The sequence below is a fragment of the Streptomyces sp. NPDC088910 genome (genome assembly GCF_044749865.1).
Lineage (GTDB): Bacteria > Actinomycetota > Actinomycetes > Streptomycetales > Streptomycetaceae > Actinacidiphila.
The window spans coordinates 54,427-231,399 of sequence record NZ_JBIVIV010000015.1; the positions used below are offsets into that span (position 1 = coordinate 54,427).

The window sequence follows — 176,973 nt, forward strand, 5'->3', positions numbered from 1 at the left end:
TCCCCCATGAGTCGGCGGCCCGTGAGATCCACCACTACGGCGTCCGCCGGGCCGAGCCGGTCGTAGGGGACGCCGGTCGGGGTGACCAGCACGAGATCGCCGACGCGGGCCGAGACATTGCCCGAGGTGCCGACCACCAGCCCGTCGGCGACCGTGCGCCGGGCGGTGTCCACCACGTCCGACCAAGCCTTCTCCAAGGAGTCCTGCACACGGGCATTATCACCGCCCGGCCCCCGACGGGCGCGGATCGCCTCCCCGAGGGGTCCGATCGGCCGGATCGGCTTGATACTGACGGAGGCCGCCCGACCGCTCCGGCACCACAAAGCCGCCGTCAGTTCATCTTCCGTTCATCCGCTCTCCGTACGGTCGCCTCGCCACTGTCCGATCAAACGAATGCCTGGGTACATGGAACACATCACGCTCCTGATCGGAATCGTGATCGTCACCGCACTCGTGTTCGACTTCACGAACGGTTTCCACGACACCGCCAACGCGATGGCCACCACCATCTCGACCGGCGCACTCAAGCCAAAGACGGCGGTGGCCATGTCCGCCGTGCTCAACCTCGTCGGCGCCTTCCTCTCGGTGGAGGTCGCCAAGACCATCTCCGGCGGCATCATCGACGAGTCCTCCGGCATCAGACCGGAAGTGATCTTCGCCGGGCTCGTCGGCGCGATCGTCTGGAATCTGCTCACCTGGCTGGCCGGGCTCCCGTCCAGTTCCTCGCACGCCCTGTTCGGCGGCCTCATCGGCGCCACCCTCGTCTCGGTCGGCACCCACGGTGTGCACGGCGAGGCGGTCGTCATGAAGGTGCTCATCCCGGCCGTCGCCGCGCCGATCGTGGCCGGTCTCGCCGCCACGCTCGCCACCCGGCTCACCTACCGGATCGGCCGCCACGCCGACCCCGAGGCCACCTCGAAGGGCTACCGGGCGGGCCAGATCGCCTCCGCGGGCCTGGTCTCGCTCGCGCACGGCACGAACGACGCGCAGAAGACGATGGGCGTCATCACGCTGGCGCTGATCACCGGCGGCGTCGTCGCCCCGCACGCCGACCCGCCGCTGTGGGTCATCGTCTCGGCGGGCAGCGCCATCGCGCTCGGTACGTACATCGGCGGCTGGCGGATCATCCGCACGATGGGCAAGGGCATCACCGACATCCAGCCGCAGCAGGGCTTCGCCGCCCAGACCGGCGCCGCGGCCACCATCCTCGCCTCCTCGCACCTCGGCTTCGCGCTGTCCACCACGCAGGTCTGCTCCGGCTCCGTGATGGGCGCGGGCCTCGGCCGCAAGGGCGCGGTGGTCCGCTGGAGCACCGCGGGCCGCATGGTCGCCGCGTGGGGGCTCACGCTGCCCGCCGCCGGCCTGGTCGCGGCCGGCGCCGCGCTGCTGGCCGACGAGGGCACCTGGGGCGTCACCGCCGTGGCGGTCCTCGGCCTGGCCGTGTGCGCGGTCATCCGTACGGCGTCGCGCCGCAAGCCGGTCACGCACGCCAACGTCAACGACCTGGACGGCGACCCGGCCGCAGGTCCGGACGCGGCGGTCGAGCCGCAGGGCGCGGTCACCGCGGCCATCGCGGCCGTCATCCCGCCGCCCGCCGGGACCGTCGCGCCCGGCGCCCCCTCCGACACCGTTCCCGGCGCACCCGCCACGGCCTGACCTGCCCCTCCCCCGCGCCTCCCCGCTCTACCTCAAGGACCCAGGGACCCCCTCATGAGCATCGACTGGCACGCGCTCGGCACGGTCTTCGGCGTCACCCTCGTGGCGACCGTGGGCCTGGTCGGCCTGTTCACCCTCGGCATCGTCGGCCTCACCAAGCACGGCTCCGCTCCGGCGTCCGACTCCGGCTCCGGCTCCGGCTCCCCCGCCACATCAGGGTCCGGCTCCGTTTCGCACGGGGGCGCCCTGCTCGCCCGGACCGGCGGCTACGCCTGCTTCGCCGTGTGCGCCGCGGCGGTCTCGTACGGCATCTATCTGATCGTGGCCTGAACTCACGGGTTTCGGCGGCGGATGTGGACCTCGCCACACTCCGTCTTCCCAGGTCAACGGTGAGTTGACCTGCCTGCGCGCACGTGGTGGACTGCGGAGGCCATGCGGCGGCAGGAGAGGAAGTCCGGTGCGAATCCGGCGCGGTCCCGCCACTGTCACCGGGGAGTGCACTCCCAACCCGTACGTCACGGCCGGAAATCCGGTTGGAAGGCCGGGAGTGCGTAGATCCGGGAGCCAGGAGACTCTCACCGCCGGTCACGTCGAACCAGGGCGCGGACCCTGAGTGAGGACCTCTGCCATGCCCGGCTGCGCTCGACTCGTCACGGACCACCGCACGCAGGTGCGCACAAGTACGCCACCCTGTCCGGCACTTCACCTGGACGGCGTGGACGCGGGCTGAACCGGTGCGTGCCGATCGCGTGTTCGCGTACGGCGCCGCACTCGGCTTTCTCGGCGATCTCGTCGCGGGCGACCCGCGTCGCGGCCATCCGGTCGCGGTGTTCGGGCGCGCGGCGGGCGCGTTGGAGCGCCGGATGTGGCGTGACGACCGGGGCAGTGGGGCGGTGTACGCCGTGCTGTGCGCCGGGGGCGCGGTGGGTGCCGCCGCGCTGGCCGACCGGGCCGTACGGTCCTCCGTCGCGCTCCGCGTCACGCTGACCGCCGCCGCCACCTGGTCGGTGCTGGGCGGGACGTCACTGGCCCGTGAGGCGCGGGCCGTCGCCGCCGCGCTCGACGCCGGGGACATCGAGGCGGCGCGCGCCCGGCTGCCGCACCTCTGCGGACGCGACCCGCATTCCCTGGACGCGGCGGGGATCGCGCGCGCCGTGGTCGAGTCGGTCGCGGAGAACACCTCGGACGCGGTCGTCGGGGCCCTGGTGTGGGGCGCGTGGGGCGGGGTGCCGGGGCTGGTCGGCTTCCGCGCCGTCAACACGCTCGACGCGATGGTCGGTCACCGGTCGCCGCGCCACCTGCGGTTCGGCTGGGCCGCCGCGCGGCTGGACGACGTCGTCGGCTACCCCGGCGCCCGCCTCACCGCCGCGCTCGCCGTCCTCGCCGGGCCCTCGCCGCGTACCGCCCTGCGCGTCTGGCGCCGGGACGCCGCCGCGCACCCCAGCCCCAACGCGGGACCCGTGGAAGCCGCCTTCGCCGGCGCCCTGCGCCTGCGTCTCGGCGGCACCCTCTCCTACGCGGGCCGCACCGAACACCGCGCCGTCCTGGGCGCCGAACACCCGGCCCCGGCCCCGGCCGACATCGCGCGGGCCGTCCGGCTGTCGCGGCGGGTCTCGGCCGCCGCGGCGGCGCTCTGCGTCCTGACGGCGGCGATACGGGACGGCTCGGGGCCGGGCCACGGCCGGCCGGGGGAACGGCCCTTCGGGGGACGTGCCGTCGGCGGAGGGATACGTCCGCCGCGGCGGCGCGAAGCACGAGGGTGGAGTCCGACGGTGTCGCGCCGGGCGCGGTCCTTCTCCGGCGCCGGGGGGACCTCGTGACGGGCCTCGGGGGCGGCCTGTTGGTCGCCGGGACGACCTCGGACGCGGGCAAGTCCGTGGTGACGGCGGGGATCTGCCGGTGGCTGGTGCGACAGGGCATACGCGTGGCCCCCTTCAAGGGGCAGAACATGTCGCTGAACTCGTTCGTGACGCGGGAGGGCGCCGAGATCGGCCGGGCACAGGCGATGCAGGCACAGGCCGCCCGCGTGGAGCCGTCGGCGCTGATGAATCCGGTGCTGCTCAAGCCGGGCGGCGACCGCAGCAGCCAGGTCGTGGTGCTGGGCAAGGCCGTGGGCGAACTGAGCGCGCGCGGCTACCACGGCGGACGGCAGGCCGATCTGCTGGGCACGGTCACCGGCTGCCTCGAAGAGCTGCGCGGCCGGTACGACGCGGTGATCTGCGAGGGCGCGGGCAGCCCGGCCGAGATCAATCTGCGCAGGACCGACATCGTGAACGTGGGCGTGGCCCGCGCGGCCGGACTGCCGGTGGTCGTGGTCGGCGACATCGACCGCGGCGGCGTCTTCGCGTCCTTCTTCGGGACGACGGCGCTGCTCGCGCCGGAGGACCAGGCGCTGGTCGCGGGCTATCTGGTCAACAAATTCCGCGGTGACGTCTCGCTGCTCCGGCCGGGTCTGGACATGCTGCACAAGCTGACCGGCCGGCCGACGCTCGGCGTGCTGCCGTTCGCCCACGGCCTGGGCATCGACGAGGAGGACGGGCTGGGGGTCCCCCGGGGCGGAGTTCGGGGGAGCGTGTCGCCGCGCGGCGCCGCCCATGAATCGGTGGTCGCGCCGCCGCACGGCGCGGAGGTGCTGCGGGTCGCGGTGGTCGCCGTACCGCTGATGTCGAACTTCACGGACGTGGACGCGCTCGCGGCGGAGCCGGGGGTGGTGGTGCGGTTCGTGGACCGGGCCGAGGAGTTGGCCGACGCCGACCTCGTGGTGCTGCCGGGCACGCGCGGCACCGTGCGGGCGCTGGAGTGGCTGCGTGAGCGCGGCCTGGCCGACGCCGTCGTACGGCGGGCCGCCGAGGGGCGTCCGGTGCTGGGTGTCTGCGGCGGTTTCCAGATGCTGGCCGACCGCATCGAGGACGACGTCGAGTCGCGGGCGGGCTCGGTCCCCGGTCTTGGCCTGCTGCCGGTCCGGGTGCGCTTCGCCGCCGCGAAGACGCTGGCCAGGCCGGTCGGGACGGCGTACGGGGAGCGCGTCGAGGGCTATGAGATCCACCACGGGGTGGCCGAAGTCCTGGGCGGTGACGAGGAGTTCCTCGACGGCTGCCGGGTCGGCGCGGTGTGGGGCACGCACTGGCACGGCTCGTTGGAGAGCGACGGTTTCCGCCGGGCGTTCCTGCGCCGGGTGGCCGCCGCCGCCGGGCGGCGCTTCGTCCCGGCGCCCGACACGTCCTTCGGGGCGCTGCGCGAGGCGCAGTTGGACCGGCTGGGCGATCTGATCGAGGAGCACGCGGACACCGGCGCGCTGCTGCGGCTGATCGAGCAGGGGCCGCCGCCCGACCTGCCGTTCGTGCCGCCGGGCGCGCCGTGAACGGCAACCGGGACAACAGCCGGGACAACGGCCGGAACGACGGCCGGGGCGGCACCCGTAAGGACTTCTCCGGGGCGGCCGGCCGGCCGCAGACCCACCCGTTCCCCCGCCGGGGAACGGGACGTGACGATGACGATGGGGCACACGTGAGCACCGTTCTGCTGCTGTCCACCGCCGACACCGACCTGTTGGCGGCCCGCGCCGCCGACTCGTCCGCCGTCTCCTACCGGATCGGCAACCCCTCCCGCGTCGATCCGGCGGCCGAACTGCCCGCGCTGCTGGACGGCGTGGACATCGCGGTGGTCCGGCTGCTCGGCGGCCGACGGGTCTGGGAGGAGGGGCTCGCGGCGCTCGCGGCCTCCGGGGTGCCGACGGTGCTGCTGGGCGGTGAGTCGGTGCCGGACGCGGAGCTGATGGCGCTGTCGTCGGTCCCCGCGGGTGTCGTCGCGGAGGCGCTGCGCTATCTGGTCGAGGGCGGCCCGGAGAATCTGACGGAGCTGGCCCGCTTCCTGTCCGACACGGTGCTGATGAGCGGCGAGGGCTTCGAGGCGCCCCGCCGGATGCCCGAGTACGGCGTGCACGGCGCGTACGCGTACGACGAGGCCCTGCCGACCGTCGCCGTCCTCTTCTACCGGGCGCACGAACTGTCGGGGAACACCGCGTTCGTGGACACGCTGTGCGCGGCGGTCGAGGCGAAGGGCGCCAACGCCCTTCCGGTGTACTGCGGTTCGCTGCGCAGCGCCGACGAGGGGCTGTACGCGCTGCTCGGGCGGGCCGACGCGATCGTGGCGACCGTGCTGGCGGCGGGCGGCACCGTCGCGTCCGAGGCGACGGCGGGCGGGGACGACGAGGCGTGGGACATCGGCGCGTTGGCGGACCTGGACGTGCCGGTGCTCCAGGGCCTGTGCCTGACCTCGTCGCGCGAGGCGTGGCTGGGGTCGGACGCGGCGCTGACACCGATGGACGCGGCGATGCAGGTGGCGATCCCCGAATTCGACGGGCGGCTGATCACCGTGCCGTTCTCGTTCAAGGAGACCGGCGAGGGCGACGTGCCGGTCTACGCGGCCGATCCGGAACGGGCGGCGCGGGTCGCCGGTATCGCGGTCCGGCACGCGGCGCTGAAGTACAAGGCGAACGCCGACAAGCGGCTCGCGCTGGTCTTCACCGCCTACCCGACCAAGCACTCCCGGGTCGGCAACGCGGTCGGCCTCGACACCCCCGCCTCCGCCGTACGGCTGCTGGACGCGCTGCGCGACGCGGGATACGTGACCGGTGAATACCCCTCCGAGGGCGACGAGTTGATCCACCGGCTGATCGCGGCGGGCGGTCACGACGTGGAGTGGCTGACGGAGGATCAGCTCTCGGCGGCGCCCGCGCGCGTGCCGCTGGCCGACTACGAGAAGTGGTTCGCGACGCTCGACGCCGACCTGCGGGCCGGGATGCTGGAGCACTGGGGCGAGCCGCCGGGCTCCCTCTACCTCGACGGCGACGACATCGTGCTGGCGTCCCTGCGGTTCGGCAATGTCGTCATCATGATCCAGCCGCCGCGCGGCTTCGGCGAGAACCCGATCGCGATCTACCACGACCCCGACATGCCGCCGTCCCACCACTACATGGCCGCGTACCGCTGGCTGGAGACGGCGACCGCCGAGGGCGGTTTCGGCGCCGACGCGATCGTGCACCTGGGCAAGCACGGCACGATGGAGTGGCTGCCCGGCAAGGGCCTCGGGCTGTCGGCGGGCTGCGCGCCGGACGCCGTCCTCGGCGAACTCCCCCTGGTCTACCCCTTCATCGTCAACGACCCCGGCGAGGGCACCCAGGCCAAGCGGCGCGGCCACGCCACCGTCGTGGACCACCTCGTGCCGCCGATGGCCCGCGCCGACACCTACGGCGACCTGGCGAAGCTGGAGCAGCTCCTCGACGAGTACGCCCTGGTGAACGATCTCGACCCGGCCAAGGCCCCGGCGGTCCGCAGCCAGATCTGGACCCTGGTGCGCGCCGCCGAACTCCACCACGACCTGCACGTGGACGAGCAGCCGGAGGAGGACGACTTCAACGACTTCGTGCTGCATGTCGACGGCTGGCTCTGCGAGATCAAGGACGTGCAGATCAGGGACGGTCTGCACATCCTGGGCGGCGGGCCGGTCGGCGAGGCCAGGACCAATCTGGTCCTCGCCGTGCTGCGCTCCGCGCAGGTGTGGGGCGGGGTCGGCGGCGCGCTGCCGGGGCTGCGGGCCGCGCTCGCACTCTCCTTCGGCCTGGTGGAGAAGACGCTGCTCGCCGAGCCCGGCGCCCGCGTGGAGCTGCCGTCCGCGCTCACCTCGCTCGCGGCCGGCCCCGCGCGGACCGCCTCCGACGCCGTCGACCTGCTGGAGCAGCTCGCGCGGCGGCTCGCGGAGGCGATGGAGGCCGCCGACTGGCACCGTGACGCCGCCGCCGGGGTGGTCGCGCAGGTGCTGGGCGACCACGAAGTGCCGGACGCGGTAAGGGTGTTGGAATTCGCCGCCCGCGAGGTCGTGCCGCGCCTGGCCCGTACGACCGACGAGATCGACCACATCCTGCGGGCGCTGCGCGGCGGTTACGTACCGGCCGGGCCTTCCGGGTCGCCGACCCGCGGCCTGGTCAACGTCCTGCCGACCGGCCGCAATTTCTACTCCGTCGACCCCAAGGCCATTCCGTCCAGGCTCGCTTGGGACGTCGGCACGGCGCTCGCCGACTCGCTGCTGGCCCGGCACCTCGCCGACACCGGCGCGTATCCGCAGTCCGTGGGCCTCACCGTGTGGGGCACGTCGTGCATGCGCACCCAGGGCGACGACATCGCCGAGATCCTGGCACTGCTCGGCTGCCGTCCGCTGTGGGACGACGCGTCCCGGCGGGTCACCGGCTTCGAGGTCGTCGGCGCCGAGGAGTTGGGGCGGCCCCGGATCGACGTCACCGTCCGCATCTCCGGCTTCTTCCGCGACGCCTTTCCGCACGTCGTCGCCCTCGTGGACGACGCGGTGCGGGCCGTCGCGGAGTTGGACGAGCCCGCCGACGTCAACTACGTACGCGCCCACGCCGACGAGGACTTCGCCGAGCACGGGGACCGGCGGCGCGCCACCGCCCGCATCTTCGGCTCCAAGCCCGGTGCCTACGGGGCCGGGCTGCTGCCGCTGATCGACGCCCGCAACTGGCGCTCCGACGCCGACCTCGCCGAGGTCTACGCCGTCTGGGGCGGTTACGCCTACGGCCGCGGTCTCGACGGGCGGGCCGCCCGCGGTGACATGGAGGCCGCCTTCCGCCGTATCCAGGTCGCCGCCAAGAACGTCGACACCCGTGAGCACGACCTTGTCGACGCCGACGACTACTTCCAGTACCACGGGGGCATGGTCGCCATGGTCCGGCATCTGACCGGCGACTCCCCGCGGGCCTATGTCGGCGACTCCGCGCTCACGGACCAGGTCCGCACGCGGACCCTCGGTGAGGAGACGCACCGGGTGTTCCGGGCGCGGGTCGTCAATCCCCGCTGGATGGCCGCGATGCGGCGGCACGGGTACAAGGGGGCTTTCGAGATGGCGGCGACCGTCGATTATCTCTTCGGGTACGACGCCACGGCGGGGGTGGTGGACGACTGGATGTACGAGAAGCTCGCCACCGAGTACGTCTTCGACGCGGAGAACCAGGAATTCATGCGGAAGTCCAATCCCTGGGCTCTGCGGGGGATTTCGGAGCGGCTGCTCGAAGCGGCCGAGCGGGGGCTGTGGTCCGCCCCCGACCCCGAGACCCTGGAGCGTCTGCGCTCCACCTATCTCGACCTCGAGGGTGACCTGGAGGGCGACGCGTGACCCCCACCGCCACCGCTACGCCTGCGGCGGGCCTTCTCCCCCACCCCGCCCCTCCCCGAAACCGGCGGCAAGCCCCCGTCCCCCCTGTCCTCAATCGCCGGACAGGCTCGTCGTGCCGCACCCCTCTCAGCATTCCCCAGCCCGCCCGGCGACCGAAGCCGGAACCCGCCGAGGCATGCACAGCACCCATCGTCCGGCAGCCGGAGGCGGGAGCCGCCGAGGCGTGCGCAGCACCGACCCTCCGGCTGCCGCAGGCGGAACCCGCCGAGGCGTGCGCAGCACGGACCGCCCACCCGCCGGAGGCGGAACCCGCCCGCGCGCACCCCACCCCAACTCCCCTGCCCGCCGCACACCCGCCGGAGGCGGGAGCCGCCCTCGCGCACCCCACCCCGGTTCTCCAGCCCGCCCGGCGGGTGAGGGCTTCGGGGAGGGGCGGGGTGGGGGGAGAGATGTCAGCGAACCGCATGTGCACGTACGAGGAGGCATCGTGAGTACGCCGTATCCGTTCACGGCCCTGGTGGGCCAGGAAGACCTGCGGTTGGCGCTGCTGTTGAACGCCGTGAGCCCGGCGGTGGGCGGGGTGCTGGTCAGGGGGGAGAAGGGCACCGCGAAGAGCACCGCGGTGCGGGCGCTGTCGACACTGCTGCCGGACGTACCGGTGGTGCCGGGGTGCAGGTTCTCCTGCGACCCGGCGGCCCCGGACGCGCAGTGCCCGGACGGCCCGCATGAGACGGGCGGGGGAACGGCCCGCGCGGCGCGGGTGGTTGAGCTGCCGGTCGGCGCGAGCGAGGACCGCCTGGTGGGCGCGCTGGACATCGAGCGCGCCCTGTCGGAGGGCGTGAAGGCGTACGAGCCGGGCCTGTTGGCGGCGGCGCACCGCGGCGTGCTGTACGTGGACGAGGTGAATCTGCTCCACGACCACTTGGTGGACCTGCTGCTGGACGCGGCGGCGATGGGCGCGAGCTACGTGGAGCGCGAAGGCGTCTCCGTCCGGCACGCGGCCCGCTTCCTGCTGGTCGGCACGATGAACCCGGAAGAGGGCGAGCTGCGCCCGCAGTTGCTCGACCGGTTCGGCCTGACGGTCGAGGTCGCGGCCTCGCGGGAGACCGACGAGCGCGTCGAGGTGGTCAGGCGGCGGCTGGCGTACGACGCGGATCCGGCCGGTTTCGGGGCGCGTTGGGCGGCCGACGAGCAGGCGGTGCGTGAACGGATAGCCGCCGCGCGGCGGTTGCTGCCGTCGGTGCGCCTGGGCGACGGCGCGCTGCGGCAGATCGCGGCGACGTGCGCGGCGTTCGAGGTGGACGGGATGCGCGCGGACATCGTCATGGCGCGTACGGCGACGGCGCTGGCCGCGTGGGCGGGCCGCACGGTCGTCCTCGCCGAGGACGTACGGCAGGCCGCGCTGTTGGCGCTGCCCCACCGGCGGCGTCGCAACCCCTTTGACGCGCCCGGTCTCGACGAGGACAAGCTGGACGAGACGCTGGAGCGGGAGCGCGGGGCCGGCGAGGGAGAGGGAGAGCAGGGCGAGGGGCGGGACGGCGAGGGGGACGACGACCCGGACACCGACCCGGACGGCCCCGGCGGCGGGCCGTCCGGGCCTCGGGAGCCGGAGGGCGGCCCGCAGGGCGGCTCGCGGGAACAGCCCGGCAGCGAGCAGGACGCGCCCGCGGGCCAGGACTCCCCCGCCGCGAGCGCGGGTGCGGGCGACAGCGCGGGCGACGGCTCCGGGCCTAAGGGCGAGCGCTCGGCGGTCGGCGCCGGGGACCCGTACAGGACGCGGCACTTCGATGTGCCGGGCATCGGCGAGGGCGCGGCCGGACGCAGGTCCAGGGCCCGTACGGCGCACGGCAGGACGACCTCCGCCAGGCGCCCGCGCGGCTCGCTGGGCAAGCTGCATCTGGCGGCCACCGTGCAGGCGGCGGCCCCGTACCAGCGGGCGCGCGGCCGGTCGGGCGCGGGGCTCGTGATCCGCCGGGACGATCTGCGGCAGGCGGTCAGGGAGGGCCGCGAGGGCAATCTCGTGCTGTTCGTGGTGGACGCGTCCGGCTCGATGGCGGCGCGGGAGCGGATGACCGCGGTCAAGGGCGCGGTGCTGTCGCTGCTGCTGGACGCGTACCAGCGGCGCGACAAGGTCGGTCTGGTCACCTTCCGGGGCGCGGACGCCGACCTCGTGCTGCCGCCGACGTCGTCGGTCGAGGCGGGCGCGGCCCGGCTGGAGAAGCTGCCGACCGGTGGGCGTACGCCGCTGGCCGCCGGGCTGCTCAAGGCGCGTGAGGTACTGCGCGTGGAGCGGTTGCGGGACGCCACGCGGCGCCCGCTGCTGATCGTGGTGACGGACGGCCGGGCGACCGGCAGCCGGGCGGCGGCGGGCAGCACGGTCAAGAGCGGTCTGGAACCGATGGCGCTCGCCGCGCGGGCGGCCCGGCTGCTGGCCGCAGAAGGCACCGCCTCGGTGGTCGTGGACTGCGAGTCGGGCCCGGTCAGGCTGGGCCTCGCGGGCGCGCTGGCACAGGAGTTGGGCGGCGTCGCGGTGACGCTGGAGGAACTGCGCGCCGACACGGTGTCCGCGCTCGTCAACGACGTACGGAGGGCCGCGTAATGCCACAGGGGCAGCCGAGTGCCGTACCCGACGACGGTTTGACGACCCGTCAGCGCAGGAACCGGCCGCTGACGATCGTGCACACCGGGGTCGGCAAGGGGAAGTCGACCGCCGCCTTCGGTCTCGCGCTGCGCGCCTGGAACCAGGGCTGGCCGGTCGGGGTGTTCCAATTCGTCAAGTCCGCCAAGTGGAAGGTCGGCGAGGAGCGGGCGCTGCGCGTGCTCGGCGACTCCGGCGAGGGCGGGACCGTCGCCTGGCACAAGATGGGCGAGGGCTGGTCCTGGGTGCAGCGGTCCCTGGAGTCCAGCGAGGACGCGGCCCGCGAGGGGTGGGAGCAGGTCAAGCGGGACCTGGCCGCCGAGACGTACCGGCTCTACGTGCTGGACGAGTTCGCGTACCCCATGCACTGGGGGTGGGTCGACACCGACGAGGTCGTCGCCGTGCTCCGCGACCGGCCCGGCGCCCAGCACGTCGTCATCACCGGCCGCAACGCGCCGCCCGCGCTGGTCGACGCCGCCGACCTCGTCACCGACATGTCCAAGGTCAAGCACCCCATGGACGCGGGGCAGAAGGGGCAGAGGGGCATCGAGTGGTGAACGTCCCGCGCCTCGTGGTGGCCGCGCCCGCCTCCGGAAGCGGCAAGACCACCGTCGCCACCGGGCTGTTGGCCGCCTTCGCCGAGGCCGGGCTCGCCGTGTCCCCGCACAAGGTCGGGCCCGACTACATCGATCCCGGCTACCACTCGCTCGCCGCCGGGCGGCCCGGCCGCAACCTGGATCCCTTTCTGTGCGGGCCCGACCGTGTCGTCCCGCTCTTCGCGCACGGCGCCGCCGGATGCGAACTCGCCGTCGTCGAGGGCGTCATGGGGCTCTTCGACGGTGCCGCGGGGCGCGGGGAGCTGGGCTCCACCGCGCAGGTCGCCAAGATTCTCCGGGCGCCGGTGGTTCTCGTCGTGGACGCCGGCGCGCAGTCGCGGTCCGTCGCCGCGCTCGTCCATGGCTTCGCTTCCTGGGATCCCGAGGTGCGGATCGGCGGGGTCGTTCTCAATCAGGTCGCTTCCGATCGGCACGAGGCCCTTTTGCGGGCCGCGCTCGACGAGTCCGGGGTGCCCGTGCTCGGTGTGCTGCGGCGCGCGCCGCTGCTTCATGTGCCGTCCCGGCACCTCGGGCTCATTCCTGTCGCCGAGCGGCGGGGTGACGCCGTGGGGTGGGTCCGTGAGCTCGCCGCGCTCGTGCGCGGTGCCTGCGATCTGCCCGCGCTCCTCTCCCTGGCGCGCAGCGCCCCGGACCTGCCGGGCACCGCCTGGGACCCGCTGTCCGAGCTGGCGGCCTGCGACGCCGCTTTCCCCCACCCCGCCCCTCCCCGAAACCGTGGCTCCGCCCCGGCCCCTCCCCCAACTGCCGCCGCGGGTGGGGCCGGGAAGTCGGGCTTGGCTTCGGGGAGGGGCGCGGTGGTGGCTGTCGCGGGTGGGGCGGCGTTCACGTTCGGGTACGAGGAGCAGGCGGAGCTGCTGCGGGCGGCGGGGGCGGAGGTGGTGGGGTTCGACCCGCTGCGGGACGAGAAGTTGCCGGAGGGTACGTCCGGCGTGATCCTCGGCGGCGGCTTCCCCGAGATGCACGCCGCCGACCTGTCGGCGAATGAGCAGCTGCGCGAGGCGGTCGCCGCCTTCAAAGGCCCGATCGCGGCGGAGTGCGCCGGACTCCTCTATCTGACAAGGGAGTTGGACGGCGCCCCGATGTGCGGGGTGCTGAACGCCACGGCCACGATGACCGACCGCCTGACGCTGGGCTACCGCGAGGCCGTCGCGCTGAGCGACAGCGTGCTGGCGGCGGCCGGCACCCGCCTGCGGGGCCACGAGTTCCACAGGACCCGCGTGGAGCCGGGCGCGGGCACCACCCCGGCCTGGGGTTTCACGGGAGAAGCCGCCCGCAGGGTCGACGGCTTCGCGGAGAAGAACGTGCATGCCTCGTATCTGCATGTGCACTGGGCCGCCGAGCCGTCACTGGCGCGGCGCTTCGTAGAGAGGTGTGCCGAATGACCGCGCTGCTGACCGGAGTCGGGGTGGGCCCCGGCGACCCGGAGCTGGTGACCGTCAAGGGAGTGAACGCGCTGCGGGCGGCGGCCGTGGTCGTCGTACCGGTACTCGACACGGGCGAGCGGGGACGGGCGGAGGCGACCGTCCTGCACTACGTGGACGCGGCGCGGATCGTCCGGGTGGTGTTCGCGCTGAACGAGCGGACCGACCGGGCGCGGCGGGAGGCGGCGTGGGACGCGGCGGGCGCGCGGGTGGCCGAACTCCTGCGGGAGCACGGGACGGTGGCCTTCGCGACGATCGGCGACCCGAATGTGTACTCGACGTTCACGTATCTGGCGCAGACGGTAACGGAGTCGGTGGCCGGGGTGCGGATCGAGACGGTGCCCGGCATCACGGCGATGCAGGATCTGGCGGCGCGCAGCGGGGCCGTACTCACCGAGGGGACCGAGCCGTTGACGCTGGTGCCGGTGACGGCGGGGGCCGCGGTGCTGCGGGCGGCGCTGGAGGGGCCCGGCACGGTGGTGGCGTACAAATTCGGGCGGCTGGCCGGGGAAGTGGCGACGGCGCTGCGGGAGACCGGCAGGACCGAGGGCGCGGTGTGGGGCAGTTCGCTGGGGCTGCCCGGTGAATCCATCAGGCCCGCCAAGGAGTTGGCGGAGGAGCTGCGGGACGGCGCGCTGCCGTACCTGTCGACGCTGATCGCGCCCGCGCGGCGCGACGGCGGCCGGGGAGGAAAGCTGTGAGCGGCGCGACGGAACCGAGGACGGGCGCCGCAAACGGCGCGAAGGTGACGATCGTCGGCGCGGGCCCCGGCGCGGCGGATCTGCTGACCTTCCGGGCGGCGCGGGCCATCGCGGAGGCCGACGTCGTCATCTGGGCGGCGAGCCTGGTGCAGGCCGAGGTGCTGCGGCACGCCCGCGACGGCGCGGAGATCCTGGACTCGGCGGCGATGTCGCTGGAGGACGTGGTCGCGGTGTACGAGCGGGCGCTGCGCGAGGGGCTGCGGGTGGCGCGGATCCACTCGGGCGATCCGGCGCTGTGGGGCGGCACGCAGGAGCAGGTGGACCGCTGCGCGGGGCTCGGCATCGAGGTGGAGATCGTGCCGGGGGTGTCGTCGTTCTCGGCCGTCGCGGCCCTGGCCGGGCGGGAGTTGACGATTCCCGAGGTCGCGCAGTCGGTGATCCTGACCCGGCTGGGCGGTGGCAAGACGCCGATGCCGCCGGGCGAGGAGGTCAGGGAATTCGCCCGGCACGGTACGACGATGGCGGTGTTCCTGTCCGCGGCGCGGTCCGGGCAGCTCGCCGCCGAGCTGCTGGAGGGCGGCTACGTCACCGGCACCCCGGTGCTGATCGCCCATCAGGTCACCTGGCCCGAGGAGCTGTTGCTGCGCTGCACGGTCGGCACGATGGAGGCCACCGTCAAGGAGCACAAGCTCTGGAAGCACACGCTCTTCCTGGTCGGACCCGCGCTCGCCGCCTCCGGGACGCGCTCGCACCTCTATCACCCCGGCCACTTCCACGGTTTCCGGCGGGCCGATCCGGTGGCGCGGCGCGCCCTGCGGGAGTCCCGTGCTCCGGGAGAGTCCCGTACGCCGGAGGAGTCCCGCGCTTCGGGGGAACCGCGTGAGTCCCATGGGTGACGGCGTGATCACCGTCCTCGGCGTGGGTACGGGCGGCCCGGTGCCCGACGTCGGCGCCGCCGATCTGGTCGTCGGCGCCGCCCGGCACCTCGACGCGGTCCAACTGCCCGCCGGGGCACGGCGCGTGCTGCTCGGGCCGCTCGCACCCGCGCTCGACACGATCGCGGAGTACGTGGCCGCGCCCGGTGCCCGCGTGGTCGTGCTCGCCTCGGGCGACCCCGGATTCTTCGGGATCGTACGGGCGTTGGGCGCGCGGTTCGGCGCGGCGGCGCTCGACGTACGGCCGTCGTCCCCGTCCGTCGCGGTGGCCTTCGCCCGGCTCGGGCTGCGCTGGGACGACGCGGTGGTGGTCAGCGCGCACGGACGCGATCTTCGCACCGCCGTCCATGTGTGCCGGGCGCATCCCAAGACCGCCGTACTGACCGGACCCGGCGCGGGACCGGCCGAGTTGGGCGCGGCGCTGGCCCGTACCGGCCTGGACCGTACCCTCGTTGTCGCCTCCGCGCTCGGTACGGATGCCGAGCGCGTCGAGCGGGTCTCGCCTGCGCGGGCCGCCGAACGGGACTGGTCGGGGGCCGGGGTCGCGGTGGTGCTGTGCCTGGCGGCGGACTCCTTCGGCGAACGGGCCCACGTCTCCCGTACGGTCGCGGGGCCGCCGCCCGCACCCGCCCAATGGGCGCTGCCCGAGGAGGAGTTCGCGCACCGCGACTCCATGGTCACCAAGTTCGAGGTACGGGCCCTGGCCCTGGCCCGGCTCGGGCCGCGCACCGGGGACCTGGTGTGGGACGTCGGGTCCGGGTCCGGGTCCGTGGCCGTGGAGTGCGCGCGGTTCGGCGCCGCCGTGGTCGCCGTGGAGAAGACGGCCGACGGCGTCGAGCGGATACGGGCGAACGCCGTCGCGCACGGCGTGGACGTGCAGGTCGTGCACGGGGACGCGCCCGCCGCGCTCGACGGACTGCCCGACCCCGACGCCGTCTTCGTCGGCGGCGGCGGGCGGGAGCTGGCCGCGATCGTCGCGGCGTGCGCACGGCGGGCGCGGCGGACCGTCGTGGTGACGCTCGCCGCCGTGGACCGGGTGGCGGAGGTCCGCGGTGCCCTGCGGGCCGCCGGGCTGGTGCCCGACGGTGTCCTGCTCCAGTCGTCGCGGCTCGCGCCGCTGCCCGGGGAGGTGGCGCGGCTGGCCGCGACGAATCCCGTGTTCGTGCTGTGGGCCCGGCGCCCCGCACCCCAAGAAGGAGAGCTCTCGTGATCGGCCTCATCCACGCCACCGCGGCGGGGCGCACCGGATGCGAGCGGCTCGCCGCCGCGTGGCCCGGCAGGACGGTGCTGTACGGGGACGGCGCGGACCGTCCGCTGCGGTCCGTCGTGGCGACGGCCTTCGCCGAGTGCGACCAGCTCGTCCTCTTCCTCGCGACCGGCGCCGCCGTGCGGCTCCTCGCCCCGCTGCTGCGCGGCAAGGCCGAGGATCCCGGTGTCGTCACCGTCGACGAGGCCCACCGCCACGCCGTCGCCCTCCTCGGCGGACACGGCGGCGGCGCCAACGCTCTGGCCTCCGCCGTCTCCTCCGTCCTCGGGTCCGCTCCCGTCATCACCACCGCGACCGACTCCGTCGGCACCCCCGCGCTCGACGCCCTCCCCTACCCCACGGACGGGCCCCTGGCCCCCCTCACCCGCGCCCTCCTCGACGGCGCCCCCGTCCGCCTCCACGCCGACCAGACCTGGCCCCTCCCCGCCTTTCCCCTGACGGTGGTCTCGGCAGAGTGGACCCCAGCACATTCGGGGGAACCGTCATCCCCCGAAGACCCCCAGACGTCGGCCGGGCCCCGCACGGCACCGCCGCCCTCCACCATCCCGCGTCCGCCGGACGCGGCGGATTCAGGGGAACCCACTTCCCCCGAAGACCCCCAGACCTTGGCCGGGCACCGCACGGCACCGCCGAACACCGCCGTCCCGCGTCCGCCGGACGCGGCGGATTCAGGGGAACCCTCGTCCCCCGAAGGCCCCCGGACGTCGGCCGGGCAGGACCAGCCGTCCACACTCCACGCCGAGCCCCCGACCCAGCGCGAGCTGACCCCGGCACCGCCGAACACCGCCATCCCGCGTCCGCCGGACGCGGCGGATTCAGGGGAACCGTCATTCCCCGAAGGCCCCCGGACGTCGGCCGGGCAGGACCAGCCGTTCACGCTCCGGCCCGGGCCCCCGGCCCAGCGCGAGCTGACCTCGGCACCGCCGAACACCGCCGTCCCCCGCCCGGCGGACGCGGCGGATTCAGGGGAACCGTCGCCCCCCGAAGACCCCCGGACTGTGGCCGGGCAGGACCAGCCGTCCACGCTCCGGCCCGAGCCCCCGGCCCAGCGCGAGCTGACCTCGGCACCGCCGAACGCCGCCGTCCCCCGCCCGGCGGGCGCGGGTGGGTATGCGGTGTGGGTGACGGATCGGGTGGTGGAGGGAGATGAGGGGGGCGTCGCGGTGTATGTGAGGCCGCCGTCGTTGGTGGTGGGGGTGGGGGGAAGCCGGGGGGTCGGGCGGGAGGAAGTGTTCGGGCTGGTGCGCAGCACCCTGGCGGAGGCGGGGCTGGCGCAGAAGAGCGTGAGCGCCCTGGCGACGGTGGACGCGAAGGCCGGGGAGGAGGGGATCGTGGCCGCGGCGGCGGAGTTCGGGGTGCCGTTGCTGACGTACGCGGCAGCGGAACTGGCGAGGACGGCCGTGCCGAACCCCTCGGCGGCGCCGCTCGCCGCGGTCGGGACACCGTCCGTGGCGGAGGCGGCGGCGATCCTGGCCGCCGGGACCGGCGGCCAACTGATCGTGGAGAAGCGGAAGTCGGCGATGGCGACAGCCGCCATCGCGCGGCGCCGACCGCGCGGACGGCTGGCCGTGGTGGGCCTGGGCCCCGGCGCCCGCGACCTGGTGACACCGCGCGCCGTGGCGGAACTGCGCCGCGCTTCCGTGATCGTCGGCCTCGACCAGTACGTCGACCAGATCCGCGACCTGCTGATGCCCGGCACCCGCGTGCTGGAGACGGGGCTCGGCGCGGAGGAGGAACGGGCCCGCACCGCCGTCGCCGAGGCCCGCGCCGGGCACGCCGTCGCGCTGATCGGGAGCGGTGACGCCGGGGTCTACGCGATGGCCTCCCCCGCGCTGGCGGAGGCGGCCGACGACATCGACGTGATCGGCGTCCCGGGCGTGACCGCCGCCCTGGCGGCAGCCGCCCTGCTGGGCGCGCCGCTCGGCCACGACCACGTCTCGATCAGCCTGTCCGACCTGCACACACCCTGGGACGTGATCGAACGGCGCGTGCGGGCCGCCGCCGAGTCCGACCTGGTCGTGACCTTCTACAACCCCCGCAGCCGCGGGCGCGCCTGGCAGTTGCCCAAGGCGCTGTCCGTCCTGGCCGAGCACCGCACCCCGCTGACTCCGGTCGGCGTCGTCCACGCGGCGTCCCGCCCGGACGAGCGGGTCGAGGTCACGACGCTCGCCGACCTCGACGTCGGCACGGTCGACATGGTGACGGTCGTGACCGTCGGCAACACCGCCAGCCGTATCGTCTCCGGCCGCATGGTGACCCCCCGCGGCTACCGCTGGCAGACATGACGGCGCCCCGTCACCCGTTCCCACAAGCCCCGACCGCCCCCACCCCCTCCGGAGGAGAAGCCGCGTGAACCGTACGGTCCACCCCATCGAGCAGGAGTCCTTCCGCATCCTGCGGTCCCGGCTCGACACCTCAGGGATGACGCCGCTGCGACGGGCCGTCGTGGAGCGCGTGATCCATTCGAGCGCGGACCTCGGGTACGCGGAGGACCTGGTGTGCGAGGAGTCGGAACTCCGTTACGCGCACGCCGCGTTGCACGCGGGCGCGCCGATCGTGGCGGACGTGGAGATGGTCGCGTCCGGGATCACGGCACGGTCCTCGGTGTGCCGGCTCACGGACGCGGCGTCCGGGCCGGGACTGACGCGCAGCGCGCACGCGATACGGCTGGCGTACGCGGAGGTCGGGCCGGGCGCGGTGTGGGTGGTCGGATGCGCGCCCACGGCGCTGGAGGAGTTGCTGAACCTGGACGCGGCGCCCGCGTTGGTGATCGGGCTGCCGGTCGGCTTCGTCGGCGCGGCGGAGAGCAAGGCGCGGCTGCGGGCGTCGGGGCTGCCCGCGGTCAGCAACGTCTCGGAGAAGGGCGGCTCCGCGGTGGCCGCCGCGGCACTCAACGCCCTGTTGTACACGGAATATCCCCTCGCGGAACATCACCTCACCGACCGTCCCCTCACCGACCGTCCCCTCGCCGACCACCCCTTCAAGGAGAACGACCAGTGACCCACCCCCCTGCCCTTCTGCTCGTCGGCCACGGCACGCGTGACGCGGCCGGTGCGGCCGCCTTCCGCTCGTTCGTGGCGCAACTGGGCGCGGCCAGTCCGGAGTTGGCGGTCGGCGGCGGCTTCATCGAGCTGTCGCCGCCGCCGCTGGCGGACTCGGTGGCGGAGCTGGTCGGCGCGGGCGTACGCGACTTCGCCGCCGTTCCGCTGGTGCTGGTGTCGGCCGGGCACGCCAAGGGCGACATACCGGCGGCGCTGGCCCGTGAGGAGCGGCGCCATCCGGGGACGTCGTTCGCGTACGGCCGCCCGCTCGGGCCGCATCCGAATCTGCTGACGGTGCTGGAGCGGCGCGTGGACGAGGCGCTGGCGGGCGCCGACCGCGCGGGGACCACGGTGCTGCTGGTGGGCCGGGGTTCCACGGATCCGGACGCCAACGCCGAGGTGTTCAAGGTGGCGCGGCTGCTGTGGGAGGGCCGTGGTTACGCGGGGGTGGAGACGGCCTTCGTGTCGCTGGCCGAGCCGTCGGTGCGGGCCAGTCTCGACCGCTGCCGCAAGCTGGGCGCGCGCCGCGTCGTCGTCCTGCCGTACTTCCTGTTCACCGGTGTGCTGCCGGACCGGGTACGGGACCAGGCCCGCGAGTGGGCGGGGGAAGCGCCGGACGTGGAGCTGCGCTGCGCCGACGTGATCGGCCCCGAGCCGGAGTTGGCGGAGCTGGTGATGGAGCGCTACCGGGAGACGGTACGGGGCGACCTGCGGATGAACTGCGACTCGTGCGTGTACCGGGTCAAGCTCCCCGGCTTCGAGGACCGCGTCGGGCTGCCGCAGCAGCCGCACCACCACCCCGACGACCCGTCGCACAGCCACGGAAGCGGCCACCATGCGCACACCCACTGACCGCCACCGCGTGCCGGACCCGGCGGCGGGCGGCGGCCCGGACCCGTACGGCCGCGACACCCCCGACGGCCAGGACGCCCGCCGCGCCGAAGTCGCCGCCGACGGCTACGACTTGCGGCATCACGGTGACGCCGAGGTCGGCGAGGGCCTGATCGACCTCGCGGTCAACGTCCGCGCGAACACTCCCCCGCCCTGGCTGCGCGAGCGCGTCGCGCGGTCGCTGACCGGCCTCGCCGGATATCCGGACGGCCGGGCGGCGCGGCACGCGGTGGCCCTACGCCACGGGCGGCCGGACGCCGAGGTGCTGGTGACGGCCGGAGCGGCGGAGGCGTTCGTGCTGCTCGCGCGGGCACTGACACCACGTCACACCGTTGTGGTGCACCCGCAGTTCACCGAACCCGAGGCGGCGCTGCGGGCGGCCGGGCACGAGGTGCGGCGGGTCCTGCTGTCCGCGTCCGACGGCTTCCGGCTCGACCCGGCGGCGGTCCCGCCGGAGGCGGATCTGGTGGTGGTCGGCAATCCGACCAACCCGACGTCCGTCCTCCATCCGGCCGCGCTGATACGGGAGTTGGCCCGTCCGGGGCGCACGCTGGTGGTGGACGAGGCGTTCATGGACGCGGTGCCGGGCGAGAGCGAGTCGCTGGCCGGCTGCCGGGACGTGCCGGGGCTCCTCGTCCTGCGCAGCCTGACCAAGACCTGGGGCCTGGCCGGACTGCGGATCGGCTACGTGCTCGGCGACGCGGACACGGTCGCCGCGCTGGAGAGCGCACAGCCGCTGTGGGCGGTGTCGACTCCCGCGCTGGCGGCGGCCGTTGCCTGCGTGGAGCCGGACGCGGTCGCGGAGGCGGCGGAGGCGGCCCGTACCGTGGTCGGCGACCGCGCCTACCTGCTGGACCGGCTGGCCGCACTCCCCGGCGTCGAGGTCGCGGGCGACGCGCCCGCCGGTCCCTTCGTCCTGCTGCGCATGCCCGGAGCGGCCGACGTTCGGCTCCGCCTGCGAGAGATGGGCTACGCGGTCCGGCGCGCCGACACCTTCCCCGGCCTCGGACCCGACTGGCTGCGGATCGCCGTGCGCGACCGCCGTACGACGGACGGCTTCGCGAACGCCCTGGCCACGGCCATGGCCTGAGAGCAGGGCGCTCAACCGGCCGGTCCTGCCTACTGCTTGACGCCGAGGGCGGTGAGGTCGACGCCGCCGAGGACCGGCTGCTCGTAGACGTTGGTGAGGCGGGGGGCGCGGTAGACGAGGTGCTGGGTGTAGATCAGCGGGACCATGGTCCCCTCGCCCATCACCTTGGCATCGATGGCCTGCCACAGGGACGCGGCCTTGGCCGGATCGGTGACGCCGTCGGCCTGCGTGACCAGGCCGTTGATCTCGCTGTCGTCGAGCTGGGCGTAGTTGTTGATGCTGCCCGGCTGGATCAGCGAGCGCAGGAAGCCGCCGCCGGTGGGCCAGTCGGCGGCCCATCCGGTCATTACGATGCCCCACTTGGCGCTCTTGAGCTTGCTGGGCGACAGCAGCGTGTCGTAGAAGGTACTGGCGTCCTGCGTGACGATCTTGACGGTGATGCCGACTTCGGCGAGGGAACCGCGGATGGACTGCATGGCGTCCTCGACCCGCCCCGGCGCCTTGACCCCGGCCATGGTGACGGTGAAGCCGTTGGGCTTGCCGCACTTGCCCAGGTACTTGCGTGCCTCGTCGGGGAACGACACCCCCGCGTTGGTGCCGAAGGGCGTGGCCGAGGTGCTGTATCCGTCGGTGGTCGGCGGCAGCATCGTGGTGGCCACCTCGCCGCCGGCGTACTGCCCGCCGAGCACGGCGCGGACCTGCGCCTTGTCGATGGCGTACTGCACGGCCCAGCGGCACTCGTACCGGTCGAAGGGCGCCACCGTGGTCTGGAGGCTCAGGAAGCGGGTGGTGCCGTTGAAGACGAGGTCCGTATTGGCCTTCAGCGCCGGGTCGTTGAGGATCTTGGTCTCGGTCTGGTCGCTGACCGTCTGGCCGGCCAGGTCGAGGTCGGCGCTGCCGTCGAGCAGGTCGGTCTCGACCTCGTCCTGACTGCTGACGATCTTCAGGTCGATCGCGTCGGGCAGCGCGGAGTGCACGGTGTCGGTCCTGGGGTCCCAGTGGGTGTTGCGGACCAGGTGCAGCGAGGCGCCCGAGGTGTAGCTCGCGACGCGGTAGGGGCCGCTGCCGACGGGGTGCTTCCCGAAGTCCTTGCCGCCGCCGGTGTCGGCGGACTGCGGGACGGGCGCGCCGATCGACAGCGCGAGGACGTAGCGGAAGTCCGCGTAGGGCTTGGCGAGCCGGAAGACGATCGTGCGGTCGTCCGGTGTGGCCACCGAGCGCAGGCCGAGCTTGCCGGGGTCGCTGTCGGTGTACGGGCCCTGGTAGTTCTGCCCCTGGTCGAGGAGGTCCACGAGGTGGGTCGGGCCGCCGGGGAACTCGTCGCGGGCGAAGGTCCGCTCGATGCCGTACTTGACGTCCTTGGAGGTGATCGGCGCTCCGTTGTCGAAGGTGACGCCGTCCTTGAGGCGGAAGGTCCAGGTGCGGCCGTCGGAGCTGACCTGGCCGGTGTCGGTGGCGAGGTCGGGGACGACCTTGCGGCCCGCGCCGCCGGGCGCGGGCGCGTAGTCCACGAGTTTGCGCAGGTAGAGGCGCTGGAGATTCCACGACGGCTGGTCGTAGGTGGCGGCCGGGTCGAGGAGATTCTCCGAGGCGTAGGAGGAGATGAGCTTGAGCGTGCCGCCGGTGGCCGTCGAGGGTCTGACCACCCCGTTCAGCCCGCCGCTGTAGCCGGAACCCTCCTTCCCGCCGTGGAGTTGGAGCGCCGCGTTCTGCACGGTGGGCTTGTCGGTGGGCATGTCGTCGCCGTGCTTCTTGCCGCCGAACGGCGCGAAGGTGAGCGTCACGGTCACGGCGACCGCGGTGACCGCCAGGCCGGCCGCGCCCGCCATCCACCGGCGGCGCCCGGCCCCGCCCCGCGGCGGCTCCGCGGGCCTGCCCACATTGAGCGGCGGCGGGGTGCTCGGCAGATACTGCGGCGGCACCGGGCGCTGCGGGGCGCGGTACGCGGGGTGCTCCGGCTGGAGGTAGCCGGCCGCGCGCGGCGGCGGGGTCGCGTCGCTCGCGGCGGCGGGCGGTATGGACGAGCCCCGGCCCGCGGACGGGGAGGGAGTGCCGGACGAGGGTGCGGGGGTGCCGGAGGACGGGGAAGGGGTGCCGGACGAGGGCGAGGGCGTGCCGCCGGACGGGGAAGGCGTGCCCGGCGACCCGGCGGGGGTCCGCGGTGCCCGCGGCGGCGTGCCTGCTCCGGCCGGGTCCGCCTTGGGCGGCAGCGCGGGCAGCCCGGCGCCCGGCACTCCGAAGGTCGCCCGGGGGTCGGCCGCCGACGACCGCTTGCCCGAACCGCCGTCCGCGGGTTCCGCGGCGGGCCCGGTCAGCGCGGAGGAGCCGGTGGCCGCCAGCCACCCGCGCAGTTGGTCGCGGAAGGCGGCGGCGCCCTCGGGCCGCTCGGCCGGGTCCTTGGCGAGCGCGGCCAGCACCAGCGCGTCCAACTCCTCGGGCACCCGCGGATTGCGGGCGGACGGGGCCGGGGGCGGGGTGTGGACGTGCCAGTACATGAGGTTGATCGGGTTGCCGTCGGTGAACGGCGGTCTGCCGGTGAGCAGTTCGGTCAGGACGCAGCCGACCGCGTAGACGTCGCTGCGGGCGTCGACGTCGACGCCGTTGATCTGCTCGGGCGACATGTAGCTGGGCGTGCCGATCGCCGAGCCGGTGGCGGTCAGCCGGGCGTCGCTGTGCAGGACGTGCGCGATGCCGAAGTCGGCGACCTTGACGGCGCCTTCGGTGGTGATCATCACGTTGGCGGGCTTCACGTCGCGGTGGACGGTGCCGTGGCTGTGCGCGTGGGCGAGCGCGTCCAGCACGTCGGCGGCGATGCGCGCCGCGCGCTCGGGCGCGAACCAGACCTGCTCGCGGACGAGTTGGGCGAGCGTGCTGCCCCGCACGTACTCCATGACCAGGTACGGCACCACGGTGTCGTCGTCGGTGCGGACCTCGTCCTGGTCGTGGACGGTGACGATGCCGGGGTGGTTGAGCGCTCCCGCGGCCTGCGCCTCGCGGGCGAACCGGCGGCGCGCGTCGGGGTCGCTGGCCAGTTCGGGCAGGAGCGTCTTGACCGCGACGGCGCGGCCCATGCGGGTGTCGCGGGCGCGGTGCACCCGGGCCATTCCGCCGGAGCCGAGAAGCTCCGCCAGTTCGTAACGACCCGCGAAAAGCCCGTCGACCATTACTCGTTCGCCCCGTTCGCCCATCCCCAAGTCGAACGGCAGTCGAGCCGCCGTTCGTAGGGAACAGAGTAGAGGGCGGCTCCCGGAGCGGAGCCGCCCTCCCCTGTATTCCCCCGATCCCCCCGTGGGCCGGACTACTCGCCGCGCGAAGCGGCGGCCTTGCGGCGGCGGTTGGTGAGCAGGAAGGCCCCGCCGCCCACCGCGATCAGGCCGATGGCGCCGTACGCCATGTACGGCGTGGAGGAACTGGCGCCGGTCTCGGCCAGGTTGCCGGTGTTCACCGAGGTGTCGGTGCCGGTCTGCGGGTGGGTGTCGCTGCCGCCGGAGGTGGAGCCGCCCGAGGTGCCCGCGGAGCCGGACGTACCGCTGGAACCGCCGTTGCCGGAACCGCCGTTGGACGAGCCGGAGGTGGAGCCGCCGGTGGAGTGACCGCCCGTGGAGCCGCCGGTCGAGCCGCCGTTGGTGGACCCCCCGTTCGTGGAACCGCCGTTCGCGGCACCTCCGTTGGCGGAGCCGCCGTTCGTCGAGCCGCCGTTGGTGGACCCTCCGTTCGTGGAACCGCCGTTGGTCGAGCCTCCGTTCGTGGAACCGCCGTTCGTCGAGCCGCCGGAGTTGCCGCCCGACGTCGACCCCCCGGTCGAGCCGCCGGCCTGGGGCGTACGGCAGGTGGCCTGCGCCAGCGTGACGTCACCGGTGACCTCGGCGACCCCCAGATTCAACGGGTTGATGTGGACCTTCAGTTGAAGGGCGGTGGCGGCGGCCGTTCGGGAGGTGGTCACGGTGTTGGTGAGCTGGAGACTGACCTCGCCGACCCCGCCGACGCGGACGTCGGTGGTGCCGACCGCGTTGAGCGAGATGGTCCTGCCGAGGATCGTCACCCCGACCAGCTTCGAGCTGGCGGTGGGCTTGTGGCCCACCTGGCAGGTCGCCTTGGACGTGACGGCGTCCAGCTTGATCAGCGAGAGCAGCGGAAGTCCGGGGACATGGACCTCGGCCTTGGCCACGTTGGCGTAGCCCTCCGCCTTGTCACGGTCGGCGGTCGCGTTCGCCGTCGCGACGTCGGCCCGCAGGATGCTGATCTCGCGACCCTGCTCGACACCGCTGCCGACCTTCACGGTCAGCGCGGTCTCCTTCGCGTCGGCGGGCGCCTTCACATCGTTGAGCGAGACATTCACCGGGACGTCCACGGTCTTGTTCAGCAGCGATACGTCGAGGCCCGCTCGCAGCACGGTCGCGGTGGACGTGCCGCCGCCCGACGGCGCGGGGGTCGCCTGCGCGCCCGGCGCTACGGCGAGGGTGCCCGCGGCGAGGGCGACGGCGGCGCCGATGGCGGCGGCCGAACGGCGTGCGGGCAGGCTGATGTTGATGGTGCGGTACACGGTGGAAAACCCCCACAAGTGGCATGGAGTCCCCGGCGCACGACTGTTGGGGACAGCCGCCGGGGACCTCGACCCGGCAATGTTTACGCACGGAGGGTGAACTGGCGGGCACACGGCGTCAGTTCACCCATAAGGGTGGTTTCCGTGAACTTCTTCGAATCTCGCCGCACGACCGTTCCCCCGCGTCACCCGGACCACGGGATGACACCCCTCACCTCGGTTGACGCCCCGGGCGTGCGCGAAGATGCCTAACGCGTCCCGGCTCCCGTACGTCACGCTCGGTCAACTCACGTCCTCGCACGTCGAACGGCCGTGGTGTACACGGGAGGCGTCCGCGAGCGGCGCGGCGCGACCGTCTGCGCGCGGCGAACGGGACGGTGTGACCGCGAAAGGTCCCGAGGGAGCTTGACGGTCCGTCAGGCGACGACCGTGCCGCGCAGCACGATCCGCCGCGGCGCCGCCAGCACCCGTACGTCCGCGCGCGGATCGCTCTCGTAGACCACCAGGTCGGCGGGCGCGCCCTCGGTGAGCCCTTCGCGGCCCAGCCATTGGCGGGCGCCCCATGTGGCGGCGGAGAGCGCGGCGTTGACGGGCAGCCCGGCGGCGACCAGCTCCGCGACCTCGTCGGCGATCAGGCCGTGGGCGAGGCTGCCGCCCGCGTCCGTACCGGCGTAGACGGCGATACCGGCGTCGTACGCGGCGCGCACGGTGTCGTGGCGGCGGGCGTGCAGCCGCCGCAAGTGGTCGGCCCAGCGCGGGAATTTGGCCTCGCCGCCCGCGGCCAGGGCGGGGAAGGTGGCGATGTTGACCAGGGTGGGGACGATGGCGACGCCGTGTTCCGCGAAGAGCGGGATGGTGTCCTCGGTGAGTCCGGTGGCGTGCTCGACGCAGTCGATGCCCGCGGCGACGAGGTCGGCGAGCGAGTCCTCGGCGAAGCAGTGCGCGGTGACGCGGGCGCCTTCCTCGTGCGCGGCGGCGATGGCCTCGGTGAGCGCGTCCTTCGGCCAGCACGCCGCGAGGTCGCCCGCCTCCCGGTCGATCCAGTCGCCGACCAGCTTCACCCAGCCGTCGCCGCGACGCGCCTCGCGGCGTACGTACGCGGTCAGGTCGCCGGGCTCGATCTCGTGGGCGTAGTTGCGGATGTACCGGCGGGTGCGGGCGATGTGGCGGCCCGCCCTGATGATCTTGGGCAGGTCGGCGCGGTCGTCGGTCCAGCGGGTGTCGCTCGGCGAGCCCGCGTCGCGCAGCAGCAGCGCGCCGGCCTCCCGGTCGGTGAGCGCCTGCTTCTCCGCGGTGTCGCGGTCGACGGCGCCGTGCGCGTCGAGTCCCACGTGGCAGTGCGCGTCGACCAGTCCCGGCAGGGTCCAGCCGGTGACGGTCGCGGCCGGAGCCGCGGCCGGGCGGTCGTAGCTGATCCGCCCGCCGACCACCCACAGCTCGTCCCTGACCTCGTCGGGCCCGACCAGCACCCGTCCCTTGATGTGCAGCACGTCGCGTTCACCCATGCACCGCACTGTACGAGGCACCCGGCGGTCACGGGTCGTACGGCCGCCGGTCGTACGGTCGTACGGCCCGGACCGGCGAAGGGCGCCGCCGCCGGACGCCCCGGACCGGCGAGAAGCGCCGCCGCCCACCGGCCAGAGGTCAGGCCGTCGTCAGGCGGGTGAACGTCGCGCGGTAGTCGCTCGGCGTCAGCCCGGCCCTGCGCAGCAGGTGCTGCCGCAGCGAGTCGGCGGTGCCGAGACCGCTGGCGCGGGCGACCTGGTCGACGGGCAGCGTCGTGGTCTCCAGCAACTCCTTGGCCCGCTCGACGCGTTGGTGCAGCAGCCACTGAAGGGGGCTGAGTCCGGTCTCGGCGTGGAAGCGGCGGCTGAGGGTGCGGACGCTGACGGCCGCGTGCCGGGCGAGGTCGGTGAGGGTGAGCGGCGCGTCGAGCCGGGTCATCGCCCAGGCGCGGGTCGCGGCGAGCGACGTGCCGGTCTCCGCGGGCAGCGGTGTGTCGGTGAACTGCGCCTGCCCGCCGTGCCGTACGGGCGCGACCAGCGCCAGCCGGGCCACCGTGTTGGCGACGGCCGCGCCGTAGTCGGTGCGGATGATGTGCAGGCACAGGTCGATGCCCGCCGCGTATCCGGAGGACGTCAGCATCTGGCCGTCCTGGACGAAGAGCACGTCGGGCTCCATGACCACCGCCGGGTAGCGCGCGGCGAGTTGGCCGGTGTACTCCCAGTACGTGGTGGCCTGGCGGCCGTCGAGCAGGCCGGCCTCGGCGAGCAGGAAGGCGCCCGTGCAGATGGACGCCACCCGCTTGCCCGCCCGCGCGGCCTGCCGCAGGACGGCCACGACACGCGGGTCCGGGTCCTCCCGCGACCCGGTCCCGGCCACGACCACCGTGTCGGCGCGCTCCACCGCGTCGAGACCCTGCCCGATCACCAGCTCGGCCCCGCCGCCGGTCCCGACGCTGCCGGGGTCAGACGTGCACAACTCCACCTCGTAGCCGGGCCCGCCGTCCACCCGGACCTTGCCGAACAGCATCTCCGGCACGGCGAGGTTGAACATCGACACCGGCCGCGCGGCGATCACCGCGACCCGGTGCGGGCGGGGACACGTGAAGGGCATGGCCAGAACCTCCGGGACCGTGGCATTCAGGCCACTACTGTACGGCGACGGCCGCGGCCACGCTGATCGCATGTCTCCGCGTCTCTCCGGTCCGGACTGTGCGGCCCCGCCCGCCGCCCGGAAACCCGTCGCCGCACCCGCACCCGCGCCCGCGCCCGTACCCGCGCCCGCGCCCGTACCCGCGCCCGGCCGCACCCTGGCCGCCGCCCTGCTCGGCTTCTTCGTGATCACCCTGGACGCCTCGGTCGTGACGGTCGCCCTGCCGTCCATCGGCACCGATCTGCACGGCGGCCTCGCCGCGCTCCAGTGGGTCGTGGACGGCTACACGCTGGTCTTCGCCGCCTTCATGCTCTCCACCGGGGCGCTGTCGGACCGGATCGGCGCCGGGCGCGCCTTCGGCGCGGGCATGGCGGTCTTCACCGCCGCGTCGGCGGCGTGCGGTCTCGCGCCCGGCCTCGGCGTACTGATCGGCACCCGCGTGGTGCAGGGCACGGCCGCCTCGGTGATGCTGCCCGCCTCGCTCGCCCTGGTGCGGCAGGCGTATCCGGACGCCGGGTCCACCCCGCATCCGTCCGGCGCGGCGTCCGGCAGGATCGGCAGGGCCCGCGCCATCGCCCTGTGGGCGGCGGGCGGCGCCTCGGCCGTGGCGCTCGGGCCCGTCGCGGGCGGCGCCCTCACCTCGGCGTGGTCCTGGCGCGCCATCTTCTTCATCAACCTTCCGGTCGGTCTGCTCGCCGCCGTGCTGCTGGCGCGGACGCCCCGCTCGCCGCGCAGGCCCGCGCCGCTGGACGTGCCGGGGCAGCTCACGGCGGTGCTGGGGCTGGCCGCGCTGACCTTCGCGGTCATCGAGGGCGGCGGGCTCGGGCTGGTGGCGGCGGCCGTCGCGGTGGCCGTCCTCGCCGGTTTCTTCCTGATCGAGGCGCGCAGCGCGCATCCGGTGGTGCCGCTCGGCCTGTTCAGGGACCGTACGGTCGCGGTCTGTGTGGCGGTGGGCGCCGCGCTGAGCTTCGCCTTCTACGGGATGATCTTCGTACTCAGCCTCTTCTTCCAGCAGGTGCGCGACCAGTCACCGCTCGGCGCCGGGCTCATGTTCCTGCCCATGACGGCGCTGATCCCCGCCGTCAACATCGTCTCGGGCAGGCTGTCCGCCCTCTCCCCGCCTTCGGCGGGAGGTGCCCCCGTCGGCGCCCGGCTGCCCATGCTCGCCGGTCAACTCCTCATGGTCGCCGGGCTGTTGGTGCTGCTGCCGGTCACCGCCCGCACCCCGGCCGCGCTGCTCGCGGTCGTCATGGTGCCGCTCGGCCTCGGCGGCGCGCTCGCCGTACCGCCGCTGACCGCCGCGCTGCTGGACGCGACCCCCGCCGACCGCGCCGGGCTGGCGGCCGGGGTGCTCAACGCGGGCCGCCAGATCGCGGGCGCCCTGAGCGTGGCCGCCTTCGGCGCGCTGGTCGCGGACCGGGACCGCTTCCTGTCCGGCATGCGCGTCTGCCTCCTGCTGTCCGCCGCCCTGCTGACCATCACCGCCGTCGCCACGGCGGCGGCCCTGCGTCCCGGCCGCCCGGCCGACTCCTGACCCGGTGGCCCGCGACCGACCGGGCGGCCAGGTCCCGACAAGACCGCCCGGCCCCGACAAGGCGGCCCGGTCCCGACGCGGTGGCGGATCGGCGGCCGGAGGCGTGGACTGGAAGGGGTGAGACGGAGCGGAGAGGCGGACGGGATGGCGAAGGACGCGGGCGCGGCGACGGGTTTCCGGGTGCGGCGGATCTACGACGACGTGGACGCCGGGGACGGCCTGCGCGTGCTGGTCGACCGGCTGTGGCCGCGCGGGGTGTCCAAGGAGCGGGCGGCGGTGGACGACTGGTGCAAGGTGCTCACGCCGTCGGCCGAGCTGCGCACCTGGTACCACGCCCACCCGGACCGCCACGCGGACTTCGCGCGGCGCTACCGGGCCGAGTTGGCAGGTCCCGAGCAGGTCCCCGCCACCCAGCGGCTGCGCGAGCAGGCGCGCGCCGGGAGCGTCACCTTGCTGACGGCGGTGAAGGACCCGGAGCACAGCCACGTCCCCGTGCTCCTGGCCCATCTCACGGACGCGCCCTAAGGCGTGCCCCGAGGTCCCGTCCGGCGGCACCGTACGAGACCTCGGGGTCAGTCCGGCCCGGGGCACCGTACCGACGTGCCCCCGGGGATCACCTGACCAGGACGCCGTCGACCCGGCGCGGGACGCCCAGCGGGTTGGCGTCGGCCAGCTCGGGCGGCAGCAGTGCGGGCGGGGTGTCCTGGTACGCCACCGGGCGCAGCCAGCGCTCGATGGCGGTGCCGCCGACGGAGGTGGAGGTCGAGGTGGTGGCCGGGTAGGGGCCGCCGTGGTGCTGGGCGGGGGCCACCGCGACACCGGTCGGCCAGCCGTTGACCAGGACGCGCCCGGCCAGGCCGGTGAGCCGGGCCAGCAGCGCCGCCGCCTCGCCGCCGGGCTGCCCGGCCTCCTCCGTACCGAGGTGCGCGGTCGCCGTGAGACTGCCCGGCAGCCGGTCGAGCACGGCGGCCAGTTCGGCGGCGGACCCGTACCGTACGACGACGGTCAGCGGCCCGAAGCACTCCTCGAGGAGCAGGTCGTACGCGCCCTGCTCGGTGAGGTCGGCCGCGGCGACGGTGACGAAGCCGGGCCGCACCGCGTGCTCGCCGCCGTCGCCCGCGGTGACGGGGGTCTCGACGCCGGGCAGGGCGGCGCGGGCGGCGACGCCCTTGAGGAAGTTGTCGCGCATGCGGGCGTCGAGGAGCACACCGGGGCCCGCGTCCGAGGCGGCGCCGGTGAGCGCGGCCACCAGCCGGTCGCCGTGCTCGCCGCCGGGGGCCAGGACGAGGCCCGGCTTGGTGCAGAACTGGCCGACGCCCAGGGTGAAGGAACCGGCGAGCCCGGTGCCGATCTGCTCGGCGCGCTCGGCCGCCGCGGCCTCGGTGACGACGACCGGGTTGAGGCTGCCCAGTTCGCCATGGAAGGGGATCGGGCGCGGCCGTGCGGCGGCGGCGTCGTAGAGGGCGCGTCCGCCGGGGACCGAGCCGGTGAAGCCGGCCGCGGCCACCAGCGGGTGCTTGACCAGCTCGACCCCGGCCTCGAAGCCGTGCAGCAGGACGACGGTGTCGGCGGGCAGGCCCGCGGCGACGGCGGCGCGGCGCAGGATGTCGGCGCAGAGCGCGGAGGTGGCGGGGTGGTCGGGGTGCGCCTTGACCACGACCGGGCACCCGGCCGCGAGCGCGCTGGCGGTGTCGCCGCCGGGTACGGAGAAGGCGAGCGGGAAGTTGCTGGCCGCGTAGACGGCGACGACGCCGAGCGGGATCTTGTAGCGGCGCAGATCGGGGCGCGGGACGGGCTGGGCCGCCGGATCGGCGTGGTCGATGATCACGTCCAGATAGCCGCCCTCGTCGACCACATCCGCGAACGCGCGCAACTGATAGGCGGTGCGGGCGAGTTCACCGGTGAGGCGGGGCAGCCCGAGCGCGGTCTCGGCGTCGGCCGCCGCGATGACCGCCGCGCCCTCGTCCTCCAGCAGCCCGGCGGCGCCGCGCAGCAGGCGGGAGCGTACGCTGCGGTCGGCGAGCGCGGGAACGGCGGTCGCCGCCGCGCGCACGGCGGCGTCGACCTCGTCGGCCGTGGCCTCCACCGCGACCTGCTCCCGCTGCTTCCCGGTTCGGGGGTCGACGCTCCAGACTGGTACTGCCACCGGAAGAACCTCCACATTTCCGTACTGCACGACGGCATCGTTCTCTATACTGAACAACGTCTTCAGATATGAATCACCGATCGTCCGGAGCCTACGTCCACGGGCCCGGCCGGACAAGGCGGGCGCCGGGCACGGCGCGCGCACGGACACGCACGACGGACACGCACGACGAACGGTCACGACAACCGAGCACGACAGACAGACACGACGAACACGCACCACACACGAGCACGACTGAACGAGCACCACGAACGTCTTAGAGGGGTCGTACGCGATGGCTGTTGCCGAGGGAGCCGGTTCCCAGGTCAAGTCCGCGGTCCGCACGGTGGAACTGCTGGAGTTCTTCGCGGGCCGCCCCGGCATGCACAGCCTGGCCGCCGTGCAGGAGTCGGTGGGGTACCCGAAGTCCAGCCTGTACATGCTGCTGCGCACCCTGGTCGACCTCGGCTGGATCGAGACGGACGCCACCGGTACGCGGTACGGCATCGGCGTGCGCGCGCTGCTGGTCGGCACCTCGTACATCGACGGTGACGAGGTGGTGGCCGCCGCCCGGCCCACGCTCGACCGGCTGTCCGACGACACCAGCGAGACCATCCACCTCGCGCGCCTCGACGGCACCAACGTGGTCTACCTGGCCACCCGGCAGTCGCAGCACTACCTGCGGCCGTTCACCCGGGTCGGGCGCAGGCTGCCCGCGCACTCCACCTCGCTCGGCAAGGCACTGCTGGCCACGTACACCGACGAGCAGGTGCGCAAGCTGCTGCCGGAGACGCTGGAGCCGCTGACCGAGCACACCCACACCGACCGCGAGAAGCTGATCGAGGAGCTGGCCCAGATCCGCGAACAGGGCTACTCCGTCGACCGCGAGGAGAACACCCTCGGGCTGCGCTGCTTCGGGATCGCGATCCCGTACCGCACGCCCGCGCGGGACGCGGTGAGCTGCTCGGTGCCGGTGGCCCGGCTGACGCCGGGGCACGAGCAGATGATCAAGGACACGCTCTTCGACGCGCGGGACCGCCTGCTGCTCGCCACGCGCCGCCTCTGACGGTCGTACGGCCGGCGTCGTAGGGTCGGCGTCGTAGGGTCGGTGGCATGCGCGAATCCGATACCCAGATGTTCGCCCGCCGGGCCTCCTCCTTCGGCGCCGAGGCCGCCGCCTATGCCGCGCACCGGCCCGACTACCCGGTGGCGGGCGTGCGGTGGGCGCTGCACGCGACCGACGACGAGCGCGGCACGCTCGACGTGCTGGACCTCGGCGCGGGCACCGGCAAGCTGAGCCAGTCACTGGTGGCGCTCGGGCACCGGGTCACCGCCGTGGAGCCGGACCCCGGCATGCGCGCGGAGTTGGAGCGGCTGCTGCCGTCGGTGACGGCGCTGGCGGGCGGCGCGGAGGAGATCCCGCTGGCGGACGCCTCGGTGGACGCGGTCGTGGTGGGGCAGGCGTTCCACTGGTTCGACCAGGAGCGGGCGATGCCGGAGATCGCGCGGGTGCTGCGGCCCGGCGGCACGTTGGGCGCGCTGTGGAACACCGACGACGACCGGGTGGAGTGGATCGCCGGGCTCAACACGGTGACGGCGAGCCGGGTGTCGTACATCGACTGGCGGCCGGGCAAGGGCATCGACCGGCACACCGGCTTCACGCCCGTCGAACACGGCGAGTTCCCGCACCGGCAGCCGCAGACGGTCGACTCGCTGCTGGCCACCGTCGCCACCCACTCCCACGTCCTGGTGCTCGAACCCGCCGAGCGCGAGGCGCTGGTGGGGCGGATCAGGGACTATCTGACGTCCCGTCCCGAGACCTCCGGCGGCCCCTTCGACCTGGAGATCGTCACCCGGGTACAGCGCTGCGCCCTGACATGACGAGCCGTCAGTCGGCCTGCTGATCCGGGGTTCGCCGCCCGTCGCCGAAGTGCTGTTTCCCGACCTCTGCCCATGGCCTTCCACCGCTGCTACGCTCACGCCGCGCCGTGGCGGGGAGGTCCGGGCAGGAAGAGGTGACCGTGGGCACAGCCATCGGCGACGACGCCGACGCCGCCGCTGATTTCCACGCGTTCTTCGAGCAGCACTACGCGGAACTGGCGCGTCTGGCACACCTGTTGACCGGTGAGGCGGACGCGGCCGACGATCTCGCGGCCGACGCCCTGGTCGCCATGTGGCGGCACTGGGACCGGGTGCGGGCGGCCGACCACCCGGTCGCGTACGCCCGCGGTGTGGTGACCAATCTGGCCCGCTCGCGCATTCGCAGCGCGGTACGGGAGCGGCGACGGATCGCGCTGTTCTGGTCGCAGCCGCAGGACCGGACCGACGGTCCCGACGTACCGGCGGTGCTCGACGTGCGCGAGGCGTTGCAGCGGCTGCCGTTCCGCAAGCGGGCGTGCGTGGTGCTGCGGCACGCGTTCGACCTGTCGGAGCGGGACACGGCGGCGGTGCTCGGCATCTCGGTGGGTACGGTGAAGAGCCAGACGTCGCGCGGCGTCGCGGAGTTGGAGCGGCTGCTGGCGCCGCGGACGGGCGGCGCCGAGCCGGACCCGGCCGCGGGCGACGGGGTGCGGGCGGCGCCGGGTGCCGCTACGGTGCCGGGCGCGGGTACGGTGCCGTGCGCGGGCGCCCCCGGCGGTGCGGGCCCTGTTCCCGGCCCCGCCGTCCCCGGCGCCTCGGGCCCGGTCGTCACCGGCCCCGGCGCGGCGCGCATCATGGGTGCGGCGGGTCCTGCGGCTCGTACTCGTACGGGACGGGGAGTGTGATGGCCGACAGGACCGACAGGGCCGAGCTGCCGGAACGGCTGCGGGACGCGGCCGGGTCCCACCGGCCGGACCGGGAGCGGATGCTGGCGCGGGTCGAACAGGGCATGGCGGAACGCGACATGGCCGGGCACGGGATGGCGGAGCCGTCGCGCACCGGCGGGCGGTCCGACGGGCACGGCGGCGGGACCGGGGCGCCGTGGATGCGGATCGCCGCGGTGACGGCGGCCGTCGCGGGCGCGATCGGCCTCGGCGGCCTCGCGGTCGGCGCCGTGACCGGCAACGGCGAGCCGACGCAGTCCGTGGTGACCTCCGGCGGGCCCGGCGTCACGCACTCCGCGACCTCCAGCCCGGTCGGCACCGACTCCCCCGCCGCGCAGCCGCGTTCACCGGCCGCGTCGTCGCACCCGTCCGGCCGCCACGGCGGCACCGGCGGTACGCGTCCCACGGGCACGCCGTCCGGCGGCGCGTCCTCCCCCACCGGCACTCCCCCGTCGTCGGCGGCCACCACCTCGGGCATCGACGGCGGCGCGCCGGGCTCGGTCGAGACCGCGCGGAACGGCACGCTGACCGCGCGGGGTTCGGTGGACAGCGCGAGCAACGACTACTGGACGCAAAGCGATGTGGTGCTGACCACCGGCAAGCCGCTCACGACGCTCAGCGTCGAACTGCGCGTGGCCCGTACCGAAGGCGTCAGCAGCACCGGTTCGTGGACCTCCGTCTCGGGCGGCACGAACCCCACGGTGACCGTGGAGGGCGCGGAGCTGGTCTACCGCTGGACGCTCGACGCGGACAACACGCTGGCGCCCGGCACGTACACGTTCTCGGGCCAGTTCAACCACGCGGCGGGCGCCCGCGCCACCGGCGGCGACACGTACACCGCCCGCTGGACCGGGCCCGACGGCACGTCGTCGGTCGACGGCGGATTCTGACCGGACGGCTCCCGTAGCCCGCCGGAAATATTCGCGTCATACGCGGCAACCTCCGGTGCCCCGGTGGCGACTTGAGTACGCACAGCCCTCCCGCCTCACCTGAGGGTGACGCTCCGGGGCGCGGCGGTACCCCCATGATCGCCGCGCCCCGGCCCGTCTCGTGCTCCCGCCCGCCCCCGGCGGGCCCGCGCCGCGCGGGCCCGTCGTCGGCGCGTGCCGTCGGCGCGCGCCCGCGAAGGCTCCGTGCCTCAGGCCAACGCCGACCGCACGGCCCTCAGGTCGGCGTCCGAGGCCAGGCCCGCGTGGTACAGGCGCAGTTCGGTGGCGCCGAGCGCGGCGGCGTGCGCGGCGTCCTCGGCGAGCGTGCCGGGGCTGCCGCCCATGCCGGAGACGACGGTGAGGTTCGCCGCCAGTACGGTGCCTTCGCGGCGGTGCGGCACGAGCGGGGTCAGCATCGCCTCGCGGGCGGCCGGACCGCCGGCGCAGGGCAGGACGAGCCCGTCGGCGTGGGCCAGGACGCGGGCCGGTTCCACGCCCGCGTTGGCGCCGCAGCGGTACGGCGCCGGGTCGGCGTGCATCAGCACCTGGAAGCCGGGCGCGGCGGCGGCCCGTACGGCGGCCACGGCCCGCTCCTGGAGCGAACCGGCCGTCTGCGTACGCCAGGTGAGGGTGAGCGCCGTCAACTCCGCGCCGAGCAGCCTCTCGATCGCCGGGAGCCCGGCGGCGTCGCCCGGGGCGTCCCCCTCGAAGACGGGTGCCAGCGCGCGGCGGACGGCGGCGGCCACGTCGGCGGGATCGGCGCCGAGCCCGGCGTAGCCGTCCCGGCAGTGCGCGCAGAAGCACAGCGACATCAGGTACTGGGCGGCGTCGCCGAGCGGCACCCCGGCGATCTTGTCGTGGGCGTGCAGGTGGGCGAGGCCGTACCAGCCCAGGGACTCCAGTTCGGTGCCGCCCGCGCCGGGGCGTACGGCGGCCTCCGCCGCGAGGTCCACCAGGTAGGTACGGACGGCCGGTTGGGCGATGCAGGGCGCCCACGGGTAGCGGTCGCCGTAGGCGTTGACCACCGAGGTGGCCGGATGCTCGGCGCCGAGGCGGGAGTTGTGGGCGAGCACGACCCAGGTGTGGACGTCGAGCCCGGCGGCGGCCAGCGCGCGGGCCGCCGTACCGAAGGCGTCCCCGCCGCCGTCCCGGTCGAAATCCCCGGCCCCGACCCCGACCCCGCCCCTGTCCCCGGACCCGGACCCGAACCCGGACCCGGACCCGTCCCTCGCCCAGCTCCCGGCCGGGTAGGGCCGCAACTCCCTTCCCTCCCAGCGCTGTTCGTCAGGCGGGTAGAGCACGGCGGAGTGTTCCGCGGTGACAATCCGGTGCCGGGGGTGACGGGGGGTCAGCGCGCGGGTGGAGTGGTAGGCGGAGGCGAGGGTGACCTGCTGGACGCCGAGGGCGGCGATCCGTTCGGCCGCCTCGGGGTCGCCCACGACGTCCCAGGGGTAGACGAAGGCGGAAGTCCTCATGGTCGGCATGTCCGGGGCCCGTTCAGCGGTCGCCGAGCAGCGCGAGGCCCTGCTCGATCAGGTCGGCCAGTTCCTTGACGTGCGCGGCGGACGGCTCCGACAGCGGCGGGCGGACCTCGCCGACGTCCAGGCCGCGCATCCGGACCCCCGCCTTGACCAGCGAGACGGCGTAACCCCGGCCCTGGTTGCGGAGGTTGACCAGCGGGCGGTAGAAGCCGTCGATCAGCGTGTTGACGGTGGCGTCGTCGCCGGTGGTGAGCGCCTTGTGGAAGGCGAGGGCGATCTCGGGAGAGAAGGCGAAGACCGCGGAGGAGTAGAGGAGTACGCCGATGCCGCGGTAGGCGAGGCCGGTGAGTTCCGCGGTGGGCAGGCCGTTGAAGTAGAGGAAGTCCTGGCCGGGGAGTTCGGTGCGGACCGCGCTGATGATCCGCTGCATCAGGTCGAGGTCGCCGAGGCCGTCCTTGAGGCCGATGATGTTGGGCACCTTGGCGAGTTCGACGACCGTCTCGGGGGTGAAGACAGCGTTGTCGCGCTGGTACACGATGACATCGAGGCCGGTGCCCGCGGCGAGCGCCGCGTAGTGCCGCAGCATGCCCTCCTGGCCGGGGACGACGAGGTAGGGGGGCATGGCGAGCAGGCCGTCGGCGCCCGCCTCCTCGGCGAGCCGGGCGTACTGGACGGCGAGCGCGGTCCCGTATCCGGCCCCGGCCACCACCGGCACCCGCCCCGCGACCTCCTCCACCGCCGCCGCGACGCACGCGCGGAACTCCTCGGGGGACAGTGCGTGGAACTCGCCCGTGCCGCAGCACGCGAAGACGGCGGCGGCGCCCGCCTCCACCCCGGCGCGCACATGCGCGCGGAACGCGTCGAGGTCGAGAGCGCCGTCCGGGCCGAAGGCCGTCACGGGGAAGAACAGCAGGCCGTCGAGGCGCTCGGCGAGGGCGGGTGAGGTCATCGGGTTCCCCCTGAGGTCTGTGCGCTCATCTGATCCATGTCTATATTCATGAACGCTGCCACGCTAGGCGAGGTGACCTGGGCGGGTCAAGCCGACGGGCACCTCCAAGAGCCCCCGCGCCGCCCGCGTCCACCGCCAGGAAACGTCCATATACTTGAACGTCGTCCATGGACATACCCACGGCGGACGTCAGCCGTCTACAGTGACCCCTGAGGTCAGCGAAGCCCCCGCCAGACACGGAGACCCCGTATGCCCGCTCCCCGCACCGTCCTGCTCACCGGCGCCGCAGGCGGCCTCGGCACCCTCATGCGCGGCCTGCTGCCGTCGTACGGATACGACCTGCGGCTGTTCGACGTCCGTCCGGTCGAGGGGGCGCCCGACGGCACGCGGGTGATCACCGCGGACCTGTCCGACCGGGACGCGCTGCGCGAGGCGGTGCGCGGCGTCGACGCGATCATCCACCTCGCCGGGATCTCGCTGGAGTCCTCCTTCGACAAGATCCTGCGCGGCAACATCGAGGGCACCTACCACCTCTACGAGGCCGCCCGCGAGGAGAACGTCCGCCGGATCGTCTTCGCCTCCAGCAACCACGCCGTCGGCTTCACCCCGCGGCCGCAGGGCTCCCCGGTGCCGGACGAGGCGCTGATCCCGATCACCACCCCGCGCCGCCCCGACACCTACTACGGGCTCTCCAAGTGCTTCGGCGAGGACCTGGCGCAGCTCTACGCGGACCTGCACGGCATCGACACCGTCTCCGTACGCATCGGCTCCTGCTTCCCCGAACCCACGTCGGTCCGCATGCTGTCGGTCTGGATGAGCCCGGCCGACGGCGCCCGGCTCTTCCACGCCGCGCTCAGCGCCGGGACCACGGGGCACACCGTCGTCTACGGCAGCTCCGCCAACACCCGCCTGTGGTGGGACCTTTCGGGCGCCCGCGCGCTCGGGTACGAACCGCGGGACGACTCGGAGCCGTTCGCCGCGAAGCTCATCGCCGAGCAGGGCGAGCTGGACCCGGACAATCCCGCGCACGCCAACCTCGGCGGCCCGTTCTGCACGGACCCCCCGATCTGGCCGTACTGACAGACGAGACGCGTGGCGAGACGTACAGGTGGACGCGCGGAGCCGTACGGACCCTGCGCGGACGCGCCGCCCGCGGGCCGCTCAGCGGCCGGGCAGCCGTACCACCGACAGGAAGAAGTCGTCGATCTGCCGCACCGCGCTGATGAACTGTTCCACGTCGACGGGCTTGGTGACATACGCGTTCGCGTGCAGCTTGTAGCTGCGGAGGATGTCCTCCTCGGTGGCGGACGTGGTGAGCACCACCACCGGGATCATGGCCAGGTCCCGGTCGCCCTTGATCATCTCGAGCACCTGACGCCCGTCGTACTTCGGCAGGTTGAGGTCGAGCAGGATCAAGTCGGGCCGCACCGCGTCCTGGTGGGCGCCGCGCCGGTAGAGGAAGTCCAGCGCCTCCTCGCCGTCGCGGACCACGTGCAGGGTGTTGCCGATCCTGTTGTCGGCGAACGCCTCCCGGGTCATCAGTTCGTCGCCCGCGTCGTCCTCGACCAGCAGGACCTCGATCGGCTGTACGGGTTGACTCATACGCGCGGTGCTCCCTCTGCTCCCTCGATGCCAGGCGCCGCCGCCTGGTCAGGTGACTCTTCTGCCCCGGCGGGCAGCGTGAAACGGATGCGGGTGCCGCCGGTGTACTCGTTGTCCACCGAGATGCGCCCGCCGTGGTGCTCGATGATCTTCCGGCACATGGCGAGGCCGATGCCGGTGCCCTCGTAGGTGTTGCGGCTGTGCAGCCGCTGGAAGAGCACGAAGACCTTCTCGCTGAACTCCTCCTGGATGCCGATGCCGTTGTCGGTGACGCTGAAGACGAGCGTGCCGTCGGGGGCGGTTCCCGACTCCACCGTGATCACCGGCGGCCGGTCGGGGGAACGGAATTTGATCGCGTTCCCGATCAGGTTCTGCCAGACCAGGGCCAGCAGCGTCGCGTCGCCGACGGTGTCCGGCAGCACGGCGGGCCGCTCGACGCGCGCCCCGGACTCCTCCAGCCGCTCCGCGAGGTTGTACAGCGCCTGGTCGAGCGTGTTCTCCAACTGGACCGGCCGGTGGTCGTCCTGCGCCCGGCCCACCCGCGAGAAGGCCAGCAGGTCGTTGATGAGGATCTGCATGCGCTTGGCGCCGTCGACCGCGAAGTCGATGTACTGCACGCCGCGTTCGTCCAGCGCGTGCCGGTAGCGCTTCTCCAGGAGCTGGCAGAAGGACGCGACCTTGCGCAGCGGCTCCTGGAGGTCGTGCGAGGCGACGTAGGCGAACTGCTCCAACTCGGCGTTGGAGCGGCGCAGTTCCTCGGCCTGCTCGGTCAGCTCCGCCGCCTGGGCGGCCAGCAGTCCGCGCTGGCCGTGCGCCTCGGCCAGCGCACCCGCGATACCGCTGCGCATCGCCTCCACGGCCTCGGCCAGCACCCGCAGATCGGCCGGGCCGCTGGGCTCGATCCCGGTGTCGAAGTCGCCGCCCGCGACCCGCAGCGCGTCGTCGCGCAGCCGCCCCAGCGGCAGGCCGACGATCCGGCGCAGGAGCAGCGCCAGGAAGACCATGGCCACCAGGAAGCAGGCCAGCATCGCCAGGAACACCGCGTCGCGTTCGTTGCGCACGCGCCGCAACTGATCCTGACTGTGCTGCCGGTCTTCCTTCAGATGCGTGTCCTGGATCGTGAACTGGGTGCGTACGGTGTCGAAGCCCCGCTTGCTGCTGTCCAGCAGCGAGGTGTCGGCGGAGGCGGGCAGGCCCTCGCGGGCGTGCTCGATGAGCGGCAGCGCGTACGTGGTGCGCCAGCGGTCGGCCGCCTCCTCCAGCGCCAGCAGGTCGGCGGAGGCGCGCTTGTTGCCGCTGATCAGCGGGCGCAGCCTGGCGGTGATCGTCTTCTGGTCCGCGAGGCCCTCGGTGTAGGGCTGGAGGAATTCCGTCGAATGGGTGAGCACATAGCCGCGCACGCCGGTCTCCTGGTCCAGCAGCGCGGTCTGCAACCGCACCCCCTCCACCCGTGCGGGCTGTACCCGGTTGGCCAGGTGGTCGGAGATCGACGTGGTGTGCGCGAGCAGTTGCGCGCCGATCACCGCGAAGACGAGGACGAGCAGCGTCATCCCGCCGAGCACGAGGTTGAACGCGCCCTGGACCGTGATCCGGCCCTTCTCGCGCGGCCGGAAGCCGGACCTCGTCCGGGGGGCCTTCTGCCCGCGAGCGGGTACGGGGGCGGGCACGACGTCGGGCGCGGGATCGGTATCCTGCGCGGGATCGACGTCCGGAGCGGGTTCGACGTCGGGGCCGGGATCGACGTCGGGACCGGACTCGGACCGCGGCCCGGGTACGGGCGCGCTCTCGGACACGGGCCCGGCTTCGGATACGGACTCGGATACGGCCTCAGGCTCGGATACGGGCGGCGGGTCGGTCGGGGGATGCGGCACGGACGCGGACTCCGGAACTGGCGTGGGATCGGGCGTGGACTGGGCGACGGGCGCGGTCTCGGGAGCGGGCGCGGTCCCTGAAGCGGACGCGGCCCCGGCAGCGGCTTGAGGCGTCGGCTCCGGCGCGGGCGCCGAGGGTTCCGTCGGCTCCGAACCGGGCCCCGACACGGGCGGGTGTTCCGTCATGACCTCGCCCGCCATCCCGCGTGCATCACGGCCGCGTCGTCCTCGAGACCGCCGCGCCCCGCCGTCGCCGTCTCGGCCGCGTTGATCAAGGCGTCGACGAACGCCTCCGCGGGCAGTGCGCCGTTCTTCCGGGCCAGCTCCAACAGCCCGTCCTCGCCGAGCCGTTCCGGCCCGTCGCCGTACCGCCACTCGAAGAGGCCGTCGGTGAACAGGACCACGGACGCGCCGTCCAGCGTCTCGGTCGTCACCGGCCAGACGCCCTGCCCCGGCAGCAGCCCGAGCGCGGGCCCGTACGCCGGCTCCCACCACTGGACGTCGGCGCCGCGGCGCAGCAGCACCCCCGGATGCCCGGCTCTGACGATCTTGACGGTGGTGCGGTCGGGGGCGAACTCCAGCGAGCTGAGGGTGGCGAAGACGTGTTCGCCCGCGCGCTCGGCGACCAGCATCTGCTCCAGCATGCCGGGCAGTTCGGCGCCGCGGGTGCCGGCGAGGACGAAGGACCGCCAGGCGACCCGCAGGCACACGCCCAGGGCCGCCTCGGCCGCGCCGTGCCCCGACACGTCGCCGATGACGACGTGCACCGTGCCGTCCTCGGTCTGCACGACGTCGTAGAAGTCGCCGCCGAGCAGCGCGTGGTCGCGGCCCGGCCGGTAGCGGGTGGTCACCTGCCAGTCGTCGCCGCGCAGCAGCGGGGTGGGCAGCAGCCCGCGCTCCAGCCGGGCGTTCTCCTCGGCCCGCATGGAGCTCTCGCGCAGCGCCACGTGCGCGCGCTCGATCTGCTTGCGCTGGACGGCGTAGCGGATGGCGCGGCTGAGCGACTGGGGTTCGAGGGCGCTCTTGGACAGGTACTCCTGGGCGCCGGAGGCGACCGCGGCGAGCCCGGCGTCCTCCTCCGACAGACCGGTCAGCACCACGACGGCCGCGCCGGGCGCGTCCTTCAGCAGCCGGGACACCGCGTCCACGCCGAAGGCGTCGGGCAGGTGCAGGTCGAGCAGGACGCACTCGGGCGCGGCGCGGCGGGCCAGCAGCTCCAGCGCCTCGGCGAGATTGCTCGCCCTGACCACCTGGGTCGCGGCGTCGCTCAGCGCGAGGTACTCCTCGACGAGCAGGGCGTCGCCGTCGTCGTCCTCGACCAGCAGGACCGTCGCGGGGCCCGACTGCCCGAAGGAGGCGGGCGGCGCCGTGCGCGGACTCTGACTGTCGCGAATGTCACGAACATCACGGCTGTCACGCCCGTCGCGGGTGTGCGGGATGCCCACCGGAAGTCCGGCCGGAACTCCGACCGGGCCGCTCTGCACCACGTTTCTTCCTCCGCCTTCGGCTGCCCGACCATTGAGATTGCGCTGAGCGTACTTGCCCAGGGCAGGAGCGTATATGCGGGAGCCTCCGGACCCCTGTTCGATCCGGCAACCTGTGCGTCGGGTCCGCCGCGCGACCCATCCGGAACCGTCGTCGCTACGAATGACGGAGGATTGACGGGGTACGGCGGAACGGGGATTCCGGAACGTCCGTTCGTACCTGTCACGGCACGTCGGCGGAGGGAACGGACACGGGTGGAGGCACGGGTGGCAGAGGACCGCGACGGCGACAGCGCACGCGCGGGGTATCGGGGCCTGGTGATGCGGCGTTCCGCGGCGGCCCCCGAGGCGGCGGTGCTCGTGCTGCACGGCGGCCGGGAGCGCGGTATGGGCCGGCCGTCCCGGCTGAACGCGCCGGGGCTGCGGATGCGCCCCTTCGTCCGGGCGCTGGCCCGCGCGACGCGGGGCCGCCGGGTGGTGCTCGCCGAGGCCCGCTACCGGCACCGCGGCTGGAACGGGGAGCGGGCGGACGCCGCGCGGGACGCGGCCGACGCGCTGGCGGAGCTGTCCCGGCGGACCGGCGGGGCGCCGGTCGTGATGGTCGGGCACTCCATGGGCGGCAGGGCGGCGCTGCGGGTGGCCGGTACGGACGGGGTGGTCGGCACGGTCGCGCTGGCCCCCTGGTGCCTGCCGGGGGAGCCGGTGGAGCAGCTCTCGGCGGCCCGGCTGGTGTTCCTGCACGCGGAGGCCGACCGGATCACCTCGCCCGTGGAGTCGCTGCGGATGGCGGAGCGGGCCAGGGCCGAGGGCGCCGAGGTGTGCCGCTTCGTGCTGCCGGGCGGCGACCACGCGATGCTGCGCCAGGCGGCCGTCTGGCACGCGCTCACCACCCGGGCCGTCTGCGGCCTGCTCGGCCTGTCCGCGCTCCCGCCCGAGGTCGCCTCCGCCTTCGCCCTGCCGCCCGGCTCCCCGGACGGCCTCGACGTGCCCGCGACCGCCGGTGACGGGCGGGGCGTGCGGGTGTGAGGGTACGGGGCTGCCGATACGGGTCCGACCGTACGCGACCGCGGGCGCGACGCTGCCGGTACGAGCCGGCGCGGGCGCCGGAATGGGCACCGGGACCGGGCGCCCATAACGGGCCGGAAGCTGATCTCCGGGTCATGGAACCGCAAACAACAGTCGGTCGTTACGGGGGCATGACCGCTATGACGCCTGGCTCGAATGTGCCGCTCTCCGTGCCCCGAGTGGCCGTGGACGTCGCCGCCACCTCCGCGCGGCTCGATGTCTCGGGCCTGCTCCTGACCGGTGACGGGAAGGTGCGCTCCGACGACGACTTCGTCTTCTACAACCAGCCCCAGGGGCCCGGCGTCAGCCACCGCTCCGGGGGCGGTTCGGGGCCCGACTCGATCACCGTGGACACCGCGGCCGTCCCGGCCGGGATCGAGAAGGTCGTGGTGACCGCGAGCCTGGACGGCGGCGGTCCCTTCGCGGGTACGATGCCGACGGCCACGGTCCGCAGCGCGGACGACGGCTCGGTGATCGCCACCTTCACGCCCACCGGGCTCGGCCCGGAGACCGCGCTCGTCGTGGTCGAGGTGTACCGGCGCGGCGGCGCCTGGAAGGTCCGCGCGGTCGGCCAGGGGTACGCCAACGGGCTGGGCGGCATCGCCAGCGACTTCGGGGTGAATGTGGAGGAGCCCGCGGCCCCCGCGGCCCCCGCCGCCGCGTTCACCCCGCCGCCGCCCGCGCCGGGACTGCCCAGTGCGCCGCCGCCCTCCGGCGCGCCCGCCGCGTATCTGCCGCCGCCCTCCGCTCCCCCGGCCGCGCCGCCCGCTCCCGCGCCGGGCGCGGGCAAGGTCAATCTGGACAAGGGCCGGGTCAGTCTCCGCAAGAACGAGACGGTCTCGCTGGTCAAGGCGGGCAAGCCGTTCCTGTCCTCGGTGCGGATGGGCCTGGGCTGGGAGCCCGCCTTCGGCGGCCGGGACATCGACCTGGACGCGTCGGTGATCGCCTACGGTCCGCAGCGCAATCACATCGCGACCTGCTACTTCGGCAAGCTGTCCATCCTCAACGGCGCGGTCCAGCACTCCGGTGACAATCTGACCGGCGCGGGCTCGGGCGACGACGAGACGATCACCGTGCACCTGGGCGGGCTGCCGCCGGAGGTCACCGGTCTGGTCTTCACGGTGAACTCGTACTCGGGGCAGAAGTTCAACAAGGTCGCCAAGGCGTACTGCCGGCTGCTCGACGCGGGCACCGGCGAGGAGCTGGTCCGCTTCGACCTGACCGGCAGCGAGCCGCGCACGGGTGTCCTGATGGCCAAGCTGATCAAGCAGTTCTCCGGCGAGTGGGAGATGACCGCCATGGGCGACTTCATCGACTCGCGTACCGCCAAGGGGATGGTGCGGCCCGCCTCCGCGGCGCTCTGAGGCACCGCGGACCGGACGTGTGCCCTGCGGGGCCGCCGCCGGTCCGCGCAGGCTGGCATGAGTCCGCGCGGACGGGCGGCGGCCCGAGAGACCGGTCCCAGGCGGCGCGGGACCGGCCTCAGTCGGCGCGGACCGGTCTCACATCGCAGGCCGGTCTCACACCGCGCGGCGGCCTCAGACCGCGGGCCGGGCTCAGACCGCGCGGATCGCCGTCGCCAGGGCGCCCGCCTCGGCCGGGCCGAGGTGCCGGGCGATGTCGGCCTCGCTGATGATGCCGACCAGGCGGCTCCCCTCGACCACCGGTACCCGGCGGATGCGCCGGGAGGACATGGTCGCGACGACGCTCCCCGCGTCGTCGTCGGCCGCGGCCGTCACCGGGCTGCCGTCCATCAGATCGGCGGCCCGGACCGCGCCCGGGTCGTGGCCGGTCGCCACACAGCGCAGCACGATGTCCCGGTCGGTGAGCACCCCTTGGAGCCCGCCGTCGTCACCGGTGACCGCCAGGGCCCCGATGTCCGCGTCCCGCATCCGCTTGGCGGCCACGTCCAGGGTCTCGTGGGCGGAGATCGTCTCGACGCCCTGATGCATGATGTCGCGCGCAGTGGTCACAGCAGCTCCATTCGTCCCGGGCCCCCGCGCCGACCATAAAGTCCCGCGCGCCGCCCCGCACGGCGGCGGGAGCCGGGGCCAGGACCGGTAGCGGGCGGGCGCGGGGGCGCCGTGCGCACGGCGCTCGGAGGCCGTGGGACCCCGGCACGCACCGGCTCGTGCGCCGCGCGGGCCTCGTACGGGCCGGACCGCCACCGGACGTTCGCACATCAACATGTCATGGTCACATAAAATTTACCGCTGACGGTCTACCCGCATAGACCCGTGGCCGGGACCCTGGTCGGGAACCACCCGTACCGCTCGACCCCCTAGCCACGGGAGCGCTCAGTCATGCCCAAAAACCGTCTCGTGCACGGAATCTGTGCCGCCGTCAGCGCGGCACTGCTCGCGCTGACCGTCCTGTTCGTCAGCGGCGGCCCCGCACAGGCCGCTCTGCCGACCCCCATCGCCGCCTCCACCGCCCGCAGTTACCTGTCCGGCATGACGGCCACCGCGGAGACGCACGCCTCGACGTACGACCGGAATCTGTTCCCGACCTGGATCACCATCTCGGGCACCTGCGACACCCGCGAGTACGTGATCAAGCGCGACGGCACGAGCGTGGTGACCGACAGCTCGTGCAAGGCGACCTCGGGGAACTGGACCAGCCCGTACGACGGCGTGACCACCACCGACCCGTCGACCTTCGACATCGACCACCTGGTGCCGCTCGCCGAGGCGTGGGCCTCGGGCGCCTGGGCCTGGACCACCGCGCAGCGCCAGGCGCTGGCCAACGACGTGACCCGCCCGCAGCTCGTGGCCGTCTCCGCGCACTCCAACCGCTCCAAGGGCGACGGCGACCCGGCCGAGTGGCTGCCGCAGGCGTCGTACCAGTGCACGTACGCCCGCGCGTGGGTGCAGGTGAAGCACTACTACGGTCTGACCGTGGACAGTGCGGAGAAGTCGAAGCTCACGTCGGTCCTCAGCGGCTGCTGAAACGTTCCGGCCGCACCCGGCCGCACCCGGCCTCGCTCGTCACGGCGGTGACGAGCGCGGCCGGGCGGCGGTCCGCCCCTCAGCCCGGCCGCCCCTCAGCCCGGAATCCCGTCAGCCCGTCAGCCCGTCAGCCCGTCAGCCCGGCGTCTTCAGGGTCAGCGTGCGGCGGCCGGGCGCGTAGAACCAGACGGCCCCCTCGCGCACGAGGTACACCCCGTCGTCCGCCCACCACAGGCCCGTCAGCCCGTGCGCCCGCGTGACCTCGCCCGCCGCGAACGGCGTCTCCACCCAGTCCACGCCGTACACGGTGCCGGGCCCGGTCGCCCGTGACAGGTCGTCCACGTAGCGGCCCCCGGAGTCGATGCACCGGAACGCCTGGAGCACGCCACCGTTCTGCGCCGACGGCGGCGTCCGCCGGCACAACGACGTTCCCGCGGTCAGATACGCGTGACCTCGCTTCGGGTCGGCCACCACGGCCTCCCGCGTACGGCTGACCGGCACCGGGGCTCCTCACGTCGCGCTGACCACCCACGGTGCCGCCCCCCGGCCAACCCCGGATGAACGGCGTCCTTCCGCGAGGCGGCCACCCGGTTGCCCCCGGCGCGGGGGCGCGCCCCGAGCGGTGGCCCGCCGCGCGTCAGCCCGAAAGGCCCTGGCGGGAGCGGGCCTTGAAGGCCGCCTTGCGGGCGTCCTTGGCGGATTTGCGGTCCGGGTGGAGACGCCCCATGGCTTCGAGGACGTCGGCGGTGGCGGGGTGGTCGACGCGCCAGGCCGCGTCGAAGAAGCCGTCGTGCCGGGCGACGAGGTCACGGACGAGGTCGGCCAGGATCTCGGGGGCGTCGTCGGCGGCGAGCTGCGCGGCGAGGGTGTCGATGGTGAGCCAGAAGACCATGTCCGCGTCGGGCGCGGGGATGTCGGCGGCGCCGCTCTCGGTGAGCCAGACGCGGGCGAGGCCGCCGAGCGCGCGGTCGTCGAGGACTTCGCGCAGCGCGGGCTCGGCCTCGGCGCCGAGCAGGGTGAGCGTCTGCTGGCAGATGAGACGACGGCCCGGCGCACCGGCGTCGTCGCCGCGCGCGGCGGCGAGCAGTTCGCGTGCGGCGTCGGCCGGCTTGCGGTCCTCCAGCCACAGCTCGGCCTCCACGCGCGCCGCCTGGTCGGGGTAGCCGGTCAGCGCTTCGAGGAGGTCGACGCCCGACCCGCCCGCGAGGTCGCCGATGGCGGGGGCCTGCGCGCCCGCGTCCACGAGCCGTTCGCGCATGCCGTGCACGCCGAGCGGCGTGAGCAGGACCATGCCGTAGCGGGAGACCTCCTCGGGGTCGAGGTCGTCCCCGACGGCCCCCTCGGGGAACTCGGGGAAGGAGCCGGTTTCCCCGTCGCCCTCCGCCTCCTCGATCAGCGCCTCGTCGACCGGCTGGTAGTCCAGCAGTCCGGTCGTGGCGAGCAGCCGGAAGTGGTCGTCCAGCCGCATCATCACCTCGGTGACCTCTTCGAGGACGGCGTCGCTGGGCTGGTCCATCTCGTCGGGCACGACGAGGGACGCGGCGAGCACCGGCAGCGGTACGGCGTCGGGCCCGTCCTCGGCGACCGCCGAGTCCTCCACGGCCATCAGCGCGTAGAGGTTGACCAGCGCGCTGTCGAGGAATTCGGCCTCCTTCTCCGGGTCCCAGTCCAGCTCGTCCAGGAGCACCTGGTCGCCGTCGTCCATGACCTCGCGCAGGCTCTCGAAGTCCGGTGCGGCGGCGTCGGCGAGGGCCGACTCGGCGGCGGCCAGCCAGATGTCGAGCACGTCCTGCGGGAGGCCGGCGGTGATCCGCTCGTACGCCTCGCCGGGCAGCGCGCGACCGGCGACCTCGCCGACCGGCGTGGACTCCTCGGCCTCCTCGTCGATCTCCAGGACCAGCAGGCCGGTGTCGACGGCGACGCCCCATGCCTGGGCGGTCTCGGCGAGCCCTTCCTCGTCCTCGTCCACCGGGAGGCCGAGTTCCGCGGCGGCGGCCACCAGGTCGTCGTCCAGCAGCTCGCCCATCGCGTCGACCGGCCGTTCCGGTGTCGCCCACCGGGTCAGCCGCAGCGCTCGGTCCAGCAGCGGCACGGCCAGTGCCAGCCGCGCGAGGTCGTCCGCGGGGAGCAGCTGTACGGGCGGCAGGACGAGGGGACCTTCGGACATGGGGTGACTCCTAGAGGGCTCTACGGCTGTACGGCGTGAGGGGTGGGCCGGTCCGGCTCACCCCTGGCGGGTGGATCGGACCGGCACACGCGAACCGGTACGCGCGCCGGACGCGCGCACTCAGCGTAGGCCCTGCGACCCCCCGACCGTCGGCCTCCCGGCCCCGTCGCACCCGTCACCCCGCCGGTTCACCCGCCCGTAGCGACACGTTCCGGCCACCGCCGCCCGCCGCCGGGTGCGTACCGGCCACGCGTCCCTCAGGCGTACGGGAGTTCGGCGCGCGGGAGGGGCCGGCGCGAAGGGCTCAGCGCACCCCGTCCCACAGCGCGCGCTCGTCCGGGCGGGGGTCGCGTACCGGACCGCAGTGCGCGGGGTCGTCCGCCGTGCCGAAGACCATGGTCGTACGGTCCCGGGTGTCGTACGCGGGCCAGCCGGGATCGCCGGTGACGGCGAAGGAGACCCAGGCGGCGTGCATGGTGTCGGCGAGCGGCTGCGGCGGGGCCTCGCCGAGCAGCATGGTCTCGCCGGGCGCGTCCAGGTTGTCGAAGGCGAAGGCGATCTCGGAGGCGTGGCAGGCGCCGAGGCGGCCGTCGAAGGCGGTGGAGCGGCGGCCGAATTCGTAGACGTGGGCGCGCGGCACGGACTCGGCCAGGCGGACCGCGGGTATCCGGAAGAACCAGTCGGTGAGGACGGCGGAGAACAGGTCGCCGGTGGTGGCGCCGGGGCGGTTGGCCGCGTAGAGCGGCAGCGCGGTGTCGGGGTCGAGGCCGTGCCGGGCGATCGCGGCCCGCAGGTGCCTGTCGTCGATGTAGTCGATGACGCCGCTGGGCACGGTGAAGAGCCGGTACTCCTCGGCGGTGGTGCCGATCAGCAGGTCGACGGCGCAGTCGGCGCCGGGTCCCGGCACCGGGTGGGCGCGGGCGGCGGTGCCCGCGGTGTCCGCGATCGGTTCGAAGGGCATGGCGTTCAGCGCGACCTCGCCCCACAGCGCGGGGTCGGGGTTGGCGGTGACCTCGTTGCGCAGGGCGGTCTGCGCGGGCAGCAGGACGTCCAGCGGGAGTGCGGCGAAGGCCGCGGCGGTGGGTTCGACGCCGAGTTTCGCGGCGAAGTGCGCGGCGACCTTGCGGGCGGTGTCCCGGCCGATCGTGTGGTGCGCGGCGCCGCTCTGGAGGATCGCCCGGTGGAAGAGTCCTCGGGCGCCGGGGGCGGTGAGCAGCACCCCGATGCTCATCGCGCCGGCCGATTCGCCGAAGACGGTCACGCGGCCGGGGTCGCCGCCGAAAGCGGCGATGTTGTCGCGGACCCATTCGAGGGCGGCGATCTGGTCGAGCACTCCGCGGTTGTCGGGGGCCCCGTCGAGGGACAGGTAACCGTCCGTCCCCAGGCGGTAGTTGACGGTCACGCAGACGACGCCGTCGCGGGCGAACGCGGCGCCGTCGTAGATCGGCAGCGAGCCCGAGCCGTTCATGAAGGCGCCGCCGTGCAGCCACACCATGACCGGTGCGCCGCCCGCGGTGTCGGGTGTCCACACATTGAGGTTGAGGCAGTCCTCGCCCGCGATGTCCGGGTCGGGCAGCAGCACGTCGAACGGCTTGACGTAGGGGCCCTTGGGCACGGTCGGGCCGAACGCGGTCGCGTCGCGTACGCCCTCCCACGCGGCGGGCGGTTGCGGCGCCATGAACCGGTGCGGTCCGAACGGCGGTGCGGCGTAAGGGATGGCGCGGAAGACGGCGACGCCGTCCTGGCCGGCCGCTCCGCGTACGTCGCCCTGCCGGGTGGTGCAGACCGGTCCGTCCATGCGTCAGACTCCTTCGTCCTGTGCCCGCTCCCGGGGCTCGCGTACGCTACCGGCGGCCCGCCCCTGCGGGAGGCGCCGCGACACCTTCAACGTACCAAGCGGTCGGTCAGGGGGCACGAAGAGCGACGGCGGTCTCCGCGTCGAGGCGTACGGCGTGGGGCAGCGGGTCGCCTCGGGGCGGCAGACGCTGCGGGGGGTGAGCGTACGGATCGCGCCCGGCGAGCTGCTGGCCGTGGCGGGCGGCAGCGGGTCGGGCAAGACGACGCTGCTGGAGATCCTGGCCGGAATCCGTACCCCCTCGGCCGGTCGCGTCCTGCACGACGGTACGGAACCGGCCGTCCTGCGACCGGCGTTGGGGTATCTGCCGCACGGCAACGTGATGCACGACGACCTGCCGCTGGACCGGGCCCTCGGCTACGCGGCCCGCCTGCGGATGCCCGCCCGGACCGCCGCCGCACTCCTGGACGCGGCCGTACGCGACGCGCTGGCCGCCGTCGGCCTGGCCGACCGCGCCCGCCAGCCCGTACGCACCCTCAGCGAGGGCGAGCGCCGCCGCGCCTGCATCGCGGTCGAACTCCTCACCCGCCCCCGCGTGCTGTTCCTGGACGAGCCGACGACCGGACTCGACCCGGCGACCGGCGCGGAACTCCTGCGCACCCTGCGGGACTTGACCGCCGACGGCGTCACCGTCGTGCTCACCACGCACGCGCCCGCCGATCTGACCCGCTGCGACCGCGTCCTGTTCCTCACCCCTGAAGGACGCCCGGCCCACCTGGGCACGGCGGCCACCCTCACGGCGGCGTACGGCGTCCCGACGCTGGAGGAGGTGTACGGGGCGGTGGCCCGCGGGGCACGGGCGGCGGACGAGGCTGCCGCGGAGGAGACCGCCGCGGAGGAGACCGCCGCGGAGGAGACCGGCCCCGCGCCCGAGGCGGCGCCCGTGGCCGACGGCGCCGCCGCCACGCGCCCGGCGCCGCTCGGGGCGGTCGGGCAGTGGTGGCTGCTCACCCGGCGGGCCGGGGAGTTGATGGCGCGCAATCGGCTGACGGCGGCGGTCGTCGTGGGGTCGCCGCTGGTGATCGTGGCGATGTTCGCGCTGCTGTTCCGGCCGGGGGCCTTCGATCCGGCGGCGCCGAGTCCGGGTTCCGCGGCGATGATCCTGTTCTGGATCGCCTTCGGCGGCTTCTTCTTCGGCCTGACCTACGGCCTGTTGCAGATCTGCGCCGAGATGGCGGTGGTGCGCAGGGAGCGGCTGACCGTGCTGCGGCTCGGGCCGTATCTGCTGTCGAAGGCGGCGCTGCTGCTGCCCGTACTGGCCCTGGCGGACGCGGCGTTGCTCGCGGTGCTGCGCGGTCTGAACCGGCTGCCCGCCGCCGGGTGGGGCACGTACGGGTCGCTGTTCCTGACCGTGCTGCTCGCGTCGGCCGCCGCGCTCGCGCTGGGGCTGCTGGCGTCGGCGGCGGTCGGCGATCCGGGGCAGGCCACGCTGATGCTGCCGATGCTCTGCTTCCCGCAGGTGCTGTTCTCGGGGGCCTTTGTGCCGGTGCCCCAAATGGCGTGGGCGGGACGGGTGTTGAGCGCGGCGATGACCAACCGGTGGGCGTTCGAGGCGCTGGGCGGCGGGATCGGTCTGCGGGAGCTGTGGGCGCACGGCGCGTCGCCGCTGGGGCCGCCGCTGCTGGCCTCGTACGGCGGCTCGTTCGACCGGGCGGTGTGGGCGGGCTGGCTGCTGCTGGCCGGTTTCACGGCGCTGTTCCTGGCCGCCGCGTGGGCGGTGCTGGCGCGCAAGTGCCGCACGGTCAGCAGACCAGCCGCGGGCTGAGCCCCGCCGGGTCGGGCGAGCGGTCGCGGTAGGTCTGCGCGGCGAAGGCGAGGAAGGCGGACACGTCGGCCGCGTTGGAGGACAGGCCGAGCGAGACGCGGACGGCGCCGCCGGAGGGGAGGCCGAGGCGGCCGAGGTAGTCGTCGATGGTGCCGGTGGCGGTACGGACGGCGCCGCCGAGTACATCGCGGTCGATGGCGAAGGCGACCTCGCCCGTGCCGGGGTTGCAGAAGCAGCCGGTGCGCAGCGATATGCCGTGCGCGGCGCTGTCGCGGCCGACGATCCGCTCGTCGATCACCCGTCCGTCGGCGCCGAGCAGATTCAGCGCGACCGTGCCGCCGCGGCCGGTGGTGTCCTGCGGACCGTAGATCCGTACCAGCGGGCTGCCGTCGGCGTGCCGCAGACCGCGCAGCCCGGCCAGTAACTCGGCGGTGAGCGAGGTGACATGACGGTGTATCGACTGCACGCCGACGCCGGTGATCCAGTCGAGGCCGAATTCGATGTCGGGAATGCTCAGGTAGTTGACCGTGCCGTCCTCGAAGGCCGCCTCGCCGTCGGCCATGTGGTGCCACAGGCCCTGGGCGCTCACCACGTGGATGGTGCCGCCGGAGAACCACGGCCGCCGCAGCCGCGTCAGCGCCTCCCTGCGGGCCAGCAGACAGCCGATGCCGGTCGGGTAGCCGAAGACCTTGTACCAGCTCACGGCCACGAAGTCGGGGCTGAACCGGCCGAGGTCGAGCACGTTCGCGGGCACGTAGGCCGCCGCGTCCAGCAGGACGTCCCAGCCCGCCGCCCGCGCCCTGGTCACCCAGTCCAGCGAGTGCTGGACCCCGCTGAAATTGCTCTGCGCGGGGTACGCGAGCAGTCCGGGTCCCCGGGCCCCGGACTCCGTGCCCGCCCGCGGCCTCGCGCCCGTCAGGACGGCGTCCATCGCCGTCGCGTCGATGCTGAGGCCCGGCGCCTCCAGCGGTACGTACACCGTCCCCGCACCCCGGCCGCGGGCGTACTCCCGCAGGCCGTTGACGGAGTTGTGGTTGTCGAGGGTGAGCACCAGCCGGTTGTCCGGCCCGAACGGGTAGGCCTCGCCGACCAGTCGGCACGCCCCGGTGGCGTTGGCCGTGAACACCACGGCGTACTCGGCCGGATCGGCCCTGAAGTGCGCGAGCACCCGTGCGCGGGCCCGCTCCACCAGTTCGCCCGACGCCTGCGAGGCCGGGCTGACCGAGTGCGGATTGCCGTAGCAGCCCGCCGCGATCCGGTCGGCGTGCGCCCGCACTTGGGCGCGGGCGGGAAGTCCCGCGCCGGTGTGGTCGAGGTACACCTGCCGTCGCTCGTCGAGATACCCGTATTCGACCGCGCGCAGCGCGCCAAGGCTGTCCATGAGCGACCCCCGGTCTTCCGGTCTCCGGTCCTCCGCGACGCGACCCCGCGCGATCCCGCGCGACCCCGAACGGCCGCCCGTACGACCGCCGTTGCGCCAGTCGTCGCGCCGGCCGTACGACGCCCGCGCGACATCCGTGCGACGTCCGTACTCAGGATCGCACCGCGAGCCGTCCGCCGTGCGGCGTTGCGTACGGTCGCCGCCCGCGGCCGACGGGAGCGCGGTCAGGTCCGGGCGACCGCGCCGCGGACCAGGGCCAGCAGCGCCTTCGTACTGTCCCTGCGGGCCCAGGCGATCAGGGCCAGCGGCAGGATGAGGATGATCGGCGTCGCCGCGTTGTCGCCGTCGAAGACGGTGATCTGGGTGACGGTGGCGCCGATCATCAGGCCGATCATCGCGACCGCGGCGACCTGGTAGAGCACCGGGATCAACAGGGCGACGGCGCCCGCGAGTTCGAGCGCGCCGGTGAGGTACATGAACCAGTCGCCGAAGCCGATGCGGTCGAAGGAGTCGGCCGCGGCGTCGATGCCGAGGAGCTTGGGGGCGGCGCTGGCCACGCCGTAGAAGAGGGCCAGCACGATCTGGAGGGCGAGCAGCGCGGTGCGCGCCCGGCTACGGGCGGGGCGGGCGGTGACGGCTGTCGCGGTACCGGTCGCGGTGGCGCTGGCGGGGGTGGAGACGACGGACACGAGGGGCTCCTCTGGTCGGGTCGATGCGGTGCTGTCGTATGCGCCGTGGCGCTGTCGAAGAGGTAGACCGGGGACCGCCGCGGAACTCATCGCAGGCGCGGGAAAGACAGGGGAAGGCCAGGGGAAGGCCAGGGGAAAGGCGCGAGGAAAGCCCGGAAAAGCCACCCTGTACAGTGAGAGTTCCCAGAAGGTACTCACTCACCGGGGGTGTACGGCACATGCAGGAGATCACCGACGAGGCCGAACTGCGGGAACTGCTCGGCGAACCCACCGCGGTCGTCCGCGACAAGGCGCGCGACCGGCTGCACGAACTGGACGTGGCCTGGCTGAAGGCGGCGCCCTTCTGCCTGATGGCCACCTCGGCGGCCGACGGCACCTGCGACGTGTCGCCCAAGGGCGACCCCGCCGGTTTCACCGTCGTCCTGGACGACCGGACCATCGCGGTCCCCGAGCGGCCGGGCAACCGCCGCGCGGACGGCTTCCGCAACATTCTGTCCAACCCGCACATCGGCCTGCTCTACTTCGTCCCCGGGCGCGGCGACACCCTCAGGATCAACGGCAGGGCGCGGCTCCTGCGCGACGCCGACTTCTTCGACCGCATGGTCGTCAAGGGCCACCGCCCGCAGGTCGCGGTCCTGGTCGACATCGAGGAAGTCTTCTTCCACTGCTCCAAGGCGTTCCTGCGCAGCGCGCTGTGGAAGCCGGAGACGTGGCAGCCCGACGCGCTGGCCTCGCGGGCGCGGATCTCCAAGACGCTGGAGCGGACCGAGGACTCGCTGGCGGAGCTGGAGACGTACTACGGGGCCGCGTACGCGGAGAAGATCTACCACTAGGGCCTGTCCGGCGGATCACGACCGCGATATCCGGGTGACGGCCGCCGGGACCGGCAGTAGGGTCGCCCCTTATGCGCATTCTCGTTCTGGGCGGTACCGCCTTCGTCGGCCGCGCCATCGTGGAGGACGCACTCCACCGCGGGCACGACGTCACCCTCTTCGGCCGCGGCAGGACCGGCGCCGGACTCTTCCCGGGCCTCCCCCGGCTGACCGGCGACCGCGACACCGGCGACTACGCGGCGCTCGCGGGCGACACCCGGTGGGACGCCGTCGTGGACGTCAGCGGCTACGTCCCGCGGCACGTCGCGCAGGCCATGGACGCGCTGGGCGACCGGATCGGCCGGTATCTGTTCATCTCCAGCCACGCGGTGTACCAGCGCGAGGGTGTGGCGCCCGGCTCCGACGAGGACACCCCGCGCCGCCCGCCGGTCCGCGACACCGAGGTGCTGAGCGAGGCCACGTACGGGCCGTGCAAGGTCGCCTGCGAGGACGACGTGACCGCGCGCCACGGGCAGCGCGCCACGATCGTGCGGGCGGGGAAGGTCGCCGGTCCGCACGACCCCTCCGACATGTTCACCTACTGGGTGCGCGCCGCCGCGCGCGGCGGCCGGGTCGCCCTGCCCGCCGACCCCGCCCAGCCGGTGCAGATCATCGACTCCCGCGACCTGGCCCGGCTGGTGATCCGGCTGCTGGAGGACGACCGGCCCGGCGCCTTCCACGCCGTGGGCCCCGAACAGCCGGTCACCCTCGGCGAGTTGATCGAGACGTGCGCGCGGGCCGCGGGCACCGAGGTGGAGATCGTACGGGTCACGCCGGACGTCGTACCGCCGATGTTCCCGCTGGTCCGGGAGGACACCGCCACACAGCAGCGCAGCGCCGCGCGCGCCCGGGCCGCCGGGATGCCCGCGACCCCGCTGGCGGTCACCGCCGCCGACGTCCTGGCCTGGGACCGGGAACGCGGCGAGCCGCCGCTGGAGGCCGGCTGGTCCCCCGAGGAGGAGCGTGCGGTGCTCGCGGCGGCGGCTCGTACGGCGTGAACCGGTCACGCGTGACGCGTCGTCAGTTGTGGCTGTGCAGCGCGTCGTTGAGGCCGCCCCACGAACCCGTGCGCTGAAGGACCTCGACCTTGCCGGTGGTCGAGTTGCGGCGGAAGAGGATGTTGTTGGCGCCGGAGAGCTCCAGCGCCTTGACGATCTTGCCGTCCGGGAGCGTGACGCGGGTGCCCGCGGTGACGTACAGGCCCGCCTCCACGACGCAGTCGTCACCGAGGGCGATGCCCAGGCCCGACTCGGCGCCGAGCAGGCAGCGTTCGCCCACCGAGACGACCTGGGTGCCGCCGCCGGACAGGGTGCCCATGATGGACGCGCCGCCGCCGATGTCCGAGCCGTCGCCGATGACGACGCCCTGCGAGATGCGGCCCTCGACCATGGAGGCGCCCAGCGTGCCCGCGTTGAAGTTGCAGAAGCCCTCGTGCATGACGGTCGTGCCGGACGCCAGGTGCGCGCCGAGGCGTACGCGGTCGGCGTCGGCGATCCGCACGCCGGACGGGGCGACGTAGTCCGTCATCCGCGGGAATTTGTCCACGCCGTACACCGCCAGGTGCAGGCCCTCCGCGCGGGCCGCCAGCCGCGCCCCTTCGACCGCCGCCACCGGCACCGGGCCGATCGACGTCCACGCGACGTTCGCCAGCAGGCCGAACAGCCCTTCCAGGTTGGGCTCGTTGGGGCGGACCAGGCGGTGGCTCAGCAGGTGCAGCCGCAGATACGCGTCGTGCGCGTCCAGCGGCTTGTCGTCCGTCGAGGCGATGACGGTCCGCACCGCCACGACCTCCACCCCGCGCCTCGGGTCCTTCCCGAGCGCCTTGGGCGCCGCCGCTCCCAGCAGCTCCGCCGCGCGCTCGGCGCTCAGCCGCTCGGTGCCCGCGGGGCCCGCCTCCGCGGCGAGTTCCGGTGCGGGGTACCAGGTGTCCAGGACGGTGCCGTCGTCGGCGACGGTGGCAAGGCCGACGCCGAGGGCGCCGGGGGCACGATGCTCATTCATACCCAGACGCTAACCCGTCCTCCCCCCGCCCAGCCACCCGCCCCGCCCCCCGCCCCCGTACGGCTCCCGATCCGCTACGGGCGCGCCCGCGGCGTCCGCGGCGGCCTCAGTGCCGCGCCCTCGGCGGTGCCTCCTCCCACGCCGCCGCCCCCGCGGCCCCGGCGCCGAGCACCGCGCAGCGCAACCAGTGCTCGCCGGGCGGGAGTTGACCCACCAGCACGGGCAGTGACGTGCGCCGCGCCAGCACATTGGTGCCCGGCAGCGGGTCGAGCACCCGGCCGCTACGGCCGCCGTCCAGATCGCGCAGCCCGCTGAGGTCCCCGGCCCCGGTGACCGTCACCGCGCTGCCCTCGTTCTCCTCGCGCCGGGTCAGCCCCGCGTCCCGGTCGACCGCGAAGCCGCCCTCCGCCGTGTACAGCGCGCGGCCCGTACGGACGCGGTGGGTGCGCAGGTGCCAGGGCGCGGCGGCGGTGAGCCAGGTGGTGATCTCCACATCGGGCCACGGCCGCCAGGTGCTGCGTACGGTGTCGCCGTCCTCGACCGCCGGATCGTGCTGCTCCTCGCGCACCCGGAAGTGCCGCGGCGCCGTCCCCTCCTCAATGTCGGCCTCGTCGCTGACCGCGAGCACCGAGTCGTACGCCCCCGGCTCCGGGCCGAGACCGTCGACCGGCGCGCTGAAGCCGAAGCGGGAGGAGTAGGCGAATTTGGCGTACTTCGCGGCGCCGCCCCGCGCCCAGAGATTGTGCTGCGACCCGCTGAGCAGCGTCGCGTCCCCGCCCGAACGCATCAGCACCGCCCCGGCGTCCGGCTGCGCCAAGGTCTCCGGCAGCTCGGCGGCGGGCTCCTCGTCCGCCGTCCAGAAGGCGTGGTCCGCGGGCAGGGCCAGCGGCAGGAACGCCTTCATCGCCCAGTACGGCGAGCCCGGCCCGTTGTACTGCTCCGCGACCGCCGGCTGCGGATAGCCGTACCCGATGGTCAGCACCCCGTCCGGCGACGTCAGCGCCGACCGCTCCCGCCACCAGCGCAAGTGCCGCGACAGCAGCCCCTTGGCCTCCCCCGGCGGCACGGCGTCCACCCCCGCGTACGGCAGCGCCCCCCAGAACGAGCCCTGCGCGAACCGGTACGTGAGACTGCGGCCGAACGGCACGGCGGCGCCGTCCGCCGCGAACCAGTGCCGGAAGCCCGGCGCGAAGTCGGCCGCCCGCTGCCGGAAGCGCGCCGCCCGCGCCGGGTCGCCCTCGCCCGCGAGCGCCGCGTAGATCAGGCCGTAGAAGTGCATGGCCCACGGGATGTAGTAGTCGCGCTGCGCGGTGTTCCCGTCCGCGTACCAGCCGTCCTGGCGCGCGTACGTCTCCAGCCGGTCCAGCCGGGCGTGCCGCGCGTCCCGGTCGTGCGCGTACCCCACCCGGGCCAGACCGAGGCTGACCAGCACCGGGAAGAAGTTCCAGTTGTTCTCGGGCGTGTCGGCCCCCAGGAAGCTCGCCAGCCAGGCCCCCGCCTGGTCCCGTTCCTTGCCGCTGAGCGGGTCCCACAGCTTCTCCGGCGCCAGCGCCAGCGCGAATCCGACGGCCGCCGTCTCGACGGTCCGCTGGTCGATGCCGGTGGCCGTCCCCCAGTACTCGGGATGCCCCGGGTCCGTCCCCGCCGCCAGCCCCCGCGCCCACAGGTCCCAGTGCGCGAACTCCCCGCCCCCCGCCGCCAACGGCGCCAGCCCCCACAACGGCCGCGCGTACCCCTCCAGGTCGGCCGCAGTGTCGTCATGGTGCGCCGTGTTCACCCCCAGCCGTATCCGAGCGCCCCCCTCGCTCGCGTACCGCACCAGCGGATCGACCAACTCCCGCACATACGCCTGCATCTCCCCACGCGCGCCACTGCCGCTCGCCATCCCAACCGCCTCCCTCACGAAGTTGCGATAATTTTCGCAACACCCCCAAGAGACCGTCAACGGCCCGGACACGGCATCGGGCGGCCACCGCGTGAGACGCGGTGACCGCCCGATGCCGTGGCGCGGAGCCCTGCGATGCCGAGGCGGAGAGCCCGGAGAGAGATCAGACGTTGAAGCCCAGGGCGCGGAGCTGGTCGCGGCCGTCGTCGGTGATCTTGTCGGGGCCCCACGGGGGCATCCAGACCCAGTTGATCTTGAGGTCGTTGACGATGCCCTCGGTGGCGGAGACGGCCTGTTCCTCGATGACGTCGGTGAGGGGGCAGGCCGCGGAGGTGAGGGTCATGTCGAGGGTGGCGACGTTGGAGTCGTCGACGTGGATGCCGTAGATGAGGCCGAGGTTGACGACGTCGATGCCGAGTTCGGGGTCGACGACGTCGTAGAGGGCCTCGCGGATCTCTTCTTCTGAGGCCGGAGTGGTGCTCAGGCCGTTCGGTACGGGGCTCATGAGGTCTTCCCTTCGGAAGCTTCCGAGGCTTCGGGACCGTCGGCCAGCGCTTGCGCCGTCGCGTCCTTCCACGCCATCCAGCTCAGCAGCGCGCACTTCACACGCGCCGGGTACTTCGAGACGCCGGCGAACGCGACCGCGTCCTCCAGCACTTCCTCCATCGCGTCGTCCGGCTCGACCTGGCCCTTGGACTGCATCAGCTCCAGGAAGGTCTCCTGGATCTTCCGCGCCTGGGCCACGTCCTTGCCGACCAGCAACTCGTTCAGCACCGACGCGCTGGCCTGGCTGATCGAGCAGCCCTGGCCCTCGTACGAGATGTCGCCGATGACGGCGCCGTCCATCCGCACCCGCAGGGTGATCTCGTCCCCGCAGGTGGGATTGACGTGGTGCACCTCCGCCTGGCCGTCCCGCAGGCCGCGCCCGTGGGGGTGCTTGTAGTGGTCCAGGATCACTTCCTGGTACATCGAGTCGAGCTTCACAACACCACCATCACCCGAAGAAGTTCCGTACCTGCTCCAGCCCCTCGACCAGGGTGTCGACCTCGGCCGGGGTGGAGTACAGATAGAACGACGCCCGCGTGGTCGCAGGAATTCCGTACCGCAGGCAGACCGGCCGCGCGCAGTGGTGGCCGACGCGTACGGCGATGCCCTGTTCGTCGAGCACCTGGCCGACGTCGTGCGGGTGGATGTCGCCGAGCGTGAAGGAGATCGCGGCGCCGCGGTCCTCGGCCGTGGTGGGGCCGATGATCCGCAGGTCGGGAACCTCCAGCAGGCGGCCCACCGCGTAGTCGGTCAGCGCGTGCTCATGCGCGGCGATCTTGTCCATGCCGATCGCGGTCAGGTAGTCCACGGCCGCGCCGAGGCCGACGGCCTGGGCGATCGGGGGCGTACCGGCCTCGAACTTGTGCGGCGCGGGCGCGTACGTCGAGGAGTGCATGGAGACGGTCTCGATCATCTCGCCGCCGCCGAGGAACGGCGGCAGGTCCTCGAGCAGCTCCTGGCGGCCCCACAGGACGCCGATGCCGGTCGGGCCGAGCATCTTGTGGCCGGTGAAGGCCACGAAGTCCGCGCCGAGCGCCTGCACGTCGAGCACCATGTGCGGCGCGGCCTGCGAGGCGTCGATCAGCACCAGGGCGCCGACGTCCTGGGCGCGGCGCACGATGGCCTCGACCGGGTTGACGGTGCCCAGGATGTTGGAGACCAGCACGAAGGAGACGATCTTCGTCTTCTCGGTGATGATCTGCTCGATGTCCGACAGGTCGAGCCTGCCGTCGTCGGTCAGCCCGAACCACTTCAGCTTCGCGCCGGTGCGCTGCGAGAGCAGCTGCCACGGCACGATGTTGGAGTGGTGCTCCATCTCCGTGATGACGATCTCGGTGTCGCTGTCGACGCGGTACGGCTCGTCGGCCCAGCCGAGCATGTTGGCCACGAGGTTCAGCGACTCGGAGGCGTTCTTGGTGAAGATCACCTCGTCACGGCTGGGCGCGTTGATGAAGGCGGCGATCTTGTCGCGCGCGCCCTCGTACAGCGCGGTGGCCTCCTCGGCGAGCACGTGGACGCCGCGGTGCACATTGGCGTTGTGCCGCTCGTAGTACTCGTTCAGCGCGTCGAGCACCTGGCGCGGCTTCTGCGAGGTCGCCGCGTTGTCCAGGTACACGAGCTTCTTGCCGTCGTGGACCAGGCGGTCCAGGACGGGGAAGTCCTTGCGGATCGCTTCGGTGTCCAGGAGGCCCGGCAGCACCCGGCCGACGGACGAGGGGACTGTCACGCGGCGTCCCCCTCGGAGTTCGCTCCGCTGCTCACGGGGCCGCCCTTCACGTAGGACTCGTAGCCCTCTTCCTCCAGCTTGTCCGCCAGCTCGGCGCCGCCGGACTCGGCGATCCGGCCCTGCGCGAAGACATGCACGAAGTCGGGCTTGATGTAGCGCAGGATGCGCGTGTAGTGGGTGATCAGCAGGGTGCCGACCTCGCCGCTCTCGCGGACCCGGTTGACGCCCTCGGAGACGACCCGCAGCGCGTCGACGTCGAGGCCGGAGTCGGTCTCGTCGAGGATCGCGATCTTCGGCTTGAGCAGTTCGAGCTGAAGGATCTCGTGGCGCTTCTTCTCGCCGCCGGAGAAGCCCTCGTTGACATTGCGCTCGGCGAAGGCGGGGTCCATCTGGAGGCGTTCCATCGTCTCGCGGACCTCCTTCACCCAGGTGCGCAGCTTGGGCGCCTCGCCGCGGATCGCGGTGGCCGAGGTGCGCAGGAAGTTGGAGACGGAGACGCCGGGGACCTCGACCGGGTACTGCATGGCGAGGAAGAGACCGGCGCGGGCCCGCTCGTCCACGGTCATCGCCAGCACGTCCTCACCGTCGAGGGTGACGGTGCCGCCGGTGATCGTGTACTTGGGGTGGCCCGCGAGCGAGTACGCCAGGGTGGACTTGCCGGAGCCGTTGGGGCCCATGATGGCGTGGGTCTCACCCTGCTTCACGGTCAGGTCGACGCCGCGCAGGATCTCGCGGGGGCCGTTCTCGGCTTCGACGGTGACGTGCAGGTCGGTGATTTCAAGCGTTGCCATGGGTGCCTCAGGACTCCTGGGTGACGGAGACGAGCACGTCGTCCCCAACGATCTTTACGGGGTATACGGGGACCGGCCGCGTGGCCGGCAGCCCGGACGGCTTGCCGGTGCGCAGGTCGAAACTGGAACCGTGCAGCCAGCACTCGATCTGGCAGTCCTCGACCTCGCCCTCGGAGAGCGAGACGTTCGCGTGCGAGCAGATGTCGTTGATGGCGAACACCTCGCCCGCGGTGCGGACCACGGACACCGGGACGCCGTCCAGCTCGACCCGGCGGGGGGTGTCCTCCTCCAGGTCGCTGGCGGCGCAGGCGCGGACGTATCCGACCGTGCCGTTGTCGACGCTCATCAGACGGACGCCTCCAGCTCGGCGTCGATCTTGGTCATCAGCCGCTCTTCGAGGTCGGCGAGTCCGATCTGCTGGACCAGTTCGCCGAAGAAGCCGCGGACGACCAGGCGGCGGGCCTCGTCGGAGCGGATGCCGCGGGACTGGAGGTAGAAGAGCTGCTCGTCGTCGAAGCGGCCGGTCGCCGAGGCGTGGCCGGCGCCGACGATCTCGCCGGTCTCGATCTCCAGGTTGGGGACCGAGTCGACCCGCGCGCCGTCGGTGAGCACCAGGTTGCGGTTGAGCTCGTAGGTGTCGGTGCCCTCGGCCTCCGCCCTGATGAGCACGTCGCCGATCCACACCGCGTGCGCGTCCTGCCCCTGGAGCGCGCCCTTGTACGTGACGTTGCTGCGGCAGTGCGGGGTGTCGTGGTCGATGAAGAGCCGGTGCTCCTGGTGCTGGCCCTCGTCGGTGAAGTACAGGCCGAACAGCTCGGCCTCGCCGCCGGGGGCGCCGTAGATCACCCGCGGGTGCAGCCGGACCAGGTCGCCGCCGAAGGTGACGACCACCGACTTGAAGGTGGCGTCCCGGCCGACCAGCGCGGTGTGCTGGGCGACGTGCACGGCGGTGTCGTCCCAGTCCTGGATCGAGACGACGGTGACCTTGGCGCCGTCGCCGACCAGGACCTCCACGTTGGCGGCGAAGGTGCCGTCACCGGTGTGGTCGATGACGACCACGGCCTCGGCGAAGGCGCCGACCTCGATCACCTGGTGGCCGTAGACCGTGCCGCCCTCGCCGTGGACGGCGATCCGGACCGGCTCGGTGAGGACGGTGTCCTTGGGGATCGAGACGACCGAGGCCTTCTCGAAGGCGCTGAACGCCTGGGCGGTGACGCGGTCGGCGGGCTTGCCCGCCTTGCCGACGCGGGCGTCGGTGCGGTCCACGGTCTCCACGGTGACGCCCTCGGGCGCGGTCACCTCGACCCGGAGGGCGCCGGTGGCCTCGGCGGTGCCGTCGTGCAGGCCGCGCAGCCGCTCCAGCGGAGTGAAGCGCCACTCCTCCTCGCGGCCGTGCGGCACCGGGAAGTCGGCCACGTCGTACGACGGGGCCGCGCTGACCCGGGCGTCGGCGGGATGGCCCACCGTGATGGCACCGTCCGTGGTGCTGCCCGCAGGGGTGTTGTCAGCCATGGCTGTGCTGGTGCTCGCTTTCTGCCTTATTGGGTCCGGCCGGGGGGATGGTGGACGAGGAAGCCGGCGCGGTCAGCCGACCGAGCCTTCCATCTGGAGCTCGATCAGCCGGTTCAGCTCCAGGGCGTACTCCATGGGGAGTTCCTTGGCGATCGGCTCGACGAAGCCGCGCACGATCATCGCCATGGCCTCGAACTCGGTCATGCCGCGGCTCATCAGGTAGAAGAGCTGGTCGTCGGAGACCTTGGAGACGGTCGCCTCGTGACCCATCGACACGTCGTCCTCGCGGACGTCGACGTAGGGGTACGTGTCCGAGCGCGAGATGGTGTCGATCAGCAGCGCGTCGCACAGCACGTTGGACTTGGCGCCCGACGAGCCCTCGCCGATCTCGATCAGACCGCGGTAGGACGTCCGGCCGCCGCCGCGGGCCACCGACTTGGAGACGATGTTGGACGACGTGTTCGGCGCCATGTGCACCATCTTCGCGCCCGCGTCCTGGTGCTGGCCCTCGCCCGCGAAGGCGATGGACAGCGTCTCGCCCTTGGCGTGCTCGCCCATCAGGTAGACGGCCGGGTACTTCATGGTCACCTTGGAGCCGATGTTGCCGTCGACCCACTCCATCGTGGCGCCCTCGTAGGCGACCGCGCGCTTGGTGACCAGGTTGTACACGTTGTTCGACCAGTTCTGGATGGTCGTGTAACGGCAGCGGCCACCCTTCTTCACGATGATCTCGACGACCGCGGAGTGCAGCGAGTCCGACTTGTAGATCGGCGCGGTGCAGCCCTCGACGTAGTGGACGTACGCGTCCTCGTCGACGATGATCAGCGTCCGCTCGAACTGGCCCATGTTCTCGGTGTTGATCCGGAAGTAGGCCTGGAGCGGGATGTCGACGTGCACGCCCTTCGGCACGTAGATGAAGGAGCCGCCGGACCACACCGCGGTGTTCAGCGAGGCGAACTTGTTGTCGCCCGCCGGGATGACCGTGCCGTAGTACTCCTGGAACAGCTCCGGGTGCTGCTTGAGCGCGGTGTCGGTGTCGAGGAAGATGACGCCCTGCTCCTCCAGGTCCTCACGGATCTGGTGGTAGACGACCTCGGACTCGTACTGCGCGGCGACACCGGCGACCAGCCGCTGCTTCTCGGCCTCGGGGATGCCGAGCTTGTCGTAGGTGTTCTTGATGTCCTCGGGCAGGTCCTCCCAGGACTCCGCCTGCTTCTCCGTGGACCGCACGAAGTACTTGATGTTGTCGAAGTCGATGCCCGACAGATCCGAGCCCCAGGTGGGCATGGGCTTCTTGCCGAAGAGCTTGAGGCCCTTCAGCCGCATCTTCAGCATCCACTCGGGCTCGGACTTCTTCTGCGAGATGTCACGGACGACGGCCTCGGACAGGCCGCGCTTGGCCGCGGCGCCGGCCACGTCCGAGTCGGCCCAGCCGTACTCGTACGTACCGATGCCCTCGAGCTCCGGGTGAGTGGTCTCCGTGGGAGCAGTCATGCGGGGTTCCTCCCGGACGTGCTGGCAGATGCTGTGGGATCTTCGGGTGCGTTCTGGGGTGGGTCCGACGGGGTCCCCGGTGGTGTGTCAGGTGGGGCTCCCGACGGGATGGTGCTCGCGTGGTTGACCTGCGGGATGAACGTGGTGCACACCCCGTCGCCGTGGGCGATGGTGGCCAGCCGCTGGACATGCGTCCCGAGCAGGCGGGAGAAGACCTCGGCCTCCGCCTCGCAGAGCTGCGGGAACTGCTCGGCGGTGTGGGCCACCGGGCAGTGGTGCTGGCAAAGCTGCTCCCCGGCGGGGCCGGGGGCGCTTCGAGCCGTAGCAGCGTACCCGTCCGCGGACAGCGCCTGGGCCAGCGCGCGTGCGCGGTCCTCGGGCGCCGCCGCCTCGACGATGGGGCGGTACCGCTCGGCCTGGTCGGCCACCCGGGCGCGGGCGAAGGCCGACACCGCGGCCTCGCCGCTCTCGCCGCCGCCCGCGGACCTGGCGATCCAGTGCAGGGCGTCGGCGGCGAGCTGGTCGTACGCCTGGTCGAACGCGTCACGACCACAGTCGGTGAGCGCGAAGACCTTGGCGGGCCTGCCGCGGCCACGGTGGCCGTAGACCCGCTGGTCACGCGGCTCCACGACATTGTCCGCGTGCAGTGCGTCCAGATGGCGGCGGACGGCGGCCTGCGTGAGGCCGAGCCGTTCCGCCAGGTCGGCCGCGGTGGAAGGTCCGTGGTCCAGGATGGACCGGGCGACCCGGTTGCGGGTGCGCCGCTCCCCGGTCGTCTGCTCCTCCGCCGCCCTCCGGGCAGCACTGGTCCCGTATTCCACAACACCATTGTTGCGTAATTCCTCAGGAGCAGGCAAGCCGCGCCGGTCGCGATCACGGTGGGCTGCGTCACTTAGGGTTACCTAACCAGGGGTGGTACGAGGCCGACCCGGAGCGGAGCGGGGAGCGCTTCGCGGGACCCGGGCACGGCCGGTCCTGCGCCGTCCCTAGACTCACAGCATGCGAAACGAGCCCGCGGTCGAGGTGACCGGTCTGGTCAAACGGTACGGGACAAGGACCGCGGTGGACGGCCTCGACCTGACCGTGGCCCGCGGCGGCGTCACAGCGGTGCTCGGCCCCAACGGCGCGGGCAAGACCACCACCGTCGAGGTCTGCGAGGGCTACCGGCGGCCGGACGGCGGCACCGTACGGGTCCTCGGTCTCGACCCGGCCGCGCGCGGCGCGCAACTGCGGCCCCGGATCGGCGTGATGCTCCAGTCCGGCGGTGTGTACCCCGGCGCGCGCGCCGAGGAGATGCTGCGGCACACCGCGACCCTGCACGCCGACCCCGTCGACCCGGCGGTGCTGATCGAACGGCTGGGTCTGGAGTCCTGCGGTCGCACCACCTACCGCCGGCTGTCCGGCGGCCAGCAGCAGCGCCTGGCGCTCGCCATGGCCGTCGTCGGCCGCCCCGAACTGGTCTTCCTCGACGAGCCCACCGCCGGTCTCGACCCGCAGGCCAGGCACGCGACCTGGGATCTCGTACGGGAGCTGCGCGCGGACGGCGTCACGATCGTGCTCACCACCCATTTCATGGACGAGGCCGAGCAGTTGGCCGACCAGGTGGTGATCATCGACGGCGGCCGGGCCATCGCCCGCGGCACCCCGGACGAGCTGTGCCGCGGCGGCGCGGAGAACACGCTGCGCTTCTCGGGACGCCCCGGGCTCGACCTGGTCTCGCTGCTCAACGCGCTGCCCGCCGACACCGCCGCGGCGGAACTGACCCCGGGCAACTACCGCATCGAGGGCAAGGTCGACCCCCAACTGCTGGCCACCGTCACCTCCTGGTGCGCCCAGCACGGCGTCCTCCCCGACCGCCTCTCGGTCGAGCGCCGCACCCTGGAGGACGTCTTCTTGGAGCTGACCGGCAAGGAGCTGCGCGGATGAGGAACCTGGCGGGCATGAAGGAGCTGCGCGGATGAGGAACCTGGCGGGCATGAAGGAGCTGCGCGGATGAGCGCCGAAGTGAGCGCCCCGACCGGGACCGGCGTCTTCGCCCCCGCCCCCGGAGCCGCGTCGCTCCCCCGGATGATCCGGGCACAGGCGGCGCTGGAGACCAGGATGCTGCTGCGCAACGGCGAGCAGCTGCTGCTCACCGTGATCATCCCGGCGCTGCTGCTGGTGCTGTTCAGCGCCGTCGACATCGTGGACACCGGGGCGGGCAAGTCGGTGGACTTCCTGGCCCCCGGCATCCTCGCGCTCGCGGTGCTGTCCACCGCGTTCACCGGCCAGGCCATCGCCACCGGCTTCGAACGGCGTTACGGCGTGCTCAAGCGGCTCGGCGCCTCGCCGCTGCCGCGCTGGGCGCTGATGACGGCGAAGACCTGCTCGGTGCTGGTCACCGAGGCGTTGCAGATCGCGCTGCTGGTGGTGATCGCCTTCGCGCTGGGCTGGTCGCCGCACGGCAACCCCTTCGCCGTCGTGCTGCTGCTCCTGCTCGGCACCGCCGCCTTCTCCGGGCTCGGGCTGCTGATGGCGGGCACGCTGAAGGCCGAGGCGACGCTGGCCGCCGCGAATCTGGTCTTCATCCTGCTGCTGGTCGCGGGCGGCGTGATCGTGCCGCTGAGCAAGTTCTCCGGCGGCGTCCAGTCGGTCCTGAGGCTGCTGCCGATCTCGGCGCTGTCCGACGGGCTGCGGGACGTGCTCCAGCACGGCGCCTCGATGCCCTGGGGCGACCTGGGCATCCTCGCCGTCTGGGCGGTCGTCGGGCTGGCCCTGGCGGCCCGCTTCTTCCGCTGGGAGTAGCCGCCCTCACCCGCCCGCGGCCGGAATGCAGTCGGTGAACCGTACGAAGTCCCGGCCCTGCCCCTCGTCCAGCGCCAGGAACGCGGCCGGCGGGTGCGAGCCGAAGCGGCACATGTCGTAGCGCACGCACACCGGCGGATTGGCGTTCGCCGCCGTACGGAACTGGTGCGCGCCGACGAGCTGGCAGGAGTCGTAGCGGACCAGCGGGCCGTTGGCGCCGATCGTGTAGCGGTGGGCGCGCAGGTCGTCGGAGAAGTCCTTGAAGGCGTGCGCGGTGTCGTCGCAGTCGTTGAAGTGGACGGTGCCGCGGTTCCACGCGCAGTCGATGACGACGACCGAGGGGTCGCGCAGTTCGAAGCGGATGTCCTCGGCGTGGAAGCGCTGGGCGCCGTCGAAGTGCGAGGCGCGCGGGAAGCGGAAGAAGGCGCTCTCGAAGCCGTAGTCGGGGTGCGGGGTGGGGCGGCGCCCGGTGACGATGTAGCTGCCCGCGCGGCAGGTGACGGACCCGCCGTAGGGGAACTCCAGGAAGTTGCCCCACTCGTAGGTGACGTTCATGTCGGTGAACCAGTAGTTGAGGAACTGGTCCTGCTGCTCCAGGTTCTTGGAGTTCAGCGACAGCCCCGAGTAGAGGAACGCCTTGCGGTAGGCGCCGCCGACCCGGCACGCCTCCCAGCGCATCTCGGAGTTGGTGTTGCTGCCGTCGAGCGCGAGCCCGTACTCCCACTCGCCCATCCACTCGCAGTCCGAGAAGCGGTAGTTCGCGGCGCCGCCGGTCGAGTACGAGTAGAAGAAGGACGCGCCGGGCGTGGCGGAGGTGAAGCGCAGACCCTCGAAGGAGATGTTCTGCCAGGTGTCGATGTTGCGGCACAGATAGGCGTCGGACGCGTTCGGCGGGTCGAAGACGATGTCGCTGATCCGCAGCCCCGCGCCCCGGAACCGCAGCCCGTTGACCTGCCGGGTGGGCTTGTTGGCGTCGATGAAGGCGTACGGCTTGGTGATCCGGAACACACCGGGCGGCACGTCGATGACGGTACGGCCGGTGCCGCCGTCCGCGCGCGACTCGGCGTAGGCGTACGCGGCGGCGAAGGCGGCGCTGTCGTCGGTGTGGCCGTCGCCCTTGGCGCCGAAGTCGGCCACGACGTCGACGTATCCGGGGTGGTTCGCGGGCCCCGGGTGCGCGGGGTCCGCGGTGTCGGCCGCCGAGGAGTCCCAGGCGCCGCCCGCGTAGGCGGCGAGGCCCGTCCCCGCGAGGGCGGCTGCCGCGCCTCCGTAGAGCAGGTGCCTGCGGTTGACGGTCTCACGGTGTTCGCCGGTCATACGGCGCCTCCCGTCGTCGGTCCCCGTGCGTGAGCCCCGATGGTAGGGCCGTACCACCGGGTTCGGGTGGTTTCGGGGCGATCGGATCCGGCGCGTACACACCCCTCGTGAAAGCGTGCACAAGCGTGCCGCCTACCATGGGCGCGTGCCGAAGCTTCTCGAACTCGTGCGAAACCCCCTCGCCGCCATCGCAGAGCGGTGGACCCCGTCCCCCGCCACGGTCCGCAGGGCGACCCTGTCCGCGCTGGTCATGTCGGTCGTCATCGTGGTCACCGGCGGTGCGGTACGGCTGACCGGTTCCGGCCTCGGCTGCCCCACCGCGCCCCGCTGCGTGGGCGACAGTTGGGTGCCCACCTCGGCGATGGGCGTACACGGGGCGATTGAGTTCACCAACCGCATGCTGACGTACGTTCTCTGCGCCGCCGTCGGCTGGGCCATCATCGCGGTGCGGTCGCAGAAGCCGTACCGGCGCAGTCTGACCCGGCTCGGCTGGGCGCAGTTCTGGATGGTCGTGGCGAACGCGGTGCTGGGCGCCTTCACCGTGCTCACCGGGCTCAACCCGTACACCGTGTGCGTGCACTTCCTGCTGGCGTTCGTGCTGATCACCATCGCCGTGGTGATGTGGCGGCGGACCGCGGAGGGCGACAGCGCGCCGAGTCCGCTGGTCGGCAAGCCGGTGCAGCAGCTCGGCTGGATTCTGACCTGTGCGACCGGGCTGCTGGTCGCGGTGGGCACCGTCGTGACCGGCGCGGGGCCGCACGCGGGCGACTCCAGCGATGTGCACCGCGTCCCGGTGGACTGGAAGTCGGTGGCGCAACTGCACGCGGATCTCGCGTGGGTGGTGGTCGCGCTGACCGTCGCGCTGTGGTTCGTGCTGCGCGCGGTGGACGCGCCGGTCGGGCCGCGCAACAGCGCCCGCGACCTCTTCCTGGTGCTGATGTCCCAGGGCGTGATCGGCTACGTCCAGTACTTCACCGATCTGCCGGAGGCCGTCGTCGGCCTGCACATGTTCGGCGCGGCCATCGTGTGGATCGCGATGCTGCGGGTGCTGCTGTCGATGCGCGAGCGGGCCGTCGACGTGCCCGACGCCACCGTGCCGGGGCCCGCGCAGGCCGGGTCAACGCTGAGCGTCGGCGTCTGACCCCTCAGGACCCGTCCACCGGTCCGCGTCGGCGGCCGGGTCGGGGCGGAAGACCCGGCGGGCGTTCCCGCCGCCGACCAGCGCGCTGACCCTGCGGCCGTCCGCGGCCGACCAGTCGCCGCCGGCCACCCGCTCGCCGACGAACCGGCCGAGCGCCGCGCCGAAGGTCCGCACCCCGGTCACGTACAGCTCGGGCAGCGCCACGGCGCCGCTGGCGTACAGCACCTTCGCGAAGGGCACCCGGTCGAGCACCGCGGCCGGTCCGGCGCCGAGCGCCACATGCACATGCGGGAGTACGGCCGCCAGGTCGGCCGCCGCGCCCTCGTGTCCGGGCCCCGGCAGCAGCACCACCTCGGTGCCCAGGCCCGCGGTGGCCCGCAGGAATCCCCCGGCCGCCGAGGGTCCCGCCCCGCCCGTGCCGTGCCGCAGCGTCAGCGGCACGCCGGTCGCCACCGCGTTCCACAGCAGATGGCGCAGGAGCACGGGGTCGGCGGGGCGCTCGCCGACCGGCCGCCGGGCGAGCCAGTCGGCGGCGGCGTACCGCACGTGCGCGGTGTCCGGCGGTCCGGTGCCCAGCGCCTGGTCGGCGCCCGCGCGGAAGGGTCCGCCGTGCGGGCGGTCGGCGCAGGAGAAGCCGACCGTGTCGAGCGCGGCGGTGTGCACGGCCTCGGCGAGGTTGGCCAGGAAGCCGTCGACCGTGCCCGAGGTGTCGGCGACCTGCTGGGCCAGCGGTTCGAGGCGGACGATCTCGTGGGCCGCCGCGCCGCCCGCCGCGCCCAGCTCCTTGGGCGGCGTGAGGTCGCCGGGCTCCCCGGTGTCGACGAGATACGCCTCGATGCCGGTGGCGCGCAGCAGCAGCCGGGTCGCCTCGTACGCGCCCAGCTCGCGGCGGCGGGCCAGGTAGCGGGCCGGGGAGCAGTGCGGTTCGAGGCCGAGCAGCGGCGCGCACCAGCGGCGCACCGCGAAGCCGGTGGGGCTGTCGAAGAGGGTGGTGTGCGGCGCGGCGACGCCGGGCAGCCGCGCCTCGAACGCGCCGAGGCCGAGGTCGCCGGGGAGCACGCCGTGGCAGTACGCGTCCACGAGGTGTGTCAGGTCCCCGGTCATCCGCCCGCTCCCTCGCCGTCGTTCCCGGTCTCCCGGCCTCCTGGCTTAACGGACGAGGGCGCCGTCAGGTGTGGGCGCGGCGGCGGTCAGGTGTTGGCCGGGCCGCCGATCTGCATCCCGGCCATCCGGGTCCACTCGTACGGGCCGGTGCGGACCCGGCCCGCGAACTCCCCGTCGAAGTCCTCGTGGACGGTGACGCCCGCGTCGGCGACGGCCGCCCGCGCCATGGCGTACGTCGGTGCGACGAGGTCGCCCCAGGCGCCGTCCGGCGCGACGAGCACGATGCGCGCGCCGCGCTCACCGATGTACGCGATGTTCGCCTCGGCGGCGCCGCCGTGCTTCTTGCCGAAGGCGTCGATCTGCCGGACGAGCCGGGCGGTGCGTCGCGCCTCGCGCGGGTTCTCCTGAACCGTGTCATCAGCCATACCGCTGATGCTACTTCCCGGTAACAGCCGAGGGCACCCCGCCGGAGGGGACTCAGTGCAGGAAGGGGTCGACCGCCACCGCGACGAACAGCAGGGTCGCGTAGGTGATGGACCAGTGGAAGAGCCGCATCTCCTTGAGCTTCGCGCCGGTGACGCCCGCCTTGGCGCGGGCGTGCAGGCCGTGCGCCTCCTTGAGCCAGAACGCGCCGAGTACGGCCGCGACCACCGGGTAGAACCAGGAGGTCTCGCCCAGCGGCCACCACAGTGCCAGGGAGGTGATCACCATCACCCAGCTGTAGAGGACGATCTGCCGGGCCACGACCTGGTTGCCCGCGACGACCGGCAGCATCGGGACGCCGACCCGCTCGTAGTCGTCCTTGACCTTCATCGACAGCGGCCAGTAGTGCGGCGGCGTCCAGAAGAAGAGGACGAGGAAGAGGACGAAGGGCGCCCAGGCCAGCTCGTCGCGCACGGCGGACCAGCCGATGAAGACCTGGAGACAGCCCGCGACCCCGCCCCAGACGATGTTCTGCGCGGTACGCCGTTTGAGACCGAGGGTGTAGACGAAGACGTAATAGAGGATGGCCGTCAGCGACAGCCCGGCGGACAGCGGATTGACCAGCGTCCAGAACCAGACCGTCGAGACGACGGAGAGCGTGATGCCGAAGACGAGTCCCTCGCGCGGCGACACCAGACCGGTCACCAGCGGACGCTGCTCCGTACGGTGCATCAGCGCGTCGATGTCGCGGTCGATGTACATGTTCAGCGCGTTCGCACCGCCGGCCGACAGATAGCCGCCGACCACCGTGGCGATCACGAGCCACAGATCGGGCACCCCGCCGGCGGCGAGGAACATCACCGGAACCGTCGTGATGAGCAGTAGTTCGATGATCCGCGGCTTGGTCAGCGCCACGAAGCCCATCACACGGGCTCCGAACGGGCGGTGACCGGAGGAGCCCGTCCCGATGACCCCAGCGGGTCGGGATTCGACGGCCGTCACGAACACCCCAAGAGAAGAGATGAAGTCCAGCAAGTCCGGTCACCTGCGGAGGCGCGGGACCCGGTGAGACTTGCGCGTACCACGCCACTCTAGACGCAGGGAATACTCCGTCCGCTTTTGGGGGGTGGAGAGTGTCGCTCGACCCGGTTCACCAGGCGTTCACCGCGTTCAGGAGGCGAAGACCGGCGTACCGGGGCAGGATCGAAAAGGTGAGCGCCTGTACGGCGGTAGGCTCGACAACGCCGGGTAGGCACCACGTCACCGGCGTTTTCAACATGTGGACAAGCATGTGGAGAGGAGCCCTGACCCAGGGTGAGCAAGCAGCCGACCACCACAGACCTCGAGTGGACCGATCTGGACCGGCGGGCCGTTGACACCGCCCGCGTCCTGGCCATGGATTCCGTGCAGAAGGTCGGCAACGGCCATCCCGGCACGGCGATGAGCCTGGCCCCGGCGGCCTATCTGCTGTTCCAGAAGGTCATGCGGCACGACCCGGCGGACGCCGACTGGGTCGGCCGGGACCGCTTCGTGCTCTCCGCGGGGCACTCCAGCATGACCCTCTACACGCAGCTCTACTTCGCCGGTTACGGCCTGGAGCTGGCCGATCTGGAGGCGCTGCGGACCTGGGGTTCGCAGACCCCCGGCCACCCGGAGTACGGCCACACCAGGGGCGTCGAGACGACGACGGGGCCGCTCGGCCAGGGCGTCGCGAACGCGGTCGGCATGGCGATGGCGTCCCGTTACGAGCGCGGCCTGTTCGACCCGGACGCGGCGGCCGGCACCTCGCCGTTCGACCACACCATCTGGGCCGTCGCCGGTGACGGCTGCCTCCAGGAGGGCATCTCCGCCGAGGCGTCCTCCATGGCCGGTCACCAGAAGCTCGGCAATCTCGTCCTGCTCTGGGACGACAATCACATCTCCATCGAGGGCGACACCGAGACCGCCGTCTCCGAGGACACCGTCAAGCGGTACGAGGCGTACGGCTGGCACGTCCAGCGCGTCACTCCGCTGGAGAACGGCGACCTCGACGTGCACGCCCTGCACGCCGCGATGCTCGCCGCGAAGGCCGAGACCGAGCGCCCGTCGTTCATCGCGGTCCGCTCGATCATCGGCTGGCCCGCGCCGAACAAGCAGAACACCGGCGCCGCGCACGGCTCGGCGCTCGGCGAGGACGAGGTGCGCGCCACCAAGGAGATCCTGGGCTTCGACCCGGACAAGCACTTCGACGTGGCCGAGGACGTCATCACGCACACGCGTGCGGTCGGCGACCGCGGCCGCGAGGCCAAGGCGGAGTGGGAGAAGTCCTTCGCCGCCTGGCGGACCGCCAACCCCGAGCACGCGGCGACGTACGACCGGATCGAGGCCGCCGAGCTGCCCGAGGGCTGGGAGCAGCACATCCCCGCCTTCGAGACCGGCTCCTCGCTCGCCACCCGCGCCGCGTCCGGCAAGGTCCTGGAGGCGCTGGGCCCGGTCATCCCCGAGCTGTGGGGCGGCTCCGCCGACCTCGCCGGGTCGAACAACACGACGATCGACAAGAATTCGTCGTTCCTGCCGACGGGCAACCCGCTGCCGGGCGCCGACCCGTACGGCCGTACCGTGCACTTCGGTATCCGTGAGCACTCGATGGCCGCCGAGATGAACGGCATCACGCTGCACGGCAACACCCGGGTCTACGGCGGCACCTTCCTGGTCTTCTCGGACTACATGCGCAACGCGGTCCGGCTGTCCGCGCTGATGCACCTGCCGGTGACGTACGTGTGGACGCACGACTCGGTCGGTGTCGGCGAGGACGGTCCGACGCACCAGCCGGTGGAGCACCTGGCGTCGCTGCGCGCGATCCCCGGTCTCAACGTGGTGCGGCCCGCCGACGCCAACGAGACGGCCGTCGTGTGGCGCGAGGTGCTCAAGCGCTGGACGAAGGTGTTCGGCAAGGGCGCCCCGCACGGCCTGGCGCTGACCCGGCAGGGCGTGCCCACGTACGAGCGCAACGAGGACGCGGCGCGCGGCGGTTATGTGATGTTCGACGCGACGGACGCCGACGGCGCGGCGACCGCGCCGCAGGTCGTCATCATCGGCACCGGTTCCGAGGTGCAGCTCGCGGTGGGCGCGCGTGAGCAGCTCCAGGCGGCCGGGGTGCCGACCCGCGTGGTGTCGATGCCGTGCGTGGAGTGGTTCGACGAGCAGGACCAGGAGTACCGCGACAGCGTGCTGCCCAAGGACGTGAAGGCGCGGGTGGCGGTCGAGGCCGGTATCGGTCTGACCTGGCACCGCTTCGTGGGTGACGCGGGACGCATCGTCAGCCTTGAGCACTTCGGTGCCTCGGCCGACGGCAAGGTGCTCTTCCGTGAGTTCGGGTTCACCGCGGACGCGGTGGCCGCCGCGGCCCGGGAATCACTCGACGCCGTTGATCGCTGACGCAGGTAAACGACAAGTAGGAGATGCAAATCCCATGACAGACGCACTCAAGCGCCTCTCCGACGAAGGCGTCGCGATCTGGCTGGACGACCTGTCGCGCAAGCGCATCACGTCCGGCAATCTGGCCGAACTCATCGACGAGCAGCATGTGGTGGGTGTCACCACCAACCCGTCGATCTTCCAGAAGGCGATCTCCCAGGGCGACGGCTACGACCAGCAGCTCGCCGACCTCGCCGCCCGGCGGCTGACGGTCGACGAGGCGATCCGCATGATCACCACCGCGGACGTCCGGGACGCGGCCGACATCCTGCGGCCGGTCTTCGACCGGACCGACGGCCAGGACGGCCGGGTCTCGATCGAGGTCGACCCGCGGCTGGCGAACAACACGAAGGCCACCGTCGCGGAGGCCAAGCAGCTCGCGTGGCTGGTCGACCGGCCGAACACGCTGATCAAGATCCCGGCGACGCCCGCGGGGCTGCCCGCGATCACCGAGGTGATCGGCAAGGGCATCAGCGTCAACGTCACGCTGATCTTCTCGCTGGAGCGCTACCGCGGTGTGATGGACGCGTACCTCTCCGGTCTGGAGAAGGCCAAGTCCGCCGGGCTCGACCTGTCGCTGATCCACTCGGTCGCCTCGTTCTTCGTGTCCCGCGTGGACACCGAGATCGACAAGCGGCTGGAGAAGCTGGGCACCGACGAGGCGAAGGCGCTCAAGGGCAAGGCGGCCGTCGCCAACGCGCGGCTGGCCTACGAGGCGTACGAGGAGGTCTTCTCCTCCGACCGCTGGCTGGCCCTGGAGAAGTCCGGCGCCAACAGGCAGCGCCCGCTGTGGGCCTCGACCGGCGTCAAGGACCCGGCCTACTCCGACACGCTGTACGTCACCGAGCTGGTCGCGCCGAACACGGTGAACACCATGCCGGAGGCCACGCTGGACGCCACCGCCGACCACGGCGAGATCACCGGCGACACCGTGACCGGCACGTACGCGCAGGCGAAGGCCGAGCTGGCCGCCGTGGCGGCGCTCGGCATCTCCTACGACGACGTCGTGCAGCTCCTGGAGGACGAGGGCGTCGAGAAGTTCGCGACGGCCTGGAACGAACTGCTGGCCTCCACCCAGGCGGAACTCGATCGGCTCGCTCCTTCGGAGGCCTGAGTTGTCCACGCTGACATCTTCGGAAGGCAACCCGCTGCGGGATCCGCTGGACCGGCGGCTGCCGCGGATCGCGGGCCCGTCCGGCCTGGTCATCTTCGGCGTGACGGGCGACCTGTCGCGCAAGAAGCTGATGCCGGCCGTGTACGACCTGGCCAACCGCGGTCTGCTGCCGCCGGGCTTCGCGCTGGTCGGCTTCGCCCGCCGCCAGTGGGAGAACGAGGACTTCGCCCAGGAGGTCCACGACGCGGTCAAGGAGCACGCGCGCACGCCCTTCCGTGAGGAGGTGTGGCAGCAGCTCGCCGAGGGCTGCCGCTTCGTGCAGGGCGACTTCGACGACGACACCGCCTTCGAGACGCTGAAGGCGACCATCGAGGAGCTGGACAAGGCGCGGGGCACGGGCGGCAACTTCGCCTTCTACCTGTCCGTACCGCCGAAGTTCTTCCCCAACGTGGTGCAGCAGCTCAAGAAGCACGGGCTGTCGGACGGCACCGGGGACTCCTGGCGGCGCGCGGTCATCGAGAAGCCGTTCGGCCACGACCTGGCGAGCGCGATGGACCTCAACCAGGTGGTGCACGAGGTCTTCCCGCCCAACGAGGTCTTCAGGATCGACCACTACCTGGGCAAGGAGACCGTCCAGAACATCCTGGCGCTGCGCTTCGCCAACACGATGTACGAGCCGATCTGGAACCGGTCGTACGTCGACCACGTCCAGATCACCATGGCCGAGGACATCGGCATCGGCGGCCGGGCCGGGTACTACGACGGCATCGGCGCCGCGCGCGACGTGATCCAGAACCACCTGCTGCAACTGCTGGCGCTGACCGCGATGGAGGAGCCCGGCTCCTTCCACCCGAAGGCGCTCACCGCGGAGAAGCTGAAGGTGCTCAGCGCGGTCGTCCTCCCCGAAGACCTCGGCAAGAACACCGTGCGCGGCCAGTACGCGCACGCCTGGCAGGGCGGCGAGGAGGTGCTCGGGTACCTGGAGGAGGACGGCATCGACCCCAAGTCCAAGACCGACACCTACGCGGCCGTGAAGGTGGAGATCAACAACCGGCGCTGGGCGGGTGTGCCGTTCTACCTGCGGACCGGCAAGCGGCTGGGCCGCCGCGTCACCGAGATCGCGGTGGTCTTCAAGCGGGCGCCGTATCTGCCGTTCGAGTCCGGGGCCACCGAGGAGCTGGGGCAGAACGCCCTGGTCATCCGGGTGCAGCCGGACGAGGGCGTGACGGTGCGGTTCGGTTCGAAGGTGCCCGGCACCTCGACCGAGGTCAGGGACGTGACGATGGACTTCGCGTACGGCGAGTCCTTCACCGAGTCCAGCCCGGAGGCGTACGAGCGGCTCATCCTCGATGTGCTGCTCGGTGACGCCAACCTCTTCCCGCGCCACCAGGAGGTCGAGATCTCCTGGACGATCCTCGACCCGATCGAGGAGTACTGGGACAAGCACGGCAAGCCCGCCCAGTACGCGTCCGGCACCTGGGGACCGGTCGAGGCGGACGAGATGCTCGCACGAGACGGCAGGAGCTGGCGTCGGCCATGAAGATCGATCTGACGGACACCACGTCCGCGAAAATCAACTCGGGTCTGATCCAGGCCCGGCGGGCGATCGGCACTCCCGCGGTCGGGATGGTGCTGACCCTGGTCATCGTCACCGACGAGGGCAGTGCCTACGACTCGCTCAAGGCCGCCACCGAGGCGTCCAAGGAGCACCCGTCGCGGATTCTGGTCGTCGTCAAGCGGCCCGGCCGTTCGCCGCGGGACCGGGCGAGCGCCCGGCTCGACGCGGAGGTGCTGGTCGGCTCGGAGGCGGGCACCGGCGAGACCGTGATGCTGCGGCTGCACGGCGAGCTGGCCAACCACGCCGAGTCGGTGGTGCTGCCGCTGCTGCTGCCCGACGCCCCCGTGGTCGTCTGGTGGCCGGACAACGCGCCGGACAACGCGGCGGAGGACCCGCTGGGTCGCCTCGCGCAGCGCCGGATCACGGACGCCGCGGCGGCCGAGGACCCGGTGGCGTCGCTCGGCGTCCGCGCGGCCAGTTACTCGCCCGGCGACACCGACCTGGCCTGGACCCGGATCACCCCGTGGCGTTCGATGCTCGCGGCGGCCCTGGACCAGAAGCACTCGAAGATCACTGACGCGATCGTCGACGGCGAGGCGTACAACCCGAGTACGGAACTGCTCGCGCTGTGGCTCGCGGACCGGCTGGGTGTGCCGGTGGAGCGCAGGGTCTCCGACGGCCCCGGCATCACCGCGGTGCGGCTGGCGACGGCCGACGGCGACATCTGCCTCGACCGGGCGGACGGCGCGCTGGCGGAGCTGGCGATGCCGGGTCAGCCGGACCGGCATGTGGCGCTCAAGCGGCGTGAGACCTCCGAGCTGATCGCGGAGGAGCTGCGCCGTCTGGACCCGGACGACATATACCGCTCCACCGTGCAGTTCGGGGTCAAGCACCTGGTCAACAACCCCGGCGGCGCGGAGACGGTGAGCCCGGACGGCACCGTCACGGCGAAGGACAAGACGCCCAGCGCCGCCAAGCGGGCCGCCGTGGCCAAGAAGGCGGAGAGCGCGAAGTGAGCACGCCACAGGTGGTCGTCCACCGGGACAAGGAGCTGATGGCGCAGGCCGCGGCGGCCCGGCTGATCACCAAGGTCGTGGACGCCCAGGCCGCCCGTGGCACCGCTTCGGTGGTGCTCACGGGCGGGCGCAACGGCAACGCCCTGCTCGCCGCCCTCGCCGCGTCCCCCGCGCGTGACGCGGTGGACTGGGCGCACCTGGACCTGTGGTGGGGCGACGAGCGGTTCGAGCCGGACGGCGACCCGGAGCGCAATGTCACGCAGGCCCGCGCGGAGCTGCTGGACGCGGTCCCGGTCGATCCGTCGCGGGTGCACGCCATGCCCGCCTCGGACGGGCCGTACGCCGACGCCGACGAGGCGGCCGAGGCGTACGCGGCGGAGCTGGCCGCGGCGGCGGGTCCCGAGGACCGGCTGCGGGTGCCGGCCTTCGACGTGCTGATGCTGGGGGTGGGGCCCGACACGCATGTGGCGTCGCTCTTCCCCGAGCACCCCGCGGTGCGGGAGAGCGAGCGGACGGTCGTCGGTGTGCACGGCGCTCCGAAGCCGCCGCCGACCAGGATCTCGCTGACGCTGCCCGCGATCCGCGCAGCCCGCGAGGTGTGGCTGCTGGCGGCGGGCGAGGACAAGGCTTCGGCGGTGGCCCTGGCGCTGTCGTCCCCGGGTGAGTTGCAGGCGCCCGCCTCGGGTGCCTACGGGCGGTCCAGGACCCTGTGGCTGCTGGACCGGACCGCGGCGGCCAAGCTCCCGCCGCAGCTGTATCCGCCGGCCTCGTCGTAGGCCGTCCGAGCGGCCCTCGGCCTGGTCGCTCGCCACCGCGGCGGTTCACCGGATCTCCGGTGAACCGCCGCGGTGCGTGGTGCCTCAGCGACCACGCAGCTCGCGGTACTTGGCGACCAGGGCCGTGGTGGAGGCGTCCAGGCCGGGGACTGCGGTGCCCTCGGCGAGGGCGGGCTCGACGCGCTTGGCGAGGACCTTGCCCAGCTCGACGCCCCACTGGTCGAAGGAGTCGATGTTCCAGACGGCGCCCTGGACGAACACCTTGTGCTCGTAGAGGGCGATGAGCTGGCCGAGGACGGACGGCGTCAGCTCGGTGGCCAGGATGGTGGTCGTGGGGTGGTTCCCGCGGAAGGTCTTGTGCGGGACCAGCTCCTCGGGCACGCCCTCGGCCCTGACCTCGTCCGGCGTCTTGCCGAAGGCCAGCGCCTGGGTCTGCGCGAAGAAGTTCGCCATCAGCAGGTCGTGCTGGGAGGCGAGCGGCCCGAGTTCCTCGACCGGCCGCGCGAAGCCGATGAAGTCCGCGGGGACGAGCTTGGTGCCCTGGTGCAGCAACTGGTAGTACGCGTGCTGCCCGTTGGTGCCCGGCGTGCCCCAGACGACCGGACCCGTCTGCCAGGTCACCGGGTTGCCCTGCCGGTCCACGGACTTGCCGTTGGACTCCATGTCGAGCTGCTGGAGGTAGGCGGTGAACTTGCTCAGGTAGTGGCTGTACGGCAGCACCGCGTGCGACTGCGCGTCGTGGAATCCGCCGTACCAGACGCCGAGCAGGCCGAGCAGCAGCGGGACGTTCTCCTCCGGCGGCGCGGTCCTGAAGTGCTCGTCGACCAGGTGGAATCCGGCCAGCATCTCGCGGAAGCGGTCGGGGCCGATGGCCAGCATCAAGGAGAGGCCGATGGCCGAGTCGTAGGAGTACCGGCCGCCGACCCAGTCCCAGAACTCGAACATGTTCTGGGTGTCGATGCCGAAGTCGGCGACCTTCTCCGCGTTGGTGGACAGCGCCACGAAGTGCTTGGCGACCGCGGACTCGTCGGCGCGCAGCTCGGTGAGCAGCCAGTCGCGGGCGGAGGTGGCGTTGGTGATGGTCTCGATGGTGGTGAAGGTCTTGGACGCGATGATGAACAGCGTCTCGGCCGCGTCCAGGTCACGGACCGCCTCGTGCAGGTCGGCGCCGTCCACGTTGGACACGAAACGGACCGTCAGACCGCGGTCGGTGTAGGCGCGCAGCACCTCGTAGGCCATCGCGGGGCCGAGGTCGGAGCCGCCGATGCCGATGTTGACGACATTCCTGATCCGCTTGCCGGTGTGGCCGGTCCACTCCCCCGAGCGCACCCGGTCGCAGAAGACCTGCATCTTGTTGAGCACGGAGTGCACGGCGGGCACGACGTCCTGGCCGTCCAGCTCGATCACCGCGGAGCGCGGGGCGCGCAGAGCGGTGTGCAGGACCGCCCGGTCCTCGGTGACATTGATCCGCTCGCCGCGGAACATCGCGTCACGAAGCTCGAACACCCCGGTCGCGGCGGCCAGTTCGCGCAGCAGCCGGAGCGTCTCGTCCGTCACGAGCTGCTTGGAGTAGTCCAGATGGAGGTCACCCACTTGGAGGGTGTAACGGCTGCCCCGCTCGGGGTCGGCCGCGAACAGATCCCGCAGGTGCGCGTCCGCCAGTTCCTCGCGGTGCTTGCCGAGCGCGTGCCATTCGGCACGCTGGTCGAGAGCCTTCGGGCCCTGCGCGTTCGTTTCGGACATCAGTCCACTTCTCCTCGTCCTCGCTGCACGCCCCACGCTAATTGATGACACGCCGGAACGAGACGAGGGCGGGCATCAGGAAGGCGTGCGGTTGGCGGCGCTGACCCGGCCGAGCAGGTCCGCCGGGGTGCGTTCCTGGAGGAGCGTCACCTCACTGACGTTCCGCGCCGTGCCGAGAGCGCCGGATACGGCCGTCACGGTGACCGCGGCCGGCCGGGTCCGCCGCGCCGGGGCAGCGCGGCGGACTCGGCGAGCGCGGGCGGCTCGGTGGCGCGGGAGAAGTGGCGGCGGGTCAGAAACCGCCGCGGTGCAGGCGGCCCGCGTAGCGCTCCTCCAGGACGGCGTTGCGCTCGAAGCCGCCGGGCAGATTCGCGGAGATGTAGACCGGGGCCTCGTGCCCCTCGGCGGTGAGCAGGCCCACGCACTCGGCGACGACCATCTGGACCAGCAGGGCCGAGGTGATGGTGGAGACACCGCACAGCGCGCCGCCGTCGGGCAGCGGGAGCAGGGCGTCACCGGCGGGCGCGCAGTTGTCGAGGACGGCGTCGGCGATGTCCGCGAGCCGCTTGCCGCTGGGGTGCAGAGCGGGCACGGCGCGGGTGTGGGTCAGCGAGGTGAGGGCGACCAGCGGGTGCCCCGCCTCCTTGACCTGGAGCGCCATGTCCACCACGGAGTTGTTCACACCGGAGTTGGAGACGATCACGAACAGGTCCCGCGGGTGCGGCGTCGACAGGTCGTACAGCCGCCTGGCCAGGCCGGGGGAACGTTCCAGCAGCGGGTCGTCGAGCACCGAGCGGTCCTCGCCGCCGCGCAGCACGAGGTCGGCGAGGCCGATCCGGTTGGTGGGGATCAGGCCGCCCGCGCGGCCGACGATCTCCAGGACGGTGGCCTGGGAGTGGCCGGTGCCGAAGCCGTGGATCACACCGTCGGCGGCCACGCAGTCGGCGAAGAGCCGTCCCGCGGCGGCGACGGAGTCCTTGTTGGCCGCGATGGCGCGCTCGACGGCGGCGCGCCCCTCGTCGGCGAACCGGGCGGCGCTGAGCTGTGCGTCGGCCATGGCCGAGCCCCCTTGGTGGGTCGGGTGGTGAGATCGGTGGCCGGTTCGGCTCGATCAACCATCTTTGAGATGGTCCGATGAAACAATGAACCACCCTTCGCGCCGCCGTCAAGACACCCCGGCGCCGCCGCGACCCCGCGAGGAACCCGGCCTCACCACAGGAGACCCCTCGCCCCAGAGGGCCCCGCCCTCACACCAGCGGCCCCCGCCCTCACAGCAACAGCCGTGCCAGCGCCGCCGCCCCCACTCCCCCGTTCGCCACCGGGAAGACCCGCAGCGCGAGCCCGTCGAGCCGGGCGACGACCCGGTCGAGCAGCGGGCCGCCGGGCCCGAGCAGTCCGCCGGTGAGCACCAGCGGCTCCCCCGGCCGCGGCTCCAGCGCCCGTACGGTCGCCACCAGCAAATCGGCCGCGCCGTCCAGCAGCCGCAGCGCCACCGCGTCGCCCTCGTCCGCCGCCTCCACCGCCTGCCTGCTGAGCTGCGCGAGCCGGGCGGGCGTCTGCTCGTACGCGCTGGTCACGATGGCCTCGCTGAGATCGGCGCGCGCCTCGCCGTCGGGCAGTGGCCGTTCCGCGCCGTCCAGGCGCCCGGTGCCGCCCAGCCGCTCGTACGCGCCCGGCGGCAGATAGTGCGCGGCGACCCTGGCGACCAGCGAGGTCCAGGGGCCGCGGCCGTCCAGCGCCTCCAGCGCCGCCCGCACCGCCCGGCCGCCGAGCCAGAAGCCGCTGCCCTCGTCGCCGAGCAGCCAGCCGTGGCCGTCCACGACCGCGGAGCGGCGTCTGCCGGTGAGCCGGGTGGCGATGGCGCCGGTGCCCGCGATCAGCACCAGGCCGTCGCCGGGCGCGCCGGGCGCGGAGGCCAGCGCGACCTCGGTGTCGCCGCCGACGCCGATCGCGGCGCCCGTGATGCCGTTGGCGGCCAGCGCGTCGGCCAGACAGGACAGCGCGAGGCCGTGGCCGCGCTCGGCGCCGAGCCCTTCCGCAGCGCCCGCGAAGCCGCCGTAGACCGCGGCGACCCGCCCCCGCAGGTCGGCCGGGACCGCCTGGGCGACCGCGTCCGTCAGGTGCCGGGTCAGTTCGGCCCGGCCGACGCTCAGCGCGTTGCCCGGCCCCCCGGTGCCGCGGCCGAGCACGACGACCTCCGCCGGGCCCCCGGCCGTCTCCGGCGCCGCCTCCGCCAGATACGCGCGGCTGCTGGTACCGCCCGCGTCGATGCCGATCACAAGCGGTCGGCTGTAGATTTCACTCATTGCCACGAATGGTGGTTGATAGATTCACCCGCAGGCAAGTCCTCAAGCCGTCCAGCCGAGACGAGTCACCATGATCACCGCGTTGATCCGCTCCGAACTGCCCCGGATGTCCGGTTCCCTGCGCAAGGTGGGCGAGCTGGTGCTGGCCGACCCGGTCGCGGCGACGCACGGCTCCGCGGCCGAGCTGGGGCGGCGTACGGGCACCTCGCAGGCCACCGTCACCCGCTTCTGCCGGGCGCTCGGCCTGGACTCGTACCAGCAGCTCCTGATCGAGCTGGCGCAGGAGCAGGGCCGCAGCGAGGCGGAGCCCCGTACGGCGGCGCTCGGGCCGCAGATCGGGCCCGAGGACGACCTGGAGCAGGTGATCGGGGTGGTCGCGGAGGCCGATCTGCGGGCGCTGCGGCAGACCGCCGACCGGCTGGACCGCGAGGCACTCGAACGGGCCGCGCAGACGCTCGCGAAGGCCCGCAGGATCGACGTCTACGGCGTCGGCGGCTCGGGGATCGTGGCCAGGGAGACCGAGGCGCGGCTGTACGGCATCGGCTGCGCCGCGCACGCCTGGACCGAGGTGCACGCGGCGGAGACCTCCGCGGCCCTGCTGACGCCCTCCGACGCGGTGGTGGCCATCTCGCACTCGGGCGCCACCCGGGAGGTGCTGGAGCCGCTGCGGCTGGCCGCGGAGCGCGGCGCCGTCACCGTGGCCGTCACCGGCGACCCGCGCTCGCCGATCGCCCAGGCCGCCGACGTACGCCTCACGTCCACCTCGGGCGAAACCAGCTTCAGGCGCGGCAACTTCGGCACCCGCCACTCCGTACTGCTCATCGTGGACTGCCTGTACGCCCGCGTCGCGCAACTCACCTACGAACGGGCTACGGCCTCCATCGCGTTGACGGGCCATATCGCGGACGCGCACGCGGCCCGGCCGCGCCGCCGCTGAGACGCCCGCCGCGGAGCGTGCCGTGAAAACAGAAAGCCCTCGGTCGCCGGGCGGGCTCAGAGGTCTGAGCCCGCCCGGCAACCGAGGTCCGGGACTTCCCTGATCTCGCTAGATCTCGCCGCGGAGCTTCGCCAGCGCCTCGGCGAGGATCGCCTCGCCGTCGGCGGCGCTGCGCCGCTCCCGCACGTAGGCGAGGTGGGTCTTGTACGGCTCGGTACGCGGCGGCGCCGGCGGATTCTCCTCGTCCTGCCCCGCCGGGAAGCCGCAGCGTGGGCAGTCCCAGGTCTCCGGGATCTGCGCGTCGCTGGCGAAACTCGGCTGGGTCTCGTGCCCGTTCGAGCACCAGAAGGAGATGCGGAGGCGCGGCGCGGACTCGCCGCGCTCGGCCTCTCCCATCGGCCCCGCTCCGACCCGACTTCCACGGATCGCGTTGCCACTTGCCACGGTCGTAACTCCCTGCGTGATGGTGCTGCGAGGTCGCCAGTTTACGGAGACCTTACGTGCCGTCCAGTGGCAGGCGCTCGACCTGTCCCCCGAGGACGTCTCCCCATAGTAAGCCGGGGTGGCGACGAGGCGTCAGTTCTCCCTGGATGCGCGGGAGTCGAACGTCGGCCCTACTTCTGGAACTTCATCACCAGGCCAAGGGTGACAATGCAGGCGAACCACAGCAGACCGACCACGACGGTGATCCGGTCGAGGTTGCGCTCGGCCACCGAGGAGCCGCCGACGGAGGACTGCATGCCGCCGCCGAACATGTCCGAGAGGCCGCCGCCCTTCCCCTTGTGCATCAGCACGAGCAGCAGAAGCAGCAGGCTGAAAATGATGAGGGCGATGGAGAACCCGATGACCACGGCTGGACCAACTCTCTCGACTACATGACAACGGCGCGGGGCCGGACGGCGCGGTCACGCCGGTCCGGCCCCGACAGGGTACTTCCTGAGGGGCGTGTCAGCCCACTGCCCGGTGCCCCGGCTCACCGTCCGTGGCCGCGGGCCCCGGTTCCGTCACTGGTCGCGGAACCGGACGATCTTGACGAACTCCTCGGCGTCCAGTGCCGCGCCGCCCACCAGGGCGCCGTCCACGTCCGGCTGCGCCATGATCGCGGCGACGTTGCCGGACTTCACGGAGCCGCCGTACTGGATGCGCACGGCGTCCGCCAGCTCCTGGTCGTACAGCTCGGCCAGCCGCCCGCGGATCGCCCCGCAGACCTCCTGCGCGTCCTCGGGGGTGGCCACCTCGCCGGTGCCGATCGCCCAGACCGGCTCGTACGCGACCACGATCGTGGCGGCCTGCTCGGCGGGGATGTCCTTCAGGGCGCCGTCGAGCTGCGCGAGGGTGTGCGGGACCTGCTGGCCGGCCTTGCGGACGTCCAGGCCCTCGCCGACGCACAGGATCGGGGTGAGGCCGTTCCTGTAGGCGGCCTTCACCTTGGCGTTGACGACGGCCTCGTCCTCGCCGTGGTACTGGCGGCGCTCGGAGTGCCCGATCGCCACGTACGCGCACTTCAGCTTGGCCAGCATCGATCCGGAGATCTCGCCGGTGTACGCGCCGGAGTCGTGCGCGGACAGGTCCTGGGCGCCGTACTTGATCTTCAGCTTGTCGCCGTCGACCAGCGTCTGTACGGAGCGCAGATCGGTGTACGGCACCAGGACGGCGACCTCGACCGCGTCGTAGTCCTTGTCGGTGAGCGCGAAGGCGAGCTTCTGGACGTGCGCGATGGCCTCGAGGTGGTTGAGGTTCATCTTCCAGTTGCCCGCCATCAGCGGGGTGCGGGTGCTCTGCTCGGTCATCTGCTCACTTCTCCAGTGCGGCAAGGCCGGGGAGCGTCTTGCCCTCGAGGTATTCCAGGCTCGCGCCGCCGCCGGTGGAAATATGGCCGAAAGCGTTCTCGTCGAAGCCGAGGATGCGGACGGCCGCGGCCGAGTCGCCGCCGCCGACCACGGTGAACGCGTCGGAGTCGATCAGCGCCTGGGCGACCGCGCGGGTGCCGTCGGCGTAGTCCGGGTGCTCGAAGACGCCCATCGGGCCGTTCCAGAAGATGGTGGCGGCGTCGGCGAGCTTGGCGGCGAAGAGCTCGCGGGACTCGGGGCCGATGTCCAGGCCGATCACGTCCGCGGGGATCGCGTCCACCGGCGCGTTGACCGGCGAGGACGGCGCCTTGGTCTTCAGGTCGGGGAACTCGGTGGCGCCGACGACGTCGACCGGCAGGACGAATTCCACGCCCTTGGCCTTGGCGCGCTCCAGGTACTCCTTGACCACGGGGATCTGGTCCTCCTGGAGCAAGCTCTTGCCGACCTCGTGGCCCTGGGCCTTGAGGAAGGTGAAGACCATGCCGCCGCCGACCAGGATGCGGTCGGCCTTGTCCAGCAGGTGGTCGATGACGCCGAGCTTGTCGGAGACCTTGGAGCCGCCGAGCACCACCGCGTAGGGGCGGGAGACGTCCTCGGTGAGCTTCTTCAGGACGCCGACCTCGGTGGCGATCAGTCCGCCCGCGGCGTGCGGGAGGCGGGCCGGGAGGTCGTACACCGAGGCGTGCTTGCGGTGCACCGCTCCGAAGCCGTCGCCGACGTAGGTGTCGGCCAGCTCCGCGAGCCGGTCGGCGAAGGCGCCGCGCTCGGCGTCGTCCTTGCTGGTCTCGCCCGCGTTGAAGCGCAGGTTCTCCAGGAGCGCGACCTGGCCGTCGGCCAGGCCCGCCACGGTGGCCGCGGCGCTCTCGCCGACGGTGTCGGCGGCGAACACCACCTCGTGACGGCCTTCGCCGAGCAGCTCGCCCAGGCGCGCGGCGACCGGCGCGAGCGAGAACTTCGGGTCGGGCTCGCCCTTGGGGCGGCCGAGGTGCGAGGCCACGATCACCTTGGCGCCCGCCTCGGCGAGCTTGGTGATGGTGGGGACGGCGGCGCGGATCCGGCCGTCGTCGGTGATGCGCTCCCCGTCGAGCGGGACGTTGAGGTCGGCGCGGACGAACACCCGCTTGCCGGCGATCCGCCCCTCGCTGATCAGGTCGTCGATCGTCTTCATCTGTACGGTCTCCTACGGGTACGGCTGCGGGTACTGACGGGTACGGGACTGCGGAGTGGGCAAGGGACAGGGCCCGGACCGGCGCTTCGTCGCACCCGTCCGGACCCTGTCGCTCACATCGCTGTGCGTCGGCCGCTACGGCGTCAGAGCTGGCCGCCGACGAAGACCGTGAGGTCCACGAGGCGGTTGGAGTAGCCCCACTCGTTGTCGTACCAGCCGATGACCTTGACCGTCTTGCCCTGGACCATGGTCAGGGAGGAGTCGAAGGTGCAGGAGGCCGGCCAGTTGACGATGTCCGAGGAGACGATCGGGTCCTCGGTGTACTCCAGCAGGCCCTTGAGCTGACCCTCGGACGCCTTCTGGAAGGCGGCGTTGACCTCGTCCTTGGTGACCTCGCGCTCGAGGTCGACGACCAGGTCGGTGACCGAGCCGGTGGGGACCGGGACGCGCATCGCGATGCCGTCCAGCTTGCCCGCCAGCTCGGGGATGACCAGCGCGGTGGCCTTCGCGGCACCCGTGGTGGTCGGGATGATGTTCTCCGCGGCGGCGCGGGCGCGGCGCAGGTCCTTGTGCGGGAAGTCCAGGATGCGCTGGTCGTTGGTGTACGCGTGGACCGTCGTCATCAGGCCCTTGACGATGCCGAAGTTCTCCAGCAGCACCTTCGCCATCGGCGCCACACAGTTCGTGGTGCACGAGGCGTTGGAGATGATGTGGTGGTTCGCGGCGTCGTACTTGTCCTGGTTGACGCCCATCACGATCGTGATGTCCTCGCCGGTGGCGGGCGCCGAGATGATGACCTTCTTGGCACCGCCCGCGATGTGCTTGCCCGCGTCGGCGGCCTTGGTGAAGATGCCGGTCGACTCGATGACGACGTCGACGCCCAGCTCGCCCCACGCGATGGCGGCGGGGTCGCGCTCGGCGAGCACCTTGATGGTCTTGCCGTCGACGGTGATGGAGTCCGCGGTGTGGGTGACCTCGGCCTTGAGGCGGCCGAGGATGGTGTCGTACTTCAGCAGGTGCGCCGTCGTCGCGGTGTCACCCAGGTCGTTGACAGCCACGATCTCGATGTCCGCACCCTGCTCCAAGGCGGCGCGGAAGAAGTTACGACCGATGCGGCCAAAGCCGTTGATGCCTACCCGGATCGTCACGAACCGATCTCCTCGCTCATTCGCCGGAGCCCTCTCCGGCTGCGAAATATGGGATGTCCCCGACCAGGGACGAGCCTACCCGGCCAGGGGCGCGGAGGTGACATCGGGCCGAGGCCCCTCCGCCTCCGCCCCGTCCGCCGCCGCGCGCATGACGGCCGGGGCCTGTCCGGCGGACAGGCCCTAGCCGACCATCTCGTCGGTGAGGTTGGCGTCGGTGCCGGGCAGGCCGAGGTCCGAGGCGCGCTTGTCGGCCATGGCCAGCAGGCGGCGGATCCGGCCGGCGACCGCGTCCTTGGTCAGCGGCGGCTCGGCGAGGGAGCCCAGCTCCTCCAGGGAGGCCTGCTTGTGGTCCATGCGTAGGCGCCCGGCCGCGGCGAGGTGTTCCGGTACGTCGTCGCCGAGGATCTCCAGCGCGCGCTGCACACGGGCTCCGGCGGCGACGGCGGCGCGGGCCGACCTGCGCAGGTTGGCGTCGTCGAAGTTGGCGAGCCGGTTGGCGGTGGCCCGGACCTCGCGGCGCATGCGGCGCTCTTCCCAGGCGAGCACCGAGTCGTGGGCGCCGAGCCGGGTCAGCAGCGCGCCGATCGCGTCGCCGTCCCGTACCACCACGCGGTCCACATTGCGGACCTCGCGGGCCTTGGCGGGGATCTGGAGGCGGCGGGCGGCGCCGACCAGGGCCAGGGCGGCCTCGGGTCCCGGGCAGGTGACCTCCAGCGACGAGGAGCGGCCGGGCTCGGTGAGCGAGCCGTGCGCGAGGAAGGCACCGCGCCAGGCGGCCTCCGCGTCGCAGGTGGCGCCGGAGACGACCTGCGGGGGCAGGCCGCGGATCGGCCGGCCGCGGCCGTCCACCAGGCCGGTCTGCCGGGCGAGCTGGTCGCCGCCCGCCACCACGCGCACCACGTACCTGCTGCCCCTGCGCAGCCCGCCGGGCGCCATCACCACCAGGTCGGAGGAGTGCCCGAAGATCTCCAGGATGTCCTTGCGCAGCCGCCTGGCCGCGATCCCGGTGTCCAGCTCCGCCTCGATCACGATCCGGCCGCTCACCAGGTGGAGGCCGCCGGCGAACCGCAGGATCGACGAGACCTCCGCCTTCCGGCAGCAGGTCCGGGTGACGGGAAGCCGGGAGATCTCATCCTTCACCGCTGCCGTCATCGCCATGGGCCGATCCTTCCACGCATACGAAAAATCCTGTCATACGCGGCGGCCAACAGCTCCGGGTCGTGCCGCGGCCCGTCGGGGGCGGCGACCGGTGCCAGCTCGACCGTGCCGCCCAACCGCTGTGCGGCCTCGGAGAGGCTGTCACGGTCGGGTACGGCGGCCTCGTCGGCGAGAACCACGTCGATGGTGAGTTTAGGGGCGTGTCGGGCCAAAACCTCCAAGTGACGCTGCGGAGAAAATCCGTCGGTCTCACCTGGTTGCGGCGCGAGGTTCAGCGTGAGGACCCGGCGCGCCCTGGTCGTCATGAGGGCGTCGACCAGCTCGGGGACGAGCAGATGCGGGATCACCGAGGAGAACCAGGAGCCGGGGCCGAGCACCACCCAGTCCGCGTCGAGGACCGCCTGCACGGCCTCGGGAACGGCGGGCGGATCGGCCGGGACGACCTGCACTTCCTGCACCTCACCGGGGGTGAGGGCGACCGTGGCCTGGCCGCGGACGGTGCTGATCTCGTCGGGCCTGTCGGGGTCGTGGCCGCGGACGATGGCGTGCAGGTCGAGCGGGACCGCGGACATCGGCAGCACCCTGCCGTGGGCGCCCAGCAGCCGCCCGACCCACTCCAGCGCGGCGACCTCGTCGTTGAGCTGTTCCCACAGCGCGACGATCAGCAGATTGCCGACCGCGTGCCCGTGCAGATCACCCTCGCTGGTGAAGCGGTGCTGGACCACTCGGGCCCATGTGCGCCCCCATTCGTCGTCCCCGCAGAGCGCGGCGAGCGCCTTGCGGAGGTCTCCCGGCGGCAGTACGCCCATCTCCTGGCGGAGTCTGCCGCTGGAGCCGCCGTCGTCCGCGACGGTGACCACCGCGGTCAGATCGCCGGTGATCCGGCGCAGTGCGGCGAGGGAGGCGGCCAGGCCGTGCCCCCCGCCGAGGGCGACCACCTTGGGCGGCACCCCGGCGCGGCGGCCCGTACCCCGGCGCCGCCGCCGACCCGTCATGATCACTCGCGCCCCATGTCCCTGTGCACTGTCACGGTCTCCACCCCATCCGCGGCCAGCCGTGCGGCCAGCCGTTCCGACATCGCCACGCTGCGGTGCTTGCCGCCCGTGCAGCCGACCGCGATCGTCACGTACCGCTTGCCCTCGCGCCGGTATCCGGCGGCGATGATGTGCAGCAACTCGGCGTAGCGGTCGAGGAATTCCTTCGCGCCCGGCTGGTTGAACACATACTGCGCCACCTCGTCGTTGAGCCCGGTGAAGGGCCGCAGCTCCGGCACCCAGTGCGGGTTGGGCAGGAAGCGGCAGTCCACCACCAGGTCGGCGTCGACGGGCAGGCCGTACTTGAATCCGAACGACATGACCGTGGCCCGGAGTTCCGGCTCCTCCTCGCCCGCGAACTGGGCGTCCAGCTTGGCGCGCAGCTCGTGCACGTTGAGGCTGGAGGTGTCGATCACCAGGTCGGCGTCGCCGCGCAGCTCGCGCAGCAGGTCGCGCTCGGCCGCGATGCCGTCCACGATCCGGCCCGAGCCCTGGAGCGGGTGCGGCCGGCGGACCGACTCGAAGCGGCGGACCAGGGCCTCGTCTGAGGCTTCCAGATAGATGATCCGGCGCTTGACGCTGCGGGTCGCCAGGTCGGCGAGGGACTCGCGCAGATTGTCGAAGAAGCGGCGTCCGCGGACGTCCACGACCACGGCGATCCGGGCGACGTTGCCCTGCGAGCGCGCGCCGAGATCCACCATGGTGGGGATCAGCGCGGGCGGCAGATTGTCCACCACGAACCAGCCGAGGTCCTCCAGACACTTGGCCGCGGTGCTGCGGCCCGCTCCGGACATGCCGGAGATGATCACCAGTTCGGGGATGGCCTCCACGGCCTCCCCCGCTCCGCCGGTTGTCACGTGCGTTCCGTCCTGTTCGTCCTGGTCGCTCATGTGCTGATCCCCCGATGGTGGGACGGGTCCGCCCCGGGCGGGGTCCCGTCGGCCTCTTCGATGATCTCTCCTGTCGCGGTGTTCACCGCGGGTGCGGCCGGAGCCGCGGCTGCCAGGGTCGCCGCGACCGTCTCCGCCGTACGGCGGCCGATCCCCGGGACCTCGCAGATCTCCTCGATCGTCGCCGCCCGGAGCCGTTTCAGCGAGCCGAAGTGCTTCAGCAGCGCCTGCCTGCGGGTCTCGCCGAGCCCCGGCACGGAGTCCAGCGCGCCGGCCTTCATCGACTTGGAGCGCTTGCTGCGCTGGTACGAGATCGCGAACCGGTGCGCCTCGTCGCGGACCCGCTGGAGCAGGTACAGGCCCTCGCTGGAGCGCGGCAGGATCACCGGGTCGTCGTCGCCGGGCAGCCAGACCTCTTCCAGGCGCTTGGCGAGGCCGCACACGGCGACGTCGTCTATGCCCAGCTCCTCCAGCGCGCGCCGGGCGGCGGCCACCTGCGGCTGTCCGCCGTCGACCACGACGAGCTGCGGCGGGTACGCGAATTTGCGCGGCCGTCCGGTGTCGGGGTCGATGGGGCCGGACGCCTGTTCCTCGTGGTCCAGGGGAACATCGCCGTGGTTCGCGGGGACCTCGCCGGACTCGCCCTCCCACTCGCCGGTCTTCTGCTTCTCCAGCAGATAGCGGCGGAAGCGGCGGGAGATCACCTCGTGCATCGACCGGACGTCGTCCTGCCCGGCGAAGGTCTTGATCTGGAAGCGGCGGTACTCGCTCTTGCGGGCCAGGCCGTCCTCGAAGACCACCATGGACGCGACCACGTCGTCGCCCTGGAGGTGGCTGATGTCGTAGCACTCGATCCGCAGCGGCGCGGTGTCGAGGTCGAGCGCGGCGGCGATCTCCTCCAGCGCGCGGGAGCGGGTGGTGAGGTCGGAGGCGCGCTTGGTCTTGTGCAGCGCGAGGGCGTGCTGCGCGTTGCGCTGCACGGTGGCCATCAGGTCCTTCTTGTCGCCGCGCTGCGGTACGCGCAGGCTGACGTGCGAGCCGCGGCGGTCGCTCAGCCACTGCGCGACCGGCTCCGACGGTGCGGGCAGCGCCGGGACCAGCACCTCCTTGGGCACACCGCCGCTGCCGCCGGAGCGCTCGGCGTCGCCGCGCTCGTCGCCGTAGAGCTGCTGGAGGGCGTGCTCGACCAGGCCCGCGGTGTCGACCGCCTCGACCTTGTCGGTGACCCAGCCGCGCTGGCCGCGGACCCGGCCGCCGCGTACGTGGAAGATCTGCACGGCGGCTTCCAGCTCGTCCTCGGCGACGGCGATCAGGTCGGCGTCGGTGGCGTCGGCGAGCACCACCGCGTTCTTCTCCATGGCGCGGCGCAGCGCCTCCAGGTCGTCCCGCAGCCGGGCGGCCTGCTCGTACTCCATCTCGCTCGCCGCGTCCTTCATGCGCTGTTCCAGGCGGCGCAGGTAGGTGCCGGTGTGTCCGGCCATGAAGTCGCAGAATTCCTCGGCCAGTTCGCGGTGGTCGTCGGCGCTGATCCGGCCGACGCAGGGCGCGGAGCACTTGCCGATGTAGCCGAGCAGACAGGGGCGGCCGATCTGCGCGGAGCGCTTGAAGACCCCGGCGGAGCAGGTGCGGACCGGGAAGACCCGCAGCAGCAGGTCGACGGTCTCGCGGATCGCCCAGGCGTGCGCGTACGGACCGAAGTAGCGCACGCCCTTGCGCTTGGGGCCGCGCATGACCTGCACGCGCGGGAACTCCTCGTTCATCGTCACCGCGAGGGACGGATAGCTCTTGTCGTCGCGGTACTTGACGTTGAACCGCGGGTCGAACTCCTTGATCCAGGAGTATTCGAGCTGGAGCGCCTCCACCTCGGTGGAGACCACCGTCCACTCGACGGCCGCCGCGGTGGTCACCATCGTGGCGGTCCGCTGGTGGAGGTTGGTGATGTCCTGGAAGTACGAGGAAAGCCGCTGGCGCAGGCTCTTCGCCTTGCCGACGTAGATCACCCGACCGTGCTCGTCCCGGAACTTGTAGACCCCCGGGGAGTCGGGGATCTGGCCCGGCTTCGGTCGGTAGCTGCTGGGGTCCGCCATGTCTCCCACCCTACTGGCGGGATGCGACATTCCCGGGCCAGGCCGGGCAGTGCCGACCGGTGCGGATACCGGCGGGCGGGACCGCCGGTTCGCGCGGGCCGGACTGCCGGTGGTCAGCTCGCCGGACCGGCGGTGAGCTTGCCGCCGGAGGCGGTGACCTGCACGGCGGGCAGCGGCTTGGTCGCCGGGCCCTGGAGCACGGCGCCGGTGTCCGCGTCGAACTGGCTGCCGTGGCAGGCGCAGGTGATCGTCGTGCCGTCCACCGAGGTGACGACGCAGCCCGCGTGCGTGCAGACCGCGCTGAACGCCTTGAAGGTGCCCTCCTTCGGCTGCGCCACGACCACCTTGTCGTTCCGGTAGAGCTTGGCGCCGCCGACCGGTACCTCGGTGGCGGCGCCCAACTCCACGGCTTTGGCGGGCCCGTCGGACGAACCGCCGCCGGAGCCGCCGCACGCGGTGAGGCCGAACCCGGCGGCTCCGGCCAGGGCCGCGCCTCGCAGGACGGTACGGCGGCAGGCGGGCAGTTCGGTGGTCATGTGCGCTCCAGGTCGGGGAGGTGGGGAGGTCTCGCGACCCGTAACCCTACGTCCCCCACCTGTCCGCTTCCTCTGTGCCACTCCCGGACGCCCACTGCCTGACGACCGCGCCTGACGACCGCTGCCTGACGACCGCGCCTCGACGGCGTGCCGCCGCGCCCGCGCCGACCCGTCCTTGACCTTCCTCGGTGCTACGCCTTGCCCGCCGTCCGCTTGCGCGGCGCCGGGGTCTTCTTCGCGGCGGCCGTCGTGCCCTTCTTGGCCGCGGCGGCCGTCCCCGTGGCCTTCTTGGGGGCGGGCACCCGCTTCTTGGGCGCGGGCACCGACGCGTCGCTGATCCGCTCCGCGCCCAGGACGTCCCGCAGGAACTTGCCGGTGTGGCTGGCCGGGACGGCCGCGATCTGCTCGGGGGTGCCCTCGGCGACGACCAGTCCGCCGCCGTTGCCGCCCTCGGGGCCCATGTCGACCACCCAGTCGGCGGTCTTGATGACATCGAGATTGTGCTCGATGACGATCACGGTGTTGCCCTTGTCGACCAGGCCCTGGAGCACCTTGATCAGCTTGCTGATGTCCTCGAAGTGCAGACCGGTGGTCGGCTCGTCCAGGACGTAGACCGTACGGCCGGTGGAGCGCTTCTGGAGCTCGGAGGCGAGCTTCACGCGCTGCGCCTCGCCGCCGGACAGCGTCGGCGCGGACTGCCCCAGGCGTACGTATCCCAGGCCGACCTCGTAGAGCGTGCGCAGGTGCCGGGCGATGGCGGGCACCGCCTCGAAGAAGTCCAGTGCCTCCTCGATCGGCATCTCCAGCACCTCGGCGATGGACTTGCCCTTGTAGTGCACTTCCAGCGTCTCGCGGTTGTAGCGGGCGCCGTGGCAGACCTCGCACGGGACGTAGACGTCCGGCAGGAAGTTCATCTCGATCTTGATCGTGCCGTCGCCCGAGCAGTTCTCGCAGCGACCGCCCTTGACGTTGAAGGAGAAGCGGCCGGGCAGATAGCCGCGGACCTTCGCCTCCATCGTCTCCGCGAAGAGCCGCCGCACATGGTCGAAGACACCGGTGTACGTGGCCGGGTTGGAGCGCGGGGTGCGGCCGATCGGCGACTGGTCGACGTGCACGACCTTGTCCACCAGGTCGTCGCCGTCCACCCGGGTGTGCCGGCCGGGGACGCTGCGCGCCCCGTTCAGCTCGCGGGCCAGGTGGGTGTAGAGGATGTCGTTGACCAGCGTCGACTTGCCGGAGCCGGAGACGCCGGTGACGGCGGTGAGCACTCCGAGCGGGAAGGACACGTCGATGTCCTGGAGATTGTGCTCGCGGGCGCCGTGCACGGTCAGCCGCCGCTTGCGGTCGATCGGGCGGCGTACGTCGGGGGTGACGATGACGCGCTTGCCCGAGAGGTACTGCCCGGTCAGCGACTCCTCGTTGACCAGCAACTCCTTCAGCGAGCCGGAGTGCACCACCTTGCCGCCGTGCTCACCGGCGCCGGGGCCGATGTCGACCACCCAGTCGGCGGTCTTGATGGTGTCCTCGTCGTGCTCGACGACGATCAGCGTGTTGCCCAGGTCGCGCAGCCGCACCAGGGTCTCGATCAGCCGGTGGTTGTCGCGCTGGTGCAGGCCGATCGACGGCTCGTCCAGCACGTACAGCACGCCGACCAGGCCCGAGCCGATCTGGGTGGCGAGCCGGATGCGCTGGGCCTCGCCGCCGGACAGGGTGCCCGCGGCGCGGTTGAGCGAGAGGTAGTCCAGGCCGACGTCGACCAGGAACTTCAGCCGTTCGTTGACCTCCTTGAGCACCCGCTCGGCGATCTTCTTGTCGCGGGCGTCCAGCTTCATCCCGCCGAGGAACTCGGCGCAGTCGCTGATCGACATGGCGGAGACGTCCGCGATGGAGCGGTCCTGGACGGTGACGGCCAGCACGATCGGCTTGAGCCTGCTGCCGTGGCAGGTGGGGCAGGGCACCTCGCGCATGTACCCCTCGAAGCGCTCCCGGCTGGAGTCGCTCTCGGAGTCCTGGTGCCGCCGCTTCACGAACGGGATGGCGCCCTCGAAATGCGCGTTGTACGCGCGCTCGCGGCCGTACCTGTTCTTGTACGCGACCCTGACCTCGGCCTTGTGGCCGTAGAGCAGCGCCTTCTTCGCGCGGGCGGGCAGCCCGGCCCAGGGGATGTCGGTCCTGAAGCCCAGCTCCCCCGCGAGACCTTCGACCAGCCGCTCGAAGTAGCCCTTGGACATGCCGCCGGTCCAGGGCGCGATGGCGCCCTCGGCCAGGGACTTCTCCTCGTCGGGGACGATCAGCTCCGGGTCGACCTCCATGCGGGAGCCGATGCCGGTGCAGTCGGGACAGGCGCCGAAGGGCGAGTTGAAGGAGAAGGAGCGCGGCTCCAGCTCCTCGAAGGACAGGTCGTCGTACGGGCAATACAGGTGCTCGGAGAACATCCGCTCGCGCTGCGGGTCGTCCTCGGGCAGGTCGACGAAGTCCAGGATGACCATGCCGCCGGACAGGCCGAGCGCGGTCTCGACGGAGTCCGTGAGGCGGCGCTTGGCGCTGTCCTTCACCGTGAGGCGGTCGATGACCACCTCGATGGTGTGCTTCTCCTGCTTCTTCAGCTTGGGCGGGTCGGTGAGCTGGATCGTGGCCCCGTCGACCCGGGCACGGCTGTAGCCCTTGGTCTGGAGGTCGCCGAAGAGGTCGACGAATTCGCCCTTGCGCTCACGGACCAGCGGGGAGAGCACCTGGAAACGGCTGCCCTCCTCCAGCTCCAGCACCCGGTCGACGATGGCCTGCGGCGACTGCCGGGAGATCGGGCGGCCGCACTCGGGGCAGTGCGGCTTGCCGATCCTGGCGAAGAGCAGCCGGAGGTAGTCGTAGACCTCGGTGATGGTGCCCACCGTCGAGCGCGGGTTGCGCGAGGTGGACTTCTGGTCGATGGAGACCGCCGGGGACAGGCCCTCGATGAAGTCCACATCGGGCTTGTCCATCTGGCCGAGGAACTGGCGGGCGTAGGAGGAGAGCGACTCGACGTACCGGCGCTGCCCCTCGGCGAAGATCGTGTCGAAGGCGAGGGAGGACTTGCCCGATCCGGACAGCCCTGTGAACACGATGAGGGAGTCCCGCGGCAGGTCGAGCGACACGTTCTTCAGATTGTGCTCGCGAGCGCCACGGACGGTGAGTCGATCGGCCACGCCAGTGCGCACCTTTCATAGAGACGGGGGGAGAGTCGGCACCCCCAGTCAGCCTAAACGGGGTGCGCTCGGGTTTTCTTCCGGTTCGCCGCGTTCTCAGAAGTTGCGACACACCGACCATATAGCACGTGCATTCGATTTACGGGCGCGCTCTGACCACTTCACCCGATCGTGTGTCCTGCGCGAGCGCGGGGTGACGCGCTAGCGTCGGTACGTGACCGTCCAACGACCGGATCCCGTACTCGATGCGGTTGCCGTCCGGGAAGCCACCGACCGATTCGTCGCCGCGGTGTCCGCGCTCCCCGCCGACGGCGTCGCCGAACCCTCGCTGCTGCCCGGCTGGACCCGCGGGCATCTGCTGACCCATGTCGCCCGCAATGCCGACGCCCTGGCCAATCTGCTGATCTGGGCGGGGACCGGCGTGGAGACCCCGATGTACGCGGACGCGACGTCCCGCGACCGGGCCATCGAGGAGGGCGCGGGCCGTCCCCTCGACGACCACCTCGCCGATCTGCGGGCCTCGGCGGAGCGGTTCGAGCGGGCCGCCGCGCAGGTGCCGCCGTCGGGCTGGGCGACGCAGGTCACGCTGCGCTCCGGCCGGGTGATCGCCGCCGCCGAGGTCCCCTGGCGGCGGCTGGGCGAGGTGTGGCTGCACCTGGTCGACCTCGGCATCGGCCCCACCACCGCCGACCTGCCCGCCGACTTCGCCGCCCGTGAGCTGGCCTCCCTCGCCGACGGCCTCACCGGGCACGAGGGCATCGCCGCGGTCCGCCTGGAGGACACCGAGTCCGGCGTGTCCTGGACGATCGGCGCCGCCGCGGAACCCGACCTCACCGTCAGCGCCGCCACCCGCCCCCTGCTGGCCTGGGTCTCCGGCCGCGGCCCGTACGAGGGCCTGACCGTGACCCCCGACGGCCCGCTGCCCGTACTGCCTCCGCTCTAGGCACCCCGAACCTCTAGGCTGGCGGCATGGCGTACAGCGGAGAAGTGACGGTGGGCGGGACCCCCGACGTGCATGAACTGGAAGATCTGATCATCACCAAGGTCGCGGTCGGGCCGATGAACAACAACGCGTACGTGTTGCGCTGCCGGGCCACCGACGAGCAGCTTCTGATCGACGCGGCCAACGACGCGCAGACGCTGCTGGAGGTCGTCGGCGACGCCGGGCTCGGCGCCGTCGCGACCACCCACCAGCACGGCGACCACTGGCAGGCACTGCGCGCGGTGATCGACGCGACCGGCGCCCGTACCTACGCGGGCCGCGAGGACACGGTGGGCATCCCGGTCCCCACCGATGTGGCGCTGGACGACGGCGACACCGTGACCTTCGGCCGCGTCAGCCTCACCGCGCGGCACCTGGTCGGCCACACCCCGGGCAGCATCGCCTTCGTCTACGACGACCCGCACGGCGCCCCGCACGTCTTCACCGGCGACTGCCTCTTCCCGGGCGGCGTCGGCAACACGCACGACGACTCGGCCGCCTTCACCTCGCTCCTCGACGACGTCACGGCCAAGCTCTTCGACGTGCTCCCGGACGAGACCTGGGTCTACCCCGGCCACGGCAACGACACGACCCTCGGCGCCGAGCGCCCCCACCTCAAGGAATGGCGCGAGCGCGGCTGGTAGCGGTCGGCGCGCACACCCCGGCCCGGCGGGGGGCGAGCAGCGGATTGCCGCCGGCTCGCCCCCGCCCCGCGCTCCCCCGGAGGTCCGTACGGTCGCCGTACGGCCGGGCGGGCTACTTGTACCAGACGGCCACGCCGTGGTGGTGCGAGCACGTGCCCCGGTGGTGCTGCGAGTAGGACAGCGTGCCGTCGTTGCAGAGGGCGGTGGCGCCGTCGTGGTCGTTGACCGGGGGTTCGGTATACCCGACGGTCGGCTTCGGCTTCGGCTTGGGTTTCGGCTTGGGCTTCGGGGTCGGCTTGTGGGTGACGGTGGTGGGGCGGGGCTTGGGCGTCGCCTTGTGCGTGGCGGTCGGCGACGGCGCCGTGGTGCGGGTGACCGTGGGTGTGGGTGACGGCGCCGGGGTGCCGTCCGCGGGCGGGCAGATCTCGGCGATCTTGACGACGGCGAGGTCGACCGGGCCGGACAGAGCCGCGGGCCCCTGGCCGGGCTGCTGGAAGCACACCTTCCAGTCGCCGTCGGAGACCTGGGTGCGCTCGGCCCCCGTCGCGTCGTGCGCGGCGATCCGGGTGAACCCGGCGTCGTCGGCCATGGTGCGCGCGGCGAGCAGCGGCATCCCGGTCAGGTTGGGCAGTTGGCCGGTGAGCGCGGCCTGCGTGGTGGTGGGCGCGGCCGTGGGTGTGGCCGAGACCGAGGCGGCGGCGCCCGATATGTCGTCGGTCCCCCCGTCGCCGTCGCATCCCGCGAGCGCGAGCCCCGCGACGGCCAGTAAACAGGCAGCGGTGATGGCACGTTGACGCAATTTGTCCCCCCAGGACAGGTATGAGGGGGAGAGCGTGACACGCGCCGACTCGTGACGTGGTGCCCGTAACGCAGTTGTGACCCCGAGCCGCCGCGGACCGCTCAGCGACCGCGCCGCATGCGCTCGCCGACCTCGCCCTGATCGGTCTCCCACCAGGGGCGGGTCATCTCCGGAACGGGCGCGGCGGCGGGAGCGGCGGCGGACGCGGGGGCCTTCGTGGAGGCGGGCGCGGCAGAGGCACCGGCGGCGGCACCAGCACCAGCACCGGCACCGGACATCGCGACGACGGCCTCGCGGTCCAGCCGCGCGTCGAGTTCCGCCGTCTTCTCCCGCTCGGCCCGCCACCACTCGAAGAAGACCAGGATCAGGAAGGGCAGCGCGACGAGTTCGGCGAGGGTGAGCATCAGGCCGCCGCCGAGCATCTGGTCGTGCTGGACGCTCGGCCCCCAGGAGCGCGGGTGCGCGGCGTACCAGTGCCCGGCCACCAGCGTGCCGCTGGTCATGACGACGATGCCGGGCACCGAGTCGAAGAGCCCGTCGAAGAAGACCAGCGCGGCCCTGACCGGATGACCGCACCAGGACGGCAGCAGGTCCTGACGGCTGAGCATCGGCAGCACGAACAGGCAGCCGGTGAGCAGCAGTTGCAGGTGCATGAGCTGGAGCACGAGCCCGTTGCCGAGGGCGGTGGAGAAGTACGGCGTGAAGTAGATCGTCAGCTCGGAGGCGAGCACCAGCACCGAGCTGACCAGCGGATACATCAGCAGTCGTACCGTACGGCCGGTGAAGGCGCGGCGCAGCCGGCTGTCGGGTGCGGCGAGCGCGAGCGGGTCGCCGAGCGCCAGGCCGAGCGGGGCGAAGAGGTCGAGCAGGATGTTCTGCACGGCGGCGGGCCAGAACAGCACCCGGTCGTAGACGGCGAGCGAGGACATCGTCGCGACGACGAGGGTGCCGAGGCCGAGGACGTAGAACGCGGCGGTGCGCCACAGCGGCCACCGCTCCCCCGCGCGCCGCTTGCGCCGTACGCCCAGCGCGTACGCGACGCCGAGCAGGACGACGGCGGTCAGCGCGACGGCGTCGAGCCGCCAGGCGTCGAAGAACCGCGCGCCGGTCAGCTCGGGAAGGACCACCATGCCGCTCGCCACCATCCGCGCCTTCCCACACGCCACGCACAACCGCTCCGTTACGAGGGCCACGGTAGCCCTCGTGACGGAGCGGTCTGCGCGAAGGGGTCGGTAGGGAGGGGCCGGTACGGAGAGGTCGGTACGGAGAGAGTGCGGAGGGACCGGTCAGCGGACCGGCGTCGCGGGGCGCTCCTCGTCCTCGGAGGCGGCGGCCTCGGCCTCCGCCTGCCGCTTGGAGGCGACCAGGCTGGTGGCGGTGGTGACCGCGAGGACGAGGACGATGACGCCGAGCGAGACGGGGATGGAGATCTCCGGCACGTGCACACCGGACTCGTGCAACGCGTGCAGCACCAGCTTGACGCCGATGAAGCCGAGGATCACCGACAGCCCGTACGACAGGTGGACCAGCTTCTTGAGCAGGCCGCCGATCAGGAAGTAGAGCTGACGCAGGCCCATCAGGGCGAAGGCGTTGGCGGTGAAGACGATGTACGGGTCCTGGGTGAGGCCGAAGATCGCGGGGATCGAGTCGAGCGCGAAGAGCACGTCGGTGGTGCCGATGGCGAGCATCACGACGAGCATCGGCGTCATCAGCCGCTTGCCGTTCTCCGTGATGAACAGCCGGGTGCCGTGGTACTTGTCGGTGGACGGCACGCGCTTCTCGACCGCCTTGAGCAGCCGGTTCTCCTCGAATTCCTCGTCCTCGTCGTCCGAACGGGCGTCCTGGATGAGCTTCCAGGCGGTCCAGATGAGGAAGGCGCCGAAGATGTAGAAGACCCACGAGAAGCTGGCGATGATCGCCGCGCCGCCCGCGATGAACACCGCGCGGAGCACCAGCGCTATCAGCACGCCCACCAGCAGTACGCGCTGCTGGTACTGGGACGGCACCGCGAATTTGGACATGATCAGGACGAAGACGAAGAGGTTGTCGACGCTCAGCGACTTCTCGGTGATGTAACCGGCGAAAAACTCGCCTGCCGGCTGGCCGCCGGAGAAGACGAGCAGGCCGAGTCCGAAGAGCCCGGCGAGTACGACCCAGACGATCGTCCAGGCCCCTGCCTCCTTGACGGAGACGTCGTGCGGGGTGCGGCCGATGACGAAGTCAACGGCGATCAGGGCGATCAGTCCGGCGATGGTGAGCGCCCAGAGGGCGAGGGAGACATCCACAGGTCCTCCGGCAATTCGATACGGCAACTGTCAGCGTCGTCGCTGCCGGAGGTCCCCACCACTTGAGTCCGTTCAGGGGGAGGTTTCACTCCGCACCAAGAACAGTACACGAATTGCCCAAGAGTTAGTAAAGAATCGCACAAGCGTGCAGGTCAGAGCCGTAAAGCCGGTAAAGCACCGGCGCAGGACCCAACACGACCGGTCAGGGGCCGTAGGCCGGGCGGGCCGCCGCGATCTCCCTGAGCACCTGCGTGAGCACCTGGCTGCCCGGCGGCACCAGCGACGGCTCGAACGTCCAGGCGTGCCCCACCCACGGGTCGGCCAGGTGGTCGCTGGGCAGCGGGGTGAGCCGCAGCAGCGAGCGCCACAGCGGATCGAGCACCGGCCCGTACGCGGACGCGTCCTCGCGGTCGGCGACCAGCAGCAGGTGCACCCCGGCGCGCGGTCCCTCGTCGGCGAGATAGCGCAGTTGGGTGACCGCCCGGTCGTCGAAGCCGTACGGGAACTCGTTGACGATCAGAAGCTGCTCGGCGGTGTCGAAGCCGGGCGGCAGCGAGTCGGCGGCGCCGCCGCGCAGCGCCATCTGGAGCAGATCGACGCGTTCGGTCAGCCGGTTCAGCACCTCGCCGACCCCGGCCGCGCCCCCGGCCGACGGCATCAGCACGGCGCCACTGCCGGTGAGCGGGGCGAGCGCGGCGGAGCCGGAGCCCGCGGGGTCGAGGGCGTGCACCGCGAAACCGCCCACCGGGTACGAGGCGAGCAGCCGGGCGGCGATCGCCACGGCGGTGTCCATGGCGACCCTGCGGTCCTCCTCGCTGTCGATCCACAGACCGCGGTCCAGCGGCAGCCGGGCCAGCAGCGGGATGCGCAGTTCGGGCGCCTCGGGCAGGTAGAGGCCGCCGAGCCGTACGGCGAGCGGCGGCTGGTCGGGCACCCGGTAGGCGTGCCACACCGGATTCTCCCAGCCCGCGAAGGCGGCGGGCAGCGCGGGCTCGACGACCTCGGCCTCGGCGACGAGCTGCGCGATGTCCCGGTCGAGCACGGCGCGGGCCTGGTCGACCAGCGCGAACTGCCGGGCCTGCGCCTGGTCGCGGGCGGCGTCCGCGGCCTGTCCGCCGCGGGTCGCGGGGTCGGCGAGCAGCCGGTCGAGCTCCTGCTCGAAGCGGGACTCGGCGAAGTCCACCGCGCTGCGGTAGGCGGCGATGGTGCGGGCCAGGTCCTCGAACATGCCCCACACCTGATTGTGCAGCCGCTCCTCCATCGTCCAGCCGGAGGCGTCGCCCGCGACGGGGACGGGCGGGGTGCCGGGCTGTCCGCCGGAGGACGGCCGCGGCGCGGCGGGCGGGGCGTCGTACGGCGAGCCCGGCCGGCCCTGGGCCGGTCCCTGAGCGGGCGGGGGCGGCGCGGTGGCGGCGGCCTTGCGCCGCGGGTGCCGGTAGTCGACCGGTCCTGAGGACGCGGTGGTCCGGCCGTCGCCCGGAGCGGCGGCCGGGGCCGCGGTTTCCGGCTGCGGCGGCGGGACCGTACGCGGCGCGGCGGGCAGGTCGACCGAGCGGGACAGCTCGCGCCCCACCGCCTCGTCAATGCCCGCGGCCACCCCGGCGGGCTCCGGGACACCCTGGTCGAGCAGCAGCGCGGGCAGACCGCCCTCGTACCCCTGGCCGACGGCGCGCACCTTCCAGGCGCCCTGCCGCCGGTACAGCTCGATGGCCAGCAGGGCCGTCTCGGGGCCGAGGCCGGTCATGGTGAATCCGGCGACGGCCTCGCCCTCGGTGGTGGTGACGGCGAGATGCGGGGCGGGGGCGGCGCCGAAGGCGGCGGGCGCGCCGGGGCGGCCCGCGGCGCCCGGGAGAGCCAGCAGTACGTGCACCCGGTGCACCTGCGGCGGCATCGCGCCGAGGTCCACCGCGAGCCGGTGCTCGGCGGCGGCCTGCCGGGGCACCTCGACGCCGGGGAGCTGCGGCGCGCCGGGGTGCGCCAGCCACTGCGAGGAGTCGCCGACGACCCGCCCCCGCTCGTCCCCGAGGGTGACCGCGGCCACCACCGGGGTGCCCGCCGACACCCGGATCTCCATCCGGGTGCCCGGCAGCGGATGGTTCTGTCCCCGGACCAGTTCGGCCGTCATGTCCGCCGCCCCCCGTTCCCGTTATGCGTGTGTACGTGTTCCGGCCCGCGGGCCGGGGGCCGCGTCAGCGGCCGTGCGGCCTCAGAGCGCGGGCAGAATGGCCGGAATGAGGTCCTGGAACGTCCGGCCGTTGGCCGCCGTGCCGATGGCCGTCATCGACCAGCCGGTCGCGCCGCGCTGCACCTTGGCCATGATCTGCGCCGTGTACTGGCCGCCGCCGGTCAGCGTGTAGCGGGCCAGCTCCTGCCCATTGGTCTCGTCGACCAGGCGGCAGAACGCGTTCTGCACCTCGGCGAAGGTCTGGCCGGTGAAGGAGTTCACCGTGAAGACGATCTGGTCGACATGGACCGGTACGCGCTGGAGGTCGACGATGATCGACTCGTCGTCGCCGCCCTGGCCCGCGCCGCCGACCAGATTGTCACCGGTGTGCCGGACCGAGCCGTCGTCGCTGGTCAGGTGCTGGAAGAACACCACGTCGACCGGCTGCTTGTCCGCGAAGAGCACGGCCGAGGCGTCCAGGTCGATCTCCCGGGTGCGGGACCCGAACAGTCCGCGGCGCGGCGCGGCCTGCCAGCCCAGCCCCATCCGGATCGCCGTCAGCGTCCCTCCGTCGGACTTGCTCAGGCTGATCTTCTGGCCCTTGGTCATGTTGACCGTCACGCGCTGTCCCCTCTCACCCGTGTGTGCGGTTGTCCCGCACCCTAACAAGACGCCGTGCAACGGTATCCCGGTTCGCCGCGTGGCGATTCCTGGCGAACACCGGCCGGTCGCCGGTCCCGCGTCACGCCATTCCCGCTTCTCTCATCTGGCGCAACTCCTTCTTCAGCTCGCCCAGTTCGTCCCTGAGCCGGGCGGCCACCTCGAATTGCAGCTCGCCGGCCGCCGCGTGCATCTGGTCGGTGAGCTGAGCGATCAGGTCGGCCAGCTCCTCGGCGGGCAGCGTCTTCGCACCGCGCTTCTCGCCCGCGCGGGCGGACAGTCCTGGCACCGGCGCCTTGCCCCGCGAGCGCTGCCGCCCGGAGCCCAGCAGCTCCTCGGTGTCGGCGTCCTCGCGGGCGAAGGAGTCCAGGATTCCGGCGATCTTCTTCCGCAGCGGCTGCGGGTCGACGCCGCGTTCCTTGTTGTACGCGATCTGCTTCTCGCGGCGCCGGTTGGTCTCCTCGATGGCCTTCTCCATCGCCGGGGTGATCCGGTCCGCGTACATGTGGACCTGGCCCGACACGTTACGGGCGGCGCGGCCGATGGTCTGGATCAGCGAGGTGCCCGAGCGCAGGAAGCCCTCCTTGTCGGCGTCGAGGATCGCGACCAGCGACACCTCGGGCAGGTCGAGGCCCTCACGCAGCAGGTTGATGCCGACCAGGACGTCGTACTCACCGGCCCGCAGTTCGCGCAGCAGCTCGACGCGGCGCAGGGTGTCGATGTCGCTGTGCAGATACCGCACCTGGATGCCCAGTTCGAGCAGGTAGTCGGTGAGGTCCTCGGACATCTTCTTGGTGAGGGTGGTGACCAGGACGCGCTCGTCCTTCTCCGTGCGCAGCCGGATCTCGTGCACCAGGTCGTCGATCTGGCCCTCGGTGGGCTTGACGATGACCTCGGGGTCGACCAGTCCGGTCGGGCGGATGATCTGCTCGACCACGCCGTCGCCGCGGGACAGCTCGTACTTTCCGGGTGTCGCGGACAGGTAGACGGTCTGGCCGACGCGGGTCAGGAACTCCTCCCACTTCAGCGGCCGGTTGTCGAGCGCGGACGGCAGCCGGAAGCCGTGGTCGACCAGGGTGCGCTTGCGGGACGCGTCGCCCTCGTACATCGCGCCGATCTGCGGCACGGTGACGTGCGACTCGTCGATGACCAGCAGGAAGTCCTCGGGGAAGTAGTCGATGAGGGTGTCGGGCGCGGAGCCCTGCTCGCGGCCGTCGATGTGCCGCGAGTAGTTCTCGATGCCGGAGCAGGTGCCGATCTGCCGCATCATCTCGATGTCGTACGTGGTGCGCATCCGCAGCCGCTGGGCCTCCAGCAGCTTGCCCTGCTTCTCCATCAGGGCGAGCTGGCCCTCCAGCTCCTTCTCGATGCCCGCGATGGCGCGTTCCATCCGCTCGGGGCCCGCGACGTAGTGGGTGGCGGGGAAGACGTAGATCTGCCGGTCCTCGGTGATCACCTCGCCGGTGAGCGGGTGCAGTGTGTAGAGCGCCTCGATCTCGTCGCCGAACATCTCGATGCGGACGGCCAGTTCCTCGTAGACCGGGAAGATCTCGATGGTGTCGCCGCGTACCCGGAAGGTGCCGCGGGCGAAGGCCACGTCGTTGCGCGCGTACTGGATGTCGACGAATTTCCGCAGGAGCTGGTCGCGGTCGATGACGTCGCCGACATTGAGCCGCACCATGCGGTCGATGTACTCCTGCGGGGTACCGAGGCCGTAGATGCAGGACACGGAGGCGACCACGACGACATCGCGCCGGGTCAGCAGCGAATTGGTGGTGGAGTGCCGCAGCCGCTCCACCTCCTCGTTGATCGAGGAGTCCTTCTCGATGTACGTGTCCGTCTGCGGGACGTACGCCTCGGGCTGGTAGTAGTCGTAGTACGAGACGAAGTACTCGACCGCGTTGTTCGGCAGCAGCTCGCGGAATTCGTTGGCGAGCTGGGCGGCGAGCGTCTTGTTCGGCGCCATGACCAGGGTGGGGCGCTGGAGCCGCTCGATCATCCACGCGGTGGTCGCGGACTTGCCCGTACCGGTCGCGCCGAGCAGCACGACGTCCTGCTCGTCACCGCGGATCCGCTTCTCGAGGTCGTCGATGGCGGTGGGCTGGTCGCCGCTGGGCTGGTAGGGGCTGACGACCTTGAAGGGCGCCACACTGCGTTCGATGTCTGATACGGGCCGCATGTCACCACCGTACGACCCACCACCGACAATCGTCCGGGCCCGGACGGGCGGGCCGCCGCCGGGGCGGCCACTTCCCCTCCTGTGACCGCCCGCTCACTTCCGGTGACGGGCCTCGCGCCGGCCGTGTTTGCCGGGCGGATCGCGGCGGCGGGGCGTTGTCGGACCCCCGATCTAGGCTGGGCGCGTGACGAACGACACCGCCTGGACGGTCATGGAGACCCCGATCGGGCCGCTGCTGCTGGCGGCGACCGACGAGGGGCTGGTCAATGTCGGTTTCCGGGCGGACGAGGCGGCGGTACGGCGCGCGGTGGCGTCGATGGGGCGGCGGCTGGGTGGCGAGCCGGTCGAGGACGCGGCCCGGCTGGCGCCGGTCACCGAGCAGATGGAGGCGTACTTCGCGGGTGCGCTGAAGGAGTTCTCGCTCGCTCTGGACTGGTCGCTGATCACCGGCTTCAACCGCCGGGTGCTGCGCGAGCTGGCGGCCGGGGTGCCGTACGGCACGGTCGTCGGGTACCAGGACCTGGCCGACCGGGTGGGCGAGCGCGGGGCGGCCCGCGCGGTCGGGACGGCGATGGGCGCGAATCCGATACCGCTGGTGGTGCCGTGCCACCGGGTGGTGGAGAGCGACGGCGGCATAGGCGGCTTCGGCGGCGGCCTGGAGATCAAGCGCACGTTGCTGGCGCTGGAGGGCGTGCTGCCCGCACCGCTGTTCTGATGATCTGAGCAGGCTCCGCACGTCCGCCCCCGCGCCGCGCGGCGGCAGGACGTCACGGTCAACGACCGCTCCGGTGCCGGTCCGCAAGGGCGACCGGGTGACGATGCTCGGCCACGACCGGCCGCTGGACCGGGAGTTCGACGGCGGCACGCTGACCGTACGGGTGCCCGCGGCGGCGCGGGCGAAGGGGCGGTACGCGTGGGTGTTCAAGATCGACTGGACGCGCTGACGCGGGGCTGACGCGCGGGAGCGGGCGGAGTGACCCGCCCGCTCCCGTCCCGTTCCTGCCCTGCCCTGCCGCTACGGCTTCGTCGCTCACTCCTCGGACGTGCGCGGGTCCGGGATCTGAATCGGGCCCGGCGGCTTCCGGTCGATCGCGGGCGGCTCCTCGGCCGCGGCCTCGACGGCGGACCGCGGTTCCGCGTCCGTCAGTTCGTCCGTCGCCGCGGGCGCCGCCGTCTTCTCGACCGGCTTCGTGTCCTGGCCGCCGCCGGAGTTCGCACCGGAATTCGCGCCGGTGTTCGCGGCCCGGTCGAAGAAGCGCAGCATCTCGACGGGGAAGGGCATCACCAGGGTCGAGTTCTTCTCCGCCGCGACCTCCACCACCGTCTGGAGGAGGCGCAGTTGGAGGGCGGACGGGTTGGCGTCCATGGTCCTGGCCGCCTCGGAGAGCTTCTGGGACGCCTGCAACTCACCGTCGGCGGTGATGATCCGGGCCCGCCGCTCCCGGTCCGCCTCCGCCTGCCGGGCCATCGACCGCTTCATGGACTCCGGCAGCGCCACGTCCTTGATCTCGACGCGGTCGATGTGGACGCCCCAGCCGGTGGCAGGCGTGGACAGCATCAACTCCAGCCCCTCGTGCAGGCGTTCGCGGCCGGACAGCAGATCGTCGAGTTCACTCTTGCCGATGATGGAGCGCAGCGAGGTCTGCGCCACCTGCAACATCGCGAACTGGTAGTTCTGCACGTCCACGGTGGCCCGGATCGGGTCGATGACCCGGAAGTAGAGCACCGCGTCGACCCGTACCGACACGTTGTCGCGGGTGATGCCGTCCTGGGACGGCACCGGCATGGTGACGACCTGCATGTTGACCTTGGTCATCTTGTCCACGAACGGCACCAGCATGCGCGGGCCCGGCTCCTTGGGGAGCCGGTTGACCCGGCCGAAGCGGTAGATCACCCCGCGCTCGTACTGCTTGACCACCCTCAGACTGCTGGACACGCCGATCAGGGCGACCACCGCGATGATGATCAGCAGCACCACGACGACTTCCACGGCCGTCAGCCGGCGTCGTCGAAACGGGCTGCGGCCAGATAGTCCGGCCGGGGGTCGAGTGCGGCGGCGAGCCGGAAGTGGCGCTGGGCCTCGTCGGCGCGGTTCGCGCGTTGCAGTGTACGGGCCAGCGCGAAGTGCGCGAAGGCGTTGTCCGGCTCGCGCTCCAGCACTATCTGGAACTCCAGCTCCGCCGGGCGCAGTTGGGCCGCGGCGAAGAACGCGCGGGCGCGCAGCAGGCGGGCCGCGGTGTTCTCCGGATGGGCCGAGATCACCGGGTCGAGGAGTTGTACGGCGCCGCGCGGGTCACGCGCCTCCAGCAGTTGCTCCGCGGCGCGGAAGTCGATGACGTGCGTCTCTGGGGTCCGCTCGTGCAAGGCCGCCTCCCTGAATTCGGGCACGGGTGACGACTGATCGTCTGGTCTGACATACCCAACGTCGTCGTCGGCAACCGCATTCCCCGGGCGACTACGCCGTCCCGGCCGCCGCCAGCTCCCGCAGCCGCTGCCACGCCGCGCGCACCTGGGGCTCCAGCTCCTCCAGCGGGCCGTCGTTGTCGATCACCAGATCCGCGACGGCGATGCGCTCCTCGCGGCCGGCCTGCGCCGCCATCCGCGCCCGCGCCTCGTCCTCGGTCATCCCGCGTGTCCGCACCAGGCGCTCGATCTGCGTGGCCGGTGCCGCGTCCACGACGATCACGAAGTCGTAGAACGGGGCCAGGTCGTTCTCCGCCAGCAGCGGTACGTCGTTGACGACGATGTCGTCCGGGGCCGCCGCCGCCCGCAGCTCCTGCGACCTGCGGCCGACCAGCGGGTGCACGATCGCGTTCAGCGCCTGGCGCCGGGCCTCGTCCGCGAAGACGATCGCGCCGAGTTTCGGGCGGTCCAGTGTCCCGTCCGCGGCCAGCACGTCCGGGCCGAACTCGGCCGTCACCGCCGCGAGGCCCTCCGTGCCGGGTTCCACCACTTCGCGGGCGATGCGGTCCGCGTCCACCAGGATCGCGCCGTGTGCCACCAGCAGTTTCGCCACGGAGCTTTTTCCTGACCCGATTCCACCGGTCAGCCCGACGTTCAGCATGCCGCCAGCTTACGGGCCCTCCGGGCCTCCGCGGGTGCCTCCCAGGGGCGCGGTGAACTGCGCGCTCAGCCACCAACGGTGGCGCGGCCGTCGAAAACCGGCCCCAGCGGGGCAGATGCTGTGAGTTTTCGGGCTGGCAGCCCGGTGGGGGCGGGCCACGCAGTTCCCCGCGCCCCTGAAAACCAGGCCCTTCGCAAGGAACCGTCCAGGGGCCGCGCCCCTGAGAACCAGGCCCTGCGCGAGCGCGGCGCGCCTTGCGGAGGGGAAGCGGAAGAGGGCCCGCGCCCTGGGGACGCGAACCCTCTTTCGTGAGCGCGCCGCAGGCGCTAGTCGTCCTCGCGGTCGGCGAGGAAGCGTTCGAACTCGGCGGCGAGATCCTCGGCGGAAGGAAGCTCGACGGCCTCGGCGATGAGACTCTCGCGGGACTGGGACCCGGCGACGGCGTCGTACTGGGACTCGAGGCCGCGGACGACGGAGACGAGTTCGCCGTCGCCTTCGGCGACCTGGCGGTCGATCTCGACGCGGACGGTGTGCGCCTCATTGCGCAAGGCGTGGGCGATCTCGGGGAGGACGAGGCCGGTCGCGGCGGTGATCGTCTCCAGGACGGCGAGGGCGGCGTCCGGGTAGGGCGAACGCGCCAGGTAGTGCGGGACGTGGGCGGCGACGCCGAGCACGTCACGACCGGCCTCGGCGAGCCGCAGCTCGATGAGGGAGGCGGCACTGCCGGGGACCTGGGCCTCCTCGAACCAGGCGCGGTGGCCGGGCATGAGGTCGACCCGGTTGCCGTGCGGGGTGAGGCCGACGGGCCGGGTGTGCGGCACGCCCATCGGGATGCCGTGGAAGTTGATGGCGAGGCGTACGCCCAGGCGTTCGATGACCTGGAGCACGGCGGTCGCGAACCGTTCCCACTCCACGTCCGGCTCGGAGCCGGTGAGCAGCAGGAAGGGGGTGCCGGTGGTGTCCCGCACCAGATAGAGGTCGATCTCCGGTGCCTCGTAGGAGGTCCAGTGGTCGCGCTCGAAGGTCATCAGCGGGCGGCGGGCGCGGTAGTCGACCAGTCGGTCGGCGTCGAAGCGCGCGACGAGCTGGTTGTCCAGGCGGTCCAGCAACTGCTCGCTGATCTGCTCGCCGGTGTCCCCGGCGTCCATGTACCCCTCGAAGTGGTACAGCAGTACGGGACCTGCGTCTCCGACCGCTGCGTCGACGGCCTCGGCCCCGCCCGGCACGTATTCGTACAGCCCTTGCGGATCCAGCACGATGATCGTCCTCCTCGCTCTCTCCCCCCTCAACGAACGTACCCGCCCGGCCATTCCCACGCGTCCCCCCGGAACCCGGACGTCTTGACGGTCCGTCGGGTGGGCCCTACCTTCTCTCGTTACGTCCATGTGTTCACATGGACGACCAAGATTCACATACTTGGAACGATGGAAGGACGCGGATGCGACCCCACACGCTTCTGACCCTGCCGGTGGCCCTGCCCGTCGCGGCACTGCTCGCCGGGCTGCTCTCGTACGCGACGCCGGCCGGTGCGTCGACGGCCGGTGCGGCAACGGCCGCCGCGGCGAGCACCGTCGAGGTGACCACGGCCAAGGAGCTGAAGGCGGCGCTGACCGCCGCCGCCCCCGGCCAGACGATCCATCTCGCCGACGGCACGTACACCGGCAACTTCAAGGTCACCGTGTCCGGCACGGCCGCCGACCGGATCACGCTCACCGGCTCCTCGAACGCCGTGCTCACCTCCTCCGGCGGCTACGGCCTCTATCTGAACGGCGCGAGCTACTGGACCGTCAAGGGGGTCAGCGTCACCGGCGGCCAGAAGGGCATCGTCACCGACGCCGCCGCGCATGTCGTCATCGACTCGGTGACCGTGCACGGGCTCCAGATGGAGGGCGTGCACTTCCGTACCTCCAGCACGGACGGCGTGATCAAGAACTCGCGGATCTACGACACCGGGCTCCAGCGGCCGGGATACGGCGAGGGCGTCTACGTCGGCACCGCCAACACCCTGACCGACAAGAGCGACCGGGTGCAGATCCTCAACAACGTCATCGGCCCCAACATCGGCGCCGAGAACATCGACCTCAAGGAAGGCACCACCGGCGGCCTGGTCTCCGGCAACACCTTCGACGGCAGCGGCCTCAGCATGACCAACTACGACGACTCCTGGGTCGACGTCAAAGGCAACGGCTACACCATCACCGGCAACACCGGCACCCGCACCCTCAACGACGGCTACCAGACCCACACCCAGCAGCCCGGCTGGGGCTGCGGCACCGTCTTCCGCGACAACACCTCCGACCTCACCGGCGCCACCGGCGCCACGCAGACGGCGATCTACGTCACCAACTACTCCGCCGACTGCCCCACCACCGTCTACGCCTCCAACAAGCGCACCGGCGGCAAGGCCCTGACCAACATCCCCGTGACCCCGTAGCCCCCCGCGCCGCCCAGGGCCCCACGGCCACCGGGAAAGCACCGCGGTCCCGCACCCCCTGAGGGGTGCGGGACCGCGGTGTTGTGACTGGGCCTAGCGGAGAGCTGTCAGCTCTGGCCGCCCGCGAGCTTCTCGCGGAGGGCGGCGAGGGCCTCGTCGGAGGCGAGGGCACCGGAGGTGTCGTCGGACTCCGAGGAGTACGAGCCACCGGAGACGCCCGGGCCACCGGTCGCGGCGGGGGCGGCGGAACCGGCCTCGGCCGCGGCCTGCTCGTCGGCCTCGCGGGACTTGATGACCTGCGCCTGGTGCTGCTCGAAGCGGGTCTGGGCCGTGGCGTACTGGCCCTCCCACTCCTCGCGCTGCTTGTCGTACCCCTCGAGCCAGTCGTTGGTCTCGGGGTCAAAGCCCTCGGGGTAGATGTAGTTGCCCTGGTCGTCGTACGACGCGGCCATGCCGTAGAGCGTCGGGTCGAACTCGACCGAGGCCGGGTCGGCGCCGAAGGACTCGTTGGCCTGCTTGAGCGACAGCGAGATGCGGCGACGCTCGAGGTCGATGTCGATGACCTTGACGAAGATCTCGTCGTTGACCTGGACGACCTGCTCCGGGATCTCCACGTGGCGCTCGGCCAGCTCGGAGATGTGCACCAGGCCCTCGATGCCCTCGTCGACGCGGACGAACGCGCCGAACGGGACGAGCTTGGTGACCTTGCCGGGGACGACCTGCCCGATCTGGTGGGTCCGGGCGAACTGCTGCCACGGGTCTTCCTGCGTCGCCTTCAGCGACAGGGAGACACGCTCGCGGTCCATGTCCACGTCGAGAACCTCGACGGTGACTTCCTGACCGACCTCGACGACCTCGGACGGGTGGTCGATGTGCTTCCAGGACAGCTCGGAGACGTGCACGAGACCGTCGACGCCGCCGAGGTCCACGAACGCACCGAAGTTGACGATCGAGGAGACGACGCCGGACCGCACCTGACCCTTCTGGAGGGTGGTGAGGAAGGTCTGGCGGACCTCGCTCTGCGTCTGCTCCAGCCAGGCACGGCGGGACAGGACCACGTTGTTGCGGTTCTTGTCCAGCTCGATGATCTTGGCCTCGAGCTCCTTGCCCACGTAGGGCTGGAGGTCGCGCACGCGGCGCATCTCGACGAGCGACGCCGGCAGGAAGCCACGGAGGCCGATGTCGAGGATGAGACCACCCTTGACGACCTCGATGACGGTGCCGGTGACGATGCCGTCCTCTTCCTTGATCTTCTCGATGGTGCCCCAGGCACGCTCGTACTGAGCGCGCTTCTTCGAGAGGATCAGGCGGCCTTCCTTGTCCTCCTTCTGGAGAACAAGGGCCTCGATCTCATCGCCCACGGCGACGACCTCGTTGGGGTCGACGTCGTGCTTGATGGAGAGTTCGCGGGAGGGGATGACACCTTCGGTCTTGTAACCGATGTCGAGCAGGACCTCGTCCCGGTCGACCTTCACGATGACGCCGTCGACGATGTCGCCGTCGTTGAAGTACTTGATCGTCTCGTCGATCGCGGCGAGGAAGGCTTCCTCGTTGCCGATGTCGTTGACCGCCACCTGCGGGGTGGTGCGAGGGGCCTCGGTGCTGCTCGTCATTAGGGAAAGGACTCCGGTACGGACAGTAAGTCGTAGGTACTGCTACGCCGTAAGCCCTTTTCGCTCCTGCCGAATTCCGGACAGCCGTGGGGCCGAGGGGTATGCAACAGATTCCGAGCGCAGCCTGCTCTGTCTGAGGCGCGCAGGCTCGCAGCGCAACTTGTAGCATACGGGGGCAGCCGGGCACGGTCAACGCACGAAGAGCCCACCGGGCGCGTAACGGACCGAACCGGCACAAGTCACCCAGTGCCAGGTCTTCTCAGAGAGTACGACGACTGCCGCGATGATCCAAGGACCCGATCCCCGGGACGTACGCCGGGAAGCGCCCCGAGAGGCACACGAGGAACCGGAGGCCACCCGCCGCAGCGCGGGGGTCACGGAGAGCAGCCGGGCCAACCGCCGGTGGTGGGACCGCAACGCGGACGACTACCAGGTGGAGCACGGCGACTTCCTGGGCGACGCCCGCTTCGTCTGGGGCCCTGAGGGTCTGGACGAGGCGGACGCGGGGCTGCTCGGCCCGACGGCGGCCCTGAAGGACAAGGACGTGCTGGAGATCGGCGCGGGCGCCGCCCAGTGCTCGCGCTGGCTGGCCGCCCAGGGCGCCCGGCCGGTCGCCCTCGACCTCTCCTTCCGGCAGCTCCAGCACGCGCGGCGGATCGACGACGAGTCCTCGGCCGACGGCGCGCCCCTGGTGCCCCTGGTGCCTCTGGTCCAGGCCGACGCGGGCGCCCTGCCCTTCGCCGACGGCTCGTTCGACCTGGCGGTCTCCGCGTACGGCGCGCTCCCCTTCATCGCCGACACCGCGCGCGTCCAGCGAGAGGTGCGGCGGGTGCTGCGGCCCGGCGGGCGCTGGGTCTTCTCGGTCACCCACCCGGTGCGCTGGGCCTTCCCCGACGAGCCGGGGCCCGAGGGCCTGACGGCCGGCGCCTCCTACTTCGACCGCACGCCGTACGTGGAGGAGGACGACCGGGGCATCGCCGTGTACGTCGAGCACCACCGCACCCTGGGCGACCGCGTCCGCGAGATCGCGGCGGCGGGCCTGCGGCTGGTCGACCTCGTCGAGCCCGAGTGGCCGGAGTGGAACGACCAGGAGTGGGGCGGCTGGTCCCCGCTGCGCGGGCGGCTGTTGCCGGGCACGGCGATCTTCGTGTGCGCGGCGGAGTGAAGGCCGGCGGACAGGACGGTCGGGCGGCCGGCGGGGAAGCCGGCGGGAGCGCCGGTACGTACGCGATCCGGGCCGAGGGGCGCGCGCTGCCGGTGGCCTGCGTCGTACCGGAGCTGCTGGCCGCGCTGCGGTCGCCGGGCTGCGCCGTCCTGGCCGCGCCGCCCGGCACCGGCAAGACCACGCTGGTCCCGCTGCTGATCGCCGACGCGTTCGGCGGGCGGGTGCTGGTCGCGGAGCCGCGGCGGATGGCGGCGCGGGCGGCGGCCCGGCGGATGGCCTGGCTGCTCGGGGAGCGGGTCGGCGAGACCGTCGGTTTCACGGTCCGCGGCGAGCGGCGGGTCTCGGCCCGCACCGCGGTCGAGGTGGTCACCACCGGTGTGCTGCTGCAACGGCTCCAGCGCGACCAGGAACTGCCGGGCGTGAGCACGGTGATGCTCGACGAGTGCCACGAGCGGCATCTGGACGCCGACACGTCCATGGCGTTCCTGCTGGACGTACGGGCCCTGCTGCGGCCGGAGTTGCGGCTGGTCGCGGCGTCCGCGACGACGGACACGGCCGCGTGGGCGGCGCTGCTGGGCGGGGCCGACGGGCCGCCCGCGCCTGTGGTCGAGGCGGGCGGGGTGCTGCACCCGGTGGCCGTGGAGTGGGCGCCGCCGCCCGGTCTCGTACGGGCGACGCACGCCGGGGGCCGGGTGGACCGGGCGCTGCTCGACCATGTGGCGACGGTGGTGCGGCGGGCGCTGCGGGAGCGCGACGGGGACGTGCTGTGCTTCATGCCGGGCGTCGGGGAGATCGCGCGGGTCGCGGGTCTGCTCGGGGACCTCACGGATTCCGGCGGCGCGGGCGGCGGCATCGAGGTGCTCCAGGTGCACGGCCGCGCCCCGGCCGCCGTCCAGGACGCGGCGCTCGCGCCCGGTGAGCGGCGGCGCGTGCTGCTCGCGACCTCCGTGGCCGAGTCCAGTCTGACCGTGCCGGGCGTGCGGGTCGTGGTGGACAGCGGGCTGGCCCGCGAGCCGCGCATGGACCACGCGCGGGGCCTCGGCGCGCTGGTCACCGTACGGGTGTCGCGGGCCGCCTCCGACCAGCGCGCCGGGCGCGCCGGGCGCGAGGGTCCCGGCACCGTCTACCGCTGCTGGCCGCCGGCCGAGGACGCCCGCAGACCCCGGCACCCCTCCCCCGAGATCGCGCTCGCCGACCTCACGGCCTTCGCGCTCCAGGCCGCCTGCTGGGGCGATCCGGACGCCTCAGGGCTCGCCCTGCTGGACGCCCCGCCGCAGGGCGCGATGGCCGCGGCCCGCGACACGCTACGCGGCCTCGGCGCCGTCGACGCCTCGGGCCGCGCCCTGGACCGGGGCCGCCGGCTGGCCCGGCTCGGGCTGCACCCCCGGCTCGCCCGCGCCCTCCTCGACTCCGCGCCCGTGCTCGGCGCCCGCCGCGCCGCCGAGGTCACCGCGCTCCTCAGCGAAGAACTCCCCCACTCCTACGGCTCCGACCTCACCGCCGCCTGGCACACCGCCCGCCGCGGCGGCGACCCGTACGCGGCGCGCTGGCGCGCGGAGGCCGACCGGCTGCGCGGCACGGTGACGGAGGGGAGCCCGCCCGCGACAGACGTTGCCGTCCCGCGCTCCGCGGCGCACCCGTCCCCCGCGAGCCGCGCCGCGGGCGGGGGCCTGTCGGACGACGCGGCGGCCGGGCTCGTCGTCGCCCTGGCGTTTCCCGAGCGGGTCGCGCGGCGGCGGGGCGGGGACGGATACGTGATGGCGTCCGGGACCGGCGCGGAGGTCGGCGGGGGCGTGGGCGGGGCGGAGTGGGTGGCGGTGGCCGTGGCGGACCGGGGCGTCGGGCGGACGGACGCGCGGGTGCGGGTGGCCGCGGTGATCGACGAGGGCACCGCGCGGGCGGCGGCGGCCGGGCTGCTGGAGTCGTACGAGGAGGTGGCCTGGCGCGGCGGGGACGTGGTGGCGCGCCGGGTGGAGCGGCTGGGCGCGCTGGAGCTGTCGGCGGCGCCGCTGCGCCGGCCGGACCGGGACGCGGTGCGGGCCGCGCTGCTCGACGGGCTGCGGCGCGAGGGCACCGGTTTGCTGCACTGGTCGCGGGAGGCCCGTGAGGTACGGCAGCGGCTGGCCTTCCTGCACCGGGAGTTGGGCGGGAACTGGCCGGACGTCTCGGAGCGGGCGCTGGTGGAGCGGGCCGAGGAGTGGCTGGGGCCCGAGCTGGCGCGGGCCGGGCGGCGGGCGGATCTGGAGCGGATCTCGGCGGGCGGCGCGCTGCCCCGGCTGCTGCCGTGGGCCACGGGCGAGGCCGCCCGGTTCGGTGAGCTGGCACCGGAGCGGTTCGAGGTGCCGAGCGGTTCGCGGATCCGGATCGACTACGGCGGGGACCAGCCCGTACTGGCCGTGAAGCTCCAGGAGTTGTTCGGGCTGCGGGCGACGCCCGAGATCGCCGGGGTGCCGCTGCTGGTGCATCTGCTGTCGCCCGCGGGGCGGCCCGCGGCGGTGACCGCGGACCTCGCCTCGTTCTGGCGTGACGGCTACCGCGCGGTGCGCGCCGAGCTGCGGGGCCGCTACCCGCGCCACCCGTGGCCCGAGGACCCGGCGACGGCCGAGCCGACCAAGCGGACGAACAACAGCCGCCGCGCGTAGCCCGACCGCCCGGCCCGTACGGCGTCCGGGACAGATCGGCCGGTGCGGGGTCCCGGCACGGCTCGGCCCGTACGGGGTCCGGGCCGTGGGTCAGACCGGTACGGGGTCCGGGACAGGTCGGCCGGTGCGGGGGTCCGGACACGGCTCGGCCCGTACGGCGTCCGGGCCGTGGGTCAGACCGGTACGGGGTCCGGGTGGTCGGGGGCGCGGTCGGGGTCGGGCTCCCGGCCGCCCACCGGGTCGGCGGGACGCCGCCCGCGCGCTTCGAGCAGCAGGGACAGCGCCAGCAGCGCGGCGGCGAGCCCGCCGAAGCCCCACGGCAGGTAGCTGGTGAGCAGCAGCACCAACTGCCGTTGCGTCTTGACCAGATGGACGATGGAGTCGATGTAGTCGGGCCGCATCTTCACGTCGCCCGCGAAGGCGGTGACCGGTGCTTTGCCGGTCGAGGCGGGGAAGCGCAGCTCCTCGGTGTGGATCTCCTCGCCGTTGACGGGCGCGCCGGTCGTCGGGTCGACCCAGAACATCCGCTTGGTGGTGTACCAGCGCTGGATGCCGGTGGCCTTGACCGTCTCGGGGGTGAGCGCGGGAGCGCCGGGCGCGATCTCGGGCAGTTTCTTGGGCAGCGGGACCCGCTGCCAGGGCACGGTCTGCTCGAAGTAGTAGACCTTCAGGCCGTGGAAGCGCTGGGTGCCCGCGTAGTGGATCGGCGCGGAGGTGCGGCTCTGCGCGTCGAAGTAGTAGTAGTCGCGCTTCTGGGTCAGGAAGGGGAACTTGAACTCGATGCCCTGCCGGGTGACCGGGTCGCCGTCGACCGACTCGCTCGCGGTGTGCACCGGCTCCTGGGTGTGCGCGTCGAAGACGTACCGCTCGGGGATCTCCGAGACCATCTTGCCGTCCGGGCCCGCGACGTAGGAGAGCGCGTCCCAGACCACGACGTCCTTGCCGGTCTCGGCCTTGACCTGCCGGGCCGCCGTCACGTTGCCCTTGAGGGTCTGCACGATGCTGACCTTGGAGACCTTCTTGGCGGTGAGGCTGGAGTAGTCGACGAGGGTGGCGTTCTTCGCCTCGAGGACGGCGACCTGGTACTCGCTCGGCGGCACTTTGGCCAGCCGCGGGTAGGCGTACCAGCGCAGCATGGGCGCCAGGGTCGCGAAGAAGACGGCGAGGGCGAGCAGCACCAGGCTGGACTTGCGGCGCATCGCGGCTCCAGACGGCTCAGGGGTGGCTGGCTCAGAGGTGACCGGCTCAGGGGTGGCTGGCTCAGAGGTGGCCGGCTCAGAGGTGGCCGGCTCAGGGGTGACCGGCTCAGGGGTGGCTGGGGACCGTGGTCAGCAGGGGTTTCGGCGAGGTGTGACCCGCGGGCGCGCCGATCGCGGTGACGGTGAAGACCAGGGCGAGGGCGGCGGCGAGTCCGATCGCCGCCGCGGCGAGAGCGCGCATGGCCGGACCTCCCTCGGGCATGGGCCGACGCGGTCGTCGGCCGGGGCCGGGGCACCGTAGCAACCGGGAGGTGAGATGAGAACACGTTTCACCGGGGACGTTCGTGAGGCTTTCGCCTGAACGTCCCCGGTGCGCGGGAGTGTGGCCGGCGCGCGGGGCGCCGGGGGTGCCGTGTCGGGGAAAGCCCCGTCGCGGGTTACGGCTTCGCGGTGACGGCGGCGCCCGTGGCCGCGCTGGCGGTCGCCTCACCGCTGGGGGTGGGGGTGTCCGTCGGCGTCGGGGTGTCGGTGGCGCAGGGGTCGGGCGTGCCGGGGGTGTCCGTGGGAGTCGGCGTCGCGGTCGGGCTGGGGCTCGCGCTGTCGGTCGGCGAGGGCGACGGGGACTGCGTCGGACAGCCGGGGGTCGTCGGGGTGTCCGTCGGCGTGCCGGTCGGGGTTCCCGTGGGGGTGCCGGTAGGCGACGACGGCGACGACGGCGGCGGGGTCTTGCCGGGGCCGGTCGACGGGGTGCCCGCGGTCGGCGGGACGATGCCGCCGCTCGGGTGGGTGCCGGACGGCGAGGGCGACGGTGTGCCGCCGGGGGCCGACGCGGACGGACTGGTCGACGGCCGCGGGGTGTTGGCGAACGGCGGCGCGCCCGCGCCCGGTGTGCCCGGGCGGTCGGGCACGGAGACCGCGTCGCCCTGCCGGAAGTGCTCGTACCAGGACTTCACCAGGTCGAGGTAGGCCTGCGAGTGGTTGTAGCCGAGGATCGCGCGGTCCATGTCCCGCGGTACGGCCAGGTCGCGGCCGTCGGCGCACAGGTAGTGGGCGGCGGCCAGCGCGGCGTCGTACACGTTGTCGGGGTTGGCGACCCCGTCGCCGTTGCCGTCCGCGCCCCAGTTCGCCCACGTCGAGGGGATGAACTGCATCGGGCCGACCGCGCGGTCGTGGACCGGGTCGCCGTCGTAGCGTCCGCCGTCGGTGTCGCTGATGTTCGCGAAGCCGTTGCCGTCGAGCACCGGGCCGAGGATCGGGGTGTACGTCGTCCCCTTGGCGTCCACGGCGCCGCCGCGGGCCTGGCCGGACTCCACCTGGCCGATGGCGGCGAGCAGTTGCCACGGCAGGTGGCAGCCGGGGTTGCTCGCGGCGACGCTCGCCTCGGCGCGCCGGTAGGCGTCCAGGACGGTCGCGGGCAGCGAGCCGCCGGACGGCAGCGGGGTGACGACCGGGCCGCCGGAGGGCGTGGCGGTCGGATTCGTGAGGTCCGTCGGGGTGTTCAGCGGCGGCACATCGGTGATGTACGGCGAACCGCCGTCGATCGCGGGGCCGGGCGGCGGGGCCACGGTGGTCGTCTGCCGCGCGGCGGCGTGCGCCACCGGGATGAGTCCCGGCGCCTGCGAGGCGCCCAGCGCCGCCATCGCGGCGGCGGCGACCGCCGTACCCGCCGCTCCCCTGCGTAGCCTTCGGCCGTACCGCCGCGCTGACATGTCCGCGGTCCTCCCCAGGTGCGAGATGGGCGCGTGGCCGCGCCACAACTCGATTGACCCTACGGCAACTTCAGCCCCCCGACCACAGTCGGGGAAGACGCGATCCAGGGCAAATCCCGGCAATCCGCCGAGGTTTCCGGCCCCTCGGCGGACCTTTCACCGAGGGGTCGCGACTCGTTCACACAGCCCGGTCACAGACTCGCGCGGTCGCGCGGGCGGCGGGGTGGGGTCAGTGCGCGGCCGACTCCCAGTCGGTGCCGTCGCCGACCGACACGTCCAGCGCGGCGCGCAGCGGATACGCGCCCGCCATCTCGCGGCGGACCAGCGTCTCGACCTTCTTCCGCTCGCCGGGCGCGACCTCCAGCACGATTTCGTCGTGCACCTGGAGCAGTATCCGCGACTCCAGCTTCTCGTCGGTGAGCGCCTGGTCGACCTTGAGCATCGCGATCTTCACGATGTCGGCGGCCGAGCCCTGGATCGGGGCGTTGAGCGCCATCCGCTCGGCCATCTCACGACGCTGCCGGTTGTCGCTGTTGAGGTCGGGCAGGTAGCGGCGGCGGCCGAGCAGCGTCTCGGTGTAGCCGGTGTTCCTGGCCTCCTCGACCACCCGGTGCAGATAGTCCCGCACGCCGCCGAACCGCTCGAAGTACGTCTCCATCAGCCCGCGCGCCTCCGCGGCCTCGATGTTGAGCTGCTGGGACAGGCCGAAGGCGGACAGGCCGTACGCCAGCCCGTACGACATCGCCTTGATCTTGCGGCGCATCTCGGCGTCCACCGCGTCCCGTGCGACGCCGAAGACCTGGGAGCCGACGGTGGTGTGCAGATCCTCGCCGGAGGCGAAGGCGGCGATCAGTCCCTCGTCCTGCGACAGGTGGGCCATCACGCGCAGTTCGATCTGGCTGTAGTCGGCGGTCAGCAGCGATTCGTAGCCCTCGCCGACGACGAAGCCGCGGCGGATGGCCCGGCCCTCGTCGGTGCGGACCGGCACATTCTGCAGGTTGGGGTCGGTGGACGACAGGCGTCCGGTGGCCGCGACGGTCTGGCTGAAGGTGGTGTGGATGCGTCCGTCCGGGGCGATCGTCTTGACCAGCCCCTCGACGGTGACCCGGAGCTTGGCCTGCTCCCGGTGGCGCAGCATGATGACCGGCAGTTCGTGCTCGGTCTGCGCGGCCAGCCAGGCCAGCGCGTCGGCGTCCGTGGTGTAACCGGTCTTGGTCTTCTTGGTCTTGGGCAGGCCCAGCTCGCCGAAGAGGACTTCCTGGAGCTGCTTGGGCGAGCCGAGGTTGAACTCGTGGCCGACCGAGGCGTGCGCCTCGCCGACCGCGTGCTGCACGGCCGCGGCGAACTGCTGTTCCAGACCTTCGAGATGGGCCCGGTCGGCGGCGATCCCGGAGCGTTCCATCCGGGCCAGGAGCGCCGAGGTGGGCAGTTCGACCTCGTGCAGCAGCTCGGTGGCGCCGACCTCGGGCAGCCGCTCGCCGAAGACCTCGGCGAGGTCGAGGACGGTACGGGCCTGCACCATCAGCGCGTCGGCCGCGGCGGCGCCCTCGTCCTCGCCCTCCTCGCCGAAGGCGAGCTGTCCGCCCGCGGCGTCGGCCGGGGCCAGCTCGCGGCCCAGGTACTCCACCGACAGCACGTCAAGCGCGAAGGAGCGGCGGCCGGGCTTGATGAGATACGCGGCCAGGGCCGTGCACATCGTCACCCCGGCGACGCTCCAGCCGTGCTCGGCGAAGACCCGCTCGACGTTCTTCGCGTTGTGCAGCACCTTGGGGCGGGCGGGGTCGGCGATCCAGGCGGCGAAGGACTTCTCGTCCGCCTCGTCCAGCTCCGCGGGGTCGAACCAGGCGGCCACCTCCGGTGAGGCGAGCGCGATCTGGGTGACGCTGCCGCTGCCCAGCGCCCAGGTGTCGACGCTGGCCAGGCCGAGCGGCGCGCCGCCGTGCTCGTCGAGCCAGCCGGGCAGGTCGCCCGCGGCGAGCACGGTGCCCTCCACGGCGACGCCCTCGGCGATCTCCGCCTCTTCCTGCTCGGCGCCGGGATCGACGGCGAACAGCCGCTCCCGGAAGTTGGAGTTGCGGAATTCCAGCACGTCCAGCACGCCGACCAGGGCCGTCCTGTCGTACGGCTCCCTGGCCAGGCCCTCGGGGCCCGAGGGCAGGCTCACGTCGCGCACCATCTCGGTCAGCCGCCGGTTGAGCTTCACCGCGTCCAGGTGCGCCCGCAGATTCTCACCGGCCTTGCCCTTGACCTCGTCGGCCCGCTCGACCAGGTCGGCGAACGACCCGAACTGCGTGATCCACTTGGCCGCCGTCTTCTCGCCGACGCCGGGGATGCCGGGCAGATTGTCCGACGGGTCGCCGCGCAGCGCCGCGAAGTCCGGGTACTGCTGGGGCGTCAGGCCGTACTTCTCCTCGACCTTCTCCGGGGTGTAGCGGGTCAGCTCGGAGACGCCCTTGGTGGGGTAGAGCACCGTCACGTTCTCGGTGACCAACTGGAACGAGTCCCGGTCGCCGGTGACGATCAGCACCTCGTAACCGAGCGCTTCCGCCTGGGTGGCGAGCGTGGCGATCACGTCGTCCGCCTCGAAGCCCTCGACCGCGAAGCGGCTGACGCCCATCGCGTCCAGCAGCTCGCCGATCAGCTCGACCTGGCTGCGGAACTCGTCCGGCGTCTTCGAGCGGTTCGCCTTGTACTCGGGGAACTCGTCGAACCGCCAGGTCTTGCGGGAGACGTCGAAGGCGACGGCCAGGTGCGTCGGCCGCTCGTCACGCAGCGTGTTCGCCAGCATGGACGTGAAGCCGTAGATCGCGTTCGTCGGCTGGCCCGTGGCGGTGTTGAAGTTCTCCACGGGCAGCGCGTAGAACGCCCGGTACGCCAGCGAGTGCCCGTCCAGCAGCAGCAGGCGGGGGCGGTCGGTCGTCTTCGATGCGGATGCGTTGTCTGCCACGTCTCCGATCCTCCCACGCGGGTACGACAACGAAGGACGCCTCCCGCCGGGGGCACGCCGTGCGGGGGGCGGCGGGGCCGGGAGCCGGGCGGGCGGCTCGGCGGGCCGATCAAGCCGGGCGCCGCCCGCCGGCTCCCCCGCCGCGCAAAGGCGGTACAAAGGACGTATGGCAAAGAAGCCCCCTTCAGGTGACCCCGTCCAGGACGCTCCGCAGGTCTCCGCGCCCAAGCACAGTGCGGCGGGCCTGCCCGCCATCGGGCACACGGTCAAGATGGCCGGGCAGCAGATGGGGGTGCGGCGGGCCACGTTGACGCTGCTGAAGGTCAACCAGAAGGGCGGCTTCGACTGTCCGGGCTGCGCCTGGCCCGAGCCGGACCACCGGCATGTCGCCGAATTCTGCGAGAACGGCGCGAAGGCGGTCGCCGAGGAGGCGACGCTGCGCCGGGTGACCCCGGACTTCTTCGCCGCGCACCCGGTCTCCGACCTGGCGCGGCGCAGCGGCTACTGGCTGGGCCAGCAGGGCCGGATCACGCAGCCGATGTATCTGGCGGAAGGCGCCGACCACTACGAGGCGGTGCCGTGGGAGCGGGCCTTCTCGATCGTCGCGGACGAACTGACCGCCCTGGACACCCCGGACGAGGCGGTCTTCTACACCTCGGGCCGCACCAGCAACGAGGCGGCGTTCCTCTTCCAGCTCTTCGCCCGCGAGCTGGGCACCAACAATCTGCCGGACTGCTCCAACATGTGCCACGAGTCGTCGGGTTCCGCGCTGACCGAGACGCTGGGCGTCGGCAAGGGCAGTGTGCTGCTGGAGGATCTGTACCGGTCGGACCTGATCATCGTCGCCGGGCAGAATCCGGGCACCAACCACCCGCGGATGCTGTCCGCGCTGGAGAAGGCCAAGCAGGGCGGGGCGACGATCGTGTCGGTCAACCCGCTTCCGGAGGCGGGTCTCGAGCGGTTCAAGAATCCGCAGAACGCCTCGGGTCTCGCCGGTTCCGGCACCGTGCTGACCGATCTGTTCCTCCAGATCAGGCTCGGCGGCGACCAGGCGCTGTTCCGCGCGCTGGGCCGGCTGCTGATCGAGGCCGGCGCGCTGGACCGCGACTTCATCGCGGAGCACACCCACGGCTTCGCGGAGTACGAGGCCGCCGCGCTCGCCACCGACTGGGACGAGGTGGAGCGCGCCACCGGTCTGGCGCGGGCCGAGATCGACAAGCTGCTCGCCCTGGTGCTGGACGCCAAGAGCGTCGTGGTGTGCTGGGCGATGGGCCTGACCCAGCACAAGCACGCGGTGCCGACCATCCGCGAGGTGGTCAACTTCCTGCTGCTGGGCGGCAACATCGGCCGCCCCGGCGCCGGGGTCTGCCCGGTGCGCGGGCACAGCAATGTGCAGGGCGACCGGACGATGGGCATCTTCGAGCGGCCCCCGGCGGCGTTCCTGGACGCGCTGGAGAAGGAGTTCGGCTTCGCGCCGCCGCGCGAGCACGGCTTCGACGTGGTGCGCGCGATCCGGGCGCTGCGCGACGGGACGGCGAAGGTGTTCTTCGCGATGGGCGGCAACTTCGTCGCCGCGTCCCCCGACACCGACGTCACGGAGGCCGCGATGCGCAAGGCGCGGCTGACCGTCCATGTGTCGACCAAGCTGAACCGTTCGCACGCCGTCACCGGCGCCCGCGCGCTGATCCTGCCGACGCTGGGCCGTACCGAGAAGGACCGGCAGGCGGGCGGCCCGCAGTTCGTCACCGTCGAGGACTCGATGGGCATGGTGCACGCCTCGCGCGGCGGCCTGGACCCGGCCTCGCCGCATCTGCTGTCGGAGCCCGCGATCGTGACCCGGCTGGCCCGCGCCGTCTTCGGCGACCGGAGCATGGTGCCGTGGGCGGACTTCGAGCGGGACTACGACGCGATCCGCGACCGTATTTCGCGGGTCGTCCCCGGCTTCGCGGACTTCAACGCCAAGGTGCGGCGCCCGGGCGGCTTCACGCTGCCGCACGCCCCGCGCGACAGCCGCACCTTCCCCACCGCGACGGGCAAGGCCAACTTCACGGCGGCGGCCGTCGAGTACCCGGCGGTGCCCGAGGGGCGGCTGCTGCTCCAGACGCTGCGCTCGCACGACCAGTACAACACCACCATCTACGGTCTGGACGACCGCTACCGCGGCATCAAGAACGGCCGCCGCGTCGTCCTGCTGCACCCCGAGGACGCCGCGGCCAACGGTCTGGCCGACGGCGACTACGCCGACCTGGTCGGCGAGTGGAAGGACGGCACGGAGCGGCGCGCGGAGGGCTTCCGGGTCGTGCACTACCCGACCCCGCGCGGGTGCGCGGCGGCGTACTACCCGGAGACCAATGTGCTGGTCCCCCTCGACCACACCGCGGACACCAGCAACACCCCCGCCTCGAAGTCGGTGGTCATCCGGCTGGAGCGGACCGCGGCGGACGCCCCCCGACGCACGGCCGACGCGGGCCGTCCGGTAGAAAACTGATCAGTACACGGAAAACGCGTACGGGCACACCGGATCAGGCCGGACGAGGACGATCGGAGCACCACCCCATGGGCGAGCGGACCACCACCTACTTCCCGCCGGAGATCCTGGAGCAGTACGCCGGGCTCGGCGTCGATCTGCGGGGGCTGTTCTCCGGCGGTCACCTGGGCGAGCGGATGGGCATCCGGATCCTGGAGGCGGCGCCGGAGAAGGTGGTCGGCACGATGCCCGTGGAGGGCAACACCCAGCCGATGGGGCTGCTGCACGGCGGCGCGTCCGCGGTGCTCGCCGAGACCCTCGGCTCGGTCGGCGCGATGCTGCACGGCGGTCCCAGCAAGATGGCCGTCGGCGTGGACCTCAACGCCACCCACCACCGCGGTCTGCGCTCCGGTCTCGTCACCGGCACCGCCACCCCGGTCCACCGGGGCCGCTCCTCGGCGACCTATGAGATCGTCATCACGGACGAGGCGGACAAGCGGGTCTGTACGGCCCGGCTGACCTGCATGCTGCGCCCGGCGACTCCCACGGGCACGACCGCTCCCCCGGCGAACTGAGGGGATACGGGGGGATTTCAGAGGTGCCGGGTGCGGGATTCGAACCCGCACGCCCTTTCGGACAGATGTGTTTGAGACATCCGCGTATGCCATTCCGCCAACCCGGCCAGGTCGCGTGCACAGCGTACCGTGTAGGTGCGCGCCGTCGCAGCTAGGTAGGCTCAGGTGTGCAGTACCCCGCCTGATACGAGGAGCACCGTGAGCGCGCCCGACGAGTCCGCCGCCCCGCTCGACGACGAGCAGTCGAAGTCCCACGTCCCTCCCCTGACGACCCGCGTGGTCATCGCCGAGGACGAGGCGCTGATCCGCCTCGACCTCAAGGAGATGCTGGAGGAGGAGGGCTACTCCGTCGTCGGGGAGGCCGGGGACGGCGAGACCGCGGTGAAGCTCGCCGAGGAGCAGCGTCCCGATCTGGTGATCCTGGACGTGAAGATGCCGGTGCTCGACGGGATCTCGGCGGCCGAGCGGATCGCCGCGGACAAGATCGCGCCGGTGCTGATGCTGACCGCGTTCTCGCAGCGCGAGCTGGTGGAGCGGGCCAGGGACGCGGGCGCGATGGCGTATCTGGTGAAGCCGTTCAGCAAGAGCGATCTGGTGCCCGCGATCGAGATGGCGGTGAGCCGGTTCCAGGAGCTGAAGGCGCTGGAGGCGGAGATCGCCGACCTGTCGCTGCGGCTGGAGACCCGCAAGCTGGTCGACCGGGCCAAGAGCGTCCTCCAGACCAAGTACGGGCTGACCGAGCCCGCCGCCTTCCGCTGGATCCAGAAGACGTCGATGGACCGCCGGATGTCGATGCAGGCGGTCGCGCAGGCCGTGATCGAAGAGGTCTCCGAGAAGTAGGCGCCCGCGGACGGGACACGGCGCAGGGCCCGCACCCCGGTCGGGGTGCGGGCCCTGCGCCGTGTTCCGGGCCCGGTCGGGCGAGCCTCAGTCCTCGCCGAGGTACGTCTTGCGGACGCCGTCGTCGTGCAGCAGGTCCTGGCCGGTGCCGGAGAGCTTGATCGTGCCGATCTCCATCACATGGGCCTGGTCGGCGAGCGAGAGCGCGGCCTGCGCGTTCTGCTCGACCAGCAGGATCGTGGTGCCCTGGGCCTTCAGCTCCACGATGGTCGTCATGATCTTCTGCATCATGATCGGCGACAGACCCATCGAGGGCTCGTCGAGCATGAGCAGCTTGGGCTGCGACATCAGCGCGCGGCCCATGGCGAGCATCTGCTGCTCGCCGCCGGACAGCGTGCCCGCGGCCTGCCTGCGGCGCTCCCCGAGGATCGGGAAGAGGTCGTAGGCGCGCTGGATGTCCTTGGCGATGGCCGCCGTGTCCTTGCGGAGGAAGGCGCCGAGCTGGAGATTCTGCTCGATGGTGAGCCGGGGGAAGATGTGCCGGCCCTCCGGGGAGTGCGCCAGGCCCAGGGCGACGATCCGGTGCGCCGGGACGCGGGTGAGCACCTTGCCGTCGAAGCTGACCCGGCCGCCGATCGGCTTGAGCAGCCCGCTGAGGGTGCGCAGCGTGGTGGTCTTGCCCGCGCCGTTGGTGCCGATCAGGGTGACGATCTGGCCCGCCTCGACGGTGAACGAGATGCCCTTGACGGCCTCGATCTTGCCGTAGGCGACCCGGAGGTCCTCGACTTCGAGCAGTGCGGTCATCGGTCGTTCTCCTGCTCCTCGGCCCCGGCTTCGGCCGCGGCCGCTTCCACTGCGGCGTCGCCCTCACCGGTGGGCGCGCCTTCGAAGGGTTCACCGAGGTAGGCCGCGATGACCCGTTCGTCCTGCTGGACCACGTCGGAGGTGCCCTCGACCAGTTTCTCGCCCTGGACGAGGACGGCGACGCGGTCGCACAGGTTGAAGATGAACCGCATGTCGTGCTCGATGACCAGGACGGCGATGCCCTGGTCGCGGATGGCGAAGACCAACTCCTCGGTGGCCCTGGTTTCCTGCGGGTTCATACCGGCCGTGGGCTCGTCCAGCAGCAGCAGGCCGGGCTCGCTGGCCAGCGCGCGGGCGATCTCCAGCTTGCGCTGCTCGCCGTAGGGGAGGTTGCGCGAGAGGTGGTCGGCCTTGCCGGCCAGGCCGATGAACTCCAGGATCTCCATGGCCCGCGCCCGCGACCGGGCTTCGGCCTTGTGGTAGCCGGGGCCGCGGATGAGGGCGGACAGCAGTCCCTCGCGGGTCCTGGTGTGCCTGCCGACCAGCACGTTCTCCAGCACGGTCATGTTGGAGAAGAGCCGGATGTTCTGGAAGGTGCGGGCGAGTCCGGCCTGGGTGACCAGGTGCGGTTTGGGCGGCAGCACCTCGCCTCGGTAGGTGACCTTGCCCTCGGTGGGGACGTACAGGCCGGTGAGGCAGTTGAAGAAGGTGGTCTTCCCGGCGCCGTTGGGGCCGATCAGTCCGACGATCTCACCGCTGTTGACGGTGAGGTCGACGTCGCGGACGGCGGTGAGGCCGCCGAACCGCATGACGACGCCGCTGGCCTGGAGCAGCGGGCCGCCGTCGGAGGCCGCTGCCGGGGTCGGCTGCTCTTGGCTGATGATGGTCATGTGTCTCTCACGCCCCTGCCGGGCTGGCCGGGACGGTGTCGTCGCCGAGCGGGCGTTGCTCGGGGATGAGCACTTCGTCCTGGTGGAATTCGAGCTGGCGGCGCCGGTTGGGGATGATGCCCTCGGGCCGGAAGCGCATGATCAGGATCAGGGCGAGGCCGAACGCGAAGAGTTCGTACCGCTCCAGGAAGCCGAGCTTCTCGGGGAGCAGGTAGAGCAGCGCCGCGCCGAGGATCGGGCCGCTGACCGTACCCATGCCGCCGAGGACGACGGCGGCGAGCAGGAAGGCCGAGTTGGGCGGGGCGGCGCCCGCGAACTGGTACGGGTTGGGCACCACGTTGTACGTGACGTGGGCGCTGACGGTGCCCGCGAGTCCGGCGAGCGAGGCGCCGAGGGCGAAGGCGATCAGCTTGACCCGGAAGCCGTTGATGCCCATGGCGGTGGCGGCGGTCTCGTCCTCGCGGATGGCGACCCAGGCGCGGCCGATCCGGGAGTCGGCAGCGCGGGTGAAGATCAGCACCACGATGACCGTGATCAGCAGCATCAGCAGGTAGTAGTTGGCGAACCGGCCGAGGGTGACGGAGCCGATGTCGTGCGAGGCGCCGAGGTTGTACCCGAAGATCGACAGGTCGGGGATCTGCGAGATGCCGTTGGGGCCGTTGGTGACCTTCGGGCCCGATACGCCGTCGAGGCTGTTGACGACGATGCGGAAGATCTCACCGAAGCCGAGCGTGACGATGGCCAGGTAGTCGCCGCGCAGCCGCAGGGTGGGGGCGCCGATGAGGACGCCGAAGACCAGTGAGGCGGCCATGCCGGTGAGGGCGGCGGCCCAGAACGGGAACTGGACGCCGGACCAGATCGAGAACGGCGAGCCGGAGACCAGGGCGGCGGCGTACGCGCCGACGCCGAGGAAGGCGACGTAACCGAGGTCGAGCAGGCCGGTGAGGCCGACGACGATGTTGAGGCCGAGGGCGACGGTGCCGAAGATCAGGATGTTGACGCCGAGGTTGGCGTAGTGCTCGTCGTTCTGCGCGAAGGGGTAGGCCAGCGCGGCCAGGAAGCCCATCGTGTTGGCGAACGAGCGGTGGGCGGCGGTGAGTCCGGAGAACTGCCGGAGCAGACCGGCCGCGCTCAGCGCCCAGATGGTGAAGACCACGACGATCAGGAAGCCGAGGAAGATCTCGGTGTAGCCGGTGGCGAGGCCGTAGGTGAAGACCTCGAGGCCGATCGCGGCGGCCACGGTGATGATCAGCCGCTGGACCCAGCCGGGCAGCTTCGTCGGGTCGGCGACCGGGAGATCGCTGTGGTGGGGGCGCAGTTCGCGCAGCCACTTGTACGTGCCGACGACCGGGCCGACCGTGGAGAAGCGGCCGAGTTCGAAGTACTCGGTGTCGTGGGTCTCCCGCGGGTGCCGGTGGATCGGCAGTGCGAGGGCGCCGATCACCAGGACCAGGCTGCCGATCGCGGCGACGAAGCCGCCGGGGTCGAGGTTGGCCAGACCGCCGAGCTTCTCGGCGATGGCGATCACCGTGTACCAGGTGGTGCCCAGGGTGCCGAGGGCGAGCAGCAGCACCGGGTTGTTGGAGCGGTTGGGGGTGAGCCAGCGCAGGCCCTTGAGGCCGAAGGCGCCGAGCGCGAACAGGCCGGTGACGATGGCGCCGACCAGGGTGAGGACCTGGAGACCGCCGGGGTAGCCGGAGACGGTGAGGTCGCCGGGGAACTCGGTGGTGTACGTCCAGGACATGAAGGTGGAGGCGATGGTCGCCACGGCGCCGATGAGGGTGACCGCCTGGGCGGCGGTCCGCGGCAGCGGTACGAAGGGGGCGACCCTGCGTCCGGCCGGTTTCGCGGTGTCGACGGCGATGGACTCCGCGGCGCTTACGGGGATGTCGGTCATCGGTGTCACGCCCTGTCCGCGACGCGCTCGCCGAGCAGACCTTGCGGCCGGACGAGCAGGACGACGATGAGGAGCACGAAGGCCCAGACGTTCGCCCAGCTTCCGCCGCCGAGCTGCTGCATGCCGGGGATGTTGGAGATGTAGGCGGAGGCGCAGGACTCGGCGATGCCGAGGACGAGGCCGCCGAGCATGGCTCCGTAGATGTTGCCGATGCCGCCGAGGACGGCCGCGGTGAACGCCTTGAGTCCGGCCTGGAAGCCGATGTCGTACTTGACCTGGCCGTACTTGAGGCCGGAGGCGAGTCCGGCGACGGCGGCGAAGAAGCCGCCGATGGCGAAGGCGATGACGATGATGCGGTTGGTGTCGATGCCCATGAGCTGGGCGGTGTCCGAGTCCTGCGCGGTGGCCTGCATGGCGCGGCCGGTGCGGCTGGTGCGGACGAAGGCGGCGAGGCCGACCATGCAGATCACGGCGGCGGAGACCAGGAAGATGTCACCGCTCTGGATGTTGATCGATCCCACGTGGAAGGGGCCGCCGGGCAGTTGCGGGAAGCTCTTGGCGTTGTCGGCGCCCGGGTACCAGAGGAAGATCGCCTGCTGAAGTGCGAGGGAGAGGCCGATGGCGGTGATCAGTGGTGCCAGCCGTGGTGCGCCGCGCAGCGGCCGGTACGCGAATCGCTCCGCGGCCACGGCGATGAGCACGGACACGATGGCGCCGCCGAGCAGCATCAGGGGCAGTGCGAGCCAGATGGACGTGCTGTCGGGGAGATTCGTCCAGACCGCGAGCGCGCCGAAGGCTCCGGTCATGTAGATCTCGCCGTGGGCGAAGTTGATGAGCTGGACGATGCCGTACACCATCGTGTAGCCGATGGCGATGAGCCCGTACATCGAGCCGATGAACAGCCCGTTGGCCAGCTGTTGCGGCAGGGTGTGCACCGCATGGCCTCCATGTCACTGAGGGAGCAGGGGGGAAGGTACGCCGGGGGGTAAGCGGGGGGCCGCGCGGTCGGGGTGACCAGCCGCGCGGCCCTGGGTGCTACGGAGTCGGTCAGCCGCTGTAGGTGCCGCTCTTCACGGCCTCCCACTTGCCGCTCTTGACCTGGTAGACGGTGAGCTGCTTGTTGGTGGTGTCGCCGTACTGGTCGAAGGAGACGTGCCCGGCGATGCCGTCGAAGTCGCTCTTCTGGACGGCGTCGACGAGCTTGGAGCGGGCGTCGGCCATGGCGGGGAGCTTGCCGCCGTTGGCGTCCATGACGGCCTTGACGCCCTTGATGATCGCGGTGGCGGCGTCGTACGAGTAGCCGCCGTAGGTGCCGTAGTCGCCGGGGTAGTTCTTCGCCTTGTACGTGGCGATGAAGTCCTTGGCCGCCGGGAGCGTGGTGACCGGAACGCCGACGGAGGTGGCGAGGTCGCCTTCCGAGGCCGCACCCGCGGTCTTGATGTAGGTGTCGGAGAACATGCCGTCGCCGCCCATGAGCGGGATCTTCACGCCGGCCGCCTTGAGCTGCTTGGTGAGCTGCTCCGACTCGTCGTACTGGCCGCCGTAGTAGACCATGTCGGCCTTGGCGTTCTTGATCTTGGTGACGAGCGTGGAGAAGTCGTTGTCACCGGTGTTGACGTGGTCGGTGCCGGCGATCTTGCCGCCGAGGGACCCGAACTTGTCCTTGAAGATGCCCGCGAGACCCGCGCCGTAGGTCTGCTTGTCGTCCACCACGAAGGCGTTGGTCTTCTTCAGGGTGTTGTAGGCGTAGTCCGCCGCGAAGCCGCCCTGGAGGGCGTCGGTGGTGGCGGTACGGAAGTAGGTCTTGAACGGCCGGACCTTGGTGCCGGTGTTCCAGTCCTTGCCCTGGGTCAGGGTGGGGTTGGTGTTGGACGGCGAGATCTCGACCATGTTCGCGGTGGTGAACACCTGCTGCATGGACTGGGCGACGCCGGAGTTCAGCGGGCCGACGGCGGCGATCACGCTGCTGTCCGCGACCAGGGCCGTGGCGTTCTGCTGGCCGGTGGCGGGCAGCGCCTTGTCGTCCAGGGCCTTGATCTTGAAGGTCACCCCGGGGACGAGGTTGTTCTTGTTGGCGTCGTCGACAGCGATCTGCACGCCGTACTGGATGCCGAGGCCGGTGGCCGAGTTCTGCCCGGTAAGCGGAGCGTCGACACCGATGACAACGGTCGTCTTGGCGGCGCCGCTGCTGTCCCCGCTGCCCTTCTTGTCGTCGCTCCGCGATCCGCAGGCGGTGAGGGTGAGGGCTCCAGTGGTGAGTACGGCGGTCAGTACAAGCAAGGAACGGTGTCGCACGATCAGTCCTTTCCCCTGGCGCGGCCGTCTCTGATGAGACGCCGAGTCGCGCGCTGGAACCCGAACTGACAAATCCGGAGGCGCGGTGACTGGCCGTGACTCTAGGCGCGTGGAGCTGAGTCAGGCAGAGGTGAAGGGAAGAGTGTGACTGTCTTGTTATGCCGGAAGGAAACTCTTGAGGTTCTGCTGAGGTTGGCGGAGGGATTTGGGTGCTTTGCTCCGGCGTCCGCATGATGAGAACGCGCACTTCCGGCCAAGGGTAGGGGACTTGGGGGCGACCGGGAGGCGATGTGACCGCGGCAGGAATGTCAGGAGATTCAGAGGGTAAGCACCTGTCGGAGTACCGCCCTGATTCCGTATTGCGTTCGCGTTACATAGCGTTAAGTTTTTCGATTCGCCGGCCAAAGGCCCCGCCATTGCCGCTGCCGAAATCGGCGGCAAAGGCGGCCGACGACGACGCCCCGCCCGGCGAATGCCGAACGGGGCGTGATGGGCGCGGCGGGTGAATCCGCGCCGTACAGGTCAGGATTTCGGCGAATCGTCCTCGCCGATGTGGTGGACCCGGACCATGTTGGTGGTGCCCGGCATGCCGGGGGGCGAACCGGCCGTGATCACCACGATGTCGCCCTTCTTGCAGCGGCCGATCCGCAGCAGCTGCTCGTCCACCTGTTGGACCATCTCGTCGGTGGTCTGCACCATCGGGCCGAGGAAGGTCTCCACTCCCCAGGTCAGATTCAACTGCGAGCGGGTCGCGGGCTCCGGGGTGAAGGCGAGCAGGGGGATCGGCGAGCGGTAGCGGGACAGGCGGCGGACGGTGTCGCCGGACTGGGTGAAGGCGACCAGGAAGCGGGCGCCGAGGAAGTCGCCCATCTCGGCGGCGGCGCGGGCCACGGCGCCGCCCTGGGTACGGGGCTTGTTCTGGTCGGTGAGCGGCGGCAGGCCGGTGGCGAGCACCGCGTCCTCGGCCGCGGACACGATCCGCGACATCGTCTTGACGGTCTCGATCGGATACTTGCCGACGCTGGTCTCACCGGAGAGCATCACCGCGTCCGTGCCGTCCATCACGGCGTTGGCGACATCGCTGGCCTCGGCGCGGGTGGGGCGGGAGTTGTCGATCATCGAGTCGAGCATCTGCGTGGCGACGATGACCGGCTTCGCGTTGCGCTTGGCGAGCGTGATCGCGCGCTTCTGCACCATCGGGACGGCTTCCAGCGGCATCTCGACGCCGAGGTCGCCGCGCGCGACCATGATCCCGTCGAACGCGTCGACGATCCCTTCGAGGGCGTCGACCGCCTGCGGCTTCTCGACCTTGGCGATCACCGGGACCCGGCGGCCCTCCTCGGCCATGATCCGCAGCACGTCCTCGACGTCCCGCCCGGTGCGGACGAAGGACAGCGCGATGATGTCGGCGCCGATCCGCAGGCCCCAGCGCAGGTCCCTGATGTCCTTGTCGGACAGCGCGGGCACCGACACGGCGACACCGGGGAGATTCAGCCCCTTGTTGTCGGAGACCATCCCGCCCTCGATGACCATGGTGTGCACCCGCGGTCCCTCGACGTCGGTGACCTCCAGGGTGACGCGCCCGTCGTCCACCAGGATGCGCTCGCCGCGGGCGACGTCCGCGGACAGTCCCTTGTACGTCGTCCCGCAGATCTGCTGGTCGCCCTCGATGTCGTCCACGGTGATCGTGAACTCGTCGCCGCGTTCGAGTAGTACAGGTCCTTCGGCGAAACGTCCGAGCCTGATCTTCGGGCCCTGAAGGTCAACCATGATGCCCACGCTGCGACCGGTCTCGTCCGCGGCTTTGCGGACTCGTCGGTAGCGGTCCTCGTGCTCCGCGTACGCTCCATGGCTCAGATTCAGTCGTGCCACGTCCATTCCGGCCTCGACCAGTGCTTTGATCTGGTCGTAGGAGTCGGTGGCGGGGCCCAGTGTGCAGACAATTTTGGCTCGGCGCATGTGTCGAGAGTATGACCTACTCGTTGGTAGGGAACACGCTCACGGCAACTGCCCAACGACGTCTGGATTAACGCTTGTTGACAAGTGTCGAAGTGTGCGGCCCCCCGCTCCGATGAGCACTCCTGTCACCCCCGCACCCGCTGAGCACGTCTTACGCGCCCGGAATCGCACGTCGGCCGCACCGTGCGTGTCACGCGCGGGACATCTTCCGGTTACGTGTGGGGGGTGTCGCCGGGTGGGGCGGGCGGTGCAGAATCTACGCGCGTTGTTCCCGCACCGGGAGCAGACGGGAACGAGGAGACGACAGATGGCGCTCAACCGCAGGGACTTCATCAACCGCTCGGCCGCCACGGGGGCGGGCGTGGCGCTCGCGGGCACCGCCGGGGCGGTCGTGGGGGCGAGCCCCGCGGAGGCCGCCGACCGGCACCACGGACACGGCCACGGGAAGCCCAAGACGTTCAGCCTGCGGGTGCTGGGCACCACCGACCTGCACGGACACGCCCTGAACTGGGACTACTTCACGAACGCCGAGTACGACGACGCGACCCACAACGACATCGGCCTCGCCAAGGTCTCCACCCTCGTCGCGCACGCCCGCGCCGAGAAGGGCCACGACCGCACGCTGCTGATCGACGCGGGCGACATCATCCAGGGCACGCAGCTCTCGTACTACTACGCGCGGGTCGAGCCGATCACCGGCGCGCGCCGCGGCCCCAAGCACCCGATGGCGCTGGCCATGAACCACATGAAGTACGACGCGGCGGCGCTGGGCAACCACGAGTTCAACTACGGCATCCCGCTGCTGCGCGCCTTCCAGGACCAGTGCGACTTCCCGCTGCTCGCCGCCAACGCGGTGGACGCCAAGACCCTCAAGCCCGCCTTCCCGCCCTACCTGGTCAAGGAGATCCGCGTCCAGGGCGGCCCCCCGGTCAAGGTCGGCATCCTCGGCCTGACCAACCCCGGCATCGCCATCTGGGACAAGGCCAACGTGCAGGGCAAGATGGCCTTCCCCGGCCTGGTCGAGCAGGCGAGGATCTACGTGCCCAAGCTCCGCGCCCTCGGCTGCGACGTGGTGATCTGCACCGACCACTCCGGCCTGGACGGCAGCACCTCCTACGGCGACGCGATCCCGTACCCGGAGAACGCCTCCTCGCTGGTGGCCCGGCAGGTGCCCGGCATCGACGCGATCCTGGTCGGCCACACCCACGTCGAGCGCCCGCAGACGCTGGTCGTCAACGAGAAGACCGGCAAGACCGTCGTGCTGTCCGAGCCCCTGATGTGGGGCATGCGGCTGAGCGTCTTCGACATCGACCTGGAGTTCAGCCGCGGCCGGTGGGAGGTCACCTCCGTCAAGGCCGAGGTGCGCAACGCCAACACCGTCGCCGAGGACCCGGTCGTCGCCAAGCTGGTGCGCGACGAGCACAACAAGGTCGTCGCGTACGTCAACCAGATCATCGGCACCTGCACCGCGACGATGTCCGCGGCCGAGTCCACGTACAAGGACACGCCGATCATCGACTTCCTCAACCTGGTGCAGGCCGACACGGTGAAGGCGGCGCTCGCCGGTACCGCGTACGCCGACCTGCCGGTGCTCTCCGAGGCGTCGCCGTTCTCCCGCACCGCCGCGATCCCGGCGGGGCAGGTCTCGCTGCGCGACGTGGCAGGGCTGTACGTCTACGAGAACACCCTGGACGCCAAGCTGCTCACCGGCGCCCAGGTCAAGGACTACCTGGAGTGGTCGGCGGCGTACTACGCGCAGACCGCGCCGGACGCGCCCGTCGACGTCACCAAGATCACCAACGCCAACAACACCCCCGACTACAGCTACGACATCCTCAGCGGCGTGTCGTACGACATCGACATCGCGCAGCCGGTCGGCTCCCGGATCGTCAACCTCACGCACGGCGGCGCGCCGGTCGACCCGGCCGCGCGGTTCGTGCTCGCGGTCAACAACTACCGCTCCGGCGGCGGCAGCAACTACCCGCACGTGGCCACCGCCCAGTCGGTGTGGTCCAACTCGGACGAGATCCGCAACACGATCATCGCCTGGGTGCAGGCGCACGGCACGATCGACCCGACGACGTTCGGCGGCGACGAGTGGCGCCTCACCCGCGCCGGAGTGCCGCTGTTCGCGTAGGGACGTCGCTGGCGGCGGCGCCGTCGAGACCGAAGGTGGTGAAGGCCGTCCTGGCCGGCAGCGGGTAGTGCTCCGCGCCGGTCAGGAGGCCGGTCAGGTCGTTGAGGATGACCGCGGAGCGCCAGGCCGCCAGGCCCAGGTCGGGCGCGCCGATCCCGTGGCTGTGCCGCTCCGCGTTCTGCACGTAGATCCGGCCGGTGACCGCCCGGTCCAGCTCCAGCCGGTGCCGCGCGTCGATCCGCGGCCGGTTGGCGGAGTCCCGCTTCAGGTACGGGTCGAGCGGCGCGAGCAACTGGTCGAGCGGGCGCTCCCGGTAGCCGGTCGCCAGCACCACCGCGTCGGTCATCAGCCGGGTACGGGTGCCCTGTTCGACGTGTTCCAGGTGCAGTTCGATGCTCTGGGTGCCGATCCGGCCCGCGGTCCGCACGGTGACGCCGGGCGTCAGCACCGCGTCCGGCCAGCCGCCGTCGAGCGTACGGCGGTACAGCTCGTCGTGGATCGCGGTGATCGTGGCGTCGTCGATGCCCTTGTGCAACTGCCACTGCCGCGGCACCAGTCGGTCGCGCACCGGCTCCGGCAGACCGTGGAAGTACCGCGTGTAGTCCGGGGTGAAGTGTTCGAGGCCCAGCTTGCTGTACTCCATCGGCGCGAAGGCGGGCGTGCGCGCCAGCCACGTCAGCCGCTCCCGGCCGGCGGGACGCGCCCGCAGCAGGTCGAGGAAGATCTCGGCGCCGGACTGTCCGGAGCCGACGACGGTGATGTGCTCGGCGTCCAGCAGCCGTTCACGCTGCTTGACGTAGTCCGCGGAGTGCACGACGGGTACGGTCGGCGCCTGCGCGAGCGGGCGCAGGGGCTCCGGTACGTAAGGGGCCGTGCCGATCCCCACCACCAGGTGCCGGGCGTACGTGCGGCCCAGCGCCTCGGCCTCGCCGTGCTCGTCCAGGTGCGTGTGGTCGACCTCGAAGTGGCCGCGCTCCGCGTTCCAGCGCACGGCGTCGACCTGCTGCCCGAAGTGCGTACTGGGCAGCCCCTCGGCGGCCCACCGGCAGTAGGCGTCGTATTCGGCGCGGTGCACATGGAAGCGCTCGGCGAAGTAGAAGGGGAACAGCCGCTCGCGGGTCTTGAGCCAGCTCAGGAAGGACCAGCGGCTCGCGGGGTCCGCGAGGGTCACCAGGTCGGCCAGGAAGGGGACTTGGAGGGTGGCGCCGTCGATCAGCAGACCGGGGTGCCACTGGAAGGAGGACCGCTGGTCGTAGAAGGCGGCGGTGAGGTCGGGCACGCCGTCGGCGAGGGCGGCGAGCGAGAGGTTGAACGGGCCGATGCCGATGCCGAGCAGGTCGAAGGGGGGCGGCTGCGATTCGGCGGGGGGCGCGGCGGGGGCCGGGGCGCGGTCGGGTCCTTGCGCCTGTGCGGGAACCGTCGTCGGGTGGGGGACCGGCGCGGGGGCCGGGGCGCCGGCTGGTCGCGCCGTTCCGGGGGCCTCGTGCGAGGCGTCGTCGTGCGAGGGCGTCATCGGGGGGTGGTGCCTTCCGTGGTCAGGGGAGGTGTCGGGTGCGGCAAGCGGGCCTCGGGGGCCGGTGGCTCGGCGGACTCGGCGGGCGCAGCGGGCTCCGGGGGCTCCGTGGGCTCGGCGGCCAGGGCGACGAGCGCGTCGAGGTCCGCCGCGGTGAGGTACGGGTTCAGCAGCGTCGCCTTGAGCCACAGCCGCCCGCCGACGTGGGCGCGGCCCAGCACCGCCCGGCCGTCGTACAGCAGGCGGCGGCGCAGCGCGGCGATCGCCTCGTCGGTGGCGCCGCGCGGCCGGAACAGCACGGTGCTGATGGCGGGGTGCGCGTACAGCGTCAGGTCCGGGTGGCGTTCGATCCGCTCCGCCAGCTCACGGGCCGACGCGCAGACGGCGTCGACCAGCTGCCCCATCCCCTCGTGGCCGAGCGCCCGCAGGGTGACGGCGATCTTCAGGACGTCGGGGCGGCGGCTGGTGCGCAGCGAACGGCCCAGCAGGTCGGGCAGCCCGGCCTCGGTGTCGTCGGCCGCGTTCAGATAGTCGGCGCGGTGGTCGAGCGGGCGCAGCGCGGCGGCATCGGGTACGACCAGCAGGCCCGCGGCGACCGGCTGCCAGCCGAGCTTGTGCAGGTCGACGGTGACCGAGACGGCCTGGTCGAGGCCCGCGAGCTTGGCCGCTTCGCGGTCGCTGAACAGCAACGGGCCGCCGTACGCGGCGTCCACGTGCAACTCGGCGTCGTGCCGGGCGGCGGCGGCTGCCAGCGCGGGCAGCGCGTCGATCGCACCGGTGTCCGTGGTGCCCGCGGTCGCGACCAGCAGCACGTGCGGCGCGAGGCCGCGCAGGACGGACTCCACGGCCGCCGGGTCCAGTACGCCGCCGGGTGTGGCGAGCACCACCGGACGGGGCAGACCGAGCAGCCAGGTCGCGCGGGCCACGCTGTGGTGCGCGTTCGACCCGCACACCACCTGCACCGGGCGGCGGCCCGCACGCGCCGCACGCTCCCTGGCCAGCAACAGCGCGAGCTGGTTCGACTCCGTGCCGCCGGTCGTGACCAGCGCGTCGGGAGCGTCGTGGCCGGGGTACACCAGGGCCGCCAGTGCCGCCGTGACGCGGGCCTCCAACGCCGTGGCGGCGGGGGCCTGGTCCCAGGAGTCCATGGACGGGTTCAGTACGGACGCGGCGAAGTCGGCCGCCGCGGCCATGGCCAGGGGCGGGCAGTGCAGATGCGCGACGCAGCCCGGTTCCGCCGGGTCGGCGGCGCCCTCCGCGACGGCGCGCACCAGTGTGCGCAGGGCTTCTTCCGCTCCGGTGCCGGTGCGGGGCAGCGGCGGGCCCGTCCGGGCCAGCCGCGCCGCCACCGCGGCGGGGCCGCCGCTGGGCAGGGGGCCGCCGCGGGTCGCCGCGCCTTCCGCGAGGGCCGCGCGGGCCGTTTCGAGCAACGGCCCGAGTTCTGCGGGTCCTTGGCGGCCCCCGGCCAGTTGTGGCTTCGCCATGAGTCGTTGCCGCCTGTCGTCGCCGGTACCTCTCCGTACTCAACGACGCCGAACGCCAACGGGTATCGCCCCCCGTGCGCCCACCTCGCGCAGGGCCTTGTCTTTAGGGGCGCGGGGAACTGCGCGACCAGCCCCCACCGGGCTTCAGCCCGAAAACAACCGCATCTGCCCCGCTGGGGCCGGTTTTCACCCGCGCCACCACGCGGGCTGAGCGCGCAGTTCCTCCCCCAGCTAACGCTGGGAGGTGCCCCCAGCGCCCCTAAAAGACCGGCGTGCCGCCTAGCGCAAAGCAACCGCCCTGGGGCGCGAGGTCGCGCAGTTCCCCGCGCCCCTGGAAAGACCGGCGTGCCGCCTAGCGCAAGGGAACCGTCCTGGGGCGCGAGGTCGCGCGGGTCCCCGCGCCCCTAAAAGATCGGCCCACCGGGCCCGGTGAAGGAGCCTTCTTGGGGGGCTGGGCTACCAGGTGGACCTGATGCGCGCGGCACGCGAGAGGTCGTCGAGGCGGTCGGTGAGGGCACGGCGGAGAGCGGGGATGAGGGTGGGGTCGGAGAGAGCGGTGCGGCCGAGTTCGAGGGCGGATTCGGTGACGACCTCCGAGGGGAAGCCGTAGCGGCTGATGGCCTCGGCGATGGCCGCGCCGCGACGGCCGGTGACGGCGATGGCGTCGGGGTAGAAGCGCGGGACGAACGGGCTGAGCAGGGCGTCCTGTTCGGGGTGCCAGAAGCCCTGGGCGGTGGCCGCGAAGAGGTAGTTGGACAGGGTGTCGTCGTGGAACATCGACGCCCAGGCGGCCTCCTTGGCCGCCTCGTCCGGCAGGGCGGCCCGGCAGCGGGCGGCGCCCTCACGACCGGTGCCGCTGGGGTCGCGGGCCAGCTCGGCGTCGATGTCGGCGGCGGTGGCGTGCCCGAGGACGGCGAGCCGCAGCAGCGCCTTCCAGCGCAGCTCGGCGTCGAGATCCGCGGCGCCGGGAATCTTGCCGTCGTCGTACCACTCGCGCAGTACGGCCGCCTCGCCCGCGGTGACGGCGCTGTCGATGAGGGTGCGGGTGGCGGTGAGCCGGACCCCGGGGCCGCCGTCGGCGAGCAGCGCCCGGCTGGTGGCGGCGAGCTTGCCGAGGGCGTCGGGGCGCAGCGCCGGGTCGAGGTAGCGGTCGGCGACCTGCGTACGCGCGAAGGTGAGGACCGCCTCGACCAGCGCCGGGTCGGTCTCGGCGGGCAACTGCCGTGCGACCAGGGCCAGATAGTCGCGCGGGGCGATCTTCGCGTCGCGTACGAGATCGCGGGCCGCGCACCAGGTGACGGCCCGGCTGAGCGGTTCGGGCAGCCCGCTGAGCGTCTCCTCCAGCGTCTCCCAGGTGTGTTCGTCGAAGCGGACCTTGGCGAAGGAGAGGTCGCCGTCGTTGAGCAGCACCACATCGGGCCGGGAGCCGGGCAGTTCGTGCGCGCTGACGGCGGCGTTCGCGTCGATGTCGACGGTGAGCCGTTCGCGCGGCACGAGCCGCGCGGGGTCGTCGGCGGCCCGGTCGTACAGGCCGACGGCGATCCGGTGCGGGCGGTCTCCGCTGTGGCTGATCTCCAGCCGCCAGCCGCTGTCGGAGGTGGCCACGGTGGCGGGCGTCAGCGTGTCGACGCCGCTGGTGCGCAGCCAGGCGGCGGCCCAACCGGGCACGTCGCGTTCGGTGGCGCCGGCCAGCGAGTCGATGAAGTCGGCGAGGTTGGCGTTGCCGAAGCGGTGCCGGGCGAAGTGCTCGTTGATCCCGGCGAGGAAGTCCTCCTGGCCGAGCCAGGCCACGAGTTGGCGCAGCGCGGAGGCGCCCTTGGCGTACGAGATGCCGTCGAAGTTGTTGAGCGCGGAGGCGGTGTCGGGGACGGCCTCGGGGTCGGGGGCCACCGGGTGGGTGGAGGGCCGCTGGTCGGCGTCGGTGCCCCACGCCTTGCGGGCGACGGCGAAGTCGGTCCAGGTGCCGGTGAAGTCGGTGGCCTCGGAGAGGACTTGGAAGCCCATGTACTCGGCGAAGGACTCGTTCAGCCAGATGTCGTCCCACCAGCGCAGCGTCACCAGGTCGCCGAACCACATGTGCGCCATCTCGTGCGCGATGACGACGGCCCGGAACTGCGCCTCGGTGGGCGTGAAGGCCGAGCGGAAGACGAACTCGTCGCGGAAGGTGACCAGTCCGGGGTTCTCCATCGCGCCCGCGTTGAACTCGGGGACGAACGCCTGGTCGTAGGAGTCGAAGGGGTACGGCTCCGCGAACAGCTCGTGGTAGCGGTCGAAGCAGCGGCGGGTGATGTCGAACAGCTCGTCGGCGTCCCGGTCCAGGTGCGGGGCGAGCGAGCGGCGGCAGTGCAGGCCGAAGGGCAGCCCGGCGTGCTCGGTGCGTACCGAGTGCCAGGGTCCCGCGGCGACGGCGAGCAGATACGTGGAGATCGGCGGGGTCGCGGCCATCGTCCAGCGCCCGTCGCCCGCGGGCGTCTGGCCGGTACGGGAGGTGAGCGCGTTGCCGAGGACCGTCCACTGCGGCGGCGCGGTCACCGTGACCTCGAACACGGCCTTGAGGTCCGGCTGGTCGAAGGCGGCGGCGACGCGCTGCACGTCTTCCATGAAGAGCTGGGTGTAGACGTACGTCTCCCCGTCGGCGGGGTCGGTGAAGCGGTGCATGCCCTCGCCGGTGTGCGAGTACCGCATGTCGGCCTCGACCCGCAGTTCGTGGTCCCCGGCGGCGAGGCCGGGCAGCGGGAGGCGGTTGTCGTCCAGCGTGGCCGGGTCGAGTTCCGTGCCGTCGAGCACGACGCGGCGCAGTGCGGCGGGCTTGAGTTCCGCGAAGGTGTCGCAGGCGCGGTCGGCGGTGAAGGTGATCACCGAGGTCGAGCCGAAGACGTCCTCCCCTCGGGTGAGATCGAGGTCGATCGCGTAGTGGCGGACGGTCAGATCGCTGGCGCGGGTCTCGGCCTCGGCGCGGGTCAGAGCAGGCATGTCGCACATGCTGCCGCACGTCGGCGGCTCCGTCACCTGGTACCCCCGCGAGGCCGCCGCCGCGGGACGCCGAGGCCGCCGATGGCGGCGACAACGGCGCGGGCCGACGCGTAGGCTCGGTGGGTACGGGGAGGTGTTCATGGCCGAGCAGGCTGGACCCAGCGCGTCGTCGACGGCCGGTGGCGGGGCCATCGTGCACGGTTTCCCGCACATCGACACGGTGCGGTCCGCGCTCACCGCGCTCTACCGGCGGCTGTCGGGCGACGGGGTGGCCAGATTCGCCACCAGCGTCCATCCCGAACTGGTGGACTTCCCCGCGGACGAGGACCTGTATCTGGGCGCGCAGCGGGTGGCCCGCGTCATGGTGCAGCACTTCCGGCTGCCGGACGCGCGGATGGTCGTGAGCTTCCGCGACATGGTGCACGCGGGCAATGTGGAGCTGGCCGCGGGGCCCGAGTACTTCATCGAGCTGCACTCGCGGTTCAGGACCGACCGGCGCGATGTCGGGGCGGCGCTCGCCCACGAGGTCATGCACGTCTACCTGCACCGGCTCGGTCTGGAGTTCCCCGGCACCCGGGACAACGAGATTCTGACCGACACCGCCACCGCGTATCTGGGCGCGGGCTGGCTGCTGCTGGACGCGTACCGCGAGGAGGCCGCGATCCGCGGCGAGCGGCTGATGATGTCGGCGTACAAGCTCGGCTATCTCACGCCGGAGGAGTTCGGCTACGTGCTGGCCAAGCGCGCGGCGGCCTTCGGCGACGACATCGAGCCGTGGTTCCGCAGCGCCCAGGCCCGCGACGCCTATCGCGCGGGGCTGGCCCGCGCCCAGCAGGACGTGCGCCGCGCTCCCCTGGCCGCGTCGGGCTGGGCGGCCCGCCGACGGTACGCCAAGGACCGCCGCGCGCTGGCCTCCGGCCCGGACTACACGTTCGAGGCCGCGCCCTCGGGCACGGTACGGGTCTCCTTCCCGTGCCCCACCTGCTTCCAGCGCATCCGCGTCCCCTGCCGGGGGCGCCTGCGCGCCCGGTGCGCCCTGTGCAAGACGGAGCTGGACGTCGACACGTGACCCTGCCGGGGGCGCGCTGTTCGCACGGCGGGTTCGTGCCCCAAAGAACGCGGCACCGCCCCGCCGCGAGGGGAAAAGCACAACGCCCGCCTCCTTGGTCGGGGAGTGGCGGGCGCTGCGGTGTTGCGCGCTCCGCACGCCATTGTGCGGAGCGGGGTGGGACAGTCGGGACCGTCCGGACGCGACGTCAGACCATGAGGGGCCGGTCGGTCGGGCGGATGGGGGCGTGCAGGGCCGAGGCCAGGCCGGTGAGGTAGGAGTCGACGGCCTTCGCGGCGGAGCGGCCCTCGGCGATGGCCCAGACGATGAGCGACTGGCCGCGCCCGGCGTCACCGGCGACGAAGACACCGTCGACGTTGGTCGCGTACGAGGCGTCGCGCGCGATGTTGCCGCGGGCGTCCAGCGCGAGACCGAGCTGGTCGACCAGGCCGTTGGACTGGTCGGTGCCGGTGAAGCCCATCGCGAGGGTGACCAGCTCGGCGGGGATGACCCGCTCGGTGCCCTCCTGCGGGACGAACTTCCCGTCCTGGAAGGCCACCTCGACCAGGTGCAGCGCCTTGACGTTGCCGTTCTCGTCGCCCTCGAACTTCATGGTGTTGACGGCGTAGACCCGCTCGCCGCCCTCCTCGTGCGCCGAGGTCACCTTGTAGACGGCGGGCATCGTCGGCCACGGTTGGCCCGCGGGCCGGTCGTCGGACGGCCGCGGCATGATCTCGAGCTGGGTGACCGAGGCCGCGCCCTGCCGGTGGGCGGTGCCGACGCAGTCCGCGCCGGTGTCGCCGCCGCCGATGACGACGACGTGCTTGCCCTGCGCGGTGATCGGCGGGGAGACGAAGTCGCCCTCCTGCACCTTGTTGGCCAGCGGGAGGTACTCCATCGCGAAGTGGATGCCGCCCAGCTCACGGCCGGGTGCGGGCAGGTCGCGGGAGACGGTCGCGCCGGCCGCGATGACCACCGCGTCGTACCGCTTGGCGAGCTTGGCCGCGTCGAGGTCGACGCCGATCTGCACTCCGGTGCGGAATTTGGTGCCCTCGGCGCGCATCTGCTCGATGCGCCGGTTGATGTGCCGCTTCTCCATCTTGAACTCGGGGATGCCGTATCGCAGCAGTCCGCCGATCCGGTCGGCGCGCTCGTAGACCGCGACGGTGTGCCCGGCGCGGGTGAGCTGCTGGGCGGCGGCCAGGCCCGCGGGGCCCGAGCCGATCACGGCGACGGTCTTGCCGGACAGCCGGTCCGGCGGCTGCGGGGTGACGTCGCCGTTGTCCCACGCCTTGTCGATGATGGTGACTTCGACGTTCTTGATGGTGACGGCGGGCTGGTTGATGCCCAGCACGCAGGCCGACTCGCACGGCGCGGGGCACAGCCGCCCGGTGAACTCCGGGAAGTTGTTGGTGGCGTGCAGCCGCTCGCTGGCCTCGGTCCAGTCCTCGCGGTAGGCGTAGTCGTTCCACTCGGGGATCAGATTCCCCAGCGGACAGCCGTTGTGACAGAACGGGATGCCGCAGTCCATGCAGCGTCCGGCCTGCTTGCTGATGATCGGCAGCAGGCCGCCGGGGACGTAGACCTCTTTCCAGTCCTGCCGGCGCTCCTCGACCGGGCGGGTCGGAGCGGTCTCACGCGGGGTGGTGAGGAAGCCCTTGGGGTCAGCCATTTGCCGCCTCCATCATCTTCGCGGTGGTCTCGGACTCGGAGAGTCCGGCCTGCTCGGCGGCGTTCTTGGCGGCGAGCACTGCCTTGTAGTCCCTCGGCATGACCTTGCCGAAGCGGGTGAGGGCGCCGCCCCAGTCGGCGAGCAGCCGCTCGGCGACGGTGGAGCCGGTCTCCTCGAAGTGGCGGCGCACGACATCGTGCAGCCACGTGATGTCGCCCGCGTCCAGCGACTCGACGCCGACCATCCCGAAGTTGACGGCGCCGGGGTCGAGGTCGAGGACGTAGGCGATGCCGCCGGACATACCGGCCGCGAAGTTGCGCCCGGTGGCGCCGAGGACGACGGCCCGGCCGCCGGTCATGTACTCGCAGCCGTGGTCGCCGACGCCTTCGGAGACGACGGTCGCGCCGGAGTTGCGGACGCAGAACCGCTCGCCGGTACGGCCGCGCAGGAACAGCTCGCCGCTGGTCGCGCCGTACGCGATGGTGTTGCCCGCGATGGTGGAGTACTCGGCGAGGTGGTCGGCGCCGCGGTCGGGGCGGACGATGACCCGGCCGCCGGACAGGCCCTTGCCGACGTAGTCGTTGGCGTCGCCTTCGAGCCGCAGGGTGACGCCCCGGGGCAGGAACGCGCCGAAGGACTGGCCGGCGGAGCCGGTGAAGGTGACGTCGATGGTGTCGTCGGGCAGGCCCGCGCCGCCGTACTTCTTGGTCACCTCGTGGCCGAGCATGGTGCCGACCGTGCGGTTGACGTTGCGGATCGGCACCTGCGCGCGGACCGGGGCGCCGGACTCCAGCGCCTCGGCGGCGAGCCGGATCAGCTCGTTGTCCAGGGCGCGGTCCAGGCCGTGGTCCTGCTCGACGGTACGGTGCAGCACCGCGCCCTCGGGCAGCTCCGGCACGTACAGCAGCGGGGCGAGGTCGAGGCCCTGCGCCTTCCAGTGCTCCACGGCGTGGTCGGCGTCGATCAGCTCGGCGTGGCCGACGGCTTCCTCGATGGAGCGGAAGCCCAGCTCGGCGAGGATCTCGCGGACCTCTTCCGCGATGAACTCGAAGAAGTTCACGACGAATTCGGGCTTGCCGGTGAAGCGGTCGCGCAGCACCGGGTTCTGGGTGGCGACGCCGACCGGACAGGTGTCGAGGTGGCAGACGCGCATCATGACGCAGCCGGAGACCACCAGCGGCGCGGTCGCGAAGCCGAACTCCTCGGCCCCGAGCAGCGCGGCGATGACGACGTCCCGGCCGGTCTTGAGCTGGCCGTCGGTCTGCACGACGATACGGTCCCGCAAGCCGTTGAGCAGCAGCGTCTGCTGGGTCTCGGCCAGGCCCAGCTCCCAGGGGCCGCCCGCGTGCTTGAGCGAGGTGAGCGGCGAGGCGCCCGTACCGCCGTCGTGTCCCGAGATCAGGACGACGTCCGCGTGGGCCTTGGACACACCGGCCGCGACGGTGCCGACGCCGACCTCGGAGACCAGCTTGACGTGAACGCGCGCCTTGGGGTTGGCGTTCTTCAGGTCGTGGATGAGCTGGGCGAGGTCCTCGATGGAGTAGATGTCGTGGTGCGGCGGCGGCGAGATCAGGCCGACGCCCGCGGTGGAGTGCCGGGTGCCGGCGATCCACGGGTAGACCTTGTGGCCGGGGAGCTGACCGCCCTCGCCGGGCTTGGCGCCCTGGGCCATCTTGATCTGGATGTCGTCGGCGTTGACCAGGTACTCCGACGTCACGCCGAAGCGGCCGGAGGCGACCTGCTTGATGGCGCTGCGCCGGGCCGGGTCGTACAGCCGGTCGGCGTCCTCGCCGCCCTCACCGGTGTTGGACTTGCCGCCGAGCTGGTTCATGGCGATGGCGAGCGTCTCGTGCGCCTCGCGCGAGATCGAGCCGTACGACATGGCGCCGGTGGAGAAGCGCTTGACGATCTCGGAGACCGGCTCGACCTCGTCGATCGGGACCGGGCCGCGGTCGTTCTTCAGCCCGAACAGGCCGCGCAGCGTCATCAGCCGCTCGGACTGCTCGTTCACCCGCTGCGTGTACTGCTTGAAGATGTCGTAGCGCCGGGTGCGGGTGGCGTGCTGGAGCCGGAAGACGGTGTCGGGGTCGAACAGGTGCGGTTCGCCCTCGCGGCGCCACTGGTACTCGCCGCCGATGTCGAGCCTGCGGTGCGCGGCGGCGATGCCGGACAGCGGGTACGCCTTGGCGTGCCGGGCGGCGACCTCCTGCGCGACGACGTCGATGCCCGCGCCGCCGATCTTGGTGTCGGTGCCGTGGAAGTAGCTGTCGACGAAGTCGGACTCCAGGCCGACCGCCTCGAAGACCTGCGCGCCGCGGTAGGAGGCGACGGTGGAGATGCCCATCTTGGACATGACCTTCAGCACGCCCTTGCCGAGCGCCTTGATCAGGTTCTTCAGCGCGGTCTCGACCTCGACGCCGGGCAGGAAGGTGCCCGACCTGACCAGGTCCTCGACGGACTCCATGGCCAGGTAGGGGTTGACGGCCGCGGCGCCGTAGCCGATGAGCAGCGCCACGTGGTGCACCTCGCGCACGTCGCCCGCCTCGACGAGGAGGCCGACCTGGGTGCGCTGCTTGGTGCGGATCAGGTGGTGGTGCACGGCGGAGGTGAGCAGCAGCGACGGGATCGGCGCGTGCTCGGCGTCGGAGTGCCGGTCGGAGAGCACGATCAGGCGGGCGCCGTCCTCTATGGCGGCGTCGGCCTCGGCGCAGATCTCGGCGAGCCGGGCGGCCAGTGCCTGGCCGCCGCCGGTGACCCGGTAGAGGCCGGACAGGGTGGCGCCCTTGAGCCCGGGCAGGTCGCCGTCGGCGTTGACGTGGATGAGCTTGGCCAGCTCGTCGTTGTCGATCACCGGGAACGGCAGGGTGATGTTGCGACAGGAGGCCGGGCTGGGTTCCAGCAGGTTGCCCGACGGGCCGATGGTGGAGATCAGCGAGGTGACCAGTTCCTCGCGGATGGCGTCCAGCGGCGGGTTGGTGACCTGCGCGAAGAGCTGGGTGAAGTAGTCGAAGAGCAGCCGGGGGCGCTCGGAGAGCGCCGCGATCGGCGAGTCGGTGCCCATCGAGCCGAGCGGTTCGCCGCCGGTCCTGGCCATCGGCGCGAGGATGATCCGCAGCTCTTCCTCGGTGTAGCCGAAGGTCTGCTGGCGGCGGGTGACCGAGGCGTGGGTGTGCACGATGTGCTCGCGCTCGGGCAGGTCGGAGAGGTTGATCAGCCCGGCTTCCAGCCAGTCGGCGTACGGGTTCTCCGCGGCGATGCCCGCCTTGATCTCGTCGTCCTCGACGATCCGGTGCTGGACGGTGTCGACCAGGAACATCCGGCCGGGCTGGAGGCGGCCCTTGCGGGTCACCTTCTCCGGGGCGATGTCCAGGACGCCGGACTCGGAGGCGAGCACGACCAGGCCGTCGTCGGTGACCCAGTAGCGGCCGGGGCGCAGGCCGTTGCGGTCCAGGACCGCGCCGACGACGGAGCCGTCGGTGAAGGTGACGCAGGCCGGGCCGTCCCAGGGCTCCATCAGCGTGGAGTGGTACTGGTAGAAGGCGTGCCGCGCCGGGTCCATCGACTCGTGGTTCTCCCACGCCTCGGGGATCATCATCAGCACGCTGTGCGGCAGCGACCGGCCGCCGAGGTGCAGCAGTTCCAGCACCTCGTCGAAGGACGCGGTGTCGGAGGCGCCGGGCGTACAGATCGGGAAGATCCGCTCCAGGTCGCCGCCCTGGCCGCCGCCCGCCGGGCCGAAGAGGTCGCTGGCGAGCTGCGACTCGCGGGCCCGCATCCAGTTCCTGTTGCCCTTGACGGTGTTGATCTCACCGTTGTGCGCGACGAATCGGTACGGGTGGGCGAGCGGCCAGCTCGGGAAGGTGTTGGTGGAGAAGCGCGAGTGGACCAGCGCGATGGCGGTGGCGAACCGCGGGTCGGACAGGTCGGGGAAGAACGGTTCGAGCTGTCCCGTGGTCAGCATGCCCTTGTACACGATCGTGCGGGCGGACAGCGACGGGAAGTACACGTCGGCCTCGCGCTCGGCCCGCTTGCGCAGGACGAAGGCGGGCCGGTCGAGGTCGATGCCGGAGGCGGCGCCGGCGCTGTCGGCGACGAAGAGCTGCGAGAAGTACGGCATGGTCGAGCGGGAGGTGGTGCCCAGCAACTCGGGGGCGACCGGGACCTCGCGCCAGCCGAGTACGGTCAGGCCCTCTTCCGCGGCGATCCGCTCGATGGCGTCGACGGCCTTGGCGCGGTCCTCGGTCTCGACCGGGAGGAAGGCGAGGCCGACCGCGTAGTGGCCCTGGTCGGGCAGCGCGAAGCCGGCGGCCTCGCGCAAGAAGGCGTCCGGGATCTGGAGGAGGATGCCCGCGCCGTCACCCGAGTCGGGCTCGGCGCCGGTGGCACCACGATGCTCCAGATTGCGCAGAACGGTCAGCGCCTGCTCCACGAGCCCATGGCTCGCCTCGCCGGTGAGGGTGGCCACGAAACCGACGCCACAGGCGTCGTGCTCGTTGCGGGGGTCGTACATCCCCTGCGGGGCGGGGCGCCCGTCCATGAACGCGGAACGCGAACGCATGGCTCTCCCGTCGTCGTCTTTGGCTTGTATGCATTGCCTGTTCCCAGGCATGCGCAACAGGGACGACGTTGGCCCTCTGCGATTTCGTGCAGGTTACATGATGGACGAGTGTTCGAGAAGCGGATACTCAGTTCCAGCATGTGGACATGATGAGGGGTGGAGCGAACAGATCAGGCCAGCGCCGTGTCGGAGGTTTTCCGGCCGGGTCCAGCGCGCCACCGGGCCGCTTTCTGCCGGTGCGCCACCGGGTAATGCCCCGTGCGACGGCTACTGAAACGACGGGGAAACATGAGGCTTGTGGCCGCTGGTTTCCTGTGGGTTTCCCGAGTCCGGTGGAGCGGGCGCACGGCACATCGCCGATCACCCGATCGGACCAGTGGGCCGACCGCACCGGTCGGCCGTTCAGACCGTTCGGAGTGGTCAGCCGACCGCTGTGCCGATAAGCGCGCCCAATACGAAGGTAACCCCGCCGGCCGCCGCACCCAACAGCAGCTGCCGAACCCCGCTGTACCACCAGGAACGCGCGGTCACCCGGGCCACGGCCGCACCACAGCCGAACAGTCCGGCCAGCGCGAGGACGGCCGCGGGCCACAGCGAGTCGCCGCCGAGCAGATACGGCAGTACGGGCAGCAGGGCGCCCAGCGCGAAGGCGACGAAGGAGGAGGCCGCCGCGACCAGCGGCGACGGCAGGTCGGTCGGGTCCACGCCCAGTTCCTCGCGGGCGTGTATCTCCAGCGCCCGCTCCGGGTCGACGGAGAGCTGCCTGGCCACCTCGCGGGCGAGCTTCGGCTCCACACCGCGCGAGACGTACAGCTCGGCCAGCTCCCGCAGCTCCGCCTCCGGGTGGCGGCGCAGCTCGATCCGCTCGATCTCCAGCTCGGCCTCGACCAGCTCCCGCTGGGAGGCCACCGACGTGTACTCCCCCGCCGCCATCGAGAAGGCGCCCGCCGCCAGGCCCGCGAGCCCGGTCACCACGATGGCGCGCGACGAGACGTCGCCGCCCGCCACTCCCGTCATCAGCGCCAGATTCGACACCAGGCCGTCCATCGCCCCGAACACCGCCGGGCGCAGCCAGCCGCCGCTCACGTCACGGTGCGAGTGGTGCGGTACGTGATACGGCGCCGCCGTCGTCTCCTCGACAGCCGTTGACATCCGTCCCCACCCCTCCCCAGGCAGCCTCCCGCGAGGCCGCACGACCACGAATCCATTCGACCGTACGCTCGAATGCGATGCGCCGCCAGCAAGGAAAGCCTGCCCTGACCTGCCCTTTCTCCTCCTGGAGAAGGTGCGCCGCCACTACGCGTGACGTGCTCTTCAGGGGCGCGAGATCAGAGCGTCTCGGAGGCTCGCTTCGGGTCGACGGAACCGACGGAAGCCTCGTCCTCGACGGAGGAGGAGTCGACCGCGTCGTCCGCGTCCGCTTCCGGGTCGGACGACGGCGGCGAGGCGTCGTCGGGGCCTTCGCCGGAGGCGAGAGGCTCGATGTTCTCCTCGCGGCCGGGCCGCTTGCGGCCGACGACGACGAGGTACACGACGGCGCCGATGAAGACGACGATCGCGGTCCAGTCGTTGAGCCGCATGCCGAGGATCTGGTGGGCGTAGTCCACGCGCATGTGCTCGATCCAGGCGCGGCCCACCGTGTACGCGGCGACGTAGAGGGCGAAGGCCCGCCCGTGGCCGAGCTTGAAGCGGCGGTCGGCCCAGATGACCAGCAGGGCGACGCCGACGCACCACAGGGACTCGTACAGGAACGTCGGGTGGTACGTGGCGATGTCCGGCGTGCTCTCCGGCCGGTGCGCGGGGTCGATCTTCAGGCCCCAGGGCAGCGTGGTCGGGCCGCCGTACAGCTCCTGGTTGAACCAGTTGCCCCAGCGGCCGATCGCCTGGGCGAAGGCGATGCCCGGCGCGATGGCGTCGGCGTAGACCGGCAGCGCGATCCCCCGGCGGCGGCAGGCGATCCAGGCGCCGAGCGCGCCGAAGGCGATGGCGCCCCAGATCCCCAGGCCGCCCTGCCAGATCTTGAAGGCGTCGACCCAGTCCTTGCCACTGGTGAAGTACAACTCGTAATCGGTGATCACGTGGTACAGCCGGCCGCCGACCAGACCGAAGGGCACCGCCCACACGGCGATGTCCGCGACCGTGCCCGCCCGGCCGCCGCGGGCGATCCAGCGCTTGCCGCCGAGCCATACGGCTACGAAGACACCGATGATGATGCAGAACGCGTAGCCGCGCAGCGGAATGGGTCCGAGGTGGACGACTCCGTGCGACGGGCTGGGAATGAATGCGAGTTCCATGGCAATGACCGACGCTACCTTGCCGGGCGGGAAGTGCGGCAACCCGCCCGGCTACGTATGGATAACGGCCGGGACTCCTCCGGCCCCTCCGGGGGAATCCCCGCGGACGCCGAAAGGCCCGGAATCAAGCCTCGGCAGGCCCCTCAGCGGGCCTGTCAGGAGGCCGGAGCGGTGGTCACCGCACCCGCCTTTTTGCCCTTGTTCGCGTCGGTGACCATCTGCTTCAGCGAGTCGGGCGTGAGGTTGCTGCCGCTCCCGTAGACGCTCTTGCCGTTGAGCAGGATCGTCGGCGTCGAGTTGAAGCCGGACTTCCCGAAGGCGCTGTTCGACGCCTTCACCCAGCTGTTGTGGGTGCCGCCGTTGACGCACGCGGTGAAGGTCGGCGTCTTCAGACCGCTGACCTTGCCCGCCAGGTCGAGCAGGTGGTTCTTGTCGGAGAAGGTGTCGCTCTGCTCCTCCGGCTGATTGTCGTACAGCACATCGTGGTAGGCGCGGAATTTGCCCGCGTCCTGGGCGCAGGCGGCGGCATTGGCGGCGTTCAGCGAGCCGGAGCCGCCGAGATTGCCGTCGATGAGCGTCACCAGGTGGTATTCGGTGCGGATCTGCCCGCTGTCCTCAAGGCTGTGGATGGTCGGGGTGAACGCCTTCTCGAAGGCGTCGCACGCCGGGCAGCGGAAGTCCTCGTAGATCGTCAGCACCGAGGGCGCGTCGGCGGCGCCGACGGGGATGACGAGATTGTCCTTGCCAATGGCGCCCTTGGGCGCGGCGGCCGGGGTGGAGCCGCCGCCGCTGTCCTTGTGGTCGGCGACCACCACCCCGATCACGGCGGCGATGGCCAGCACGGCGACCACCGCGCCCGCGACCACCATGGTGCGCCTGCGTCGGGCGCTGGCCTTCTCTTTTTCACGCTGTTCGTACAGGGCCTCGCGGGCGCTGCGCTTTCCGTCTCGGTTCTTCTGGCTCACATCCCTGACCAACGGTGCGGGAGGGCACTTCAGCGCCTTCCCGCACCGCGATTCGCCCCATCGTGTTACGCCGGGGCCGGTCGTACGGGGCGCGGCCGGTTTCTTTCGTACGGTCGCGGCCGGTGCCGTCAGCCGCGCTTGCGGACGCCCGCGGCCAGTTCCGCCGCCAGTTCCCGTACGGCCGTGAGGGCCGCGGGCAGGTCGCCGTCCGCGTCGAGGATGCGCTTGACGAAGGCCGAGCCGACGATCACACCGTCGGCGAAGGCCGCGACCTCGGCGGCCTGCACCGCGTTCGACACGCCCAGGCCCACGCAGACCGGCAGGTCCGTGGTGGCGCGGGTGCGGCGCACGAGGTCGGACGCCTGCTCGCCGACGCTCTCCCGCGTGCCGGTGACACCCATCAGGGAGGCCGCGTAGACGAAGCCGCTGCCCGCCGCGGTGATCTTCGCCAGCCGCTCGTCACGGCTGGAAGGGGCGACGACGAAGACGGTGGCCAGGCCCTGCTGCTCGGCCGCCTTCCGCCATCCCTCGGACTCCTCGACCGGCAGGTCGGGCAGGATGCAGCCCGCGCCGCCCGCCTCGGCCAGCTCGGTCGCGAACCGCTCGGCGCCGTAGCGGTCCACCGGGTTCCAGTACGTCATGACCAGCACCGGCTTGCCGGTGGCCTGGTGCGCCTCGCGTACGGTGCGCAGCACGTCGGCGATCCGCACGTGGTTCTTGTTGAGCGCGATGTCGTCGGCGGTCTGGATGACCGGCCCGTCCAGCACCGGGTCGCTGTGCGGCAGCCCGACCTCGACGATGTCCGCGCCGCCCTCGAAGGCGGCCTTCACGGCCTCGATCCCGCCGTCCACGGTCGGGAAGCCGGCGGGCAGATACGCCACGAGCGCGGCCCGCCCCTCGGCCTTGGCGTCGGCCAGCGCCCGGTCCAACAGCTCTACGTTCCCGCTCACTTGACCGCCACCTCGTTGTCCTCGTCGACCTCGGCGGTCGCGTCGTACAGCCCGAAGTAGCGGGCCGCCGTGTCCATGTCCTTGTCGCCGCGGCCGGAGAGGTTCACCAGCACCAGGCCCTCGGGGCCCAGCTCGCGGCCGATCTCCAGGGCCCCGGCCAGGGCGTGCGCGCTCTCGATGGCGGGGATGATGCCCTCGGTACGGGACAGCAGCCGCAGGGCCTGCATCGCCTCGTCGTCGGTGACCGCGCGGTATTCGGCGCGGCCGATGTCCTTGAGGTACGAGTGCTCGGGGCCGACGCCGGGGTAGTCCAGACCCGCCGAGATCGAGTACGGCTCGGTGATCTGGCCCTCGTCGTCCTGGAGGACGTAGGAGCGCGAGCCGTGCAGGATGCCCGGCTCGCCCTCGGTGAGGGTGGCCGCGTGCTCCCCGGTGGCCACGCCGTGGCCCGCGGGCTCGCAGCCGACCAGCCGGACCCCGGTGTCGGGCAGGAAGGCGTGGAAGAGGCCCATGGCGTTGGAGCCGCCGCCGACGCAGGCGACGGCGGCGTCGGGCAGCCGGCCGGTGCGCTCCAGGAGCTGGCGGCGCGCCTCGACGCCGATCACCCGGTGGAAGTCGCGGACCAGCGCGGGGAAGGGGTGCGGTCCCGCGACCGTGCCGAACAGGTAGTGCGTGCGGTCCACGTTGGCGACCCAGTCGCGGAACGCCTCGTTGATGGCGTCCTTCAGCGTCCGGCTGCCGGAGGTCACCGAGACCACCTCGGCGCCGAGCATCCGCATCCGCGCGACGTTGAGCGCCTGGCGCTGGGTGTCGATCTCGCCCATGTAGATCGTGCAGTCGAGGCCGAACAGCGCGCAGGCGGTCGCGGTGGCGACGCCGTGCTGGCCCGCGCCGGTCTCCGCGATCACGCGGGTCTTGCCCATCCGCTTGGTCAGCAGCGTCTGGCCCAGCACGTTGTTGATCTTGTGCGAGCCGGTGTGGTTCAGGTCCTCCCGCTTGAGGAAGACCCGTGCCCCGCCCGCCTGCTCGGCGAACCGGGGGACCTCCGTGAGGGCGCTCGGACGGCCCGCGTAGTTGGCCATCAGGTCGTTCAGCTCGGCCGCGAAGGCGGGGTCGGTCTTCGCCTTCTCGTACTCGACGGCCACCTCGTCCACGGCGGCGACCAGCGCCTCCGGGATGAACTTGCCGCCGAACGCGCCGAAGTAGCCCGCGGGGGTGGGGACGGATCCGTCCGGATCCGGATGGAAGAAGTCGTGCGTTTCTGACATGGGGTATCCCTGGCTGTGCGCCGTCAGGCGCGGGTGAAAGGGGGGACGCGTACGCGTGTCCGTGTCGTGCGTACGCGGCTGTGCTCGCGGCTCAGCCGCGGCGCCATCGCCTGCCGTTCACCTGGCCGGGCTCGCACCCGATCACATACCGCACCCGGCGCCCCAGCACCTTGCGCGCCGGCGCGCGGCAGCCGCGGGGGCGGCAACCGGGGGCGAGACGCGCGGCGAGGGACATGCGCCCGAGTCTAGCCCTCCGGGCAGGTCCCCCCATTCCATGCCCGGCCCCCGCGCGCGTTCAGCCAACACAGCGCCTCGCCTTGAGGACCCCGGTACCGCGCAGGGCCTCGCTTTGAGGGGCGCAGGAACTGCGCACCCAGCCCCCACCGGGCCGGTGGTCCGGACACCACCGAACTGCCCCACCGGGGCGGGTGGTGACCTGCGGGAGCATCGTGGCGGGCCGCGCAGTTCCCCGCGCCCCTCAAAAGACCGGCTCACCGCCCGGACGAAAGACGGTCGCCCCGTCAGGGGCGCGAGGAACTGCGCGAGCAACCCACCACCGGCCGGTGGTCCGGACACCACCGAACTGCCCCACCGGGGCGGGTGGTGACCTGCGAGAGCGTCGCGGCTGGCCGCGCAGTTCCCCGCACCCCTCAAAAGACCGGCTCACCGCCCGAACGAAAGACGGTGCGCCCCATCAGGGGCGCGGGGAACTGCGCGAGCAACCCACCACCGGCCGGTGGCCCGGCGACAACCGGACTGCCCCACCGGGGCGGGCGGTGACCTGCGAGAGCGTCGCGGCTGGCCGCGCAGTTCCCCGCGCCCCTGACGGGGCACGTCCTTGACGGGGAACCGCCCCGCGAGGTGCGGCTCACGCGCCCCTGACGGGGCACCGTCTCTCGCGAAGAACCGCCGTGCAAAGCGCGGTCGGGCGCCCTGGCGGGGCACCGTAAGGGGTGTGGGGCCCTCCCCCGGAGGGGGGTTAGCGGCCGAAGCGGAGGGCGGGATGGGCGCCGGCAGCCACAAGATCGGCGACCGCGGCACGCGGATCCTTGCCGGTGACGAGCGACTCGCCCACGAGCACGGCGTCGGCGCCGTCATTGGCGTAGGCGATCAGGTCGTGGGGACCACGCACCCCGGACTCGGCGATCTTCACGATGTGGTCGGGAATCTCGGGCGCGACGCGGGCGAAGTTCCCCCGGTCGACCTCAAGGGTCTTGAGATTACGCGCGTTGACCCCGATGATCTTCGCCCCGGCGTCCACCGCCCGCTCGACCTCCTCCTCGTCGTGCACCTCGACGATCGGGGTGAGGCCGATCGACTGGGCCCGCTCGACGAGCGAGACGAGGGCGTCCTGGTCGAGCGCGGAGACGATCAGCAGGGCGAGGTCGGCACCGTAGGCGCGGGCCTCCCAGAGCTGGTACGCGGTGACGATGAAGTCCTTGCGCAGGACCGGGATGTCGACCTTGGCGCGGACCGCTTCGAGGTCGGCGAGGGAGCCGCCGAACTTCCGCTCCTCGGTGAGGACGCTGATGACGGCGGCGCCGCCCGCCTCGTAGTCGGCGGCGAGCCCCGCGGGGTCGGCGATGGCGGCCAGCGCGCCCTTGGAGGGGCTGGACCGCTTGACCTCGCAGATCACCTTGACGCTGTCGCCGCGCAGGGCGGCCACCCCGTCCTTGGCATCGCGCGCCTTGGTGGCCCGCTCCTTGAGTTCGTCGAGGGTGACGCGGGCCTGCCGCTCGGCGAGGTCAGCGCGGACTCCGTCGATGATCTCGTCGAGCACACTCACGCGAGAGCTCCCCTTCCGGACCGGGTTCGTACAGCGAAATGATCAAGCCAATGGTGGGAACCACCGACACTCCGATGGTATCGGGCGCCGGGCGCAGCGCCCGCATCCGGGGATTCGCGGTCCCACCACCTGGACAAGCATGCCCCGGAAGGCGGGCGGGTCACGGGATCAGCGCCGCGCCGAACGGCAGGTTCCGGACAACGGTGAAGACCAGCGCCAGGGCGAGGAGCGCCTTCCCGTACGCCGGGCGCAGCACGGGTTCGAACGGTCTGCCGCGCAGCCTGCGGGTGAACCAGACGGCCCACACGACGGCGAAGACGACGTATCCGGCCACCGCGAGCGCGTTGCAGCCCAGCGCCGTGCCGAGGTGGCCGTGGGCGACGGCGTGGGCGCTGCGCAGGCCGCCGCAGCCGGGGCAGTAGATCCCGGTGTAGTGCAGCAGCGGGCAGGCCGGGTAGTGGCCGGGCGTGTTGGGGTCGACGGCGCCGACGTACGCGAAGGCGCCCGCCACCGCGCCGAGGAGGGCGAGCGGTACGGCGGCGCGCGAGAGCGCGCCGAGGGCCGCTCCGGGAGCCGTCCCGCGCGCCGCCGCGGGGGCCCGGCCTGCGGCCCGACCTGCTGTGTCGTGAATCACATCGCCGATTCTGCCCCCGGACGCACGAAGGCGCAGCGCGCGGACCCGGAGGTCGGCGGCTGCGCCCGGCGGGCGGGACCGGTGGGGTCAGGCGCTGGCGGGCGCCTCAGCGGGCGACTCCGTGTGCGTCGTCCCCTCCGGGGTGCGGACCTCCTGCGCGGCGTGGGCGCGGGCGACCCGTACCTCGGGTGACTCCTTGCTGCCCAGGCCCATGAGCTTCATCGCACCGCCGACGACGGGGCCGAGCAGTATGACGCCCATGCTCGCCCAGAAGGGGACCGGCTGGGCGGCGACCATGAACACGCCTCCGGCACAGAAGCCGATGAACGAGATGATCGAGCCGGTCCACGCGGCGGGGGTGTGGCCGTGGTCGTGATGGACCGCCATGAGTGCTCCCTGAATCCTCTCGGTCGGCGGCGTCCTTTCGCCGCCGACTTCGTCTTCCATTGTTGCGCGTGTTCCGGGGTTGCCGTGCACGGGGGTGGAACGGGCGGTCGCGGCACGCGCGGGACCGGTCAGCCGGGGGCCTGCGTGGGGTCCTCGCCCCGGTCCAGCGCCTTCCACAGGTCCTCGGCCCGGTCGGGGTCGATCGGCGCGGGCGCGGCGGCGGCCCTGCCGCGCAGCGAGGGGCGGCTGCCCGGCCGGTCGTAGCGGCTGGACATCGCGGGCCAGGCGTGGCCGTAGCGCAGTGCGAGCAGGCCCGCGAGGAGCAGCAGGACGCCGCCGGCGACGGCGACCAGCGGCCAGCCGGTGGTGCTCGTGTGGCCCGCGGTGGCGCGGGTGAGGCCGGACGCGGCGGCGGCCCGTTCGTTGAGGGCGCCGGTGGCCGCGCGGCGGGCGAGCACGACGACGACCACGCCGAGGCCGGAGAGCGTGAGCAGCCCGGAGACGACGTAGCGGCCGATCCGGCGCACGGCGAAGACGGCGACGAGCGCGGCCAGGCCGACCAGGGCCAGCGCGCCGGGCAGCGCGGTGGCCTGGCTGCCGGTGGCGTGCACCGGGAGGGTGCCCTGGCCGAAGGCGACGGTGCCGCGCGCCCAGGTCTTGCCCGCCGCGAGCAGCACGACGCTGGCGCCGATCACGCCGCACGCGAGCGCGACGGCGAGGACGCGCGTGGCGGTGCGCCGCGCGGCCGAGGGCGCGGCACCGGGGCCGGTCCCGCGTTCGGGCCCGGCTTCGGTCGCCCGGCCGGGTTCGACCCCGGTCTCGCGGTCGGTCGCGGCTTCGGTCTCGACGGCTTGGTCAGCGCGGGGCTGAGGGACGGCACTCACCCCACCACTATCGCCTGTCGGTGCGGCGGCCCGTCCGGCGGGGGCACCGGGCGGCCGGACCGGGGGTCGCGGCGCGCGGCTGAAAACACGCCGTGGCGATCGGTCCCGAATGGTCACGAAGCGGTACGGAACGGCCATCGCATACCACACCGGGACGACTCGATTTCACACCTGCCGGGAGGTCAGCACCAGGCAATGCCTTGCCCAACTCCCTTATGCCACAAGTAAAGCGGAGGTATAGCTTCCAGCCCCCTCCTTGTTGGCGTGCGCTCGTCACCATACGTTCTCGGCCGTCCCACTGATGTCAACTCGCACCAATGGCACCACCTGTCACGCATCCCACAAGCCCCCGGTTCACCCCCCACAGGAGGCAATAGTTGCGTTCGATCACCCTCACACCCACCGCCCGCCGCACCGCGCTCGCGGTCACCGCCGCCGCCGGACTGGCCCTGTCGGGGCTGGCCCTGGCGCCGTACGCCGGTGCCTCCCCCGCCGCGCACGGCGTCAGCACCGCGCGCTCCTGCGCCGTCAGCACCCATCCGGACGTGATGGCGTGCAAGGCGCTCAAGGTCACCCAGGGCGTCAACACGCTCAAGAAGTCCACCGGTTCGGTGAACCCGGCCGCGGCCCCCTCCGGCCTCGGCCCGGCCGATCTCCAGAGCGCGTACGCCCTGCCCTCCTCCGGCGGGTCCGGCGCGACCGTGGCGATCGTCGACGCGTACGACGACCCCAACGCCGAAGCGGATCTGGCCACTTACCGCTCCACGTACGGCCTGCCCGCCTGCACCGCCGACAACGGCTGCTTCTCGAAGGTCGGCCAGTCCGGCAGCGCCTCCTCGCTGCCGAGCGCCGACGCGGGCTGGGCCGAGGAGATATCGCTCGATCTCGACATGGTCAGCGCCGCCTGCCCCGACTGCCACATCCTCCTGGTCGAGGCCGACGACTCCTCGATGACCAACCTGGGCGAGTCCGTCAACACCGCGGTGTCGCTGGGCGCGAAGTACGTCTCCAACAGCTACGGCGGCGGCGAGTCCTCCTCGGACCCGTCGTACGACAGCTCGTACTTCGACCACCCCGGTGTCGCCATCACCGTCAGCGCCGGTGACAGCGGCTACGGCGCCGAGTACCCGGCCGCCTCCCAGTACGTCACCGCCGTCGGCGGCACCTCGCTCACCAGCGACTCCTCCAGCCGCGGCTGGACCGAGTCCGTCTGGACGGGCACCGGCTCCGGCTGCTCCTCCTACGACGCCAAGCCGTCCTGGCAGACGGACGCCGACTGCGGCAAGCGCACCATCGCCGACGTCTCGGCGGTCGCCGACCCCGCGACGGGCGTCGCCGTCCACGACACGTACGGCTCGGACACCGGCTGGGAGGTCTTCGGCGGCACCAGCGCCTCGTCGCCGCTGATCGCGGCCGTCTACGCCCTCGCGGGGGCGCCCTCGGCCGGGTCCTACCCCGCCTCGTTCCCCTACGCGCACGCCGACGCGCTCAACGACGTGGCCGGCGGCTCGAACGGCTCGTGCGGCGGCTCGTACCTGTGCACCGGCGTGAGCGGCTTCGACGGCCCGACGGGCCTCGGCACGCCGAACGGCACGGCGGCCTTCGCGGGCTGACGGCACCCACACGGGCGCGAGGAACCGCGCGACGAGCCACGACGCGCACGCGCGTCGTGGCTCGTCGCTCACGCCTGTCGAAGACCGGCTGACCGCCTCCGGAAGGCGACCGTCACAGGCGGTTGGCCGTGGCCACCGCGCGCAGGACGGCGGCGGCCTTGTTGCGGCACTCGGTGTCCTCGGCCACCGGATCGCTGTCGGCGACGACACCGGCCCCGGCCTGGACGTAGGCGGTGCCGTCGCGGAGCAGCGCCGTACGGATGGCGATGGCGGTGTCGGAGTCACCGGCGAAGTCGAGGTAGCCGACGCAGCCGCCGTACAGACCGCGCCGGGACGGCTCCAGCTCCTCGATGATCTGCATGGCGCGCGGCTTGGGGGCGCCGGAGAGGGTGCCCGCGGGGAAGCAGGCGGTGAGCACGTCGAAGGCGGTACGGCCCTCGGCGACCTGGCCGGTGACGGTCGAGACGATGTGCATGACGTGGGAGTAGCGCTCGACGGACATGAAGTCGACGACCTCGACGCTGCCGGGTTCGCAGACGCGGCCCAGGTCGTTGCGGCCGAGGTCGACCAGCATCAGGTGCTCGGCGCGTTCCTTGGGGTCGGCCAGCAGTTCCTCGGCGAGCGCGGTGTCCTGTCGCGGGGTGGCGCCGCGCGGGCGGGTGCCCGCGATCGGGTGGACCATGGCGCGGCCGTCCTCGACCTTGACCAGGGCCTCGGGGCTGGAGCCGACGACGTCGAAGTCGCCGCCCTCGCCGCCGGGGAAGCGGAAGAGGTACATGTACGGGCTGGGGTTGGTGGCCCGCAGGACGCGGTAGACGTCGAGCGCGCTGGCCGTGCAGGGGGTCTCGAAGCGCTGCGAGGGGACGACCTGGAAGGCCTCACCCGCGCGGATACGTTCCTTGATGTCGTCGACCGCGCGCTGATAGGCGGCGCCGCCCCACAGGGCGGTGTATTCGGGCAGTTCCGACGGCGGCAGCTCGACGGGGACGTATTCGACCGGCTTGGCCAGGTCGGCCTGCATGGCGTCGAGGCGGGCGACGGCGTCCGCGTGGGCCTCGTCCACCCCGGTGTCGCGGTCGTTGTGGTTGATCGCGTTGGCGATCAACAGGACCGTGCCGTCCCAGTGGTCGAGGACGGCGAGGTCGGAGGTGAGCAGCATGGTCAGTTCCGGCAGCCGCAGGTCGTCGCGGGTCCGCTCGCCGATCCGCTCCAGGCGGCGCACGATGTCGTAGCCGAGGTAGCCGACCATGCCGCCGGTGAAGGGCGGCATCCCCGCCGCCAGGTCGCGCGGGGTGTGCAGGGCGTCGACGGTGACGCGCAGCGCCTCCAGCGGGTCGCCGTCGACCGGGACGCCGACCGGCGGCGTGCCGAGCCAGTGCGCCTGGCCGTCGCGCGCGGTGAGCGTGGCGGCCGACCGGACGCCGACGAAGGAGTAGCGCGACCACGTCCGGTCTCCCCCGGAGCCTTCGGCCTGGGAGGTGCCTCCGTCCGCCGACTCCAGCAGGAACGTTCCCGTCCGCTCCCCCGCGAGCTTGCGGTACAGCCCGACCGGAGTGTCGCCGTCGGCGAGCAGCCTGCGCGTCACGGGAATCACCCGGCGGTCGACCGCCAGCTTGCGGAAGGTCTCAAGGTCCATGAGCCGAGATTAGTGGTCACGGCCGGGCGCCGGGAGCGGCCGGTACGGCGAAGGGCGGACCGGCTGGCCGAGCGGCAGCACGTCGGCGTCGAAGCACGTGCGGTCGCCGGTGTGGCAGGCGGCGCCGACCTGGTCGACCTTCACCAGCAGGGTGTCGCCGTCGCAGTCCAGTGCGACGGACTTGACGTGCTGGACGTGGCCCGAGGTGTCGCCCTTGACCCAGTACTCCTGGCGGCTGCGGCTCCAGTAGGTGCAGCGGCCTGTGGTGAGGGTGCGGTGCAGGGCCTCGTCATCCATCCACCCCAGCATCAGCACTTCACCGGTGTCGTATTGCTGGGCGATGGCGGGTACGAGTCCGTCGGCCGTGCGCTTGAGGCGGGCGGCGACTGCTGGGTCGAGTGCGGTGGCGGGCATGGTGACCATTCTGCCGCCGAATATCAAGAACTCGAAAAGGGTCAATAACCGGCAAAGAGGGCAAGTGAGTTGACCACCATCCGGTTGTCGCTCGCTCATGTCACCCGTATGGGGCATCCTGCCTGCATGGGTTTTCCACCACCGCCGCAAGAAGGACCGCCGCCGCCTCCGGATCAAGGAGGCGGTTTCGGGCCACCGCAGGGCTTCGGCCCCCCTCCTCCCCCGCCGCCCGCTGACGGCGGCTATGGCTATCCGCAACAAGGCGGCGGTCAGAACTACGGTTATCCGCAGGAGCCGACGCAGGCCGCGCCGGGTCCTTACGGCCAGCAGGGCTACGGTCAGCAGGGCGGCTACGGCCAGCCGGGCCCGCCCGGACCGCCCGCCCCGCCCGGTGGCTACGGCTACCCGCAGGGCCCCGGCGGCTACCCGCCGCCCCCGCCGCCGCCGAACAACACCAAGCGCAATGTGCTGATCGCGATAGCCGCGGTCGTGGTGATCGGCGGTATCGGCACCGCGGTCGCCGTCTCCGGTGGCAGCGACAGCAAGAACGACGCGAAGCCGACGCCGTCGATCAGCGGTCTGCCGTCAGGACTGCCGTCCATGCCGTCCTTCACGGAGCCGACGCCCAGCTTCACGCTGCCGTCGGACACCCCGACCTTCGACACCCCGACCGACGACCCGTTCACCGACTTCCCGAGCATCACCCCGACCGAGAAGGTCGTGCCGTACGTGGTGCTCTCGCCGGGCAAGTGCTTCGACGCGCCGACCCTCACGCCGACCGTCGACACGGTGACCACCAAGTCGTGCAGCTCCGCGCACGACGGCCAGGTCGTCGCCAACGAGACGCTGTCCGGCACCTTCAGCACCGACTCGGAGATCCAGTCGAAGGCGCTGGAGCTGTGCACGGCCGACGCCAAGAAGCACCTTCCCGCGGACGGGCGGCTGTACTACCCGTACGCGCTCTTCCCGAAGCTGACCACCTACGAGCTCCAGGGCCGCAAGACGGTGACCTGCTCGCTCACGCTCAACAACGGCACCAACAGCAAGAAGCTCTACGCTCCGCTGGGCTGACGCCTCACGGGGGCGGCAGGGGCGGGGAGCGGACGTATCGGCCAAGGGGCCGTTAATCTGGGGTCATGTCGACACATGCCCAGCGCGAACGTCTGCTCCTCGCCGATCTGCTGGAGCAGTCAGGACCCGACGGCCCGACGCTGTGCGAGGGCTGGTCCACCCGCGACCTGGCCGCGCACGTCGTGGTACGCGAACGGCGCGGTGACGCGGCGGCGGGGCTGGTCATCCCGCAGCTCAAGGACCGTGCGGAACGGGTCCGCAAGGAGTACGCGCGAAAGCCGTACGAAGAGCTGATCCAGCTCATCAGGACCGGGCCGCCGCGGATGTCGCCCTTCACCATCAAGCAGGTGGACGAGGCTTCCAACACCGTCGAGTTCTACGTCCACGCCGAGGACGTCAGGCGTGCCACGCCCGACTGGACGCCGCGTGCCATCGACCCCGTCTTCGCCGACACGCTGTGGGCGCGGCTGGAGCGTGCCGCCCGGCTCGCGGGCCGCCGCTCCCCGGTCGGCCTGGTGCTGCGCCGCCCGAACGGCCAGACCGCCGTCGCCCGCAAGGGCTCTCCCGTGGTGACCGTGACCGGTGAGCCGTCCGAGCTGACGATCTTCGTCTTCGGCCGCCAGGACGCCGCCGAGGTCGAGGTGGACGGCGACAAGGACGCGGTGGCGCGGCTGTACGCGGCGAAGCTCGGACTGTGACGCGGTAGGCGGCAGCGCGTCCGCCGCCCCGGCGGGCGACAGCCCCTCGGCCCCGTCGGCCCCGGGCTTCTCACAGCGTGCTGTTGCCGGACACCACAGCGCTCGCCAGCACGGACAGGGCGGCGCGCTGCTCGTCGGTGAGGCCGGCCGCGAGTGCAGAACGCGCTGGGGAAGGTCGCGGCCGAACTGGGCCTGTCGGTCATCCACTACGCCTGGGGCGCGCCGACCGAGCGGGCCCTCCCCGCGCTGCTCACCCGCCGCACCGACCGTGCCGCCGTCCTCGACTGGATCCAGATCGGCTCCACGGCCGGACCCGACATCACCCTGCCGTCCTTCGTCCTGCGCGCCGCCAACCTCCGCGTCATGGGCAGTGGCCAGGGCTCCGTCACCGCCGCGGGCATCGTCGCCGAACTTCCTTCGCTGGTCGCTCGGCTCACGGCCGGGGTCTTCTCCGTCGCGGCCGACGCCGTATCCCTCTGCGAGGTCGAGCGCGCCTGGACGGCTCCCGTCGAGCCGGGCCGCCGGCTCGTCCTCACGCCGACCGCGTGACCCGGCTTCTCCGGCGCACCGCCGTTCGTCCGGCTAGGCGACGACCTTGGCGAGGAAGCCGTCGAGATTGCGGAGGGTGCGGGCGATCTGTTCGTCGAGGGTGAGGGTCTCCTCGAGCCGCTTGACCAGGGCGGAGCTCTTCTTGCCGCGGACGTAGAGGGAGCAGGCGAGGTCGGCGCACATGTAGAGGGCGACGGTGTTGCCCTGGCGGCCGGCGGCGCCCGCGAGCGGGGCCGCCAGGAGGTCGACGCCGCCGCCGGAGTGGCCGGTGAGGCAGAGGGAGCAGAGGCTGCTGCGCATCAGATTGCGCCGGGCGCCGGGGGCGATCCGCAGGACGATGCCCACGGGCTCGTCGCCGGGCCGCACCAGATAGGCGCGGTCGCGGGCGCCGGGGTCGCGCCAGCCGAGGAAGTCCAGGTCGCTCCACGGCAGGTCGCCCAGATCCCTGGGCAGGCTGATCCGCTTCGCCTCCCCCTTGGAGCAATTGACGAACGAGCCGCGAATCTCTGCATCACCGAGCGGGTCCATGAGCGCGAAGCTAACAGGAGGCCCCCGCGCACGTCACAGCATTTTCTCGGCGTCAGTCCCGGCCCGCGGCCACCGGCTCGGCGGGAGCCGTCACGTCCGCCGCCGGGCGCGGCGCCGGCTTCCCGCGGGGAAGTTCCGCGGTGCGGATCGCGGGGGTGGCGAGGCCGACCACGCCTCCGGTCATGGTGAGGACGGCGCTGGTGAGGAAGACGGGGGCCGGGCCCCAGGCGGCGACGGCGGCGCCGAAGAGGGGGTAGGCCAGGGGGGCGAGGCCGAAGCTGCTGAGGCTCATCACCGAGGTGACGCGGCCGAGGTAGCCGGGGTCGGCCGCCGACTGGATGAGGGCGTACGCGAGGCTGCCGCAGATGCCGCAGAACAGGCCGCTCAGCGCGGCGACGGCGACCGCGAGGGCCGGCGAGGGCGCCACGCCGATCAGGCCGACGCCCGCGGCGCCCGCGAACAGGGCGCCGATCTGGACGGCCCCGGCCCGCGGCAGGCGGCCCCGTACGGTCAGCAGCAGCGCGGCGCACCCGGCGCCCGCGCCGAAGCCCGCGATGATCCAGCCGTAGCCGGACGAGCCCCAGCCGCGGTGCTGGGCGAGCAGGATCATGCCGACGTTCAACGGGCCGACCAGGCCCAGTTCGCAGATGGCGGCGGACAGGACCAGCGGGCCGACGAGCCGGTGGCGGCGGACGTACCGCAATCCGTCGAGCAGATCCCGCCAGGCGCTCGCGCCCTCCTCGGGCCCGTCGCTCCCGGCGGGCGCTTCGGGCAGCGGGCTCATGCGGGTGGCGATCAGCAGCGGTACGGAGACCGCGAAGAGCGCGCCCGCCAGGGCGAAGGCGGCCGTGGCGCCGCCGAGCCCCATCGCGAGGCCGCCGACCGGCGGTCCGACGATGGTGCCGAAGCGGATGGTGAGGGACCGCATGCCCTGCAAGCGGGTGAGCTGGTCGGCGGCGACGATCCGCGGCGGCAGCGCGCCGACGGCCGGCATGAACAGCGCGTCCACGACGCCGAAGAGCAGCGAGACGACGACCAGCAGCCACAGGCCCGGCGAGGAGAGCGCCAGCGTCGCCGCGGCGCCGAGGATCAGCGCGCAGCGCACCGCGTCGCTCCCGATCACCACCTTGCGCGGCCCGAACCGGTCGGCGATCACTCCCCCGCCGAGCATCAGCACCGCGCGCGGCACCGCGCCGACCGCCATCACCAGGCCCACCTGCGTCGGCGGCGCCACCTTGGCGGCGGCGAAGCCGAGGGCGAGGAAGTAGACGCAGTCGCCGAGCATGGACGCGGTGTACGCGATCAGCCAGCGCAGCACGTTCCCGTCCTTGTGCGCGGGCCTGCCGTGCGGTGCTGCGGGTATCGCGGTCGCCGTCATGGTGGCGGCCCTCCTCTGGTCTCGACGTCGGGTCGGGCGCGGTCTGAGGGGCCTTCCGCGGTCACTCCCGGAACGGGAATCCGTACATCTGCACGGCCACCAGCTCCCGGCCCTCGGTGTCGCCCGCCTCGACCGCCGCCTTGCCGCGGTCGATCCAGCGGCGCATGAGCGCGGTGATCTCCTCGTCCATCTCGTGGAGTTCGGCGGCGCTGAGCCGCGGCATGTACTCGGAGCTGAAGGAGGCGTCGGTCCACTCCCCCGCCCAGGCGGCCTGCTGGGCCAGGTAGCGCTCGTACCGCTCGTAGCGGCTGGCCAGGAGCTGCCTGGTGACCTCGTTGACGACGGCGGCGCCCTCGGGCCGGTCCGTGAAGTCCCCGCTGCGGAAGGAGAATCCGCGCTCGGCGGAGACCTTCCACCAGCGCTCGCGGCCGTCGGTGCTCTTCTCGGGGGCCTCGACGATGAAGCCGTGGGCGGCGAGCTTGCGCAGGTGGTAGCTGACCAGGGACACCGCCTCGTCCACCTGGTCGGCCAGGTGGGAGGCGGTGGCGGCACCCGAGGTGACCAGGTGGCGGTAGAGCTGGATGCGCAGCGGGTGGGTGAAGACCTTCAGCGCGTCGAGGTCGGTGATGCGCTGGGCCCGGGGCCGGGGGGCGTCGTCTTTTTCTGGCACGACCACCAGCCTAGATAGAAAAGAAAAGTTGCGCAATCTAATTTGCGCAACTTCTCTTTCTCATCTGTTCACCGGCCGTGGACCGGGCGCCCCCGGCAGGATGTCGGGCATGTCACTCGACGGCACCCGCGCGCACCTCCGCGGCCCCGGCGACCTGCCCCCGCTGGTCGAACGCGCCGCCCGCACCGCACAGCAGCTCGGCTTCCCCTACTCCTGCCGCCCCGAGCAGGGCCGCCTGCTGCGCGCGCTCGCCGCGGGCGCCACCCGTATCGGCGAGACCGGTACCGGACTCGGAGTGGGGCTCGGCTGGCTGGTCACGGGCATGCGGGACGACGCCACCGCGGTGAGCGTCGAGCGCGATCCGGGGCGCGCGGAAACGGCCGCCTGGCTGTTCTCGGACCTCGCGCCGCAGGTCACCGTCGAATGCGGCGACTTGAAGGACATCGCCGCGCACGGCCCCTTCGACCTGCTGGTCCTGGACGGCGGCGGCCAGGGGAAGGGGGACGAGGCGGCCGATCCCGTGGAGCTGCTGCGGCCCGGCGGCGTCCTCGTCGTGGACGACTTCACGCCCGCCGACCGATGGCCGCCGCTGCACGAGGGCAGCCCCGATCCGGCCAGGCTGCACTGGCTGGAGCACCCGGCGCTGCGCTCGGTGGAGATACCGCTCGCGCCGGACCTCGCGGCGCTGGTCTGCACCCGCCGCCAGGACTGAGCCGCCGAAAAGCGGAGCCGCCGCACATGGAGAGCGGCGGCCGACGGAAACCCGTGCTCAGCGCACCGGGTGCCCGGCCTCCCGCAGCGCCGTCTTGACCTCGCCGATCCGCAGGTCGCCGAAGTGGAAGACGGACGCGGCCAGTACGGCGTCGGCGCCCGCCGCCACCGCGGGCGCGAAGTCGGCGAGGCGGCCCGCGCCGCCGGAGGCGATCACCGGGACCGTCACCAGCTTGCGGACGGCCGCGATCATCTCCGTGTCGTAGCCGTCCTTGGTGCCGTCCGCGTCCATCGAGTTGAGCAGGATCTCGCCCGCGCCCAGCTCGGCCGCCCGCTGCGCCCACTCCACCGCGTCGATGCCGGTGCCGCGCCGCCCGCCGTGCGTGGTGACCTCGAAGGAACCCGAGGGGGTGCGCCGCGCGTCCACCGACAGCACCAGCACCTGCCGGCCGAACCGCTCGGCGATCTCCCGGATCAGCTCGGGCCTGGCGATGGCCGCCGTGTTGACGCCCACCTTGTCGGCGCCCGCGCGCAGCAGCAGGTCCACGTCCGTGACCGTCCGCACACCGCCGCCCACGGTGAGCGGGATGAAGACCTGCTCGGCCGTACGGCGGACGACGTCGTACGTGGTCTCCCGGTCGCCGGAGGACGCGGTGATGTCCAGGAAGGTCAACTCGTCGGCGCCCTCGGCGTCGTAGAGCTTGGCCATCTCCACCGGGTCGCCCGCGTCCCGCAGATTCCGGAAGTTGACGCCCTTCACGACGCGGCCGTTGTCCACGTCGAGGCAGGGGATGACACGGACCGCGAGGGTCATCTGCCGGCTCCTCGGTAGGCTTCGATCTCCACCTCGACCAGGACGCGGGAGTCCATGAAACCGGCCACCACGACCATGGTGGCGGCGGGCCGCACGGCCCCGAACAGCTCCCGGTGGGCACGCCCGACGTCGTCGGCGTCCCTGGCGTGGCTCATGTACATGCGGGTGCGGATCACACTGTCGGGCCCGAGGCCGAAGGGCTCGATCGCCGCCAGCGCGTTCCCGAAGGCGAGCAGGGCCTGTTCGTACGGGCTGCCCTCGCCGCGCACCTCGCCGTCGACGAGGGGCATCGTGCCGGACACCAGGACCAGGTCCCCCGCCGCGACGGCGCGGGCGAAACCGATGGTCTCCTCCAGCGGGCTTTCGGACTGGTCGCGCCGTACTGCGGGGGTCTCCGTCATCGTGATACCGCCTCCAGGGCTTCTTCCAAGGTGAACGCCTTGGCGTAGAGCGCCTTTCCGACAATCGCGCCTTCGACACCCCGCGGCACGAGAGTCGCGATGGCGCGCAGGTCGTCGAGGGACGAGACGCCGCCGGACGCGACGACCGGCCGGTCGGTGGCGGCGCAGACCCCGGCGAGCAGTTCCAGGTTGGGGCCCTGGAGCGTACCGTCCTTGGCGATGTCGGTGACGACGTACCGCGCGCAGCCCTCGGAGTCCAGCCGGGCCAGCGTCTCGTAGAGGTCGCCGCCGTCGCGGGTCCAGCCCCGGCCGCGCAGCGTGGTGCCGCGCACGTCGAGGCCGACCGCGATCCGGTCGCCGTGCTCGGCGATGACCTTGGCGACCCACTCCGGGGTCTCCAGCGCGGCCGTGCCGAGGTTGACGCGGGTGCAGCCGGTGGCCAGCGCGGCGGCGAGCGTGTCGTCGTCGCGGATGCCGCCGGACAGCTCGACCTTGATGTCCATCGAACGGGCCACCTCGGCGATCTGCGCCCGGTTGTCGCCGGTGCCGAAGGCCGCGTCGAGGTCCACCAGGTGCAGCCACTCCGCGCCCGCCGCCTGCCAGGCCAGCGCGGCGGCGTGCGGGTCGCCGTAGGACGTCTCGGATCCGGACTCGCCGTGCACGAGGCGTACGGCCTGGCCGTCCCGGACGTCGACGGCGGGGAGGAGTTCGAGCCTGTTCATCGGGTGCGTCCTACGTCGTAGAAGGGAGGAGGTGAAAGCGGACGGTGGAAGGGGGCCGGGCGGCGAGTGAGAGGGTCTAACGGGTCGAGCGGTTGACGCGTGAGACCGCGTTAGAGGGTGTCCAGCCAGTTGGTGAGCAACTGGGCGCCCGCGTCGCCGGATTTCTCCGGGTGGAACTGGGTGGCCCACAGCGCGCCGTTCTCCACCGCGGCCACGAACGGCTCGCCGTGCGTGGACCAGGTGACCTTCGGCGCGCGGATCGCCGCGTTGTGCGTGTCGAATTCCCACTCGCGCACCGCGTAGGAGTGCACGAAGTAGAAGCGGGCGTCGGTGTCCAGGCCCGCGAACTGCCGTGAGTCGGCGGGCGGCCGTACGGTGTTCCAGCCCATGTGCGGGACGACGGGCGCCTTCAGCGGCTCGACCGTGCCGGGCCACTCGTCGAGCCCTTCGGTCTCCACGCCGTGCTCGATGCCGCGGGCGAAGAGGATCTGCATGCCGACGCAGATGCCCATGACCGGCCGTCCGCCGGCCAGCCTGCGGCCGACGATCCAGTCGCCGCGTACGCCCTTCAGGCCCGCCATGCAGGCGGCGAAGGCGCCGACGCCGGGCACCAGCAGCCCGTCGGCGTTCATCGCCCGGCCGAAGTCGGCGGTGATCTCCACCTCGGCCCCGGCGCGCGCGAGCGCCCGCTCGGCCGAACGGACGTTGCCGAAGCCGTAGTCGAGGACGACCACGCTCTTGTGCCTCAGTCCAGTCATGTCGGCTCCTCCCGCTAGAGCTGGAGCAGCCCGGCCGCCAGCGCCATCACGGAGCCGATGGCCAGGACCGCGATCATGCTCTTGGACTGCTTCTGCTGCCAGAAGGAGTAGACGCCTCCGGCGAGGAAGAGCCCGAGCAGGATGAAGAGGGTCGAGTACGTGTTCATAGCGCGCCCTTGGTCGACGGCAGGATTCCGGCGGCGCGCGGGTCGCGCTCGCTGGCGTAGCGCAGCGCCCGGGCGAGCGCCTTGAACTGGCACTCCACGATGTGGTGCGCGTTGCGCCCGTACGGCACGTGGACGTGCAGCGCGATCTGCGCCTGGGCGACGAAGGACTCCAGGATGTGCCGGGTCATCGTGGTGTCGTAGGAGCCGATCATCGGCGCCATGTTCTCCGGCTCGGTGTGCACCAGGTAGGGGCGGCCCGACAGGTCGACGGTCACCTGGGCGAGGGATTCGTCCAGCGGGACCGTGCAGTTGCCGAAGCGGTAGATGCCGACCTTGTCGCCGAGCGCCTGCTTGAACGCGGCACCGAGCGCGAGCGCGGTGTCCTCGATCGTGTGGTGCGTGTCGATGTGCAGGTCGCCCTCGGTCTTCACCGACAGGTCGAACAGGCCGTGCCTGCCGAGCTGGTCGAGCATGTGGTCGTAGAAGCCCACACCGGTGGAGACGGCCACCTGTCCCGTACCGTCCAGGTCGATCTCGACGACGACGGACGTCTCCTTGGTGCTGCGCTCCACGCGGCCCACGCGGGTCATGCGGACTCCTCCGTACGGTGGTGCCTGATGTGCTGCTGGTCGCTGTGTTCCTTGACCACGGTCCTGACGGCGTCGAGGAACGCGTCGTTCTCCGCCGGGGTGCCCGCGGAGACCCGCAGCCAGCCGGGGACGCCGTTGTCCCGGACGAGGACCCCGTGGTCGAGGATCGCCTGCCAGGCGGCGTGGCTGTCGGCGAAGCGGCCGAACTGCACGAAGTTGGCGTCGGACTCGGTGACCGCGCAGCCGATCGCCGTCAACTCGGCGACGAGCCGGTCCCGTTCGTCCTTGAGCTGCTGGACGTAGCCGAGCAGTGTGTCGGTGTGCTCCAGGGCGGCCAGCGCGGTCGCCTGGGTGACCGAGGACAGGTGGTACGGCAGCCGGACGAGCTGTACCGCGTCCACCACGGCGGGGTCGGCCGCCAGATAGCCGAGCCGCAGCCCGGCGGCGCCGAACGCCTTGGACATGGTGCGGGTCAGCACCAGGTGCGGGCGGCCCTCGATCAGCGGCAGCAGCGACGGGCGGTGCGAGAACTCGCCGTACGCCTCGTCCACCACCACCATCGACGGCTTGGCGGCCTGCGCGGCCTCGTAGAGCGCCAGTACGGTCGCGGCGTCCACGGCCGTACCGGTCGGATTGTTGGGCGAGCAGACGAACACCACGTCGGGGCGGCGGCGGTGGATCTCACGGACCGCCGCGTCCACGTCGATCCGGAAGTCCGCGTCGCGCGGCCCGGAGATCCAGCCGGTGCCGGTGCCGCGCGAGATCAGCGCGTGCATCGAGTACGACGGCTCGAAGCCGATCGCGGTCCTGCCGGGGCCGCCGAAGGTCTGGAGGAGCTGCTGGATGACCTCGTTGGAGCCGTTGGCCGCCCACACCTGGTCGCTGCCCACGCGGTGGCCCGCGGTCCTGGACAGATACGCGGCCAGCTCGGTGCGCAGCTCGACGGCGTCCCGGTCCGGGTAGCGGTTGAGCTGCCGGGCGGCCTCGGTGACGCGCTCGGCGATCCGGGCGACCAGCGCGTCGGGCAGCGGATACGGGTTCTCGTTGGTGTTCAGCCGCACCGGCACGTCGAGCTGGGGCGCGCCGTACGGGGACTGGCCGCGCAGTTCGTCGCGGATGGGCAGGTCGTCGATGCCGGTCACGGGAGGTCCCATCCGAAGCGGGCCTTGACCGCGGCGCCGTGCGCGGGCAGGTCCTCGGCCTCGGCGAGCGTCACCACGTGGTGGGCGACCTCGGCGAGCGCGTCGCGCGTGTAGTCCACGACGTGGATGCCGCGCAGGAAGGACTGCACGGACAGGCCCGAGGAGTGGCAGGCGCAGCCGCCGGTGGGCAGGACGTGGTTGGAGCCCGCGCAGTAGTCGCCGAGCGAGACGGGGGCGTGCGGGCCGACGAAGATCGCGCCCGCGTTGCGCACGCGGGCCGCGACGGCGGCGGCGTCCTCGGTCTGGATCTCCAGGTGCTCGGCGGCGTAGGCGTCCACCACCTCCAGGCCCTGGTCGAGGGTGTCGACCAGCACGGTCGCCGACTGGCGGCCGGTGAGCGAGGCGGTGATCCGCTGGGTGTGCCGGGTGGCCTCGACCTGGGCCTCCAGCTCCTTGTCGACCGCGTCGGCCAGCTCGGGCGAGGTGGTGACCAGGACGGCGGCGGCGAGCGGGTCGTGCTCGGCCTGGCTGATCAGGTCGGCGGCGACGTAGCCGGGGTCGGCGGCGGCGTCGGCGAGGATCGCGATCTCGGTCGGCCCGGCCTCGGCGTCGATGCCGATCCGGCCCTTGAGCAGGCGCTTGGCGGCGGCCACGTAGATGTTGCCGGGGCCGGTGACGAGGTTGACCGGGCGGCACTCGTCGGTGCCGTACGCGAACATCGCGACGGCCTGCGCGCCGCCGGTGGCGTACACCTCGGTCACGCCGAGCAGGGCGCAGGCGGCGAGGATGGTGGGGTGCGGGGAGCCGCCGAAGTCCTTCTGCGGCGGGGAGGCCACCGCGATGCCCTCGACCCCGGCCTCCTGCGCGGGCACGACGTTCATCACGACGGACGACGGGTAGACGGCGAGGCCGCCGGGCACGTAGAGGCCCACGCGCTGGACGGGCAGCCACTTCTCGGTGACGGTCCCGCCGGGCACGACCCGTGTGGTGACGTCCTGGCGGCGCTGTTCGCGGTGGACCAGGCGGGCGCGGCGGATCGACTCCTCCAGCGCGGCGCGCACGGCCGGGTCGAGCGCGGCCAGCGCGTCGCTCAGCGCCCGCTCGGGCACCCGCAGCCGGTCGACCCTGACGCCGTCGAACCGCTCTCCGTACTCGATGACCGCCGCCGTGCCGCGATGGCGCACGTCCTCGCAGATCGGCCGCACGGTGTTCAGCGCCGCCTCCACGTCGAACTCGGCTCGGGGCAGCAGGTCGCGGTCGATCCCGCCCTCGGGGAAGGCGGCACCGCGCAGATCGATTCGGGAGATCACCCTGCCAAGTGTAGAGACCCGGGCATGGGGGACGTTCCGCGGTTCCACTCCGTGATACGCCGCCCGAGGCGGGCCCGCCGCTGTCGCGGGCATGGCCTAGGTGTATTGATCACGAGCGTTGTTGACATGTGCCGGTGCTTGATCATGGCGAAGACCTCCGGTGTGGTGGAGCTGTCTAGGACTGCACCGCA

The 176,973-nt window shown here is 72.3% G+C and carries 146 protein-coding genes, 1 tRNA gene, 3 pseudogenes and 1 riboswitch (1 of these 151 only partly in view); of the genes and pseudogenes, 54 read left to right on the forward strand and 96 right to left on the reverse strand.

Annotated features, from left to right (window positions below; all coding sequences use genetic code 11):
• Positions 1-209 carry the 5' portion of a class II aldolase/adducin family protein gene (locus ACIP4Z_RS29590; protein WP_401313225.1) on the reverse strand. The gene continues 454 nt to the left of window position 1, outside the view, so only the first 209 of its 663 coding nucleotides appear in the window; its start codon is at positions 207-209; its stop codon lies beyond the left edge, outside the window.
• Positions 210-405: 196 nt separating this feature from the next.
• On the opposite strand from ACIP4Z_RS29590, the gene ACIP4Z_RS29595 reads away from it, so the two are divergent.
• The 15 genes and pseudogenes from ACIP4Z_RS29595 to cobC all read left to right on the forward strand — a co-directional run bounded on the left by ACIP4Z_RS29595 (position 406) and on the right by cobC (position 21,442).
• A complete protein-coding gene (locus ACIP4Z_RS29595; RefSeq protein ID WP_355333739.1) occupies positions 406-1,656 on the forward strand; it encodes an inorganic phosphate transporter in 1,251 nt (416 codons plus the stop codon).
• A gap of 54 nt (positions 1,657-1,710) precedes the next feature.
• Positions 1,711-1,986: a hypothetical protein gene (locus tag ACIP4Z_RS29600; protein ID WP_401313228.1), complete on the forward strand. Its 276-nt coding sequence runs from the start codon at positions 1,711-1,713 to the stop codon at positions 1,984-1,986.
• Between the two features lie 115 nt (positions 1,987-2,101).
• Positions 2,102-2,231, forward strand: a riboswitch (cobalamin riboswitch).
• Positions 2,232-2,390: 159 nt separating this feature from the next.
• Positions 2,391-3,476: a cobalamin biosynthesis protein gene (locus ACIP4Z_RS29605; RefSeq protein WP_401313231.1), complete on the forward strand. Its 1,086-nt coding sequence runs from the start codon at positions 2,391-2,393 to the stop codon at positions 3,474-3,476.
• Positions 3,473-5,017, forward strand: a complete 1,545-nt coding sequence (locus ACIP4Z_RS29610) for a cobyric acid synthase (protein WP_401313234.1) — start codon at positions 3,473-3,475, stop codon at positions 5,015-5,017. The genes ACIP4Z_RS29605 and ACIP4Z_RS29610 overlap by 4 nt, the downstream gene beginning before the upstream one ends.
• Before the next feature lie 146 nt (positions 5,018-5,163).
• The gene (gene cobN / locus ACIP4Z_RS29615; protein ID WP_401313237.1) at positions 5,164-8,841 is read left to right on the forward strand and encodes a cobaltochelatase subunit CobN; all 3,678 of its coding nucleotides are present in this window, start codon (positions 5,164-5,166) and stop codon (positions 8,839-8,841) included.
• Positions 8,842-9,328: 487 nt separating this feature from the next.
• Complete coding sequence (locus tag ACIP4Z_RS29620) at positions 9,329-11,440, forward strand: putative cobaltochelatase (protein WP_401313240.1); 2,112 nt, start codon at positions 9,329-9,331, stop codon at positions 11,438-11,440.
• Positions 11,440-12,036, forward strand: a complete 597-nt coding sequence (gene cobO, locus ACIP4Z_RS29625) for a cob(I)yrinic acid a,c-diamide adenosyltransferase (protein ID WP_355333755.1) — start codon at positions 11,440-11,442, stop codon at positions 12,034-12,036. Before ACIP4Z_RS29620 ends, cobO begins: the two co-directional genes overlap by 1 nt.
• Positions 12,030-13,478, forward strand: a complete 1,449-nt coding sequence (locus ACIP4Z_RS29630; protein WP_401313244.1) for a cobyrinate a,c-diamide synthase — start codon at positions 12,030-12,032, stop codon at positions 13,476-13,478. Before cobO ends, ACIP4Z_RS29630 begins: the two co-directional genes overlap by 7 nt.
• Entirely contained in the window at positions 13,475-14,218 is a 744-nt protein-coding gene (gene cobI, locus ACIP4Z_RS29635) for a precorrin-2 C(20)-methyltransferase (protein WP_401313247.1), read from the forward strand. Before ACIP4Z_RS29630 ends, cobI begins: the two co-directional genes overlap by 4 nt.
• A pseudogene (gene cobM / locus ACIP4Z_RS29640) lies at positions 14,215-15,036 on the forward strand (precorrin-4 C(11)-methyltransferase); the annotation flags it as partial. The gene cobI and the pseudogene cobM, both read left to right, overlap by 4 nt.
• 82 nt (positions 15,037-15,118) lie before the next feature.
• Positions 15,119-16,363, forward strand: a complete 1,245-nt coding sequence (gene cbiE / locus ACIP4Z_RS29645; protein WP_401313455.1) for a precorrin-6y C5,15-methyltransferase (decarboxylating) subunit CbiE — start codon at positions 15,119-15,121, stop codon at positions 16,361-16,363.
• Positions 16,360-18,705, forward strand: a complete 2,346-nt coding sequence (cobJ, locus tag ACIP4Z_RS29650) for a precorrin-3B C(17)-methyltransferase (RefSeq protein WP_401313250.1) — start codon at positions 16,360-16,362, stop codon at positions 18,703-18,705. Before cbiE ends, cobJ begins: the two co-directional genes overlap by 4 nt.
• A 64-nt stretch (positions 18,706-18,769) precedes the next feature.
• Complete coding sequence (locus tag ACIP4Z_RS29655) at positions 18,770-19,420, forward strand: precorrin-8X methylmutase (protein WP_401313253.1); 651 nt, start codon at positions 18,770-18,772, stop codon at positions 19,418-19,420.
• A complete protein-coding gene (locus ACIP4Z_RS29660) occupies positions 19,417-20,313 on the forward strand; it encodes a sirohydrochlorin chelatase (protein WP_401313256.1) in 897 nt (298 codons plus the stop codon). Before ACIP4Z_RS29655 ends, ACIP4Z_RS29660 begins: the two co-directional genes overlap by 4 nt.
• Positions 20,297-21,442: an Rv2231c family pyridoxal phosphate-dependent protein CobC gene (gene cobC, locus ACIP4Z_RS29665; protein WP_401313259.1), complete on the forward strand. Its 1,146-nt coding sequence runs from the start codon at positions 20,297-20,299 to the stop codon at positions 21,440-21,442. The genes ACIP4Z_RS29660 and cobC overlap by 17 nt, the downstream gene beginning before the upstream one ends.
• A 29-nt stretch (positions 21,443-21,471) precedes the next feature.
• Here cobC and ACIP4Z_RS29670 read toward each other — a convergent pair whose 3' ends face one another.
• The 4 genes from ACIP4Z_RS29670 to ACIP4Z_RS29685 all read right to left on the reverse strand — a co-directional run bounded on the left by ACIP4Z_RS29670 (position 21,472) and on the right by ACIP4Z_RS29685 (position 28,601).
• On the reverse strand, positions 21,472-24,606 hold the full coding sequence (locus tag ACIP4Z_RS29670) for an ABC transporter substrate-binding protein (RefSeq protein WP_401313262.1): 3,135 nt from the start codon (positions 24,604-24,606) through the stop codon (positions 21,472-21,474).
• 134 nt (positions 24,607-24,740) lie between these two features.
• Entirely contained in the window at positions 24,741-25,985 is a 1,245-nt protein-coding gene (locus tag ACIP4Z_RS29675) for an SCO1860 family LAETG-anchored protein (protein WP_401313265.1), read from the reverse strand.
• A gap of 416 nt (positions 25,986-26,401) precedes the next feature.
• The gene (locus ACIP4Z_RS29680; protein ID WP_401313268.1) at positions 26,402-27,490 is read right to left on the reverse strand and encodes an amidohydrolase family protein; all 1,089 of its coding nucleotides are present in this window, start codon (positions 27,488-27,490) and stop codon (positions 26,402-26,404) included.
• Between the two features lie 139 nt (positions 27,491-27,629).
• Entirely contained in the window at positions 27,630-28,601 is a 972-nt protein-coding gene (locus ACIP4Z_RS29685) for a helix-turn-helix domain-containing protein (RefSeq protein WP_355333782.1), read from the reverse strand.
• Positions 28,602-28,671: 70 nt separating this feature from the next.
• Here ACIP4Z_RS29685 and ACIP4Z_RS29690 point away from each other — a divergent pair, with 70 nt between their 5' ends.
• Both ACIP4Z_RS29690 and ACIP4Z_RS29695 read left to right on the forward strand, forming a co-directional pair.
• Positions 28,672-30,174, forward strand: a complete 1,503-nt coding sequence (locus ACIP4Z_RS29690; protein WP_401313272.1) for an MFS transporter — start codon at positions 28,672-28,674, stop codon at positions 30,172-30,174.
• A gap of 144 nt (positions 30,175-30,318) precedes the next feature.
• On the forward strand, positions 30,319-30,699 hold the full coding sequence (locus tag ACIP4Z_RS29695) for a DUF488 family protein (RefSeq protein WP_391044287.1): 381 nt from the start codon (positions 30,319-30,321) through the stop codon (positions 30,697-30,699).
• An 88-nt stretch (positions 30,700-30,787) separates the two neighbouring features.
• On the opposite strand, the gene ACIP4Z_RS29700 is transcribed toward ACIP4Z_RS29695, so the two are convergent.
• Complete coding sequence (locus tag ACIP4Z_RS29700) at positions 30,788-32,320, reverse strand: aldehyde dehydrogenase (NADP(+)) (RefSeq protein WP_401313275.1); 1,533 nt, start codon at positions 32,318-32,320, stop codon at positions 30,788-30,790.
• A gap of 274 nt (positions 32,321-32,594) precedes the next feature.
• Between ACIP4Z_RS29700 and ACIP4Z_RS29705 the strand changes: the two genes are divergently transcribed.
• The 4 genes and pseudogenes from ACIP4Z_RS29705 (at position 32,595) to ACIP4Z_RS29720 (ending at position 35,993) form a co-directional block, all read left to right on the forward strand.
• Positions 32,595-33,365: an IclR family transcriptional regulator gene (locus tag ACIP4Z_RS29705; protein ID WP_355333788.1), complete on the forward strand. Its 771-nt coding sequence runs from the start codon at positions 32,595-32,597 to the stop codon at positions 33,363-33,365.
• Positions 33,366-33,412: 47 nt separating this feature from the next.
• Positions 33,413-34,180: a class I SAM-dependent methyltransferase gene (locus tag ACIP4Z_RS29710; RefSeq protein WP_401313278.1), complete on the forward strand. Its 768-nt coding sequence runs from the start codon at positions 33,413-33,415 to the stop codon at positions 34,178-34,180.
• Positions 34,181-34,320: 140 nt separating this feature from the next.
• Positions 34,321-34,828 (forward strand): annotated as a pseudogene (locus ACIP4Z_RS29715) (SigE family RNA polymerase sigma factor); the annotation flags it as partial.
• A gap of 235 nt (positions 34,829-35,063) precedes the next feature.
• Positions 35,064-35,993 (forward strand): hypothetical protein, encoded by a 930-nt coding sequence (locus ACIP4Z_RS29720; protein WP_401313281.1) that lies wholly within the window; start codon positions 35,064-35,066, stop codon positions 35,991-35,993.
• A 248-nt stretch (positions 35,994-36,241) separates the two neighbouring features.
• Here the strand turns inward: ACIP4Z_RS29720 and ACIP4Z_RS29725 are convergent, their stop codons facing one another.
• Together ACIP4Z_RS29725 and ACIP4Z_RS29730 are read right to left on the reverse strand one after the other, a co-directional pair.
• Positions 36,242-37,507 (reverse strand): hypothetical protein, encoded by a 1,266-nt coding sequence (locus ACIP4Z_RS29725; protein WP_401313284.1) that lies wholly within the window; start codon positions 37,505-37,507, stop codon positions 36,242-36,244.
• Between the two features lie 22 nt (positions 37,508-37,529).
• Positions 37,530-38,462 carry a 5-dehydro-4-deoxyglucarate dehydratase gene (locus ACIP4Z_RS29730; protein ID WP_401313287.1) on the reverse strand — a complete coding sequence of 311 codons (933 nt, stop codon included), beginning with the start codon at positions 38,460-38,462 and terminating at the stop codon, positions 37,530-37,532.
• A 249-nt stretch (positions 38,463-38,711) separates the two neighbouring features.
• On the opposite strand from ACIP4Z_RS29730, the gene ACIP4Z_RS29735 reads away from it, so the two are divergent.
• Complete coding sequence (locus tag ACIP4Z_RS29735) at positions 38,712-39,542, forward strand: NAD-dependent epimerase/dehydratase family protein (RefSeq protein WP_391159679.1); 831 nt, start codon at positions 38,712-38,714, stop codon at positions 39,540-39,542.
• Between the two features lie 81 nt (positions 39,543-39,623).
• On the opposite strand, the gene ACIP4Z_RS29740 is transcribed toward ACIP4Z_RS29735, so the two are convergent.
• The 3 genes from ACIP4Z_RS29740 to ACIP4Z_RS29750 form a co-directional block, all read right to left on the reverse strand.
• A complete protein-coding gene (locus ACIP4Z_RS29740) occupies positions 39,624-40,064 on the reverse strand; it encodes a response regulator (RefSeq protein WP_355333804.1) in 441 nt (146 codons plus the stop codon).
• The gene (locus ACIP4Z_RS29745; RefSeq protein ID WP_401313292.1) at positions 40,061-41,857 is read right to left on the reverse strand and encodes an ATP-binding protein; all 1,797 of its coding nucleotides are present in this window, start codon (positions 41,855-41,857) and stop codon (positions 40,061-40,063) included. The genes ACIP4Z_RS29740 and ACIP4Z_RS29745 overlap by 4 nt, the downstream gene beginning before the upstream one ends.
• Before the next feature lie 260 nt (positions 41,858-42,117).
• Positions 42,118-43,329, reverse strand: a complete 1,212-nt coding sequence (locus ACIP4Z_RS29750) for a SpoIIE family protein phosphatase (RefSeq protein ID WP_355334674.1) — start codon at positions 43,327-43,329, stop codon at positions 42,118-42,120.
• A 357-nt stretch (positions 43,330-43,686) separates the two neighbouring features.
• Here ACIP4Z_RS29750 and ACIP4Z_RS29755 point away from each other — a divergent pair, with 357 nt between their 5' ends.
• Entirely contained in the window at positions 43,687-44,445 is a 759-nt protein-coding gene (locus ACIP4Z_RS29755) for an alpha/beta fold hydrolase (protein ID WP_355333809.1), read from the forward strand.
• A gap of 179 nt (positions 44,446-44,624) precedes the next feature.
• Complete coding sequence (locus ACIP4Z_RS29760) at positions 44,625-45,848, forward strand: TerD family protein (RefSeq protein WP_401313295.1); 1,224 nt, start codon at positions 44,625-44,627, stop codon at positions 45,846-45,848.
• Positions 45,849-46,040: 192 nt separating this feature from the next.
• Here ACIP4Z_RS29760 and ACIP4Z_RS29765 read toward each other — a convergent pair whose 3' ends face one another.
• Positions 46,041-46,457, reverse strand: a complete 417-nt coding sequence (locus tag ACIP4Z_RS29765; protein WP_355333815.1) for a CBS domain-containing protein — start codon at positions 46,455-46,457, stop codon at positions 46,041-46,043.
• Between the two features lie 330 nt (positions 46,458-46,787).
• Here ACIP4Z_RS29765 and ACIP4Z_RS29770 point away from each other — a divergent pair, with 330 nt between their 5' ends.
• Positions 46,788-47,432, forward strand: coding sequence for an HNH endonuclease family protein (locus tag ACIP4Z_RS29770; protein WP_355333817.1), 645 nt, complete (start codon positions 46,788-46,790; stop codon positions 47,430-47,432).
• A gap of 147 nt (positions 47,433-47,579) precedes the next feature.
• Here the strand turns inward: ACIP4Z_RS29770 and ACIP4Z_RS29775 are convergent.
• The 3 genes and pseudogenes from ACIP4Z_RS29775 to ACIP4Z_RS29785 all read right to left on the reverse strand — a co-directional run.
• A pseudogene (locus tag ACIP4Z_RS29775) lies at positions 47,580-47,912 on the reverse strand (Tat pathway signal sequence domain protein); the annotation flags it as partial.
• Between the two features lie 157 nt (positions 47,913-48,069).
• A complete protein-coding gene (locus ACIP4Z_RS29780) occupies positions 48,070-49,599 on the reverse strand; it encodes a hypothetical protein (RefSeq protein WP_401313300.1) in 1,530 nt (509 codons plus the stop codon).
• A 304-nt stretch (positions 49,600-49,903) separates the two neighbouring features.
• Positions 49,904-51,397, reverse strand: a complete 1,494-nt coding sequence (locus ACIP4Z_RS29785; protein ID WP_401313303.1) for a carboxylesterase/lipase family protein — start codon at positions 51,395-51,397, stop codon at positions 49,904-49,906.
• A gap of 196 nt (positions 51,398-51,593) precedes the next feature.
• Between ACIP4Z_RS29785 and ACIP4Z_RS29790 the strand changes: the two genes are divergently transcribed.
• Positions 51,594-53,219 (forward strand): ATP-binding cassette domain-containing protein, encoded by a 1,626-nt coding sequence (locus ACIP4Z_RS29790; RefSeq protein ID WP_401313306.1) that lies wholly within the window; start codon positions 51,594-51,596, stop codon positions 53,217-53,219.
• Here ACIP4Z_RS29790 and ACIP4Z_RS29795 read toward each other — a convergent pair.
• Both ACIP4Z_RS29795 and ACIP4Z_RS29800 read right to left on the reverse strand, forming a co-directional pair.
• On the reverse strand, positions 53,197-54,600 hold the full coding sequence (locus tag ACIP4Z_RS29795; RefSeq protein WP_401313309.1) for an aminotransferase class V-fold PLP-dependent enzyme: 1,404 nt from the start codon (positions 54,598-54,600) through the stop codon (positions 53,197-53,199). The genes ACIP4Z_RS29790 and ACIP4Z_RS29795 overlap by 23 nt on opposite strands.
• A 224-nt stretch (positions 54,601-54,824) precedes the next feature.
• Entirely contained in the window at positions 54,825-55,289 is a 465-nt protein-coding gene (locus ACIP4Z_RS29800) for a DoxX family protein (RefSeq protein ID WP_401313311.1), read from the reverse strand.
• A gap of 218 nt (positions 55,290-55,507) precedes the next feature.
• On the opposite strand from ACIP4Z_RS29800, the gene ACIP4Z_RS29805 reads away from it, so the two are divergent.
• Together ACIP4Z_RS29805 and ACIP4Z_RS29810 are read left to right on the forward strand one after the other, a co-directional pair.
• Positions 55,508-56,122, forward strand: a complete 615-nt coding sequence (locus tag ACIP4Z_RS29805; protein WP_355333834.1) for a pyridoxamine 5'-phosphate oxidase family protein — start codon at positions 55,508-55,510, stop codon at positions 56,120-56,122.
• Between the two features lie 71 nt (positions 56,123-56,193).
• Positions 56,194-57,159, forward strand: a complete 966-nt coding sequence (locus ACIP4Z_RS29810; protein WP_401313314.1) for an NAD-dependent epimerase/dehydratase family protein — start codon at positions 56,194-56,196, stop codon at positions 57,157-57,159.
• A 22-nt stretch (positions 57,160-57,181) separates the two neighbouring features.
• Here ACIP4Z_RS29810 and dapD read toward each other — a convergent pair whose 3' ends face one another.
• The 10 genes from dapD to ACIP4Z_RS29860 all read right to left on the reverse strand — a co-directional run bounded on the left by dapD (position 57,182) and on the right by ACIP4Z_RS29860 (position 66,937).
• A complete protein-coding gene (gene dapD / locus ACIP4Z_RS29815; RefSeq protein ID WP_355333839.1) occupies positions 57,182-58,162 on the reverse strand; it encodes a 2,3,4,5-tetrahydropyridine-2,6-dicarboxylate N-succinyltransferase in 981 nt (326 codons plus the stop codon).
• Positions 58,163-58,268: 106 nt separating this feature from the next.
• Complete coding sequence (locus ACIP4Z_RS29820; protein ID WP_401313318.1) at positions 58,269-60,047, reverse strand: DUF2264 domain-containing protein; 1,779 nt, start codon at positions 60,045-60,047, stop codon at positions 58,269-58,271.
• Positions 60,048-60,210: 163 nt separating this feature from the next.
• Positions 60,211-60,552: a metal-sulfur cluster assembly factor gene (locus tag ACIP4Z_RS29825; RefSeq protein WP_188284432.1), complete on the reverse strand. Its 342-nt coding sequence runs from the start codon at positions 60,550-60,552 to the stop codon at positions 60,211-60,213.
• The gene (gene sufU, locus ACIP4Z_RS29830; protein ID WP_188284431.1) at positions 60,549-61,031 is read right to left on the reverse strand and encodes a Fe-S cluster assembly sulfur transfer protein SufU; all 483 of its coding nucleotides are present in this window, start codon (positions 61,029-61,031) and stop codon (positions 60,549-60,551) included. The genes ACIP4Z_RS29825 and sufU overlap by 4 nt, the downstream gene beginning before the upstream one ends.
• Positions 61,032-61,041: 10 nt before the next feature.
• Positions 61,042-62,289, reverse strand: a complete 1,248-nt coding sequence (locus ACIP4Z_RS29835) for a cysteine desulfurase (protein WP_355334677.1) — start codon at positions 62,287-62,289, stop codon at positions 61,042-61,044.
• Positions 62,290-62,315: 26 nt separating this feature from the next.
• The gene (gene sufC, locus ACIP4Z_RS29840; RefSeq protein ID WP_355333844.1) at positions 62,316-63,110 is read right to left on the reverse strand and encodes a Fe-S cluster assembly ATPase SufC; all 795 of its coding nucleotides are present in this window, start codon (positions 63,108-63,110) and stop codon (positions 62,316-62,318) included.
• Positions 63,111-63,117: 7 nt separating this feature from the next.
• A complete protein-coding gene (locus ACIP4Z_RS29845) occupies positions 63,118-63,456 on the reverse strand; it encodes a non-heme iron oxygenase ferredoxin subunit (RefSeq protein ID WP_401313322.1) in 339 nt (112 codons plus the stop codon).
• Entirely contained in the window at positions 63,456-64,622 is a 1,167-nt protein-coding gene (sufD, locus tag ACIP4Z_RS29850; protein ID WP_355333849.1) for a Fe-S cluster assembly protein SufD, read from the reverse strand. The genes ACIP4Z_RS29845 and sufD overlap by 1 nt, the downstream gene beginning before the upstream one ends.
• Positions 64,623-64,694: 72 nt before the next feature.
• Positions 64,695-66,116, reverse strand: coding sequence for a Fe-S cluster assembly protein SufB (gene sufB / locus ACIP4Z_RS29855; RefSeq protein WP_355333852.1), 1,422 nt, complete (start codon positions 66,114-66,116; stop codon positions 64,695-64,697).
• Positions 66,113-66,937 carry an ArsR family transcriptional regulator gene (locus ACIP4Z_RS29860; protein ID WP_391044106.1) on the reverse strand — a complete coding sequence of 275 codons (825 nt, stop codon included), beginning with the start codon at positions 66,935-66,937 and terminating at the stop codon, positions 66,113-66,115. The genes sufB and ACIP4Z_RS29860 overlap by 4 nt, the downstream gene beginning before the upstream one ends.
• 178 nt (positions 66,938-67,115) lie before the next feature.
• Here ACIP4Z_RS29860 and ACIP4Z_RS29865 point away from each other — a divergent pair, with 178 nt between their 5' ends.
• Together ACIP4Z_RS29865 and ACIP4Z_RS29870 are read left to right on the forward strand one after the other, a co-directional pair.
• Positions 67,116-68,042: an ABC transporter ATP-binding protein gene (locus ACIP4Z_RS29865; protein ID WP_401313327.1), complete on the forward strand. Its 927-nt coding sequence runs from the start codon at positions 67,116-67,118 to the stop codon at positions 68,040-68,042.
• A gap of 66 nt (positions 68,043-68,108) precedes the next feature.
• The gene (locus tag ACIP4Z_RS29870; protein ID WP_401313330.1) at positions 68,109-68,900 is read left to right on the forward strand and encodes an ABC transporter permease; all 792 of its coding nucleotides are present in this window, start codon (positions 68,109-68,111) and stop codon (positions 68,898-68,900) included.
• Between the two features lie 6 nt (positions 68,901-68,906).
• Here ACIP4Z_RS29870 and ACIP4Z_RS29875 read toward each other — a convergent pair whose 3' ends face one another.
• Positions 68,907-70,217 carry a glycosyl hydrolase family 28-related protein gene (locus ACIP4Z_RS29875; protein WP_401313333.1) on the reverse strand — a complete coding sequence of 437 codons (1,311 nt, stop codon included), beginning with the start codon at positions 70,215-70,217 and terminating at the stop codon, positions 68,907-68,909.
• A gap of 145 nt (positions 70,218-70,362) precedes the next feature.
• Here ACIP4Z_RS29875 and ACIP4Z_RS29880 point away from each other — a divergent pair, with 145 nt between their 5' ends.
• Positions 70,363-71,358, forward strand: coding sequence for a heme A synthase (locus tag ACIP4Z_RS29880; RefSeq protein WP_401313336.1), 996 nt, complete (start codon positions 70,363-70,365; stop codon positions 71,356-71,358).
• Here the strand turns inward: ACIP4Z_RS29880 and ACIP4Z_RS29885 are convergent.
• From ACIP4Z_RS29885 to ACIP4Z_RS29895, 3 genes are all read right to left on the reverse strand, one after another.
• Positions 71,335-72,462 (reverse strand): amidohydrolase, encoded by a 1,128-nt coding sequence (locus tag ACIP4Z_RS29885; protein WP_401313339.1) that lies wholly within the window; start codon positions 72,460-72,462, stop codon positions 71,335-71,337. The two genes, ACIP4Z_RS29880 and ACIP4Z_RS29885, sit on opposite strands and share 24 nt — an antisense overlap.
• An 86-nt stretch (positions 72,463-72,548) precedes the next feature.
• Positions 72,549-72,887, reverse strand: coding sequence for a hypothetical protein (locus ACIP4Z_RS29890; RefSeq protein WP_355333869.1), 339 nt, complete (start codon positions 72,885-72,887; stop codon positions 72,549-72,551).
• 52 nt (positions 72,888-72,939) lie between these two features.
• On the reverse strand, positions 72,940-73,887 hold the full coding sequence (locus tag ACIP4Z_RS29895) for a heme o synthase (RefSeq protein WP_355334680.1): 948 nt from the start codon (positions 73,885-73,887) through the stop codon (positions 72,940-72,942).
• 312 nt (positions 73,888-74,199) lie between these two features.
• Here ACIP4Z_RS29895 and tkt point away from each other — a divergent pair, with 312 nt between their 5' ends.
• From tkt to pgl, 5 genes are read left to right on the forward strand one after another with little or no spacing between them, the layout of a single operon-like run.
• The gene (gene tkt, locus ACIP4Z_RS29900) at positions 74,200-76,302 is read left to right on the forward strand and encodes a transketolase (RefSeq protein ID WP_355333871.1); all 2,103 of its coding nucleotides are present in this window, start codon (positions 74,200-74,202) and stop codon (positions 76,300-76,302) included.
• A 34-nt stretch (positions 76,303-76,336) separates the two neighbouring features.
• Positions 76,337-77,455 (forward strand): transaldolase, encoded by a 1,119-nt coding sequence (gene tal, locus ACIP4Z_RS29905; RefSeq protein ID WP_355333874.1) that lies wholly within the window; start codon positions 76,337-76,339, stop codon positions 77,453-77,455.
• A 10-nt stretch (positions 77,456-77,465) separates the two neighbouring features.
• A complete protein-coding gene (gene zwf, locus ACIP4Z_RS29910) occupies positions 77,466-78,995 on the forward strand; it encodes a glucose-6-phosphate dehydrogenase (protein WP_401313458.1) in 1,530 nt (509 codons plus the stop codon).
• Entirely contained in the window at positions 78,992-80,029 is a 1,038-nt protein-coding gene (gene opcA / locus ACIP4Z_RS29915) for a glucose-6-phosphate dehydrogenase assembly protein OpcA (protein ID WP_355333876.1), read from the forward strand. Before zwf ends, opcA begins: the two co-directional genes overlap by 4 nt.
• A complete protein-coding gene (gene pgl, locus ACIP4Z_RS29920) occupies positions 80,026-80,805 on the forward strand; it encodes a 6-phosphogluconolactonase (protein WP_355333878.1) in 780 nt (259 codons plus the stop codon). Before opcA ends, pgl begins: the two co-directional genes overlap by 4 nt.
• Positions 80,806-80,889: 84 nt before the next feature.
• Here pgl and pgi read toward each other — a convergent pair whose 3' ends face one another.
• The 4 genes from pgi to ACIP4Z_RS29940 all read right to left on the reverse strand — a co-directional run bounded on the left by pgi (position 80,890) and on the right by ACIP4Z_RS29940 (position 84,854).
• Positions 80,890-82,548: a glucose-6-phosphate isomerase gene (gene pgi / locus ACIP4Z_RS29925; RefSeq protein WP_401313345.1), complete on the reverse strand. Its 1,659-nt coding sequence runs from the start codon at positions 82,546-82,548 to the stop codon at positions 80,890-80,892.
• Between the two features lie 75 nt (positions 82,549-82,623).
• Positions 82,624-82,746, reverse strand: a complete 123-nt coding sequence (locus tag ACIP4Z_RS29930; RefSeq protein ID WP_391044095.1) for a hypothetical protein — start codon at positions 82,744-82,746, stop codon at positions 82,624-82,626.
• 94 nt (positions 82,747-82,840) lie between these two features.
• Positions 82,841-83,605, reverse strand: a complete 765-nt coding sequence (locus ACIP4Z_RS29935) for an SIS domain-containing protein (protein ID WP_355333884.1) — start codon at positions 83,603-83,605, stop codon at positions 82,841-82,843.
• 211 nt (positions 83,606-83,816) lie between these two features.
• On the reverse strand, positions 83,817-84,854 hold the full coding sequence (locus ACIP4Z_RS29940; protein ID WP_355333887.1) for a BadF/BadG/BcrA/BcrD ATPase family protein: 1,038 nt from the start codon (positions 84,852-84,854) through the stop codon (positions 83,817-83,819).
• Positions 84,855-84,924: 70 nt separating this feature from the next.
• Between ACIP4Z_RS29940 and ACIP4Z_RS29945 the strand changes: the two genes are divergently transcribed.
• Complete coding sequence (locus ACIP4Z_RS29945; RefSeq protein ID WP_188284199.1) at positions 84,925-85,791, forward strand: MurR/RpiR family transcriptional regulator; 867 nt, start codon at positions 84,925-84,927, stop codon at positions 85,789-85,791.
• Between the two features lie 108 nt (positions 85,792-85,899).
• On the opposite strand, the gene ACIP4Z_RS29950 is transcribed toward ACIP4Z_RS29945, so the two are convergent.
• The 11 genes from ACIP4Z_RS29950 to uvrA form a co-directional block, all read right to left on the reverse strand.
• Entirely contained in the window at positions 85,900-86,235 is a 336-nt protein-coding gene (locus tag ACIP4Z_RS29950) for an RNA polymerase-binding protein RbpA (RefSeq protein ID WP_073497103.1), read from the reverse strand.
• 170 nt (positions 86,236-86,405) lie between these two features.
• Positions 86,406-86,642 (reverse strand): preprotein translocase subunit SecG, encoded by a 237-nt coding sequence (secG, locus tag ACIP4Z_RS29955; RefSeq protein WP_355333892.1) that lies wholly within the window; start codon positions 86,640-86,642, stop codon positions 86,406-86,408.
• A gap of 153 nt (positions 86,643-86,795) precedes the next feature.
• A complete protein-coding gene (gene tpiA, locus ACIP4Z_RS29960) occupies positions 86,796-87,581 on the reverse strand; it encodes a triose-phosphate isomerase (protein WP_391044090.1) in 786 nt (261 codons plus the stop codon).
• A 4-nt stretch (positions 87,582-87,585) separates the two neighbouring features.
• Positions 87,586-88,809 (reverse strand): phosphoglycerate kinase, encoded by a 1,224-nt coding sequence (locus tag ACIP4Z_RS29965; protein WP_401313353.1) that lies wholly within the window; start codon positions 88,807-88,809, stop codon positions 87,586-87,588.
• A gap of 143 nt (positions 88,810-88,952) precedes the next feature.
• On the reverse strand, positions 88,953-89,957 hold the full coding sequence (gap, locus tag ACIP4Z_RS29970; RefSeq protein WP_355333900.1) for a type I glyceraldehyde-3-phosphate dehydrogenase: 1,005 nt from the start codon (positions 89,955-89,957) through the stop codon (positions 88,953-88,955).
• 180 nt (positions 89,958-90,137) lie between these two features.
• Positions 90,138-91,115, reverse strand: a complete 978-nt coding sequence (gene whiA, locus ACIP4Z_RS29975) for a DNA-binding protein WhiA (protein ID WP_188284204.1) — start codon at positions 91,113-91,115, stop codon at positions 90,138-90,140.
• Positions 91,106-92,110: a uridine diphosphate-N-acetylglucosamine-binding protein YvcK gene (gene yvcK, locus ACIP4Z_RS29980; protein ID WP_355333903.1), complete on the reverse strand. Its 1,005-nt coding sequence runs from the start codon at positions 92,108-92,110 to the stop codon at positions 91,106-91,108. The genes whiA and yvcK overlap by 10 nt, the downstream gene beginning before the upstream one ends.
• Before the next feature lie 2 nt (positions 92,111-92,112).
• On the reverse strand, positions 92,113-93,039 hold the full coding sequence (gene rapZ, locus ACIP4Z_RS29985) for an RNase adapter RapZ (protein WP_355333906.1): 927 nt from the start codon (positions 93,037-93,039) through the stop codon (positions 92,113-92,115).
• A complete protein-coding gene (gene uvrC, locus ACIP4Z_RS29990; RefSeq protein ID WP_401313359.1) occupies positions 93,036-95,126 on the reverse strand; it encodes an excinuclease ABC subunit UvrC in 2,091 nt (696 codons plus the stop codon). Before uvrC ends, rapZ begins: the two co-directional genes overlap by 4 nt.
• Before the next feature lie 113 nt (positions 95,127-95,239).
• A complete protein-coding gene (locus tag ACIP4Z_RS29995; RefSeq protein WP_355333910.1) occupies positions 95,240-95,662 on the reverse strand; it encodes a Rieske (2Fe-2S) protein in 423 nt (140 codons plus the stop codon).
• 191 nt (positions 95,663-95,853) lie between these two features.
• The gene (gene uvrA / locus ACIP4Z_RS30000; protein ID WP_391044083.1) at positions 95,854-98,844 is read right to left on the reverse strand and encodes an excinuclease ABC subunit UvrA; all 2,991 of its coding nucleotides are present in this window, start codon (positions 98,842-98,844) and stop codon (positions 95,854-95,856) included.
• A 214-nt stretch (positions 98,845-99,058) separates the two neighbouring features.
• Between uvrA and ACIP4Z_RS30005 the strand changes: the two genes are divergently transcribed.
• Together ACIP4Z_RS30005 and ACIP4Z_RS30010 are read left to right on the forward strand one after the other, a co-directional pair.
• Entirely contained in the window at positions 99,059-99,787 is a 729-nt protein-coding gene (locus ACIP4Z_RS30005) for a maleylpyruvate isomerase family mycothiol-dependent enzyme (protein ID WP_401313363.1), read from the forward strand.
• Between the two features lie 26 nt (positions 99,788-99,813).
• Complete coding sequence (locus tag ACIP4Z_RS30010; RefSeq protein WP_401313365.1) at positions 99,814-100,470, forward strand: MBL fold metallo-hydrolase; 657 nt, start codon at positions 99,814-99,816, stop codon at positions 100,468-100,470.
• Positions 100,471-100,582: 112 nt separating this feature from the next.
• On the opposite strand, the gene ACIP4Z_RS30015 is transcribed toward ACIP4Z_RS30010, so the two are convergent.
• From ACIP4Z_RS30015 to uvrB, 6 genes are all read right to left on the reverse strand, one after another.
• Complete coding sequence (locus ACIP4Z_RS30015; protein ID WP_401313368.1) at positions 100,583-101,269, reverse strand: DUF3761 domain-containing protein; 687 nt, start codon at positions 101,267-101,269, stop codon at positions 100,583-100,585.
• A 101-nt stretch (positions 101,270-101,370) separates the two neighbouring features.
• Positions 101,371-102,399 (reverse strand): cytochrome c oxidase assembly protein, encoded by a 1,029-nt coding sequence (locus ACIP4Z_RS30020; protein WP_401313371.1) that lies wholly within the window; start codon positions 102,397-102,399, stop codon positions 101,371-101,373.
• Positions 102,400-102,555: 156 nt separating this feature from the next.
• On the reverse strand, positions 102,556-103,554 hold the full coding sequence (locus ACIP4Z_RS30025; RefSeq protein ID WP_355333925.1) for a TerC family protein: 999 nt from the start codon (positions 103,552-103,554) through the stop codon (positions 102,556-102,558).
• Between the two features lie 202 nt (positions 103,555-103,756).
• Entirely contained in the window at positions 103,757-105,679 is a 1,923-nt protein-coding gene (locus ACIP4Z_RS30030) for a TerD family protein (protein ID WP_401313374.1), read from the reverse strand.
• Between the two features lie 81 nt (positions 105,680-105,760).
• Positions 105,761-106,339: a TerD family protein gene (locus ACIP4Z_RS30035; protein WP_355333929.1), complete on the reverse strand. Its 579-nt coding sequence runs from the start codon at positions 106,337-106,339 to the stop codon at positions 105,761-105,763.
• A gap of 121 nt (positions 106,340-106,460) precedes the next feature.
• Positions 106,461-108,557 carry an excinuclease ABC subunit UvrB gene (gene uvrB, locus ACIP4Z_RS30040; RefSeq protein ID WP_401313377.1) on the reverse strand — a complete coding sequence of 699 codons (2,097 nt, stop codon included), beginning with the start codon at positions 108,555-108,557 and terminating at the stop codon, positions 106,461-106,463.
• A gap of 211 nt (positions 108,558-108,768) precedes the next feature.
• Between uvrB and ACIP4Z_RS30045 the strand changes: the two genes are divergently transcribed.
• Positions 108,769-109,272 carry a methylated-DNA--[protein]-cysteine S-methyltransferase gene (locus ACIP4Z_RS30045; RefSeq protein ID WP_355334689.1) on the forward strand — a complete coding sequence of 168 codons (504 nt, stop codon included), beginning with the start codon at positions 108,769-108,771 and terminating at the stop codon, positions 109,270-109,272.
• A 73-nt stretch (positions 109,273-109,345) separates the two neighbouring features.
• The gene (locus ACIP4Z_RS30050; RefSeq protein ID WP_355333933.1) at positions 109,346-109,501 is read left to right on the forward strand and encodes a hypothetical protein; all 156 of its coding nucleotides are present in this window, start codon (positions 109,346-109,348) and stop codon (positions 109,499-109,501) included.
• 86 nt (positions 109,502-109,587) lie between these two features.
• Here the strand turns inward: ACIP4Z_RS30050 and ACIP4Z_RS30055 are convergent, their stop codons facing one another.
• The 4 genes from ACIP4Z_RS30055 to ACIP4Z_RS30070 all read right to left on the reverse strand — a co-directional run bounded on the left by ACIP4Z_RS30055 (position 109,588) and on the right by ACIP4Z_RS30070 (position 112,877).
• Positions 109,588-110,547, reverse strand: coding sequence for a slipin family protein (locus tag ACIP4Z_RS30055; protein WP_401313381.1), 960 nt, complete (start codon positions 110,545-110,547; stop codon positions 109,588-109,590).
• Between the two features lie 5 nt (positions 110,548-110,552).
• Positions 110,553-110,921, reverse strand: a complete 369-nt coding sequence (locus tag ACIP4Z_RS30060) for a tetratricopeptide repeat protein (protein WP_188283400.1) — start codon at positions 110,919-110,921, stop codon at positions 110,553-110,555.
• A 91-nt stretch (positions 110,922-111,012) separates the two neighbouring features.
• Complete coding sequence (gene coaE / locus ACIP4Z_RS30065) at positions 111,013-111,621, reverse strand: dephospho-CoA kinase (protein WP_355333939.1); 609 nt, start codon at positions 111,619-111,621, stop codon at positions 111,013-111,015.
• A 326-nt stretch (positions 111,622-111,947) separates the two neighbouring features.
• Positions 111,948-112,877, reverse strand: a complete 930-nt coding sequence (locus ACIP4Z_RS30070; protein ID WP_401313385.1) for a PAC2 family protein — start codon at positions 112,875-112,877, stop codon at positions 111,948-111,950.
• Positions 112,878-113,059: 182 nt separating this feature from the next.
• Between ACIP4Z_RS30070 and ACIP4Z_RS30075 the strand changes: the two genes are divergently transcribed.
• Positions 113,060-114,055, forward strand: a complete 996-nt coding sequence (locus tag ACIP4Z_RS30075) for a right-handed parallel beta-helix repeat-containing protein (protein WP_401313388.1) — start codon at positions 113,060-113,062, stop codon at positions 114,053-114,055.
• A 107-nt stretch (positions 114,056-114,162) separates the two neighbouring features.
• Here ACIP4Z_RS30075 and rpsA read toward each other — a convergent pair whose 3' ends face one another.
• Positions 114,163-115,668, reverse strand: coding sequence for a 30S ribosomal protein S1 (gene rpsA, locus ACIP4Z_RS30080; RefSeq protein ID WP_188283396.1), 1,506 nt, complete (start codon positions 115,666-115,668; stop codon positions 114,163-114,165).
• A 283-nt stretch (positions 115,669-115,951) separates the two neighbouring features.
• Between rpsA and ACIP4Z_RS30085 the strand changes: the two genes are divergently transcribed.
• Both ACIP4Z_RS30085 and hrpB read left to right on the forward strand, forming a co-directional pair.
• On the forward strand, positions 115,952-116,833 hold the full coding sequence (locus tag ACIP4Z_RS30085) for a class I SAM-dependent methyltransferase (RefSeq protein ID WP_401313391.1): 882 nt from the start codon (positions 115,952-115,954) through the stop codon (positions 116,831-116,833).
• A 65-nt stretch (positions 116,834-116,898) separates the two neighbouring features.
• Positions 116,899-119,475: an ATP-dependent helicase HrpB gene (hrpB, locus tag ACIP4Z_RS30090; protein WP_401313460.1), complete on the forward strand. Its 2,577-nt coding sequence runs from the start codon at positions 116,899-116,901 to the stop codon at positions 119,473-119,475.
• Between the two features lie 173 nt (positions 119,476-119,648).
• Here hrpB and ACIP4Z_RS30095 read toward each other — a convergent pair whose 3' ends face one another.
• The 4 genes from ACIP4Z_RS30095 to polA all read right to left on the reverse strand — a co-directional run bounded on the left by ACIP4Z_RS30095 (position 119,649) and on the right by polA (position 125,330).
• Positions 119,649-120,674, reverse strand: coding sequence for a DUF3068 domain-containing protein (locus ACIP4Z_RS30095; RefSeq protein ID WP_401313394.1), 1,026 nt, complete (start codon positions 120,672-120,674; stop codon positions 119,649-119,651).
• 106 nt (positions 120,675-120,780) lie between these two features.
• Positions 120,781-120,915: an SPW_0924 family protein gene (locus ACIP4Z_RS30100; RefSeq protein ID WP_188282936.1), complete on the reverse strand. Its 135-nt coding sequence runs from the start codon at positions 120,913-120,915 to the stop codon at positions 120,781-120,783.
• Between the two features lie 196 nt (positions 120,916-121,111).
• Positions 121,112-122,383 (reverse strand): lytic murein transglycosylase, encoded by a 1,272-nt coding sequence (locus tag ACIP4Z_RS30105; protein ID WP_391159712.1) that lies wholly within the window; start codon positions 122,381-122,383, stop codon positions 121,112-121,114.
• Between the two features lie 229 nt (positions 122,384-122,612).
• A complete protein-coding gene (gene polA, locus ACIP4Z_RS30110) occupies positions 122,613-125,330 on the reverse strand; it encodes a DNA polymerase I (RefSeq protein WP_355333953.1) in 2,718 nt (905 codons plus the stop codon).
• Between the two features lie 166 nt (positions 125,331-125,496).
• Here polA and ACIP4Z_RS30115 point away from each other — a divergent pair, with 166 nt between their 5' ends.
• A complete protein-coding gene (locus tag ACIP4Z_RS30115; protein WP_401313399.1) occupies positions 125,497-127,818 on the forward strand; it encodes an FdhF/YdeP family oxidoreductase in 2,322 nt (773 codons plus the stop codon).
• Between the two features lie 68 nt (positions 127,819-127,886).
• On the forward strand, positions 127,887-128,372 hold the full coding sequence (locus tag ACIP4Z_RS30120; protein WP_188282940.1) for a PaaI family thioesterase: 486 nt from the start codon (positions 127,887-127,889) through the stop codon (positions 128,370-128,372).
• A 24-nt stretch (positions 128,373-128,396) separates the two neighbouring features.
• Here the strand turns inward: ACIP4Z_RS30120 and ACIP4Z_RS30125 are convergent.
• A tRNA-Leu gene (locus ACIP4Z_RS30125) sits at positions 128,397-128,479 on the reverse strand.
• A 91-nt stretch (positions 128,480-128,570) separates the two neighbouring features.
• Here ACIP4Z_RS30125 and ACIP4Z_RS30130 point away from each other — a divergent pair.
• Positions 128,571-129,212, forward strand: coding sequence for a response regulator (locus tag ACIP4Z_RS30130; RefSeq protein ID WP_355333958.1), 642 nt, complete (start codon positions 128,571-128,573; stop codon positions 129,210-129,212).
• Positions 129,213-129,299: 87 nt separating this feature from the next.
• Here the strand turns inward: ACIP4Z_RS30130 and ACIP4Z_RS30135 are convergent, their stop codons facing one another.
• The 6 genes from ACIP4Z_RS30135 to pyk form a co-directional block, all read right to left on the reverse strand.
• Positions 129,300-130,016: an ABC transporter ATP-binding protein gene (locus ACIP4Z_RS30135; protein ID WP_188282943.1), complete on the reverse strand. Its 717-nt coding sequence runs from the start codon at positions 130,014-130,016 to the stop codon at positions 129,300-129,302.
• Positions 130,013-130,906, reverse strand: coding sequence for an ABC transporter ATP-binding protein (locus ACIP4Z_RS30140; protein WP_355333963.1), 894 nt, complete (start codon positions 130,904-130,906; stop codon positions 130,013-130,015). Before ACIP4Z_RS30140 ends, ACIP4Z_RS30135 begins: the two co-directional genes overlap by 4 nt.
• 7 nt (positions 130,907-130,913) lie before the next feature.
• Positions 130,914-132,803: a branched-chain amino acid ABC transporter permease gene (locus ACIP4Z_RS30145; RefSeq protein ID WP_401313404.1), complete on the reverse strand. Its 1,890-nt coding sequence runs from the start codon at positions 132,801-132,803 to the stop codon at positions 130,914-130,916.
• A gap of 5 nt (positions 132,804-132,808) precedes the next feature.
• The gene (locus ACIP4Z_RS30150) at positions 132,809-133,738 is read right to left on the reverse strand and encodes a branched-chain amino acid ABC transporter permease (RefSeq protein WP_355333968.1); all 930 of its coding nucleotides are present in this window, start codon (positions 133,736-133,738) and stop codon (positions 132,809-132,811) included.
• Positions 133,739-133,850: 112 nt separating this feature from the next.
• The gene (locus ACIP4Z_RS30155; protein WP_355333970.1) at positions 133,851-135,098 is read right to left on the reverse strand and encodes a branched-chain amino acid ABC transporter substrate-binding protein; all 1,248 of its coding nucleotides are present in this window, start codon (positions 135,096-135,098) and stop codon (positions 133,851-133,853) included.
• A gap of 522 nt (positions 135,099-135,620) precedes the next feature.
• A complete protein-coding gene (pyk, locus tag ACIP4Z_RS30160; protein ID WP_355333972.1) occupies positions 135,621-137,057 on the reverse strand; it encodes a pyruvate kinase in 1,437 nt (478 codons plus the stop codon).
• Positions 137,058-137,364: 307 nt separating this feature from the next.
• Between pyk and ACIP4Z_RS30165 the strand changes: the two genes are divergently transcribed.
• Entirely contained in the window at positions 137,365-139,194 is a 1,830-nt protein-coding gene (locus tag ACIP4Z_RS30165; protein ID WP_401313409.1) for a bifunctional metallophosphatase/5'-nucleotidase, read from the forward strand.
• Here ACIP4Z_RS30165 and ACIP4Z_RS30170 read toward each other — a convergent pair.
• The 3 genes from ACIP4Z_RS30170 to pepN form a co-directional block, all read right to left on the reverse strand.
• Positions 139,163-140,707, reverse strand: a complete 1,545-nt coding sequence (locus ACIP4Z_RS30170; protein WP_401313412.1) for a lysine N(6)-hydroxylase/L-ornithine N(5)-oxygenase family protein — start codon at positions 140,705-140,707, stop codon at positions 139,163-139,165. The two genes, ACIP4Z_RS30165 and ACIP4Z_RS30170, sit on opposite strands and share 32 nt — an antisense overlap.
• Positions 140,704-142,191: a pyridoxal phosphate-dependent decarboxylase family protein gene (locus ACIP4Z_RS30175; protein WP_401313415.1), complete on the reverse strand. Its 1,488-nt coding sequence runs from the start codon at positions 142,189-142,191 to the stop codon at positions 140,704-140,706. Before ACIP4Z_RS30175 ends, ACIP4Z_RS30170 begins: the two co-directional genes overlap by 4 nt.
• Positions 142,192-142,647: 456 nt before the next feature.
• Positions 142,648-145,164, reverse strand: a complete 2,517-nt coding sequence (pepN, locus tag ACIP4Z_RS30180; protein WP_401313418.1) for an aminopeptidase N — start codon at positions 145,162-145,164, stop codon at positions 142,648-142,650.
• A gap of 139 nt (positions 145,165-145,303) precedes the next feature.
• Here pepN and ACIP4Z_RS30185 point away from each other — a divergent pair, with 139 nt between their 5' ends.
• Positions 145,304-146,233, forward strand: a complete 930-nt coding sequence (locus tag ACIP4Z_RS30185) for a hypothetical protein (protein ID WP_355333984.1) — start codon at positions 145,304-145,306, stop codon at positions 146,231-146,233.
• Between the two features lie 187 nt (positions 146,234-146,420).
• On the opposite strand, the gene ACIP4Z_RS30190 is transcribed toward ACIP4Z_RS30185, so the two are convergent.
• The 12 genes from ACIP4Z_RS30190 to ACIP4Z_RS30245 form a co-directional block, all read right to left on the reverse strand.
• Complete coding sequence (locus ACIP4Z_RS30190; RefSeq protein WP_355333986.1) at positions 146,421-147,884, reverse strand: glutamate synthase subunit beta; 1,464 nt, start codon at positions 147,882-147,884, stop codon at positions 146,421-146,423.
• The gene (gene gltB / locus ACIP4Z_RS30195) at positions 147,877-152,442 is read right to left on the reverse strand and encodes a glutamate synthase large subunit (RefSeq protein ID WP_401313422.1); all 4,566 of its coding nucleotides are present in this window, start codon (positions 152,440-152,442) and stop codon (positions 147,877-147,879) included. Before gltB ends, ACIP4Z_RS30190 begins: the two co-directional genes overlap by 8 nt.
• Before the next feature lie 420 nt (positions 152,443-152,862).
• Complete coding sequence (locus ACIP4Z_RS30200; protein ID WP_401313425.1) at positions 152,863-153,594, reverse strand: VIT1/CCC1 transporter family protein; 732 nt, start codon at positions 153,592-153,594, stop codon at positions 152,863-152,865.
• A 176-nt stretch (positions 153,595-153,770) separates the two neighbouring features.
• Positions 153,771-154,736 carry a prolipoprotein diacylglyceryl transferase gene (gene lgt / locus ACIP4Z_RS30205; RefSeq protein ID WP_401313428.1) on the reverse strand — a complete coding sequence of 322 codons (966 nt, stop codon included), beginning with the start codon at positions 154,734-154,736 and terminating at the stop codon, positions 153,771-153,773.
• Between the two features lie 155 nt (positions 154,737-154,891).
• Entirely contained in the window at positions 154,892-155,701 is an 810-nt protein-coding gene (locus ACIP4Z_RS30210; RefSeq protein WP_355333997.1) for a thioredoxin domain-containing protein, read from the reverse strand.
• Positions 155,702-155,829: 128 nt separating this feature from the next.
• Entirely contained in the window at positions 155,830-156,651 is an 822-nt protein-coding gene (trpA, locus tag ACIP4Z_RS30215) for a tryptophan synthase subunit alpha (protein ID WP_355334000.1), read from the reverse strand.
• The gene (trpB, locus tag ACIP4Z_RS30220; protein ID WP_355334003.1) at positions 156,648-157,919 is read right to left on the reverse strand and encodes a tryptophan synthase subunit beta; all 1,272 of its coding nucleotides are present in this window, start codon (positions 157,917-157,919) and stop codon (positions 156,648-156,650) included. The genes trpA and trpB overlap by 4 nt, the downstream gene beginning before the upstream one ends.
• Before the next feature lie 91 nt (positions 157,920-158,010).
• Positions 158,011-158,190 carry a tryptophan biosynthesis modulator TrpM gene (gene trpM, locus ACIP4Z_RS30225; RefSeq protein WP_391159730.1) on the reverse strand — a complete coding sequence of 60 codons (180 nt, stop codon included), beginning with the start codon at positions 158,188-158,190 and terminating at the stop codon, positions 158,011-158,013.
• A gap of 708 nt (positions 158,191-158,898) precedes the next feature.
• Positions 158,899-159,705 (reverse strand): indole-3-glycerol phosphate synthase TrpC, encoded by an 807-nt coding sequence (gene trpC / locus ACIP4Z_RS30230; protein ID WP_355334006.1) that lies wholly within the window; start codon positions 159,703-159,705, stop codon positions 158,899-158,901.
• A gap of 160 nt (positions 159,706-159,865) precedes the next feature.
• Positions 159,866-160,339, reverse strand: coding sequence for a DUF2752 domain-containing protein (locus ACIP4Z_RS30235; protein WP_401313435.1), 474 nt, complete (start codon positions 160,337-160,339; stop codon positions 159,866-159,868).
• A gap of 87 nt (positions 160,340-160,426) precedes the next feature.
• On the reverse strand, positions 160,427-160,726 hold the full coding sequence (locus ACIP4Z_RS30240; RefSeq protein WP_355334011.1) for an HGxxPAAW family protein: 300 nt from the start codon (positions 160,724-160,726) through the stop codon (positions 160,427-160,429).
• 128 nt (positions 160,727-160,854) lie between these two features.
• Positions 160,855-161,610, reverse strand: coding sequence for a TIGR02234 family membrane protein (locus ACIP4Z_RS30245; protein WP_391159732.1), 756 nt, complete (start codon positions 161,608-161,610; stop codon positions 160,855-160,857).
• A gap of 386 nt (positions 161,611-161,996) precedes the next feature.
• Here ACIP4Z_RS30245 and ACIP4Z_RS30250 point away from each other — a divergent pair, with 386 nt between their 5' ends.
• Positions 161,997-163,223, forward strand: a complete 1,227-nt coding sequence (locus tag ACIP4Z_RS30250) for a peptidase S8 (protein WP_401313462.1) — start codon at positions 161,997-161,999, stop codon at positions 163,221-163,223.
• A gap of 112 nt (positions 163,224-163,335) precedes the next feature.
• Here ACIP4Z_RS30250 and ACIP4Z_RS30255 read toward each other — a convergent pair whose 3' ends face one another.
• Positions 163,336-164,859: an anthranilate synthase component I gene (locus tag ACIP4Z_RS30255; protein WP_355334017.1), complete on the reverse strand. Its 1,524-nt coding sequence runs from the start codon at positions 164,857-164,859 to the stop codon at positions 163,336-163,338.
• Between the two features lie 9 nt (positions 164,860-164,868).
• Positions 164,869-165,282 carry a phosphoribosyl-AMP cyclohydrolase gene (hisI, locus tag ACIP4Z_RS30260; RefSeq protein WP_391044019.1) on the reverse strand — a complete coding sequence of 138 codons (414 nt, stop codon included), beginning with the start codon at positions 165,280-165,282 and terminating at the stop codon, positions 164,869-164,871.
• Positions 165,283-165,399: 117 nt separating this feature from the next.
• On the opposite strand from hisI, the gene ACIP4Z_RS30265 reads away from it, so the two are divergent.
• From ACIP4Z_RS30265 to ACIP4Z_RS30275, 3 genes are all read left to right on the forward strand, one after another.
• Positions 165,400-166,344 carry a hypothetical protein gene (locus ACIP4Z_RS30265; RefSeq protein WP_355334020.1) on the forward strand — a complete coding sequence of 315 codons (945 nt, stop codon included), beginning with the start codon at positions 165,400-165,402 and terminating at the stop codon, positions 166,342-166,344.
• A gap of 65 nt (positions 166,345-166,409) precedes the next feature.
• Positions 166,410-167,042: a TIGR03085 family metal-binding protein gene (locus tag ACIP4Z_RS30270; protein ID WP_355334023.1), complete on the forward strand. Its 633-nt coding sequence runs from the start codon at positions 166,410-166,412 to the stop codon at positions 167,040-167,042.
• Between the two features lie 153 nt (positions 167,043-167,195).
• Entirely contained in the window at positions 167,196-167,591 is a 396-nt protein-coding gene (locus ACIP4Z_RS30275) for a hypothetical protein (RefSeq protein ID WP_401313442.1), read from the forward strand.
• A gap of 33 nt (positions 167,592-167,624) precedes the next feature.
• Here ACIP4Z_RS30275 and ACIP4Z_RS30280 read toward each other — a convergent pair whose 3' ends face one another.
• From ACIP4Z_RS30280 to ACIP4Z_RS30290, 3 genes are all read right to left on the reverse strand, one after another.
• Positions 167,625-168,119, reverse strand: coding sequence for an FBP domain-containing protein (locus ACIP4Z_RS30280; RefSeq protein ID WP_391159740.1), 495 nt, complete (start codon positions 168,117-168,119; stop codon positions 167,625-167,627).
• Positions 168,120-168,171: 52 nt separating this feature from the next.
• Positions 168,172-169,497 (reverse strand): MFS transporter, encoded by a 1,326-nt coding sequence (locus ACIP4Z_RS30285; RefSeq protein ID WP_401313445.1) that lies wholly within the window; start codon positions 169,495-169,497, stop codon positions 168,172-168,174.
• A gap of 61 nt (positions 169,498-169,558) precedes the next feature.
• Entirely contained in the window at positions 169,559-170,167 is a 609-nt protein-coding gene (locus ACIP4Z_RS30290) for a helix-turn-helix domain-containing protein (protein WP_355334034.1), read from the reverse strand.
• Positions 170,168-170,276: 109 nt separating this feature from the next.
• On the opposite strand from ACIP4Z_RS30290, the gene ACIP4Z_RS30295 reads away from it, so the two are divergent.
• Positions 170,277-170,879 carry an O-methyltransferase gene (locus ACIP4Z_RS30295; protein WP_401313447.1) on the forward strand — a complete coding sequence of 201 codons (603 nt, stop codon included), beginning with the start codon at positions 170,277-170,279 and terminating at the stop codon, positions 170,877-170,879.
• Positions 170,880-170,936: 57 nt separating this feature from the next.
• Here the strand turns inward: ACIP4Z_RS30295 and hisF are convergent, their stop codons facing one another.
• The 8 genes from hisF to hisD form a co-directional block, all read right to left on the reverse strand.
• Entirely contained in the window at positions 170,937-171,692 is a 756-nt protein-coding gene (gene hisF, locus ACIP4Z_RS30300; protein WP_355334040.1) for an imidazole glycerol phosphate synthase subunit HisF, read from the reverse strand.
• Positions 171,689-172,093: a Rid family hydrolase gene (locus ACIP4Z_RS30305; RefSeq protein ID WP_355334043.1), complete on the reverse strand. Its 405-nt coding sequence runs from the start codon at positions 172,091-172,093 to the stop codon at positions 171,689-171,691. Before ACIP4Z_RS30305 ends, hisF begins: the two co-directional genes overlap by 4 nt.
• Positions 172,090-172,815, reverse strand: a complete 726-nt coding sequence (priA, locus tag ACIP4Z_RS30310; RefSeq protein WP_391044004.1) for a bifunctional 1-(5-phosphoribosyl)-5-((5-phosphoribosylamino)methylideneamino)imidazole-4-carboxamide isomerase/phosphoribosylanthranilate isomerase PriA — start codon at positions 172,813-172,815, stop codon at positions 172,090-172,092. Before priA ends, ACIP4Z_RS30305 begins: the two co-directional genes overlap by 4 nt.
• Positions 172,816-172,925: 110 nt before the next feature.
• The gene (gene hisH, locus ACIP4Z_RS30315) at positions 172,926-173,573 is read right to left on the reverse strand and encodes an imidazole glycerol phosphate synthase subunit HisH (protein ID WP_401313450.1); all 648 of its coding nucleotides are present in this window, start codon (positions 173,571-173,573) and stop codon (positions 172,926-172,928) included.
• Between the two features lie 14 nt (positions 173,574-173,587).
• Positions 173,588-173,740, reverse strand: a complete 153-nt coding sequence (locus ACIP4Z_RS30320; RefSeq protein ID WP_188280531.1) for a hypothetical protein — start codon at positions 173,738-173,740, stop codon at positions 173,588-173,590.
• The gene (gene hisB / locus ACIP4Z_RS30325; protein ID WP_355334053.1) at positions 173,737-174,330 is read right to left on the reverse strand and encodes an imidazoleglycerol-phosphate dehydratase HisB; all 594 of its coding nucleotides are present in this window, start codon (positions 174,328-174,330) and stop codon (positions 173,737-173,739) included. The genes ACIP4Z_RS30320 and hisB overlap by 4 nt, the downstream gene beginning before the upstream one ends.
• The gene (locus tag ACIP4Z_RS30330; protein WP_401313453.1) at positions 174,327-175,484 is read right to left on the reverse strand and encodes a histidinol-phosphate transaminase; all 1,158 of its coding nucleotides are present in this window, start codon (positions 175,482-175,484) and stop codon (positions 174,327-174,329) included. The genes hisB and ACIP4Z_RS30330 overlap by 4 nt, the downstream gene beginning before the upstream one ends.
• Entirely contained in the window at positions 175,469-176,782 is a 1,314-nt protein-coding gene (gene hisD, locus ACIP4Z_RS30335) for a histidinol dehydrogenase (RefSeq protein ID WP_391043996.1), read from the reverse strand. Before hisD ends, ACIP4Z_RS30330 begins: the two co-directional genes overlap by 16 nt.
• Positions 176,783-176,973 lie beyond the last annotated feature (191 nt).

What these genes read in the sequence shown, in the direction of transcription:
- ACIP4Z_RS29670 (WP_401313262.1), bottom strand. Translation starts at nt 24,606, where the DNA reads ATGGTCGACGGGCTTTTCGCGGGTCGTTACGAACTGGCGGAGCTTCTC.
- hisB (WP_355334053.1), bottom strand. Translation starts at nt 174,330, where the DNA reads ATGACCCGCGTGGGCCGCGTGGAGCGCAGCACCAAGGAGACGTCCGTC.
- ACIP4Z_RS30115 (WP_401313399.1), top strand. Translation starts at nt 125,497, where the DNA reads ATGGCAAAGAAGCCCCCTTCAGGTGACCCCGTCCAGGACGCTCCGCAG.
- ACIP4Z_RS29705 (WP_355333788.1), top strand. Translation starts at nt 32,595, where the DNA reads ATGGCTGTTGCCGAGGGAGCCGGTTCCCAGGTCAAGTCCGCGGTCCGC.
- ACIP4Z_RS29685 (WP_355333782.1), bottom strand. Translation starts at nt 28,601, where the DNA reads ATGCCCTTCACGTGTCCCCGCCCGCACCGGGTCGCGGTGATCGCCGCG.
- ACIP4Z_RS30020 (WP_401313371.1), bottom strand. Translation starts at nt 102,399, where the DNA reads ATGGTGGTCCTTCCCGAGCTGACCGGCGCGCGGTTCTTCGACGCCTGG.
- ACIP4Z_RS29735 (WP_391159679.1), top strand. Translation starts at nt 38,712, where the DNA reads ATGCCCGCTCCCCGCACCGTCCTGCTCACCGGCGCCGCAGGCGGCCTC.
- ACIP4Z_RS29870 (WP_401313330.1), top strand. Translation starts at nt 68,109, where the DNA reads ATGAGCGCCGAAGTGAGCGCCCCGACCGGGACCGGCGTCTTCGCCCCC.
- hisI (WP_391044019.1), bottom strand. Translation starts at nt 165,282, where the DNA reads ATGGTCACCATGCCCGCCACCGCACTCGACCCAGCAGTCGCCGCCCGC.
- ACIP4Z_RS30305 (WP_355334043.1), bottom strand. Translation starts at nt 172,093, where the DNA reads ATGACGGAGACCCCCGCAGTACGGCGCGACCAGTCCGAAAGCCCGCTG.
- ACIP4Z_RS30240 (WP_355334011.1), bottom strand. Translation starts at nt 160,726, where the DNA reads ATGGCGGTCCATCACGACCACGGCCACACCCCCGCCGCGTGGACCGGC.
- ACIP4Z_RS30175 (WP_401313415.1), bottom strand. Translation starts at nt 142,191, where the DNA reads ATGGCGAAGCCACAACTGGCCGGGGGCCGCCAAGGACCCGCAGAACTC.
- ACIP4Z_RS29995 (WP_355333910.1), bottom strand. Translation starts at nt 95,662, where the DNA reads ATGACCACCGAACTGCCCGCCTGCCGCCGTACCGTCCTGCGAGGCGCG.
- ACIP4Z_RS29780 (WP_401313300.1), bottom strand. Translation starts at nt 49,599, where the DNA reads ATGTCCGAAGGTCCCCTCGTCCTGCCGCCCGTACAGCTGCTCCCCGCG.
- ACIP4Z_RS29740 (WP_355333804.1), bottom strand. Translation starts at nt 40,064, where the DNA reads ATGAGTCAACCCGTACAGCCGATCGAGGTCCTGCTGGTCGAGGACGAC.
- ACIP4Z_RS30045 (WP_355334689.1), top strand. Translation starts at nt 108,769, where the DNA reads ATGGAGACCCCGATCGGGCCGCTGCTGCTGGCGGCGACCGACGAGGGG.
- rpsA (WP_188283396.1), bottom strand. Translation starts at nt 115,668, where the DNA reads ATGACGAGCAGCACCGAGGCCCCTCGCACCACCCCGCAGGTGGCGGTC.
- ACIP4Z_RS30075 (WP_401313388.1), top strand. Translation starts at nt 113,060, where the DNA reads ATGCGACCCCACACGCTTCTGACCCTGCCGGTGGCCCTGCCCGTCGCG.
- ACIP4Z_RS30285 (WP_401313445.1), bottom strand. Translation starts at nt 169,497, where the DNA reads ATGACGGCGACCGCGATACCCGCAGCACCGCACGGCAGGCCCGCGCAC.
- ACIP4Z_RS29730 (WP_401313287.1), bottom strand. Translation starts at nt 38,462, where the DNA reads ATGACCTCACCCGCCCTCGCCGAGCGCCTCGACGGCCTGCTGTTCTTC.
- ACIP4Z_RS30165 (WP_401313409.1), top strand. Translation starts at nt 137,365, where the DNA reads ATGGCGCTCAACCGCAGGGACTTCATCAACCGCTCGGCCGCCACGGGG.
- ACIP4Z_RS29845 (WP_401313322.1), bottom strand. Translation starts at nt 63,456, where the DNA reads ATGAGCGTCGACAACGGCACGGTCGGATACGTCCGCGCCTGCGCCGCC.
- ACIP4Z_RS29965 (WP_401313353.1), bottom strand. Translation starts at nt 88,809, where the DNA reads ATGAAGACGATCGACGACCTGATCAGCGAGGGGCGGATCGCCGGCAAG.
- ACIP4Z_RS30200 (WP_401313425.1), bottom strand. Translation starts at nt 153,594, where the DNA reads ATGTCAACGGCTGTCGAGGAGACGACGGCGGCGCCGTATCACGTACCG.
- uvrC (WP_401313359.1), bottom strand. Translation starts at nt 95,126, where the DNA reads ATGGCGGACCCCAGCAGCTACCGACCGAAGCCGGGCCAGATCCCCGAC.
- ACIP4Z_RS29795 (WP_401313309.1), bottom strand. Translation starts at nt 54,600, where the DNA reads ATGGACAGCCTTGGCGCGCTGCGCGCGGTCGAATACGGGTATCTCGAC.
- ACIP4Z_RS29810 (WP_401313314.1), top strand. Translation starts at nt 56,194, where the DNA reads ATGCGCATTCTCGTTCTGGGCGGTACCGCCTTCGTCGGCCGCGCCATC.
- ACIP4Z_RS29865 (WP_401313327.1), top strand. Translation starts at nt 67,116, where the DNA reads ATGCGAAACGAGCCCGCGGTCGAGGTGACCGGTCTGGTCAAACGGTAC.
- trpM (WP_391159730.1), bottom strand. Translation starts at nt 158,190, where the DNA reads ATGGGGGGACCTGCCCGGAGGGCTAGACTCGGGCGCATGTCCCTCGCC.
- priA (WP_391044004.1), bottom strand. Translation starts at nt 172,815, where the DNA reads ATGAACAGGCTCGAACTCCTCCCCGCCGTCGACGTCCGGGACGGCCAG.
- ACIP4Z_RS30320 (WP_188280531.1), bottom strand. Translation starts at nt 173,740, where the DNA reads ATGAACACGTACTCGACCCTCTTCATCCTGCTCGGGCTCTTCCTCGCC.
- tpiA (WP_391044090.1), bottom strand. Translation starts at nt 87,581, where the DNA reads ATGACCGAGCAGAGCACCCGCACCCCGCTGATGGCGGGCAACTGGAAG.
- ACIP4Z_RS29825 (WP_188284432.1), bottom strand. Translation starts at nt 60,552, where the DNA reads ATGAGCCCCGTACCGAACGGCCTGAGCACCACTCCGGCCTCAGAAGAA.
- ACIP4Z_RS29760 (WP_401313295.1), top strand. Translation starts at nt 44,625, where the DNA reads ATGACGCCTGGCTCGAATGTGCCGCTCTCCGTGCCCCGAGTGGCCGTG.
- sufC (WP_355333844.1), bottom strand. Translation starts at nt 63,110, where the DNA reads ATGGCAACGCTTGAAATCACCGACCTGCACGTCACCGTCGAAGCCGAG.
- ACIP4Z_RS30265 (WP_355334020.1), top strand. Translation starts at nt 165,400, where the DNA reads ATGGGTTTTCCACCACCGCCGCAAGAAGGACCGCCGCCGCCTCCGGAT.
- ACIP4Z_RS30280 (WP_391159740.1), bottom strand. Translation starts at nt 168,119, where the DNA reads ATGGACCCGCTCGGTGATGCAGAGATTCGCGGCTCGTTCGTCAATTGC.
- tal (WP_355333874.1), top strand. Translation starts at nt 76,337, where the DNA reads ATGACAGACGCACTCAAGCGCCTCTCCGACGAAGGCGTCGCGATCTGG.
- cobI (WP_401313247.1), top strand. Translation starts at nt 13,475, where the DNA reads ATGACCGCGCTGCTGACCGGAGTCGGGGTGGGCCCCGGCGACCCGGAG.
- ACIP4Z_RS29695 (WP_391044287.1), top strand. Translation starts at nt 30,319, where the DNA reads ATGGCGAAGGACGCGGGCGCGGCGACGGGTTTCCGGGTGCGGCGGATC.
- ACIP4Z_RS30170 (WP_401313412.1), bottom strand. Translation starts at nt 140,707, where the DNA reads ATGACGCCCTCGCACGACGACGCCTCGCACGAGGCCCCCGGAACGGCG.
- cobC (WP_401313259.1), top strand. Translation starts at nt 20,297, where the DNA reads ATGCGCACACCCACTGACCGCCACCGCGTGCCGGACCCGGCGGCGGGC.
- ACIP4Z_RS30190 (WP_355333986.1), bottom strand. Translation starts at nt 147,884, where the DNA reads ATGGCTGACCCCAAGGGCTTCCTCACCACCCCGCGTGAGACCGCTCCG.
- ACIP4Z_RS30010 (WP_401313365.1), top strand. Translation starts at nt 99,814, where the DNA reads ATGGCGTACAGCGGAGAAGTGACGGTGGGCGGGACCCCCGACGTGCAT.
- ACIP4Z_RS30085 (WP_401313391.1), top strand. Translation starts at nt 115,952, where the DNA reads ATGATCCAAGGACCCGATCCCCGGGACGTACGCCGGGAAGCGCCCCGA.
- whiA (WP_188284204.1), bottom strand. Translation starts at nt 91,115, where the DNA reads ATGGCGATGACGGCAGCGGTGAAGGATGAGATCTCCCGGCTTCCCGTC.
- dapD (WP_355333839.1), bottom strand. Translation starts at nt 58,162, where the DNA reads ATGAATGAGCATCGTGCCCCCGGCGCCCTCGGCGTCGGCCTTGCCACC.
- yvcK (WP_355333903.1), bottom strand. Translation starts at nt 92,110, where the DNA reads ATGACGGGTCGGCGGCGGCGCCGGGGTACGGGCCGCCGCGCCGGGGTG.
- hisH (WP_401313450.1), bottom strand. Translation starts at nt 173,573, where the DNA reads ATGACTGGACTGAGGCACAAGAGCGTGGTCGTCCTCGACTACGGCTTC.
- ACIP4Z_RS30185 (WP_355333984.1), top strand. Translation starts at nt 145,304, where the DNA reads ATGGCCGAGCAGGCTGGACCCAGCGCGTCGTCGACGGCCGGTGGCGGG.
- ACIP4Z_RS30330 (WP_401313453.1), bottom strand. Translation starts at nt 175,484, where the DNA reads ATGGGACCTCCCGTGACCGGCATCGACGACCTGCCCATCCGCGACGAA.
- ACIP4Z_RS29720 (WP_401313281.1), top strand. Translation starts at nt 35,064, where the DNA reads ATGGCCGACAGGACCGACAGGGCCGAGCTGCCGGAACGGCTGCGGGAC.
- ACIP4Z_RS30145 (WP_401313404.1), bottom strand. Translation starts at nt 132,803, where the DNA reads ATGACCGACATCCCCGTAAGCGCCGCGGAGTCCATCGCCGTCGACACC.
- trpB (WP_355334003.1), bottom strand. Translation starts at nt 157,919, where the DNA reads ATGTCAGAAACGCACGACTTCTTCCATCCGGATCCGGACGGATCCGTC.
- ACIP4Z_RS29945 (WP_188284199.1), top strand. Translation starts at nt 84,925, where the DNA reads ATGATCACCGCGTTGATCCGCTCCGAACTGCCCCGGATGTCCGGTTCC.
- opcA (WP_355333876.1), top strand. Translation starts at nt 78,992, where the DNA reads ATGAAGATCGATCTGACGGACACCACGTCCGCGAAAATCAACTCGGGT.
- ACIP4Z_RS30270 (WP_355334023.1), top strand. Translation starts at nt 166,410, where the DNA reads ATGTCGACACATGCCCAGCGCGAACGTCTGCTCCTCGCCGATCTGCTG.
- coaE (WP_355333939.1), bottom strand. Translation starts at nt 111,621, where the DNA reads ATGCTGAACGTCGGGCTGACCGGTGGAATCGGGTCAGGAAAAAGCTCC.
- pepN (WP_401313418.1), bottom strand. Translation starts at nt 145,164, where the DNA reads ATGCCTGCTCTGACCCGCGCCGAGGCCGAGACCCGCGCCAGCGATCTG.
- sufB (WP_355333852.1), bottom strand. Translation starts at nt 66,116, where the DNA reads ATGACTGCTCCCACGGAGACCACTCACCCGGAGCTCGAGGGCATCGGT.
- rapZ (WP_355333906.1), bottom strand. Translation starts at nt 93,039, where the DNA reads ATGAGCGACCAGGACGAACAGGACGGAACGCACGTGACAACCGGCGGA.
- ACIP4Z_RS29595 (WP_355333739.1), top strand. Translation starts at nt 406, where the DNA reads ATGGAACACATCACGCTCCTGATCGGAATCGTGATCGTCACCGCACTC.
- ACIP4Z_RS29770 (WP_355333817.1), top strand. Translation starts at nt 46,788, where the DNA reads ATGCCCAAAAACCGTCTCGTGCACGGAATCTGTGCCGCCGTCAGCGCG.
- pgi (WP_401313345.1), bottom strand. Translation starts at nt 82,548, where the DNA reads ATGTCCGAAACGAACGCGCAGGGCCCGAAGGCTCTCGACCAGCGTGCC.
- ACIP4Z_RS29785 (WP_401313303.1), bottom strand. Translation starts at nt 51,397, where the DNA reads ATGGACGGACCGGTCTGCACCACCCGGCAGGGCGACGTACGCGGAGCG.
- ACIP4Z_RS29805 (WP_355333834.1), top strand. Translation starts at nt 55,508, where the DNA reads ATGCAGGAGATCACCGACGAGGCCGAACTGCGGGAACTGCTCGGCGAA.
- ACIP4Z_RS29690 (WP_401313272.1), top strand. Translation starts at nt 28,672, where the DNA reads ATGTCTCCGCGTCTCTCCGGTCCGGACTGTGCGGCCCCGCCCGCCGCC.
- ACIP4Z_RS29890 (WP_355333869.1), bottom strand. Translation starts at nt 72,887, where the DNA reads ATGGCTGATGACACGGTTCAGGAGAACCCGCGCGAGGCGCGACGCACC.
- ACIP4Z_RS30120 (WP_188282940.1), top strand. Translation starts at nt 127,887, where the DNA reads ATGGGCGAGCGGACCACCACCTACTTCCCGCCGGAGATCCTGGAGCAG.
- ACIP4Z_RS29935 (WP_355333884.1), bottom strand. Translation starts at nt 83,605, where the DNA reads ATGGCCGACGCACAGCTCAGCGCCGCCCGGTTCGCCGACGAGGGGCGC.
- uvrB (WP_401313377.1), bottom strand. Translation starts at nt 108,557, where the DNA reads ATGCGGCCCGTATCAGACATCGAACGCAGTGTGGCGCCCTTCAAGGTC.
- ACIP4Z_RS30295 (WP_401313447.1), top strand. Translation starts at nt 170,277, where the DNA reads ATGTCACTCGACGGCACCCGCGCGCACCTCCGCGGCCCCGGCGACCTG.
- ACIP4Z_RS29940 (WP_355333887.1), bottom strand. Translation starts at nt 84,854, where the DNA reads ATGAGTGAAATCTACAGCCGACCGCTTGTGATCGGCATCGACGCGGGC.
- ACIP4Z_RS29820 (WP_401313318.1), bottom strand. Translation starts at nt 60,047, where the DNA reads ATGGCGAGCGGCAGTGGCGCGCGTGGGGAGATGCAGGCGTATGTGCGG.
- ACIP4Z_RS30135 (WP_188282943.1), bottom strand. Translation starts at nt 130,016, where the DNA reads ATGACCGCACTGCTCGAAGTCGAGGACCTCCGGGTCGCCTACGGCAAG.
- ACIP4Z_RS29680 (WP_401313268.1), bottom strand. Translation starts at nt 27,490, where the DNA reads ATGGGTGAACGCGACGTGCTGCACATCAAGGGACGGGTGCTGGTCGGG.
- lgt (WP_401313428.1), bottom strand. Translation starts at nt 154,736, where the DNA reads ATGGAACTCGCATTCATTCCCAGCCCGTCGCACGGAGTCGTCCACCTC.
- ACIP4Z_RS29710 (WP_401313278.1), top strand. Translation starts at nt 33,413, where the DNA reads ATGCGCGAATCCGATACCCAGATGTTCGCCCGCCGGGCCTCCTCCTTC.
- cobO (WP_355333755.1), top strand. Translation starts at nt 11,440, where the DNA reads ATGCCACAGGGGCAGCCGAGTGCCGTACCCGACGACGGTTTGACGACC.
- ACIP4Z_RS29875 (WP_401313333.1), bottom strand. Translation starts at nt 70,217, where the DNA reads ATGACCGGCGAACACCGTGAGACCGTCAACCGCAGGCACCTGCTCTAC.
- ACIP4Z_RS30095 (WP_401313394.1), bottom strand. Translation starts at nt 120,674, where the DNA reads ATGCGCCGCAAGTCCAGCCTGGTGCTGCTCGCCCTCGCCGTCTTCTTC.
- ACIP4Z_RS30105 (WP_391159712.1), bottom strand. Translation starts at nt 122,383, where the DNA reads ATGTCAGCGCGGCGGTACGGCCGAAGGCTACGCAGGGGAGCGGCGGGT.
- sufD (WP_355333849.1), bottom strand. Translation starts at nt 64,622, where the DNA reads ATGGCTGACAACACCCCTGCGGGCAGCACCACGGACGGTGCCATCACG.
- ACIP4Z_RS29725 (WP_401313284.1), bottom strand. Translation starts at nt 37,507, where the DNA reads ATGAGGACTTCCGCCTTCGTCTACCCCTGGGACGTCGTGGGCGACCCC.
- ACIP4Z_RS29885 (WP_401313339.1), bottom strand. Translation starts at nt 72,462, where the DNA reads ATGACCGGGGACCTGACACACCTCGTGGACGCGTACTGCCACGGCGTG.
- ACIP4Z_RS29600 (WP_401313228.1), top strand. Translation starts at nt 1,711, where the DNA reads ATGAGCATCGACTGGCACGCGCTCGGCACGGTCTTCGGCGTCACCCTC.
- ACIP4Z_RS30255 (WP_355334017.1), bottom strand. Translation starts at nt 164,859, where the DNA reads ATGGACCTTGAGACCTTCCGCAAGCTGGCGGTCGACCGCCGGGTGATT.
- ACIP4Z_RS30140 (WP_355333963.1), bottom strand. Translation starts at nt 130,906, where the DNA reads ATGACCATCATCAGCCAAGAGCAGCCGACCCCGGCAGCGGCCTCCGAC.
- ACIP4Z_RS30030 (WP_401313374.1), bottom strand. Translation starts at nt 105,679, where the DNA reads ATGACGGCCGAACTGGTCCGGGGACAGAACCATCCGCTGCCGGGCACC.
- gltB (WP_401313422.1), bottom strand. Translation starts at nt 152,442, where the DNA reads ATGCGTTCGCGTTCCGCGTTCATGGACGGGCGCCCCGCCCCGCAGGGG.
- hisF (WP_355334040.1), bottom strand. Translation starts at nt 171,692, where the DNA reads ATGACCCTCGCGGTCCGTGTCATCCCCTGCCTCGACGTGGACAACGGC.
- pyk (WP_355333972.1), bottom strand. Translation starts at nt 137,057, where the DNA reads ATGCGCCGAGCCAAAATTGTCTGCACACTGGGCCCCGCCACCGACTCC.
- ACIP4Z_RS30100 (WP_188282936.1), bottom strand. Translation starts at nt 120,915, where the DNA reads ATGCGCGCTCTCGCCGCGGCGGCGATCGGACTCGCCGCCGCCCTCGCC.